The 230,686-nt window shown below is 58.3% G+C and carries 173 protein-coding genes and 18 pseudogenes (2 of these 191 only partly in view); 105 read left to right on the forward strand and 86 right to left on the reverse strand.

Going from position 1 to position 230,686, the window contains the following annotated elements:
- The 5 genes from KUF59_RS07165 to KUF59_RS07185 form a co-directional block, all read right to left on the reverse strand.
- Window positions 1-197, reverse strand: the 5' portion of a protein-coding gene (locus KUF59_RS07165) for an ectoine synthase (protein WP_258769026.1). The gene continues 640 nt to the left of window position 1, outside the view; 197 of the gene's 837 nt are visible here — the first part of the coding sequence; it begins with the start codon at window positions 195-197; its stop codon lies off the left edge, out of view.
- 857 nt (window positions 198-1,054) lie between these two features.
- On the reverse strand, window positions 1,055-2,872 hold the full coding sequence (locus tag KUF59_RS07170) for an ABC transporter ATP-binding protein (protein WP_258769027.1): 1,818 nt from the start codon (window positions 2,870-2,872) through the stop codon (window positions 1,055-1,057).
- Window positions 2,873-3,739, reverse strand: coding sequence for an ABC transporter permease (locus tag KUF59_RS07175; protein WP_408918075.1), 867 nt, complete (start codon window positions 3,737-3,739; stop codon window positions 2,873-2,875). It lies immediately after the preceding gene.
- Window positions 3,736-4,692 carry an ABC transporter permease gene (locus KUF59_RS07180; protein ID WP_258769028.1) on the reverse strand — a complete coding sequence of 319 codons (957 nt, stop codon included), beginning with the start codon at window positions 4,690-4,692 and terminating at the stop codon, window positions 3,736-3,738. The genes KUF59_RS07175 and KUF59_RS07180 overlap by 4 nt, the downstream gene beginning before the upstream one ends.
- Before the next feature lie 62 nt (window positions 4,693-4,754).
- Window positions 4,755-6,368, reverse strand: coding sequence for an ABC transporter substrate-binding protein (locus KUF59_RS07185; RefSeq protein ID WP_258769030.1), 1,614 nt, complete (start codon window positions 6,366-6,368; stop codon window positions 4,755-4,757).
- An 830-nt stretch (window positions 6,369-7,198) separates the two neighbouring features.
- On the opposite strand from KUF59_RS07185, the gene KUF59_RS07190 reads away from it, so the two are divergent.
- Window positions 7,199-7,660: a hypothetical protein gene (locus tag KUF59_RS07190; RefSeq protein WP_258769031.1), complete on the forward strand. Its 462-nt coding sequence runs from the start codon at window positions 7,199-7,201 to the stop codon at window positions 7,658-7,660.
- A 463-nt stretch (window positions 7,661-8,123) separates the two neighbouring features.
- Here KUF59_RS07190 and KUF59_RS07195 read toward each other — a convergent pair.
- Window positions 8,124-9,529 (reverse strand): annotated as a pseudogene (locus KUF59_RS07195) (IS30 family transposase).
- A gap of 625 nt (window positions 9,530-10,154) precedes the next feature.
- Here KUF59_RS07195 and KUF59_RS07200 point away from each other — a divergent pair.
- Window positions 10,155-11,249: an ABC transporter ATP-binding protein gene (locus tag KUF59_RS07200; RefSeq protein ID WP_258769033.1), complete on the forward strand. Its 1,095-nt coding sequence runs from the start codon at window positions 10,155-10,157 to the stop codon at window positions 11,247-11,249.
- Window positions 11,250-11,983: 734 nt separating this feature from the next.
- Here KUF59_RS07200 and KUF59_RS07205 read toward each other — a convergent pair.
- Window positions 11,984-12,466 (reverse strand): MarR family winged helix-turn-helix transcriptional regulator, encoded by a 483-nt coding sequence (locus tag KUF59_RS07205; RefSeq protein WP_258769035.1) that lies wholly within the window; start codon window positions 12,464-12,466, stop codon window positions 11,984-11,986.
- A gap of 497 nt (window positions 12,467-12,963) precedes the next feature.
- On the opposite strand from KUF59_RS07205, the gene KUF59_RS07210 reads away from it, so the two are divergent.
- Window positions 12,964-14,502, forward strand: a complete 1,539-nt coding sequence (locus tag KUF59_RS07210; RefSeq protein ID WP_258769040.1) for a porin — start codon at window positions 12,964-12,966, stop codon at window positions 14,500-14,502.
- A 546-nt stretch (window positions 14,503-15,048) separates the two neighbouring features.
- On the opposite strand, the pseudogene KUF59_RS07215 reads toward KUF59_RS07210, so the two are convergent.
- Window positions 15,049-16,039 (reverse strand): annotated as a pseudogene (locus KUF59_RS07215) (IS5 family transposase); the annotation flags it as partial.
- A gap of 910 nt (window positions 16,040-16,949) precedes the next feature.
- Here KUF59_RS07215 and KUF59_RS07220 point away from each other — a divergent pair.
- The 6 genes from KUF59_RS07220 (at window position 16,950) to tnpC (KUF59_RS07245) (ending at window position 24,244) form a co-directional block, all read left to right on the forward strand.
- Window positions 16,950-17,645, forward strand: a complete 696-nt coding sequence (locus KUF59_RS07220; protein ID WP_258769042.1) for an aspartate/glutamate racemase family protein — start codon at window positions 16,950-16,952, stop codon at window positions 17,643-17,645.
- Window positions 17,646-18,154: 509 nt separating this feature from the next.
- Complete coding sequence (locus tag KUF59_RS07225) at window positions 18,155-19,246, forward strand: ABC transporter substrate-binding protein (RefSeq protein WP_258769043.1); 1,092 nt, start codon at window positions 18,155-18,157, stop codon at window positions 19,244-19,246.
- 370 nt (window positions 19,247-19,616) lie between these two features.
- Entirely contained in the window at window positions 19,617-21,368 is a 1,752-nt protein-coding gene (locus tag KUF59_RS07230) for an ABC transporter permease subunit (RefSeq protein WP_258769044.1), read from the forward strand.
- Window positions 21,369-21,838: 470 nt separating this feature from the next.
- Complete coding sequence (tnpA, locus tag KUF59_RS07235; RefSeq protein ID WP_258769045.1) at window positions 21,839-22,204, forward strand: IS66-like element accessory protein TnpA; 366 nt, start codon at window positions 21,839-21,841, stop codon at window positions 22,202-22,204.
- Window positions 22,205-22,214: 10 nt separating this feature from the next.
- Complete coding sequence (tnpB, locus tag KUF59_RS07240; protein WP_258769046.1) at window positions 22,215-22,568, forward strand: IS66 family insertion sequence element accessory protein TnpB; 354 nt, start codon at window positions 22,215-22,217, stop codon at window positions 22,566-22,568.
- Window positions 22,569-22,639: 71 nt separating this feature from the next.
- Window positions 22,640-24,244 (forward strand): IS66 family transposase, encoded by a 1,605-nt coding sequence (tnpC, locus tag KUF59_RS07245; protein ID WP_258769047.1) that lies wholly within the window; start codon window positions 22,640-22,642, stop codon window positions 24,242-24,244.
- A 108-nt stretch (window positions 24,245-24,352) separates the two neighbouring features.
- On the opposite strand, the pseudogene KUF59_RS07250 reads toward tnpC (KUF59_RS07245), so the two are convergent.
- From KUF59_RS07250 to KUF59_RS07285, 10 genes and pseudogenes are all read right to left on the reverse strand, one after another.
- A pseudogene (locus KUF59_RS07250) lies at window positions 24,353-24,538 on the reverse strand (transposase); the annotation flags it as partial.
- A gap of 158 nt (window positions 24,539-24,696) precedes the next feature.
- Window positions 24,697-24,909: pseudogene (locus tag KUF59_RS07255) on the reverse strand (transposase domain-containing protein); the annotation flags it as partial.
- A 37-nt stretch (window positions 24,910-24,946) separates the two neighbouring features.
- Window positions 24,947-25,198, reverse strand: a complete 252-nt coding sequence (locus tag KUF59_RS07260) for a hypothetical protein (RefSeq protein WP_258769048.1) — start codon at window positions 25,196-25,198, stop codon at window positions 24,947-24,949.
- A complete protein-coding gene (gene tnpC, locus KUF59_RS07265) occupies window positions 25,195-26,844 on the reverse strand; it encodes an IS66 family transposase (RefSeq protein WP_258769049.1) in 1,650 nt (549 codons plus the stop codon). The genes KUF59_RS07260 and tnpC (KUF59_RS07265) overlap by 4 nt, the downstream gene beginning before the upstream one ends.
- Window positions 26,845-26,914: 70 nt before the next feature.
- Window positions 26,915-27,148, reverse strand: coding sequence for an IS66 family insertion sequence element accessory protein TnpB (gene tnpB, locus KUF59_RS07270; RefSeq protein ID WP_258769050.1), 234 nt, complete (start codon window positions 27,146-27,148; stop codon window positions 26,915-26,917).
- Window positions 27,084-27,263: an IS66 family insertion sequence element accessory protein TnpB gene (gene tnpB, locus KUF59_RS44010; RefSeq protein WP_309500942.1), complete on the reverse strand. Its 180-nt coding sequence runs from the start codon at window positions 27,261-27,263 to the stop codon at window positions 27,084-27,086. The genes tnpB (KUF59_RS07270) and tnpB (KUF59_RS44010) overlap by 65 nt, the downstream gene beginning before the upstream one ends.
- Window positions 27,260-27,655 (reverse strand): IS66-like element accessory protein TnpA, encoded by a 396-nt coding sequence (gene tnpA / locus KUF59_RS44290; RefSeq protein ID WP_408918076.1) that lies wholly within the window; start codon window positions 27,653-27,655, stop codon window positions 27,260-27,262. The genes tnpB (KUF59_RS44010) and tnpA (KUF59_RS44290) overlap by 4 nt, the downstream gene beginning before the upstream one ends.
- 87 nt (window positions 27,656-27,742) lie before the next feature.
- Window positions 27,743-29,127 (reverse strand): annotated as a pseudogene (tnpC, locus tag KUF59_RS07275) (IS66 family transposase); the annotation flags it as partial.
- 42 nt (window positions 29,128-29,169) lie between these two features.
- A complete protein-coding gene (gene tnpB, locus KUF59_RS07280; protein ID WP_258769051.1) occupies window positions 29,170-29,535 on the reverse strand; it encodes an IS66 family insertion sequence element accessory protein TnpB in 366 nt (121 codons plus the stop codon).
- Window positions 29,532-29,879, reverse strand: coding sequence for a transposase (locus KUF59_RS07285; protein WP_258769052.1), 348 nt, complete (start codon window positions 29,877-29,879; stop codon window positions 29,532-29,534). The genes tnpB (KUF59_RS07280) and KUF59_RS07285 overlap by 4 nt, the downstream gene beginning before the upstream one ends.
- A gap of 175 nt (window positions 29,880-30,054) precedes the next feature.
- On the opposite strand from KUF59_RS07285, the pseudogene KUF59_RS07290 reads away from it, so the two are divergent.
- Window positions 30,055-30,345: pseudogene (locus tag KUF59_RS07290) on the forward strand (transposase domain-containing protein); the annotation flags it as partial.
- Window positions 30,346-30,831: 486 nt separating this feature from the next.
- Here the strand turns inward: KUF59_RS07290 and KUF59_RS07295 are convergent.
- Window positions 30,832-31,947: an ABC transporter ATP-binding protein gene (locus tag KUF59_RS07295; protein WP_309500943.1), complete on the reverse strand. Its 1,116-nt coding sequence runs from the start codon at window positions 31,945-31,947 to the stop codon at window positions 30,832-30,834.
- Window positions 31,948-32,049: 102 nt separating this feature from the next.
- Here KUF59_RS07295 and KUF59_RS07300 point away from each other — a divergent pair, with 102 nt between their 5' ends.
- The 11 genes from KUF59_RS07300 to pruA all read left to right on the forward strand — a co-directional run bounded on the left by KUF59_RS07300 (window position 32,050) and on the right by pruA (window position 45,887).
- On the forward strand, window positions 32,050-32,874 hold the full coding sequence (locus KUF59_RS07300) for an ABC transporter permease (RefSeq protein WP_258769053.1): 825 nt from the start codon (window positions 32,050-32,052) through the stop codon (window positions 32,872-32,874).
- A gap of 9 nt (window positions 32,875-32,883) precedes the next feature.
- Window positions 32,884-33,693: an ABC transporter permease gene (locus KUF59_RS07305; protein WP_258769054.1), complete on the forward strand. Its 810-nt coding sequence runs from the start codon at window positions 32,884-32,886 to the stop codon at window positions 33,691-33,693.
- A 32-nt stretch (window positions 33,694-33,725) separates the two neighbouring features.
- Window positions 33,726-34,772: a hypothetical protein gene (locus tag KUF59_RS07310; RefSeq protein ID WP_258769055.1), complete on the forward strand. Its 1,047-nt coding sequence runs from the start codon at window positions 33,726-33,728 to the stop codon at window positions 34,770-34,772.
- A 188-nt stretch (window positions 34,773-34,960) separates the two neighbouring features.
- Entirely contained in the window at window positions 34,961-35,806 is an 846-nt protein-coding gene (locus KUF59_RS07315) for an IclR family transcriptional regulator (protein WP_258769057.1), read from the forward strand.
- 27 nt (window positions 35,807-35,833) lie between these two features.
- Window positions 35,834-36,778, forward strand: coding sequence for an extracellular solute-binding protein (locus KUF59_RS07320; RefSeq protein ID WP_258769059.1), 945 nt, complete (start codon window positions 35,834-35,836; stop codon window positions 36,776-36,778).
- Window positions 36,775-36,957, forward strand: a complete 183-nt coding sequence (locus KUF59_RS07325; RefSeq protein ID WP_258769060.1) for a hypothetical protein — start codon at window positions 36,775-36,777, stop codon at window positions 36,955-36,957. The genes KUF59_RS07320 and KUF59_RS07325 overlap by 4 nt, the downstream gene beginning before the upstream one ends.
- A 370-nt stretch (window positions 36,958-37,327) precedes the next feature.
- Window positions 37,328-39,037: a serine hydrolase domain-containing protein gene (locus KUF59_RS07330; RefSeq protein ID WP_258769062.1), complete on the forward strand. Its 1,710-nt coding sequence runs from the start codon at window positions 37,328-37,330 to the stop codon at window positions 39,035-39,037.
- Between the two features lie 260 nt (window positions 39,038-39,297).
- On the forward strand, window positions 39,298-39,843 hold the full coding sequence (locus tag KUF59_RS07335; protein ID WP_258769063.1) for a hypothetical protein: 546 nt from the start codon (window positions 39,298-39,300) through the stop codon (window positions 39,841-39,843).
- 850 nt (window positions 39,844-40,693) lie between these two features.
- Complete coding sequence (locus KUF59_RS07340; protein ID WP_258769064.1) at window positions 40,694-41,752, forward strand: ABC transporter substrate-binding protein; 1,059 nt, start codon at window positions 40,694-40,696, stop codon at window positions 41,750-41,752.
- 58 nt (window positions 41,753-41,810) lie between these two features.
- Window positions 41,811-44,192 (forward strand): AMP-binding protein, encoded by a 2,382-nt coding sequence (locus KUF59_RS07345; protein ID WP_258769065.1) that lies wholly within the window; start codon window positions 41,811-41,813, stop codon window positions 44,190-44,192.
- 48 nt (window positions 44,193-44,240) lie between these two features.
- Complete coding sequence (gene pruA, locus KUF59_RS07350) at window positions 44,241-45,887, forward strand: L-glutamate gamma-semialdehyde dehydrogenase (RefSeq protein ID WP_258769066.1); 1,647 nt, start codon at window positions 44,241-44,243, stop codon at window positions 45,885-45,887.
- A gap of 1,133 nt (window positions 45,888-47,020) precedes the next feature.
- Here pruA and KUF59_RS44515 read toward each other — a convergent pair.
- A complete protein-coding gene (locus KUF59_RS44515) occupies window positions 47,021-49,252 on the reverse strand; it encodes a recombinase family protein (protein WP_258769067.1) in 2,232 nt (743 codons plus the stop codon).
- A gap of 535 nt (window positions 49,253-49,787) precedes the next feature.
- Between KUF59_RS44515 and KUF59_RS07365 the strand changes: the two genes are divergently transcribed.
- A complete protein-coding gene (locus KUF59_RS07365) occupies window positions 49,788-50,591 on the forward strand; it encodes a group II intron maturase-specific domain-containing protein (RefSeq protein WP_258769068.1) in 804 nt (267 codons plus the stop codon).
- A 189-nt stretch (window positions 50,592-50,780) separates the two neighbouring features.
- On the opposite strand, the pseudogene KUF59_RS07370 reads toward KUF59_RS07365, so the two are convergent.
- The 5 genes and pseudogenes from KUF59_RS07370 to KUF59_RS44295 form a co-directional block, all read right to left on the reverse strand.
- Window positions 50,781-51,901, reverse strand: a pseudogene (locus KUF59_RS07370) (IS3 family transposase); the annotation flags it as partial.
- A gap of 796 nt (window positions 51,902-52,697) precedes the next feature.
- Window positions 52,698-52,889, reverse strand: coding sequence for an ATP-binding protein (locus KUF59_RS44025; protein WP_309500945.1), 192 nt, complete (start codon window positions 52,887-52,889; stop codon window positions 52,698-52,700).
- Window positions 52,798-53,466, reverse strand: coding sequence for an ATP-binding protein (locus tag KUF59_RS07375; protein WP_309500946.1), 669 nt, complete (start codon window positions 53,464-53,466; stop codon window positions 52,798-52,800). The genes KUF59_RS44025 and KUF59_RS07375 overlap by 92 nt, the downstream gene beginning before the upstream one ends.
- A 67-nt stretch (window positions 53,467-53,533) precedes the next feature.
- Window positions 53,534-54,764: pseudogene (istA, locus tag KUF59_RS07380) on the reverse strand (IS21 family transposase); the annotation flags it as partial.
- 486 nt (window positions 54,765-55,250) lie between these two features.
- Window positions 55,251-55,790 carry a DUF2889 domain-containing protein gene (locus tag KUF59_RS44295; protein WP_408918077.1) on the reverse strand — a complete coding sequence of 180 codons (540 nt, stop codon included), beginning with the start codon at window positions 55,788-55,790 and terminating at the stop codon, window positions 55,251-55,253.
- Window positions 55,791-55,972: 182 nt separating this feature from the next.
- On the opposite strand from KUF59_RS44295, the gene KUF59_RS07385 reads away from it, so the two are divergent.
- Window positions 55,973-56,728, forward strand: coding sequence for an enoyl-CoA hydratase/isomerase family protein (locus KUF59_RS07385; protein ID WP_258769069.1), 756 nt, complete (start codon window positions 55,973-55,975; stop codon window positions 56,726-56,728).
- 14 nt (window positions 56,729-56,742) lie between these two features.
- Here the strand turns inward: KUF59_RS07385 and KUF59_RS07390 are convergent, their stop codons facing one another.
- Complete coding sequence (locus KUF59_RS07390) at window positions 56,743-57,147, reverse strand: helix-turn-helix domain-containing protein (protein WP_258769070.1); 405 nt, start codon at window positions 57,145-57,147, stop codon at window positions 56,743-56,745.
- A 1,709-nt stretch (window positions 57,148-58,856) separates the two neighbouring features.
- Between KUF59_RS07390 and KUF59_RS07395 the strand changes: the two genes are divergently transcribed.
- Window positions 58,857-59,375 (forward strand): PleD family two-component system response regulator, encoded by a 519-nt coding sequence (locus KUF59_RS07395; protein WP_258769071.1) that lies wholly within the window; start codon window positions 58,857-58,859, stop codon window positions 59,373-59,375.
- Window positions 59,376-59,892: 517 nt separating this feature from the next.
- A protein-coding gene (locus KUF59_RS07400) for an IS3 family transposase (protein WP_258769976.1) occupies window positions 59,893-61,130 on the forward strand; the annotation gives its coding sequence in 2 pieces (ribosomal slippage) (window positions 59,893-60,169 and window positions 60,169-61,130; 1,239 coding nt in all).
- 44 nt (window positions 61,131-61,174) lie between these two features.
- On the opposite strand, the gene proB is transcribed toward KUF59_RS07400, so the two are convergent.
- Together proB and KUF59_RS07410 are read right to left on the reverse strand one after the other, a co-directional pair.
- Entirely contained in the window at window positions 61,175-62,389 is a 1,215-nt protein-coding gene (proB, locus tag KUF59_RS07405; protein ID WP_309500947.1) for a glutamate 5-kinase, read from the reverse strand.
- 66 nt (window positions 62,390-62,455) lie between these two features.
- Window positions 62,456-63,169 (reverse strand): enoyl-CoA hydratase/isomerase family protein, encoded by a 714-nt coding sequence (locus KUF59_RS07410; RefSeq protein ID WP_258769072.1) that lies wholly within the window; start codon window positions 63,167-63,169, stop codon window positions 62,456-62,458.
- Between the two features lie 264 nt (window positions 63,170-63,433).
- On the opposite strand from KUF59_RS07410, the gene ccrA reads away from it, so the two are divergent.
- The 4 genes and pseudogenes from ccrA to KUF59_RS07430 form a co-directional block, all read left to right on the forward strand.
- The gene (gene ccrA / locus KUF59_RS07415) at window positions 63,434-64,705 is read left to right on the forward strand and encodes a crotonyl-CoA carboxylase/reductase (protein WP_258769074.1); all 1,272 of its coding nucleotides are present in this window, start codon (window positions 63,434-63,436) and stop codon (window positions 64,703-64,705) included.
- Window positions 64,706-64,941: 236 nt separating this feature from the next.
- Window positions 64,942-65,558, forward strand: a pseudogene (locus tag KUF59_RS07420) (transposase); the annotation flags it as partial.
- 84 nt (window positions 65,559-65,642) lie between these two features.
- Window positions 65,643-66,665: pseudogene (locus KUF59_RS07425) on the forward strand (IS110 family RNA-guided transposase).
- A 267-nt stretch (window positions 66,666-66,932) separates the two neighbouring features.
- Window positions 66,933-67,570, forward strand: a pseudogene (locus tag KUF59_RS07430) (transposase family protein); the annotation flags it as partial.
- Window positions 67,571-68,794: 1,224 nt separating this feature from the next.
- On the opposite strand, the gene KUF59_RS07435 reads toward KUF59_RS07430, so the two are convergent.
- The 4 genes from KUF59_RS07435 to KUF59_RS07450 form a co-directional block, all read right to left on the reverse strand.
- Complete coding sequence (locus KUF59_RS07435; RefSeq protein ID WP_258768985.1) at window positions 68,795-69,196, reverse strand: hypothetical protein; 402 nt, start codon at window positions 69,194-69,196, stop codon at window positions 68,795-68,797.
- Between the two features lie 303 nt (window positions 69,197-69,499).
- Window positions 69,500-70,737 (reverse strand): IS3 family transposase gene (locus KUF59_RS07440; protein WP_258769976.1). Its coding sequence is split into 2 segments (ribosomal slippage): window positions 69,500-70,461 and window positions 70,461-70,737, totalling 1,239 coding nucleotides; the frame shifts between segments, so codons are not numbered across the junction.
- A gap of 112 nt (window positions 70,738-70,849) precedes the next feature.
- On the reverse strand, window positions 70,850-71,848 hold the full coding sequence (locus tag KUF59_RS07445; RefSeq protein WP_258769075.1) for an ATP-grasp domain-containing protein: 999 nt from the start codon (window positions 71,846-71,848) through the stop codon (window positions 70,850-70,852).
- Between the two features lie 2,378 nt (window positions 71,849-74,226).
- Window positions 74,227-75,177, reverse strand: a complete 951-nt coding sequence (locus KUF59_RS07450) for an IS110 family RNA-guided transposase (RefSeq protein ID WP_475647871.1) — start codon at window positions 75,175-75,177, stop codon at window positions 74,227-74,229.
- A 72-nt stretch (window positions 75,178-75,249) separates the two neighbouring features.
- On the opposite strand from KUF59_RS07450, the pseudogene KUF59_RS07455 reads away from it, so the two are divergent.
- Window positions 75,250-75,453, forward strand: a pseudogene (locus KUF59_RS07455) (transposase); the annotation flags it as partial.
- A 509-nt stretch (window positions 75,454-75,962) separates the two neighbouring features.
- On the opposite strand, the gene KUF59_RS07460 reads toward KUF59_RS07455, so the two are convergent.
- The 4 genes from KUF59_RS07460 to aepX all read right to left on the reverse strand — a co-directional run bounded on the left by KUF59_RS07460 (window position 75,963) and on the right by aepX (window position 82,011).
- The gene (locus tag KUF59_RS07460) at window positions 75,963-77,018 is read right to left on the reverse strand and encodes a hypothetical protein (protein ID WP_258769076.1); all 1,056 of its coding nucleotides are present in this window, start codon (window positions 77,016-77,018) and stop codon (window positions 75,963-75,965) included.
- A 1,484-nt stretch (window positions 77,019-78,502) separates the two neighbouring features.
- Complete coding sequence (locus KUF59_RS07465) at window positions 78,503-79,300, reverse strand: phosphocholine cytidylyltransferase family protein (protein ID WP_258769077.1); 798 nt, start codon at window positions 79,298-79,300, stop codon at window positions 78,503-78,505.
- Between the two features lie 303 nt (window positions 79,301-79,603).
- Entirely contained in the window at window positions 79,604-80,794 is a 1,191-nt protein-coding gene (locus tag KUF59_RS07470) for a pyridoxal phosphate-dependent aminotransferase (protein ID WP_258769078.1), read from the reverse strand.
- A gap of 350 nt (window positions 80,795-81,144) precedes the next feature.
- The gene (gene aepX, locus KUF59_RS07475; RefSeq protein ID WP_258769978.1) at window positions 81,145-82,011 is read right to left on the reverse strand and encodes a phosphoenolpyruvate mutase; all 867 of its coding nucleotides are present in this window, start codon (window positions 82,009-82,011) and stop codon (window positions 81,145-81,147) included.
- A 1,431-nt stretch (window positions 82,012-83,442) separates the two neighbouring features.
- Here aepX and KUF59_RS07480 point away from each other — a divergent pair.
- Window positions 83,443-84,306, forward strand: coding sequence for a helix-turn-helix transcriptional regulator (locus tag KUF59_RS07480; protein WP_258769079.1), 864 nt, complete (start codon window positions 83,443-83,445; stop codon window positions 84,304-84,306).
- Window positions 84,307-84,854: 548 nt separating this feature from the next.
- Here KUF59_RS07480 and KUF59_RS07485 read toward each other — a convergent pair.
- Both KUF59_RS07485 and mddA read right to left on the reverse strand, forming a co-directional pair.
- On the reverse strand, window positions 84,855-85,595 hold the full coding sequence (locus KUF59_RS07485; protein WP_258769979.1) for an outer membrane protein: 741 nt from the start codon (window positions 85,593-85,595) through the stop codon (window positions 84,855-84,857).
- 664 nt (window positions 85,596-86,259) lie between these two features.
- On the reverse strand, window positions 86,260-87,036 hold the full coding sequence (gene mddA / locus KUF59_RS07490) for a methanethiol S-methyltransferase (RefSeq protein WP_258769080.1): 777 nt from the start codon (window positions 87,034-87,036) through the stop codon (window positions 86,260-86,262).
- Window positions 87,037-88,336: 1,300 nt separating this feature from the next.
- On the opposite strand from mddA, the gene KUF59_RS07495 reads away from it, so the two are divergent.
- Entirely contained in the window at window positions 88,337-90,430 is a 2,094-nt protein-coding gene (locus KUF59_RS07495) for a prolyl oligopeptidase family serine peptidase (RefSeq protein ID WP_258769081.1), read from the forward strand.
- 1,412 nt (window positions 90,431-91,842) lie between these two features.
- Here KUF59_RS07495 and KUF59_RS07500 read toward each other — a convergent pair.
- From KUF59_RS07500 to KUF59_RS07510, 3 genes are all read right to left on the reverse strand, one after another.
- Window positions 91,843-92,112: a hypothetical protein gene (locus KUF59_RS07500; RefSeq protein ID WP_258769082.1), complete on the reverse strand. Its 270-nt coding sequence runs from the start codon at window positions 92,110-92,112 to the stop codon at window positions 91,843-91,845.
- A 344-nt stretch (window positions 92,113-92,456) separates the two neighbouring features.
- Window positions 92,457-93,830 (reverse strand): M16 family metallopeptidase, encoded by a 1,374-nt coding sequence (locus tag KUF59_RS07505; protein WP_258769083.1) that lies wholly within the window; start codon window positions 93,828-93,830, stop codon window positions 92,457-92,459.
- Entirely contained in the window at window positions 93,827-95,146 is a 1,320-nt protein-coding gene (locus tag KUF59_RS07510; protein ID WP_258769084.1) for a M16 family metallopeptidase, read from the reverse strand. The genes KUF59_RS07505 and KUF59_RS07510 overlap by 4 nt, the downstream gene beginning before the upstream one ends.
- A 487-nt stretch (window positions 95,147-95,633) precedes the next feature.
- Here KUF59_RS07510 and KUF59_RS07515 point away from each other — a divergent pair, with 487 nt between their 5' ends.
- Window positions 95,634-95,921 carry a hypothetical protein gene (locus KUF59_RS07515; protein WP_258769085.1) on the forward strand — a complete coding sequence of 96 codons (288 nt, stop codon included), beginning with the start codon at window positions 95,634-95,636 and terminating at the stop codon, window positions 95,919-95,921.
- A gap of 292 nt (window positions 95,922-96,213) precedes the next feature.
- Here KUF59_RS07515 and KUF59_RS07520 read toward each other — a convergent pair whose 3' ends face one another.
- From KUF59_RS07520 to KUF59_RS07565, 10 genes are all read right to left on the reverse strand, one after another.
- A complete protein-coding gene (locus tag KUF59_RS07520; protein WP_258769086.1) occupies window positions 96,214-97,395 on the reverse strand; it encodes an aminotransferase-like domain-containing protein in 1,182 nt (393 codons plus the stop codon).
- A 10-nt stretch (window positions 97,396-97,405) separates the two neighbouring features.
- The gene (locus tag KUF59_RS07525; protein ID WP_258769087.1) at window positions 97,406-98,989 is read right to left on the reverse strand and encodes a class I tRNA ligase family protein; all 1,584 of its coding nucleotides are present in this window, start codon (window positions 98,987-98,989) and stop codon (window positions 97,406-97,408) included.
- Window position 98,990: 1 nt separating this feature from the next.
- Entirely contained in the window at window positions 98,991-99,320 is a 330-nt protein-coding gene (locus KUF59_RS07530; protein ID WP_258769089.1) for a cupin domain-containing protein, read from the reverse strand.
- Window positions 99,321-99,344: 24 nt separating this feature from the next.
- Window positions 99,345-100,124 carry a phytanoyl-CoA dioxygenase family protein gene (locus tag KUF59_RS07535; protein WP_258769090.1) on the reverse strand — a complete coding sequence of 260 codons (780 nt, stop codon included), beginning with the start codon at window positions 100,122-100,124 and terminating at the stop codon, window positions 99,345-99,347.
- 31 nt (window positions 100,125-100,155) lie between these two features.
- Window positions 100,156-101,391 carry an MFS transporter gene (locus tag KUF59_RS07540; protein ID WP_258769091.1) on the reverse strand — a complete coding sequence of 412 codons (1,236 nt, stop codon included), beginning with the start codon at window positions 101,389-101,391 and terminating at the stop codon, window positions 100,156-100,158.
- Window positions 101,388-102,710, reverse strand: a complete 1,323-nt coding sequence (locus tag KUF59_RS07545; protein ID WP_258769092.1) for a lysine N(6)-hydroxylase/L-ornithine N(5)-oxygenase family protein — start codon at window positions 102,708-102,710, stop codon at window positions 101,388-101,390. Before KUF59_RS07545 ends, KUF59_RS07540 begins: the two co-directional genes overlap by 4 nt.
- Window positions 102,711-103,100: 390 nt before the next feature.
- Window positions 103,101-103,685 (reverse strand): anthranilate synthase component II, encoded by a 585-nt coding sequence (locus KUF59_RS07550; RefSeq protein ID WP_258769093.1) that lies wholly within the window; start codon window positions 103,683-103,685, stop codon window positions 103,101-103,103.
- Complete coding sequence (gene pabB, locus KUF59_RS07555) at window positions 103,682-105,091, reverse strand: aminodeoxychorismate synthase component I (RefSeq protein WP_408918111.1); 1,410 nt, start codon at window positions 105,089-105,091, stop codon at window positions 103,682-103,684. The genes KUF59_RS07550 and pabB overlap by 4 nt, the downstream gene beginning before the upstream one ends.
- Window positions 105,092-105,178: 87 nt before the next feature.
- Entirely contained in the window at window positions 105,179-105,514 is a 336-nt protein-coding gene (locus tag KUF59_RS07560) for a Dabb family protein (protein WP_258769094.1), read from the reverse strand.
- Between the two features lie 153 nt (window positions 105,515-105,667).
- A complete protein-coding gene (locus KUF59_RS07565; RefSeq protein ID WP_258769095.1) occupies window positions 105,668-106,300 on the reverse strand; it encodes a GntR family transcriptional regulator in 633 nt (210 codons plus the stop codon).
- A gap of 115 nt (window positions 106,301-106,415) precedes the next feature.
- Between KUF59_RS07565 and bioB the strand changes: the two genes are divergently transcribed.
- The 10 genes from bioB to KUF59_RS07615 all read left to right on the forward strand — a co-directional run bounded on the left by bioB (window position 106,416) and on the right by KUF59_RS07615 (window position 114,323).
- The gene (bioB, locus tag KUF59_RS07570; RefSeq protein ID WP_258769096.1) at window positions 106,416-107,411 is read left to right on the forward strand and encodes a biotin synthase BioB; all 996 of its coding nucleotides are present in this window, start codon (window positions 106,416-106,418) and stop codon (window positions 107,409-107,411) included.
- A gap of 54 nt (window positions 107,412-107,465) precedes the next feature.
- Complete coding sequence (gene panD / locus KUF59_RS07575) at window positions 107,466-107,819, forward strand: aspartate 1-decarboxylase (RefSeq protein ID WP_258769097.1); 354 nt, start codon at window positions 107,466-107,468, stop codon at window positions 107,817-107,819.
- Between the two features lie 79 nt (window positions 107,820-107,898).
- Window positions 107,899-109,053 (forward strand): 8-amino-7-oxononanoate synthase, encoded by a 1,155-nt coding sequence (locus KUF59_RS07580; protein ID WP_258769098.1) that lies wholly within the window; start codon window positions 107,899-107,901, stop codon window positions 109,051-109,053.
- On the forward strand, window positions 109,050-109,694 hold the full coding sequence (bioD, locus tag KUF59_RS07585; protein WP_258769099.1) for a dethiobiotin synthase: 645 nt from the start codon (window positions 109,050-109,052) through the stop codon (window positions 109,692-109,694). Before KUF59_RS07580 ends, bioD begins: the two co-directional genes overlap by 4 nt.
- A complete protein-coding gene (locus KUF59_RS07590) occupies window positions 109,681-110,988 on the forward strand; it encodes an adenosylmethionine--8-amino-7-oxononanoate transaminase (protein ID WP_258769100.1) in 1,308 nt (435 codons plus the stop codon). The genes bioD and KUF59_RS07590 overlap by 14 nt, the downstream gene beginning before the upstream one ends.
- 850 nt (window positions 110,989-111,838) lie before the next feature.
- On the forward strand, window positions 111,839-112,555 hold the full coding sequence (locus KUF59_RS07595) for a hypothetical protein (RefSeq protein ID WP_258769101.1): 717 nt from the start codon (window positions 111,839-111,841) through the stop codon (window positions 112,553-112,555).
- A 65-nt stretch (window positions 112,556-112,620) separates the two neighbouring features.
- A complete protein-coding gene (locus KUF59_RS07600) occupies window positions 112,621-112,842 on the forward strand; it encodes a hypothetical protein (protein WP_258769102.1) in 222 nt (73 codons plus the stop codon).
- 53 nt (window positions 112,843-112,895) lie between these two features.
- Window positions 112,896-113,240: a hypothetical protein gene (locus KUF59_RS07605; RefSeq protein ID WP_258769104.1), complete on the forward strand. Its 345-nt coding sequence runs from the start codon at window positions 112,896-112,898 to the stop codon at window positions 113,238-113,240.
- A 14-nt stretch (window positions 113,241-113,254) separates the two neighbouring features.
- Complete coding sequence (locus KUF59_RS07610; RefSeq protein WP_258769106.1) at window positions 113,255-114,040, forward strand: hypothetical protein; 786 nt, start codon at window positions 113,255-113,257, stop codon at window positions 114,038-114,040.
- Window positions 113,985-114,323 (forward strand): hypothetical protein, encoded by a 339-nt coding sequence (locus KUF59_RS07615; RefSeq protein ID WP_258769108.1) that lies wholly within the window; start codon window positions 113,985-113,987, stop codon window positions 114,321-114,323. The genes KUF59_RS07610 and KUF59_RS07615 overlap by 56 nt, the downstream gene beginning before the upstream one ends.
- Window positions 114,324-114,457: 134 nt before the next feature.
- On the opposite strand, the gene KUF59_RS07620 is transcribed toward KUF59_RS07615, so the two are convergent.
- Together KUF59_RS07620 and KUF59_RS07625 are read right to left on the reverse strand one after the other, a co-directional pair.
- Window positions 114,458-115,243 (reverse strand): hypothetical protein, encoded by a 786-nt coding sequence (locus KUF59_RS07620; protein WP_258769110.1) that lies wholly within the window; start codon window positions 115,241-115,243, stop codon window positions 114,458-114,460.
- A gap of 345 nt (window positions 115,244-115,588) precedes the next feature.
- Window positions 115,589-116,125: a hypothetical protein gene (locus KUF59_RS07625; protein ID WP_258769111.1), complete on the reverse strand. Its 537-nt coding sequence runs from the start codon at window positions 116,123-116,125 to the stop codon at window positions 115,589-115,591.
- 410 nt (window positions 116,126-116,535) lie between these two features.
- Between KUF59_RS07625 and KUF59_RS07630 the strand changes: the two genes are divergently transcribed.
- The 6 genes from KUF59_RS07630 (at window position 116,536) to KUF59_RS07655 (ending at window position 123,176) form a co-directional block, all read left to right on the forward strand.
- Window positions 116,536-116,802: a hypothetical protein gene (locus tag KUF59_RS07630; RefSeq protein WP_258769112.1), complete on the forward strand. Its 267-nt coding sequence runs from the start codon at window positions 116,536-116,538 to the stop codon at window positions 116,800-116,802.
- A 355-nt stretch (window positions 116,803-117,157) separates the two neighbouring features.
- Window positions 117,158-117,412, forward strand: coding sequence for a hypothetical protein (locus KUF59_RS07635; protein WP_258769113.1), 255 nt, complete (start codon window positions 117,158-117,160; stop codon window positions 117,410-117,412).
- A complete protein-coding gene (locus tag KUF59_RS07640; protein ID WP_258769114.1) occupies window positions 117,409-117,885 on the forward strand; it encodes a hypothetical protein in 477 nt (158 codons plus the stop codon). The genes KUF59_RS07635 and KUF59_RS07640 overlap by 4 nt, the downstream gene beginning before the upstream one ends.
- A gap of 603 nt (window positions 117,886-118,488) precedes the next feature.
- Window positions 118,489-120,561, forward strand: a complete 2,073-nt coding sequence (locus KUF59_RS07645; protein ID WP_258769115.1) for a methyl-accepting chemotaxis protein — start codon at window positions 118,489-118,491, stop codon at window positions 120,559-120,561.
- Between the two features lie 37 nt (window positions 120,562-120,598).
- The gene (locus KUF59_RS07650) at window positions 120,599-120,904 is read left to right on the forward strand and encodes a hypothetical protein (RefSeq protein WP_258769116.1); all 306 of its coding nucleotides are present in this window, start codon (window positions 120,599-120,601) and stop codon (window positions 120,902-120,904) included.
- 586 nt (window positions 120,905-121,490) lie between these two features.
- Complete coding sequence (locus tag KUF59_RS07655) at window positions 121,491-123,176, forward strand: hypothetical protein (RefSeq protein ID WP_258769117.1); 1,686 nt, start codon at window positions 121,491-121,493, stop codon at window positions 123,174-123,176.
- 61 nt (window positions 123,177-123,237) lie between these two features.
- Here the strand turns inward: KUF59_RS07655 and KUF59_RS07660 are convergent, their stop codons facing one another.
- Window positions 123,238-123,549 (reverse strand): hypothetical protein, encoded by a 312-nt coding sequence (locus KUF59_RS07660; protein ID WP_258769118.1) that lies wholly within the window; start codon window positions 123,547-123,549, stop codon window positions 123,238-123,240.
- A 947-nt stretch (window positions 123,550-124,496) separates the two neighbouring features.
- On the opposite strand from KUF59_RS07660, the gene panB reads away from it, so the two are divergent.
- From panB to KUF59_RS07685, 5 genes are all read left to right on the forward strand, one after another.
- The gene (gene panB, locus KUF59_RS07665) at window positions 124,497-125,369 is read left to right on the forward strand and encodes a 3-methyl-2-oxobutanoate hydroxymethyltransferase (protein WP_258769982.1); all 873 of its coding nucleotides are present in this window, start codon (window positions 124,497-124,499) and stop codon (window positions 125,367-125,369) included.
- Between the two features lie 14 nt (window positions 125,370-125,383).
- Entirely contained in the window at window positions 125,384-126,250 is an 867-nt protein-coding gene (gene panC, locus KUF59_RS07670) for a pantoate--beta-alanine ligase (RefSeq protein WP_258769120.1), read from the forward strand.
- A 1,599-nt stretch (window positions 126,251-127,849) separates the two neighbouring features.
- Entirely contained in the window at window positions 127,850-128,368 is a 519-nt protein-coding gene (locus tag KUF59_RS07675; protein WP_258769983.1) for a S1/P1 nuclease, read from the forward strand.
- A gap of 466 nt (window positions 128,369-128,834) precedes the next feature.
- Window positions 128,835-129,038 carry a hypothetical protein gene (locus KUF59_RS07680; RefSeq protein WP_258769121.1) on the forward strand — a complete coding sequence of 68 codons (204 nt, stop codon included), beginning with the start codon at window positions 128,835-128,837 and terminating at the stop codon, window positions 129,036-129,038.
- Window positions 129,039-129,414: 376 nt separating this feature from the next.
- On the forward strand, window positions 129,415-129,768 hold the full coding sequence (locus tag KUF59_RS07685; RefSeq protein WP_258769122.1) for a hypothetical protein: 354 nt from the start codon (window positions 129,415-129,417) through the stop codon (window positions 129,766-129,768).
- A 128-nt stretch (window positions 129,769-129,896) separates the two neighbouring features.
- Here the strand turns inward: KUF59_RS07685 and KUF59_RS07690 are convergent, their stop codons facing one another.
- On the reverse strand, window positions 129,897-130,937 hold the full coding sequence (locus tag KUF59_RS07690) for a cytochrome-c peroxidase (protein ID WP_258769123.1): 1,041 nt from the start codon (window positions 130,935-130,937) through the stop codon (window positions 129,897-129,899).
- A gap of 880 nt (window positions 130,938-131,817) precedes the next feature.
- Here KUF59_RS07690 and KUF59_RS07695 point away from each other — a divergent pair.
- The 8 genes from KUF59_RS07695 to KUF59_RS07730 all read left to right on the forward strand — a co-directional run bounded on the left by KUF59_RS07695 (window position 131,818) and on the right by KUF59_RS07730 (window position 142,243).
- Window positions 131,818-132,522, forward strand: a complete 705-nt coding sequence (locus KUF59_RS07695; RefSeq protein WP_258769124.1) for a lytic polysaccharide monooxygenase — start codon at window positions 131,818-131,820, stop codon at window positions 132,520-132,522.
- A gap of 422 nt (window positions 132,523-132,944) precedes the next feature.
- Window positions 132,945-133,556, forward strand: a complete 612-nt coding sequence (locus tag KUF59_RS07700) for a TetR/AcrR family transcriptional regulator (protein ID WP_258769125.1) — start codon at window positions 132,945-132,947, stop codon at window positions 133,554-133,556.
- A 520-nt stretch (window positions 133,557-134,076) separates the two neighbouring features.
- The gene (locus KUF59_RS07705) at window positions 134,077-135,528 is read left to right on the forward strand and encodes an efflux transporter outer membrane subunit (protein WP_408918112.1); all 1,452 of its coding nucleotides are present in this window, start codon (window positions 134,077-134,079) and stop codon (window positions 135,526-135,528) included.
- A complete protein-coding gene (locus KUF59_RS07710; protein ID WP_258769126.1) occupies window positions 135,525-136,640 on the forward strand; it encodes an efflux RND transporter periplasmic adaptor subunit in 1,116 nt (371 codons plus the stop codon). The genes KUF59_RS07705 and KUF59_RS07710 overlap by 4 nt, the downstream gene beginning before the upstream one ends.
- A gap of 29 nt (window positions 136,641-136,669) precedes the next feature.
- Window positions 136,670-139,726: an efflux RND transporter permease subunit gene (locus KUF59_RS07715; RefSeq protein ID WP_258769127.1), complete on the forward strand. Its 3,057-nt coding sequence runs from the start codon at window positions 136,670-136,672 to the stop codon at window positions 139,724-139,726.
- Between the two features lie 974 nt (window positions 139,727-140,700).
- Window positions 140,701-140,940: a type II toxin-antitoxin system HicB family antitoxin gene (locus KUF59_RS07720; RefSeq protein WP_309500949.1), complete on the forward strand. Its 240-nt coding sequence runs from the start codon at window positions 140,701-140,703 to the stop codon at window positions 140,938-140,940.
- A 495-nt stretch (window positions 140,941-141,435) separates the two neighbouring features.
- A complete protein-coding gene (locus tag KUF59_RS07725; protein ID WP_258769128.1) occupies window positions 141,436-142,008 on the forward strand; it encodes a hypothetical protein in 573 nt (190 codons plus the stop codon).
- Between the two features lies 1 nt (window position 142,009).
- The gene (locus KUF59_RS07730; protein ID WP_258769129.1) at window positions 142,010-142,243 is read left to right on the forward strand and encodes a hypothetical protein; all 234 of its coding nucleotides are present in this window, start codon (window positions 142,010-142,012) and stop codon (window positions 142,241-142,243) included.
- Between the two features lie 86 nt (window positions 142,244-142,329).
- On the opposite strand, the gene KUF59_RS07735 is transcribed toward KUF59_RS07730, so the two are convergent.
- The 3 genes from KUF59_RS07735 to KUF59_RS07745 all read right to left on the reverse strand — a co-directional run bounded on the left by KUF59_RS07735 (window position 142,330) and on the right by KUF59_RS07745 (window position 144,436).
- Window positions 142,330-143,154: a transposase gene (locus KUF59_RS07735; protein ID WP_258769130.1), complete on the reverse strand. Its 825-nt coding sequence runs from the start codon at window positions 143,152-143,154 to the stop codon at window positions 142,330-142,332.
- A complete protein-coding gene (locus KUF59_RS07740; protein WP_258769131.1) occupies window positions 143,036-143,758 on the reverse strand; it encodes a hypothetical protein in 723 nt (240 codons plus the stop codon). The genes KUF59_RS07735 and KUF59_RS07740 overlap by 119 nt, the downstream gene beginning before the upstream one ends.
- A gap of 333 nt (window positions 143,759-144,091) precedes the next feature.
- Window positions 144,092-144,436 (reverse strand): hypothetical protein, encoded by a 345-nt coding sequence (locus KUF59_RS07745; RefSeq protein WP_258769132.1) that lies wholly within the window; start codon window positions 144,434-144,436, stop codon window positions 144,092-144,094.
- Window positions 144,437-144,534: 98 nt separating this feature from the next.
- Between KUF59_RS07745 and KUF59_RS07750 the strand changes: the two are divergent.
- The 3 genes and pseudogenes from KUF59_RS07750 to KUF59_RS07760 all read left to right on the forward strand — a co-directional run.
- Window positions 144,535-144,708: pseudogene (locus KUF59_RS07750) on the forward strand (SbcC/MukB-like Walker B domain-containing protein); the annotation flags it as partial.
- Between the two features lie 18 nt (window positions 144,709-144,726).
- Window positions 144,727-144,981, forward strand: a complete 255-nt coding sequence (locus KUF59_RS07755; protein ID WP_258770100.1) for a hypothetical protein — start codon at window positions 144,727-144,729, stop codon at window positions 144,979-144,981.
- Between the two features lie 2 nt (window positions 144,982-144,983).
- Window positions 144,984-146,183, forward strand: coding sequence for a Wadjet anti-phage system protein JetD domain-containing protein (locus KUF59_RS07760; RefSeq protein ID WP_258769133.1), 1,200 nt, complete (start codon window positions 144,984-144,986; stop codon window positions 146,181-146,183).
- Between the two features lie 47 nt (window positions 146,184-146,230).
- Here KUF59_RS07760 and KUF59_RS07765 read toward each other — a convergent pair whose 3' ends face one another.
- Complete coding sequence (locus KUF59_RS07765) at window positions 146,231-147,139, reverse strand: LysR family transcriptional regulator (protein WP_258769134.1); 909 nt, start codon at window positions 147,137-147,139, stop codon at window positions 146,231-146,233.
- A gap of 85 nt (window positions 147,140-147,224) precedes the next feature.
- On the opposite strand from KUF59_RS07765, the gene KUF59_RS07770 reads away from it, so the two are divergent.
- The 5 genes from KUF59_RS07770 (at window position 147,225) to KUF59_RS07790 (ending at window position 152,455) form a co-directional block, all read left to right on the forward strand.
- Window positions 147,225-147,437 carry an FAD-dependent monooxygenase gene (locus tag KUF59_RS07770; protein ID WP_258769135.1) on the forward strand — a complete coding sequence of 71 codons (213 nt, stop codon included), beginning with the start codon at window positions 147,225-147,227 and terminating at the stop codon, window positions 147,435-147,437.
- A 42-nt stretch (window positions 147,438-147,479) separates the two neighbouring features.
- The gene (locus KUF59_RS07775) at window positions 147,480-148,517 is read left to right on the forward strand and encodes an FAD-dependent monooxygenase (protein ID WP_258769136.1); all 1,038 of its coding nucleotides are present in this window, start codon (window positions 147,480-147,482) and stop codon (window positions 148,515-148,517) included.
- 34 nt (window positions 148,518-148,551) lie between these two features.
- Entirely contained in the window at window positions 148,552-148,800 is a 249-nt protein-coding gene (locus KUF59_RS07780) for a hypothetical protein (RefSeq protein WP_258769137.1), read from the forward strand.
- Window positions 148,773-149,867 carry an alpha/beta hydrolase gene (locus KUF59_RS07785; protein WP_258769138.1) on the forward strand — a complete coding sequence of 365 codons (1,095 nt, stop codon included), beginning with the start codon at window positions 148,773-148,775 and terminating at the stop codon, window positions 149,865-149,867. The genes KUF59_RS07780 and KUF59_RS07785 overlap by 28 nt, the downstream gene beginning before the upstream one ends.
- A 1,397-nt stretch (window positions 149,868-151,264) precedes the next feature.
- Window positions 151,265-152,455, forward strand: coding sequence for an acyl-CoA dehydrogenase family protein (locus KUF59_RS07790; RefSeq protein WP_258769139.1), 1,191 nt, complete (start codon window positions 151,265-151,267; stop codon window positions 152,453-152,455).
- A gap of 438 nt (window positions 152,456-152,893) precedes the next feature.
- Here KUF59_RS07790 and KUF59_RS07800 read toward each other — a convergent pair whose 3' ends face one another.
- From KUF59_RS07800 to KUF59_RS07825, 8 genes are all read right to left on the reverse strand, one after another.
- A complete protein-coding gene (locus tag KUF59_RS07800) occupies window positions 152,894-153,631 on the reverse strand; it encodes an RES family NAD+ phosphorylase (protein WP_258769140.1) in 738 nt (245 codons plus the stop codon).
- Window positions 153,624-154,304, reverse strand: a complete 681-nt coding sequence (locus KUF59_RS07805) for a hypothetical protein (protein WP_258769141.1) — start codon at window positions 154,302-154,304, stop codon at window positions 153,624-153,626. The genes KUF59_RS07800 and KUF59_RS07805 overlap by 8 nt, the downstream gene beginning before the upstream one ends.
- Before the next feature lie 794 nt (window positions 154,305-155,098).
- Window positions 155,099-155,224, reverse strand: a complete 126-nt coding sequence (locus KUF59_RS44300) for a hypothetical protein (protein ID WP_408918078.1) — start codon at window positions 155,222-155,224, stop codon at window positions 155,099-155,101.
- On the reverse strand, window positions 155,203-155,496 hold the full coding sequence (locus tag KUF59_RS44305) for a PIN domain-containing protein (RefSeq protein WP_408918079.1): 294 nt from the start codon (window positions 155,494-155,496) through the stop codon (window positions 155,203-155,205). Before KUF59_RS44305 ends, KUF59_RS44300 begins: the two co-directional genes overlap by 22 nt.
- Window positions 155,493-155,708: a hypothetical protein gene (locus KUF59_RS07815; RefSeq protein ID WP_258769142.1), complete on the reverse strand. Its 216-nt coding sequence runs from the start codon at window positions 155,706-155,708 to the stop codon at window positions 155,493-155,495. The genes KUF59_RS44305 and KUF59_RS07815 overlap by 4 nt, the downstream gene beginning before the upstream one ends.
- 198 nt (window positions 155,709-155,906) lie before the next feature.
- Window positions 155,907-156,284 (reverse strand): zinc ribbon domain-containing protein, encoded by a 378-nt coding sequence (locus KUF59_RS44310; RefSeq protein WP_408918080.1) that lies wholly within the window; start codon window positions 156,282-156,284, stop codon window positions 155,907-155,909.
- Complete coding sequence (locus tag KUF59_RS07820) at window positions 156,241-156,759, reverse strand: transposase (protein ID WP_258769143.1); 519 nt, start codon at window positions 156,757-156,759, stop codon at window positions 156,241-156,243. The genes KUF59_RS44310 and KUF59_RS07820 overlap by 44 nt, the downstream gene beginning before the upstream one ends.
- Window positions 156,760-156,813: 54 nt before the next feature.
- Complete coding sequence (locus KUF59_RS07825; protein WP_258769144.1) at window positions 156,814-157,200, reverse strand: helix-turn-helix domain-containing protein; 387 nt, start codon at window positions 157,198-157,200, stop codon at window positions 156,814-156,816.
- A 35-nt stretch (window positions 157,201-157,235) separates the two neighbouring features.
- Here KUF59_RS07825 and tnpA (KUF59_RS07830) point away from each other — a divergent pair.
- Window positions 157,236-157,641: pseudogene (gene tnpA / locus KUF59_RS07830) on the forward strand (IS200/IS605 family transposase); the annotation flags it as partial.
- An 831-nt stretch (window positions 157,642-158,472) separates the two neighbouring features.
- Here tnpA (KUF59_RS07830) and KUF59_RS07835 read toward each other — a convergent pair.
- The gene (locus tag KUF59_RS07835) at window positions 158,473-158,814 is read right to left on the reverse strand and encodes a hypothetical protein (RefSeq protein WP_258769145.1); all 342 of its coding nucleotides are present in this window, start codon (window positions 158,812-158,814) and stop codon (window positions 158,473-158,475) included.
- Between the two features lie 121 nt (window positions 158,815-158,935).
- Between KUF59_RS07835 and KUF59_RS07840 the strand changes: the two genes are divergently transcribed.
- A complete protein-coding gene (locus KUF59_RS07840; RefSeq protein ID WP_258769986.1) occupies window positions 158,936-159,142 on the forward strand; it encodes a cold-shock protein in 207 nt (68 codons plus the stop codon).
- Window positions 159,143-159,817: 675 nt separating this feature from the next.
- Window positions 159,818-160,870, forward strand: coding sequence for an alpha/beta hydrolase family protein (locus KUF59_RS07845; RefSeq protein WP_258769146.1), 1,053 nt, complete (start codon window positions 159,818-159,820; stop codon window positions 160,868-160,870).
- Between the two features lie 337 nt (window positions 160,871-161,207).
- On the opposite strand, the gene KUF59_RS07850 is transcribed toward KUF59_RS07845, so the two are convergent.
- The 3 genes and pseudogenes from KUF59_RS07850 to gmd all read right to left on the reverse strand — a co-directional run bounded on the left by KUF59_RS07850 (window position 161,208) and on the right by gmd (window position 164,764).
- Window positions 161,208-161,690, reverse strand: coding sequence for a MarR family winged helix-turn-helix transcriptional regulator (locus KUF59_RS07850; RefSeq protein ID WP_258769147.1), 483 nt, complete (start codon window positions 161,688-161,690; stop codon window positions 161,208-161,210).
- Window positions 161,691-162,753: 1,063 nt separating this feature from the next.
- Window positions 162,754-163,698, reverse strand: a pseudogene (locus KUF59_RS07855) (GDP-L-fucose synthase family protein).
- Window positions 163,679-164,764, reverse strand: coding sequence for a GDP-mannose 4,6-dehydratase (gmd, locus tag KUF59_RS07860; RefSeq protein ID WP_258769148.1), 1,086 nt, complete (start codon window positions 164,762-164,764; stop codon window positions 163,679-163,681). The pseudogene KUF59_RS07855 and the gene gmd overlap by 20 nt, the downstream one beginning before the upstream one ends.
- A gap of 935 nt (window positions 164,765-165,699) precedes the next feature.
- Between gmd and KUF59_RS07870 the strand changes: the two are divergent.
- The 8 genes and pseudogenes from KUF59_RS07870 to KUF59_RS07900 all read left to right on the forward strand — a co-directional run.
- A pseudogene (locus KUF59_RS07870) lies at window positions 165,700-165,951 on the forward strand (hypothetical protein); the annotation flags it as partial.
- A gap of 1,879 nt (window positions 165,952-167,830) precedes the next feature.
- Window positions 167,831-168,022 (forward strand): hypothetical protein, encoded by a 192-nt coding sequence (locus KUF59_RS07875; RefSeq protein ID WP_258769150.1) that lies wholly within the window; start codon window positions 167,831-167,833, stop codon window positions 168,020-168,022.
- A gap of 50 nt (window positions 168,023-168,072) precedes the next feature.
- Window positions 168,073-168,933: an electron transfer flavoprotein subunit beta/FixA family protein gene (locus tag KUF59_RS07880; protein ID WP_258769151.1), complete on the forward strand. Its 861-nt coding sequence runs from the start codon at window positions 168,073-168,075 to the stop codon at window positions 168,931-168,933.
- 9 nt (window positions 168,934-168,942) lie between these two features.
- Window positions 168,943-170,253 carry a C4-dicarboxylate transporter DctA gene (dctA, locus tag KUF59_RS07885; protein WP_309500951.1) on the forward strand — a complete coding sequence of 437 codons (1,311 nt, stop codon included), beginning with the start codon at window positions 168,943-168,945 and terminating at the stop codon, window positions 170,251-170,253.
- A gap of 1,828 nt (window positions 170,254-172,081) precedes the next feature.
- A complete protein-coding gene (locus KUF59_RS44520; RefSeq protein WP_475647880.1) occupies window positions 172,082-172,300 on the forward strand; it encodes a DUF7694 domain-containing protein in 219 nt (72 codons plus the stop codon).
- A gap of 631 nt (window positions 172,301-172,931) precedes the next feature.
- Window positions 172,932-173,327, forward strand: coding sequence for a response regulator (locus tag KUF59_RS07890; RefSeq protein ID WP_258769152.1), 396 nt, complete (start codon window positions 172,932-172,934; stop codon window positions 173,325-173,327).
- A 293-nt stretch (window positions 173,328-173,620) separates the two neighbouring features.
- A complete protein-coding gene (locus KUF59_RS07895) occupies window positions 173,621-174,280 on the forward strand; it encodes an FkbM family methyltransferase (protein ID WP_309500952.1) in 660 nt (219 codons plus the stop codon).
- 215 nt (window positions 174,281-174,495) lie between these two features.
- Complete coding sequence (locus tag KUF59_RS07900) at window positions 174,496-174,810, forward strand: H-NS histone family protein (protein ID WP_309501000.1); 315 nt, start codon at window positions 174,496-174,498, stop codon at window positions 174,808-174,810.
- Between the two features lie 493 nt (window positions 174,811-175,303).
- Here the strand turns inward: KUF59_RS07900 and KUF59_RS07905 are convergent, their stop codons facing one another.
- On the reverse strand, window positions 175,304-175,570 hold the full coding sequence (locus KUF59_RS07905; protein ID WP_258769154.1) for a hypothetical protein: 267 nt from the start codon (window positions 175,568-175,570) through the stop codon (window positions 175,304-175,306).
- 1,946 nt (window positions 175,571-177,516) lie between these two features.
- On the opposite strand from KUF59_RS07905, the gene trpD reads away from it, so the two are divergent.
- The 3 genes from trpD (at window position 177,517) to KUF59_RS07920 (ending at window position 180,407) form a co-directional block, all read left to right on the forward strand.
- Complete coding sequence (trpD, locus tag KUF59_RS07910; protein WP_258769155.1) at window positions 177,517-178,530, forward strand: anthranilate phosphoribosyltransferase; 1,014 nt, start codon at window positions 177,517-177,519, stop codon at window positions 178,528-178,530.
- A 5-nt stretch (window positions 178,531-178,535) separates the two neighbouring features.
- On the forward strand, window positions 178,536-179,336 hold the full coding sequence (gene trpC, locus KUF59_RS07915) for an indole-3-glycerol phosphate synthase TrpC (protein ID WP_258769156.1): 801 nt from the start codon (window positions 178,536-178,538) through the stop codon (window positions 179,334-179,336).
- 615 nt (window positions 179,337-179,951) lie between these two features.
- Window positions 179,952-180,407, forward strand: a complete 456-nt coding sequence (locus KUF59_RS07920; protein WP_258769988.1) for a flavin reductase family protein — start codon at window positions 179,952-179,954, stop codon at window positions 180,405-180,407.
- 1,188 nt (window positions 180,408-181,595) lie between these two features.
- On the opposite strand, the gene KUF59_RS07925 is transcribed toward KUF59_RS07920, so the two are convergent.
- Together KUF59_RS07925 and hisC are read right to left on the reverse strand one after the other, a co-directional pair.
- Window positions 181,596-182,627: an LLM class flavin-dependent oxidoreductase gene (locus tag KUF59_RS07925; protein ID WP_258769157.1), complete on the reverse strand. Its 1,032-nt coding sequence runs from the start codon at window positions 182,625-182,627 to the stop codon at window positions 181,596-181,598.
- A gap of 44 nt (window positions 182,628-182,671) precedes the next feature.
- On the reverse strand, window positions 182,672-183,763 hold the full coding sequence (hisC, locus tag KUF59_RS07930; protein ID WP_258769158.1) for a histidinol-phosphate transaminase: 1,092 nt from the start codon (window positions 183,761-183,763) through the stop codon (window positions 182,672-182,674).
- Window positions 183,764-184,789: 1,026 nt separating this feature from the next.
- Here hisC and KUF59_RS44315 point away from each other — a divergent pair.
- Both KUF59_RS44315 and KUF59_RS44320 read left to right on the forward strand, forming a co-directional pair.
- On the forward strand, window positions 184,790-184,984 hold the full coding sequence (locus KUF59_RS44315; RefSeq protein ID WP_408918081.1) for a PLP-dependent transferase: 195 nt from the start codon (window positions 184,790-184,792) through the stop codon (window positions 184,982-184,984).
- Window positions 184,981-185,813, forward strand: a pseudogene (locus tag KUF59_RS44320) (trans-sulfuration enzyme family protein). The gene KUF59_RS44315 and the pseudogene KUF59_RS44320 overlap by 4 nt, the downstream one beginning before the upstream one ends.
- Window positions 185,814-186,375: 562 nt before the next feature.
- Here KUF59_RS44320 and KUF59_RS07935 read toward each other — a convergent pair.
- Entirely contained in the window at window positions 186,376-187,275 is a 900-nt protein-coding gene (locus KUF59_RS07935) for a LysR family transcriptional regulator (RefSeq protein WP_258769159.1), read from the reverse strand.
- Window positions 187,276-188,186: 911 nt separating this feature from the next.
- Here KUF59_RS07935 and KUF59_RS07940 point away from each other — a divergent pair.
- The 3 genes from KUF59_RS07940 to KUF59_RS07950 all read left to right on the forward strand — a co-directional run bounded on the left by KUF59_RS07940 (window position 188,187) and on the right by KUF59_RS07950 (window position 190,338).
- Window positions 188,187-188,405: a hypothetical protein gene (locus KUF59_RS07940; protein WP_258769160.1), complete on the forward strand. Its 219-nt coding sequence runs from the start codon at window positions 188,187-188,189 to the stop codon at window positions 188,403-188,405.
- A 223-nt stretch (window positions 188,406-188,628) separates the two neighbouring features.
- Window positions 188,629-189,087: a MerR family transcriptional regulator gene (locus KUF59_RS07945; protein WP_258769161.1), complete on the forward strand. Its 459-nt coding sequence runs from the start codon at window positions 188,629-188,631 to the stop codon at window positions 189,085-189,087.
- Between the two features lie 141 nt (window positions 189,088-189,228).
- Window positions 189,229-190,338: a branched-chain amino acid ABC transporter substrate-binding protein gene (locus KUF59_RS07950; protein ID WP_258769162.1), complete on the forward strand. Its 1,110-nt coding sequence runs from the start codon at window positions 189,229-189,231 to the stop codon at window positions 190,336-190,338.
- Window positions 190,339-190,667: 329 nt separating this feature from the next.
- On the opposite strand, the gene KUF59_RS07955 is transcribed toward KUF59_RS07950, so the two are convergent.
- Window positions 190,668-191,663, reverse strand: coding sequence for a LysR family transcriptional regulator (locus tag KUF59_RS07955; RefSeq protein WP_258769163.1), 996 nt, complete (start codon window positions 191,661-191,663; stop codon window positions 190,668-190,670).
- A gap of 973 nt (window positions 191,664-192,636) precedes the next feature.
- On the opposite strand from KUF59_RS07955, the gene KUF59_RS07960 reads away from it, so the two are divergent.
- From KUF59_RS07960 to nifA, 10 genes are all read left to right on the forward strand, one after another.
- The gene (locus tag KUF59_RS07960; RefSeq protein WP_258769164.1) at window positions 192,637-193,230 is read left to right on the forward strand and encodes a NodA family N-acyltransferase; all 594 of its coding nucleotides are present in this window, start codon (window positions 192,637-192,639) and stop codon (window positions 193,228-193,230) included.
- The gene (gene nodB / locus KUF59_RS07965; protein WP_258769165.1) at window positions 193,227-193,886 is read left to right on the forward strand and encodes a chitooligosaccharide deacetylase NodB; all 660 of its coding nucleotides are present in this window, start codon (window positions 193,227-193,229) and stop codon (window positions 193,884-193,886) included. The genes KUF59_RS07960 and nodB overlap by 4 nt, the downstream gene beginning before the upstream one ends.
- A 14-nt stretch (window positions 193,887-193,900) precedes the next feature.
- Window positions 193,901-195,247, forward strand: coding sequence for a chitooligosaccharide synthase NodC (nodC, locus tag KUF59_RS07970; RefSeq protein WP_258769166.1), 1,347 nt, complete (start codon window positions 193,901-193,903; stop codon window positions 195,245-195,247).
- Between the two features lie 13 nt (window positions 195,248-195,260).
- Window positions 195,261-195,890 carry a nodulation methyltransferase NodS gene (gene nodS, locus KUF59_RS07975; protein ID WP_258769168.1) on the forward strand — a complete coding sequence of 210 codons (630 nt, stop codon included), beginning with the start codon at window positions 195,261-195,263 and terminating at the stop codon, window positions 195,888-195,890.
- An 11-nt stretch (window positions 195,891-195,901) separates the two neighbouring features.
- On the forward strand, window positions 195,902-197,623 hold the full coding sequence (nodU, locus tag KUF59_RS07980; RefSeq protein ID WP_258769169.1) for a nodulation protein NodU: 1,722 nt from the start codon (window positions 195,902-195,904) through the stop codon (window positions 197,621-197,623).
- Window positions 197,611-198,525 (forward strand): nodulation factor ABC transporter ATP-binding protein NodI, encoded by a 915-nt coding sequence (nodI, locus tag KUF59_RS07985; protein ID WP_258769170.1) that lies wholly within the window; start codon window positions 197,611-197,613, stop codon window positions 198,523-198,525. The genes nodU and nodI overlap by 13 nt, the downstream gene beginning before the upstream one ends.
- Window positions 198,525-199,313, forward strand: coding sequence for an ABC transporter permease (locus KUF59_RS07990; RefSeq protein ID WP_258769989.1), 789 nt, complete (start codon window positions 198,525-198,527; stop codon window positions 199,311-199,313). The genes nodI and KUF59_RS07990 overlap by 1 nt, the downstream gene beginning before the upstream one ends.
- A gap of 163 nt (window positions 199,314-199,476) precedes the next feature.
- Window positions 199,477-201,525 (forward strand): carbamoyltransferase family protein, encoded by a 2,049-nt coding sequence (locus KUF59_RS07995; protein ID WP_258769171.1) that lies wholly within the window; start codon window positions 199,477-199,479, stop codon window positions 201,523-201,525.
- A 258-nt stretch (window positions 201,526-201,783) separates the two neighbouring features.
- Entirely contained in the window at window positions 201,784-202,773 is a 990-nt protein-coding gene (locus KUF59_RS08000; protein ID WP_258769172.1) for a nodulation protein NodZ, read from the forward strand.
- A 1,401-nt stretch (window positions 202,774-204,174) separates the two neighbouring features.
- Window positions 204,175-205,992, forward strand: coding sequence for a nif-specific transcriptional activator NifA (gene nifA / locus KUF59_RS08005; RefSeq protein ID WP_258769173.1), 1,818 nt, complete (start codon window positions 204,175-204,177; stop codon window positions 205,990-205,992).
- A 1,417-nt stretch (window positions 205,993-207,409) separates the two neighbouring features.
- Here nifA and KUF59_RS08010 read toward each other — a convergent pair.
- The 4 genes from KUF59_RS08010 to KUF59_RS08025 form a co-directional block, all read right to left on the reverse strand.
- Window positions 207,410-208,330: a transglycosylase domain-containing protein gene (locus KUF59_RS08010; protein ID WP_258769174.1), complete on the reverse strand. Its 921-nt coding sequence runs from the start codon at window positions 208,328-208,330 to the stop codon at window positions 207,410-207,412.
- An 818-nt stretch (window positions 208,331-209,148) separates the two neighbouring features.
- Window positions 209,149-210,684 carry a class I adenylate-forming enzyme family protein gene (locus KUF59_RS08015; protein ID WP_258769175.1) on the reverse strand — a complete coding sequence of 512 codons (1,536 nt, stop codon included), beginning with the start codon at window positions 210,682-210,684 and terminating at the stop codon, window positions 209,149-209,151.
- A gap of 150 nt (window positions 210,685-210,834) precedes the next feature.
- Window positions 210,835-211,506 carry a hypothetical protein gene (locus KUF59_RS08020; RefSeq protein ID WP_258769990.1) on the reverse strand — a complete coding sequence of 224 codons (672 nt, stop codon included), beginning with the start codon at window positions 211,504-211,506 and terminating at the stop codon, window positions 210,835-210,837.
- Between the two features lie 32 nt (window positions 211,507-211,538).
- Window positions 211,539-212,288, reverse strand: a complete 750-nt coding sequence (locus tag KUF59_RS08025) for a P-loop NTPase family protein (RefSeq protein ID WP_258769176.1) — start codon at window positions 212,286-212,288, stop codon at window positions 211,539-211,541.
- A 389-nt stretch (window positions 212,289-212,677) separates the two neighbouring features.
- Here KUF59_RS08025 and KUF59_RS08030 point away from each other — a divergent pair, with 389 nt between their 5' ends.
- Complete coding sequence (locus KUF59_RS08030) at window positions 212,678-213,001, forward strand: hypothetical protein (protein ID WP_258769177.1); 324 nt, start codon at window positions 212,678-212,680, stop codon at window positions 212,999-213,001.
- A gap of 235 nt (window positions 213,002-213,236) precedes the next feature.
- Here KUF59_RS08030 and KUF59_RS08035 read toward each other — a convergent pair whose 3' ends face one another.
- The 5 genes and pseudogenes from KUF59_RS08035 to KUF59_RS08055 form a co-directional block, all read right to left on the reverse strand.
- The gene (locus tag KUF59_RS08035; protein ID WP_258769178.1) at window positions 213,237-214,844 is read right to left on the reverse strand and encodes an acyl-CoA carboxylase subunit beta; all 1,608 of its coding nucleotides are present in this window, start codon (window positions 214,842-214,844) and stop codon (window positions 213,237-213,239) included.
- A gap of 1 nt (window position 214,845) precedes the next feature.
- Window positions 214,846-215,349, reverse strand: a complete 504-nt coding sequence (locus KUF59_RS08040; protein WP_258769179.1) for an acyl-CoA carboxylase biotin carboxyl carrier protein subunit — start codon at window positions 215,347-215,349, stop codon at window positions 214,846-214,848.
- Between the two features lies 1 nt (window position 215,350).
- Window positions 215,351-216,772 carry an acetyl-CoA carboxylase biotin carboxylase subunit gene (locus KUF59_RS08045; RefSeq protein ID WP_258769180.1) on the reverse strand — a complete coding sequence of 474 codons (1,422 nt, stop codon included), beginning with the start codon at window positions 216,770-216,772 and terminating at the stop codon, window positions 215,351-215,353.
- 2,285 nt (window positions 216,773-219,057) lie between these two features.
- Window positions 219,058-220,234: pseudogene (locus KUF59_RS08050) on the reverse strand (IS256 family transposase).
- A 130-nt stretch (window positions 220,235-220,364) separates the two neighbouring features.
- Entirely contained in the window at window positions 220,365-220,988 is a 624-nt protein-coding gene (locus tag KUF59_RS08055; protein WP_258769181.1) for a hypothetical protein, read from the reverse strand.
- Window positions 220,989-223,295: 2,307 nt separating this feature from the next.
- Between KUF59_RS08055 and KUF59_RS08065 the strand changes: the two genes are divergently transcribed.
- The 4 genes from KUF59_RS08065 (at window position 223,296) to KUF59_RS08080 (ending at window position 228,600) form a co-directional block, all read left to right on the forward strand.
- The gene (locus tag KUF59_RS08065; protein ID WP_258769182.1) at window positions 223,296-223,625 is read left to right on the forward strand and encodes a hypothetical protein; all 330 of its coding nucleotides are present in this window, start codon (window positions 223,296-223,298) and stop codon (window positions 223,623-223,625) included.
- A 120-nt stretch (window positions 223,626-223,745) separates the two neighbouring features.
- Window positions 223,746-225,572: a glutamine--fructose-6-phosphate transaminase (isomerizing) gene (gene glmS / locus KUF59_RS08070; protein ID WP_258769183.1), complete on the forward strand. Its 1,827-nt coding sequence runs from the start codon at window positions 223,746-223,748 to the stop codon at window positions 225,570-225,572.
- A 521-nt stretch (window positions 225,573-226,093) separates the two neighbouring features.
- Entirely contained in the window at window positions 226,094-227,188 is a 1,095-nt protein-coding gene (locus KUF59_RS08075; protein ID WP_258769184.1) for a glycoside hydrolase family 28 protein, read from the forward strand.
- A gap of 524 nt (window positions 227,189-227,712) precedes the next feature.
- Complete coding sequence (locus KUF59_RS08080; protein WP_258769185.1) at window positions 227,713-228,600, forward strand: GH12 family glycosyl hydrolase domain-containing protein; 888 nt, start codon at window positions 227,713-227,715, stop codon at window positions 228,598-228,600.
- Window positions 228,601-228,820: 220 nt separating this feature from the next.
- On the opposite strand, the gene KUF59_RS08085 is transcribed toward KUF59_RS08080, so the two are convergent.
- The gene (locus tag KUF59_RS08085; RefSeq protein ID WP_258769186.1) at window positions 228,821-229,807 is read right to left on the reverse strand and encodes a pectinesterase family protein; all 987 of its coding nucleotides are present in this window, start codon (window positions 229,805-229,807) and stop codon (window positions 228,821-228,823) included.
- A 662-nt stretch (window positions 229,808-230,469) separates the two neighbouring features.
- Here KUF59_RS08085 and KUF59_RS08090 point away from each other — a divergent pair.
- Window positions 230,470-230,686: the 5' portion of an LLM class flavin-dependent oxidoreductase gene (locus tag KUF59_RS08090; RefSeq protein ID WP_258769188.1), read on the forward strand. The gene runs 158 nt beyond the window's last position; the window shows 217 of its 375 coding nt (coding positions 1-217); it begins with the start codon at window positions 230,470-230,472; its stop codon lies beyond the right edge, outside the window.

Consider the following 230,686-nt stretch of genomic DNA (forward strand, 5'->3'; position numbering starts at 1 on the left):
GACGCGATGAAGTTCGCCTCCCAGTGGTTCTTGTACCAAGCTTGAGGCGACCCCCGGCCGGCGGGCTTGCAGGCACACGACAGCGAGAAATCGAGCCCATCGCTCTTCGTGAGATAGCGCGTCGCTGTCGTGATGCCGTGGGAGATCTGGCGCTCACGTCCCGCGGCACGAACATCGGCCACCGTCCTGACGAACATTCGACGGTTGACAGTACTTGTCACGTTTATATCTCCATATCACTTATAGGTGAGTCGGCTCGGCTCCTGGACAAGCTGGAGACGCTTGCTCACTTCCACGATGCTCTGCGGCCGCGCATAGAGCGAGACGCTGCATCTTCCCGTCTCAGCACGGGCTGCGAGGAGGAGGTTGAGCTTCTCTCGGCGGGACACCCCGCGCCGGAGCCCCCGTCGATGCCCAGCCCATCAGTGTTGGCCCGTCCGATATTCTTCACCTCTTACCTCCCCAAACCGACATCAGACCAACCTCGTTGGGCATCATAAGGTGCCATGAGCGACCAGGGATTTCCGGCAAAATGCGCCTGTTTGCCGCCGCAGATCATGAAATAGGCGCTCAATATGCCGCTTTCCGATTCCGGCAAGGGCAACCTTCCGCCCCTAGCGCCAGCTCAGGGCTCTGGCATCTAAGGGCTACCATGGCGAGCACCCAGTCATATGGAAGCCAGCCGGATCACTCGCGCGCAGTTCGATTCATCGGTATGGCCACGAGGACGCCGTTAACTGGGCGGGGCGGCCCCGACCCATCAGGCACGGGCGCGGCCCGGCCCAGAAGTTCCAGTTGAGCAGCGGATGCGATCTCGAGGGCCAAGCGGCTGCGGAGCGTCGCCCGTCAGGCATAGCAACTCGCGACATCCGCGGCCTCTCACCTATCATCTGCTGGATCACGGACCTGCTTCCCGTCATTCTGCCGTCGTGGTGCTTGATCCTATCCAGGCCAAAACGCGGTTGAAGGGTAGAGGGCGTCCGCAGATCCGCCAACCGGGGTTACTCCCGAGGCACTTTCAGATCCTGCTCGACCAAACCTCCCGGCGGTGCTCTCACTGCGCACTCAGCGCGATTAGCTCCGCTTCCGTGCGCTGGCAGCGGATGTCCGCGCCCTTCGTAAGACGTCGCAGCGGTGTCGGCTCGACGTCGCAGCGGCCGGGGATGCGCAGCGAGCAGCGCTCGAAGAAGCCGCAGGCCTCGCCCCGTCCGGGCCTTGCGACGCCGGCCGACGCCTCTTTGAGCACTTTCTCGCTGATGCCGTCGAGCCAGCCCTGGCGCAGCTCCGGCACCGAGGAGATCAGCAGCTCCGAATAGGGATGCAGCGGGCGCTGGCGCAGCGCACTGCGGCTGCCGTGCTCCATCATCTGCCCGGCGTAAAGGATCATCACCTCGTCGCATACGGCTTTGACGGTCGAGAGGTCGTGGCTGATGAAGAGATAGGCGACGCCTAGCTCGCGCTGCAGCTCGGCGAGAAGGTCGAGGATGGCGGCGCCGACCACCGTGTCGAGCGCCGAGGTCACCTCGTCGCACAGGATCACCGAGGGCTTCGCGGCAAGGGCGCGGGCGAGGTTGACGCGCTGCTTCTGCCCACCGGACAGCTCGTTCGGATAGCGGTCAGCCATTCCCGCGGGCAGGCGCACCATGTCGAAGAGCTCGGCAACGCGCCTTCCGCGGGCCGCGCCGGAAAGGCCGTGGTAAAACTCGAGCGGACGGCCGAGGATGCGGCTGATCGGGCGCGCCGGATTGAGCGCGGTGTCGGCCATCTGGAACACGATCTGGATGCGGCGCAGCTGATCGCGCGTGCGGGCGGTCGCGCTCTTCGGCAGCGCAGCGCCGTCGAGCAGAACCTCGCCGCGCGCGGCCGGCAGCAGGCCGGCGATGACGCGCGCGAGCGTGCTCTTGCCACAGCCCGATTCCCCGATGACGCCGAGCGTCGTGCCCGCCTTGATCTTGAGGCCGACGTCGCGCAGCACCGGCAGGGCCGGAATGCCATCGCGATCGGGCGGGCCGTAGCCGGCCACCACGCTCTTCACCTCAAGGACCGATGCCTCGCTCTCCTTCGCGGCCTCCGTCGCCGTGCGCACCTGCGGCTCGGCGGCGGCGATCAGGCTCTTGGTGTAGTCGTTCTTTGGCGCGGTCAGGATTTGCCCGGTCGCGTCGACCTCGCGGATCGCTCCGTCGCGCAGGACGATGATGCGGTCGGCCATCTGCGCGACCACGGCGAGGTCGTGCGTGACGTAGACCGCTGTCGTGCCGCGCTCCTTGATCGCCTTCTTGAAGACGCGCAGCACCTCGATCTGTGTCGTCACGTCGAGTGCGGTGGTCGGCTCGTCGAAGATGACGAGCTTCGGGTCCGTGACGAGCGCCATCGCCGCGAGCAGGCGCTGTAACTGGCCGCCCGAGACCTGGTGCGGATAGCGCTCGCCGACGCGCTCGGGATTGGGCAGCACGAGCTCGCGGAAGAGCGAAACCGCCTTCGCCTCGGCCTCGGCAACCGGCATGACGCGGTGGATCTGCGAGCTCTCGATCACCTGCTTCAGCAGCGGGCGCGCCGGGTTAAACGAGGCCGCCGCGCTCTGCAGCACATAGGCGATGTCGCGGCCGCGCAAGGACGAGAGCTGCCTCTGGCCGAGCGAGAGGATCTCGCGGCCATCGAAGGTGATCTTGCCGCCGGCGATCTTGGCGCCCGAGCGGGCATAGCCCATCAGCGACAGCGCGATGGTGGTCTTGCCCGAGCCCGATTCACCGATCAGCGCGACGACCTCGCCGGGCTGAACCTCGAAGCTCACATCCTTGACGATGACGTTGGTGCGCCCGCGCTCGTCGCGCGCGGTGACGCGCAGGTTCTCGACCTTGACCAGCGGCGCCATTCAGTGCTCCCCGCTGGAGGACCAGCGGCCCGGCAGGTTGTCGATCAGAAGGTTGACGCCGATCGTCAGGGTGGCGATCGCGATCGCCGGCATAACCACGGCGAGGGCGCCGTCGGCGAGACCATTGATGTTCTCGCGCACGAGCGAGCCCCAATCGGCGTTCGGCGGCTGAACGCCGAGGCCGAGGAAGGAGAGGCTTGATAGCAGCAGCACCGCGAAGACGAAGCGCAAGCCGAAGTCGGTCAGAACGGGACCCGCGATGTTCGGCAGGATCTCCTCGCGGATGAGATAGCCGGTGCCCTCCCCGCGGGCGCGCGCGACCTCGACGAAATCGAGCGCGTTCACGTTGACCGCGAGCGCGCGCCAAGTGCGGAAAGCACCAGGCGTGAGGATCACCGCGATGGTACCCATAAGGACCGGGATCGAAGAGCCGAGTGCGGCGATGACGACGAGCGCCGACATCTTGCTCGGGATCGAGATCAGCGCGTCGAAGAAGCGGCTCAGGGTCATGTCAACCGCGCCGCGCGACACGGCCGCCAGCATGCCGAGCGTGCCGCCCATCAGGATGGCGAGAAAGGTCGCCGCAGCCGCGATCCCGATCGAGTAGCGCGCGCCGACGAGGATGCGGCTCAGCACATCGCGGCCGAGATAGTCGCTGCCGAGCGGCAGCGCCCAACGCATGCGGCCGAACAGGTCGTCGTCGACCAGCGCGCCGGCGTCATGCGGCGCGATAAAGGGGCCGATGATCGCGATCAGCACCCAGAAGCAGACGATGACAGCCCCGATCATGCCGGCCAGCGGCAGGCGGATGCGGCGGCGCGGCGGAGCGGGCGCTTCGACAGCCGCGGTCGTGTGATCGGCGCTCATCGATGACGAAGCCTCGGGTTGGAGAGGATGCCGGCGATGTCGGCGATCATCACCAGAAAGAGATAGGCCAAGCAGAAGATCATCACGCAGGCCTGGACGAGCGGCATGTCGCGGGTCGACACGGCGTCGACCAGCAGGCGCGCAAGACCTGGATAATTGAAGATGATCTCGACGATGATGGCGCCGCCGAGAAGGTGCGACAGGCTGAGCGCGACCGCGTTCGCGATCGGGCCGATCGCGTTGGGCAGCGCGTGGGTCAGCACGACGCGCATCGGGCGCGCGCCCTTGAGCACCGCCATCTCGACATAGGACGAGCGCAGCGTATCGATCACCGCAGCGCGCGTCATGCGCATCATCTGCGCGATCATCACGCAGCTCAGTGTGAAGACTGGCAGCGCGAACAGGCGGAAGAACTGATCGAGCGACACGATGCCGGCGGCGAAGGACAGGGCCGGGAACCAGCGCAGGTTCACGGCGAAGACGATCACCAGCAGCGTCGCGATCAGGAATTCCGGCACGGCGACGACCGACATGGTCAGGAAGCTCGCCGCGCGGTCGTAGAAGCTGCCGCGCCAGATCGCCGAGGTGATGCCGAGGACGAGCGCGATCGGCACGCAGACGACCGCCGTCACCGAGGCGAGGATCAGCGAGTTCGGCAGGCGACTCGCGATCAGGCCGGCGACGGGCAGGTCATTGACGAGCGAGCGACCCGGATCGCCGGAGAGCAATCCGCCAAGCCAGCGGAAGTAGCGAATATAGGCGGGTTGATCGAGGTGGAGAACCTGGCGAAGGCCCGCCACCGCCTCGGGCGTCGCGTTCTGTCCCAGCACTGCCTCGGCAACGTCACCGGGCAGGATCTCGGTGCCGATGAACACCGCGGCCGAGACGAAGGCCAGAGTCAGGATCGCGATCGCGATCCTGCTCGCAACGAGGCGGAACAAACCAGTGTTCATAAGAGCGCTCTTGACGAGGCCGGTCGTCTGCGGCTCGCGTCGTTCCGACGCCGTGACGGCGCTCACTGCTCAAGCCAAATATTTTCTGCGTAGTTCCAACCCATCATGCTACCGGTCGGGATCGGTCTCAAGCCCTTTAGGTTGCTTACATGGGCGTCGAGGAAGGTATAGAAGACGGGAATACACGTGCCAGAACTCTCGTGGATTATACGCTGCATCTCACTATACATTTCGTTGCGCTTATTTATGTCAGCTTCGGCGCGCGCATTAATGAGTAGGGCATCGAATCGCTCATTTCGGAACGCGCTTTCATTGTAGGGTGAGCGCGAATGGAACCAAAACGAAAGGGATATATCGACACTCGCTTTTGGAGAGTTGCTGCCGAAGAAAATTGGCTGCTTCATCCACGTGTTCGACCAATAGCTATCGGCCGGTATTCGTTGCAGGTTGAAAGTTACCCCCACCTCACGACCGGTTTGCTGCAGAATTTGAGCTATTTCTTCCGAATTAGCCGCCGCCGGAGAGACGAAAATTGGTAAAGTCTGATTGGCAAAGCCCGAGCGGCGCAGATGAAAGCGAGCCTTGTCCAGGTCATAGGGACGTTGCGGTAGGCTCGGGTCGTAGAAAGCGCTGCTCGGAGGCACGGGCTGGTCGTTCCCCATGATCGCGTAATTGCGGTAGACCGCGCGACGGATCTGCTCGCGGTTGAGCATGTGCTTCACGGAGAGCACGAAGTCAGAATTTGCTCCGGGCGCGTGGTCTCGGCTGATCGCGAGAGAATGGAACGCACCAGCTTGGGTCTCGAATAGCTTCGCGTTCGGAGCGGACTTGATGCGCTGGGCCGAGCGCGCGTTAATTAATGCGACGAAGTGAACGTCGCCCGCGAGCAGCGCATTGACGCGTGCCGGTTCATCTGTGATCCCGATGACCTCAATTTCGTCGAGAAATGGCTTTCCCGACTTGAAATACTCCTCATTGCGCACGGCAATCGAACGCACGCCCGGCTCAAACTCCCGACACTTATATGGACCGGTGCCGTTCGCCGTGCGGAAGTCGGTCGTTCCCGCCTTCACGATCGCCGTGTTCAACACACCGAGGGTGCTGGGCAACCCGACGTCAGGACCAGAGAGCCGGATGCGTACCTCGTGCGCCCCCGTCTCAGTGATCTCTACCATCGGCTCGACGAGCACTCGGGCGCCTGACCGGACCGCCGCATCTTTGTGGCGCTGTAGAGAATAGACTACGTCTGCAGCAGTAAGTGGCGATCCGTCGTGGAAGCGTACATCGCGACGCAACTTGATGTTCCACACTGTCGCACGCTCTGTTGATGAGATGTCCTCGGCAAGCTCGAGCTGCGGGGTCAAATTTTCATCTATTCTTGTGAGCGTGTTGTAGAACATTGTAACGCGTGACCAGTCATTCGCCGTGAAGCTCCTCGCGGGGTCGAGCGACTCGCCAGACGAGTTTTGGTTGCAGGCAACCCTAATTCTGCCCCCACGGCGTGGGGTCTCCGCTTGCGCTGTTCCGGCGAACGTTCCCGCGGCACTGATCGACACGCCAGCAGCAAGCAGAAAGTTCATCACCTCTCGGCGCGATGCCCCACGTGGAAATGCCCCGTTCAGGCGGAACACTTCGTTACCTGGCATTTCAAGTTTCAGCACTTTGTTGTCCGGCATCGCCCACTCCCTTGGTTGGTCGGATCGCTTCGAAAGCCTGGACCGCTTGCTGCCTGCCAAAGCTCGCGGGCATATTCTCTTGCACAGTTGGCAGCATGCCAGACGGCGCGGCAGGGTTCCGTCAAATAGATGCCCTGAACGCAGGCATTCTCGCGATCTCACGCACGGACTGCAGCTTTTCCTCGTAGCTGAATTGGGTCGGGATCTGAGGTGCGCTGGCCGGGAGGTGTTGGCCGAGTCCGGCGTGTGCGACCCGGAGCTGGCACGATCCGAGGCGAATGCGTCGGATCTGGCCACAGAATCCATACAGTCCCCACGCTCTGCCCCTAGAGTCGCTGCGACAAGTCCCTGATAGCGCACTTGATCTGGACGAACTCAGGCACGAGCTCAATTGGCTCCGCCAGCTAGCGAGTCGGCTGTTGCTCGAGACTGAGCGCCTCCGGCAACACTTGCCGGCCGAATCAGTCGGAAACGCGGTTGAAAATCGTCGTTAGGGGCTGCTGCGCCTTTCCGTTGCCGCCTGAAGATGGTGCAGAGCACGGAGGTGATCTTCAAGAAGCCTGTGCCGAGTAATGTAGCCTGCATTCACGCCGAAAATCGCGTGGTTCATCAGCACGCGTGCGTCAAGTTCCGAGACACTTGGGTCATTGCCCCATTTCGAGAGCGTCCCCGGTCTTCCTTCTGCTCGACCAGTTGGCCGTCAGCGCTGCCGGCCGGGATCCATTCTTTGGCCTCGAATGGATGCATCTGACGGCCGAAACGCAGGCGATCATCTGCCGTGACAGCGGAATGTCGAAAGCCCGATCGGCTCCCCCCTTCGGCGCCGGGATATGAAGGACGCGCCGGCGCAGATCAACCTGTGCCGGCTTGGCCTCCTTCAGTGCGGCCGGGCGAGACGCCGACAGCAAGCTGAAGAGATGGAATTCTCGTCGGATCGGATTATCGATCGCGGCAAGTTCGAGGAACCATCCCTTGAGGTCGCTCAAGCCCATGCCGGTGTTCCGACGCTTCTCGCCGTTCCAGTCGACGCTGTCGACGAGGTTATCGGCCGGCAGTTCCCGGTTGGTCTTGCGAGCATGGTCGTAGATTACTCGCAGGGTTCGCATGCTTCCGTTGGCGATATAGGGACCGTTCTCCGTCGTGATGGCGTCGTGTTTGGCAGCAACCCTGGCTGGATCCTCTCCGAGCTCGATTGGCGGGGTATCGAGCCATTCGGCGAAGAGCCGTTCGATATCATCGCGACAGCTCTCGATCGTGCGCGCTCCTATTCTTGCGCGCCATCGAAACCTTAGCGTTGCCAGGCTTGGCGTAGCGTGATGCCCGCGATCTTCGAAGCCTCGGGCTTCTCGGTTTGTGCCGCGGTTGTCGCCTTAATAGCCCGCTCCGCTCCTTGGATGCTGGCCGCGACTGATCTCGGCCAGGTACTCCCTCCTAACGGAGATCGCACTGCACGGTGAATGTCTTCTTGAGCGCGCCGACGACGAGGAAGAAGCCTTTCAGTTCGGTGTCCCGACGATGCAGCGACGGTTTTCGGGCGGCGGGAGGCGTTAGATGGTCTTGTCGTCGAGTAGGATACGGAGGTCGGCCAAAGCGAAGACGCCAATTACTGAAGCGGTTTTTGAAACGGTCTTGGCGAAACGGGCGGTTCGTCGGTCGCCGAACGCTAGAGTTGGAGACTCTCCTACAACTGGCTGATGAGCAATGACTTTTTTGATATTCAGAAGAGTTGGAACGGTTGCCGGATAGTGGGTGGATTCAACCGGTCGTCGCAACACCTTGTATGTGGCTCACTCGGAGCAATTCGTCGAGAGTTTCCGCTGGTGTTTTCCAGCCGAGGGTTTTCCTGGGCCTGGTGTTGAGTGCTAGAGCCACGGCCTCAAGGTCGTCGGCGTCGTGAGCGTTGAGATCAGTGCCCTTTGGAAAGTACTGGCGCAGCAGTCCATTGGTGTTCTCGTTGGTCCCGCGCTGCCATGGGCTGTGAGGGTCGCAGAAGTAGACCTGCACGCCCGCATCGATCTTGAGGCGCGCGTGCTGAGCTAGCTCCGCTCCTTGATCCCAAGTCAGCGACCGACGCAGTTGCTCGGGCATGGTGAAGATCGCACGGGTGATCGCATCGCGCACTGCCTCCGCGCCATGTCCGGCGAGTGCGGGTCCGTTCTTCACGCGAGCTTCCTGTTCATGGCCCGTCATGCGCGGCAGGTGCAGCAGCATCGTAAAGCGTGTCGTACGCTCCACCAGGGTGCCGATCGCGGAACTTCCGAGACCCAAAATGAGATCACCTTCCCAGTGGCCCGGTACAGCTCGGTCGGCGGCCTCGGCCGGACGTTGGCTGATCATGATCTCGGAGGGAATGAAGCTTCTGCCTTTACGTGCGCGGGCCCTCGGCATGCGCAACGCCCGCCCGGTGCGCAAGCAGGCCGTCAGTTCGCGGCGCAAGGCTCCTCGACCCTGCACGTAAAGTGCCTGATAGATCGCCTCGTGACTGATGCGCGCATCGTCTCATCCTCGGGAAAGTCGAGCCGAAGTCGCCGAGAAATCTGCTCCGGGCTCCATGCCGTCGCCCAGCGCCGGTTTTGCCGATGCACTGCCCGGCGTCCCTTCCACACGACCTTCGGGCCAACGAGGGGTTCCCCGTCCGGTCTGGCGATCATACCGGCAAGCCTGCCCTGCACATAATCCCGCAGGCTCGGATTGATCGCCAACTTTGCTGGCTTGGGCCGCCGGGCGGACCGATCAGCGTGCCATTGTGCCGTGGTCGCTCGATACTCTGGAGCACCGTGGCGGCGCGCCACATTGCGCCGGAGTTCACGAGAGATCGTGCATGGAGGTCGATCGAGCTGACGAGCGATGGCTCGTACCCCATGCCCCTGCGCGCGCAAGATAGCGATCTCCTCACGCTCGGCGAACGAGAGGTAGCGCCCTGACGGAGGCTTTGACGACTGCGACAAATGTGTTGGCGGCATGCCGCCCGCCCTCCGGAACCAGCGTACTCCGACGGCCGGTGACACCCCAGCGTCAACCGCAGCATCCTCGCTTGATCTCCCAGAGGCAATCGCGATCCAGAATAGTCTACCACTCTCTCGAAAAGCCTCTCGAGGCCGACCTGGCGAGCGCTGGATTGCTTGCACATGCCGACCCGAACGCCGATCACTTCCCCTCATCGCAACCTCCTTTGGCAGGGTGTTGCGACGATCGGTTGAATCCGCCGTGCTTCGTAGGATCGTTTCTGAACTACGAATTAGCAGACAAGCGTTCGTCAGTGATAACCGTGCCCACTCCCGATCGATTCAAAGCCCAAATCGCCGGTCCTCCTTGCTCCCCAAATGTACTTGCCAGCTGCCTGGTTGCGCGAAAACTTTGAAATTGTCCTCCGGCGCGCAAGATTCCGGCAAGGAAGTGTCTAATTTTAAAGAAAATCGGCGTTATGGTCCAGCCATATTGACCTCCAAGCTTCCGGTCGGTTCAGTCGCGAAGCCAAACCGCCTGGGAGGAGGAATGGGTCGCTTGGTGAACCGCGGACGCTTCTTACAGAAGGCCAACATTGCCGTCGGCGCACTGCCGGTTAATTCAGATTGGCGCCTCGAGAACTGCCCGGATGATTTCCTAAATATCAGCGGCTGGCTCGGCGCCGGATCGGGCAGACACCTCAGTAGATTTGCCTGTTGTCAGTAACAACCACGTCGTCCTACCGCGTGGTTTGAACCGCTTAGATGGAAGAGCGAGCGAGACGCTCGCGCAAATGCAGCATCTTAGTTGACGGCTCATTCCGATCATTCTGGAGTACTTATGGTCAGTGTACACGCTCGAAAAGCCATCGCTCTTTCCAAGGATGAGGCGGTGGATAGTGTCGTTCCAGCACAAATTCAATTTTGCAACGTTACTAAGAGCTACGGGCAGATCGCGGCGGTAAAAGAGTTGTCACTCAGTGTTCGCCCCGGTGAATTCCTGACGATTCTCGGTCCGAGCGGTTCCGGGAAAACTACGGTGCTGATGCTGCTCGCTGGGTTCATAGCCCCTACTTCGGGTGACATTCTAATCGCCGGAAAATCCGTCGCCGCAGTGCCGTCCTATCGACGCGACCAAGGTATTGTATTTCAGAGCTACGCGCTGTTTCCACATCTCACGGTGCGGCGGAACCTTGAGTTTCCGCTCGAAATGCGTGGATTGAATGCCGCAGAGCGGACATCGCGCGTAGAACAGATGCTAGACCGCGTGCATCTCAAGGATTTTGGGGACCGCCTGCCCTCGCAACTGAGCGGCGGTCAGCAGCAGCGCGTTGCGCTCGCCCGTGCGCTGATCGCCGATCCACCGATCCTCCTGCTTGACGAGCCACTCGGCGCGCTTGATCGTAACCTGCGCGAGCAGATGCAAGGGGAGATTAAGAGCCTGCACAAGGAGTTCAGCAGCACAACCGTGTGTGTTACGCATGATCAAGAGGAGGCCTTAACCCTCTCCGATCGCATCGTCGTCATGTGTGCTGGCCGGATTGAGCAGACCGACACGCCTGAAGCCCTTTACGACCGGCCCACGACACGATTTGTGGCGAATTTTTTAGGTGAAGCCAACATACTGGAAAACCCTGGTTTCAAGCTCGAGTCGGACGCGTTACAACCGCCCGGCACTGTAGCGATGATCCGGCCAGAACGGATTTGTATTACTGCTGCCACGCCGAGGCGCGCCGATGCGGACGGGCATCAGTACGTTGAAGGAACCGTGGATGACATGATTTATGCCGGCCCGTTACGAAAATACCGCGTGCGCATTGGCAGCAGCGTGCTTTCCGTGCGCGAGCATGTTGGCTCGGGCCAGCAGATTTTCCGACCCGGCGATAATGTCCGCGTCGATTGGCTGCGCTCGGACGTTCGCTTCGTTGCGCCGTGAGGCACTGGCAGAGCAGGCGAATGAAACACTTGAAACACTTGAAAAACTTGGTCGGACGCCCATCGGAGGCTGGATGTTGGCGTTTGCAATCCTGATCGGCATCTTCGGAGTGCCCATTGTTCGGCTTCGCGCGTCTCCTCCTTGGCTTGCTCTGAACAGGAGACGGCTCTCGCCGGAGGAGCAAGGAATAGTTTTAGAAGTACGCCTATGTCCGAGTCGATTTCGAAGCTGGAAGTCATCCCCGGCGTTGCCCGCCGCCATGGGCGCTGTATGCGGAGCAAACTTTCGATATCCGATGCCTGGTGAACAGCTGGCCGAGTTATGGATACTGTCGGATCGCTGCGCTCTTCAGGCGCGAGCGACGATCCGCGGCGCGATCGAGTTCAATACTAAGCGGGTCTACCGCTGATCAAGGAGAGCGGCTTGTTGCTGGCCCGGCATACACGATCCAGCATCCGCCGGGCGCACGACGGCACAATCAAGACAAGCCGCTTCAACAGTGTTCGACGCATTGGAGCTTACCTGATGGAATGGCGACCTGAACAGCAATGACCGCCGGGTCATCAGCTGGGTGGCCGCAACGGCCGTGATCTCCGGAGGTGATCAGAAATATGATGGCACACTGGCTCGACGCGGTTCGGCGACAGCCGAACTCCACGCGAGGTGCAATGGCTGACCGACATCGCCGAGTGTCCGATCTAACGGAGGGCAACTCCAGCCTACGGCATCAACCTTTACAGTATGCCGATGCTCAGTTTTTGAGATGCCAATCGGCTACTTTTAGCTATCGAGGTCAGACGCTTGTTGAGATAATTAAGGGACTCTTCGTCGAGCCCGCCAAACATCGTCGAGTTAAGAGCTTCTCTTTTGTTTGACAGCCTCATAATTTCCCCTCGCGCTTTTTCAGTCAGCGAGATTTGCAGAAATCTCGCATCTTCGAGAGAGGTTTCGCGGACGAGGAGCTCCATTTTTTCCAGTCTTTTCGTCTGGTTTGTAACGAAGGCGGGATGGATACGCAGTTTATTCGCAACAGCTATCCCCGAGACCCCGCGCCCCTCGTCGAGCGCGTCGATAGCCATAAGTATCAACCACTGTGGTTCGGTTATTCCGAGCAGCTCGGCCCAACTCTTGTGTATTGCTTCCAGTTGGGAGTGGATTTCGACAATGTTCCAGATGAAGTCCATAGCCGCACTATCGAGCTGTCCTTTTTCGGCCATGTTGGTCTCTCTGCAAAATGCGGTGTCCCGATAGGACGCGCAACCTGATCTTCAGGGCACACCTATCTATCTCGGACCACATCAGCCTCTCAAGAAGGCTCGAAGAAACATAGCCGTCATACCAAAAATTAATTGATCTATGCAATTGTATATGGCAAACAATAAAAGGTTCGATGCGGATTCTTGACGCCCGCGGTCTTGCTAAACCTCCAATGTAAGAGGCATCCAGGATGCCCCCTGGAAGCGCTTTTTCTTTTTTTCGTTTTAGCGACGTGGGACTTGGTCCTAAGATGTCCTGTTGCTCAATTGTGACACGTCACGGCAAAAGAACGATCATCGTAATCAATTGATTGAAACAATTGATTGTGATAAGTATATAACAATGGACAACGAGGGGGCGCCTCGAAGTCGTTCCGTCAAGCGCCGGCCCTTAGGGCGGGGTTGTGGTGGCGGATCTTTGATTGATTGGAACGACATTTCCAACCGGAGGTTCATCGATGAAACTAAGAGCGAAAACCCTAATCCTTGGCTCTGCGGCAGTGTTGGCGGGGGGCGGGGCACAGGCCGCCGACCTCCCTGTGAAGGCGAAGGCGGTCGAATACGTAAAGATTTGTTCGCTGTATGGTGCCGGTTTCTACTACATCCCGGGCAGTGACACGTGCATTAAGCTAGGCGGTTATATCCGCACTGACCTAGTGCTGGGCAGCAACTCTGTTTACGGTTCGGCGAACAACAGCGTTGCAGGCGCACACAATCGCCTAAGCAACTACTATACGAGCAGAGCTCGCTCCGATTTCAGTGTCGATACTCGCACGGCGACCGAGTACGGTGTGCTTCGTACTTTTGCCGACGCGGTCTTTACCTGGACTTCGGGCGGCTATACGGGAGCCGGTACAACTGCAACGAATGGCTCGACGGCCTATACTGGAAATGCGGTCGGGACGAGCGGCACTGGCTCGATCACAGGCGGTGCGCTCAACATCTACTACGCGTTCATGCAGTTTGCTGGCTTTACGATCGGTAGAACGCAGTCGCAATTCTCCTCTCCCTGGACCAATTATCCAGGCAACGCCTACGATGGTCTGCCGGGCGGCGGCGGCTGGGAGATCGTGAACCAGTTCGCGTATACCGCTGACTTCGGTCAAGGCATCACGGCCTCCTTCTCGGTTGAGGACCAAGTCGTCCGTGATACAACCAACATCTGGAATGTGAGCGGCGCAACAGCTGCAGGTCTCGCTACCGGAGCCTACGGTGCCAACAACATCGGTGCTTCGCGAGCTCCAGATCTCGTCGCGATGCTCCGCGTCGATCAGGCTTGGGGCCTCTTCCAGGCGTCGGTTGCGGCTCATGACAACCATGCTGGCTATTATGGTGCCGACGAAACGACCGGCCATCCTGGGGACAAGTGGGGCTGGGCTGGTCAGCTCGCGTTGTCGATCAAGAACATTCCGACAGGCGCGGGTGACACGATCAACGTGCAAGGCGTGTATACGAACGGTGCGACCGGTTACAACTTCCACCCCTATACGGCGTCTACCTACGCGATCTACGGTGGTACGGGCTTGGGGGGTGCTTACCAGAGCGTCGGTCTTGCTGGTCTCTCTGACTCCGTGTTCGTCGCTGGCGCTGGCCAGCAGTTGACCACGTCATATGGCTTCAATGGCGCCTACACCCACAACTGGAGCCCATATTGGAACACCGCCATCTACGGTGGTTTGGGTGCTGTACGATACAACGGTACGGCCAAGGGTTACATCTGCGGCGCGTTCGTGGCGACGCTCGGGCTCTCAACTGGTCCTGCCGGCTGCAATCCTGACTTCAACTATGGCGTCGTCGGTCTGATCACACGCTGGACCCCCGTCAAGAACCTGACCTTCTCGGCCGATCTCGCCTACGCCATGCTCGACCAGAAGTACGCGAGCGGAAGCACCGTGACCCTGCCGCTGCAGTCGGGTATCGCAAAACCGGGTGCTGTGTACGAGCTGAAGGACCAGAACAGCCTCACACTGCTGATTCGTGCGCAGCGCAACTGGTGAAGTTTTGTCAAACCAGCATAAGGAGAATAGAAGCGGCTCTATGATCTAAGTTTAACCTCCAAGAAGGCCTTCGGCATGCCCGCCGGAGGCCTTTCCAATTTGAAGGCCACTTCGATTACGTGGCGGGAGTTGGTTCTTGCGCCGCATAGAATTGGCAAATCCGCGCGTCCTTATCTTTGAAGAAGCAATTTGGCGGTCGTTATTCGAAGGACACTTAGTCGGAGCGCAAACGCTTTAGCAGGCTGCTGAAGAAGTCTTTGAACGGCGCGCGATGAATGGGATGTTGTCACCGTTGAGGAAGCAGATTTCCCCTTCGAGTGAGCCGTCATCCCTTAGTTCGGCCCAACCGTCACCCTCGGCTGGCTCCATTTCGTCGTTTCCTTGCCAGCAGAACACGACGGTATCGCCGTGGCTGGCTCCATGAATGGAGCCAGTGAGGCAATCGAAGGCGAATTCGCCCCGGCCTCATCGAACAGGATGTAGGCGCCCGCCAAGGCCATGTCGTAGCCCGGCGTCTCGACGACCTGCCATCTGCCCCGAATGCTCAGCCGGTGTCGCCAGCGGCTTGGGAAGCCGGATCGGCTTGTAGTCTGCAAGCGCTAGGACGAAGACGGCATCCACGCCGCAGCGTTGGCTGACGTCGTAGCCGCTGTGACGCGTGGTACGCGCGTCCATCGCCGGGTGCGCGCTTGCCGGTCTTACTCAGATGTCCATCAACCGCGAAACGCGAGGTAACCCGATTTCATTTCTCAGGTCGTGCACGAACCGCGTGACATCATAGGCCCTGTCCGCCTTCAGAGTGATCCGCTTCGCGTACCGGCGCCTGTCGATCATGGCAAGCGCAATCTCCCGTTCGTGCCAGTCGCTTGGCTCACCTCCCCCAAAACCGCTAAACCGTTGCGGTTCTCCATCAGAGCATGGCCCATATAGCTTAGCTTGGCTGGCTGACTTCTTGTAGAGCCGCGCCTCAGGATCGGTCGTGCTCGCATGGGTCCCGTTCGATCGCTTCTCCTTGTGAAGCTGCGCTCGGTGTTGCGTCCCGGACCATCCTCGTCTTGTCGCTGCCATCATTCTTCTGGAAGCTCTTGATCGAAGCCTAGGCTTCAATCGACGTACCATCCACCGAGAAGTGATCGCTCGATAGCAGACGCTTGACCGGCTGCGCCAAAAGCGCTTCAAGAACCTGGCCGCAATCTCGCCTTCGAGCAGCCGGGCGGGGTTCTTCGAGAGGGTCAAATGGTCCCAAACCGCATCGTCCAGCCCAAGCCCAACGAACCAGCAAAACAGAAGATCGAACTCTATCCGTTCCATCAGATGCCGTTCCGAGCGAACCCCATAAAACGCCTGGAGGAGCATCCCGAAGCAACTTCTCCGGTGCGATCGAGGGGCGACCGAAGTCCGTATAGAGCTTGCCGAACTCCCCAGTAAGGTCGCCCAGCGCCGCATTCACCAACCCGTAGCGGGTGGCCGACGCGAACTCGAGCTCCAGGTCCAAATCACTGAAAAGCGAGCCGGACTGTTCGTCACTCCCCCGCATCGCCCCCCAGCGAAATTCTCGTCCCAGAGAATCACGATGCGAAACGCTCCGCTACCGACTTCTTCAACAGCCTGTTAGTTGGGCTCATCATGAGGACGTCGAGTGACGCGCCTAATTCCTCGATCGTGAGAGACTTGTTGATCGAGAAGAGCCGCAGTGTTTCGAGCAGCTAGGCGTACACCGGCCGAGAGGGGATCCAGGGGTGAAGCGGCAGAATTCGCTGGCACAAGCGTTTGTCTGGATCAGGGGCAAAGCCTCGTGTGTGTCGTCCAATGCCTAAAACATTCTCGACCTGGAGCGCGACTCGCTTATCGAGGAGATCCTCCGCCATCCTCAATATGTCCCTGGTATGCTCTTCAGCCGTTAACCCTGCGGCCTTGCGGGCAGTTGATTGATTGACTAGGCCGGCGCGTAGCGGAACCGGCCGCAACAGCGGTTCGCCGGGTTAATTTGTTCTCAGCGCGCGACGCGGTCGCGTTCTCGTTGGTGACCGTTCGCGGCCAGATGTTCTTGAGGGCGGCGGAAAGCCTCCGCCAGCTCGCAAACACGACATAACTGCATGGTATTCCTGTGGCTTGTATATGAATTGGCGACGGACGCCGAACGGAACGCCATCTCGTCTCGTAAGCTGAGTATTGTAGTAAGATAGCAGTTCGACCGAAGAACAGTCACCCTTGAAGGATTGCTCAAACCGCCAACGACTCACCCCGTCGTGGATGAACGGGTTTTCGAAAAGCGTGCATACCTCCACTTAACCTCAATTATCTACGCAAACTGTCCTCTCTAACCGGAATGCATTCAACAATCAGCTCGCACCGAGCCTCGTATCCCGCCGAACGGGCGCAGTATTTCAGCGGCCTGACGGTCCTCAAAGCAGGAATTCGGCTAAAGAATACACTATGATGCTGTGATGACATTGCAACACTCTCGCCCTCTGGGAATCTTGTGTCTCGAAAGAGGGGGCACGCCTTCCAAATCGAGGCCCGGTTCTATCCTGCACCCGACAACTTTCTCCTTCCCTGTCATATCCGATATTGTTGAGGGGGCTTGGGCCGATGTCGTGATCCGCGGCGATCCACCGCTTGAGTCCGCCTACGTCGCAGCTGCCCGGCGCTTGGTCGAGCAAGGTGCCGTCGCCATAAGCTCCAACTGCGGCTTCTCTATGCGCTATCAGTCCTCCGTAGCAGCCGCGGTGAATGTTCCTGTGGCGCTCTCGAGCTTGCTTCTCTTGCCCACGTTGCTGCGCCAACTGCCGGTGAGACGTAAACTCGTCATTCTAACCGCCGATTCATCGTGCTGTGATGAAGCTCTGCTTGGCATTGAAGACCCTGCCCAGCGTGCGAGGGTGGTGATTGGTGGTATTGAAGGCGGCAAACTGTGGCAGAATGAGATGGTGCGTCCTCCGCCATACACGGAAACCTCGGAAATTGAGGCGGATGTCGTCGCCTGCCTCGGGCGGCTTCAAGTTGCGCACGAGGGTGTTGCTGCTATTCTGTGTGAATGCACTGGCTTTCCGCCAGTTGCGTCGGCCATTCGTCGTATCACGAGGTTGCCGGTCTATGACGTCACGGACCTCTGCCGGATGACCATGGCCTCGGTTGCTTGAGGGCAGTTGTTACTCTACTCGAAGAGCGCCTATGATCGGTAAGCTGCGAAGCGGTTCTCTCGACGCGGATCGCGCAATAGGTCAAGCTCGCGAGCGAGTGCTCAGTTGAAGCTTGAGCTCTGCCGGATCGAATTTGTGCGATGTGAACGACAGTGGGAGGCTGTGCCTCCCGCAGGCCGGCATCCGTGAATGGTGCAGCCGAACGCTTAAAGGTTTGCTCTTGCTTGCTTGTGCATCTTTCGGCGCAGGGTCCGGGCTCTAGTTTTTGCGGCACAGTGAGCCATGCGACCATGGCAAGTGCTGGTGCTCGTCAGCTTCGGCTCCAGCCGATATCGGCAGTCTTCTTTCTCCTGCGATGATCGCAACGACGTCCCTATAGCTATGTCGATTAACTGCGAGCGTGGTGCTAATTTTGCAGGAATCCAAAAGCAAAGCGATTCCATGTGCCGATTTTTGCTTTTCAAGGCTTCTAGAATGTCATGGAGAAGCTTCTTTAGGAGGGGAGTACTATGACCTTTACGCGGCGTGAGTTTATCGCAACAGCAACGGCGGGCGCGGTCACGTTAGGAATTCCCGGCCAGGCGCTGGCGGAATCATCGGGCGAACTGAGGGTGGTCGTAGGTGGAGGGGGGTTTGGCAAGGCCGTAGTGGAGGCGTATGTGAAGCCTTTCGAGGTTGAGACCGGGGTCAAGGTGACGCCGATCACTCAGGACGTCACCGGATCTCAGGTTGAGCTGATGGTGAAGTCAAATAGCGTTACGGTAGATGTGGTTGTGCGGAGCGCGGCCTCCGGCCTTATTCTGGCTCAGCAGGATCTTTTGGAGAAGGTCGACTATTCGATCTTCAAGCGCGATGAGCTAAACGCGATCGCTGATTATTGTAAGAACCCTTTCGGCTTCGGTAGCTGGATCTATTCTTACAATTTGGTTTATAACACCAAGGTCTTCCCAGCTGATAGACCTCGCCCGACCAATTGGGCTGAATTCTGGGATGTGAAGAAATATCCTGGCTCTCGGTCGCTGCAGACCGGTCAATACGGATATGCGGGTCCGTGGGAAGAAGCTCTGTTGGCCGATGGCGTGGCTGTGGATGCGCTTTATCCAATCGACGTTGACCGCGTTTTCGCCAGCCTGGATAAAATCAAGCCTCATGTCGTCAAGTGGTGGACGAACGGATCCGAAAACGAGCAAATATTGCGCGACAGTGTAGCTGAAATAGCCATGTCTTACGATAGTCGGCCGCTCAATTTAATCAGTCAGGGTGCGCCAATCGAGATCAGTCGGAATCAGGCTAAGTTGACTTGGGACTTCTGGGTCATCCCAAAGGGTAGCCCCAATGTGAAAAATGCGCAAAAGTTCATCGAATTCACCAGTCGCGCGGATCGACAAGCAGCCTATGCCAAATTATACACCCAGGCTCCCTCGAACAGTAACGCCTATAAGCTACTGCCAGAAGATTTGGCCCGCAAACTAGCGTCCTATCCCGCCTACCAAACGACCAGTTTTGTGGCAGATCCAAAGTGGTATCTTGAGGCCGGCTCGGATGGCACTACGAACTATAAGCGGCTTATTCAGCGCTGGAACGAGTGGATTCTTCGCTAAATCCAACGAGTCTAAGCGACGGCAATCTGTCGCCTGATGGGTGGTTGCCGATTGCCATAGATGGCCGAACGACGCTTCCGCAGCGCGGTTAGGAGGCGTCATATTCTACTGATCTGACCGTTCTGGAGTGTCGAGAGTGAACGGAAATATCGAACTATCCATCCCACTTTTAGGTGGATACCATCGCAAGAGATGTCCAACCCCGCGCAAATCGAGTCCAGTTTTTTTTACGAAAATGTATGGGCAAGTACGCGTCAGCGATAGCCTGCTTGTTGGGCATGACTCGTCGAGACGACCGACATCGCGGTTGGATTGGTTGAAGCCCGGTATCCGCTTTGCGGCGGTATGAGGTAATTACAGAGCAAAGCGGATGAACACATTTCAGAAGTTCTGGCGGATGCCCATCGGGCTCACCGTGCCTGCATTCGCCATTCTACTGGCGGTTTTCGGGATACCGATCGTCGGGCTCTTCCTCACCACTCTAAATGCGCCAGACTTCTCTGTCGCCAATTATCAGGCGTTTTTTGCCCAGCGGGCGAACGTAATTGTTCTGCTCCAGACCATCGAGATTAGCGTCGTAGCCACAGCCATCTGTCTCATCATCGGCTATCCTATGGCTTATCTGATCGTGGCTGCCCCGAAACGCATACGCGTTGCGCTTATAGTGCTTGTTATTGTGCCGTATCTGACTAGCGGATTGGCGCGCACCTACGCATGGATATTGATCCTGGGCGGGCACGGCTTGATCAACAATCTGTTGGTCTACCTTGGACTGATTTCGAATCCGCTGTCGCTTATCTACAATCGTTCGGCAATCTATATCGGCATGGTGCATATTATGTTGCCGATGATGATCATTCCGCTCATCAGCGTCATGCAAGGGATCGACCAATCATTGGTGGCGGCAGCCCGCAGTATGGGAGCGGGGCCGTTTGCCGCCTTTTGGCGCGTGTTTTTCCCGCTGACCTTGCCGGGTGTGCGCAGCGGTTCGCTCCTTGTCTTTATCGTCTGTCTCGGCTTCTATATTACTCCTGCGGCATTGGGTGGGTTACGCGATGCCATGCTGTCGAGCTTCATTGCGTCGCAGGTCAGAAACTCCTTCGACTTGTCGTATATCGCCACAGCGGCCTTTATGCTTCTGGCGATCGCCGCGCTTGTGCTCTCGATGGTTGGTTTGGATTTTTCAGGCGAGCGTGGCCGGCGGAGCCGGCTCGCTGTGTTCGGCGCGGTGACAAGGCTTCTTAACAAGCTTTTTGCTCCGTATCGGGCGCAGCGCTGGATCGCCCAACTGTACAGGGCGGGGGGAGGCAGCCCCTGGTCGAAAATCGCAGGCACTGTGTTTGTCGCGCTCGTACTGTTTTACTTGTTGTTTCCCGAGTTCGTCGTCATTGTCATGTCATTCAGCGGCAAGCCATATTTGGAATTTCCGCCCTCTGAGCTCTCATTGCAATGGTACCGTTCCTTCTTTAGTGCTCAGCCCTGGACCAGTGCCGTTTGGACCAGTATTCAAATCGGACTTGCGGTAACTATCCTATCGACCATCGTCGGCACGCTTGCAGCATACGGTCTTGCCCGGACTCTTCCCCGGTTGCGCGGTCTTTTGACGATGATAGTGCTGACGCCGATCACCTTTCCAGTTGTCGTCGTGGGCGTCGCGATCTATTTCGGATTGGTCAATTTCGGACTAGTCGGAACGAGGCTCGGTGTTGTCCTAGCACACACTGTTGGCTCATTGGCCTTTGTCGTAGTTATCGTCTCGGCGACTCTGGCTAATTTCGATTGGCGGCTCGAACAAGCGGCAAAGAGCATGCGGGCGGGCCCACTACAGACCTTCTTAAGGGTGACGCTACCGCTGGTCCGGCCAGGGATCATCGCTGGCGCAGTGTTCGCGTTCATTCATTCGTTCGACGAGATCGTGATCACATCATTCGTCGGCGGGTTCGCGATAGAGACGTTGCCAATGAAAATGTGGGAGAACATGAATAATACAATCGATCCGACGATCGCAGCAGCCGGGTCATTGCTGACTCTTCTGCCAGTGCTTTGGCTTATCGTTCTCTATGTCGCATGGTGGCGTCTCAGGTTGAGAGGGCAACCCGAGCGCTCGCTCCCAAACACATGAGTGCATCTGAACTTATGGAACCTCCAAGTCACAAATCGTCATCGACTCGGAGGCCTGAACGATCCAACGGCTCCAGAACCCCTGGTTGGGCCGAGGCGCAACAATCATTCGCCATTGTCCGCGTTTTCGCGAGTTCCCGCGGATAGTGTAGCCCTATGCCCTTCCGCTAACTGCCTATCCACGAGGCTCGTACGCGTCCGAGGCTCAACGGCAAGTGCCATGGCGCGGTCCGGTACTACCGGTGCCGCGTAGGTCTGATCTCGACAGCAGCAAGAACGTACGCATCCGGTGTAGGATATCCCTCCATTGAGGGCCGCCTTGTTTGACGAACGCGATCGCTGCAGGGTAAGCGGCGCTCTGACCCCACATTGTGGAGTTCGGGCTGATCGGCAAGATGCGAGCCAACACATACAGTTCGGTTCGCATATATGGTTGAGCATATAGTTGACGCTTCTGAGCCGCGGGGCCGGGTGGAGATCCAGGTCGGTGCGGGACATCGCCGGCGGTGGAGCAACGAGGTCAAGGGGCGGATCGTGGCGGAGTCGTATGCGCCGGGCGCGGTCGTGTCCGAGGTGGCGCGCCGGCACTGTATCTCGCCGCAACACCTGTTCGTTTGGCGCAAGGCGGCGCGCGCCGGCATGCTGAGCCTGCCGGCCGACGGGACGCCCCTGTTCGTTCCGGTGGTGACGGAGCGGCGCCCCGCAGGGACGGTCGCGGAAGCGGCAACACAGAGCTCGACAACGATCATCATCGAGATTGGCGGTGCGGTGGTTCACGCGGCGGCCGGGGTTAACCGGTTAACCCGACATGGCTGTGCGATGTGCTGCGGGCCGTGAGGGCGGCAATATGATCGGGGCGCCGGCGGGCGTGAAGGTCATGGTTGCGACCCAGCCAGTTGACTTCCGCAAAGGTGCCGACGGTCTCGCCGCGCTGGTGCGCGAGCAACTCCGCCATGATCCATTCGCGGGAACGATTTTTGTCTTCCGTTCGAAGCGAGCGGACCGTTTGAAGATTTTGGCCTGGGACGGGTCCGGACTTGTGCTGCTGTGGAAGCGGCTGGAGCATAGCGCGTTCCGGTGGCCGCCGATCAGCGATGGCGTGATGCGGCTCTCCGCCTCACAGCTCGCCGCGCTGATGGACGGCCTGGATTGGTCGCGTCTGCATGCCCACGACGTTGCGCCGCCGACCGCAACGTCGTGAGCCCTGCGGCGGATTGAATCAAGTCGGCGGCGGTATTCTACAACGGCCCGCGAATCAGATTGAGTGGGGGCGTGAGCGAGACCGCAGATCAGCTTCCGACCGATATCGATGCGTTGCGAGCGCTGGTTACGGCAGCGCGTGCGGAGCGCGACAGCGCGATCGCAAAATGCGACGCTGCGATCGCAGAGCGCGACGACGCGCTGTCGCAGATGGATCGCCTGCGGCACCTCTTGCGCCAGCTGCAACGCGCGCAGTTCGGCCGCAGCTCGGAGAAGCTCGATCCTGAGCAATTGCAGCTGGCGCTCGAGGACATCGAGCAAGCCATGGCCGGCGACGAGGCGGTCGAGGACAAGAAGGATCCTGCGAGCGCTCACAGGCGCGCCGACAAGCGTCGCACCAGTCGCGGCGCGCTTCCGGTCCATCTGCCGCACATCGATGTGACGATTGCCCCGGCAGATACTAACTGCCCGTGCTGCCGCGCGCCGATGCATGTGATCGGCGAGGAGGCATCGAAGCGGCTCGATGTCGTTCCGGCGCAGTTCCGCGTTATCGTCACGCATCGTCCAAAATATGCCTGCCGGGCCTGCACGGATGGCGTGGTTCAGGCACCGGCACCGGAGCGGCTGATCAAGGGCGGTCTGCCGACCGAGGCGATGGTCGCCCATGTGGTGGTCGCCAAATATGCCTGGCATCTGCCGCTCTATCGGCAGGCCCAGATGCTGTTGGCGCAGGGCATCGACATCAAGCGCGCGGTGCTTGCGTTCTGGGTGGGCTATGCGGCCGCGGAGCTTCATCCGCTGTGGCTGCGTCTGCGCGAGATCATCTTGACCGCGGGCAAGATCGCGGTCGACGAGACCACGGCGCCGGTGCTCGATCCTGGCCGCGGCCGCACCAAGAAGGGCTTCTTCTGGGCGATCGCGCGCGACGATCGGCCGTGGGGCGGGACCGACCCGCCGGCGGTGGCCTACACCTATGCGCCCGGTCGTGGTGCCGTCCATGCGCTCAAGCTGCTCGACGGCTATCGCGGCATCGTGCAATGCGACGGCTATAGAGTCTACAAGACCATTGCCGAAACCGCGCCTGACGCGGCGATCACGCTGGCTTTCTGCTGGGCGCACCTGCGGCGGCGGTTCTTCGACGTTGTCCAGGCCGGTCCTGCCCCGATCGCCAGCGAGGCGCTCGAGCGTATCGCCGCTCTTTATGCCATCGAGAAGACGATCAGGGGGCGCAGCGCCGATGAACGCCATGCCGTCCGCCAGGAACGCAGCAAGCCGCTCGTGCTGGCGCTCAAGGCCTGGTTCGAGCATCAACTCACCCGCGTCTCGGGCAAGGCGACGATCGCTGAGCATATCCGCTACGCCTTGAACCACTGGGACGGGCTCACGCGGTTCCTCGATGACGGCCGCATCGAGCTCGACTCGAATATAGTCGAGCGAAGCATTCGCCCTCTCGTCCTCAATCGTAAAAACGCATTGTTCGCGGGGCATGATCAGGGCGCGGAGAACTGGGCCTGTATCGCTTCGCTGATCGAGACCTGCAAGCTCTGCGGTGTCGAACCCCAGGCCTACCTGACCGACGTTCTCACCAAGCTTGTCAATCTCTGGCCAACCTCCCGCCTGGATGAACTCATGCCTTGGGCGTGGGTCAACGGGCACGCGACACACCTCGCCGTTTGACGAGCTCGGATCCTGGATCGCGGCCGTTCCGGAGAGCCTGGTCGCCACCGGCTCGGCGCCGTCCGGCAGCTTCAACAAACCGTCGCGGGCCGCCTTGCGCCAGGCCGAAAGTTGCTGCGGCAAGATCTCGTGCCGACGTGCGACCTCCGACACCACCGCGCCCGGTGCAAAGGATTCCGCCACGATCAGTGCCTTGACATTGTCGCACCAACGACGGCGCCGGGCCTGAGCCCGTAGTGCGTCAACGACATCCGTAATCACGCTGCGATCCGCTCTCTTCGTGACTGAACGCATATTGCAGGCCAGCCCGACTACAACAAGGTGGCGGGAAATGACCGCTTACGCTGCAGGTCCTAGGGGGAATCCTAGGAGAAGCGCTATGACGATTTCGAGGGCGAAGGTGATCATCGAGGAAGCGGGCGAAGTCGTCCGTAAGCGGCAAGCTGCGGCCGTCACACGGCATGGTTCCATGGCATAAGCGCGTCGATTTCGCTGCTCGGCCAGCCGTTGGCGATACGCTGAAGCGCTAGGCTGAGCCAGGCGAACGGATCGACGTTGTTCATTTTCGCCGTCTGCAGCAGCGTCGCGATGGTCGCCCAGGTTCGTCCGCCGCCGTCGCTGCCCGCGAAGAGGCTATTCTTTCTTGTAATTGTCTGTGGTCTGATGGGTACGCATCCGGCGTAGGCCAGCAGGCTGGTTGGATCATTCCCGTTGCCATCGCGTGAGCAGCTTGGGGTTTTCTTTGTAGAACCTGACGAGCTCGATCAGGTTTTCGATGCCAAAGTCGGTGAACGCCTGAACACCATCTTCGCCGACGCCATAGACCCAGATCAGGCCGTCCTCGATCTCCATTTCGATGGCAATGTCGCGCAGCCAGTCTTCGTCTTCAGCGAGGTCCTTTGCGACCTGGGTAATGGTGGTGACGTAATGAACCTTGTTGACGTGCGTGGTCATGCCGCTCGAGCGGAGAACGCTGATGCCGGCGTCCAATTCCAGGGCAGAAGCTCGTCCAGCCGATGAGCTGGGTGGGCGGCGATACGGGCAAGGATATCCGTGAGCCAGGCCTGTGGATCGACGCCATTCATTTTGGCCGTGACGATCAAGCTATACATGGAAGCCGCGCGCCGTCCGCCGCGATCAGAGCCGCAGAACAACCAGGATTTTCGCCCAAGAGCGATGCCTCGCAAGCCTCTTTCGGCGGCATTGTTGGAGAGGCAAACCCGCCCGTCCTCCAGGAAGAGAATGAAGCTCGCCCATCGCTTCAGGATGTAGTTGAACGCCTTGGCCAGGTCGTGTCCACGGGACAGCTTGGCGAGCTGCTCCCGCATATAGACCTGAAGGTCCTCGACCAGAGGCCGGCCCAGCGTCTGTCGCACCTCCAGACGCCCTTCGGGGCTCCTGCCATTGATGGAGCGCTCGATCTCGAACAGCGCATCGATCCGCCGCACGACCTCGACCGCGATGGGCGAGAGCGGGATCTCCTTCTTGTCGGTGGCCTTGCGACGCGCATTCTCTTCGATATCGGCCATGGCGAAGAATGGGCGCCGCGCATGGACCCAACACGCCGCTTCCCGGATCGGTCCAGGGTGGCGTCCCGCCAGATAGAGCTGGTTGTACCCGTCATAGGCGTCGGCCTGCAGGATGCCGGCATACCCCGCCAGATGCGCCTGGGGATGCTCGCCCCTACGGTTGCGGGAGTAGTAGAACGTCGCCGCCGGCGGCCCGGCGCCACCAAACGGCCGATCGTCCCGGACGTAGATCCAGCAGCGTGCCGTATCGGTCTTGCCCTTGGCCAGCACCGGCACCGTCGTATCATCGGCATGCAGGCGCTCGGCCGCCATGACATGGGCTTCGACCAGGCGCAGCAGGGGATCCAGCGACGCATTGACCGATCCCACGGCGTCCGCCATGGTCGACAGCGAGATCGGCACACCTTCCAGGGCGTAGCGCTCAGCCTGGCGGTTTAAAGGCTGATGTTGGCCGAACTTCTCGAACATGATCATGGCCAACAGGCTCGGGCCGGCCCATCCCCGTGCGACGGCATGGAATGGCGCCGGGGCCTGGCTGATCTTCTCGCAGTCGCGGCAGGAGAACTTCTCCCGCACCGTCTCGATCACCTTCCACTGGCGCGGTACCACTTCCAGTGTCCTCGTCACGTCCTCGCCGAGCTTGCGCAGACGATTGCCGCCACAGCACTCGCAGGCCGTCGGCGGCTCGATCACCACTCGTTCGTGCGGTAAATGCTCGGGGAAGGTCTGGCGTTCGCCGCGCTTGCGCGTAAATCCGCGCACCGTCGTCGCCTTGGCCACAGCGCGCTCCGCCGCCAGCTCGCCTTCAGTGGCGTCACTTTCCAACTCTTCGAACGTCAAGGCCAACTGCTCGATCAGGCGCGACGAACGCTCCGACCGCTGGCCGTAGATCTGATGCTTTAGCTTGGCAATTTGCAGCTTCTGCTGGGCAATCAGCGCTTCGTCCTCAGACGCCTTCGCGCGGGCGACCGCAAGTTCAGCTGCGATCTCCAAACCCTTCGCGCGCTCGGCTGCCAGCGCCGCTTTCAGGGCGGCAATGTCATCCGGAACAGCGTCACGCTCTGCATCCATGCGACACAATGAATCACAGATTGGAAGCGTTGGGACTTCCCAAAAATGCAAAATCTGCTGGATTTTGTGCTCAACCCGCGCTTCTCGGTCGCCAGCTCAGTTGTGGATTCCGCCAGTCGATCCCTTCCAGCATATAGGCCATCTGCGCCGCTGAGATCGATACCGCGCCGTCCGACGCCGAAGGCCAGATGAACTTGCCTCGGTCCAGGCGCTTGGCATAGAGCGACATGCCCAACCCATCATGCCAAAGAATCTTGACCAGATCGCCGTTGCGGCCCCCGGAAGATGTAGAGATCGCCGGCATGGGGATCGCGCTTCAGGCTCTCCTGAACCGTAAGCGCCAGGCTTCGCATGCCGCGGCGCATATCGGTATGGCCGGTCGCGATCCAGACTCTGACGCCGCTCGGAATCGGAATCATCGTCGTCGCAAGAGCTCAAGAACCTGCTGCAGCGCCTCAACGTCCACGTCACGGTCAACGCGAACACGACAGCCGCCCCCGAGCTCAATCTCGATGATTCCAGCCCTTGCACGCTGCGCAGGCGGTGAAGACGCCAGTTGTGGTGCGCCGCTCGAGATCGGAGCCGCTACAGGTGTGATCTCGACGGGAACAAGAGCAGGCGCAGCATCTCCGCCCAGTCGCCCCTGGCGCGCTTGTCGACGCCAGGTGAACAGCAGGCCATGAGCCACCCCGTGCCGGCGTGCCACCCCGCAGACCGTCTCGCCGGGCTGCAAGGTCTCTTCGACAAGGCGGACCTTCTCGTCGTAACTCCATCGCCGCCGACGCTCGGCGCCCAACACATTGACCTGCATTCCCGACGTGACCTTAAAGCTAGACTTAAGGTCAAATCCTCAGGCCGCCTCGCAAACTACACAAGGCGGCCTTCGCCGGAGAGATACTCTGATGGCGCGCTCGACGATGTTGGAGTCGAGCTCAATGCGGCCGTCGGTGAGGAAGCGTTCGAAGAGGGGGCGGCGCGAGACGGCATAGCGTATTGCCTCGGCCAGTTTTGATTTGCCGGAGATCCGCCGCAAGGTCTGCTGCCAGAGATCGAAGAGATCTGCGACGACCGCTGCGGAGGCTTGCTGGCGCGCGGCAACGCGTGCGTCGGGGCTTTGGCCACGCACGGTCTTCTCGACTTGCCAGAGCTTTGCCATCCGTTCGACCGTGGTCGTTGCCACTTTCGAGCTTCCTGCAACATGCAGCTCGTAGAACTTGCGCCTGCTGTGTGACCAGCAGCCGGCCAACGTGATGCCATCATTGCCGCGATCGGGTCGCGCCAACTTGTTATAGGCGGCGTATCCATCAACCTGCAGGATGCCGCGATAACCATTGAGATGCCGGACCGCGCATTCGCCGGAGCGGCTGTCTTCGAAGCGATACGCCACCATCGGCGGACCGCCGCGGCCAAAGGTTCGGTCATCTCGGGCATAGGCCCATAAGTAGGCCGTCTTCGTCGATCCGGAGCCGGGAGCGAGAGTCGGCAAGGTGGTTTCGTCGGCAAAGATCCGATCCGCCTTCTTGACCTCGCTGAAGATGTAGTCGGCCACGATCTCAAGCTCAAAGCCGAGCTTGCCCATCCACTGCGCCATCAGCTGGCGGTCAAGTTCGACTTGGTCCCGGGCGTAGATGGCTTCCTGCCGATAGAGCGGCTGCCATCGGCGTACTTGGAGACGGCGATCTGGGCCAGAAGGGCTTCGGTCGGAATGCCACCCTCGATGATGTGGGCTGGGGCCGGCGCCTGGATCACGCCGTCCTCGTTCTTGAAGGCATACTTGGGACGGCGCGTGACGATGACGCGGAACTTGGCGGGCTCCACATCCAGACGCTCCGACACGTCCTCGCCGATCAGCACTTTCTGCTTGTCGGCATGCTCAGCCAACGCTTCCGGCTCAATGACAACCTCGATCCGTTCCAGATGGGACGCAAAGCCCTTGCGCCGACGAGGTGCGCGTTTGCCATCCGCACGCTCGCAGCCCTTGTTGACCTGTGCCCTGATCGCAGCAATGCCGGTCTCGATCTCCTCGAAGGCAAAGGCCTGCTGTTCGTCATCGATGCTCGCAGAGCCGAGCTTCTCCGATCGTCGGCCGAACCGGGCGCGGTCAAAGGCCTTCAGGATCTGCGTCAGCCGCGCGATGCGCGCATCGGCATCGGCGTTGTGGGCCTTGAGATCGTCGACCTCGCTCTCCAGCGCATCGACACGGGCCGCCTTCTCGGCCATGGCAAACACCATGGCCTTCAGCGTCTCCACGTCATTGGGGAGGTCGAGATTCGGCGGCGTCATTGACCCGACCAGAGCACATTTTGCTCCGGTTCTCTCACCCTTTCAGGCCGTTGATTCACTTCGCCGCAGCGCTTTTACCCAACAATCTCCGGCGGCTTGACCGGCATAGCCCGGACCCGCTTCCAGTCCATCCCATCCACCAGTGCCATCAACTGCGCGGAGGTGAGCTGCACCCGGTGATGCCCGATCCGCGGCCAGCTTTTCAAGACGTTTCAAATAGAGGCACACGCCGGAGCCATCCCACCATACGATCTTGATTCGGTCGGCTCTTTTGGCCCGGAACACGTAAAGCGCGCCGTCGAACGGATCTGAGCCGGCATCGCGCACAAGCGCAACAAGGCCATCGATGCCCTTGCGGAAGTCGACCGGATGACTGGCGAGGAACACCTTCACACCGGAGGGGATCATGCCGAACGGACCGCCCGGATCACCCGCTGCAAATGCGCCTCGTCGACATCGACGCCGGCGCGCACGACCACCTTGCCAATGGCAATCTCGATTACTGAGCCTGCCACAGGAGCCACCACACCCTCGCAACTAGAGTGCCGCAAGCGATAATCCTGCTCGGCCCGAGCATCACGGCGCCAGGCGAAGAGCTGCGACGGGTGAATGCCGATCCGATGGGCGATCGCCGATACGCTCGCGCCAGGCTCCAGCGCCTCTGTCACAACTTGCGCCTTGAACTCGTCCGACCAGCGGCGGCGAAGCTGCCGCGGCGCTCCCTCAAGACGCTCGGCGACCGCTTCAATCATGTGGAAGGTTCTAGTTCCAGAACTAGTCGCAGACATAGAAGCTCACATCGGCTCATAAACTCAGCAGCCCATAGCTGATCGCTCACCCATTCCGCCAGATGGGGGCTCTTTGCCGCTTACTATCGTCGAGCAGCGGCTTGCTTCTCTCCTTGTGCACGGCACGCCGCTCGTCGGCGATGGGAGGATCTGCCTCAGCAATAACGCCGCTGAAAGAGCGTTACGCGGCATCGCGTTGGGGAGGCGCAACAGGACCTTCGCCGGCAGCCTGCGCGGCGCCGACCGCGCCGCCATCATGCTGACGATGATCACGACCTGTCGCCTGAACGACGTCGATCCCAAGGCCTGGCTCGCCGACGTCCTAGCCCGTATCGCCGATCTTCCTGCGTCGCGTCTGCACGAACTGCTGCCCTGGGAATGGAAGCTTCTGCGCCAAGCCGGCAAGCCCGACGATCAGCAAGCCGCCTGACCTTCACCCCAACGCTGTCATACAGCTCGCCACGCCCGCGCGCATGCGTCAATAAGGCGGCCTTCGTCGTATGCGTACTAAGCTTCTGCCAAACTCTGATTCTTAAGGGATGGTAACCTGAACTGTGTATGCGCTATCGTGTGTTGCCAATGGAGGATCTGGACCGCCCAGCAGCATGCGCGAGCAGTGGCCAGCGACGAGCCGGCTCATGCTCAACAGGCCTTCACTTTCGGGTAGCCCAGATCCGGTGAGGAAGGTCCGCCATACTCCGCAGCATCGTTGGGCAGCAGCATCAGTCGCCCCCTCGACACTTGCTTGCAGTCTACGAGCACGTGGTGGGCTCGCGGCCCACAAGCCTGCGCCATAGCCACCATCCGCGTCGGGAGGCCCCGGAACGCGGATGTGGTGAGCGCCCTCAAGGCGACGTGCACATCTTGCGCATAAGCGTCAAATTTCCCAGTGGCTGCCTATTTGCAGTCCACTACTTTATCGGATCGCAATAGAGTTGTCGTGAGACCAATCCACCCAGACCTCGTCGCCTCGCGCAAATGTCGGGCTGCCGTAGCCGCTATTGTTCAGGGAGGTCAGGCGGAGCGCTCCACTCGAGATCACGTATCTCACCGCTTGACCTACGAACACGAGATCCTCGACGGTGCCTTGCATCCCGATGCCAGACTGCTGTTTGAACGGGGTCACTCGGAGGGACTCGGGGCGCACCATGATCTTCACGCGTGCCGCGATGCCGGCCTGGTTTTCTGCGGCCGCGCAGGAAACCCTCCAGCCCTCCGCCAGTTGGACGCAAGCGACGCTGTCAGTGATCTTCTCGACCGTGCCCGTAACGATATTGGATTCACCGAGGAAGTCGGCCACGAACTCGTTCGCTGGCCGAAAATAGAGATCCCTTGGTGTGCCAACCTGTTCAATACGCGCGTGGTTCATCACGCATATCCGGTCGGACATCGCCATGGCCTCTTCCTGGTCATGGGTCACGTAGATGATCGTGACGCCAAGCTCGTCATGGATCTTCTTGATCTCAAACTGCAGCTGGATTCGAAGCTTCTTGTCGAGTGCGCCGAGAGGCTCGTCCATTAGGACGAGCCGAGGTTCATATACGAGACAACGGGCAATCGATACGCGCTGCTGTTGTCCCCCTGACAGTTCCTTCGGCTTTCGCTCGGCAAAACCCGTCAAGCGAACGATCTCCAGAGCAGCCATGACACGCCGCTCAATATCCTGGCGGTTCACCTTGCGAATGCGCAAAGGAAAGGCAACGTTATCGAAGACCGTCATGTGCGGCATGAGTGCGTAGTTCTGGAAGACCATGCCGAGCCCGCGCTCCCGGGGCGGCACCCTGGTCACGTCCTGTCCGTCAATCAGGATTTGACCGCTCGTCGGGGTTACCATGCCCGAGATCATGTTCAGGAGGGTAGTCTTCCCCGAGCCGCTGGGGCCGAGAAGGGTGAGAAACTCGCCCCTGCCGATCGACAACCGGATGTCGTTTAGTGCAACGACGTTGCCGTAGTTCTTCATGACGTCGAGAAACTGCACTGCAGGAACCGTCGGCGAATCCAACGCCGTTTTCATTCGCGACATCGTATCCATCTCAAACGCTTCCTCCGAATATCTTGTTTCGTAAACCGGATAGTAGCATATTGCATAACGATCGGCTATATTGCAATCCGATATAGAAGGTTGGACGTGCGCATGACGGACATCATAGGGCGCCGGGAACTTGTCGGTTTCCTAGGTCCCGTCACATCCCTAATGGCATTCGGGTTGCTGCTTCCGCTTGCTTTCATTACTTACAATAGCTTGGGAGGCGAACACCTTTCGCTCAAGGCGTATACCGAGCTTTTTAATAGCGCTCTCTTTCTTAAGGTCACCTGGACGACTATCCAGATATCCTTCTCCGCCGCGCTCCTGAGCGTCGTGCTTGCTTACCCAATCGCACTGCACCTTTCGAGGGTCTCTGACCGTTGGCGACCCTTATTCATGGTCCTCGTACTGCTTCCGTTCTGGACGAGCATCTTGGTGAAGAGCTACTCGTTCGTGGTCGTGCTCGGCGAGCACGGTCTCGTCAATAACGGCCTCGTGGCTCTTGGCCTGCCGAGATTGCCGCTGATGTTTAATCGCGTCGGCGTGCTGGTCGGGATGACCAACTACTTGGTACCGTTTGTTGTCTTCCCCTTGCTGGCCAACTTGCTCGGCCAAAGCCTGGAGTTGCGAAGAGCTGCCGCCGTAATGGGTGCCTCGGATCTCAGGATTTTCTGGCAAGTCACGTTTCCTTTGAGCCTGCCAGGCTTGCTCGCGGGCGGCATCATGTGCTTCGTCATTTCCCTCGGATCTTTTGTCACGCCTGCGCTACTGGGCGGGCGTCACGACATGATGGTGGCGAATCTTATCGACTTCTACACGCGCGAGTCGCTCGACTGGTCGGTGGCTTCGGCAATCGCCGTACTGCTCTTTGCTGCCGGTGGCACGCTGTTATTGCTGCTAGGCAAGGTGCAGGGCAGCAAGTCGCTAATCTGAGGTGAATCCATGGATCGTGTTGCAAAGGACGGTGCATTTGCCCAGGGCGCAATCGTGATTGCCCTGGCAACATTGCTTTACCTGTATTTGCTATTTCCGATCTTGATTATCGCGCCAATGTCATTCGGAAACCGGGTTGAGCTGGTCTTTCCCCCGGCTCACTACAGCCTCGACTTGTACCGCGACTATTTCGGGTCCCAGGACTGGTTGCTCGTCACCTATCGTAGTGCACGTATCGCAGTCCTTGCTTCGATGATTGCGATGCTTGCCGGCGTGCCAGGTGCCTATGCCTTGGCGCGAACGGAATTCCCTGGCAAGCGTATTCTCGTGCTGTTTATCATGAGTCCAATGCTCGTGCCGCTCGTGGTGATTTCGCTCGGACTGTACCTGTACTACCTGCGGATATCGCTTTCAGGGACGGTGACGGGACTGGTTCTTGCTCACGCGATGTACTCCGTTCCATTCGTGGTGTTAACGGTGAGGGCCGGGATCGAGCAGCTCGACGAGAGGCTCGAACGCGCCGCTGTCATCATGGGGGCGAGGTATTTCCGGGTCTTTCGCGAGGTTGTCCTGCCCCAGCTTTCGCCGTCGCTGGTATCGGCAGCCTTGTTTGCCTTCCTCATGTCTTTTGACGAGGTCGTCATTGCCTGGTTCATCACGGGCCCGACTACGATGACCCTGCCGGTCAAGATGTATTCGAGCATCAGATGGGAGAGTGCCCCGGTACTCGCGGCCATCGCAACGATCCTGACCGTGCTTTCGATCGTGATTTCTCTTGTTGGAGTCGCATTGACGCGCAGTCGCGCGGCACCAAAGTAGCTCTCTTACCACAAAAAATGGAACTTACGAACATGGAAGATCTTGATCGTCTCAGGACCGACTGCGAGCTTGCTGCGAAATTTTGGGGGCGCACCTTTTCGGCGCTCGGTGCAGTGACATACCGAGAGAAGGGCGTGGCGGCACTCGGAGACTTGTGGGTCCTGCTCCTTCGGCAGCATCAGTCGGAATTCTACGAACAGGGCCTACGAAAGCTTGGGATCGACGATGGAGAACCGCCAGCGATCAAGGCTGCCAAGTATCACTACTTCACAAACATGATCGGCGGCCTCACGATGGACTACATCGAGGAGAGCCCAAAGAAGGTCTGGATCCGCTACACCGCGCCAATGTGGACCTACCCGGGAACGACGATGCTGGCGATTCCGGGTTCTCTGAGAAGGCGGATATTCACTGCATGGCATCCGCGTAATGGCAAGCTCATGCGGTGCCCGCGGCTTGGCTGGGTTTCCACCAAGTTCATCATGGAAGGTGAGCCGTACGACGAAGGATACTTTCAGGAATACGACCGGGAGCTTTTGCCAGGCGAAGAGTACCGGTTCGAGGTCGTTCATCGGACGCCTGAATTCAACTCCGCAAAAGCTCCCCAGCTCGATGCTAAAATCTGGCCCGAAGCGCGGATGCTGAAGGCGCGCCGCAATTGGTCACGCGAATACGTGCGCACGACGATCGACTGCTTGTTCCAGCTCTTTGGCGAGCAGATCACTTATTTCATCTTCCGCCAGGCCATGCGAGGCTTGGCCATTCAGTACACGCAGGAGCTGAAGCAGGATACGCAGGTAGCTGGAGCCGATTCAGACGCAATCGCGAAATTCATCGTCACTTTGTTGCGCGCCTGCAACCAACAATTCGAGCTTGACAGGGGCGGCGCGAAGACTCGGATCAAGCTTTATTCCTTTCTGCCATTCCCGGGCCATGCATCGGAAGAATTGAGATCCGCAATGTTCGAATTTCCTGTGATGGCGGCTAGGCTTTTGAACGGCCGCGTCTCGGTAATTCGCCAGGCCAAGCCCGAATACGAAACTTGGGAGATTGACGACGCTGGCAAATGGTTGTGGTGATATGAGCGGCGGTACACCTCGCAGGGAGTGGCCGAGTGTGAAAGGACAGCTCCTGGGCAGATGTGTTGCTTGATGCTTTGCCAGCGCTCAAGTTGCGTTAGCGTCAGTAGGTTGTCAGAAAAGCTTGACTACGATTGACATTCTCGAAGGGCGATGCGAGATCCAAGCTGATGTCGGAGCACCCAAACTTGCAAAAGAATTCAAAGCCTTCTCCGAAGAGGACACCTAAGAGTGCCGCCAAGGCGCGCGTTCACCGTGAAAAAGGTGCCGACAGTTCGCTTTTTGTGAATTCGATTCAGAAGGCCGTGTCGGTGCTGAACGCGTTTAGCCGGGAGCGTCCACGCTTGACACTGGCGGCAATTACGCGCCTGACGGGACTCGACAAGAGTGCTGCACAGCGTTTTCTGTACACTCTTCATCAGCTCGGCTTGGTGAGAAAGGACGACGAAACCAAGCAATACTCTTTATCTCCTAGGCTGTTAGAGTTTGCCTATGCTTACACCTACAGCGACGGCCTGATTGAGCGAGCGCAGCCTTTCCTGGTGGAAGCGCATGAAAAAACCAGAGAAACCGTCAACCTCATGGTTCTCGACGGAACTGATATCATTCTCGTCTCTCGTATTCCGGGCGAACATGTTGTAACGATGAACATCCAGGTCGGCTTTCGTATGCCAGCGCTTTACAGTGCGACGGGCCGAGCGATCGTGTCGCGCCTCGATCCGAAGCAGAGGGACCAGGTGATCCGGACGACGAAATATCACCAGTACACCGATCGGTCTGTCAGCGATCCCAGCGAGATGCGGAAACTGCTCGAAAAGGCAGCAAGTGAAGGCTTTGTCCTGACGCAGTCGCAGTATTTTTACGGCGATATCTCGATAGCAGCAGCCGTTATCGACGGCTCTAAGACTGTTCTCGGTGCAGTGAGCCTCTCGGTGCCCGAGAGCCGCATGACCGTCCAAGAGGCCCGCGAAAAGCTCGTCCCAGTGACCATCGAGGCCGCGCGAAAAGTTTCCCTTTCGATGGGCGCCTATTAGACCCCTTTACACTTCAGTCAGACAACGTTGCGCGCAGCACGTAGTGAAACGCTATTGCCCTTGCGAAAAATATATCATATTGCATTACAATACAGTGTGTCGAGGGAAAATGCGCAGAATGAGTGGCCGGCCATAGACCGAAGGAAATTCCTACGCTGCACGGCCAAAATCGGGGCGGCGCTCGCTGCTTGCAGCGCACCGTACGTCTTTAGTCGAAGAGCCTTCGGCGCCACTGCAATTTCGTTTGCCAGCTACGGCGGTAGTTACGGCGACTTTGTCCAGGAGTACTGGATCAAGCCCTTTACCGCTGAGACGGGCATCTCCGTCCAGTATGTCAACGGGCCGGACCTTGCGAAGGTCAAGGCGCAGGTCGACAACAAGAGCGTTGAATGGGACGTTTTCGATGCCACCGGATCTGTTGCTTATGCCGGGGTTGATCCCCAGGTACTCGATCCAAGCAGGTTCGTACAGCAGCCTGATAACAGCGCGCTGGTGCCGAGTTTCATCTACACGGGAGGCATCGGCTACGATCCTGCTCGAACAAAGAGTCCCGCGAGGGACTTTGCGCAGTTGTGGGACGTCGGATCTTTTCCTGGCCCGAGAGGCTTGAGCAACACGGTAAGTGAAAATCTCGAGCGCGCGCTCCTCGCTGGTGGCGTTCCCGCTTCCGCGCTCTATCCGCTTGATATTGACCGTGGCTTCAAGTTGCTGGATGCGATCAAGCCCCACGTCAAGCAATGGTATGAAGCGACGGCCCAGGGTATTACGCTCATTCAAACGAAGGAGGCGGATTATACCTACACTTTCGCCAACAGGGTGAAGGCGGCGAAGGCCTCGGGCGTTTCGATTGATTTCTCCTTCGATCAGTGCATTAGCTCGAGAAGCTATTACACGATCCCAAGGGGTGGTCCTCGTAAGGGCGCGGCGATGCGCTTTCTCGAATACGTCACGCGGCTGAGCAGCAGGCCATGATGGCGAATAAGCTTTTCGTCGTTCCTGTGACCATCGGTGCCGAGACAAAGCTGAACGGCGAGGCTCGCCGCTGGATGCCCGATTTGAAGAACCGGAAGAACGTACTCGTCAACAACGACTACTGGCGCGATCGTTTCGTCAACCTCGATAAGCGCTTCAAGGAATGGATCCTTACCTGATCGCGCAGATCGAGATTCCATACTTACACTTGGCGAGCTCACCAAGGAACACCGAGCGCGAGAATGGGTCTGTTCAAGAGAGTTACTGGCGTCAATCTCGAAGGCTCAGTTATTCTCGGGATCGCGCAACGGCCCAGCAATGTCCTCTCAGCGAGGGTGGCTGGGAGGAGTGGTGTATCGCCAACCCAAATCCAAGCACAATCGCTTGCGTCGCGGACGGAGTGATCACTATGGGAGGTGCGTCGACATGGGCACGATGACCTTCGGCTTTGGCAATGGCGACTTCCATCATATCAATGCTGGGCATTCAGCGCCGAGCTTGTTTTGAATTTCATCTTGGTCGGCCATTCCGCTAAAGAAGGATCACACAGTGGATAGAGAAGCTCTACAGAAAGTTGCTGCACTCAACCAAGATCCAGACGCGGCCAATAATCTCAAGATATGCGTTCGGTCCGCAGGAGCATCGGGGCATGTATATGCGTCTGCAATCGACAAGTTCGTCGCTCATGCAAGAAATGAACTTGCCGCGCTTGAGTTACCGGGCCTGACATTCTGTCTTGTTGATGGCGAGGGCTTTGCGGCCGTGGGGACCCTCGGCTGGGCTGACAAGGATCGTCAGCTTCCGGTAGATCCAGGGCACCTGTTCCAAATTGGCTCGATTAGCAAGTCGTTCGCCGCGCTCTGCGTTTATCGGCTCGCGGACGAGGGTGAAATCGACCTAGACGCACCATTGTCGTCCTACCTCCCCGACGCCCCGCTGCCTGCCGAGCCCATTTGCCTGCAGCAGGTATTGAGCCACACCTCGGGCCTGCCTGTCGATGCGCCGGCGGCCTTTCCTCGTGTGCCAGGTGAACGGCTGTGGACGGGTTTCGCGCCCGGCTCCAGGTACTCGTACAGCAACACCGGCTATGAGCTCCTTGGGATGCTGGTCGAGAAGGTCACTGGTAAACCCTACCCGGTAGCGCTGCGCGAGCTGGTCACCAGGCCGCTCGGTATCAGTGCTGCCGGCCTGAGGGAAGCAATTCAGGCGAGTGAGCGCGCGCATTACGCCATTGGCTATTCACCGCTAGACTTCTTTCTTGGGCCGGCGCTGACTCGAATGCCGGTCGGGCAGGTGCCCTGGGTCAATTGGACAAATCCCGCCAGCTGTATCGGCGCGACTGCCGATGCCATGGCGCACTATGTCAAATACCTACTTGCTGTCGGGCAGGGCCGCGGCGCACCTCTTTTCTCAGACGCAACCGCGAGACGCTTCGCCACGCCAGTTGTCACCGACCCAGGCTCGGAGGGCTTTGGGCACGCAAGCGGTCTACAGGCGAGTGACCTTGACGGTCACGCCGTGCTTCAGCACGGCGGATCAATGCTCGGATTTAGTTCGCACTTGATGATCGATCCTGTCTCAGGCGTCGGCTGCTTCGCGAACGTGAACTTGCTGGCCACTGACTACGATCCGTCCGGTCTCGTAAGATATGCGTGTAAGCTATTGCGCCACTCGCGAGAAGGCGGGGCAGCCCCAACCTCTCCCGATGCGGCCGCCTCGGACCATGTCGAAGCAGCGGAGAGTTACGCCGGGACCTATTTTGGGCCCGAGGGCAACCAGTTTCAGCTGGTAGCCCGAACTGGTCGCTTGTCTATTGTTGCCGACGACCGCGAAGGGCGGCTACATGCAGCACGCAGAGGCGGCTTTCAATCCGATCATCCGCGATACGGGCGCCACTTGTTCGACTTCGAGCGCGGCGGCGGTGCCGTCACCGGGGCCTGGTTTGGCCCGACACTCTACGGGCGCGGTGCTCCAGTGCCGCAACCGATCGTGCCGCCAGAGCTATTGGCTCTCCAAGGCCTTTACGTCAGCGAGGATCCGAGGGTCTGGGCCGCCTCGATCGTGGTCCAGAAAGGATGCCTCGTGCTTGAGCGCTACGGCTTTCAGCCTGGCAAGACTAGCTTGGAGCGCAACGGCGATTACTGGCACAGCACGGATGCTCCGTGCGAGCGCATTCGCTTCCTCGGGCTCCAAGATGGCGTGCCTCGGTGCCTCAATATTTCCGGCCGCCCAGACCTGTGGAGGTTCGATAGAATATAGCGGCATCATGCAGATGATGCTGGTTCGTGTGCATACCAACGTGACGCCCTGGCAGCGAGGCTGACGAGCATCATGACGATTACGAAGCGTACCCCTGCCATAGATTCGGATCTTCTGCCTAACTTGCAGGTCTTTCCCACTCGCCCATACGACAGCGAGAGCGGACCCCAGGTTGGATTCACATTGAAATAGATCCACAGCGGAGCAGCTTGCCGAATACCGAGTGGGGTGAGGATCTGCACGAAAAGGGGGCCCATCGTATGGAGTACGCTGATTGGGGCCAGGTGAGCGGCGATCTTGCCTCCACGCGGAGAAGCGCCGCACTGTTCCTAGACAATTTGCCCGCGGATCACAACCTCTGGGCGATAAGTCGACGGAAATGGGGCGCGACATGGCGGAGGATTGCGGACGCTCACTGCCAGGCAGCTGACTTGAATCTCAAGAAAAGAGTGTTCAAAGAGGCGGTCGAGGCTTGGCTTTGTGCGCTAACGGCCCTCGAGGTTGCCAACCGCATAAATGACGGAGATGATCCTCAAGCTCAAGACATTTCGGCCGAAGTCGCGCTCGGCATCCAGAGGTTCGGATCATCCCTGGAGCGGAAGATAGAGCGAACACACATTCCTTGCTGCGATGAACCCGAACTTCCGGCCTACTATTTGCCAGCTGCGACCACGGGTATATGCACCCCCACGGTCATTTGCATCAGCAGAGAAGAAGAAACCGGGGTTGCGCTACTTGGGAGACTCTCACCGGTCGTGATGGGCCGGAGCATGTCGCTTCTTCTTATTTCTCACGAGGACATCTAAACCATCCGTATGGCCAATCAGAAGTCTTGCTGTCTTGTTGCGTGGACTATCTCGCGGCTCGTCCCGACATCGATGCTGCTCGGATTGGCGTGTACGGAGATGGGTTGTCGGCTGCTCTAGCAACCCAACTTGCCGTGTCCGATCGGCGCGTTGCCGCGGCGGTCTGTGATGGCGGCCTCTGGAATTTTGCGCGGACCCTGGCTTCTATCAGCTGGATGACGACAACTGCAGGAGTCATGGACGAGCATGTCGTATCTGCCCGGCGCTCCCAAATCGCGCGACATTTGAGATGCCCGGTACTCGTCGTCGCGGATGGACGCGGAATCGTTAGCGTAGCGGAGGCCGCCAAGCTAAAAGCTGATTGCAAGACGGCGGGCGTTGATCTCGATGTGGCCATACCGCGGATGATCCCGATCCTCGGGGGAGAGATAGAAAACTTTGTGACTTCTGACGATTACATCTTCGGATGGTTGCTGCACAAGTTCACTCCCAGTTCAGCCCCATCTCGTTCAGGACAGCCGAAAACCTGTCAACAGCGATAATGGTCAAGATGAAGATCCACGGGACGTGGACCAAGGATTAATTCCAAAAGCCGGCGAGTGAAACACTGTTCTCTACTTTGCCGGCGGGATCGTCGAATAGTCCGGGATGCTCGTTGAGACTTCGACCTTGGCTGCCCGAATGGGTACGCATTCCCGATCGCAAGACGAGCTGCAATGGTTCCACGGCGATGGCTTGATCTAATCGCGGTGCAGGGCGCTGAGTGGGGCGACGGCACAAAACAGTTGCGTGTCGATTAACAATATGCATTATTGCATTCCAATACACCGTGTTGATGAGGCCGGCGCCAATGAAGCAGCATCATTCCCTAAGCCGTAGAAATTTCCTGGGCCGGGGCGCAAGCATCGGGTTGGCGCTGGCCTTCTCCGGCGCGCCGTTCGTCAGTCGCAAGGCATTAGGTGCGACTACAATCTCCTTTGTCAGCTTTGGCGGCAGTTATGGCGATTTCGCCAAGGAATACTGGATCAAGCCGTTCACGGCCGAAACAGGCATCGCTGTCCAATATGTCAGTGGCCCGGACCTTGCGAAGGTCAAGGCGCAGGTCGACAACAAGAGCGTTGAATGGGACGTTTTCGACGCGGTAGGTGCCACGGCTTATGCCGGGATCAAGGATAACCTGTGGGAGCCCATTGAATCTCAAGTGATCGATCCCGACAGGTTTGTGCAACGAGTTGCTGACGTGCTGGTACCAACGTTCATCTATGCGGGTGGTATCGCCTATGATCCGGTCAGGACGAAAAATCCGGCAATCAACTTCACTGACTTATGGGATGCGAAGAAGTTTCCGGGACCGAGAGGTCTACGCAGCCGCGCAAGTGAAACGATCGAGTTGGCCTTGTTGGCTGACGGAGTCCCTGCATCTAAGCTCTACCCGCTGGATATCGATCGTGGGTTCAAGGCGCTGGATGCGATCAAGCCTCACGTAAAGAAGTGGTTCGACCAGACGGCGCAGGGCATCACCTTGATTCAAACCGGCGAGGTCGACTACACCTACACTTATGCAAACAGGGTGAAAGCAGCAAAAGATTCCGGTGTTTCGATCGACTTCTCCCTCGCGCAGTGCATCAGCGCGATGAACTACTATGCGATTCCGAGGGGCTGTCCGCGCAAGGAAGCTGCGATGCGCTTCCTCGAATTCATCACGCGGCCCGAGCAGCAGGCGCTGATGGCGAACAAGCTTTATGTCATTCCAGTGACCAAAGGCGCCGAGACGAGGTTGAGCGAGGAGGCTCGACGCTGGATTCCTGACACAAGCAACAACTCGAAGAATGTTTTTGTCAGCGACGAGTATTGGCGTGACCATTTCGTGGCCGTCGATAAGCGCTTCAAGGAGTGGATACTCACCTAGTCGCTGTCGTCCCTGTCGACCTGTAGCCCGAAACTGACATTACACCGATAAAGGCCCGATGCTTACCCTTCACGAGCTCATTCAGAAGCAGGCGCAAGAGCAACCTGAGAAAGTCTTTCTAAGGTTTGATCGCGAATCAATTGATTTTCGCGAGCTACAGGTCCGGGTCAGCTCGGCATCTCGCGTGCTGCGAGAGCTCGGTATCAAGCCGGAAAATCGCGTGGCTGTCATGATGGCAAACCATGTAGAGCATGTCATCATCTACCTGGCGCTTGCTTGGATCGGCGCGATCAGCGTGGAGTTCAGTACACATCTGAAGCGGGGCGGGATCCAATTGCAGCTGAACGATGCCGAGCCCCAGTTCTTCATCGTCGATTCACAATTCCTGGGCCAGGCGAGCGCGGCGCTCGAGGAAATTCGCTTCGTCAACCCCAAGGTGTTGGTCAGAGGGGCAGAAGGAGCCAATCTAAAACCGCCCTTCGTGCCTCTCGCAATCCCGGTGACGGCCTCAATAGGTGAGCCATTCCCGGCCACTCTCGATCGTGTGCACACGATTGGCTACACCTCCGGAACGACCGGCGGTCCCAAGGGCGTGCTCATGACGGAGCGCTACTTCCAGGTAGGCGCGAAAAATGCAGCAGTCCTCGCGGACGTGAGGTCAGACGATGTGCTCTTCGTTTGGGAGCCATTCTATCATATTGCCGGATGGATGAGCGTCACGATGGCGCTGCAGCACGGGGCATCCGTCGCTCTCGTCGAGCGCTTCAGCGGTTCCAAATGCTGGGACCAGATCAGGCAGTCTGGAGCGACAATCCTGCACTATCTCGGCGGCGCGATGAATATCCTGCTGAAGCAACCTCGGCGACCCGACGATAGAGAAAATTCAATTCGGGTCGCTTGGGGCGGTGGAGCTCCCCGTCAAAACTGGCGACTTTTCGAGGACCGCTTCGGAGTCGCGGTTCGCGAAGGCTATGGGCTGTCGGAGGCGCAAAACTTCACCCATCTCAACCTAGAGGGTCGTGTGGGATCCATCGGAAAACCCGCCGAGGAATTTGAATCGTGGATTGCAGGAGAAAACGGCGAGAGGCTTCCCAATGGCACTGTCGGTGAAATCGTGGTGCGCCCTAAAGTTTCGCGAATTGTGATGCAGGGGTATTTCCAGGCTCCGAAGTTGACTTCTGAAGTACTACGCGACGGCTGCGTCTATACCGGAGATCTCGGCTACCAGGATGACGACGGGTTCTTCTATTACTCGGGCCGTAAGAAGGACAGCCTCAGACGACGCGGAGAAAACGTGTCGGCTTGGGAAGTCGAACGGGTCATCAACGCGCATCCTGCGGTCGAGGAGTCGGCGATCGTTGGCGTTAGTTCCGAGATGGGCGAGCAAGACATCAGGGCTTTCGTGAAGCTGGTGGCAGGTACAGTCCCTGATCCAGTCGATCTCTTGCAATGGTGCCAGCGCGAGCTCGCCTATTATCAGGTTCCGCGATACTTCGACTTCGTGGAAGAGTTTCCGAGGGGGCCGACTCAGCGGATCCGGAAGAACGATTTATCGAAGGATCTGTCCACTAGCTGGGACGTGGAGAAGTCGAACGAGAAGAACGGCGGCCTGAAGACGTACGAGGCTAGACCCGTGCCGTTACAGGGGGCTTCGAACACGGAAGCGAACGAAATTCAAACCGAGCTACAGGGCGGTGTCCTCGTCCTCCGACTAAACCGCCCAGAGCAGCTCAACGCCTGGACGAGCGGGATGCGAGACACCTTGTGCGAAGTTCTGGACCGGGCCGCCACCGATAAGCAGGTTCGCGCGCTGATTTTCACCGGAACGGGAAGTAGGGCATTTTGCGCCGGGCAGGATTTTGCTGAAACCGAGCGGTTCGCACGTGATGCTCATACGAAGAACTGGCTGCAGCGGTTGAAGCGCTTTTATGACGCCGTGCGGGGGATGCCGAAGCCCATGGTGGCTGCGCTGAATGGGCTTGCTGCCGGTTCCGGTTTCCAGATCACCATGCTGATGGACATCGTGGTTGCTCATCGCGGTGTGCAGATGGGCCAACCGGAAGTTAATTCGGGAATTCCGAGTATCCTCGGACCTTGTCTAATGAAAGAAAGCCTCGGTCGATCGCGGACCGCTGAGCTCGCGGTTACCGGCCGCATGATGGATGCGAACGAATGCCATCGGCTTGGGCTGATTCATCATCTAGTCGAAGAGAAGAGCGTGCTGCCGTTTGCAGTTTCTTTGGCCCTCGATCTCGCCAGCAAACCACCGGAAGCGTTTCGCATTACGAAAGAATACCTTTGCCGTGCAAATGCAGCCGAATACGACAGGGCCTGGGTGCTCGCGAGCGAAGGGCAGATCGAGGCGTTCAACACCGGCGAACCTCAGGCCGCAATGCGCGACTTTTTTGCCGTGCGTCGCGCCCGCAAAGGGCACGTTTAGTCTTCAGCGAGCTTGGCGAACCATCTCTTTCGAACTCGAGAAGCTAACATGACCCCTTTTGTCCGTTCCACAATTGCTCGCGCACCGCTGCCGCGCAACGAGACAGTGCGCGATTACGCCCCCGGCACGCGCGAGCGCGCTGCCATCCGCGCCACGTTGTCCCAGATCATGAGCGAGACAAGCGAGCTGCCGCTCGTGATCGATGGAGTGGAGCGGCGCACAGGTGTGCTCGAGGCTGCGGTCATGCCGCACCGCCATCAACACGTGCTTGGGCAAGCGCATCTCGCGTCCGTCGATGATGTCAATGCAGCCATTGACGCGGCCACGCGGGTCTCAGCGGACTGGTCGCGGTGGTCGTGGGCGCAACGAGCAGCCGTCTTCCTTAGAGCCGCAGATCTTTTATCTGGGCCATGGCGCGACCGTTTAAACGCCGCAACCATGCTGGGGCAATCCAAGACGATCCACCAGGCGGAAATCGACGCGGCCGCGGAGCTCATCGATTTCTGGCGGTTCAACGTGGAGTTCATGCTCCGTATTTACCGCGAGCAGCCGCACTCACCGGAAGGCACTTGGAACCAGGTGGATTATCGCCCGCTTGAAGGCTTCGTTTTTGCGGTGACGCCCTTCAACTTCACGGCAATTGCCGGAAACTTGCCGAGCGCCCCCGCCTTGATGGGCAACACCGTTGTATGGAAGCCTGCGGCAACCGCGAAATACTCCGCTCACCTGGTCATGCAGCTGCTGCGCGAAGCCGGCCTTCCGGACGGCGTCATTAACCTCGTCTATGGCGACGGGGCGGAGATCGCCAAGATCGCACTCGGGCATGCCGAGCTCGCCGGGGTTCATTTCACCGGCTCAACCACCGTCTTCAATAGCTTGCTAAGAACGGTTGGACAAAACGTGGACCGTTACCGGGGCTATCCAAGGATCGTAGGAGAGACTGGCGGAAAGAACTTTGTGCTCGCCCATTCGAGTGCCGACGTGGCCACCTTGGCTGCGGCCATCCTGCGTGGTGGATATGAGTATCAAGGTCAGAAATGCTCGGCGGCATCTCGCATTTTCATACCGGCCTCGCTCTGGCCGACGTTGAAAGCGCTGCTTCGCGATGAAATCGCCACCATCAGGGTTGGTGATGTCGCCGACTTCAGTAATTTCATGGGAGCCGTCATCGACGAGAAGGCTTGGCGCAAGCACATGGCGGTGTTCGAGGAGGTGAAGGCAAGCCCGCGAACGAAGGTCATTGCGGGAGCGACTGGAGACAAGCGGACCGGATATTTCGTGGCACCCACTCTACTTGAAACAGACAATCTCGAGTCTCCGCTGCTCCGCGAAGAGTATTTTGGTCCGATCGTCACCGCCTTTATCTACCGCGACCAGGACTTCGAGGACATCATTCAGCGGATCGATCGCTCATGCGCCTATGGTCTGACCGGCTCGATATTCTCGAACGATCGCCGGAGCATAGAGCTTGCGTCGGCGGGACTTCGTAATGCAGCCGGAAATTTCTACATCAATGACAAGCCAACCGGAGCTGTTGTTGGCCAACAGCCCTTCGGAGGTGGAAGGATGTCAGGCACCAACGATAAGGCGGGATCGGTCTGGAACTTGATCAGGTGGACCTCGCCCAGGACTCTCAAGGAGACGTTCGTTCCGCCGACCGATTATCGCTATCCATATCAATCGGAGCTTCCCTAGCTCACCGGGATTCCGCGAGTTCGAGTTCTAAATGCGGTCGGCTAAGCGGGCAGGCATCGCCAAATTTTAAGATGTTGATCTCGTGTTCGTCGTACGGTTCCTCCCGCGACGAACGATCACTGGCCGCCCCACGTGGGGCGGCCATTTTTTGTGTGCCGAGTATGAACGACAGCTTGGAGGAGGAAGTCCTCTACCCAGCCTGATGGTGGCGTAGGGTTAGCGAAGCGCAAGGGCGTCATCGCGAGGTGGGGTCTTAAGAAAGCGTGGAGCAAATCCGCGACCCGATAAACAAGAACCGGATACGAGGCCTACCCGGCCGGACGAGCGAGCAAATGATCGCGAAGTCCACAGCCATCAAGGGTCGGGGTGGTAGATCCGGCGGGTGTGCAGAGAAGGCGGTCGATCTTACCTCGGGAGGTCTGCGCTGTGTCTCGGCAACGGGACTGAGGGCGCCGCGAGGCGGCCTGACCGCAGCGCAGAAGTCAGCAGAGGGCAAAGTAGGCGGCAGCGCGCCGCCGAAGGCCCGAACGGTGGAAGTGGTTGGTAGAGCAGTCGATCTCGTGCAAGCCATGCGGCAGAAGAATCAGGTTGAGCTGAACTCGGACACCGGAGCGCAGGGTGAAGCCCAAAGCGCCGCCGTCCGAGAGACTGGAGCAAGCACGGCGACGGCTAGTCTCGAACGCCCGGCGGTCGCAGGACCATCGATGGAAGCAGTAATCGAGCGTGAGAATCTGAAGAAAGCGTTGGCGCAAGTGAAGCGCAACAAGGGTTCGGCGGGCGCCGACGGGATGACCGTCGGCGAGCTGCCGGCCTACCTGAAAGAGCACTGGCCTACGATCCGGGCCCAGTTACTTGAGGGCACCTACAAACCGCGGCCGGTGCGGCGAGTGGAGATACCGAAGGCGTTGGGCGGCATGCGGCTGCTCGGCATTCCGACGGTGCTCGACCGCTTCGTCCAGCAGGTGGTGATGCAGGTGCTGCAGGCGGACTGGGACGGGACGTTCTCCGAAACGAGCTTCGGCTTCCGGCCGGGGCGTTCGGCACATCAGGCGGTGGAACGGGCACAGGCGTATATCTCGTCTGGGCACGCCACTGTCGTGGATATCGACTTGGAAAAGTTCTTGGATGTTGCGTCATACTACACCTTCAGTTTTTTTGAGAGGGTCGAAGAGGTCCGGAGCAACTGCAGGTACTTGAATTCGTATGCCTTTTGCCCGTCCGCGATAGACGTGAACGGCCTTAAGCTCGCCGCGCTTTACACGTTGCAAGATGGTTTGCCGCGAGACGCCGAGTAGATTCATGGCCTTGAACATCTTCACGTAACCTTCGGGCGCGCTCTCCACAAAGCGCGACCGCAACTCGTCATTGATACGGATGCGCCACGGCGCGCCAGGTGTGATCTGCTCTCCGGCAATGAAGCCATCGTTGAGGCAGCGATGCAAAGTAGAGGGTGCGATCCCGAGAGCGCGTGCTGCTTTCTCGATCGTCATGCACTCGCCGTCCTGCGCTTGCTGTTTCGGCTCGAAGCACGGGATCTCCCAGTGCGTCCGCAGGCTCGACACACGATTTGCCGTAAACGACAGTCCTGTGGCCGTTGTACGGCCTTGGCGATTGAGGATGCCGGCGATCTTGGTGTCGGGATAATGTGCAGCCAGTCGCCGCAGCAGATCGATCGTATCGTCGGCGGTGCGGATCGGCGATGGATGCGAGTGTGGCAATGGGACAGTAACTCCACTGAAGAGACCGCCGCGCCAACGCAGCGTCAGGTGAGCGTTGTATTTATCGCGCTCGGCTCTCAAGGTGACATCGTCGAGCAGCGTGCGGAGTAACTCCTTGCGATCGCGATCGCTCGTCGTGGGAGCGAACCAGATACGCTTGAGGTCTTTACCGAGTGCAAGGATCGCGTCGCGTTCTTCGTGCGTAAGCGAGCGCGGTCGGGCATGTTCGCGGTCCGAGAGTTCGGATTCGGCAGTCTTCAGTTCCAGCAGAGCGCTTTCCCATTCTGCTTCGAGTCCACGCGCGACGAGTCTATTCTCCGGGTCCACGGCGCGATAGCGTCGCTCGGCGCGTTGCGCGTTGTAGCGGGCACGCTCGACGTCGCGACGGAACTGCGCGAGAGTCGTCTCGTGATCGGCGTCGAATTGCTCGATCGCCTGGAGCGAGGCTTCCAGGCCTGCGGGCGCGAGAGCCGCAAGGAACGCTTCGGCGACAGCCGCATCGATCTGCACACCGCCGATGTTGAGGCAGTACTCGCCCCGGCCGTTGACGATGTTCTTGCCGGCGCAGTGATATCCGGGCGCCGCGAACCGGCCGCTGTAGTGTACGGCCAGGCGCCGACCGCAGTGTCCGCATACGGCGAGGCCTTGCAGGAGTGCTGCGCCTTCTCTCACGGCACCCCCGCTCCGGTGCGGTCGAGGACGGATGTTCTGCGCCAGGCGCTTCTGGTTCGCCTCGAAGGTATTCCAATCGATGTATCCGGCATGATGGTCACGAATGAACACCGGCCACTGCTCGCGGTCGCGTTGTCTGATGCGCTTTCGGATTCGACCGCCCGCATCGAGATAGCATGTCTGCTGGGTGCGGCCATACACATAAACGCCGGCATAGAACGGGTTGGTGAGGACCTGGTGGATCTTTGTGTAAGTTGGGGCGACCCAGCGGAGATCGACAAGGCTGTTGGAGTGCAGCGGAAAGCGCAGGCCTTGCGAGCGGAACCACAGCCACACGCGTCGTGCCGATCCGAATTCGGCAAAGCGGTCGAAGACAGCATGGATCGCGGCTTGCACCGACTCGTCAGGATGCAACAGCACCTCCCCGTCGGCGTCGCCCCGTACTAGACCCACCGGCAACCCGCGGTGCAGTTCTCCGCGTGCGGCCTTGTTGCGGATGCCACCAAGCAGCCGCGCACGCAGCACATGCAGCTCTGCCTCTGACATCGTACCTTTGAGCCCGAGCACCAGGCGGTCATTGAACAAGCCCGGATGATAAATCCCATCTCCATCACCGATGAGTGTGTGGGTCAGGCCACATAGATCGAGCAGACGGTACCAATCAGCATTATTGCGCGCTAGTCGCGAGACTTCCAAGCCGAGCACGATGCCAACCTGGCCGAGGCCGACCTCCGCGGTCATACGCGCGAAGCCGATGCGCTCGGAAAGGCCGGAACCGGAAACACCGAGGTCCTCATCGATGACCTTCACCTGATCGCGTCGCCAACCAAGCCGCCCGGCGCGTTCGGCTAACTCGTACTGACGGGCAGCGGACTCGCGATTATGCTCGACCTGCGTCGTACTGGACTGACGCACGTAGACGATTGCGCATCGGCGTAGGTGCTCAGCGGTGATCTTGCTCAGTTCGTTCATCATTGTGGTCTCCGGCAGTGGCGATTGCTCGGGCGATTAGTCGGGCGAGTCGCAGCACGAGATGTGCGCGCTGTTCTTTATCGAGGGCCTCCCATACGGGTACGGCACCGTGCTGAGGTGGTAGGTCGAGAAAGCTTAGCTGCTGCATGGCTGTCCTCCGATTCCGGTGGCAGGACAGTATGCGCGGCATCCAATTGCCGCAGCAAAGCGTCGGCGATCGTCCGGGCGTGCAGCAGCTCGGCGTGGGAAGCCAGGAATGCCGCTCGAGCGCATTGCGGGCTTGCAGGCGGTAAATGTTGTGCGATAGGCAGATCTGTCCACGCGGCCGGTACAAGGGCACGGGTACCATCGGGCAGTACAAGCGTCAGATGAAGTTCGCCGCGTCGATGACACCAGCCAAGCACATTAAGCGCAGATCCCTCAAAGGGATGGCGCGACCGAACGATGGTCACCTGATCGGGATAGTCGTCGAGATGATGAGCGCGGTGGTGGGTAGTCTGTCGAGTAGTCTTTCGACCGGGTCAACCATGACATCCTGATGGGGCTGGTTGCCAAGCGGGTCGCTGACAAGCGTCTCCTGAAACTCATCCGTGGGTTCTTGAACGCGGGTGCAATGGAAGGAGGGCTGGTCAGTCCGACGGAAGAGGGCATGCCGCAAGGAGGTCCGCTCTCGCCGCTGTTGTCGAATCTGATGCTGGATGTGCTGGACAAGGAACTGGAGAAGCGCGGCCACCGCTCTGTCCGCTATACCGATGACTGCAACATCTATGTGCGCAGTCAGCGGGCAGGCGAACGAGTGCTGGTCAGCATCGAACGATTCCTAGAAAAGCGCCTCAAGCTGAAGGTCAACAAAGCAAAGAGCGCGGTCGCCAAACCGAGCGTCCGCAAGTTCCTGGGCTTCAGCTTTAGTATTAGTAGCGGAACGGAGCCGCGGCGTCGCATTGCGCCGCAGGCGCTCGCCCGCTTCAAGGCGAAAGTTCGGGCGCTGACGCGGCGCACGCGTGGCCGAAGCCTTGCGCAGATTGTCAAGGAGTTGTCTGTCTATCTGATCGGATGGCGCAGCTACTTTGGCTTCTGCCAAACCCCATCGGTATTGCGCGACCTTGACCAATGGCTCAGGCGGCGGTTGCGCGCCATCGTCTGGAAGCAATGGAAGCGCGGAAGCACTCGTTATGCGCAGCTGCGACGCCGCGGCGTCGGCCGGCACCGGGCGGCGAGAACCGCCGGAAGCCCACATGGCCCTTGGCGGCTCGCGAACAGCCCCGCGCTCACCATCGCCATGCCAAACAACTTCTTCGCCTCACTCGGATTGGCCTCCGTCATGGCACAGCGACGTGCATAATCCGCCGAACCGCCGGATACGGACCCGTATGTCCGGTGGTGTGGGAGGGGCGGCGTCGCGAGACGTCCCCCTATCCCAATCTGTGCGCCAGGCATGCTGCAGTTGCTGTGGGCATGTGGTCAACGCGTCAGCGTTGTCCACCATGTCCACAGCCTTCGCCGCCTGCATCCGTTCGCGCCAGACCGCCATCGGCGTGCGATAGTCATGCGCCTGATGAAGGCGACGATCGTTGTAGAAGGCGATCCAGCTCGCGACCCCTGCCTTGACCTCGCGGCCGTCGGCATAGCCCTTGAGATAGATGTCCTCATGCTTGAGCGACCGCCACAACCGCTCGATGAAGACGTTATCCATCCAACGACCGCGGCCATCCATGGAGATCTTGATCCCTGCGCCCGCCAACGCGCCGGTGAAGGCCGCACTGGTGAACTGGCTGCTTGGTCGGTGTTGTCGCGACGATGCTTCGCATCGCGCTGAAATCTCCGGCGTGCCGTACTTCGCCAGCGCCTCTTCCAGAGCCGCCACGCAGAACGAGACGTCCATCGTGTTCGACAACCGCCACGCCAGAACCGCACGGCTCGCCCAGTCGATGATGGCGACGAGATAAAGAAAGCCGCGGCCGATGGGCAGATACGTGATGTCGGCCGCCCATACCTGGTTTGGCCGGTCGATCGTCAAGTTGCGCAACAGATAGGGATAGATCTTGTGGCCCGGCGCTGGCCTCGTCGTGTTCGGCCTTGGTCCCAGCGCCGCGATGCCCATCTTGCGCATCAACCGCTGCACGCGCTTGCGATTGACCTGAAGCCCCTCAGCCTTCAGCATCGCGGTCATTCGCCGCGAGCCCAGGAACGGCCAGGCGGTGAACAGCTCGTCGATCCGCCGCATCAGGGCAAGGTCGTTGTCGTTGGCCGGCCGTGGCGGCCGGTAGACCCCAGAGCGCGCGATGCCAAGCAACATGCATTGCCGGCGGATCGACAGCGCCATGTCGGCGCGATCGGGCATTCCTCGACAGTCCGGCACGCTCATCTTCCGGACCTCCGCGCTAAAAAATCGCGATCGACTGTCAGTTGTCCAATCTTGGCGTGCAGCTTCTCGATCTCGCGTTCGCGAGCCTCCTCACTCTCCCGCCCGACACCCGCGTCAAAGGCCCGCGCCGCCTGTTCCAGCAGTTGCTTGTTCCAGGCATAGATCTGGTTCGGGTGAATCTCATAGCGCTGGGCCAGATCGGCCACCGTCGCCCGCTCCCGCACCGCTTCCAGCGCGATCTTTGCCTTCAGTGCCGCGTCGATCTTGCGTCTCGTCTTCGTCGTCATCATGCGCTGTGTCTATCAAACGGAGCGGCCCCTTCCAACTAAGCACGTGGTCCCAAAATCGGGTCCATTTCACTGATCAGCGCGATTGGCGATTATTCTGAATTACGAACCTCATCGCCGCGCAGTCCTTCGGCTACTGCAATCGAAATTCCGCTCCACCTGCTTGAGGCTGGGCGCCGGCCCATCCGGCGCAAACCTCGATAGGAACGTGCGGCGCCCCCGTCACCTCGGGTGAACGTAGCGTTTAGGCCTCAAGGCCCGCAACGACGTCTTGGAAAGCCAAGAGTTTGTGCAATTGGACCAGATCATAGGCAGACGGCACGAAAATGAACCCAGCTCTTGCTTTCTCAAGAGTCAGCGTGAAGCTGAGAGCCTCAGGGCTTAAAGTTCGCAGGCATGCGGGCATCGATCTGAGAATTCGGCGAGCCTTGCCCGATCCGTTCCAGGCATGCGGATCGGTGTCATACATCTTCGCGGTCTGCCGAAGTGCGGCGATGGATTGTCCAGGTCCAGCCGCCGACATGGCTGGCCGCGAAGAACGGATGTGGTGGTTTGCGGCCGGATCGTCCGCTCGACGGTGTTGGAGTCGATCTCGATGCGCCGCTCCTTGAGGGATCGCTCCGGGGCAGTGCGCTTGAATGTGACATCGCGGATGGCCTTCGAACTTAGATTTGCCGGAGAGCCGGCGCAGCTTCTTTTGCCTCACATATCGGCTGCCTTCCCGGACGGTCACTTCAAATTCCCCCACCTGTGGTCGCGCAAACTCCCCCACTTGTGGAGCAGGACAAAGAGGTTATTAGGTTGACCGGGTTTTGCGTGCAAGGGCTTCGGCGGCTTCCTTGAGGCGGTAGCTGCAGCCGTCGAACTCGAGCAGATGACAATGGTGCATAAGGCGGTCAAGGATCGTCGTGCTCATGGTGTTGTCGCGGAGATAAGCGCCCCAATCCTGCACGACGCGATTGGACGTGACGATGACGCTGCGCTGCAATTTGTAGCGTTGATGGATCAGATTTTGCAAAAAGCGCCGGCTTCGTCGGGATGGTGCGAGCGAGGAACAGATCGTCAAGCACAAGCAGATCGCAGTCAAAGATGCTCCGCAGTCGAGCTTCGCGCTGAGCGGCGGGGCTGAGGGCGTAACGGTTGAAGAAGTCATCGGCCTCGAGATACTGGACCTTGAGGCCTTGCAGGATGGCCTGGTAGGCGACGGCCTTGGCCACGTGCGATTTTCCAGTGCCGGGCTTGCCAATGAACAGAGCGTTTTCACCGACGGCGACAAACTTCAGCGCATGTAGCTGGAAGCAGGCCTGACGCGGCAGTTTGGGATTGAAGGACCAGTCGAACTCCGCGAGCGTGAGCTTCTCTTCAAGCCAGGATTGCTCGTAGCGGCGAGCGATGAGACGGGACTGACGACGGTCGAGTTCGTCCTGCAGGAGCAGGCAGAAGGTCTCGAGGAACGGTTGGCTGGCGTCTTGGGCTTGCAGGACACGTGTCTCGAGTGTGTCGCGTATGCCCGATAGCCGCAACTGTCGTAGGCAGCGATCGATTTCTGGCAAGGTCATGGTCATTCCGAATGATCTCCTGTGGAGGTTGAAAGGCAGAGTTGATTGGCAATCAAGGTCTCGGCGGGAGCGCTCGCGTCGTCGGAGCTGGCCGGGATTGCGGAGACGACGCGAGCGCGGCTTGGTGCGCGGCGCGGGCATGAACGCGCAGCAGCGCCTGGGTGCTGCGGTCGCGGATCTCGATCGTGGTCTCGTAAAGGCGTACCACAACCTGGCTACCGATCGGCGCGGGGCGCGCGGCATAGTCGCTGTGATCCACCCGCACGGTGGTGTCGTCGTAGACGGTGCGCACGAGCTCGGAGAAGTAACGGAAGCCGGTCGCGGGCAATGGCCGCAGATGCGGCTTCTCCTCCTGGAACATGGCCTCGACCTGACGCCTTGTGCTGCCATGAATGCGCTTGGAAGCCCAGTTCGCCTCCCAGTGCTCCAGAAAGCTGTTCTGAGCCTCGAGTGTCTCGAAGCGCCGCCCGGCGAGCGCGGTGCCCTGGGTGTGCTGGATCGCGTTCTCCACGGTCCCCTTGCGGTTCGGGTCCCGCACCCGTGCCGGATCGGCGACGACGCCGTAATGCGCGAGCACTGCGCCGTAGAGCCGGTTGAGCTCGGGCTCGTACAGGTCGGGCGTGATGACGCCTTCCTTGAGATTATCGAGCACGACATAGCCGACGGCGCCGCCAAAATATCGAAAAGCCTCTTCGTGGAGCCGTGCCCAGATCTGCTGGCTCGACTTCCAGACCACCCGCCGGAAGCTACGCCGCGAGTAGCGCAGGGTCATCACGAACAGGCGCGGTCGGCGGTAACGACCGCTCTTCGGATCACGGGTCAGCGCGCCTTCACCATAATCGACCTGGGCTTCCTCGCCGGGGGCAGACTCGAGACGGTCAAACTGTTTGGGATCGATGTGGCGCAAGGCGCGCACGAAACGCTTGACGCTCTCGTAGCTGGCCCGAACTGGTCAACCAGATCCTGGTAGATCGCCTGCGCATTGCGCTTCAGACGGACCTGCTGCTCGATCCATTCCCGATGCGGTTCACACGCTGAGCGGGCGAAATCAAACGTCTTGGCGGCCACCTTCGCGTCGATAGCCGGCGGTCGCGGAGGTGGGGGAGTTTGGCCATCCGCGGCCTCGGAGCCGGCGGTCACCCCGGGGAATTTGCCTCCGCCGCTCGCGGGGACACGAAAATCGCCTGGTAGCGCCGGATCGTCTTGCGGTCGATCCCCGTCAGCCGCTGGATCTCTCGTTGGCTCGTCTGGCGCTCAAGTAACGTAAATACGGTGCTTTGCAGATGCGGCTTCAAGACGTTCAACTCCCCGTCCCCTCTTCCCTAAAGGGGCGAAAATAAACGTCCTGCTACGCGCTTTGCGGCCGATCAGCCGCCCAGCCAGGCGGAATCAGGTGGGGGAGTTTGAGGTGACCTCACCCGGGGGATTTTGACCGACCGTCAGGGACTTTAGCTGGCGCACCTTCACCCGCATAACCGCGCCCTCCGTGCCCCCGCAATGCATGATCTCAACAATGTCACGATGGTAAACTTGACGGCTTGGTCCACCGCCCCACACCCCGGAGCGACCAGTCCGAGGCTAGGCGGCTCGCCCTACGATCCTTAGGCCGGCAGCTCTTCATGGAAACCCAAGCCTGCCGCACGACGGGCCGACAGCTTGCATGGTGACGCAAATTGTCTCGACGATTGCATGGAAGATCGAGGTCGACGTTCCGCGGCCTGATTCTCCAAACGTGAGTAAAGGGTACCGCAGGAGAAAGCCCGCTCACATTGCAAGCGCCAGTACAGCAATCATTCAGCGGGCAAGTTTGGCCAAAATCGCTTTACGACTTCGCCGCTCCGCCGGTAAGCGTAGCAACTATCAATCAACCCGGGGCGAGGGTGCTTCTCGAATGCTCCCTTATCATACAACAGCGGCAGAATGGTCTGGAACATTACCGACCCAATGGGACCTAGAAGTTCAGCGAGGTGAATGCACCCCGCAGCGCCACCGACCTGTTCTTTGAGCTTCTTTTTCCAACCGGGCTCTATCGTGAGACCCACGAGCCGAGCAAACGCGCTCGTTGCTTGCGGGCACGCAGGATAAGGGCTCTTATCGCTTGCGACGTCAAGTGCGCGGATTGTAAAGCTAGCATCGACGGTAAGCCGCAGCCACATATCGTGCACCAGTTCCCCGGGGAGCACCTCGCGCCAAGGATTGGCGTACGTATTGGTCTTTGAGTCGGTCAAGTGAGCCTCGACGTCCCATAATTGGTCTTGGCGACAATAACCCACGACTTCGATAGTGCGGCGATGCAGGACTCCTCGCTCAACAGCAGCCGTAAGCGGCATCGGACCTTCCCTTCATTTCCATCCTGTAGCTGCGGCGCATGTTGCCGTACCGGTGACACTTTGCAAGGATAATATTCTAATTATAGGTGTTGTATTTGTTTGACAAGCTCTCCTTTTGGGTGTACACCTACTAAAGGTGAGGGTCTTGCTGTAACGGATGCAAGCGACTGATAGGAGGCACGATGGCGATCTTGGAAACGGAAGCCCGAGGCGCGGTTTTAGTTGCACAATTCAATCATGCCAACGTTAGCAACCCGATGAGTCTAGAACTCGAGAAAGCCATACGCTCCGTGTGTCGCGAGACTGAGAATAATCCAGCGATACGGGCTTTGGTATTGACAGGAGGTAATGATCGCTCGTTTTGCGCCGGTGGTGATTTTACCGAGGTGGCCCGGCTCTCCGGGCGAGAGGCCGTTGAGCGATTTATCGATGGCTTGATTGATTTCTATTCAACGATATTGAGCGTCACGAAGCCGACGGTTGCCGCCGTCGGCGGATACGCAGTAGGCATAGGCTTTCAGGTCGCGCTATCTTGCGATTGGCGCGTCGGATCGCCCGAAACCAAGCTGCTTATGTGGGAATTGAAGCACGGGCTCGCCTGCACGATTGGCGGCTATATGCTAGAGAGTTTCGTTGGTCGAGCGGCGATGGCTGATATCATTTACGGGTGCGAGACCATTCCGATTTCGTGGGCGGCCGACCGCAAATTGCTTCACGAGGTGGTAAAGTCGGCGGATCTTGTGGATACGGCTATCGCGCGCGCGCAGGTTCTCAGTGAATTTCCCGAGATCACTTTTCGACGAACGAAAGAATCGGTAAATCAGCGGTTCATTGCTGGTTTACGCAACATAGCGACGGACGCAAAGGAAGCGCATGTTGCCGGCTTTGCGAGCGGGGCTGCCGATAAACATTTTAAACGCGTTCTGGGCGATAACTGAAGCGGCGACAAGCACTATCTCCTTGCGTTCGATTTCGATAGTTTTGCAACCAATGAAATAATATCCGCTCGAGCACTCTCATCTTTGATCTTCATGAAAGCCGTGACGAGCTCAAGCACCTGCTTCGCCAACTTGCCCTTTTGCGCTCCCACTAATGTAGAAATTTCGGACACTGGCGACGTTCGTCGCGACGACTCTCGTTCATCGATTTCGTAGAAATCCGATATGGGTGTGTTCAGCGCCTGGGCGATTTCGAAGAGCCGGCTGGCCGGCACTCTGCTTATACCTTTCTCATGTTTTTGCAGCTGCTGAAAAACTATATCTAGACGACTAGCGAGTTCTTTCTGACTGAGGCCGATTCGCTTTCGCTGGTTTCGAATGCGTTGGCCAATTCTCGCATCAAGATCGTTGTATCTCACAATTAAGTCCGGGCCTCTACTTGTTTACAGTCAACGATACATCATAACATCTCGCACATTTCCCTCAACCTACGCCTGTTACCTGATAAGCGCTGCGAGGGCTCGGCTGACCGATTCGATGAGCAATTTCGGCGCATCTCACCGCGAATGGCCAGATAGTCGATCGCGCTCGGCTTTAGGTTCGAGGCGCAAGGCACTTTTACACCGTCTCTTCGCCCGGGCGTTGTTTAACCAAGTGCGCTGCTGGCGTCCCATCCGGCTCTCGACGCAGCGTCTCGCCTAAGTTCAAGCGAAACACTCCGCTAGCGCCGAGTCGGACCGCAGCAAGACACAAGTTCCTCCGGCTCCAGGCCTGAGCCTATCGTCACATGCAGCATTTAACCACTTCATCATTCTTTTGACAACCTCTTCGGGCAAGCGAGGCATCACGTTCGAGGTTATGGCCGATCATGATCAACACCTTGCCGCGATTACGCATCTCCTCTGCAGCGCCGCACTACGCTCCGATACCGAGCGCGGTTTGGCAGCTCGCGAGCTATTGCGACTCGAGTGAGAGCGCGGACGTGATCGGGACCGACGGCCGCTGGACCGTAGAGCTGCGGCAGCAAATGACTCACTCACCTCCGCTCTGCCAGATCAATTGGGAAACTTTGGTGTGGTCGCGATGCCGGGCGGGGTATAGGCAGGTGATTTTCGGAGAGAATCTCATCTAGGTTGCCTAACATCAAGCGCCACATCAGCGCTGCTTGGTCGCGGACTCCCTGAGCGTGGCCTATAGGTTGACTGCCGCTTGCTTCGTCCATGCCGAGACATTCAAAAAAGAATGGTGATTGGCGAGATCGTTCCGACGAAAGCGGAATGTCGTGGAGCGTGAACGAGTCATCTATGAGAGCTAACCAGCATCGTTGACGGTATTGCTAGGCGGTGCGCCCGCGGTCAGAGGGCTCCCCTCTCACTGCAGGAAAACATTGCTTACGGCATTCCGCAATGACCGCATTGAGACGCTCATGGTGTTTCGAAAGCCCAATGTAAATCAAAGTCGCGCCCCAGTTCATCCGCTCGGCAGGAGCAAACACTTCTTGCTCAATACTCGGCGACGTGGACCGAAACGAGCAAGCGTTCGCCAAGCTCAAGCCCTTCTTGAAAAGCTACCGCTCGATCAATTGCGGGCCGAAGGACTTGCGGCAGCCGATAAAATTCTCGGTGTGTTTCACCGCGAACCAGCCACTCAATGGTAGGAGCGCCTTGGCCATGGCGCACTGTCATAACATGTCGTTCCGTCGTACCCAGCGGAACGACAACGGTAAGATCTCACATCAACGAGAGCGGCGCCAGGAACTGGCCCAATGTCTCCAGTTTGTGAGTCATGGTCATTGAGCGAATCTGTAAACGAGTGCGATTGCGAGCTTCGCCAGAATTGGTAGGCGATTAGATTCCCTTTGTATCGTATTCATCACCTGACCACGACCGGATCGAGAAAGGCGGCGCAATCTATATCCATAACGCGAAAACACGAAATCAGCGATCTTGTGAACTCTCCAAAGTCCTTTTGCCGATGACACCCGCAGGTTTGACGATCGGAAGGAGATCAAGGCCGCGCATGAGGGACCGAAAGCAGTTCGCGCCTGCAAAGAGCGCTAACGAAATGTAGTTCATTACCGGGCAGAAACTCAATTTTTGTTGAGCGCACTCGGTCGAAGGAGCGTTGCATGCCAACGGCGCTAGTAGTGGCCGCGAGGCCTTACTTCAATGGCTTATCGCAAGCTATCGATCAATCCGAGACTTATATGATCAGGGCCGGATTTGAGCGGGCTATCGCCATGGCCGTCGAGCATCGGCCGGATATCATCCTGGTTGTATCCGCCCCAATACGAAAGGCATTGGAGACCTGCGAACGCCTTCTCGAGAACCGCTCGACGAGGAGCATTCCGATATTCATTATCTCGTTGGGCTGCAACATGTTCCACAGCCCTTCTTCTACCCTTCGCAACAAACATACTGAGGCCAGAATCGCCGGGGTCCCAAATCGACAAATCGCGCGTGGCAACAAAGGGAAGCTTAACGCCGATGACGGTCAAGATATGGTCGACGGCACACGAAAAACGCAGCTGTTGAGTATTCTTGACCTGCTCCGCTATGCGGAAGCTGAGGTGTCGGAACTGGAGCTCGAAACATCGGCCGTGCTTTTGGGAGCAGCGATCACTGATCTCGCTCAAAATTTGAAGTAGTTCACCGACGAATACGCCTCGGTGCGTTCAATCACCAATATTGGCGAGCTCAAGCGAGAGCTTCGCAGGATCTGTTGTCATCTTTGTTGTTGCAGATGAAAAGTATGCGGCGACCGATATCTCGATCATAGGCCCCTGGTTGGTCAACGCGACGGGGTTATTTCTTCCGTAGGGAGTTGCCCCGGCCCGCGATGAATGGCCAAGAAGCGCCGAGAGTACGCTTGGACCGATTGTCACTGAGCTTGCCTGCACCGTTTAGAGCGTCTTTTCGAATGTCGTCAAGACCACCTTAGAGCGATCTCGAAGGAGAACCGCTGTGGCTGCGCAGGGCGCATTGCCGTCAATTTGAGAATGCATGGGGCCTGCTGAGCTGCCGCGTAGAAGCTGCGGACGTAGAGTCAAGGCTGAAGCGGTAAATAGATTAGCTTGGCTCCTATTCGGAGCTGAAATGGACCCCGATTTTGGGACCACGTGCTTAGTTGGAAGGGGCCGCTCCGTTTGATAGACACAGCGCATGATGACGACGAAGACGAGACGCAAGATCGACGCGGCACTGAAGGCAAAGATCGCGCTGGAAGCGGTGCGGGAGCGGGCGACGGTGGCCGATCTGGCCCAGCGCTATGAGATTCACCCGAACCAGATCTATGCCTGGAACAAGCAGCTGCTGGAACAGGCGGCGCGGGCCTTTGACGCGGGTGTCGGGCGGGAGAGTGAGGAGGCTCGCGAACGCGAGATCGAGAAGCTGCACGCCAAGATTGGACAACTGACAGTCGATCGCGATTTTTTAGCGCGGAGGTCCGGAAGATGAGCGTGCCGGACTGTCGAGGAATGCCCGATCGCGCCGACATGGCGCTGTCGATCCGCCGGCAATGCATGTTGCTTGGCATCGCGCGCTCTGGGGTCTACCGGCCGCCACGGCCGGCCAACGACAACGACCTTGCCCTGATGCGGCGGATCGACGAGCTGTTCACCGCCTGGCCGTTCCTGGGCTCGCGGCGAATGACCGCGATGCTGAAGGCTGAGGGGCTTCAGGTCAATCGCAAGCGCGTGCAGCGGTTGATGCGCAAGATGGGCATCGCGGCGCTGGGACCAAGGCCGAACACGACGAGGCCAGCGCCGGGCCACAAGATCTATCCCTATCTGTTGCGCAACTTGACGATCGACCGGCCAAACCAGGTATGGGCGGCCGACATCACGTATCTGCCCATCGGCCGCGGCTTTCTTTATCTCGTCGCCATCATCGACTGGGCGAGCCGTGCGGTTCTGGCGTGGCGGTTGTCGAACACGATGGACGTCTCGTTCTGCGTGGCGGCTCTGGAAGAGGCGCTGGCGAAGTACGGCACGCCGGAGATTTCAGCGCGATGCGAAGCATCGTCGCGACAACACCGACCAAGCAGCCAGTTCACCAGTGCGGCCTTCACCGGCGCGTTGGCGGGCGCAGGGATCAAGATCTCCATGGATGGCCGCGGTCGTTGGATGGATAACGTCTTCATCGAGCGGTTGTGGCGGTCGCTCAAGCATGAGGACATCTATCTCAAGGGCTATGCCGACGGCCGCGAGGTCAAGGCAGGGGTCGCGAGCTGGATCGCCTTCTACAACGATCGTCGCCTTCATCAGGCGCATGACTATCGCACGCCGATGGCGGTCTGGCGCGAACGGATGCAGGCGGCGAAGGCTGTGGACATGGTGGACAACGCTGACGCGTTGACCACATGCCCACAGCAACTGCAGCAGACAGAGTCTCTGGCAGCGTGATAGAAAGGGATCAGGAGCGGTCAGTTTCCAACTAACAAACCGGTTCAAGCGGTCCCGCTCCGCGGGTCCATTTCAGAGCCTCGTTCGGCAAGCGCTAAATCATCCCTGTGTATGATCTGGCTAGACGCAGAGAACGCCCACGGAGATTCAGGTTCTTTGCCGGGCTGCCGAGTAATGTAGCCGAGTTCTGTGCTTGAATGGATAGAAAGACCTCGAGCGAACTCGTTGCCGTGCACGTCTCGTACAACGACGGCATCGCCACGGCCAAAGTCGCCGCAGTATGATATTACTCCCGTGGCGCAAAGATCCTCGCCGGATAGCAGATTCATTGCTGCCGCAGCATTAACGACAAGTACGCCAGCTGGCTTCAATGTCGCGGCGATTCGCGTCTTCCGCGCAATACGCGCTTCGATAGAAGGTTGAAACCAGGTACATGGCTTACCTTTGTCAAAGGCTGAGAGGGGATGCACGTCGCGACCATCCGCAATCGCCATATTGACTCCGGAGGCAAGCGCCATTCGCGCCGCGGCGAGCTTGGTAACCATCCCACCCGAGCTGTAGCCAGACCGCGCACCGCCGGCCATCCTCTCAATTTCGGGCGTCACCTCCTGCACTTCTCTTATCAACTTGACCGCTGATGATTTATATGGATCTCCCGAATAAAGACCGTCCACGTTGGACAGTAGTACCAACGTATCGCATCCAATAAGGTGAGCAACGCGAGCGGCGAGACGATCGTTGTCGCCGAAGCATGCTGCACTCCTCGCGACTACGTCGTTTTCGTTGAGCACGGGGATTGCTTGAAATGTCAGAAGATTCGTCAATGTTGCGCGCACGTTCAGCATGCGCTGCCTCTCGGTGGTGTCGTGCAAAGTGAGTAGAACCTGCGCTACTGACAGTCGATGTCGCGCGAACGACTCCCTAAAAGCTCTTGCAAGGTGCATTTGTCCAACCGCAGCGGCAGCCTGCCGCTCCTTTTTTGGCAGCGTTTTCTGGTGTAGATCAAGAGCATGTCTGCCAATGGCAACGGCACCGGACGACACCAAAACTACATCTTGGCCGCGCCCGCGAAGGCGCCCAATATCTTCGGCTAGCGTCTCAAGCCATGGCTCTCGAACTGTACCGCTCGCTTGGTCAACGATTAGAGCCGAGCCAATCTTCACCACAAGGCGCCGGGCCGAAGCAAGAGTTCGCTGACTCGGGTGCTCTCGAGGCAACCCGACATCCTTCCATCTTCTAGAGGTTTCGAATTCCTTCACAGCGGTCGATCGCTCAAGGTCTTATCCATAGCGCGCCATGCGCCACTTAAGAACGGCTTCTGACCACTATCGTCGCAAAATTCGCGCGAAATGGACCTCGGCGGACTTGCTAAGGAATCCTTCTACATGAATGTTCTTTGCAATTGGCGCCAGCTCCTGCAATCCCACAATGAACGAGCGGTTCACACACTCCTTCGTTCGACGATAAGTGATTTCGGGATAGGCTCCCAGGGCCATAGCTCGCGAAATCCCTTTCTCGACGACTTCCGTCCCTTGAGCAACCTCATTGAAGAACTTGTGTTGTAAGGCCCATTTGACTGATACAGCTTCGCACCCGAAAACAATGTCAGACGTCGCAGCGCGCCCCAGCGACTTCTCCAGCATGTAGGCGCCGATCGGGCAACCTAGGCCATATTTGAGCTCCCAGCCGAGCGCCTTCGCTGTTGGCGTCCCAACACGCCAATCACAGCAAAGCGCGATTTGGACTCCGCCCCCTATGGCATACCCGTCGATTGCTGCGACGGTAGGCTTTGGTACGTTTAGGATCGCAACATAAAGCCGCGTCAGTCGATCTACGAGTTCCTCAACGGCGGCCTTTGTTTTCACATCGCGTGCTTCATTGAAATCGTCACCGACGCAGAAGGAGCGACGCACTCCACCGGTGAGAACCATTGCCTTCACGGCAGGTTCGTCTTGGGCCAATCGACAAGCGGCGATGATACCTCGCTCAAGCTCTCGGTTGAGCGGATTTAGCGGATTTGCACGATTGAACTGCGCCACGAGGACGCTACCCCTCGTGTAAAGATCTATTGCTGCCATACCCATCTCACGTGCCCTTCGAAAGCTTCGCCTGGCTTGCGAACGCCGACCCTGCACCACTCTTGCAAGCGCACAGCCGTCCTTCTCGATCGCGCCAACTCTATAGATCATTCGAGCTAGGATACAAGAAGAGATTCTCATTATCGATGCATATACATCGTTGACTCTTCTTTCTATAGTTGTACACTCTTGGCCATCTTCTTACGTTCAAGGGTGATGAGTACAATGAATCGAAACAGCGGCGATGGTCGGTCCTTGTCGAATTGCGTCCCGCTAACCGCCAAAGATCTTTACGAGATCGGAGAAATTCCGCCGTTGGGTCATGTACCGAAGCACATGTATGCCTGGGTCATTCGCCGGGAGCGCCACGGGGATCCGGAATCCGCAATGCAAGTAGAGGTCGCTGATACCCCTGGGATAGGACCATCGGACGTCCTAGTCATGATTATGGCGGTCGGGGTGAACTACAACGGCATTTGGGCCGCCCTCGGGCAGCCGGTTTCACCCTTCGACATGCATCGCCAATCCCAACACATTGCGGGATCTGATGCAGCCGGGATCATCTGGGCGCTCGGCGATCAAGTGAAGAAATGGAAAGTCGGCGACGAGGTGGTTATTCATTGCCACCAAGACGATGGCGATGATGTTGAGTGCAATGGGGGCGATCCCATGTTCTCGCCTTCTCAGAAAATTTGGGGTTATGAAACTCCCGACGGATCCTTCGCGCAATTCGCCCGCGTTCAATCGCGGCAGCTGCTACATCGGCCAACGCACCTAAGCTGGGAGGAAAGTGCGTGCTATACGCTCACGCTGGGTACTGCATATAGGATGTTGTTTGGTCATCCTCCGCACGTCATCCGACCAGGTCAAAACGTTTTAGTGTGGGGCGCGGCTGGGGGGCTTGGCTCGATGGCAGTTCAACTCATAACCGAAGCGGGCGCCAACGCTATCGGCGTTGTTTCTAACGAGGCGAAGCGGGACTATGTAATGTCGTTGGGAGCCAAGGGCGTCATAAATCGCAAGCACTTCGACTGCTGGGGCCAACTTCCTGATATCGATGAAACAGCCAAGTACAGCGACTACATGAAGAAGGTTCGACGTTTTGGCAGAGCCATTTGGGAGACCACAGGAAAGAGCAACGACGTCGACATTGTGTTGGAACACCCGGGAGAAGTGACATTTCCAGTAAGTTGCTTCATCGTGAAACGAGGCGGAATGGTCGTCTTCTGCGCTGGCACCTCAGGTTATAATCTTACGCTGGATGCGCGGTTTGTCTGGATGCGGCAAAAGAGAGTCCAGGGCAGCCACTTCGCTAATTTTCATCAGGTATGGGAAGCGAATCGACTTGTTTCTGAACGGCGCATAGATCCCTGCTTGTCAGAAACTTTCACTTGGGCCGAAATTCCGCACGCGCACAGGAAAATGTGGAGGAACCAACACCTTCCTGGAAATATGGCGGCTCTGGTCCAAGCAAATTCGGCTCAGCCTATGAACTAAGTGAACGTAAAGTTGGGCATGCCGCCGACGGCCCGACATAGAAATCGACGCGACATAAAGATGTATCGAGTCGCCCGTGAACAAGCCTCTAAGCGATTGAGCGAGAGTCTATTTTTGGTATTTGAGGGCGTTCGAGATTGCAGGGATTTAAGGCTTGAGCGTCCCAAACCTTGCAAATTCGTTTTTGGATTCACCTTCGCTGTGAACCGTGCTTTTGTGGTGCATCGGAGGGGACGATGCGGCCGAAGAAGCACAAGACGACGGGATCGAACGATCTGTTCCGAGCACGGCTGGACCAGATCATCAACATGAACCACGAGTTGGTTCTGCTTGCCGGCAGGATCGATTGGGACTGGATCGACGGGGAGATCGCGCCGCTCTACAGCGAGAACGGCAGGCCGGGTATCGAGACCCGCTTCATGATCGGGCTGTTGTTGCTCAAGCACATTTACGGGCTGCCCGATGAGGGGGTGTGCGAGCGCTGGGTCCACGATCCGTACTTCCAGTTCTTCACCGGCGAAGAGTTTTTCCAGCACGTTTTCCCGCACGAGCGCTCAGACCTGAGCCATTGGCGCAAGCGGTTCGGCGACAAACTGGAGCGGTTGTTGGCCGAGAGCCTTCGGGTGGCGCACAAGGCCGGTGCGTTGCCCAGCCAAGACCTCAAGCGGGTCACGGTCGACACGACCTGCAGCCGAAGGCCATCAGCTTCCCAACCGACGCCAAACTGCTGCATGCAGCGATCCGGGGGTTGAACCGCCTGGCGAGGAAGCACGCGGTCAGGCTGCGGCAATCCTATGCTCGCGTGGCCAAAAGCGCGGCGAGGATGGCGGGCCGTTACGCCCATGCCAAACAGATGGGGTGGATGCCAGCCTTCTCCGACGGCATCGCAATGTGCCAAGTTTGTGGTGAGACAGCCCGGTAAGGAAAGGCAGAATCCATGAAAGAAGTTACCATCGTCGGAGTCGATCTGGCAAAGAACGTTTTTCAACTGCATGGGGCGGCGGCCGATGGATCTGTCGTGTTTCGGAGAAAGCTGACGCGTCTGCAGTTTCGTAAAGTTCATGGCGGGTCACCCCACCTGTGTCGTGGCGATGGAGGCTTGCGGCAGCTCCCATTACTGGGCTCGCGAGATGATTCGGCTCGGTCACCAGCCGAAATTGATTGCGCCTGGCTATGTCAAAGCCTTCATCAAGCGGCAGAAGAATGACGCCGCGGATGCAGAGGCGATCGTCGAAGCGGCGCTACGTCCGACCATGCGCTTTGTCGCGCCGAAGACCGAGGGACAGCAGTCCCGCGCCATCGTCTTTCGCACCGGGAACAGTTGGTCAATCAGCGCACCGAAGTGGTCAACGTATTGCGCGCATACTTGTATGAATTCGGCTATATTGCTCCGCAAGGCATTGGCCACCTGCGCAGTCTGATCGAGGTCATCGAGAACGAGAACACGGAGCTGCCGGATCTGGTTCGCGAGATCTGCCGTGGTTTGCTGGACCAAATTGCTCAGATGACAGGCCGCCTCGAGGCACTGAAGAAGACGATCGACGCGCTATCCAGGGAGGGGGAAACATCGCGGCGCTTGCAGACTATGCCCGGTGTCGGTCCTATCGCCGCCCTTGCCGTCGAGACCTTTGCGCCACCGATGGAGAGCTTCAAGTGCGGTCGAGATTTCGCCGCCTGGCTCGGGCTGGTCCCAATGCAGAAGTCGACAGGAGGCAACCAACGGTTAGGGAAGACCTCGAAGATGGGCCAACGCGACATTCGACGATTATTCATCCTCGGTGCCATGGCTGTCGTGCAATGGGCCTCCCGAAAGGGCCCGCGCGAAGGCTCCTGGCTTGCTCGCATGATATCGAGGAAGCCGCGTATGCTGGTAGCAGTTGCGTTGGCCAACAAAATGGCACGTGCTGTCTGGGCCATGCTGACGAAACAGGAGGACTACCGGAATCCGGCGATGGTGTAGGTATGATCATTTATCAATACACCTAAAGCCGGTACGTCGGAGATGTGAGGAAGGCAAGAACCGCATGGGCAAATGATCGATCAGATCGGGGTCAGGAAAACCAGGGCTTGAACGGGAGCCTCACGAGCTCGTCAAACAGATTAGGGCCTGATCCGCGCATCACCATACCGGCCCGCGGCATGTGAATGGCCGCACCCTAAAGGCCTGACACAAGTCCGCCTCGATCACACGCCAAGAAGTTCGAAGTTTCCCTTGCAAAACGGCTGGCATCCACACAAGTTCAACCGGCATCAGCGACAGCTGCGTATCCTGCGCAGCCGGCTGGGCCGGATCATCCGCGACATCCGCCGCAAGACCGAGGGCCTGCCCGCACTGGAGGAGGCATTCGCTCTCCCACTCGGCCGGGCCACGCAGATCCGCTCGCAGCGGCAGCGCCAGCGCGGCTTCAAGCTTTATTCCTTCCATGCTCCGGAGGTGGAGTGCATTGGCAAGGGCAAGGCCAGCGCGCCTTACGAATTCGGGGTGAAGGCCTCCATCGTCACCAACAATCGCCGGGCTCCTGGTGGCCTGTTCGTGCTGCACGCCAGGTCGTTGCCCGACAATCCATACGACGGTCACACCTTGCGGGACGTCCTTGACCGCACCGAGACACTCACCGGCTGTGCGGTCGAACGGGCTTATGTCGACAAGGGCTACCGCGGCCACGACGCGCAAAATCCCCGCCGCGTCTTCATCTCCGGCCAGAAGCGTGGCGTCTTCGGCGCCATCAAGCGCGAGCTGCGCCGCCGCTCCGCCATTGAGCCCATCATCGGACACCTCAAAACGAAGGACACCTCGGCCGGTGCTACCTCAAAGGCCGCGCCGGGGACGCCGCTAACGTCGTCCTCTCGGCCGCCGGCCACAACTTGTATGGGGTGTCTCTTGTCAAGAGTTTTAGCGATTCTTCTCCTTGTACCGAGGGTGCAGTTGTGTGCGTCAAGTTCGGTAAATTGATCGTGGGGTCCGGCGAAGCCATCCCCTCGGAGCCGCCGTCGCTCGCTTGCTCCAGGCGCAGCACTGGCGAGCGACGCGGCGGAGAGGGGTGGCCCATCCCCTTGGTGGGCCTAAGCATGGTCCGGCGGCAGGGCGTAACGTCCCCATCTTGCGCTCTTTCAGCAGGTCCATGTTCAGATAGCGATAGGCTTCGAGCAGGATGGCATGGCAACAGAGAGACATTCCGAGGGAGCTTGCAATATCCAGCGGGCATCGCGCCGCGTACTTGTATGCGGTCGAACGCAGTGTTCGACCATGATGCAGCAATGCGCATCTCAAGCGAAGCTCGGGCAGCGGGCCCATTCTTCCGCGAGGTCATATGGACCAAGTTGTGGCGCGGGTCACCGCCACCTCGGAGTATCAGGGCTCGGCGGTTGCTTCGCCAAGCCCCAATTGAGGTGTCGCGTCGCGCGTTCATGCTACCGGGCGGGCGTAACTTGATCCCTAAAGGTATTTCGCCTGTCGTCGTCAAGCGCCAGAACGCAATGAGCAATTTACGCGCGAGCGCCACGATCATGGTCTTGCGCGTACCGCCGCGCGCGTCGGCCACGCGAGTATGGAACCATTGCCAGCGCGTGCAAGGCCCTTCTCCCGTCTTCGCCTGTCGCTCTCATCGGGAGCGCCCGTGAGGCCCGCGTAACGCGCGACCGCTCTGCGATCTCTCAATTGCCGGGAGAGGATCATGCACGAGCATGTCCGCTGTTTCGATTCCAACGCCAATGATCCGCGCCAGCAATTTGACCATCGCGTGCGCTCCGCTCTCGGAAACCTGCAAACGATGTAATCGAGCCGCCTCGATCTCCCTGATCTGCTCTCTGACGAGGCGAAGGCGGGCCGTCCCGGCGCATCTCGGCGATAGTGTTGGGTGGGAGAAGCACTCCTGCCGGCGTGCGCAGCGTCTCGAGCTGCTTTGACGCATGACGCAGCGTCGGCTTGAAATTGCGAATACCCAGGCGAACGAGACATGCCTTCATTCGATTGATAATGCTGGTCTGATGGCTGACAAGGTTCTCACGCTCGCGGTTCGGATGTCGGGCGTCCTCTTCATCGAGACTTGGGATTGCCGCCATTTGGCAATGGTCCGGCTCTCCGCGTAGCTAACCGAGAAGAGCGCGCTTCAAATGCTCGGTGTCGAGACGATCGGTTTTAGCCCGCCGGTGCTCGCGGGGGACGGCGACGCTTGTTGAGTGGATAACGAAGGCCTCGACGCCACGAGCCCGCAGCCACCGCGCCAGCCAAAAACCATCGCGACCGGCCTCAAAGCCGACTGCTATACGTGTGATCGCGTGCCCAACGTTTGCGGCCTCCTCGCGCCAGTGATGTAGCAACCGGAGCAGCGCGTCTTCGTCGGCGCCAAGCTTCTTCAACGGATGACGATCCAATCCGGGGACGATTCCAGCGACGAGCCAGCTTGAGAGGCTCATCTCAATGACCGCGATCAGCGTACTGTTCTGTTCCAGGACCGTGGAAGACCTGCCGAGATCGTTCGCATTTTGCATGGGGGTGCTCCATTGCTCATGACCAGCCTCAATACTCTCACGGCTTTGCCGGTCACCCCATAGTATCTTCCGCCGCGTCCTCTCCTGGCTCGGAGAACTCTTGGCCCTGCTCCTGGGGCTGCTACGGCGAACCCTCGCCTGTCCACCCCAACTCAATCCGATTTCTTAACGGGCGACTATTTCCTTATCGACGTCGCCGAGCTCCAGGCCGCTGAAGGCAAGCTCAACTGAAATGGACCCGCGGAGCGGGACCGCTTGAACCGGTTTGTTAGTTGGAAACTGACCGCTCCTGATCCCTTTCTATCACGCTGCCAGAGACTCTGTCTGCTGCAGTTGCTGTGGGCATGTGGTCAACGCGTCAGCGTTGTCCACCATGTCCACAGCCTTCGCCGCCTGCATCCGTTCGCGCCAGACCGCCATCGGCGTGCGATAGTCATGCGCCTGATGAAGGCGACGATCGTTGTAGAAGGCGATCCAGCTCGCGACCCCTGCCTTGACCTCGCGGCCGTCGGCATAGCCCTTGAGATAGATGTCCTCATGCTTGAGCGACCGCCACAACCGCTCGATGAAGACGTTATCCATCCAACGACCGCGGCCATCCATGGAGATCTTGATCCCTGCGCCCGCCAACGCGCCGGTGAAGGCCGCACTGGTGAACTGGCTGCTTGGTCGGTGTTGTCGCGACGATGCTTCGCATCGCGCTGAAATCTCCGGCGTGCCGTACTTCGCCAGCGCCTCTTCCAGAGCCGCCACGCAGAACGAGACGTCCATCGTGTTCGACAACCGCCACGCCAGAACCGCACGGCTCGCCCAGTCGATGATGGCGACGAGATAAAGAAAGCCGCGGCCGATGGGCAGATACGTGATGTCGGCCGCCCATACCTGGTTTGGCCGGTCGATCGTCAAGTTGCGCAACAGATAGGGATAGATCTTGTGGCCCGGCGCTGGCCTCGTCGTGTTCGGCCTTGGTCCCAGCGCCGCGATGCCCATCTTGCGCATCAACCGCTGCACGCGCTTGCGATTGACCTGAAGCCCCTCAGCCTTCAGCATCGCGGTCATTCGCCGCGAGCCCAGGAACGGCCAGGCGGTGAACAGCTCGTCGATCCGCCGCATCAGGGCAAGGTCGTTGTCGTTGGCCGGCCGTGGCGGCCGGTAGACCCCAGAGCGCGCGATGCCAAGCAACATGCATTGCCGGCGGATCGACAGCGCCATGTCGGCGCGATCGGGCATTCCTCGACAGTCCGGCACGCTCATCTTCCGGACCTCCGCGCTAAAAAATCGCGATCGACTGTCAGTTGTCCAATCTTGGCGTGCAGCTTCTCGATCTCGCGTTCGCGAGCCTCCTCACTCTCCCGCCCGACACCCGCGTCAAAGGCCCGCGCCGCCTGTTCCAGCAGTTGCTTGTTCCAGGCATAGATCTGGTTCGGGTGAATCTCATAGCGCTGGGCCAGATCGGCCACCGTCGCCCGCTCCCGCACCGCTTCCAGCGCGATCTTTGCCTTCAGTGCCGCGTCGATCTTGCGTCTCGTCTTCGTCGTCATCATGCGCTGTGTCTATCAAACGGAGCGGCCCCTTCCAACTAAGCACGTGGTCCCAAAATCGGGTCCATTTCAAATCACTCGGATCGTCGATGGTGGAATGGAACAGTCAATCTCATGAAGTATAATGCTGTTTGAAGTGAGTAATGATCAGCTCCGCAGCTTGATCCGAACGATCTACCCCAGAAGCTAGTGCTGCGTCGTATAGTCCGCCCGGGTTTGCAATCTCAATTTCGAGTACATAGGGATAAGCCATATCCATCCCGAAGAAATTGATTCCGTGTGCCATCAGCTTTCTACCGATCAGCTCGGCAAGCTCGATTTCACCGGAATGCAGTTCCACCGAAATCAGCGTTCCCCCTTGCGTTATATTCGACCTGTGATCGTCTGGATTCCCTCGTCGACCGTGCCATGCAACCACCTTCCCGCGAACAACGATCACGCGCTTTTCGCCTTGAGCTACTTCCGGGATAAAATGTTGAAGAATAGCGTACTCTGCCCTGAAGCCGCCTAGCCCACCACTCGTTAAGTTCTGTACGTCGGTATTTCCGGTAAGGCATTGGAGGATAGTTCGAACGTTTGGTCCGTTCGGAGGAAGCAGAAAGACGTTCTGCCCGCTACTCGTATTTGGCGGCTTCGCTACCCATCGTTGATCTGGCGCTCCCCGATATCGTTCCCAGAGTAACGAGAAATCGTTCGATATATACGAAAAAGCTCTGTTCTCTTTCGGCAGCAGATAGCCCAATGCATGTTTTGTATTTAGAAACATAAGACCTTCGATGCTGTTCACAAAGGCGGTATTTTGGGAAGCGAGCCACAGCATCTGCCAGACATCGCGGGCCACGCGATCTAAGGGCTGAGTCATGACCCAGATCAGCTGAAACTCGTCAAGAAAATATGTAGCTCGATCGCCCCGTGCCGCATCGCCAGGAAAGTACGGATCATCGTCTCTGGTTACGAGCACTCCTCGTGTGAAAAAGCGATAATCATGCGCCCCGACGGTGTTGATCTCGCCTAAAATTACCTCGTACCCCAGACGACGGAACGCATTCATGATAGGGGCATCATTTTCGCCTAAACAATTGAGAGTCTTTGTGAGTATGAGCAATCTCATCACGTTCTCCTGGTGAAAATGAGCAAATCTAGAGTTGACTAGCCGGATTGAGGTGTGTCGGAGGTTTGTTCAAGCCGCTTGCGACTAGGTTTGTCTTTCGGCCAAAGATGACTCGAATAGGTCGATGCCTTGATTAAGTGCATCCGGGTCGATCGCAGTTGCTGACCGAATTTTACGACCTGATCAACGGGGCTGCATCGTTCGACAACAAAAGCCCCTAAGGCCTTGCGCCGCTAACATCTGGGATTTGGCGATCAAACCCCTATCCCGTGCTTGGCCTCAAGCAGTAAAGCTGTTTCCGTGCTCGGGACGCAAGGCCCTCTGATCGACGCCGCATAAGGCCCTCCTTGCGTTGCTCCCGCGAGCCGCAATTCAGCGCTCCCAAGCAGCGGACAGGAAATCAAACTTTCGACGCCCTTCCTTAGCAGCACGGAGCCACGAGCTCGACTGTAAGTAGCAGGAAGGCAACGTGAATATGACCGGTCGTTTGATTCCAGGGCTTCAACGACCCGTCGTCCGCCCGCTGACCCTGCCATGGTTCGTTTCCTCTGCAAGTAGGTGATTCAATGAACAAGTACATTCTCAGATGAGAGAATGGTGGATATGCAAACGGGCCGCTCGTATGGTGCAGGTTGCACGACGCGTGTCTCTCGAAAGGCCGTTAGAGTACCTGAGCATTGGAAACAACGAACCTATCAAGTCTAGTAGTACTACTGGGATGCTGAACTACGTTTCTGCCATCCAGCGCTTATCGATGGCGCGGCATAGAGAGCATTCGAAGTATTTTCGGCGAGCGCGGGCATTTCTACCTGTGTAGGACGCACCTCGGTCGCAATCGATCGTTGTTGACCTGTTTCTTTTCGGGCGCGCAACAAAGCTCTGCCACTCGGCCCTCTCAACTGCATCGACGTTCCAGTCGACGCGTCGCCTCATGGCGATCCGCGGACTATGTCGTTTGAACTCTTGGGATTGAACGAAGCCGCTGGCGCGGCATTGAAGTTGTTGCTGGAGTGGGAGTGCCAACAACCTTCCTGCCATTGGCAGGCGGAGCTTCGACCCATGAGGTCGGATCAATAATGATAGCAACCAACAGCATCTCGACACTTCCATGGGACGATGCCGGGGCGCCTTTCTGGAACTCCGTCGCACTCGTTGAAGGCCGTTACCGGGCCTCTCGCGCCAGGGTTGTCACGAGTGACTTTTCCGCAACGCCTAACCATTGACAGCACGTAAAGTCGGCAACCTACTTTCCCCATTTAGCAACGTCCGTGCCATATCGCGTAAGTTGTGCGTGCATTTGAGCCTGGCGACCGTCGAAGATCATCGGCCTTGAATCTCGCCCGTTGCCCGGGCGTGGCAGCGGCTCGTTCAATCCGGCTTCTATGAGGTCGCACGCACGACAGAGCGCGCGGCTCGTACCTGCCACGCGACCTCATAGAACCCCTCCAGATTCCCAAATCAGCGTGTTTCTGATTCGCCATGCTGGCTGGGCGGAGTCCAGCCGGGATGGGCAAGCCTCATTCTCGATCTCCGAAAGCGTATCGTGGCCGCGATCGAGGCCAGAATGTCTCGCAATAAAACCGCCAAGCTGTTTGGGTCGCGATCAGCACGACAATTGGCTGGATGAAGCGGGTCGATGAGACCGGCAGCATTGCTCCGGGCCATGGCCTGGCTGTCGCAACGGATCAAGGCCGGCGATTTCACCATACGCGGGTTCGTAAGCGGCCTGAAGGGTTGACTACCACTCGGTGTGGGACTTCAGAAGCTCAGCTTCAAAAAGTAGCGTCGTGGCTGGCAAACCTCCCGCAGCCGCGCGGCGGCGAGTCCAGTGGGCAAAGTATTAAGGTCGCGTTGAAGCTGAGCGGCTGGTCTCCATCGAACCCGACCGACATGGCCCCTTTGTGGGGATGGGCTCCGCGCTGGCCCAGACTCCCCACCAAGGTTCCCCACGGCCGCTGGAAGACCATGACCTTCCTGGCCGCATTGCGCCGTGATCGGATCGATGCGCCGTGGTTCATCGAGGGACCGATCGACGGCGAGAGCTTTCGGACCTATGTGGCGAAGGTCCTTCCTGCCAACACTTCGTCCCGGCGACGGTGCAAGAAGAATCTTTCGAAGAACGCGGAGCGTGGTCGGGTGCTGACATGTGTCCGGCCTTTTGCTGCGGCTGTCACATGCCGCAGGCCCGTATGGGAGTTCGCGGAACGGGTCCAATTCAACTTTGCGTGCTCGAGGCGCGTATCCATGATCTGGTTTTCCCGATTCCTGTCTCGTAACCGTTGCGCCATACTCTCCGGTTGACCTTCTCACACTCTCACGGTCCCTGCCGCGGAACTACTTCGCCGCAGCCGGAGCCCGATAGGTTCCGCCTCTCGCCATCAATGGGCGACGATCACCAGCATGGGCGGCTTGCGGGTAAGCATGCGCGCAAGCCAAGGATCCGCTGTCGAGCCTTTGCGCATTGCCCAGCGCACGGCCGCGCTCGCGCCGATGATCAGCAGTCGTCGCAGGGTTCGTTCGCCCATACGTGACCTCTCGCCGAGCTTCTGCTTGCCTCCGGTTGAGCGCTGCAGCGGGTAAGCCCCAGCCATGCCGCAAAGTCGCGTCCCCTCTTGAAGGCCAGGGGTGTCGGCGCCAGGGCAACGAGCGCCGTAGCCGTGATCGGCCCAATTCCCTGGGATCGTCATTAGCCGCTTCGCTTCGGCATCCTCCTTGGCGCGCCGGGCGAGCTCTCGGTCGAGCAGCGCCACCTTCTCGTTCAGCGATCGCAACTGCTCGATGAGCAGCCGTAGGACCGGTCTAGCCAACCCAGGAATGTCTGTGTCATGGCCGATGATCGCGGAAACGAGTTTGGTAACATGGGAGGGACCTTGCGCCGCTACCACCCCAAATTCGGTCAGATGGCCGCGGAGCGCATTGATGGTTTGGGTGCGCTGACGCACCAGGAGGTCGCGGGCGCGAAACACAATGGCCGCAGCCCGTTGCTCCTCGCTCTTCACCGCCACGAAACGCATCGTCGGCCGCTGGGCGGCTTCGCAGATTGCTTCCGCATCGGTGGCATCATTCTTCTGCCGCTTTACGAAAGGCTTTACATAGTCTGGCGGAATGAGTCGCACCGCATGCCCCAGTCTCCCGATTTCGCGCCCCCAGTAGTGGCTGCTGGTGCAGGCCTCCATGGCGACCGTGCAAGTCGGCTGCGCGGCAAGACATTTGAGGACCTGATCCCGGCGCAGCTTCTTGCGGAAAAGCACGGTTCCTGATCCATCCGCGCCGTGCATCTGGAACACATTCTTCGCGATATCCAACCCGATTATGCTATCTTCCGACATGGACGCCTCCGTTCAAGTGATGGTCGACACCACTTTGGCACAGCGATGCCGTGAGGGGACGTCCACCCCATCAACCTCGGCAGCCACAGAAGCAAAGCCGTGCGCCAGCTCATTCGCTCCGCCGGAGCCAAGCTGTTCTTCCTCCCAAAATACTCACCCGACCTGAACCCGATCGAACAGGTCTTTGCCAAACTCAAACATCTGCTCCGAAAGGCCGACGCCCGAACCGTCGATACGGTCTGCGCCGCCATCGGTGAAGTCCTGACGGCATTTAGCATTCACCCCTATAGAACGCGCCGAACTATCTCGAAAATTCAGGCGATCGAACCTAATGCCATCACGCTTTTAGCAGGAGTATCGAGTTCAACTCCGTGCACATTTCGACGATTGCTTAGGGATTGCGGCCGTTCTCGAATATTTCTCATTTGAAGGCTTGTGCGCGACTCAAGAACAGCCTGCCAACGCATACCGTTTTGTTTACTGGCTATCAGGTCGTTATGACAAGGCCTGCCGATAGAGCCGTTACGTTGCGGGAAGTTCGGCGCTCTTCCAAGATCGACGCAAGTATGCTCCGCAGGCGACGGCTGAAGGTGTCAGCCAGTAAATGCGTAACTCCAACACGCGATTGGATCTCTCAAGTCGTGGGCGCTAGTGTGTGCGGAGGTTCTGCATAGCTGCGTGGATCGCTTCAATAATTGCAAAGAAGCTTCAAAGGCGGCTTCGCCGTCCTGGCGGAGCACGGCCTCTTTGCTAAAGGCGTGACAGCTCGGGCGACTCCGGTCGAGTTATCCCGTGCCGCAGACAAGTGTTGCATCCCATTCTGCAGAGCCGTATTGGCCCTTAAACACCGGGCCAAGATGTTCTTTGACGGTGACGCCCAACCGAACGTTTCCACTGATGGAGCCATCGTGTGCGAATTCACCGTCGAACTCATAGGACAGGGAAATCGGCACCTTCTGGTGCGCAGCCTCGAACCGAACACGACGGCCATGAACCTCACCTGATATGACGCCGGAAGACGATCCCGTGTAGTGGACACCCGATATGAGTTCGCCGTTCTGCTGGATGGTGACTTGGTGGGGCGCCGATCCATGAAGGAACTGCCCCGAGACATCGACTTCCGGAGGGAGGGTGAAGGCTGGTTGAGCGATGAAATGAGGCTCACGAAACGCTCTGGCCGAAGCCCGGCCGGCGGTCTCAGCCTCCTCTCTGGAGAGATTCACAGGGTCCAGTGTAATCGAGGTCGGCGTGGACCAGAAATCGTGGATCAGAATCCGCGGTCTGCGTCGTAAAAGCGTCAGCCTTAAGCTTTCCGCATCAAACGGAACACGGCGCGCATCCCAGGTGACCTTCAGTCGAATAGCTGTCACAGAACCCGTCCAAGACTGCACTTCCGTAGTAACGCCTGGCAGCAAGCTGAGGTGGACCTCGATCCGCTTCACTCGCGGAAGCCAGTCGTCGCGTTCGTTTTTTGCCGAGCGGAAAGTGATCCAGCGATTGAGCGCGAGTACGGCCCCGACCACCTCCTCCTTGCCGACTTTCATTGACCGGCCAAATGCCTGGTGCGGCGCTCCATTCCACCAGATCGCTTTACAGAGCCGCTCCTTACCAAGCACGATCGCAGAGGATTGGGTTCCGCGAATATACTTGCCGCCCGCGTATACCACCAGGTTGGCTCCGTTCTTGATCCAGCGGTCAGGCTTTCCTGGCGAAAGCTCTGCGGCATTGACGAGAATTGGCACGTCGTCCTCGCGCGCGAAGGGTAGGAGCGAGCTTAACGAGAATGGTGAGGCAGCGTCCATGTGATCGAAGAGGCAGATCATCGCGACGTTACTATCCAACGCCTTTTCCAACTCGTCTGTGGTGGAAATACTGACAATCTGGGCGCCGGCAACGCTGATCGCTTGCTCGTAGGTGGATCGTTAATCGAAGGGGATCAACACTTTATTCCGCAGCCCGATGTGTCCGGAAACCGCAACATTAGCTATGGATTATTTCTGGCAATGCATGCAGCAGTGGCCAACGAAAGCGCAACTGCAGTCCCAGCCGTGATGACACCCCATTCTGTCTCGGTGAGTTCAGCCAATCGTCGGCCCGCGGCCTCCGCGAACTCGCCATGTCCAGGAAAGCCTCGCCAGCAGCGTTCATTGCGGAGATGGTCTCGTCACTCGGATTACTTGCACCATAAATCGAGCGGACTCCGGCGCATTGGATGAAGGGCTGGACGCCGATTTCGCGGTAGACCCAGCCACGCGCGTGGTTTCCCCGGGACAGATCGCGTGCTTGTAGAAATTTCGATCGCGTCCTCACTTTAGTCTCCTCATTGCAAGTACGACGAGGTGCCCAAGATAGAGTGCGATAAGAACAAGCTACACGATGCCAGACGTCTCCCGCACTCGGGGGGCCACATGCGAGCAATTGTTGCGACAGACACCAGAAGGCTCCGGAAGGCCGCTTCGGGAATAATCGGACGGAACAAGGGTGATTGCTCTTACTGTATTGGCGCCTGGTCGGCGCCGCATGGATTGAACACCGCAGAGCCAGCGGCCATGCAGGAGTGGTACTCGCAGCCGCCTGGACAAGCACGTCCGTAACCGAGCTCGTGAACGGAAAGCAGATCTCGTGCCGACAAGGCGAGTGCATGGAGCTTTGCTGGCGAGCCTACAAACCTGGGCCGATGATCGATAGAGGTCTTCTGGATAGGTACCGATACCGGCGATGGTAGATGCCCACCAAAAGACGGCTCGCGCGCTACGGTCATGCCTGCCGCGCACACTCTTAATCTGCCGGCCGGCTGCTCAAAGGGACCGCGAAGTTGCTGATGATGCGAGCGGAAAAGATGCCGATTCCGTGTACAGGGCTTTGCTCGTGAAGGCATACGAACTGAGGTCAGGTGATCGACAATGAGGAGCAAAAGCAGATTTTGCCGAAAGGGGGAAAGCCCCTAGCGGAATGAAAGGTAGGTGAAGAAGCGAGAGGGCGAGTTAACGCCATATCGAATGACAAGAGCACCCGTAAGAAGAGCCCATCGGACGACCCGCAGAAGTTGGCAGAATGGCTAAGCCTCATTGCGCCTGCTACGAGTAGGGCGGCTGCGATCACGGGGCAAAAGCCGACGCATTGCTCAGCTGAACTATCAGCACTGCCGGCACGGCCGCTGCCGGTCTTCGCAACATCTACGTCGCAGTCCATAGTGCGATCAGCCGCGTCTCCGTCGAGGTGATCTGACAGATCAGCCCAAAGCGCTGTCACGCCGCAATGGGGTGCCAGAAGTAAGCTCGCGATATCGTCCGCTGGATTGCAGGGGTATTTCAGCATCTGATCCTCACTTGTCGTCTTGTCTCGATGTTAGGGGAGGGCTCCTGCGTTGAAAGATGAGCTCCGCAATGCGCAGATCTTCGACACTGTCGATTCCGCACCACCTGAGATCTTTACACCGGGCTGCACCAAGCTGCAGACCCCGCTTTTCGATGAGATAGGCAACAAGCTCGTCAGCGTAGGCTCGTATGGCGCCCGACGTGACAATATCGTCTAGCGCTGGGACGATCGTTGTTTTGAGAGTCGGTGCCGAAAATCGAAGCAGATTCATCGTCTTGAATAGCCTTGGGCCTTCCGCAACAAAGCCGGCCGCAGCTTTGCTCATGCAAAAGCCCGATATGAAGCCGCTATCCGACAACAAAACGGCCGCCCCTTGCGTCAGCTCGCCTAAGGGAGCTACTGCGGCCACATCGGGTACTTCGCTGGCCATCAAATACCGCAATGCATCCTGTTCGAAGAAGACATCCCCCTCTAAAACGAGGCAGTCTCCAGCGAGCAGCACGTCACGTGCCAGCCACAGGGAAAAGGCGCTTCCGGTGCAGTCGAATACCGACGTCTCGAGATAGTTGATTTTGAGTTCGCCAAAACGCCTCCCGCAGGCATATTGAATGGCGTCCTTGCGGTAACCGACCACGATGGTCACCTCTTCGACGCCAACGGCCTCCAGGTTTCGCAGGGCATTGTGAAGGATCGGGGTGCCATTGACCTCGACCAGTGGCTTCGGACAGAGATCGGTCAGCGGCCGCAGCCGCGCGCCCAATCCAGCGGCAAGAATGACGGCGCTTTTTGGAACATTGCGAGTCATTTCAGTCCTTGCCGTCCTCGAATGATGTCGGGCTGCCGTTCCGTGGTATTGAGGACTGTGGCCAAATGTCTCTTGCCTCGGCTGTTTGGCCGACTTTCTAGGAAAGGACAAACCTCCGCAGGCTCCGAATGCCGTGACAGATGTGGCCTCTTGACCGTAGGTCCCGCTCCCGGAGGGTGCGTGTCGCGGGTGGACGACGCTGCCGCGAGCCGCATCCCGCCGTAAGCAGGACGGCGGGCTCGGAATCTGGGGGCAAGGGCAGCTCTAATCATTCTAATCATATAGGCACTCGTAAAACCAAGCTTAGCTCCACTCGTTCAGAGCTGTGGTCAGGCGCCGCAAGCCTTTGCCGAGCGATTCTAAGTCGATGCCGTAGGAGAGCCGGAGACCGGAGGAGTCACCAAAGGCTGTGCCCGAAACCGTTGCCACGCCAGCGTTCATCAGCAGCGCGTCAGAGATATCATCGGGGTGGAATTCGCAGCCATTGGCCGTGGGACGCCGCTGGAACCCGCTGAGATCGAGGTAGAAAAACAACCCGCCTTGGGCAGCAGGCGGCGACACCTGTTTCAGAGTTGAGAGAATCGAGATCCCGAGTGCTCGCGCGGCCGAAATATGGCGCTGCAATTCCAGTTCGAAGGCAGAATCGCCAGATTTGAGATGATACAGCAGCGCATGCTGCGCAATGACATTGGGATTCGAAGTTGTTTGGTTTTGTAGCGCCTTAACCGCGCTGATAATGGCTTTGGGACCAGCGAGATAGCCAATCCGCCAGCCGGTCAGGGCCAACGACTTCGAGAACGAATTGACGATTAATATACGAACGCGTGCTTGCGGCGCCACCGATAGGATCGAATGATGCGTATGTGGGGGATGGGCGAAAGCCCCGTAGCATTCATCGAAAATGATCCAGAGGTTTCGTTCCGTTGCGAGTTCGGCCATGCCAGCAAGGGTGTCGCGGTCGTATACCGTGCCAGTCGGATTGTTGGGCGTGTTGATCACGATCGCCTTGGTTTTTGAGGTAATGGCCGCGGCAAGATCGGTAAGCCTCGGTACGAAATTATTATGGCGACTTTCGACAAACACTGGCCTGCCCCCAGCTAAAACGATCTGTGCCGGGAAAGTCGTCCAGTATGGGGCGGGGATCAGTACTTCGTCGCCGGGATTTAGAAGGGCCAGGGCCGCATTGAAGAGCGCCTGCTTGGCGCCGCTCGTCACAGCGATTTCGTCTGCTGACCATGGCTGAGCCGTCTCGGCGGAAACCTTGCAAGCAAGCGCGCGGCGCAGCTCCAGCAGCCCGATCGGGTCGGTATAGCGGTTCAGGTTGCCATTGATCGCTGCAATCGCGCCCTCCCGCACCGATGGGGCGAGTTCGCTCCAGATCTCTCCTGCGGTCAGATCGATAATGTCCTCGCTGCGCGCGGTCCCCTCCGTTGCGGCGGTCCTAGTCGCAGTGCGGCCCCACAATTTGACCAAAGCTGTCCGGTGCGCCAACACGAGCGCTCTCCCTTAAAATTTATGGGATCGTTGCTGGTTGGCCGGATTCTGCCAGGATTTGAGCAAAGAAACTCCCCGGTACTGAACAAAAACACACAGCAGAGCTCCTGCTTAACCGTTATCTGGACCCAAATGACTTCGGTGCGTTTCCTCGGTGCCTAGCCGTCGAGCAAGGTGATGAGACGGAAGCGCAAGCCGTTGCGGAATAGGGGCTGGTCGTGCCAGTCAATGATATCTCCACGAGGACGAACAGGGCTGCGCTAGAGATTTCAGTGGTGGGTGACAATGATGACCGGTGCATGGCGTGGGTCCGTCAAAAGTTCATGAGTCCTGCGGCGTATGGGGACCTACTATTTCTTGTCATCAGGCGGGAGATATCGCGCTTCCGCACGGACGAGTTCGTCGTACCCCAATAGATTGAAAACCTCGTCGAGCGTCGCAATATGGGGCTCGATACTCGCGATGCCTTCCCTAGCCATGATGCGACCGCAGACCCTGCGCATGGCAACTATTGCAGCTCGCATGGAGTGGTTGGCCCAGATTACCGTGGAGATGCGCGCATCGCGATATGCAGAGACTGGCGTTTGATAGTATTTTGTTGGGATGATCACGATGGGCAGTCGGTTCTGCCAGGCACTCGCAAACTCAAGGATCTCCTCCGCTGTGCTCTTTCGCGAGTGAATGAGAATCGCGTCAGCTCCCGCATTGGCGTAGGCGTGAGCACGCGAGACCGCTTCCTCCATTGGACGACCGGCAATCAGCGCTTCGATCCGCGCCACGAGAACCAAGTCTTGCCCAACTGTATCCCTGACGGCTCGCAGACGGCCCGAGAACTCTTTGATGTCGGCTATGGCATGTCGCTCGCCAACGAACGAGTTCATTTTTGGAAAACAGCTGTCCTGCATCGCGAGGCCCGCGGCCCCACGTTGGCGGAGTTTGCGCGCCAGGAGACGCGCATTGTTGAAATTGCCGAAACCGCTATCGCCGTCAACGAGCACCGGCAGCTCGGTCGAGTCCACGATGCGTTCGACTACGTCGACGAGTTGGCTCCATGATGCCTCGTTGGCATCGCGGTAGCCGAGAGAGGAGGCAATTGATAGGCCCGAAGCCCACAGAGCTTTGAAACCGACGCGCTGAGCGATCGCTCCCGAAAGCCCATCATGGACTTCCATGAGAAAGGAGAGGTCGTCGTTGGAGCAAATCTGAGATCGAAGTATATCGGCAGGCAACGTTTTCACGCCTCGATCGGGCCCGACTTCGCGAACAGATCTATGTTTCATGCCGAATGTCCTAAGGGCCGACCTGTGCGCCTTGTAAGCACTGATTGGCACGTCTCTGTCGGCTCGATCAATCGCCAACGTTAGTAGTTGACTGGCACGCAAAGCTTCCACGCAAAGCTTCGGATGTCGGCAGCGGGGGCATGGATGGAATTCCATGCTTCTTGGAGGTTGGCGACAATTGTACTGCGAGATCGTAAGTGGGGCGGCAATTGCATCTATGCTCCGGAACAAGAGCTCGGGTCGCTCGTGTGTGTCCAGCTCATAGCACCGCGCGTTCAGCTTTTTGTGCGAGCGGAAAGTCGTATGCGCCCTGTATCAGAAGATTCCTTCGTCTACGTCGAGGGATGACGTTACTGGTGCAAGCAGTACTGTCGCAATTCCGACGTATGTCGCAGTGCTTCAAATTGGTTAAGACCGGTTAATCTCTTCAAGTACTTGTCTTGACGACTGAGTTTCCCGAGGGGCGCGACTGGTATGACACTTGCTGAGCTCGTTTCGGTTCCTTTCAGGTTTTTGGAGAAGCGGATGCTCAGTGTCATCTACATTAATCTGGTTCCGGAGCTTTCTCTAACCGCCGCGCAGCTTGTCGGCAATTTCAGCAAGCGTCAAGGCGGTGACCAGCATCGAGCGGTTCGTTCGGCTCGGGCTGAAGGGAACGGTGGTCGTGGTCGAATAGCTCGAGGGCAACCGCGGCGTTCTCACAATAGGCACAGCAAACGGGCGGCATTCCTGACCGAAGGTCGGGTCGTTTGGATCCGCGAGCGCCCTGCGCTTCAAAGATCACGTCCGCGCGGAGTTCGGCTCGCCGCCGGTCACGCATGCGTTGGCAGTCGCGATGCGCAAGAGCCAACTGGCGATCGAGTCCAGACGAATTCATCTTCGCTGCCAAGCGCATCAATGGTGACGTCAAGCAGCTGGAGCTCGGCTCCCTCAGGTCGAGCTGCGCACTGCGGCTTGAATGCCTGCCGAACACCGGCAGTCGTGATCTCCACCTACGCGCGATCGGACAACAAGTGGCTGGCGGTGGTTTGGCGTGGCGGGGAGACCGACATGGCTATTCTATCTGGCGCGAAGTATCGGCGCAGGCGTCTCCCGCGCGATCCCCCATCATTTGGGTGCCCACGGAAGCAGTACGGACACTGCCAGGCAAACCGGCGGAAACGAGCCGTCGGTCCGACTTTGCCCATATGGGCAGTGAGTGGACATCGCACTCGCGCTGACGGCCCCTTTCGGACCCTAGCCATCGCCGCACCTGTGCGACTGCCTTGCGAGCTGGAGTATGTCAGGAACGCAACGAACCTCGATCTGAAACAGACTCAATCGAACGGCGCATAGGGGCCTTTCGGCTCGATCGCGTGAGGCGCCCATATGGATCTCTTTAGCTTCGTCGAATGCGCTAATCAAACGCAATCTCTCAAAGCGCTGTTTGATCTGCTTGTGAGCTGTGCGAGCGAGGTGGGGTTTACTGAGGTCGCTTACGGAGCACTCACTTTCGCGGAGCCGCTTCGTCTGCCGGGGTGTCCACCGCCTCTGGTAGCTATGAAGGTTCCGCCTGACTGGTGCCAGCGCTATTTGGAACGCAAGTACTACGCGGTCGATCCGGTGGTCCGGCGGACACCGATGTTTGCGGGCCCTTTTCTATGGGATGAGCTCGCAAAAGAACATCAACTGCAACCATGTGAACAACGTATATTACGGGAGGCCAGAGAGGCAGGCCTGAAGAATGGTGTCAGCGTCCCATTGTTTGGGCCGTCAGGGCGAATATCCGTGATATCATTCGCGTCCCGTTTTGATGATGCCGATCCCCAGAGGAATGTGAGGCATCTCAAAGTGCTGGCTTGGCAATTCCATATTGCATTTGCGGAGATCGCAAGGCCCTCGGACAGTGGCTCGAACACAAAAGTGAGCCTATCTGAGCGCGAAAAGGATTGCCTGCAATGGGTCGCGGAGGGCAAATCGTCCTGGGAGATTGGGAAAATACTGAGCGTGAGCGAGAATACGGTGAATTTCCATGTGAAGAACGCAATGCGAAAGCTCGGCACGGCGAGCCGGACTCATGGGCTTGTAAAAGCGATTCGTCTTGGGCTCATTGCATTTTGGGAGCCTGCGTTGGCAACGCCGATGGTCGCCTCAACTGGTATTACGTCCGCTGCATACGCCGCCACAAACATCACTTGGTGCAGAACATGGTGCACGAACAGCAATGTCCGCCGATGCCTTGCGGCGAATTGATGGCGCGAGTTCGCCCCAATTTTCGCGGCAATCAGGGTCGCTAACGTGCTCCTCATATGAATCGGGCGCGGGCAGATAATCCAGGTCTCACACATCGGACCTTGCAGATCGCGTTTGGAGAGGTGAGTGCAGGCGTGCTTGGCAGGCCTAATCGAAACGTCGTCTGCTGTGCGCAATGATTGCCGAAAGCCAAAAGCAACGGAGTTAATGCTATCAAGATCGCAAAAAAAGCCGCCCGTCGCCGCGTGTGATTTGCTTTAAGACGCTGCATTACCGAAGCCGAAGCTTTTGCACAGACCGTCAGTGACACACTCGAGCGTAGTCGTGGACTCGGCCACACTATGGCGCATTGCGCACGCGGTGTGCCTCAGCACATCCAGCAGGCCGATGTATCCCTGAAATTTCAGAACGGACATGAAGGACGTTAAAGCGGGCACATTTCAGAAAACAGAGACACCTAAGTGATCTTGCGTTCTTGAATTAACTCAAGAAAGAGCCCCGGCCAAAGGGACCGGGGCTCTCGATCGCCACTTGGAGTGAGGAGATCGTTACCTGAAAGCTACGGGCCAGCCAAACTTGTAGTTAACTCGCGCAGTCACGAGATCAAAATCCTGGCGGATGCGATCGTTCCCAAACGAGCCGCCACCGGCAGCGGTGAAGTTCACGTCGCTGGTCGGCATGAACACATGATTATACTCTAGGCCAGCTGACCAGTTCGGCGTCAGGTTGACCTCAAATCCGGCGCCAACGACACCGCCCCAACGTGTCGTGTCCGCGCTCCCAAGCTGTGTGCCTGAAGCAATGGAGCTGACCTGATAGCTGCTGCTAACGACCGCGGTGCCCGCTTTGGCATAAAGCAGCACGTTGCTGACGGCATACCCGATCTGGCCAGTGAACAAGCCGAACGCGTCGATCTTGGTCTGGTTCCTGTTGGCTGGAAAAGCAGTGCTGACATTGGAGCCGTCGAAATCGGCCCAGTTGCCCTGGCCTTCGACGCCAAGCACTGTCTGGCCAATCTGCCAGCGATAGCCGATCTGCCCGCCCACCGTGCCGCCGCTTGCGTCGTGGGAGCCCTCAGGGGTCGTGCCTGCAAAATCCCAGGAGTTGTGGCTCGAACCCCAACCGCCGTTGACGCCAGCATAGAAGCCGCTCCAGTCGTAGAGCGCGACCGCGACCGGAGGCGGTGGCGCCTTGGTGTAGACGGGCTGTGCAGCGAGATCCGCGGCGAATGCAGGCGCCGCAGCGGTGAGTGCGACGATGCTCGCAGTCATAAGCAACAAGTTCTTCATTTCGAGCTTCATTTCCTTTAGTGGCCCCCGGCCTCGCGCGTCATAACAGCGCCCGCGCGAATTGCTGTAACTGCGGCGCAACATTCACTCTCAAAGAATTGGCTTGATCCTGACGCTGCGTAAGGTTGTACGCTTGAGCGTCACTAAAAAAAACGCATCGAGTTGTATCGGATGCGTGCGACAATTCCGACAATGAAGTAGGTGATGTGTGTCGAAACGCGTTGATGAAGGCGGGCCGCCCGCATGCTTTTGCTGATGGACATAGAATGGAGTGCGGCACGAGTTCACTTGGACACACAACGACAACAAATGTGCCTTCCTCGAAGCTGTCGTGTCCATCTGCGAGAAAATAGGCGGGGCAGCGATGCCGCGCCGTATTGGCAACCGCTCCATGGAAAGCTGCACGCTATGTTTTCACGGCTTTACAGTACCGAGCAGACCGCGCGCTGAAACAATCCGCTACACTGAACCGGACTCGCTCGGCGATGCTTTGCTGCATGCCCAGCAACGAATGTCAGAATGCCCAGGGCCCCGCGTCTTCGGTTGCTTCGGACGTAGCGGTGTCCGGGATGGGTCGTGGGCCGCTCGCAGGTCTTCTAGGACGACTGTGAGCCTGGCGATGCACCTTTTGGGTGGCGAGTTCCTATTCTCTATCTGATCCCTATCAGCCCAGTTTGCGCCACGGGATGAGCATGCAGGTTTGTCTTTTGTATTGGCGGTACTGCTCCCCGAACAGCTCAAGAAGATCACGCTCTTCGAAGAATATCCCGACAAAGATGTAGGTGGTGGTCACGGCCGCAAACAGTAAATGCCCGATTGTCATGATCGGCGCGGCCCAGAACGCGATGATGAAGCCGAGATAGATGGGATGTCGCACGAACTTGTAGTACAGCGGCGTTTTGAACTGCGGCGCCGGTATGCCGCGCCCCCTGAGATTGGCAGCGACTTGACGCAGTCCGAACAACTCGAAATGATCGATAAGGAACGTGCTGGCGAACACCGTCGCCCAGCCGATGAATGATAGCGTCGCGATCATTACGAATATGTCGGGGTCCTCGACCCGCCAAACAACCGTCGGAAGCGGCCTCCACTGCCAGTATAGAAACATGAGGCACAGGCTCGCCATGAGCACGTAAGTACCTCGTTCAATGCAATTCGGCACATATCGCGTCCACCAGTTCTTGAACCCCTTGCGCGCCATGCCAGAGTGCTGGACAGCAAACAGAGCCATCAACAAGGTGTTTATGGAGAACGCATCTATGGCCGACGCCTCAGGCCCCGTGTCAATCGTCTTCGGCACACCTATGCCGCTTACGAAGCCAATAGCGTAGACAATCGTGAAGAGAAATACCCCGTAAGCCACCAAACCATAGAGGAAAGCGATCAATCGTAACCATCGTATCGGGGAAGGTGCTTGTCTTATGGAGTTTACCTTAGGCATGTAACGACTCTGCTTTTGGGCAACGGCTCGCTCAAGGCCGTGGGTGCTGAGGAATAAGGACAATCATCCAATCAAAGCCTTAGGATCCTGCACACGTGCTGGAGATGCAGCCGATATGCAGCGCAGCGCCGACCAAATGCTCGATCGTCACCAGCAAAGAGCTGCCAACCGTGTGCATAGGGCCGCTGAGCGAAGTGGATGAAGGGAAAAACCTGAACCTGACTAGCCTCAGAGCGATATGGCAACGAGTGGGTCTCATCGTGAACTCCTGGCGCAGTTGGCTGCCAGCAACATTGGTTGCGGAGGTTTCGTTCTCATCCCAGCAAACGGCGTGCCGATCGCGGGATTGGGGCCACATCGTGCATGACCGGAGAACACCCGTGCTACCGGCGGCCCAACGAGAATAATGCTGAGGCTTTTGGGAGGTCTGACATCGTCGTCGTCACCTGATACGCCTGGCAGGCGCCCACGTGATGCCAGCCACTCCTCGCGCTGCTTGCGCGGGTCCTGACGATGATGCACCTTAAGGCGACTTGATGCCGCGCAATTCTGGGGATACCGCCTCAGAAGCCCGACGCGCCGGCAGCGCGAACTTGGTATGTCCGGGCATCCAGCACCTCGACGAGGTCACGCGGTTGATACGGCCACTCGCCGGGCAAGCCGCCAGCTCTTCGTTTCGCTCGTCGCGGTCGACTACGCCCCGCGGCATGGCGCTGCGGTGCGCCCCTGTTGAGCATTGGGAGCGGATACATGGCCAGTTGCCGCGGCTTTCCGCTTTTGGGACGGAAGTCTGCTGATGCCAGAAGAAGTCGCCTTCAACTGGATTCCGATCATGTTGAGGTCATGGCGTAACGCAATGACTGAGGCACGGCAGTTGCTCGATCAGCTCGACAAGACCGAGACCCCAACGCCGCGATCGTACACGCCAACGGCGGCGATGCGTCTCGAGCTGGCTCGTGGGGCTCCGGCTGCGGCAATTGCGTGTCTCATAGTCACCGGACCAGCGGCTGATCGTCGCATTCGATCGCAAGGGTGCAGAGCCTGCCGCGCCTCCTTGGGGCATGCCCGCAAGTCATCCGTTTACATGAGCGGCGGTCTGAACGGCGATCATAGCCTGCAATCCTCTCCTGATGCGCGGAAGTCCAGCTCATCAGGCCGTGCAAAGCCCTCAGTCACCGGCAATTGCAGCCTGTTTGTTCGAAACAATGAACTTGAAGTGACTGGCGCGTCAGGTTGTAGGCTGGAGACCATATGATGCTCGCTTATTGAAAGCACAGTGACGCTAATATCGGAGGGAATTGTGGCTGCAGCAAGCTCGTCGACAGAAGTGGGCGGTGGAAAGCCAACGCTCTCGGCTCCTGATGATGATCCATATCTCTGGCTGGAAGAGATAGAGGGGCCGCAGGCGCTCGACTTTGTCGAGCAGCAGAATGGCAAGACTCTGCGGGTGTTCGGCGGAGCGACATTCACCAGGGATCGCGACGAGTTGGCTTCGATCTACGACCGGGCGGACAATATACCCTACGTAAGCCGGCACGACGACCATCTCTACAATCTTTGGAAAGATGCCGACAATCCGCGCGGCCTCTGGCGTCGGACGACTTTAGAAGAATTTCGAAAGTCGAAGCCGTCATGGGAGGTTTTACTTGATGTGGATCGGCTCGCGGCCGCGGAAGGCGAGGACTGGCTTGTAAGCTGGATCGCCATGCTGCCTGGTAGCCCGCAAGTCATTCTCGCTCTGTCGCGGGGCGGTAGCGATGCTGTGACGCTAAGCGAGTTCGACTTGACTACGAAGCATTTTGTGCCTGATGGTTTTGTGCTTGGGGAGGCGAAGAGTAGTGCCGCTTGGGTCGATCAGGACACACTACTGTTGTCCAGCGCCTATGGCGAGGGCATGTCGACATTGTCGGGCTATGCTAGGACCGTCCGATTGTGGCGCCGCGGTGAACCCATCGAACGAGCGGCAGTGGTGTTTGAGACGACCGTCGATCGCATTGGCGTCAGCTGCGAGATCGATCGAACCGGCGAAGAGAAACGCGTCTGGTTCACCGATCAGCTGAATTACTTAAATTCCCAGACATGGCTTGGAACCGAGAAAGGGGCGCTCATCAAGCTCGACCTTCCTAGCGATATCTGGCTAGCGGCGCATCAGGATTGGCTCGCGGTGAAGCTTCGCTCGGCCGCGACATTCGATCGAATAATCTACCCGACAGATACCCTGATTGGCATATCGTTGACCGCCTTTCTCGCTGGGAAGCGCAATTTCGCGGTGCTTTTTCTGGCAAACCCGCGGCGAGCACTGCAGGGGTTCTTCTGGTCGGGCGGTAAGCTTGTCCTCTCCATCCTAGACGAGCTGCGGCCGGTCTTAGAGAGTTGGACGCCATCCACTACGACTTGGAGCCGTGAGCAGCTGAGCATGCTTCCCGATATGGGCCTCGTTGATGTCTGGCCACTTGATCGCGATCCATCCGAGAGCAACGACGATCTGCTTGCGCAGATCCAGGATCCGCTCACGCCCCCGTTACTGATGCTCCTGGAGCGAGGCGTAGCAAGTCCAGCGGTGCTGAAGGAGGCGCCAAAGACCTTTAGCGCCGATGGTCTGGTGGTCACCCAGCATGAGGCGATCTCGGTCGACGGCGAGCGCATTCCTTATGTGCAGACCGGGCCGATGCGGGAGACGGGCGATGCACCCGTCCATATGAGCGGCTATGGCGGGTTCGGCATCTCAGTGAAGCCGTACTACAATTCAGCGCTCGGCAAGCTGTGGCTCGAGCGTGGGGGCACCACGGTGCAGGCGCATTTGCGCGGCGGCGGCGAGTTCGGCACGCGCTGGCACGATGCTGGGCGGCTTGCCCGCAAGCGGCTGTCGCATGATGATTTCGCGGCGGTCGCCGCCGATCTCGTGCGGCGGGGAGTGACGCAGGCGAAGCGCATCGCGGCCGAAGGCGGATCGAACGGCGGAATCCTCATCACCAACATGCTGACGCGGTACCCTGAGCGCTTCGGCGCGCTGTTCTGCACGATCCCGCTGATCGACATGCGCCGCTACACAAAACTGCTCGCGGGCGCGAGCTGGATCGCGGAATATGGCGACCCAGATAAGGTAGAAGAGTGGAAGTGGCTGAAGACCTATTCGGCCTATCACGCCGCAAAGCCCGGCCAGCCCTATCCGCCGATTCTGATCGCCACGACGCGGCGGGACGATCGCGTCCATCCCGGACACGCGCGCAAGATGGTCGCAAAACTCCAACGGATGGGCTATGAGGCCTATCTCTACGAGCCGGACGCTGGCGGTCACGGCTATGGCCGAGACAACAAGGAACATGCCGGCTTTCAGGTGCTGGGCTTCCAATTCCTGAAAAGCAAGATTGGCTGGCTCGACGAGACGGCCTGAGCGAGCTTCGCCCGTACCCGCAAACACCAGCCTGAAAATGCTGACCGGATGTTTAGCGATCTGACCTGCGAGAGGTCGGAATAGGCCACACGCAACGTCAGTACTTCCAAACGTTCGTGGGGTGCGTTCGTGCAGGATCAGTCTGTAACGTGCAGATTCCTGCTTATCACTGACATATTCGCGCGGCCCAAGCCGCGAGATTGGCTCTAAGTTTAGCGGTGAGCCATCCTTCAGCTTGGAAGACGGAAGGGGTATCCGATGGGTTCAGAGCCCTTGCGTATGCAACCCACGCATGCTTGGCAGCTCCACTTCGGCCCTGCTAGATGTGTGCACAGAATCCCAACGGAGTTGTTATGCCCAAGACGCTGAACAAGAAGAGTGTACGTCGCGAGTACACTAAGACAGAAGTAAAAGAACTGCGCGCACATTCGAGGGCGAAGACACCCGTTTCGAAAATCGCAAAGCTGACAAAGCGAACAACCGGATCGCTGCGTCAGAAGGCACGAAAGTTAGGCATCCCGCTCGGACACCGACGGTAGTCAGGGCGCCGCACGGTAGAAGCACCGCGCGGAAGCACCCGAAATCAAGTACATTGGTGAGAGGAAGCTCGGCGCCATCTGAGTTTGGTGTCATGCACTCACCGCGTCATCGACCGGCTGTGCGCTGAGACTACCTTGTGCGGAACGCAAGGTGCGCCGGGCAACCGTATGGCAACACGTTCGGCGGCATGAAAAAGCCGCCGGGATACACCGGCCACATGATCGAGCGCGCATGTGTCACTTGGAAGCTACTTTATGGACCTGCGCCGTGTCTTGATTGTAAGGCCGTATGTCCGCCTCTTCCGGTGAGGTGGCTCGCGCCTACACTGCGCGTCCGAGGGTTACTCAGGCGTACGGAGCCGATCCTCATTAGAGGGGAACGAACCATGGCAGATTATAGGGAAGCATTTGTCGGAATCGGCCTCGCGCAGCTGAGAAACGGCATCGTGATCGCGGAAAGAGGCCAGAACGAGAGATTCGCTCGGCTCAAGGCCGCCGATCAGCGGGCTCGGACTGACCGGGAACAACCTCTTGAGGCTCCGCACCAAGCTAATGTCAAATAGCTGGTTGCAGTCAGTCCGCCGGTCGCCTTCGAGAGAAGCACGAGCGTGGCGACGCGAAGTTCGGAGCAACACTCCAAAACCTCTACAAAGAACGCTTGCAGCGTTATGAGGGCACATGTGCGGCCGAAAAACCTAGCACAAAGCGAGCTAGAGAACTCTCCGCTCCGGAATAAGGCGGTTCGGGACGGCCGCAAGTCTACGGGAGCTTATCAATGACCGAAATAGCGGAAAGTTTCCGACCACAGGTTTGCCCTTTGAGCACGTATTGCTTGAAACGACACAATTAAGAGGGCTCGTTCAACGAGCTCTTTTAGCATTTGGTGATCGGCCTGATCCGGTGCAGCACCGAATTGGCATATTCCTCGCGCTCGCGCATGAAGCGCTGTTGATGGGCCTTGAATCTCTCGACCCGCTTCCTGATCTGATCGCGTTCGCTGCCACCATAGTCGGGCACGCTGAGGCCATCCCGTGGACGACTTTCTTCGGTTGAGGCCGGGGCCTGCTCGATCTCCACCTGCGATTCGGCGAACGCCATCGCTTCAGCGACAAGCGCATCGAGTTCGCTCTTCCAATCACGCATTGACGCTCTCCCGCGCAGTACGTCCAGTTAGACAAGCCAGTTCATCACAAGCTAGGCCGCGACGTGGCGGAGACGCTGGTCGCAACATAGGGACGCCACCTTATCCGCTTGTCTTCGAAGGAGCCGCCTTGCCGGCCGCCCTCGGGTTCAAAATACTCGTTGTGAAACAATTCAATCCAGCCCCGTGTCAGAGGTCTTCTAGAGCCAAACGCATCGTCTCCTAGTTTAGGTTTCGGGACGCTTAAGGCAGCCCGATCCGGTTTGCGCTGGTCAGCGAAGCGCCACACATTAAACAGACGCGAGGTGCCGAACTCGATGTGGAACGCTGCTGGCAATGAGGCACCTCAGTTCGACTTCGGCGTGGTCGCTGCGGCGGGCTGCGGGGCCGCCCCGGGTGCCCGGCCGACGATGACGGTCAGGAGGCCCTGGCCCCAGAGGCGCTTGGCGGCCTGCTTGGCGTCGTCCAGCGTCACGGCATCGACGATGGCGTTGCGCTTCTCGATATAGTCGATCGGCAGCTTGTCCTGCTGATATTCCAGCAGCGCCAGCGCGAGCTTGGAGGAGGTGTCGAGCGCGAGCATCTGCGAACCCTTGAGATAGGACTTCGCCTCGTCGAGCTCCTTCTGCGTCGGTCCCTCCTCGGCGATGCGGCGCACCCCCTTCTCGACGGCGTCGAGCGTGTCGCCGGCGCGGTCAGCGCGCGTGCCGGTGTCGCCGATGAAGACGGCCGAGTGCTCCATCCACAACAGCGATTCACGCACCGAATAGGCAAGCCCACGCTTCTCGCGCACCTCGTGAAAAAGCCGGGAGGACAATCCGTCGCCGCCCAGGATGTGGTTGACGACGTAGGCGGCCATGAAGTTCGGATCGCTGCGCTTCACGCCGGGGCCGCCGAAGGTGATCACGGTCTGCGGCACGTCGAGCGGAACGAAGGCGCGCTGCGGCGGCGCGGCTGACTCGACGTCGGGGACCGGCGCGAGGTTCGCCTTGGCCGGCAAACTGCCGAAGGTCTTGTCGAGCAGTCGGCCCAGGGTTGCCGGATCGACGTCGCCGACGACCGCGACCTTCAGCGTGTCCCTGGCGAGGATGCGGCCGACGTAATCCTTCATGTCGGCGACCGTGATGGTCGGCACGCTTTCAAGCGTCCCGGTGGTCTGCCGACCGTACGGATGATCGCCGAAGGCGACCTCGAGGAACTTGCGTCTGGCGAGCGCAGTCGGATTGGTGGTGTCACGGCGCAGGCCCGAGATGACCTGGGACCTGATGCGCTCGACATCCGCGGTGTCGAAATGCGGCAAGGTCAGCGCCATCCTCAACAGGTCGAAAGCCTCGTCCTTGTTGTCGCGGAGCATGCGCAGGCTGCCGCGAAAAGTGTCGCGGGTGGCGCTGAAGGAGAGCTTGATGGCGCGACGGTCGAGCCGCTCGTGGAAGGTCTTGGAATCGAGTTCGCCGGAGCCTTCGTCGAGGAGGTCGCCGACGAGATTGGCGACGCCCGGCTTGTCCTTGGGATCCTGTGTCGCACCGCCAGCAAAGGAATACTCCATCGCGATCAGCGGCACGGTTGCGTCCTGCACGAACCAGGCTTCGATACCGCCGGGGGAGGTCAGATGCTGGATCTTGGCCGCGGCCTGCGAGGGCGCGATGGACGCTAAGGAGAGCGTCACCGAGGTGACGACGGAGAGCGCGATGCCGCGCACGCGAGGCAATGGATAGGTCACGAACGCTTCTCCTCGCGCTTAGCGGTTGTGGTGTCCTTGATCAGATAGCCGGTGACCGAGCGCTTCTTCTCGAGCCACTTTTGCGCGGCGGCGCGCACCTGTTCGGCGGTGACGGCGCGGATGCGATCCGGCCAGCTGCGGATGTCCTGGACGGACTGGCCCGTGGTCAACGCGCCGCCATACCAGTACGCCAGCAACGTCTGATTGTCCTGAGCATAGATCGCCTTCGCGATGAGCTGGGTCTTGACCCGCTCGAGATCCTCGGCGCGGATCGGGTTCTGCACGTTGTCGGCGATCACGCCGTCGATCACCTCCTCGACCTCGGTGAAACTGACGCCCTGCTTCGGCGAGGCCGAGATCGAGAACTGGCTCGGGTCGAGCGAGATGCTCGAATAGCTGGCGCTGGCCGAGACCGTGAGCGGCTTGTCGACGACGAGCGCGCGGTAGAGATAGGAGTTGCTGCCGCTGCCCATCAGTTGCGCGAGCACCTCGAGTGCGGCGCTCTCGCCGGCCGCCGCTGTGGTTGCCGACGGCACAAGGTAATAGCGGCGGACGCCGGGCTGCTCGACGCGCGGATCGGACAGCGTAACGGTGCGCGGGGCGGCGGGCTCCGGCTCTTGCGGACGTATGCGCTGCGCGGGGATCGCCGGCTGTGCCGGGATCGGGCCGAAATTGCGCTCGACCAGCGGGCGCACGTCGGCGACCTCGACGTCGCCAGCGATTACCAGGATCGCGTTGTTCGGCGCATAGAAGCGGCGGTAGAACGCCAGAGCATCCTCGCGATCAAGCTTCTCGATCTCCTGGTGCCAGCCGATCACCGGCCGGCCGTAGGGGTGGTTGAGATAGAGCGCGGCCCTGACCTGCTCGTCCAGTCGCTCCTCGGGGCTATTGGCAACGCGCATATTGTATTCTTCGAGCACGACCTCGCGCTCGGGCAGCACGTTCTCGTCCCTGAGCACGAGCCCGGTCAAGCGATCAGCTTCGAACTCCATCATCGTCGGCAGCTGCTCGCGCGGCACGCGCTGAAAATAGTTGGTAAAGTCGACCGAAGTGGAGGCGTTCTCGTTGCCGCCGACGCGATGCACCGTCCGGGAAAATTCGGCGACCGGATGTTTCTTCGTGCCCTTGAACATCAGATGCTCGAGGAAATGGGCGAGCCCCGATTTGCCACCGGTCTCGTCCGCCGAGCCGACCTTGTACCAGATCATCTCGGTGACCACGGGCGTGCGGTGGTCGGGAATCACCACGACTTGGAGGCCGTTACCAAGCGTGAAGCTGCTGGGGGGTACGGAGCTCGCAGGAGTCTCGGCTGACATGGCATCTGTCAAGGAGGCCCAGCTCAGGACCAGCGCTAGAACGCAAGCAACCGATCGTGATGACCGGAGCCTTGACAGTACTCGAGGTAGAATTTCCGGAACGAAAGCACGCTCTGGCGGCCGGTGGGACGCGGCATTGTTCTCGACCTTGTTCGTCAGCCACTGGATTGGCATGATTTTTTGCAAGCTCCACTGCAGTTGGTTCTGGACGAGGAATGGGATCATGATCGAAGTCATCTATCTGCTGCTCCATGATCAATCGACAGATCGGCTTGCTACAGGGGGATTATCGTGGTCTGCCGGGTTCGCCGGCTAACCCAAAGCATTGGTCGTGCCAAAGAAGAAACTCTTTGAACTACAACGTGGTCGCCTAAAAAGCCTGTTCGCATGTTCACACGCAGTCGTACATCGGACACGGTAGGCGCTCTTTGCGACAGGTGTGGCTATCGATGTGGCTATCGAGAGGCCTCCTTCGGGCGGAGCGGGGTTGGACCCGCGTAGCGACCTACGGCAGCGTCTTGATAATCATTCTGCTGTCGATACGCCCAGCCGGACCTTGCGCGATCGGCTGGCGGCCTTTGTCACCAATGGCGGCGAAGTCGAAGCCAGGATTGCTACGGTCGCCTCCTCAAATTTCATGCAAATCCTGCAAACGCTTTCTCTTGATTTTAGCAGAAGCGCTGTGACTTTGGCGCAATCAAATGCGAGCTCAGGCGCCACTCGTCAATCAAGCCCGTGGAAGGTGGTGAAAGCCGATCGTTATCTCGGCCACTGATCGCGACGAGACCGGCCCGTGCAATGGATACTCGCCTCGCACGGCCAAAGTCCCGGCTTAGTCTTCGCCTAACTGGAGCTGCTGTTGCAGCTTAGTTTTGGATTTTTCGTTCGGCTGGCCGCCGCCCCAACGGCGCTCATAAGGGACGACTATCGTTACCAGACGTTGCAAGCCATCCCTTCCCTTAGCGAAACATTTTAGACGCCATGACACGCATATTGATAAATGCCACTTCTCAGACTCGTCTACGTATCAAGCCGGAGCAAAACTGCCAGCTGGACACTCAGATATGTCACAGTTCCAATCGACCGTTTTCGGCGAGCGTTCGTAACGATCTGCCGTGCAGCTTTGCCTGCAGCTTATCCAATCTCGCTAGTCCCTCCTCGAGGACGTTCGTCGGGAGGTAGCTAAAGCACAAGCGTACATGGTGACCACTTCGCGGGCCATAATGACGGCCATGCACAAGGTGCACGTCGTGCTCGCGGCGCGCAGCCTCAATGAAAGTCTCAGCCTCAATCCCGCCAGCGAGCCGTACCCAAAACGAGAAACCACCGCTTGGAAGGAGATATTCTGGCGCGCAAAACCGGCTACGCTGCAGTAGCGTGTGCAGGCTGTCCCGCTTGGTACGATAATGCTGGCGTAATCGCACGATGTGCGCATCAAGTGTGCTAGATTGCAGCAACGATAACACGATATTGCTGACAATAGGGCTGACGCCGCCGTCGCATTTGAGACGCGCCAGCCTGTTGATGATATCTGAATCCGCCAGCACCCAGCCCACTCGCAATCCGGGTCCCGCGATCTTGGAGATGCTGTGGACATTTATGACGTTGCCGCCCGGCGGCAGCCAATCATCTAGACCGTTGTACGGCAACTCCGAATAGACGAGATCCTGCACCAACGCCACGCCATGCCGGGCAAGCATCCCGGCAACGCGCGCCATATGGGCGCGCGATATTTGGCGCCCGGTCGGATTATGAAATGCTGGCGCCGTGTAGAAAAGTTTCACGCGGGGCTCGCGGCGCAAGGTCGTTTCAAGCGCGCTCAGATCGACGCCATCGGCGTTCATCCCAAGCTGGAGAATGGTCGCTCCCGTGATCGAAAAGATGCGCAGTGCGCCCAAGTAGGACGGGTCCTCGGTTATGACGATATCGCCTGGGTCGAGCAAGACGTCGCCGATCAATTGCAGAGCCTGTGAAGCACCAGCGGTAAGGATAACCTCCTCATGCTGCACATTATAGCGTTGTGCGAGCCTTGTCCGGAGCTTGGGCAAACCCACCGCGTCCGTATATTGAAGCAGATCGGCCGTGGCGACGCCGGTATTTTGGCTTAATGCGTCCGGCCAGGCCAGCTCTGAGAACATTGCCGGATCGGGGAGCCCATAGGCGAAATTGATGGCGTGCTTCGCACTTGAGTAGTTGAACGGTGTAAAGCCCTGAGCGAGGGAGCTGCGTGTCGAGGCGGTCGAGTTCATGGCTTCTCGTTCATCTCCCGCTACTTTGCTTGGCTCGGCGCTTGCGAAAACGCTCATTGTACGCTGCGATAAAATGCGCAGGTACCACGGCGTTGATGCCTGGGAAGTCTATCTTCGGTGGCAGGCTAGCTTTCGCTGCCAACTTGAAGGACGGCTGCCAGGCTGCACCGAAGAAATGTCGGCCATATCGGATCGCTAGCTCGGGTACCAGAGGATACAGCAGGCTCAGGAATAGCGATATCTCCATGGCGTTCCACATGCCGCTGTTATCACGCGCAAAATCGGCTGCCTCGAAGTAGCTATCGACAAAATCAAGCGCATCCCAGAAGCGGAGTTCCTCGATTGCATCCGCGTAACGCTGAGCCAGGATGCGCAGACGAGATCGCAGACGTCTGCTGTCCAATGTGCGTGCGTTGCCTGCATATTGGCGCAATACATCTTCCCAGACCCGAAGGTGTGATGCCGCCGTGACCAGCCGGTCAACATCGAACTCGCTTTCGTCTCTGCCGAATGGCCGTGCAATTCCAGCGAGCGCATAACGAATGACGTTGGGGTCCACTTCGCGCGCTACCTCGTCGGCCCAAAGCGCATGGTCGCGACCGGTCGAGAACTTTTCGCCCTCGAGCTTGTAGAAGTCCTGGATCGAATGGTTTGTGGGAATCGGATAGCCTCGCGCGAGCAGGACGCCGGTCACACCTATCGTGTAGTAGAAGCGGTTGTCCTGGCCCATGAAAAACACGAGCCGGGTGCTAGGGTCGTGCATGGTTGATTCTGCGTTCCGAAAATCATTGGCGCATTGCTCACGAATCCCGGTGTCGAAGCACCACAAGCCTTCGAACCATGTGAGCAGGGTTTGGCCGAACAAAGGTTCAGGCTCAAGAAGCTCTACACCATGACTGAAGTGGCGCGACATTGGCAAACCATGCCTATCGCTCGCCAGCCAAGCTCGCGCCTTGTCTCGTACGGACTCTGGCCAGGCGCTTTGTCCAATAGCTGTGTCCAGCGCCTGGGTGAGGCGGGGCGTATCGAACACGGCTTGCTCAATGGACCTTAGTGCAAGCTTGTGGCCGCACGTGGTGTGCCGGGCATTACGCAATGCGTCATGCCGAATTGCCAGGCCACAGTTCTCACACAAATTGCTGTCGGTAGCTGAGTTGCATGCCGGACAATTTCCAGTGGCAAGCGAATCCGCGACAAATTCTTCGCAATGCTCGCAATAGAGTTGGACACCATTTCGGACCTTGACGTAACCGGCCTCCTGCAGCTCGCGGAAAATCGAAAGAGCGTTCTCCTTGTGTATCTCGCTGGACGTGCGCACGAAGACATCAGGCGTGATGTGCAGCGCACGCAGGCCCTGCAAGATCTCGTCAATGTGCTTTTGCGCGACCTCGCTAACGCTTTGCCCGAGCTTTCGCGCCTTTACAAGTGTATAGGTGCCATGCTCATCCGCGCCGGTGATGTAGTGCGCCCGATGGCCGGCCATACGCTGAAAGCGCACGAAGATGTCGGCGAGCAAGTATACGCCGCCGACGTGACCGAGATGCAATTTGCCGTTAGGGCAGGGGGGAGCCGGACATACGAAATAGGTACGCACGTCAATCCCACCAGATAGAGAGGAACTTGAGGGTGCTCTCCTGGCTGAGATTGCGGATAGCGTGCGTCTGATGTGGCGCCATGTAGAATAAAGTCACGTCCTTCACCGACCGAGTCTGCCCGCCCGCTTCGAATTCTCCCTCACCGGAGACCAGCACCCACAATTCGTGCTCGTGGTGTGCGTGCAGATCGACCGCGCCGCCGGGGATGACCTCAACGACCGAGGCACCGAACTCGGGGCTGAGATCATCCGGCAAATGCTCCAGCAAGCGACAAACCAGCGCGCCATATTCGTTTCGCATCAGGGAGCGATCGATCTCTTTCGTGTACACGTCGTCTTTCCCCAGCAGTTGCAGTCAATCACGATAAAAGATGCCGTTAGGTTTTTTCAGATCTTCAAGATCAGATACCTTGCCCTCTGGCGGGTTATAGGCGCGTTTCATCCGGTTGTACTCGGCCCGATCAGGGCCGCCCGTGGATGCCCGTTGGAACACCAAATAGATCACGCGGCGAGAGCAATCGCTCTTGTTCGGTAGTGAGTAGTGGGGCGCGTAGTCGTCGAAAATAAAGACGTCGCCTGCCTTCCACGGTGTCGGTTCCCATTCAAAGCTCTCGGCCAGGTCCGGGTTGATGACGCCGCCGGCATCCATGGGAAAGACCCCCTCCTTGTGCCGCCCCGGAGTGAAAAACAAACCTCCATTGTCGGGAGCCGCGTCGTCGATTGCAACGGCTGCAATGGCATGCACCATTCGCTCCGGGATCTTGTGGGGGATATGATAAATGTCCTGATGTGGGCGATAGCCGCCGCTATCAGGATACTTGAAGATCAGCAGCTCCTTGAGCATCCGCGTGTCTTCATCGAGTAGCTTCTCGATCGCAGCGCGAATGCGGCCGTCGGCCAGCAGCGTCTGGCGTAGAGCATCATGGTAGTCCAGGAAGTTCTCGACCTTTGAGATAATCTTACGATTATCGGTGGTCTTCTCGAACCACTTCATCCATTTGTCGGTACTTACGTCCCAGCGCGCGACGTCCTCCACGAAATCAGAGATCCTGTCGCGGGTAGGTGCATCAAAGAAGCCTTCAAGCCGAAGATATCCGTCCCTATGCCATTTCGCCTTTTGTGCGTCGGTCAGCATTTTGCGAGCTCCTTTCTCATGTTACGCAGACCTAGTCTGCCTTTGGGCGGAGTGTGGTTGCCAATACTCCATTAAGTACGGTCGCGCCCAATAGCGTGAGCAACATTGCATTGACGCCAAATTCGTAGATCAACTGCCCTCCAAGCACCGGAAAGCCGAACAATCCGAGAAAATAGGCTAAGGTGAAGATCTGTGAGGCAACTGGTACGGAGAGCCCATGCTCGCCGGCGAGGTTGACGGCTATTCCGTTAAGTGTGGAATAGCTGAGCCCGTAGCCTGTGGCGAAAATTGCGGCGGCCAGGATATAGAGCAAATCGTCGCCAGGATTGACAATGAACAACGCCAATGAGGCCCCGGTCGCGATAATGAGCGTGAGCGCAAGCCGCTCGACGGGCACTCGGCCCATTATATGGGCGACAGAGAATCGGAGCGCCACGCTGGTAACGGTGAATACGAGGAAGAAGAGGTCGGGGTTGAGGTGACGCGATGCCGCATAGGCGCTCTGGTATATCGAGAGTCCTGAGAAAATGCAGGCCGCAACCGCGATCATGAGAATCGGCGCGGCCGTCGCATGTCGAAGCAGGGCGACCGTCTTGGCCAAGGTGACCTCGATGTGAGGCATGGGCACCGAGGGGATGCTCAACATGGCATGCCATGCCACGCCTATGCAGATGGCCGCGATGACACAGGCGATTGCGAACAATGCGTACATGATCGCCATTGAGCCGGTGTATTCAGTTAGAAAGTGGCCGAGCGGAGCCGCTAGGCCGAGCCCGGCCATCTGTGCGCCAGACAAGATCGTCAGATGTTGGATACGGGCCGTGGGGCGTAGATGGCGGATGATCTGCAGCGGCGACAGGATGAACAGCACGGACCATCCCACACCGACGAGCATGCCGCCTGCATAGGCTAGTCGCGCATCTAACGCTGCGGCGGCAAAGGCTGCCATAGCCAGCGCCATCACGATCGAGGCGGCAGCCATCGTCGGCATAATGCCGATACGCTGAGCCAGGCGGCCTGCCAGGCAACAACACACGATTGTCGCAACCATGCCACTGGAGATAATGGAGCCCGCGACCTCGCGCTCAAGACCTAGAATTTCCATATATTCCGGCAAGATGAAGCTCGAGCCATAGGCAGCAGCGATGACACTCGATGCTAGCAAAAATGGTCCGGAGGCGCGGTAGGGCAATCTGCAAGCGAGGCGGTCCGCAGCTCCAGCGGGCACATCGACAATACGTAAGATAGAGGACCGGGCCGCGCTCATGTGATCGCGCTCATGTTTTCCGCCGATGTCATTGCCTCCGATGCAGCGTCCAGCTCTGCATGGTCTGGACTCTCGTATTCGTCGAGCGAGTGTTCAGATCGATCCAGATAGAACGGCTGTCCGAGGAGGCTGTTGATAATGAGGCTGTTGCGGTAGGCCACCAGCGACAGGTTTACGCTCTGTAACCCGTGCTGCAGGCGGCTTTGATTCTGCAAATAGATTGGCCCTGGCATTTTTTGGGTGAAGCTGACCGCGTAGTCCGGGCCGAGCACGGGCAGGTTGTTCTCCATGTGCGCGCTGCTGAGGAGCGACTGCAGAAACAGGGGAGTGCGCGGCCGAAAGCCTGTGGCGAGCACGATGCGATCAACGACGATGCTGCGATGCTGCTGTCTGGTGAGACCGGTCAGTTCTACTCGCCAGCGTTTGTTGAGGGGCGTGATGTGCTTCAGGTTGACATTGCAGAGCAAATGGAAGCTCTCAGATAGCCCACCTTCCACATCTCGTTCATACAAAATGTCGTAGAGGCGATTGCACAGTTCGGCAGAAATGCCATCGCTCGTCAGCTTTTCACGCGCGATGATGGCACGGCGGTGCGCAAGCGGCAGAGCGTGAAAGCGCCTGCTATAACTGGGTATATAGGCCTCGTTGACGAAACTGGTGTCATCCATTGCAAACAGGTTTGAGCGCGAAGTGACCCAGGTAATCCGGGGGGTATCGGGGCGATTGAGCATGAGCTCGACAATCTCTGCGCCGCTCTGACCACCTCCCACCACGAGCACATGCTCCTCCGTCCGAGGTGAACCCCGGTCAAGATAGTCAGCCGCATGGTAGACCGTGTCGCAAATGAGGGGCTTAGCGCACCGGGGCATCTTTGGCTCAACGCCAACCGCTATCACCACGGCGCGCGCCAGATATGTGGTCGTGCTCGTACTGACGCGATAGGCGTCCCTGAAGGGCGCCACGTCTAAGACTTCTTCGTGGAAGCGGAGCGTGCGGAGTTGTCGTGCAACCCACAGGTAATAGTCGGTGAACTCCCGCCGCGAGGTCGAAGCGTTGCGTTTGTTGATGAAATTGTAGATCCGCCCGTTGATGGCGAGGTAATTCAGGAAGGAATAGGGACTGGTGGGGTCCACCAAAGTCACGCAATCCTTGAATGGCGACACTTGCAACCGGCTGTTCGGCAACGCCAACCCCGGATGCCAGCAAAATGCCCCGCGCTTCTCCAGGAATAATGCGCGTAGAGGCGTAGGTTCAATCAGCGCCGCCAGACTGAGATTGAACGGACCGATCCCGACGCCAATGACATCCAGCGTATCCACGAAGCTTTCTCTCGCGCTTTGCGTAAGGTCGTCCCCGCTTGAACAAGGCGGCCAGTTGCAGCGCATGGAAGCCTACAATCTGACATCGCGTGAGATACAAGGTGTTTTATCGCCGCACTGAAGGGGATGTTTGAGTAAGGTTGCATCTCCTCGCCGACCGCAAAACGTGCTTCTCCTGCGGTGTAGTCTCGGGGACGGCGAAAAGATGGGTCGATGGGCGTAGATCGCCGCCAGATATGGGTTATGGTCGTGACTGGACGACGTAAGCGCCCCTCGCGTCGGCTGAAAGCGCGCGCTCTATGGGCTGCTGGCGGAAACAGATGGCCGTGTGCGATACGACTTGAAGCGCTCGGAATGCCGATACCTAATTGCGGCGGAGGCGTTGGGTATTCACGCTCGAAAGCTCTCTGCTAATCGCAAAAAGTTTCTAAGGAGAAGGTCTCCTTGTTGGGTCAGGATCGATTCGGGATGGAACTGCACGCCGAAGGTCGGTTGATCACGATGCGCAAGGGCCATGATCTCGCCCTCGCCCGAACGCGCCGTGACCATAAGGGGCGGCGCGTTCGACGGATCGATCTCAACAACAAGGGAATGGTAGCGCCCCACGCAAAGAGGAGAAGGGAGTCCCTCAAATAGCCCTTGGCCGTCATGCGTGACATGTGAGGACCGACCGTGCATGGGGCGACGAGCACGTGCCACCCGTCCGCCGAAAACACTGCCGATGCACTGGTGCCCAAGGCAGATGCCTAAAATCGGGAGATGGCCTGAAAGCTCGCGAACGATCGAGGTAGATATTCCCGCTTCTGTCGGGGAACACGGACCTGGGGAGATGACAACGGCGCGTGGCTTGAGACAGAGGATAGCGCCGGTGCTGATCACATCGTTCCGGACCACTTCCGTTGCTTCACCAAGCCGGCGGAAGTAACGGGCAATGTTGAAGACGAAGGAATCGTAGTTGTCGATGATGACAATCAAGAGCCACCGGAAGAATTGGCGGCAAATGCATCAAACATTCGCTGTGCTTTGGCGAGTGTCTCATCGTATTCGGCCGCTGGATCCGACATCGCCGTTATCCCGCCACCTGCGTGAAACACAGCCAAGCCGTCGTCGATCGTGACAGTGCGGATCGCAATATTCGTATCCATGTGGCCGCTAAAGGCGATGAACCCGATCGCTCCGCAATAGACCTCTCGCGTTACTCGCTCGATCTCCGTGATAATTTCCATCGATCTCACCTTCGGCGCCCCGGTAACGGAGCCGCCTGGAAAGCAGGCGCGAAGAAGGGCGACGGCGTCTTGGCTCTTTTCTAGATCCCCCGTAACGACTGATACGAGGTGGTGCACAGAGGCGTAGGTTTCGAGATTGCACAGCGCAGGAACTTCAACAGAATGCGGGGTGCATACACGTGACAGATCACTCCGCAGGAGGTCGACGATCATGATGTTCTCGGCACGATCTTTGTCGGATGAGACCAGGAGTTGAGCCTGGCGCTGATCTTCAATGGGCTCAGTGGAGCGCGCGCCCGTGCCTTTGATGGGGCGTGTTTCGACCTGCCGTCCGTCGAGCTTCAGGAAACGCTCCGGCGAGCTTGATGCAATTGTGAGATTGCCGTAACGCAGCAGTGCTGCGAACGGTGCAGGGTTCAATGACCGCAGTTGGCAGTAGAAGGCGACCGGATCAAATGAGGTCGGTAGCCGGGCGCTGAAACGCTGCGCAATATTGACTTGAAAGACGTCTCCGGCCTGAATCAGGTCGATCACGCGCTGAACCGCCGCAATGTAACCCGCGCGGCTGAAGTTCGAGTGCCAGGGTCCGACCGCGCCGTGGGCGTCATTCCTCGCCAAGCTTGAGGTGGCAAGGAGAGCTGCAAACTCATTGGCTCGACGGCGTGCACGCGCAGCTCGGCGCGCGGGATCCTGCTCCGGCCAGCCTGTAGAAACGATCCAGCATCTGTTCTCGCGGTGATCGTAGCTGACGACTACGTCATAGAAATGCAGGATTGCTTGAGGTAAGCGGTGTCCGGAGGCTGCCGGCACGGGCAATCGCTCCAACGTCCTGTTCAGATCGTACCCAAAGACCCCGGCCGCTCCGCCCTGAAATGGCGGCAGATCAGGCCGATGCTCTTGCTGATACCTAGCAAGGAGCGTGCGAAGGGCTCCCCATGGATCGTCGTCAAGACACTGCCCGTTCCAACTCGGCCGCCCGTCCGCGACCATATAAGTGCCGAAAGGGTCGCAGGTCAGATAGGAATAGCGCCCCAGCGGCTCCTGGCTTGCTGCGCTATCAAGGAACGTAAGACAAGTTCGGTGGGCGAGGCGCCGCATTGCTGTGACGGGGGTCATCCATGGCAGTTGGCGGACGTGAATCGGGCTATCGGTCACTGGCAACTTGTATCCGCGCGCTCCCGAGGATGGGCCGCCAAACGAGTATAGATCGGAGCTTGCAAGCTCATGAAACTGACGCTCAGCTTAGCCTCCGCCTGTGGATACGGCGCGGCGAGTGAGGAACCGCACATCGCTTGATACATCGTAGTCCGCCGCGAACCGCAGCTCGCGGAGTGGACGTACCCGCCTGATCGATTCTTGGTATAGGTCATGCGCTTTGTAAGCTGCCAGTTCCGCCTCGTTCTCGAACTCGCCATAAACGATGACGTCGATGTCGTTGCCGAGCTGGTCGCGCTTGCGGTTGCGAGCAACCTCCAGCCGGCTTGCATGCGGAATGGTCGACAGAACCGAAAGGCCTTCGATGATCCGGTCAATGTGCGCCTCATCCTTGGCAGTGAACAAAACGATGTGACGGATCATGGATAGCTCTAGGCGTGCTTTTACAGATGGGGGCGCATAACTAACTTGGGATCGCGGCTTCCGCAACGCAACTCTGCTGCATCGCTGGTTGATGATCGATTGTTCGCGCTGTTGTGCCGCACTCCGTAACTCGCCTCGTCAGACGTTTCTTGATCAGGAGGTCTGAAGGGCCAGGTGCTCGATGGTTTGAATGTGACGCGCGAGCAGATTACAGGCTTGGTCAAGGTTGCGCGCTCGCAGGGCCTGGAAAATCAGGCGATGATCTTGGTTGGACCGTGGGCGCCAGCCGGCCGTGCGCGCCATCGCGAAGACCAGCCGAGAATTGGCAAGCTGAAGTTCGTCGAGACTTGCAAGCAGGCGCGGCATCGCACACGGCGCAACCAGGGCGTAGTGAAAGGCCCGGTTGGCCATCTCAAACTCCTCAATCGTCTGGGCATTGTCTCCTTCAATCAGGGCAAGTTCGATGCGTGCCAAGTGGACCGATGAGAGCTTTGGAGCTGCATTGCGCAGCGCGACCACCTCGAGCGCTGCACGCATCTCGGCGATCTCCTTCACCGAGTTCGTGTCGAGCGGAGCAACCCTCACGCCTCGACGAGGTGCACTCACGACAAGATGTTGAGCCTCCAGTTGTCGAAAAGCCTCGCGCACCGGGACGTGACTTGAATTGAATTCTCGCGCGACATGATCTTGCCGAAGCGGGAAGTTCGGCTGCAGTGCGCCGTTGATAATGCGCTCGCCAATCGACTCGGCGATGCGTCCAGCAGTTGTCCTGTTCCCGCTCATCATAGATTATCTATCGTAAAAATGGGTGCGCCCCGATAACACTTCGACTAGCATCGATCCTATGTCGCTGACGATAGATAATTCGCGTGGTTATCTATGATTATGGACTTGGGGGCTCATGGACGTTTGTGATGGAGTTGACCGGGACGGAAGCTGCGAGCTCGCGCAGGTCGGTGGGACATGGAAACGCACTGATGCCGAAGCGCTCTATGAGCTGCCCTTCGCTGAGCTGATGTTTCGAGCGCAAAGCGTTCATCGCGACAACTTCGATCCAAACCACGTCGAAACAGCTAGCCTGCTCAGCGTCAAGACGGGGGGCTGCCCGGAAGACTGCGGCTACTGCGCGCAGAGCGCGCGCTACGAGACGGGGGTGAAAGCGACCCGCCTGATGGATCGCAGCGACGTCGTCACCGCCGCGCAGCGCGCCAAGAAGGCAGGCGCGACCCGCTTCTGCATGGCTGCGGCTTGGCGAAGTCCGAAGGACCGCGATCTCGATCGGGTCTGCGAGATGGTCAGCGCGGTCAAAGATCTTGGCATGGAAACCTGCGTCACGCTCGGCATGCTGACGCCGAAACAGGCGGCACGGCTTTCCGAGGCGGGGCTCGACTTCTACAATCACAATGTGGACACCTCGCCTGATTTTTACGGCAGGATCATCACCACCCGCTCGCTGCAGGACCGAATTGACACGCTTGAGCGCGTGCGCGAGGCGGGAATCAAGGTCTGCTGCGGCGGCATTATCGGCATGGGCGAGCGCGCCCAGGATCGGCTCGACATGCTCGTCCTGCTCGCCAATCTCTCAAAGCCTCCGGAAAGCGTGCCGATCAATCTTTGGAGCGAGGTCAAGGGGGTTCCGGTCGTTGATACCGCGGAGGCTCCCGATCCGATCGCGCTGGTACGCCTGGTCGCAACCGCTCGGATCATGATGCCCAGAAGCGTGATTCGGTTGTCCGCCGGACGGCATGACATCACCGATGAATTGCACGCGCTGTGCTTTTTGGCCGGTGCAAATTCAATTTTCATCGGGGACGTGCTGCTCACGACTAAAAATCCGACAGCCCACCGCGACGTCAAGTTGTTGACCAAGCTCGGCATCACATCTGCCCTTGCCTGAACCAAAAGCGGCAGTGACCGAGCCCGTGTACAGACCTCCAAGATTCGGTGAGACATGCAGATAACCTTGTTGAAAGGCAAAATCCACTGCGCATCGGTGACCGAAGCCGATCTGCACTATGAAGGCTCAATTTCAATTGATCGTGCGCTACTGGACGCGGCGGGATTCCTGCTGAACGAACGGGTCGAAATTCACAACGTAGAAACCGGCGCGCGATTTGCCACTTTTGTCACTGAGGCGCCGCGCGGCTCGGGTACTATAGACTTGAACGGTGCGGCTGCGCGACTGGCGTTACCTGGCGACAAAATCAGCATCCTTGCATACGCCTTACTTGATGAGGCGGAAGCCAAGACGTTCAGACCACGTATTGTGCTCGTCGATCGAGAAAATCGAATATTGCCGGTTTGATCGCGAAGCGGCCAACCGGAGCCGTTTTTCTGCGCGCTCCTCAGAATTTTGCGCAATTTCAATGCCCTCAGAGTGCACAATGAACTCAATCCACGCGGGAAAAGCTGCCCCATATAGCTCGGCGTTGAACGTCCTGAAAGAGAACCACCGGTTGCGCAGCCTCAATCCGCGTGCAGGGATCGATTTCACGTCGAACGACTATCTCGCGCTCGCGAGCGCGCCGCGCATGAAGAAGGCTGTCTTGGCAGCGATTGAGGCCGGCACACCGATCGGGGCCGGCGGGTCGCGGCTCCTGCGCGGCAATTGCGAAGAGCACGAACGTCTGGAAGCTGAAGCAGCCAGGTTCTTTGGCGCCGAGACAGCGCTTTTCTTCTGTAGCGGTTATGTCGCAAATTTTGCGGTCCTGACGACGGTGCCGCAGAAAGGCGATCTGCTCGTTCTCGATTCTCTGGTGCACGCGAGCATTCATGAAGGCGCGCGAGCCGCCCGCGCTGACTTTCGGATCAGCGCGCATAACGATCCAGAGGCGGTTGCAAGCGCGATTCGTGACTGGCGGGCCAATGGCGGAGTTGGCCGTGTCTGGATCGTGGCCGAAAGCCTCTATAGCATGGACGGCGATTTTGCACCGCTTAAGGAGCTGGTTGCGCTCGCCGACCGCCATGATGCGTTCCTGATGGTGGATGAGGCCCATGCCACAGGCGTTTACGGTGAAAAGGGACGGGGGCTCACCACACCTTACGAGGGGCGAGAAAATCTACTGGTCGTTCATACTTGCGGCAAGGCGCTGGGCGCTGCGGGTGCGCTCGTCACCGCGTCCGGCGTCCTGCGAGACTTCATGGTCAATCGGTGCCGTCCCTTTATCTTCGCCACCGCGCCCTCGCCGTTGATCGCCGTTGCCGTGCGAGAGGCGATTCTGATCCTGCAGCAGGAACCCGAGCGTCAGCAGCGCCTCATTGACCTGGTCGCGTTCACGCATCGGCAGATGAAACAGCGCGGTTGGAAAGGTCCTTCGAACTCGCAGATCGTACCCTACATTGTAGGCGACAATGCGCGTGCGATGCGGCTCGCTTCCGCGCTGCAGGCGCGCGGCTTCGACATCCGCGGAATCCGCCCCCCAACCGTACCTGCGGGCACGGCTCGTTTGCGAATCTCGCTGACACTTAACGTCGGCGAAGCTGACGTCCGCGCAATGCTCGATGCCCTCGTCGAGGAGACGGAAAGTATACTTCGATGAGTCCAAGGATAGTGGTAACGGGCACGGATACCGGAATCGGTAAGACCGTGTTTTCGTCGGGGCTCGCGAACCTCCTTGGTGCGAATTATTGGAAGCCAGTTCAGGCCGGCCTCGGTGGAGAGACCGATAGCGAGACCGTCGCGCGGCTGGGCGGCCTCTCAGCCGACCGCATCTTGCAAGAGCGCTACCGTCTTCGAACGCCCGCCTCACCTCATTATTCCGCAGAGCTTGACGGAGTTCGCGTCGATGCAGATTCGCTCGATGTGCCAGATGCCGGGGGACGGCCATTGGTTATAGAGGGCGCGGGCGGGCTGATGGTGCCGCTGAGTGGCGACACACTTTACATTGATGTGTTCGAGCGCTGGCGGCTTCCAGTGGTGCTTTGCGCGAGCACAGTCCTTGGCACCATCAATCACTCACTGCTGTCGATAGAGGCTCTCCGAAAGCGTGAGATCCCAATACTCGGGATGGCCTTCATTGGCGAAAGAAATGCCGAGACTCAGACAGTCATCCGCGAGATGGGGCGGGTGCGTTGGCTGGGACGATTGCCATGGCTCTCTGACCTCACCGCGGACACGCTGCAGGCAGCGTTCAAAGCCTCATTCCGTGCAGATAGTTTCAAGTTGTATGCCAAAGAATAAGTCTCCGATCTGGCATCCGTTCACGCAACACGCTCTTCAAGATGAGATGACGCGGGTTGTTCGGGGAAATGGTGCCTATCTCCACACCGCGGATGGTCGCCGTATCATCGATGCAATCTCATCCTGGTGGGTGGTGACGCATGGTCACTGCCATCCACATATCGTGCGCGCGATTCAGGAACAGGCAGGTAAGCTCAATCAGATCATCTTTGCCGGGCATACCCACGATCCTGCGGAGGAAGTTGCCGCGCAGCTCCTGAAGTTCGCGCCCCCAGGGCTCGAGCATGTCTTCTTCTCCGACAGCGGCTCAGCAAGCGTCGAAGTCGCGTTAAAAATGGCACTCGGCTATTGGCACAATGTCGGCAAGCAGCGAATACGCATTGTCGTGATGCAACATTCCTATCATGGCGACACGATAGGTGGGATGTCGGTGGGGGCGCGCGGCGTCTTCAACGAGGCGTACGGACCCTTGCTGTTCGACGTCATCTCAGTCCCGTTTCCCGCAACAGGTCGTGAGCAGGACACGCTGGACGCCCTTGAGTTGGCATGCCGAAACGAAATACCAGCGGCCTTTATTGCGGAGCCTCTGATATTAGGGGCAGGCGGAATGCTGATGTATCCAGCCTGGGTGCTCAGGGAGATGAAGCGGATCTGCGAGGCGTCTGACGTCCTGTTCATTGCCGATGAGGTCATGACCGGCTGGGGTCGGACGGGAACACTCTTCGCATGCGAGCAGGCCAATATCACACCAGATATCGTCTGTTATTCCAAGGGCATTACGGGAGGAACGCTTCCCCTCGCCGTAACACTCTGTCGCGCGGATATTTTCGATGCCCACTATTCGATAGATCGGACGCGCACGTTCTTTCATTCGAGCTCATATACTGCAAATCCCGTGGCCTGCGCCGCCGCAAAAGCCAATCTGGATCTCTGGCAAGATCCCAATACTCGCCAGCGCGTGGCAGAGATCGCCGTGATGCAAGAAAAGGCGATCGAGCCGTTCCGGGCCGATGCACGCTTCGGAAACGTTCGTCGAACCGGCACGATTACAGCACTCGATCTGAAGACGAGCGATTCGGGCTATCTGGCGGATATCGGTCCGAAGCTCCAGGCCTTCTTTAACAATCGAAATCTGCTGCTTCGGCCACTTGGCAATACGATCTACGTGCTGCCACCGTACTGTGCGACAGCGGCAGACTTTGATGAAATCTATGCTGGCATCTGGGATGCAGCCGATGCGCTGGCTGGAAGAAACGCTCTGCGGGCTGAGAAGCCGGAAGCGAGCGTCTGTTAGCTTTTTCGGCGGTGTTGCGATGATCGCAATCCCCTGAACCCTAGCCTGGGGGCTAGGGGTCGGAGGTTCAAATCCTCTCGCTCCGACCAAATTAAGAAGAAAAATCAATGCATTGCCTAGCGGGCCTTTCGGGGCCCGTTTTGCTGTCGACGTTGTGTAAGCACGGTGTCACCACCGGCGCGTTTTTGATGATCTGACCTTCTGCCAGCACTGTGACCAACGTCCCGCGAACACTTTGAGAGTTTGACTGGAAAACGGCAACGGGAGCATGCCCGGAGCCAACCTTGCGGGTATAGTCGAGCGGCACAACTGAGAGGTCGTGGCGCGAAGGCCCGAACGGGGCTGGAGAAGGCTTGCGCATCGACCTAGGCCGCTAATCGCTGGAACCGCTGCGTGCTCGAAAATGCATTAATCCGGGGCGCTGGTGTCGACGGGGCCGTCGATATCGGGCTCGTCGCTGAGACGCTGCTGTTCTATCGGTCGACCCATTTGCTTGTCGACATGGCCTCCCTCCCGGCTCTTTGCGTTCAATTGGGGCCGGACGGACTGTTGTCGCTATTGCGATGGCCGGAAGTCACCGCTTCGTATTGCCCGGACACTCCGACGGTCCTAACGAATACGCAACGAGGACTATCGCAGCACGACTTCGGCCAATTGTTTTTGCACGGAGAAAGCGCAAAAAAACGATGCTCACGATCAAATCGCCTTAATCATCACTCGGTCCGGCGAATTAAACGTTCCCGTCAAAACCGTAGATCAGATCGTCGATCTCCTCAAAATTCATCGCCTGCCTCAAGATATCGGAACGATTGCAAATTCGGCGAGGGCCGATTGCGATGACCCTCACTTCGTGAGCATGGCAGCTCGCACAGTTCTCGAAACGGTGCGCCCGTCTTTCGCCATACCCAAGAACATGCAGTTTAGCGTCATAAATCTTGGCGGCGAGTTTGCGATCGACACAAATTTGGATTTTGACGCGATAAATCGATCATCCAACGGCAACGCGATATCGGGAGCTTATATTCTGGCCCATATCGTGAGCGCCCGCGCCGATACGTACTTCGCGGCGGACTATATGAGCGAACTGGTGACCAGCCCGGCTAACTCCGCGCTGATCCGGCTTAAGCATTTCGATTTCGTGCGGCGTCGGATCAAAAGCGAAGATCAGCACGACATGTTTGAGAACGTCGTGCTCAACGATGCACGCACGGTGCGTGAAGTTCTCAATTCAAAAGAGCGCTCAATTACGGAGTTTTTCCGCTTGTTAGATGATGGAGCAAAGTTCCGAGAATGGATGCATGCGCAACATCCAGATGCCCAGCTCGTCCGCGAATATTACGATCAGGTGAACAAAAAGACTTGGATCGGAAGGCTGCCCGGGAAATCCCTTCGGTTCGTATTCTTCACTGGGGCGGGAATGCTCGCCGATATGCTTGCTCCAACGGGATTGGGCACAGCTGCAGGGCTTACCTTGGGTGCGGCAGATAGCTTGCTGGTCGATAAGCTGTTGAGAGGCTGGCGACCCAGCCAATTTATCGAAGGGCCGCTGAAACGCTTTGCCACTTGAGCCGACAACACGCATTTAATCGGCGCGCTTGGTCCCCAACTGAACGATGCATTCAGAGGAACGCGATGATCCGGCTTCAGAAATTCGTCGAACGAGGCGCCTTCGGAGAAGGTCCCGGTCGCGCCGCGTACGTGTTCGAACCGACGAAGCTCCCTGAACCGAGCAGCGGCTTCAAGTGGCAGGTCGTGGGCGACTTCATGCCTGGCGATGCCATCCTCGCGGACCCCGGGCTGAAACAAGTATTCGAGGTCGCACTGAAACATGGCTGCGCAGTGGTGGCGCGCTAGCGCCGTCGCGCGCGACCATATCGCAAGAAGCATTTCCAGCCGGGTAGAATTGGATGAAGACTGACCGCTTTCCCTATGAGACGTCCCGGTGGAGCAACCTACCGGAACAAGCCAAACGATGGTTCGAAGAACTTGAAACACTGGGCCCGCAGAACGTCCGGGCCAGATTGGCACAAACCGACGCCGGTTCTGCCGGTACCATTGCGATCGGCGAAATGCAGGTTTTGACGATCGGCTTCGCGCAGGAATGGTTGGCGTGGCATGACCAGAAGCGCGACGCCCTGGAAGCCGAGAGGCACAGTCAGCATGTGTTCTGGACACGTTTTGCGGCTTGGGCCGCGACTGTCGCCGCGGCCTCCGCGGTAATCGTCTGTGCGTGGACGATCTTCCACAAATAACGCTCACGTGCAAAATGAACCAGATTTTCGACCCCACCAATTGGGACTTGCTGTCCTTGCTGAAGACGGCGGTCGGAACTGGGATAGGAACGGCCGCCGTGCAGGGCGGCATCGCCCTTTACCGAGAACGCACGCTGAAGAACGAGCATGCCGCCTACCTCGCTTTGCGGCTGGCGGTGCTCTTGGAGGCATACGCTTCCGAGTGCTGCGATTTCTATTCCGACAATGCCAATGCCGAGCAGCTGCCTAATGAACCCTATCCCTCTTGGAACACGAAGCTGCCGGACCTGCCCGAATATCCTGACGACACTGAGGCCTGGCGGACGCTGGACAAAAAGCTTCTAGCGAAATGCTTGAATTTTCCGAATCGAGTTCATGCCAGTCAGAACGCTATCGCCGCATGCGGCGAACACACGATGGACGATCTCGACGTAACGTTGGACGAACAAGCATCCGCGCGCGGCGCCGAGGCTTGGGAGATCGCGTCCGCGCTCCGCGAAGCATATAGGCTCGATCGAGCAGAGATCGTCTTCGACTACTACAGCGTCCTCCAAAAGGTTCTGAAACAGTCACGGGAAGAGCGCAAAAACGAGAGGAAAGCCAATGGTCCTTCCTCAGCGAGCTTTCTGCCCGCGAGAAGGATCTCCCGGCCTAACAGAGGAAGTGCAACACATGCCCACACCAGAAAGTCTGGCTTATCTGACAGCTTCGAATGCTGTTCCACTGGTCGGCGCAGACGGAAAGATGATCGCGCTTCAATTCACGCTGGGGAACGGCAAGATTGTCAATATCGGACTTGATGTTGATGCCGGCGCGCGGCTTGCGCACGACATGGCAACCGCCCTTTCAGCAAGCGTTAAAAGCGCAGCCCCTGGAGGGCTCGGCTTCACAAGAATGACGCCGGTCACTCGGGTGCAGGCGCACCCGACCGATCAACCTGAGGAGATCGCCCTCGGACTGATCGATCGGACCGGCCTTGCTCACTATTTCGTTCTTCAAAAGCAGACCAGCAGCGAACTTCGTTCCTCGCTTCGATCCGCTGAAAGCATAGCGCGCGTGGGGGTTCAACTTCCAAAAGCGTAAAGCGACCCGCGCCAAAGCGCTGCCTCGATCTGGATCGCATCGTCGGAACGTCGCTGGACGAGAGCTCCGAACACTTCGGCAGCCGCTCAGTCGAAAGAGCCCGGCTAATCTGAGCGCGCGAGCCGCAGCGCGCGCTATGATCGGACCAAATCGCTTGGATCGGAAGCGCTTTTCAATCTGGCTGTGGTTTCGGTCAGAGCGGAGAGCGCAGCTTGCATTTGATCAGGCTGCGAACTGAGCGTCGTCTGAAAGTGTTGTCGCTGCTGCTCCATGGCGCGATCGAGCGACGATCCGTAGATCGCCGCAATCGCAATCTCCTTGGCCAAGCGCGTATAGCTCTGCCACATGAGATAGAACATCAACGGCGGGACCTCACGGTTCGCAAGCATCTCATAGCAGCGCGGTCCCGCATTTTCGATCGCCCACCATTGCTGCGCGAGCACTACGAGACGCCGGAAGACTCGTCTCGTTCCGCTGAACTTGTGAGGGTCGACGCCGCCGAGGAAGGCGCAATGATCGAGCCAATTCAGGCCCGCTGTGATTGCAGTCGGATAATCGACAACGGGAACGCCCTTGAAGTCGACGACCGTTTCTTCGTGGGGAGGCTGCCTGAGAAAGGCATCCATCATTTCGGGCTGGCGCACGGCGCTAACCAAAAGCTCTACGTCGCGACTCGGCACCATCATCACGTAGCGGCACGCTTCGAGCCGGGTATGCTCCCAAATTGCCCGAACGTTTCCATCGGCGTCATTCAGGGTGCGTTTACATGCCGGATAGACAAGTCGCCCCTCATCCGTCTCTTTCAGGTACCATGGAAGCAGCTTGTCGAGAGCTGACAGCAGCGCCAAAGGCTCGAGATTGCCTAGAGCCGCTTCGGCCGAAGGCGGAGCCGGCTTCTTTGATCGTCCCCATCCCAACATTGTAGCTGCCCCCGGTCACGCTCCACCGACGCCGATTACAGCGGGGCTTGCCGCAGGCCGCAAGGCCCGCCCGAAGCCGTGCGCGCCAGTCCAGCCGGCTTCCGGTCCAGACATCGACGATGGCGCCCGCCGCGGTCGTTTCGATCACGGCCTCGATCGCGAGCGGGGCTGCGTGGTGCGTTATTTCGGCCTGGGGCTTGGCTTTCATGGCCTTTGGTCCCTCTGGCGCGTGGGCGGGGCCGCTAAGGGCCAGTCGCGCGCATCTTCGGCAGATTGCCATTCCAGGCATGGCGCCAGGCGCGGGCCGCGGCGTCCGCTTCAGGATGGGGGCCTCGTTGCCGCGGTTCATGCAATTGGCGATCTCGGTCGCCATGGCATCGTCGATCGCCGTACAGATCGGCGAGCTGTCAAGTCGGCGATAGACCCGGTGCCGATTGCGGTCACTGAAGCGTATCGCTGCCCTGCTGATCCAGTCGCGGCAGCCGGCATGGGCGCTCGAGCGTCATTCCCCGTCAAATCCATCAGGTTGGTGCAAAATGTTTCGCCGGCCTCAAGCACGGCGTTAAGCAGGAGCTCAACGATGCGGCGCGCTGGCATCCTGTGCCGCTGCGCTATGCTTGTGAGGACATCCGCGTACTGCGCTGGAACGCCGACCGCGATGCGAACTTCGCCGCGCCTTGGGCGGCCGCCGGTTCCGGTCAGGGAAATATCACGGCGCTTGCACAGTTCGAATAGGCGCGGCGCCTGGTTTGCAGCTTGCCCGATGTCCAGCGCGATTTCCTGCGCGGTCATGCTCTTGTCTTCGGCCAGGCGGCGGACCCATGCGACCCGGTCGTCGTTCCATTCGATGCGCCGGACGTTTCCGAAGTCAGGTTTCTGCATTGGCGCGCTTAGGCGTTGGCTTCGGTTGTCAGGAAGCTATGGACTGACACTGCGCCCTAGATCGGCTTCGCCCCACGCTTAGCGCGGATCGTCCAGGCGTTCCAGCACGGAATGCCTAGGGCCATGGCATCGAAATTTTGTCCGCTGGCCACCTCGGCCGCCTTTGCACAAGCTCTGTTCCGCATCTACCTCCCGTGGCTCAAGCCTGAACCCTACCAAAGCCGATCGCACGCGCACCTCAAAGACCTCGGGCAATTTCCCGTCGAACCGTAGTTGGCGGTCTTGCCGCTCTGCCGGTCACTGCAACGGCAGCGGCGGCTATCGAGCTGGACCCGGTCTTTGCCACGATTGAACGCCACCGCCAGCTGTCGGATCGCCTTTCCGCCGCGACGGCCGTATCTGCGAAGCTCATGGACGGCCCCGAATTCGAGGCAGCGGATGCGATCAGCGCCGCGAGAGCCGAAGACCTTGGGGAATATGCGGACACGCTGCTCCGCACAGAACCGACAACGATGGAGGGAGCTGTGGCGCTGACCCGCTACGTCGCTGGCTTGGGGGCGTGGCAGCTGCCGGACGACGACGATGAAGGCGATGTCGCCGACACTCCAAATAACTGGCAGAAGGTGTTCCTGGACACGCTGGCGGACGCGCTCGACAACATTCGCGTGACAGGCTGAACCCACCGGGTCAGCATGACCGTCTGGTGAAGCGAAGGGGATCGATCGGCGCTCACCGACCGTCGCAGGATGGGGAGCGCCGGTTTAGTAAGCTGACCTCGGCCTTGCGCAACCCTCGGTCCACGTGCCGATTTTCATCAAAGAGGTGGATCATTTCGCGCGAAACTTGCGGCCTCGTCCTTCCGAGTAGCGATTTTCGGGTCGTTCATCGAAGCAATGCGACTAGCAGGGCGCGCGACATCGCGCCTAAACCCAAGCTGGTCTAGCAGAAATCCAGCGGATCAGGCCCGTCAAACGCCGCTGATCGTCATGGTTGCAATGTTACCATACTTCGCCGACCGGCTGGGAGAGCAATATGGTCTACGCATGTCGCAACACGATCATGGTTATCGCTTTTATCGCAGTCGCCAGCGTCAGCATCTTGTGGGATCTGAACGGCTACATCGCCTGCGGCCTTGCGCTGGCGGCTTCAGTCGCTGCCGGCTTTTGCGTCGAGCGCGCCTTCATCAACCGGTCCCATCGCGAGATGATCAGCCTCCACGGTGCGGACTGGCAGGTTGCGGGCGGCGAGCGCGAGGGACCGGCCTCAACGGGGAAGGCAAAGGAATGACAGTCGGCCCGAGCCTCACCAAGTTCAAGGCGCCCCACCCGGAGGTGCTCGATTGCCAGGTTTGCTGCGGTCGCCCGGTCATGATCCGCGGGGTTACGGGATGGCACCTTCATTGCGAGGCGTGCGCGCGCCACGGCATGCTGATCTCGACCAAGAGCTTCGCGACCATCGAAGAGGCAGTGGCCGTTTGGAACGGCGAAGAGCTAGCCAAAACGAAACAAATGACCCGGCGCCGCACACTTGCCGCGCGCGAGCATCCGCGCCAGGCTATCCAGGAAGCCAGCGGCGTCACTGTATCCGGCGAACAGATAAGGATCACGGCGCTACATTTGCGCCCCCATGCCCCGGCGATCGAGGCGCTGCGCGCCTGGTACGGCATGCAAACAAGCGTCAATACCGTCGCGCTCTACAATGCCGCAGCAGCGCTGTTCGGCTCAAACTTCGACCCGGCCGAATACCACGACGTCGAGTGAAGCCAAAAAGCACCCCCGGGGCGGCCGCAATCGTCGCCAACTTTGGCGACGATACAGACCGCCGTCGTCGTAGTCGTTGGGCAAAAGCGCCCTGTCATCGTTTCTTCTTTCGGGCCGCTCTCTCGCGCGCGTATTGTTCGCGCGATTCCTCGCTGAGGCTGGCGAACGTCTCCGACTGGTCCCAATGCCGAATGAATGAGCCGCGATCGTTTGGCCGAATTTCTCGAAAAGTGTCCACTGGCTAACAGGCAAAAGGAAGAAATCAAAAAAGGCGTCGGAAAACGAAGCTCTTGGTGATATGCCCGCCGAGGTCAGTGTTGCCGATCTCGGCGACATAAATCCTGCGCAATAGCGCCTAAGATCGCGCAATTTATGCGCGAGCTGCCGCCTACGGCGCGAGTCTGCAGCTCGAGGGCGTGATATGCCGATATCGTAACCTGTCTTTCGACTGTCGACCGATCGGCCAGTAGGCCGGTCGACCGCGCAGAGCAAGCCGAAGGACAAAGAGCGCAAAACAACCGCCTGCCTGCTTTTGTCACGGCATGCCCATCGACCCGGTCTCTCCGTCAATTTCGTGTAACAAACCCAAACTAGAGGCTGCGAATGGTCAGCATCTCGCCGAGCCCTCGTTTCGAGCATGCTGATCAGAAACGCGGTCGAAATGATGATGGATTGATTGGCAATCGGATGCTCCCTTCAATCATTGCACTTCTTCGCCCAAGCCTGCGAACCAAGATTGCCATGCTTGGAATAGGGGGCGTGCTCGTCACAGGGGCGACTTGCGTCCTTGGGCTCAATTATGTCGCTCAGGTTCAGCGGGAGGCAGATCAGAGCATTCACCTTCGTGCTCGCCTGGCGGCGATTTCAGAAGCGTTTCTTGAGTCGCAGCAGCTTGCACTGGAGTTTTTGCGCAACCACGATGAAGCGCTGATCGCGCGCCACGCCCAAGGCATCAGGAAGGAGCTGGCCGGCCTCGATCAGATCGAGGAGTATGTTGCCTCCTTGCCGGAGGGCGATCCCCTAAAAGACGTATCGTTCCTGCGCGCCGGAATTGGCCTTTATGCAACACGTTTCAACAACATCGTTTCAGCGCAGCGCGTGCTCGGGTTCGCCGAAAATGATGGCCTCCAGGGCAAGCTGCGCAACGCCGTGCATCAGGCCGAATCCTCCCTTACGCAGATCAATCAGCCGCAGCTAACTGTGTTGATGCTGATGATGCGACGACACGAGAAGGATTTCATGCTGCGGCGTGAGGAGAAGTACGGCGATGAGCTGGATAAGCGCGTCGCCGAGTTCGAGAGCGCCCTTGCTGCTTCGGAGTTGGCGCCAGCCGCCAAGTCGGAACTGAAGAAGCTTATCGAGTCCTACCGGTCGAGCTTCGTGGCGTTCCTGGTTGCGCAACAAGCATTGGATGACCAGGTTGAAGATCTCGGACAGATCTACGGCCGGAATCGTCCTCTGCTGTTGAAAGCGATCGCGGCAGCTGAGGCCAGCGCTGCCGCTGCGGAAGAGCGCGCGTCGCGGTTTCGCCAGATGCTCGGCTGGGGAATTGGGCTTGCCACGCTCGTCATCGGTTTCGTTGCCATCCTTGTCGGGCAGACAATGGCCCGGCTGATCACACGCATGACCAAAGCGATGCGCCAACTGGCGGCCGGCCAGTTCGAGGTGACTCTACCCGGACTTGGCCGTTCGGACGAGATCGGTGAGATGGCGCAGGCCATGGAATCGTTCAAGCTTAAATTGAGTGAGAAGGCGCAGGCCGAGCTTGTCGCGAATATGGAACAGGACCGCTTGGCGGGGATGCGACGGAAGGCGGAGCTTGAGAACCTTGCAAGCACGTTCGAAGGTGCAGTCAGCGGCGTCCTCGACACACTCTCATCCGCCTCGACTGAACTCGAGGCGTCCGCTCGCAGCCTGGCGGACACGGCGCACGATACACAGGAAGTCTCTGACAAGGTGGCTTTAGCGTCGGAGGAGACCTCAGGCAATGTTCAAGTTGTCGCTGCACGTACCGCCGAGTTGATGGCGTCCGCTATGGAGGTTGGACGCCAGGTCGAGCAATCTGCAGAAATTGCCAAAGGAGCCGTGCGTCAGGCCGAAGAAACCGACCGAAGGATAAAGCACCTAGCGGCCGCGGCGCTAAAGGTTGGCGGCGTGGTTGAGCTGATCGCCGCAATCGCCAGGCAAACAAACCTTTTGTCTCTCAACGCAACGATCGAGGCTGCGCGTGCGGGCAAGATCGGCAGCGGCTTTGCTGTTGTGGCGCACGAGGTAAAGTCGCTGGCAACACAGACAACCAAGGCGACCTCGGACATTGCAGAACAAATCGGAGAGATCCAGGCGGCCACAGAGGAGTCAGTTACTGCGATCGCGGAGATCGGCAGCAGCATCGGCAGGATCTCACAAATCGCTTCGACGATTGCTGCTGCGATCGAAGAGCAGGGTACAGCAACTCGACATATTGCGCAGAATATTCAACGTGCGGCAGAAATGTCGACGCAGGTCGCCAGTAACATCCGCCAGGTTGCAGGGAGCGCCTCGAGCACAGGGGCATCATCCTCGCAGGTACTGACTTCTGCGAATGCGCTGGCCCAAAGCAGCCATCGTCTCAAGCTGGAGGTCGATGGCTTTCTCGCCGGGGTCAGGTGTGACCATCTGAAAGTCCTGCAGAACTAGATGTGATGTGATTATTTGCTCTCATTGGGGTCTCAGAATGCCTACCTATCTTGCGTCGTATGATTTGAAGGAGACCAAGCCTGATCCGCACCCGACCTTTCTGAAGCAAGCAGCGGCGCAGGGCTGGAAATTGTGGATCCTTGGCTCAAACAACGTGCGGTATCGGCTTCCAAACACAACGCTGGTCGGCACATTTGACAGTTTGGCCGTTGCCGAGGCCAGGCTCGAAGCGGCCCGCTTGGCAACAGAGAACGAAATGGGCGGCACCGTCACGACGAGGAAGTGGATTGTTGCGGAATACGGACCCACTCGGTTCAATTCTGACGAGCGGCAGAGCGCCTAATGCCGCCGGAGTTGGTGCATCTAATCCTCGGTCTTTGCTTCGTCGGCCTGGCGTCAGGGCCGGCTGCGAGAACGGTGGTACGCGGGGGATCGAGCAAGCTCGCCACCACCTGCGTCGATGACAGCGCGGGGAAGGCGGCATAGGGTAGCGACCGAATTCGGCCAGCTCTGGATGCACCTTTCCGGCTTGACGACAAAGCGTCTTATCTCCTCTTTAATCTGTCGCGACGCGTTCGGTGAGTGTCAAAACGTTCTTTGCTCATCTCGTCTCTCCTTTATGTACGGTCCAGCGTCCGTGCCGGCGAGCGGAGAGGCGGGCGCCGCGCCCGTTAGTTCGCGCCGCGCGCGAGGGCTTACCCGCCTTGCGGCGGACGGAAATCCGCGTCAGATCAGCCGATTGCATGGCCAGCGGATGTTTAGAAGAGATCAAGGCGCGCAAGAACAGACAGAAATATTGAGTTAGAGTTATAGGGATCGCGCTGTCGGCCATGCCTGTCCCGTGCTCGGGGTCTATTTCGGTCAGCTTCTCGAAAGCTAGCCCTGGTAGTTGTGATCCTTTTCGGCGACCTTGTGAAGGTAAGGCTGGCGTGGACGCGAACAACTTTGATCCATTCGATGTGTCAGGCCGGCCGGACGCGCATCACGCCATGTTGCAGCAAGAGCAGGCGCGACAGGCCGGGCAAGATGACTTTGAGCAGTGGTTGGCCGAGGGGCGCCAGGTCAATGCCGCTCCGGCCGCGGGCCCAACTCCAGACCCCCGCTATCCTCATCTAACCGAAAAAGACCGAACCCTCATCGACGCGGCAGCCGAGCATTTTGCGAAGAATTTACAGTCAAACACGGTCGGCACTTATACTTGGGCTCTTCGCGTGTTGGGAAATCACCTTGGGTCTCGGAGCCAGACGATTGATGCGCTGGATCACGATTCTTTAGTCTGGCACGCTAATGCGTTCTTTCCCACCGATGGATCAATGGTTACCGCATTGAATGCGCTTCGTAAGTACCGCGAGCCCAGGGCTTCAGATGGCTGCCGACGCTACGTTCCTTCTGTAGAGGATGCGAGCCTGATCGAGGCAGCCATCCGCGCAGCTGCTGGACGTCGAAAATGGACGCCTAGTACCGCCGAGAACAATGAAAAGATTCTTCGCAGATTGGCGAAAAGTCTCGAGTCTCGGGGGCAAACAATTGCTGCGCTCGATCACAATTCCCTGGTCGCTTACGTTAAGAAGTTCTTCGGGGATGACGTGAAAATGCCCTCCGTGTTGGAGGTGCTTCGCGAGTACCGTGAGCCCGATATTTTAGCTGCTCGTGCCCCTCGCCGAGAGGATGAATATATTCCATCTAGGGAGGACAAGAATCTCATCGATAGTGCGGTTCTTGCCAGCGGGCGCCCCGAGCATACCGTCAAACACTATACAGACAAACTTTACAGGTTTGCTGGAGTGCTCAAAGATGAAGGCCAAGGAATTGCTAAGCTAGATCACGAGTCTCTGATCAGGCGGGCGAAACGCTTATACTCAAGCAACAAGAATCTAATCACCGGGCTGAACATCATCCGCGATTACCGCAACGCGCAAGGCTCGGCCGCGGGCAGCTCTCGACACGCGGAGGCTCTGACGGTGCAGTCACCGGTGCCAAGTGTCAACTCAGAGGAGCTTCTGCGACGGCTGGATGATCAACCCGTCCCCTCGTGGTCGATTTACGATCCGGCGGAGCTTCGGGATGCCTCGGAAACTGGCCAGCTGCCAGCCGAAAGTTTGGACACAGCAGAGCTTTTGGAGATTTTGGCTTCACCCACGCATTCGCCGGCGGACAGCGTTGATCAGCCAAGCCCAGCGATACTCTTGCCAGTCCAGGCTGTCTCTCCTGAGGAGACTTGGCGGAGAGCGGATAAAGTTGGCCAGCTACGGACTGAAAGTTTAGACACAGCAGAGCTTTTGGAGATATTGGCTTCACCCACCCATTCGCCGTCGGACAGTGTTAATCAGCCAAATCCTTCGCCGCTGTGGGACATCGGGGCATTGACCTCCGGTCCGGCAAGTCTCCCGGTTCACGCGCCGCTTGCGGTGCCGGATCTAGATTTGTACCTTCCCCAGAACTGGCAGCACGGCGACCAGTGGGCGACAGAAGACTTCATGCACGGAATGCGCTTGCATAACGTGCTGCCAAGCGTGGCTGAGCCGCAGACAAATCTCACCATTCAAGGCGTGAACTACACGGCCACTGTCGGGCACCCAGGCTGGGAGCGCGCGATTTTTCTCCGCCGAAGCTGAATAAAGCGCAGCTATTGTTGACGTTCATGCTACCATTTCCACGTATCGGGGCTCGTGTCAGTTACAAGCACCCCGATTCCGTAGCCGCTGATGGTAACAGCCGCGTAGGTAAGTTCAGCTGGTACTCTCTGCCTCGCTCTGACCAGCGCCAATAATCCCGATTACCACCGGACGGGAAAAATTGCTTTCGCGGTGAACTCTTGCCAGGCTCAAGACCATTGACGTCGAGCTTGATCTCGTTGCGGCTGCTTTTCCACAGGACATGCCCCTTGAGCTTTTCATCGGTCAGATTCACCACGAAAAATTCATGCCTTCCTCCGCCCGTCATTGCTCCCTTTTCGCCTTCTCTTTCCTTCTCATCATCAAGCTTCATGGCCTCTCCTCCGCGTGAACGGCAGATTCCTCGGAGTTTGATAACAAGATGCCGTGCCTCAACTATCTGATTTGGTGGGCTGACAGTCACATCCATCCCGCACTTCGCGGATAGGTCTCGCGCATCTCACAACGGCGACATTACTTCGCCCGACGTGAGCGGCATTTGTGATGGGGCAATGCGTATGGCTGTGCATGGGCGCAGAATGCGAGATGCGAAAGTGTTTCGGCGGCTGGAGCAGAGTTACCTGCTACAGGCTGAGCATTCGACAGGAGAGCTCGAACGAGACGGCTTACTCAATCTCGCGCGAAGTTTCGGATATGCGGCCGAGCAAATCGAAAGACGTGCGCTGCTGCGCGAGACATTGGTGATCTGCGCTCTTGCCGCGCTCGTACTATTTGGCGTCTTGTACATTCCTTAGTTGCTCCGCCACTGCCAGGCGGTGCCTTAAGCCGACCGGGAAGATCGACCACCAACATCATCACTTGATGCGGGAAGTTCGAGCGAGGCGATTGTACGTAAACCCTGATCCGCCAAATTGAGCGAATTGCTCGACCTGGGCAACGACCAGCGATACGATTGGCCGGCCGACATGTCCGTATCGTCCGTATCAACGACTACGAAATCACCGCATCCGTGGAGCCCGATACCCAGGGATCCACGGTCACCGCGTTGGCAAGATCTTCCCGGTAATGTCGAGATGGGAAACTGGAACGGTCGTCCATCGGCAGACCGAACGCGCACCCGCCGCGCAATCGGTCCGTATGTCGACGCGACCTGGAAGGTCTTATTCGATGATCGCGCGATCATTGGATGTTTTTGTGCGTCCACCGTTAACTTTGGAGAGGCAGCTTTCTTTTTTCTCTTCACCGTTGACAAATTTCTCTCGCCTTCCCAAGGAAGCGACGACTCTGGGTATGTGGGTCAGTCGACGGATCGGACTTAAGATGAGCCATATTTCGGACCCGCCTGTTCAACGCGTCACTATCCCAGTGCTGCAGCGGTGGAAGGGGGAGGGGCGGCGTGTCGTAATGACCACCGCTTACGATGCCGTGACCGCACACATTGCCGCCCCCATCGTAGACATCATCCTTGTCGGGGATAGCGTTGGCAATGTCTGCCTCGGTTTCGGTAACACGCTGCCGGTCAGCATGGCGATGATGAACCATCACCTCGAAGCCGTAGCGCGCACAAAGCCTCATGCCTTGCTTGTAGCCGACATGCCCTTTCTAAGCTTCCACCTCAGTCCCGAGGAGACGATCCGCAACGCCGGAGGCTTCCTGCAGCGAGGGGCCGACGCCGTGAAGCTCGAGGGCGGGGCCAAGCGCGCCGAAATCGTTCGCGCCTTGGTCGATTGTGAGATTCCCGTCATGGGCCATCTCGGCCTGACGCCGCAGAGCGTCAATGTGATGGGTGGTTTCAAGGTGCAGGGCCGGAACTCCGATAATGCTTTGCGTCTGCTCGACGATGCCCACCGTCTGCAGGAGGCCGGATGCTTCGCTCTCGTCCTGGAGGGTATCCCGGCCGAGCTCGCCGCCCGAGCGACTGAGTCCCTGACAATACCGACGATTGGAATCGGGGCGGGCCCCAGCTGTTCCGGCCAGGTGCTTGTGTTCCACGATGTGCTTGGCTTAACTGAAAGTCGTCGGCCAAAATTCGTTCGCACCTATGTCGAGGGTTTTCGGCTATTGCAGGAGGCGCTGTCACGCTGGGCCGCAGATGTCCGTACTGGTGCATTCCCGACGCCACAAGAATCCTATCGACTTCCCGAAGGGTTGAGCGATGCGATCGCAAACTGGGCGCCTTCCAATCCAACCTGATGTAAAGCTCAAACATGCAAACAATTACGACGGTCGCTGAGCTTCGTAGCGCTCTTGCAAAAGCTCGTGACAAACGCGTTGGCTTCGTACCGACAATGGGCTACCTGCACGACGGTCACATGGCATTGGTCGAGGCGAGTCGTGCGCGATGCGACCTCACGGTCGTAAGTATCTTCGTCAACCCCACTCAGTTCGGCCCAACTGAGGACCTCAGCACTTATCCGCGCGACTTTTTGCGCGATGAAAAGCTGTGCCGCGAGGCCGGTGTCGCGATCGTCTTCGCTCCAGATGCGCGGGAGGTCTATCCAGCTCAGTTTGAGACCTTCGTCGAACCCGGCGAACTCGCAAAGTCATTGTGCGGGGCGTTCAGGCCTGGACACTTTCGCGGGGTCGCAACCGTCGTCTGCAAGCTGTTCAACATGGTGCAGCCGGATATCGCGTTTTTCGGACAGAAGGATTTCCAGCAATGTGCGGTCGTACGCCGGATGGCGATTGATCTCAATCTTCCGATCGAGATCGTCACCGTGCCGACCGTTCGGGAGCCGGACAGGCTCGCCATGAGCAGCCGCAATCGATACCTCAGCAAAGAAGACCGGCGGCGGGCTCTTGCGATCAGTCGCGGTCTATTCGCTGCGGAGGCCGAATTTCGTGTCGGCGAGCGCCAATGCGAGAAGCTTATCGCAATCGCCAGGCGGCATTTGGATGAAGTCGACCGGCTGCAGTACATCGAGCTCGTCGATGCCGACACGCTTGAGCCGGCCTCGAGTCCCTTGCGTCATCCTGCTGCCCTGTGTGCTGCGGCCTACGTCGGCTCGACGCGGCTGATCGATAACGTAATTCTTAGGCCGGAAGTGAGCACGGAATACGCGATCAAGCTCTAGCGACGACATCGAGCGCGGGGACGCTGCGTAGCAAAAAGGCATGACCCGCAACGCGCGATGCTTACTGCTGAGCACGAGCGCGACGTCACAAGCGCATAGCGAAACAACGGCCGATTGAGCGACCACCGTCCTGTCTCTCCGATTCGACCGGTCTCGTCGTGTGGTGGTTGTGCGTTGCCTGCCGCCCGCGCAACCCACCTTTTCTGAGCGGTGCGATATCGAAACTCAGATACTAAAATTTCATGCCGTCCGTCTTCTTAAAGTAACGCAGCACGTCAGCTCGCCAAACACAAGGGTCACACCTCAGCTAGCCCGCAGTGGCCAGATCGAGACGGGAACGGATTGCCACTTTGAGAGGGCGAATCGGTGCTAACTGTCCGCAGCGCCGCCAAATGCGTGTCATCGGATCAGTCCAGTTAAATTCGTCAGACATTGGCGGCGGAGCGCAGGATTTAGGCTTCAGACGGCCATTGATCGCACTAATCAAGATCAAATTACGCTTATTGTGAGCAGCCTTGGCGACGCCCTCCAAGGGGCGGTGGCTTCGTCAAAATCGGTGCACATCAAGCGATTGCCCGGAGTCTGTGCAAGCCGGACGGCTGGACGCCGGCGGAAGTCGCAAGCCGCGTGCGCGTCGTGCTGCGCCGAAGGAAAAGCCAGGTAACGCCGACAGGAGGCGAGAATGCAAAACAGCTTCCATAATTCGGAGCATGGTTCAGCACGGTGCTGTGCGATCTGCGGTGGAAGGTTCGGTATGATCCGCTATTATTGCTGGCGAACGGCTCTTTGTTCCAAGAAATGCATCGACCGGTTCAAGGCGCGGCGGGAGGCCGATCAAAAATGGCTTCGCTGGTTGCGAGCGGCCTAATTTCCGCCGGGTACAAGCAAGATTGCATTGCATTCTTCGTTTTGGATGACTCTTGAGTAACCAACCGGGCCATAGGCGGTTGTGACTGCGAGTCCAGAAATATTCGTCGCACGGCGCTTTCGCATGTGATCTGCAGTCGCTCGAGATTGGCGCCCTTTCGAAACGCGAAGCCCGGGCAAAATCTCAGGCCGAACGGAGCACCCTAACGGGCCTATGCTATGAAATTTATCCTGGTGAATCACTGGACCCCGCACGGCGAGCGAACTTGCACGACCTGTTCTCGGTCGTTGGGTTCTGGCTACCTGCGAGATGTAGCAACGCGCAGAGAATATTGCGGCTACGATTGCTACCGATGCCGTCACTTAGTAGACCTCGCCTTCCCCTACCGCAATCCGCGTACCTTCCTTGGGCGCGATACGCAAGATCTCGTTCCTGTTGGACTCGTGGCCTTGCTGACTGCCGCTTCTTGCTGGCTCGAAGTCGGGGTCGCCACAATGTCGTGGATCAATAGAGCGACGCGTCCCGGCGAGCCCTCTAGGTCTGAAAGACCTCCGGCTTAAGCTCGGAGGTTTCGTTCAGACCGCGCGTATGGCGAAAGAAATGGCAATGTTGCGTCGCAGACACCCGAAGCGTCGCAGATAATCGGCTATGCCGATCACTTCCGCCACAAATACTGGCACTTCATTTGACGAGCCGTTCTCGACGGATGGCACCCCACTGCAGCAGCCGCAATCGCCCAACGGCAGACTCAAGTCGCTGTCTTCAAGAAGACGCTTGCGGACAAGACGGTATCGGACGACGTACGCTCATACGATCTTTCCTGGCTGCTGCATCTCATCGGTGACCTGCACCAACCGCTGCGCGCGACCTCCCGCTTCACGCACGCCGAGCTGAATGGCGACGCCGGCGGGAACGACGTGAAGATCAGGTGCACCAAATGTGGAAGCGCCAGAGAGCTCCATGCCTTCTGGGATGGGTTGTTAGGACCGACCAGCGCGCCACCACAGGATGCCATCGACGCCGCGGCGGATCTTCGTGCGGCCGATGCCGGATCGACGGACGAGAACGACTGGATTCAGGAGAGCTTCCAGATCGCCAAGACGTCAGTGTACGCGCCTCCGATCCGCGGCGGCGACGGCCCGTACAAACTCACCCAGGCTTATCAATCGAGGGAGCACAGGATCGCCAACCAGCGGATTGCGCTCGCCGGCGCCAGGATCGCGGCGATCCTGAACGATGCATTCAAGTGAGCGTCTATCTGGGGTGCTCATCATAAGTTGTTGCGTACCATGGCCCGGCATGAACATTGCTAAATGCTATTCGTGTTCACGGCTCCTTGCCGGATCATTTTGAGTAACAACGAGCATGCCGGGAGGCACGTTTTTCCATTGAGGCGTATGCCAGCGTCTTCGAAAGGAAAGTCACGGATGACACAGTGACGCGGCTCTTGTCATTTTGGCGGCCGCTCTGGCATTGGTCGCTCGCGTCGGGCGGGGACGCCGCTTCTGGAGGCGGCGGCCCCTTGCCGCGAAGGCCCCGGTTACGCGAAACATCGACACCTGCGCGACCGCTACCAGAATGGGCGCGGTTAATGCATGGCGACAAGGAGCTTTGCTCGTTAGTCTTACCAATCAAGGTTTTCGCTGTGCAATGCTCCGCGCTGCTGTCGTGATCTGCTAGATCGACCTCTGCGAGCATTGTTTGTTTGGGTGATAGATGTCGCATTCAGTCGAGTTGATCGTCAACGGCTATATTAGACTGAACGATCGTGCCGCGCTGGAGAAGCTTCTTGCGCATCGGCAGGAGCTGCTGAGGCAACTGAGGAGCGTCACCGGCATCGATCCAAGACAAACGGTCGCGCAAGTCAGCCAAGAAATCGCAATCATCGAAGCTGGACTTGCGACGATCGCGCCAGAGTGAGGAAGGCTGACCGTTCAGTGGAGCCGAGCAGCTTGGTGTTGCTGCGTCGGGTCCGTGGCCTCCACGCTGAGGCGGGCTAACTCAGCAGCGACTAGCGCGAGCAAAGTGATCCAGAGACAGGCGCAGAAAACGGCGGACAGCAGCTTACGCGCAGAAGGACGCTTTTCGACCAAACGAAGCGTCACGCCGAGTATATTGGCGCCACGGCTTCGCCTTGGGTGGACCCGGACGGGGCAATGTCCGGTGCGCCGAGCCTAGACGCCGCGCAGCGTCACCGCAATCAAACCCTTGCATTAGGCTTAATGTCGCCGCTGCAGGTTAATTCTGGAACCCTATTTTGCGTCGACATTGGCCGAAGTTTAAGCGAGGCGCGACGTTGAGGCTTGGCAACAGGATCCAGAGCGAATCTTTGCTGCAAAACCAGCAGCTCTACATTCAGATCGCGCTGGGCTTTGGTCTCGTGTTCTCAACTGAGCGCCTGCTTGGGTCGATCAAGAAGGTCAAGCGCAGTGTTTATCTGCTCAAGCTGACGCTCGATGTCCCCGCGCTGCTCAACGTCTTGGGTCAAATCAAGTTGCTCAATGAGCTTCTGCTTTCGGGCGAGCAGATTTTGAATGACTGTCGACATCTGATCTCCGTTACAGTTCTCAGGCCGATCGCGGGATGCTGCTTGTTATTCACCCTGATCCAGCGCTCTGCCGGCCGCCACAGAGCGGGTCGCGATGCTTAGGTGTCACTTCGATGGGCCTCAATGCACTCGGAAGCGCGGCCGCTGCCAAACGCAACAGCCGCGCCGCAGGGTAGACCGTAGACAAGATCGACCCGACGCCTCGCGATCCCGTTTGTAGAAGAACGACACTATCTGCTCAAAGAAGGTGGCGGCGTCTCCTTTGTGCGCGTTGGCAGTATCGGATACTCGATCTTGGGTAGGCACCCGCTCAGTGAATTAAGAAACGCAACAATATCATTGTTCTCCGTTTCGCTGAGCTTGGCGCCGAGCTGGACTTCGCTCATGATTCCCACGGCTTCCTTGAGAGTCCAAACCTGGCCCGAATGGAAGTAGGGAGCCCGCAAGGCAACATTGCGCAAGGGGGCGACGCGGAATACGTATTGGTCGCTGGGGGCCGTGGTGACCGCGAACCGTCCCTTGTCGGCCGCAGGAAGCAATTTGATATCAGGCTTTTTGATTACACCAAACGGGAAAAAATCCTGTCCCCCAATATTGATTGCGTTATGGCAGGAGGCGCATCCTTTGTCCATGAACAGCCGCAATCCCGCCTTTTGCTGATCGTTCAGAGCGTTGGCATCGCCATTCAAGTACTGGTCGAACGGAGCCGCCGGCGTCGTGAGAGTCGCTTCAAACGCCTCGAGTGCTTTCGCGAAATTGTCGAAGGTGACCGGCGGTGTATCACGCGGGAACGCTTGCTTGAACTTAGCGACATAATCTGCCATCGAATTCAACGTGCTCGTCACGTGATCCGGAGTCGCATTCATTTCGACGCTCGCCTGAACGGGTCCCTTGGCTTGTGCCTTGAGATCCGGCGCGCGTCCGTCCCAGAACTGCGCGACATTGAACACTGCATTGTAGACGGTTGGCGCCCGACGCGCCCCCTTTTGCCAGCCGTGACCAACGGATGTCGGACCAGCGTCGACGCCGCCGGTGCCGAGATTATGGCACGTATTGCAGCTAATGATCCCGCTCGCCGAGAGCCGAGGGTCGAAAAACAGCATCTTGCCGAGCTCGGCTTTCTCAGTCGTGACAGGATTGTCTTTTACCGCGGGGATAGCAGATGGGATCGGTTTGAAAAGTTGTTTGGCTGCCATCATCAAATCGTCGTTCGCAATAGCATGGGATGAGACGAGCACTAGAACGGTAGCAATAGACACCTTGCGCATCATGTGAGACTTCCGGATCTTTCGACGCCGCTACCGAACAACATTTTCTTCAGGGCGGCACTCACTACCTGATGCCTGCAACCATGCAGAAACTGAGCCAATTCTCGCGCTGCAAGTTTTCCTGCTCGATGTCGGCTTCGCGACACGTTGGCAGTAGCACGACACAAGTACGTCGGCCTCGCACGAAGCATGTCGTTTTGCCGCTCTTCGAGAGGGCAAAAAGCGTCTGTCTAACGGCATGTCAATTGCAGGGACACTGCGACATCACAGGCACCTGTCCCGCGAGGTCAGATGACACTTGCTCAATCGGATTCAAATCGATGCTCCAGACGCTACACCATGAATGCGATCCCGCCGATTGAAGCTGCGCCGCATCCGCCGCGCCGCGCCGCGCCAGCCGCGCTCCCAAGTGGCTTCGGTCTCTATCGCGTCTGGAAGGCAGGGCCTATGCCTGTCACGCCGAGATGAGGCGTCGCCGAGCTCGATAATGGCTTCGCGGCGCTCGAATAAACTTAGCTAACTGTCGGCCTGGATGGATTGGTGGCGCGCGTCTCGAGCGGCCTGCACCACGACATTTTAGGTGACTTGGCACATCCCAAGGCACGCCTTGCCCGCAAGCTGAAGGGTTACGGGGTGCATAAAAAGGTTTCTCATGTCTAAAGCGAAGCTACTTGAAATAATCAACTCGCCACCGCCGTACGGCTCAGTTGGCCAGCATACGCGGAATAGCCTTGGGTATTGGAGAGAGCGAGGTGTAAGCGAGCGCTGCCGGGCAGCGGGCTGTTCAGTGGCCACCTACGGGGTCGGGCTGCCTGACGGCAGTCACCTGGTTCGGTGTCACGGCCCTTCTTCGAATGACAATCCGACAATTGCGAGGAGAACCATGAGGCATCTATTTCGACTTTGGTCCAGTGCGCTCTTCGGCGGCGCGGCATCGCTGTTCGTCGTTGCGAGCGCGTTCGCGCAAGGTCGCCTCACCGAGCCAGCCTCACGCGTCGTTCTATGTGCCGAACACCGGAACAAGGATTGTCCAATTGATTTGCAAAGGGCAAGCTCGATGGAGAGCGGCAAGTTCTTCCCGGCTAAGAAGGGAGGGCTTTTAGACTCGACCGCGCCGACCGATGTGCAGAATGCGGCGCCACCAGAGGACGGTCACATCGCCGGCAGCAGCGTGCGCGGTGATGTGCCCTTGCTCAATGAGCAGACGCCGACGCGCTGGGAGAAGATTGCGCTGCGCTCCGGCGCGAAGCAGAAGTTCAAGTGGGAATACGGCGCGATTCACCTGACGAGGCGTTGGAACTACTTCATCACACGGTTGGGCTGGAATCCGTCCTCGCCGCTCACGCGCTCGCAGTTCGAAGTGAAGCCATTCTGCACGGTTCTGAATCCCGGCCAGCCCTTTTGGGATCCGAATGCCAACCTTATTCCCCAGGAGCCCACCGAGCACATGTGCGACCTGCCAAAGCGCACGGGCTATCACGTTATTTTGGCGGTGTGGGAAGTCGCCAGTAGCCCGATGGCGTTCTATCAGATCGTCGACGCGACGTTCGAGGAACGAAAGGCGTCGAGCGCCAGTGGCTCCGACTGACGGGGCGGAGTGTCGCCGCCGAAATGAAGCGGGCACTTGGCTGATCGAGCGCTGATCCACCACAAACAGGTGCGCGACTGCGGGTCACCTTTCGGTGGGCGATGAAGGTCATGTAACGTGCGCCTCAGTTCAAAGTAGGGCTCTTAAGACTCGGTGCGGCATCTAAGGCCTTATTCACGATCTTTGGGAAGGATTGTTTGTAGACTAAAAATTGCAGGGCGCTCCGAAATCAAGAGATGTGTACCGATCAGTTCTATTTACTTCCCTGGCAGCGCCGGGTACATCTTTGCATGGGCAGCGTAATTTCTGTTCCAGGCGGCCCTCCGAACGAAATAAGGTGTATGATGCAGGCGGGACACAAAGGGAAGGCTCCGCAGAAAGAAGTCCGCATTGGCCGCCCCCCGAAGGAGTTGGCCGCCGAAGTGGACGAGAAAATCCTCAGCGCAGCGCGAGAGCTATTTCTCGCACGGGGGCTCGCCGGGGTTAGCGTCGAGGAGATTGCACGTCTTGCTCGCGCGAGCAAGGGAACAATCTATGCGCGTTTTTCAACCAAGGAGGCGCTGTTCGCTGCGATCGCGATGCGTAACGCTGAGAAGGTGCGGGAAGGATACGAAAGCGCGGTGCCCTCTGGCGACACGCTCGAGGAGCGGCTGACGGTTCTCGGGAGCGAGATACTCAAACACGTCTTGGACGCCGATAGTGTCGATTTCATCCGTCTCGCAGCTACCGAAGCGCGCCGTTTCCCTGATCTGGCCAAGGTTGAGCGAATGATGCGCGAGCGCGGCGCTCATCACGCGGCTACCGTCTTGAAGGACGTAACTCGGTCGAAGCAGGGCAGGGCGTACGCGGCCTTCGCTCCGGAACGCCTGACTAAAACGGCCCAGTTCTTCCTGGATCTCGTCGTCGCGCCGCTAGTGATGCGGGCTGTATTCGGCGAAGACCCCAAACGGCTCAGGGGGCAGATCCGTGGCCATGTGGCGGAGAGCGTTTCGTTCTTCCTCAAAGCCTGCCGCTCTGACGAGACCGGCCGATAGCAATCCAAAGTTTCTCTATCTTTTGCGGATATTCCTCCTCGGCCGCGCGCCGTCCTCTCCTGTCTGTCGCACTCACAGTTCTCGCGAAGTCATAGCTGCCGCGACGCAAAGCCACGCAAACGGCCGGGCCAGAATGCTTAACGTTTCGCAAATCGGCGACTTTGCGCGAAATGTAACATTTGATTTCCAGGCTTTGGGATTGCGGTTTCGGAAGCTGACCCGCGAGGAAGGTAGGCCGCCGAATCTCCGGGCAGAACCGGAGGTGCGCCTGTTGCGGAGATGATGCGGCGTTCAAAAAATAGAACCTCACGGTACGGTTGATTGACAGGCGGACATGCGCACAATATCCGTACCGAACCGTACGGTTCCATATTGGATGTCGGGGAAGAGTGTCAGTTTGGGTAATCATGAACATTGGCTGGGAGCACGGCGCAACGAAAGCTCCGCGATTGTACGGTGTCCCTCCATATGGCGGCACCAACGCGCGCGCCATTTGGCAGGCATCGTTGCCCCTGCTTTTTTGCTCGCCTCTTGCGCGGTCGGACCGAACTTCGTTGCGCCCGAGGCACCGGCCGTCGATCGCTACACGCGGGAGCCTCGCCTGGCCTCGACGGACAGCACCAAAACGCGAGGGGGCAATTCGCAGTCGTTCTCCCCGGGAAGCGATGTCTCCGGCGTGTGGTGGACCCTCTTTCGTTCGAGGAAGCTCACGGCATTCGTCGAAGAAGCCGTTCGCAACCATCCCGATATTCGGTCCGCCGAATTCGCCCTGCGCGCCGCTCGGGAGTCCGCGCTCGCCGAAGAGGGCACCTTGTTTCCGCAAGTGAGCGGGTCGGGATCGACGGCACGCGAGCAGGGGCCGCTCTACAAGCTCTTCAACACGTCGGTCAGCGTCTCCTACGCACTCGATCTCTGGGGTGGCACGCGCCGGCAAATCGAGGCGCTCGAGGCGCAGGCCGACTACCAAGCGTTCAAGCTGGAGGCGACCTACCTGGCGCTGACCACGAATGTGATCACTGCGGCGATCACCGACGCCTCGCTGCGGGACCAGATCTCCGCGACCGAAGAGATCGTCAAGGCCGAGACGGATCAGCTGGCGCGCATCCAGCATCAGTTCGACATCGGCGCGGTCTCCAAGTCCGACGTGCTGGCGCAGGAATCGACGCTTGCGCAGGCCAAGGCGACGCTGCCGCAGCTCCAGAAGCAGTTGGCGCAGCAGCGCAATCAGTTGATGGCCTATTTCGGGCGGCTGCCGAGCGAAGATCGCGGCGAGCATGTCATGCTTGCCGAGCTGCGTTTGCCTGGACAGCTTCCAGTGTCGTTGCCGTCGGACCTCATTCGTCAGCGTCCGGATATCCGCCAGGCCGAGGCGACGCTGCATCAGGCGACCGCGACCGTCGGTGTCGGTGTCGCAAATCTTTTGCCGCAGATTACGCTGTCCGGCAGCCATGGTGCGAGCGGAACGGGCAAGCTGTTTTCGCCCGGAACAATCGCCTGGGACGCGACCTCCAGCATCACGCAGAAGCTGATCGACGGCGGCGCGCTCTATCACACCAAGGAGGCCGACGTGGCGCTGTTCGAGCAGGATATGGCGGCCTACAAGAGCACTGTGATTGCCGCGTTCCAGAACGTCGCAGATTCGCTGCGCGCGATCCAGTACGACGCCGCGACGCTAAAGGCCCAGGCCGGAGCGGAGAGGGCGGCATCCGACAGCCTTTCGATGTCGATCGAGCAGTTCAAGACCGGCGCAGTCCCTTACGCTAACGTCATCACCGCCCAGCAATCCTATCTCAACGCGCGGATATCGCGCATCAAGGCGCAGGCGGCGCGCTTGGCCGACACCGCGGCCCTGTTCCAGGCGATCGGCGGCGGCTGGTGGAACAGAGCCGACCAGACGGCCTATGCTTCGCCTCGCGCCAATCCCGGTTATTTCGCCGGCCCCAACCGTTCAACCCAGGAAGCAGTGCGATGATGAAGCGCATGATGATCATGCTGGCCGTTATGGCCGTCCTGTTCGGCGGCCTCTACGGCTTCCAGACCTTCAAGGACATGATGATCCGGAAGGCGATCGGCGCCATGACGAACCCACCGCAGACCGTCTCCACCGTGGTTGCTGCGATGGCGGCCTGGCGCTCCACCCTTTCCTCGGTTGGTACGCTGCGCGCCGTCAATGGCGCCGATCTCGCGCTGCAGGCTTCCGGGATCGTGCAGAATATTCAGTTCAGCTCCGCAGACGAAGTGGCGGAAGGCCAGCCGCTGCTTCAGCTCGTCGCGACCGACGACGTTGCCAAATTGCAGTCGCTGCAAGCGACCGCCGAGAACTACGCGATTGTGGTCAAGCGCGACGAGGAGCAGATCAAGTTCAGCGCCGTCAGTCAGGCCGCACTCGATAGCGACAGGGCCAATCTGAAAAATGCCAGAGCCCTGGTCGAGCAGCAGAGGGCTATCGTCGAGCAGAAGACGCTCAAGGCGCCGTTCGCCGGGCGGCTCGGGATTCGCGCCGTCGATATCGGCCAGTTTTTGAGCGCAGGCACGACCATCGTCACCTTGCAGAGCCTCGATCCGATCTACGTCGATTTCTTTCTGCCGCAACAGGCGCTGGCTTCGATCGTCGTCGGCCAGGACGTCACCGCGACGGTGGACGCCTTTCCAAGCGAGCGCTTCATGGGCCGGATCTCGGCGATCAACGCTAAGGTCGATAGCGGCAGCCGCAACATCCAGGTCCGGGCCACGATCGGGAACAATCCGGCGCGACTCCTCCCCGGCATGTTCGCAAAGGTGGAGATCGACGTCGGCAAGCCCGAAGACATCGTCACCATTCCGCTCACCTCGATCGTCAACAACGCCTATGGCGACCTCGTCTACCTCGTTGACAATCTGCACGACGGGCAGGGCGCCGCGCGGCAGATGTTCGTTAAGACCAGACCGGCGAAGGGCGACCGCATCGCCGTGATCGACGGCATCAAACCCGGCGAGATCGTGGTGATCGCGGGCCAGATCAAGCTGCGCAATGGTAGCCCGGTTAGAATCGACAATTCCCACGTACCGCTCGCCGAGGCGGCACCGACCGTGGTCGACCAGTGAACGACGCACGAGCAACAAGAGCCGAGACTATGCGCTTTACGGACATCTTCATCCGTCGCCCAGTGCTAGCCCTTGTGGTGAGCGCGCTGATCCTGGTTTTCGGACTGCGGTCGATGACCTCGTTGTCGATCCTGCAATATCCCCGTACTCAGAACGCGATCGTTACGGTGACCACAGCCTATGCCGGCGCCGATTCCGACATCATCACCGGCTTCATCACCACGCCGCTGGAGAACGCGATCGCACAGGCGAACGGTATCGATTACATGAATTCCAGCAGCACCACCGGTATCAGCACCATCACGGTGAACCTGCGGCTGAACTACGACTCCGGCAAGGCGATGACGGAGATCAACGCGAAGGTCAATTCCGTGCTCAATCAGCTTCCGACTGGCACCCAGCAGCCGACGCTGACACTGAAGGTGGGCCAGACCATCGATGCGATGTACATCGGGTTTGCGAGCCAGGTGCTCGCTCCCAACCAGATCACCGACTATCTGACCCGCGTGGTGCAGCCCAAGCTGCAGGCTGTGCCGGGCGTCCAGACTGCCGAGTTGATCGGCGGCAAGAAGTTCGCCCTGCGTGCCTGGCTCGATGCCGATAGGCTCGGCGCCTATGGGCTGACGGCGAGCGACGTCTCCACCGCAATGTCCGGCAACGACTATATCGCCGGTCTCGGTTCGACCCGGGGACGGCTCGTCCAGGTTGATCTCTCGGCCACGACCAATCTTCATTCGCTCGAGCAGTACCGCAACCTCGTCATCAAGCACGTGAACGGCGCGATTGTCCGCCTCAAGGACGTGGCGAATGTGACGCTGGGCAACGACGATTATGACAGCTCGGCCAAGTTCAACGGCCGGACGGCGGTCTACCTCGGCATCCAGGTGGCGCCGAGCGCGAACCTGCTCGAGGTCATTAAGGGGGTGAAGAGAGTCCTTCCCGATATGAACGCGAACCTGCCGAACGGTATCACGAGCGAGATCCTCTACGACTCGACGGAGTTTGTGAACAGTTCGATCGACGAGGTCGTCCATTCGCTGGTCGAAGCAGTTGTCATCGTCACCTTCGTCGTCTTCATCTTCCTCGGCTCGTGGCGGTCGGTGTCGATCCCGGTGATCGCAATCCCCTTGTCCCTGATCGGCACCTTCGGACTAATGCTGCTGATGGGATTTTCGATCAATCTCTTGACGCTGTTGGCCCTTGTGCTCGCGATCGGCCTCGTCGTGGATGATGCCATCATTGTCGTCGAGAGCGTGCATCGCCTGATCGATCAGGGCGTTTCGCCCGTCGAGGCGGCGATCCAATCGGCCCGCGCCCTCGGCAGCCCCATCATCGCAATGACGGTGGTTCTGATCGCAGTGTACGTTCCGGTCGGCTTCCAGGGCGGTCTTACGGGCGCTCTGTTCACGGAATTCGCCTTCACGCTGGCCGGGGCGGTCACCGTGTCGGCGGTCGTCGCGCTGACACTATCACCCATGAACTGTGCCTGGCTGCTGCGACGGACAGAGCCGGGTGGTGCGAACTGGGAGGCGCGCCTGGTTCGCAGGATCGATCACGCGCTCGAGTGGCTGACCGCCGCCTACCGCCGGCGCCTCGAATCCATTTTTGACACCAAGGCCGTCGTGGTGGTGTTTGCGCTGCTGCTGCTCGCCGGCATTCCGTGGCTCTATGCGAACTCGAAGAGCGAACTTGCGCCCGACGAGGATCAAGGTGTGATCCTTACGATGACAAATTCGGCGCCCTCAGCCACGCCTGAGCAGCGCCAGTTCTACGCGCAACAGCTTTACAATCTCGTCTCAAAGCGCCCTGAAACCGGGATCGTATTCCAGATCGACACGCCCTCGCAGGCGATCGCCGGTTTGGTGCTCAAGCCATGGGACAAGCGTAATGTGGCCACCGGCACGCTTCAGCCTGAATTCCAGGACCTGCTCAACAGTATCGCGGGCACCCGGTCGGTAGCCTTTCAACCGCCGCCACTGCCGGGCAGCAACGGCCTGCCGATCCAGTTCGTCATTGGCACGACGGGCTCGTTCAACGAGCTCGACGAGGTCGCCCAGAACTTCATGGCGGAGGCGCGCAAGACTGGGCAGTTCATCTTCCTCGACAGCGACCTCAAGATTGACAAGCCGAAGAGCACCGTCGTGTTCGACCGCGACAAGGCCGGCGATCTCGGGCTGAAGATGAGCGATCTCGGCGGCGCGCTGGCGACCATGCTGGGCGGCAATTACGTCGAGTATTTCAGCCTGGACGGCCGCTCCTACAAGGTGATCGCGCAGGTCCGGCAGAACGACCGCCTCACCACCGAGCAACTGCTGAGCTACCAGATCCGCACCGGCAACAACACGATGGTGCCGCTCGCGACAGTTGCCCACCTTGACAATAAGGCCGTTCCGCAGGCGCTCAACCATTTCCAGCAGATCAACGCTGCGACAATTTCTGGGGTTGCGATGCCGGGCGTCGCAATGGGCGATGCGCTCGCGACCTTGAAGGCTCTGGCAAAGTCCCTTCCGGCGGGCTACTCGACCGACTTCGCAGGCGCCTCCCGTCAGCTCGAGCTGGAATCGGGCGGCTTCGTCACCATGTTCATGTTCGCGTTGATCATCATCTATCTTTCGCTTGCCGCGCTCTTCAACAGCTTCGTGGACCCCGTCATCATCCTGATATCGGTACCGATGTCGCTCGCCGGCGCGCTGATTTTCATCAGTATTGGAATCGGCGGCGCTAGCATCAACATCTACACTCAGGTCGGGCTCGTCACCCTGATGGGGCTCGTCAGCAAGCACGGGATCTTGATGGTTGAGGTGGCCAACGAGTTGCGCGCCGAGGGGAGGAGCCGCACGGGGGCCATTATCGAGGCGGCCACCATCCGGCTGCGGCCCATCCTGATGACGACAGCGGCCATGGTGCTGGGCGTGCTGCCGCTGGTCACGGCGAGCGGCGCCGGCGCGGTGTCCCGTTACAATATGGGCCTTGTGATCGCCACAGGCCTCTCGATCGGAACGCTCTTCACCCTGTTCGTGGTGCCGGTCGCCTACGCGCTAATTGCCCATCGTGGGCGGGAGGGCGCCGCAGAGACTTCGAATTGAAGCGCACTGGTAGCGTCGGTGAACTCGTGAGGACGGATAAGGGGCCAGCTCGGCCGTTTCGGCCAATTCGTCGCGATGCCTGAAGGCTAAGGCGTCATGATACCGCGCTTGCTTGAGTGGGTCCCTTGGACGATCGGCCGACACCGCTTGCGGCCTTGCGCAAACGCGCTCGAGAACGGCCAGATCTACCGGGGGAATCGATTGCAATTCATCATTCATCCTGCTGTCGGATGCGCTGGGCGTCTCCATCCCGGTCGACGTGATCAACCATCCGGTGCCCGAGGCGCCACCGACACGACCTCATTCTAAACGAACTGAAGCGCGCCGCCCCGCCGGCGCCGCGACCCGCGCTGGGAAGCGACCCCCAAGGCCATGCGAAGGAAGGCTGGAACGTCCTGCTGCCTGCGGATTTCCTGAACCCGTCCTTCGAAGGGATGTCACCGGAGATGATGCCGTGATCTTGGTCGAACGCCTCGAAAAGATCGCTACCGACGTTTCCTTCCAGCCGGCCTCGGTCGAGCGCATCATCCGGCTGATCGACGTGCTCCACTAGATCGCGAACGACCGCGAACTCGGGAACGGCCGCGAACTGAACGCCTGGTTGCGATCGATCGGCATCGTCCCGGATTTCACGCTGCGGGTACTGGCCGAATCCAAAGCTGGCCATTGGCTGGATAGTATAGCTCAAGTAGTATTGGAACCTCGATTCCCGCGGGAAATGCTACCTTCCCAATGGCTAACGACCTCTTAGAGCGAATGGCCCGGAACCCTCAGGGGGACTGGACCATTAAGGATGTGGAAACGGTTTGCGCGGAACATAACGTGTCCTGCAAGCCACCAACGGGGGGTGGATCACACTATAAGGTGTCACACCCGCGTATTGATCACATTCAAACCATTCCCTTTAAAAGGCCCATAAAGCCTGTATATATACGCAGATTAGTGAAGTTCCTCGAAGCGGTCAGGAGGATCAAGTGAGTATCTCGACTGAATACGCTGTGACGATCCGACCGCTTCCTGTTGCCGATGGGGGCGGTTTTATCGCCCTGGTTCCCGATCTTCCCGGATGCATGTCCGACGGCGAGACACCCGAAGAGGCGTTGGCAAACGCTCAGGACGCTATCGCATGCTGGATTGAGGCCGCCCATGAGATGGGACGCCCTATTCCGCGGCCAACGCCGGAAGAACCAGTTCAAATGCTCAAATTCGGCTGATTAGCCAAAACAAAAGCCCGCCGGTTGGCGGGCTTTTTCTAGGCCAGTGCGAAATTCAATTTAGGCCACTGGGGGGTAAAACAGGCCAGTGCCCGGATTTCCGTCTTCCCGCGCAAAGAGGTCGAAGCGGCGCTCGCGCTACAGCCGCCGCGGCCCGATGAGATCGAGCATCCCGCGCGCCGGCGCGCGCGTTTCCGCAGACCTGAAGAGAAGACCGCCCGCCGGCAAGCTCGATCCCTACGCCGAACGCATCGCTGCGATGGATCGAGACGGATCCGGCGTGCAGCACCACCGTCTTCCGCTGGAACTGGAACCGTCTCCAGCTTGTCACCGTGCGACTTTTGGAGCCCGACAGTGCCCGGCCTAGAAAGCGCTAGGTACTGGCCGAAATAGGCCACGGTTTATCCCAAAGTAGGCCAGCGATCGATTTTGGCTTTTTAGTGCGAGTGGTTAAAGTGCCGCGAATCGCGCTCCGCGTGCATTGGAACCCATACGATGCTTCTATTTGATGAGTACTACCATACATACTACTACGCTCTAAAAAACCATTCCCGCAGTCTTGTAGTCAAGTCTTTGAATAACAAGATAAAATCGTACGGAGGCAGGGAGAATTGGAGTTCCCTGACTTTGGGTTCCATCAACAGCGAGGCGGTGGCCCAGGCCCGCACCGAATGGCCAAAGTACTATGGACCAGATACCCATAATGGGTTCCCTGAGAGTTGGGAGCGGCTGTACTATAAGTACGCTCACAGACCATCTTACTTTGACCTGGCAATCTGGCAAACAATTGATAATGCTATGGTTTTGCAGGGGCTTGCCCTTGGTCAACCCTCAAACAACAAGACTCACTTAGTCGTTAACTGGGTTGAAAGGTCGTTTGCTCCAACGTACTTCAAGGGCGGCATCCTGCTCCCCATCTTGGCGTGCGCTGAGGAGTATGCGAAACTGTTGGGGTGCGAGAGAGTTCTCGTAAAGGACGCTGTTGACCCCAATAAATATGAACGATACGGCTACAAGGACTACAAACTACCAAAAGCAAGTGCCAGTTATCTGGCAAAGGAGTTGTGAAATGGCAAATCTTGAGCAAGGGGCGCTGTCAGTCGAGACGACTGACTTGATGACCAAGGCTATGCAAGATGCCATGAGCCGCATCAATGCAGTGCCTGCTAGCACCAATCTGGTTGACCAAATCTCTAAGGAGGATTGGGTCAAGTGGGATGCGTCTGGCGAAATGGCGCTGGTGGCTGACTCCAGCGGATTAGAGGATGACTGCGACATGGATACCTCGTTGCAGGCAGCCTGACGTTATTGTCGCTAACGAAAAGGCCCGCTTTTGCGGGCCTTTTTTATTTCCTTGTGAAATTAGTTTCAGTTGCAGGTGCCTGCAACTCAGAGCTTTCCCCCCTGAATTACTACGAACTTCCGGCGCCGATCTGGCGGGGTCACAGTGGGCAGCGCGGGCGCCACAGAGAGTGCGGCGTCCACAAGCTGAGCGATGCTCCACGGCCGCTCAGCAATCCCCAGCGCCTTCGCCGGCGTCGCGCGCAGGGCTTCGTGAGTGCGGCAAAGATTGTAGTGAGCGACGTACAGCGCGACGGCGGCGACGTGGTTGTCCAGCTTCTTGCTAAAGCCGTTCGTCAACCGCGTGAACCGGCGCGACGCCATGCGCAGCGAAAGGTTCTGGCGTTCGACGTAGCTCGTTGAGACGTACTGATCGGGATCGCCCGATACTACGTCACGGCTTACGGCTACTACAGCGGCCGGGGAGTAGCGGCCCTGCGCTTCCTTTACGAGGTGCGTTACCGAGTAGGTCTTTACGATGACGCCATGCGAGGCGTTCTCGCCGAAGGCGTCGCGGATCGCTACGCGGTAGGGGTGGAAGCCATCGGTTGAAATCTCAGGCTGACCGATGACGCGGCTGCGCAGATCGTGCAGGAAGTCCATGGTGCTTTCGGCATTCCGCTTGCCGACGCCCCAGCTAATGATTGCCTTCTGCGTCCCGGCCATACCGATGAAAACGTACTGATCGCCCTTGGCGTTGATCTCATGGCGCTGGACGTTCTTTTGCTTCTTGCCGACGAAGCTCCATAGCTCGTCAAGCTCCAGGCGCACCGAACCCGAATGGGCGGGAGCCGCCGAGGCGCTCCTCGGCCGCGACCGGGAGGCCGTATTCGTGGACAGAGCGGACATCGGCGCTGCCACGACGATTTTCAAGGAAGGCCGCCGCGAGTTCCGCCACGCATCCCTGGTGAGCCTGAACAAGCTCGAGCAGTTCAGGGCCAAGCCGGAATGCGGCACTTTCCCGTCCATTTTCCGGAGCCAGGATCCGGACGCGATGGCGTTCATCATGCGCCGCTATGGCACGGTCCGTCTCGCCGACACGCTCGACCAATTCAACAGGCCCGGCCGGGCCATCATGAAGGACGGCCTCTATGACGACGGACTCGTCAGGACCCATCGCTGGATCGAAGCCTCGCAGCACAAGATCGGAAAGGCGGCCCAAGCGAACGCCCTGCGCTCCCTGCAAGATCAGGCCGAGGAACTGGACCGGATCCTGACCGACAAGAGCAAGGAGGCCCAGGCCGCGGAGCAGGCCTTTGCAGCTCTGAAGAATATCTGCGATGGACGAGACGATCTGAAGGCTTGCGCCGCAGCCTTCGCGGCCGCGCAGACCGAGATCGCCGAAGCGCAGGCCAGGCTCGATGCGCTCGACGGCGCGGGCGACGGCGGGCTTGGCGACAAGAAGAGAGCGCAGCAGAAGCTGAAGGACCAGAGGCTCGGCGAGAGAAAGACCCAGCAGAAAGTGTTTGGCGAGCATGACGGCGAGGTCAGATCGGCGGAGAGGAGGCTCGGAGAGGGCGAGAACGTGCCCGGCTCCGAGCTGAACCTCCGGGTCGCTCGGTCGATCTACCGCAAGACGTTTCCGCTCTATTCCGCCGCGAAGGGCAGGGTCGTCTACCGCGAGCGCCTCGATGCCGTAGCCCAAAAGGGCTTCGCGGAGAAACACCGCGCCATCGCCGACAAGGCGCTAAAGGATGCGGACGCCTCGGACGCCGAGCGCGCTCGGATCGAGCGACGGGTCCGCGAGCTCCTTTACGATTACTTCGACCAGTTCGGGATGAGCTCGCAAGTCGGCGCGGAAAGCGAGCCGCTACGGGAGGTGAAGCCTTGGATGGAGCAGCTCATCTCGGATATCGAATCCAACGAGCTGCGCCAGTACGAACGGCAGGCGCGGGAAGCGGCGGAAAAGGCGTCCACCCTTCTGCGCGGCGAGTTCATCAACGCGCTCACGGCCCGGATCGGCAAGATGGAGCGGGAGCTGCAGTCGTTGAACCGCAGCCTTTACGCACATCCCTTCCACAACGAGCGATATTCGTTCCACCGCACGCAGGTGGTGGAATTCCAGCCCATCCTGAAGATCATCGAGATCGCCAAGACGTCTCCGGAGGCGCTCGACATGCTGTTTCGGGGCGACGCGCCCGACGACTTTCCGCACAAGGATAGATCCTTGCGCTCGAGGCGCTGCTCGAGGACCCAGACAAGGACTTCACCCAGTTCGAGGACTACCGCAATTTCTACACCTTCGAAATCCACATGGAGGATGTCGCAACCGGCCGCTCGACCCGCTGGGAGCAGCGGCGCGGCACCGGATCCGGCGCCGAACAGCAGGTGCCCATCTACGTCGCCATCGGCGCTTCGCTGGCTGCCGTCTACGGCAGCGCCGAGCGTCGTGTCGGCAAGCCCGCCGGCTTCGCCCTCGCCATGTTCGACGAGGCCTTCTCCAAGATGGACGGCAAGAACCAGCGGCAGATGATGAGCTTCTACAAGAACCTCGGCCTTCAGTTCGTGATAGCGGCGCCGTTCGAGAAGCGGGTCGCCGTGCTCGAGCACATGGATACCATCGTGGAGGTGGACCGGATCGGCGAACAGTCCCGGGCCACCGTGGTCGAACTGAAAGAGAAGGCCAAGCGCGAACTGATGGCAATCGATCCGGACCTGATGTCCGAAGATGAACTCGCCACCCGTCTGGCCGCCGAGTAGCCATGGCGCGGCGCTTCACGGACGCGAACGGGCTGCTGAACGACCTGGTCGACCGCTTCGAGGCCGGAGCCGCAAGTCCAATCGCCCACCCGGACTATGCCGCCTTCCCATCGGTAGTCGTGGCGGACGCCTTCCTGAAACAGATCAGGGACGTCGAAAGTGCCGGCGCGGTCTCCCTTGGCTGGGGCCGCGGCGCCAGGCGGGACCAAGTCGCACACGTGCGGCTGGCCTCGGCGGAGATCCTATACCGATACCTCGGTCGCACCCCGGCGTCGCGGATCGCGAAGGCCGCCGCCGCGCGGCTTGTCGCCGGATCGGCGCTGCACGGCGAGCTGAAGAACAGCGCCTCTCAAATCGCCGAGGTATGGGGGCGGGGGAAGACGTGGCACGGGTTTGCTTCGTCCGACGTCGACACGCTGCGCCACGCGTTCGTTCTCGCCCAAGCGATTCTAGACAACAAGCATCTCGATGTCGACTACAAGACCTTCTCGCGACGGACAGTGGGTCACAGCAAGACGCTTGAACGCATCGAGGGTGCCGTGGTCCGGCTCCTGAGCGGCATCATGGAATTTCCGCCGGGCGCGCGGCCCCGCGAGGCACTGCGGGCAATCGGACTGGAGCGCTTCGCACCGCCGCTTCTGATCGCGGGCAAGATCGACCTCCAAGGGGCCGATCTGTCCACAATCGCGCCGCTCTATCTCGGGATCGCACCCAAGGAGGCAGATCGCGTCCGCTTCCGGGAGCCGCCAGCCTACGTTTTGACGATCGAAAACTTCGCAAGCTTCAACAGGCACATCGCCGAGGCCGACCCCAGCCGACTGGGAATGACGATGTACGTCGGCGGATATCCCTCGCTCGCCACCCAACAGGCCCTGCGGACGATCGCAGGAATGGTGTCCGAACAGACCCCGATCTTTCATTGGTCGGACATCGATCCGGACGGCACCTGGATCTTCCTCACGATCGAGCGCGCCATCGGACGTCCGATCCGTCCGCACCTGATGAACGTCGAAATCGCCGAGCGTTCGGGACAAGTGCCGTCCAAAAAGTCCGCACCCGCTCGATGCCCACCGGACTCTGGTATCGCAGCACTGGCAGCGTACCTGGCCGAAGATGGCGCCAAGACGCTCGAGCAGGAGGAGCTTGACCCGATCTTGCCCGGAGTCGCCACACTCACGTCGGCGCAAACTAGGCGAGACTGACATTTTTCAGATAACCTTCGGGCAGTTTGGCGCGAAGATCGCGGGCGTCACGCCATGCGGGACGCCTCCTGTAGCATGATTTCCCGCATCCAGATGCTTGCCTGATCGTTGTTGTGAAGAGCCGGCCATTGCACGGCCTCCGTAAAGGCCGGTAGCGGCAGTGGAAGATCAACAATCCGCAGCCGCATCGTCGTTGCGAAAAGCCGAGCCAGCCGTGAATGCATGGTCGCGATCCTCTCGGTACCCAGCAGCAGCGGTGGGATCATGCTAAAGCTCGGCACCGTCACCTCGATACGCCGCTTGTGGCCATGCTCGAGCAGGAGCCACGCCTCGATCGAAGGCTTTCCCGTTGGTCCGAACTGCGCCGCAACGTGCCCCATCGACATGTACCGTTCGAAAGTGAGCTTGCGTGAAAGCTGCTTGTTCATGTGACAGCCCACGCACACAAGCGTCTCGTCAAACAGCTTTGCCGTGGGGTGCGCGTTTGACATGTACATTTCCGGAAAGATCAGGAAATCCACCTCGCCGCGCCGCAGCGGCTCGTCCGGTTGATCGTCAAGCGGAACCAGCTCGAACGTGATGCCGGGGGCCTCGCGCGCGACACGCGCAATCACGGTCCGGAAGAACACCAACGCCATGAAGTCAGACAGTACGACCCGGAAGCGCCGATCCGATTTGGCCGGGTCGAACGTGTCACCCCCGGCAATCGAGAGCTGGATGTGCAGCAGCGCTTTGCGGGCCGGTTCGGCCAGCGCCTCGGCAAGCGGCGTCGGAACGAGTTCGCGGCCACGCATCGTGAAGAGATCGTCGCGGAAATAGGCACGCAATCTGGCGACCGCCGCGCTCATCGCCGGTTGGCTCAAACGGATACTGCGCGCCGCCGCAGTTAGGCTGCGCTTGGTCATCAGCGCATCGAGCGCGACGAGGAGGTTCAAGTCGAGACCTTTGAAGCGCATGATGCGGCATCCACGTCATCAAAAACAATAGATTGTACCTATGCCTCCCAGTATCACAAGCGGCAAAAAATCCGGGAGGACATTCATGGCTCAGATAGACTTCGATGTGGCGGTCATCGGCTATGGCCCGACGGGCCTGACGGCGGCATCGCTCTTGGGGCAGCTCGGCCACCGCGTCCTGGTCGTCGAGCGATGGCCGTCTCTTTATGGTCTTCCGCGGCTGACGCACATCGACGGAGAGCCCGCAAGGCTGCTCAGCTTCGCATGCGACATCGAGGAGGCGCTGCGGGATTCCTAGCCGATTCAGTCCTACATCTATAATGCGAAAGGAAAGCGGCTGGTGGATGTCGCCGACACCCCCAGCCTGCCGATGGGATTTTCGGCCCATATTTCGATTCATCAGCCCGATATCGAGGAGGCGATCGACCGCAAGGTGCGCACGTTGCCGAACGTCACGGTGCGCGAGGGGACGGAGCTCACCGGCTTGAAGATATCAGGCGAAAAGGTCGGACTCTCGCTAAGGGCAGGCGACGTTGGGGAGACAATGCATTCGCGCTACGTTTTCGCGGCCGATGCTGCCAGAAGCTTCGTCAGGTCTGCGCTCGGGATTGAGCGGGACGACTCCGGCTTCAACGAACGCTGGCTCAACCTCGACGGGGAGCGCAAACAGCCGCTTCCCGCAAGCTTCGAGGAGACCAAGCAGTATTGCGACCCGGCACGAGGCCACATGTTCCTGCCGACCGGCACAAATCGGCAGCGATTCGAATTTGCTCTGTTGCCGGACGAGGACACCGACGAGATGGAGCGGGTGGAGAGCGCGTGGAGAATCTTGAAGCAATATCACAGTGTCGGCCCGGACGACCTTCGGATCATCAGGCAGATCGTCTACACCTTCGAATGCCGGATGGCGCGGAGCTGGCGCTGCGGGCAGGTGTTCCTGGGAGGTGACGCCGCGCATACCATGCCGCCCTATCTCGGGCAGGGCGCTTGCTCCGGTATCAGGGACGCCGCCAATTTCGCCTGGAAACTCGATCTCGTACTCCGGAACGTTGCGTCACCGGAAGTCCTTGAGAGTTACGAGCCCGAGCGCCGCCCGCATGTCGCCCCCATCATGCGCACGGCGGTGATGTTGGGGAAGATTGCCAATACACATAGCCGCACGGTTGCGTTTTTCCGTGACCTGGCTTTCCGCTTCAACCTGGTGCCACCGCCGCAGCCAGTCCTTTCCTTCCCTCTCTGCCGGCATCATCCAGGACGACTGTCGCGCTGTCCGGGGAAAGGTTGTGGGCTCGGTACCGCCGCAAGGGCGAGTCAGGATCGGCAATCGCCTTGCAAGGCTCGACGACCACGTTGGCTACAGCTTCGCACTGATTGCTGAACGCAATCCAGTGGCTATTCTCGGCCCATGGGGGATGGGCTTTCTTAGGAATCTCGGCTGTCTCGCATTGACGCTCTCCGACGATGCCGGCGCTGGCGTCGGACGCATGCTCGATATCGATGGAATCTATTCGTCATATCTCGCCGAAAAGAAGGCTGTGGCGATGTTGGTACGTCCAGACATCAATCTGTTTGGATTTGGCGCCGAGCTGAAGGACGTCGCCGACCTTGTGAAAAGTCTCCAGCAGAAGCTGTCGTGGCGCGCGACGGCGCTGGCAGCTTGAACATGGCATTATCTGAAGAGCAGACCAAAGAAATTGAGGCCCTGTGCCGCACGATGTCAATCACGCGCATGATCGACTATGGCATGACGCGCGAGAAGGCACTTCTCGCGCATCATCGGGTGCGAGAGGGGAGCCCGTTGGACCTCGTGCTCGAGGAGATGGCGCATGAAGACGAACTGCGTGCTGACGCTGCCCATGATGCTGCGTCGGCCTGCGAAAGCTGGCACGCCGCTGCCGTGGGCCTGATCTTTGCCCAAATGGCCTTCAATGCGGATAGCGACCGAAAGCGGAAGCTCTACCGCCGTATGACCCGGTGCTTTGCGCGCTTTGCTGCACTGTCGAAATATCCGGCGACGAAGGTGGAGGTGCCATACCGGCAGGGAACGTTGTTCGGATGGCATTTTCAACCGGTGGAGGAGCGGACCCGTGCGAGCGTGATCGTGTTCGGAGGCATGAGCGGCTGGTCGACGGCCTATCGTTCGATGGCGGAAGCGCTCTGTTTGCGAGGAATCGACTGTTTCCTGGTAGATGGTCCAAGGCAGGGCGAAAGCAGGCTCGAGGGAGGCATTCACGCCGATGACGACGTCGCAGGCGGATTGAGCCGCTTCGTCGATCTTGCTTTAATGTGCTCGCCTAGTGAGAGGATCGGGCTATGGGGCAACAGCTATGGCGGGCTCCTCGCGGCGTTAACCGCCATCCGCGACAGCCGTGTTCACGCCTGCTGTATCAATGGGGCGCCGCCGCGCACGGAGGTGCCGCCGTTCCGCACGGCGCAAGAGCAGCTCGCGGCGATGTTCGGCTGCAGCGATCCCGATTTGCTGACCGAGCGCGTTTCCGCGCTTGTCTTCGACGGCCGCCGCGTCCCTATCGCCTGCGCGACACTGGTGCTGGAGGGCGGCGCCGATGCCCTGGTCAAATCTGGATCTCAGAGTGCGTTTCTCGAAGGCAACACCGCCCCACAATCGCGCCTCAAGTCCTGGCCTGACGGCGAGCACACGATCTATAACCATGGGGACGCGCGAAACGCGCTGGTTGCGGACTGGTTCAGCGCGGTGCTCAGAACGTAGCCTGAGGCCGCTGGATTGGGATGCGCGTCAGGCCAAGCCAGTTCGAGCGTTAGGTCCACGAACGACTCCGCCAACGATGTGACGAAAGTTCTGGTCCGGTCGGCGGTCCCGACGCCGGCTATTTTGCCGGCTCTGGGGGCAAGCGGTACATGTTTGTTCTTTCGCTTGAACACGTACGTTGTCCGTATCTAACCTCAACTGTCCTAAGTTAAATTTCGAGGTGCTCTAATTTTCGCGGGCCAGTGAACGGGTAGTGAATGCGATAAACACAACCGCACAACCGAATAATTCGCTTTTAGGTTGATGATGGGAACGAAGTTGGTCCGTTCCTCGCTATCATCCGTGCTGTACTTCTCTCATGGGGCATAGCCATGAAAGATATGCTGGCCCACTTGGAAACGCTTCGCACGCAAATTGCCGATTGCGAACGGCTCCAGCAGGGGGCAAAGAGCCAGTTAAGCGCGACATCTTTGTAAGGCTGGTAGCTCAGTACACGGTTCTCGCTGGCGAACTGGAACGCGCAATTGAAGAAGCTCTGGCCGAAAAGTAAGGCTGCCACAGTCGGTGGCCTGTCCTATTCAATCTTCATTTCAACCGGCTGATCGTCCTCGTCGTAGATTTGGGTCACGTTCATGGCGAACGTTTTGAACCGTCGAACACGGTGAGCCGCAGGCCATGCCTTTTCTGGCTCCGGTATCTTCTTCAAGAGTGCGAGCAATAGCGCATCAAGATGCAAGCTGTCGTCACCGCCTCCTCCACCGCCGTTATCCGAGCCGTGAACGAGGTATCGTTCTCAGTTCGGCGCGGCGCGGCCAGGTGACCGCCGGGCGGATCATTTTGAGGGCCGCGACATCGTACACACGTCGCCCGCTACATTGGTCCGATCGTTCCTGTGCCTGAAGGCCGGCATTGTTTCCTCTCGCTGACGGTGGAAGAGAACCTTAGTGCCATTAGCCGAGACGCTAGGTCTTTGGACGACATTTATGAGCTTTGAAGGATCGTCGCTGTCGATCTCTGGGCTGACTTCGGGCGGCGAGCACAGATGACTGCGATCGGCCGCGCACCGATGTCGCGGCCTCGGCTGTTGGCAATTGACGAACCGTCGATGGGGGCTCGCCCCGCCTATCGTTGAGAGTTTTCCGAGCGTCAAGCAGCGCAGCAAAGAGCGGGGCCTCTCAATCCTGGTAGTGAACAGAATTCGACGGTCGCGCTACGCTTTTCGGCCCATGCAGTCGTCCTCGAGAACGGCCATGGCGTCCTGTCCGGCGCACCAGCGCCTTGCGCAACCGCGACGATTTCAAGGCGCTCTACCTCGGCGGCTCAGCGCAAACTGACTTCAGAAAGAAAGTGCTGACGCACGCTGTTGCTCGAATTCGCGGGAAAAGGATAAACTGACCATGGCTACAGCCGGGCTGGCACACAACTTCGACCTCTATTCTCGGCTCGATGCTGCCATCGATGCGACCGTAAGGGGCAACGCCGACCGCAATGATCTCGAAAGCCGCTTTCCCAAAGAAAATTTGAATGCGTTGGCGGAGGCGGGCTGGACCGGCGTCTTGAGCGCAACCCGCTTTGGCGGTCTTGGCCTCGGCCATGTCGATTTCGCCGAAGCTGCTTATCGCATTGGTCAGATCGATGCATCGACCGGCCTTGTCTACGTCATGCACGTCGGCGCGGCTCAGACCATCAACCTGTATGGGAACGATGACCAGAAGGAGCGTTGGCTCAAGGCGAAGAACGGCACCCTTCTTGGCACATATTCGACCAGCGAACGCGCGACCGGTGGACACTGGTGGTACAATCTGTCCGAAGCGTCACGCGACGGCGACGACTATCTGCTTGATGCCAAGAAATCATTCACAACGAGCTCAGGTCAGGCCGATTTCTATGTGGTCCAAACACGCACGCCCGGCGCCAAGGACCAGGCCGACATTGTTTTCTTCATTGTGCACGGAAAGTCTCCCGGGATCGAATCGAAGCCTTGGAACGCCCTCGGCGTGCGCGCCAATCACTCAGGGCCCATCCGCTACAACAACGTGCGGGTACCGCAGCGGGACCGGCTCGGCGCAGAAGGGCAAGGAAAGGAAATCATCTACAATGGTGTCTCGCCCGTCTATCTGATCGGGCTCGGCGCCGTCTGGGAAGGCCTGGCCCGCGGCGCGCTCAATGCCGCTGTCAAGCACACTGAAAGTTTCGTGCATAAGGATCGGAACAAGAGACTTGCAGATTATCAGGCGATCCGGCAGGAGCTCGGCGCGGCCAAGGTGCTCGTCGAATCGTTGCGGCCGTGGCGGCTCGAATTGGCAACAAGGCTGGACGAACTCTGTCGCGCCGGCAAGCCGCAAAGCCAAGTCCTGGTCCCACTCACCGAATTCAAGGTGCATGCCGCCGAGGTCGCGAACAAGGTTGCAGCCGCTGCACTAACAGTGACCGGAGGTTACGGCTATCACCGAGGGCCGATCGAGCGTTCCTTCCGCGATGCGCGCGCGGCCATTGCAATGGGCCCATCGAACATCATCGCTCGAGACTGGATCGGAAAATCTTTGGTCGGACTGCCGCTTGAGCTCTTCTACGAAGGGGGAGAATAGGTCGTCGAATGCCCGTTGCGAAACGCGTCCATGCCGCGGAAGATGCGGCGATCAGGTTCAAGGTGGCGAACGGCACGTCAGAGCATCGGCCAGCCGGATCGCCATCCTTCGGATTTGCCAAGCGCTTCATTACGTTGATTGCGTCCTCATCATCGATCATCATGAAAGCATCCGCAGCGCGCGAAAGGATGTGCCACGCAATGAGCGAAGGTTCATAGCGTTCGAGCGTTGCCAACGCGGTGGATTGCCGGGGATCCACTTTGACAGCACGCCCAGCCCGCGCGCTTTCCAGCAGACAAGCCGCCCCGTGAGGGATCGACAACGGTAAAATAGACGATCATTGCAAACAGGACCGAGAGATGTCCGGAAATCGCGCCGGCGAGCCCACCCACGCCGGCCTGGACGAACACATGAGTTGGGGGCACTGGGGGCCGTGGACTACTTGCCGTCGACAAGCTTGACGCCGATCCTGTCCGCGAGAACGACGAGGTCTGCGTACAGGGCGTCGATAGTCAGCAGGTCTAGCGGAGCGCCCCCGGGCGATAGATCCGCTGCGGCGACGCGATCGCCGAAGATCATGATCGCCAGTGCACGATCGTCTTGGCGGGACACCCAGCAAAGTCCCTCGGCACGGGGGCAAGCAGCGTGAATAGCTTCGGCCCAAGTCCGGGTGTTCGGATACTCGTTCTTTTCGGTATCGATAAGCTGACTGCGTGGAATCCCGAGCCTTTTGAGTGACGTCACGCTGAGATCGACGAGTTTGAGGTCTCGTTTCGGCGTCACTTGCGAATAAACGTGGTCGGCCAGCTTTTGCTTATCGAAGGTCTTTAATCCAACAACAAAAGGCACGTCATGAAAGACGGTTTCCATGGCTGCGCAATCGAACGCCGCGCCGCCATAAAGGGTAGGGATGTTCGCGCCGTTCGAAGCTTTGATTGGACTGAACCGGGCATTGCCATACGGGCCTGGATTGAATTGGCTGCTGCCATAGGCATTTGGGTGGATCCGATGAATGACCTGGCCTTTCGGCCAGGTCATCATGTTCACCAGATTGGCAAGGCCGGCGGGCGGAGTCGCTACAACCGAGGGCGGGGATGGGAAAGGCGGGGCCGGCGGCGACTTGGCTGCCTTCGTCCGGGCAGCCGGGCGATGCACACCGGACTTCTTCTTAGCCATGGAGCACGCCGGCTACCTCGTCCTCGGCCGCTGCGACAACGCGATCGGGCTTACTAATCAGCAAGTCCTGCGGCCGCTTGCCACCAAGGAAGCTGTTGACCGACGCAAACCAATAGGCAAGTCCCCAATCATCCTTTTTTCCGCGGAAGACCTCCAGCACTCGTGCCAGGTCTTTCGCCGGCCGATAATCCGTCGATGGACCGAAAGCATAGCCTGGAAAATAGTCTACTCCGTGATGGCGCACGGCGAAGATCTGCCCATCCTTTTTCCATTTGTTCGGTTGAGCGCTGGGATTGCTCGCACTAAACCCCGCCATCTCCGCGACCTCTGCTGCCGTCATCCATTCGCCGGTCTCCAGCACGCCTTTGCGGGCTTCGGCTGTCATCCGGGCCTCAATCAGCCTGTGTTGGGGCATCGGAACGTCGGGCACGATAGCCTCGATGATCGACTGGTATTTCGCCTCGTGACGGCGCTCAATGATGCTAGGGATCAGCGCGGCTAGGCCGGCAACCGCATCTAGGAGCACGTGAGCAAGCGCCTTGTTGCTATGCTGCAATGTCAAAGCAACAACTTGATCCACCGGCAAATGGGCAAGTTTTTTTCGGACTTCGGCGGGGGTCCCGGTAACGGTTCCGACACCCGAGCGCTCAAGGGCTTTTTCTGCGGTTGTCATGGCTTCAATTCCGATGATATCGGTTATCAATATAGCGCGATAACTAAAATCATCAAGCCCCTTTCAAGTCTTGTCTGCCAGGACCTCCGAGCCGGTTCCAACCTCGTTTTTGGGGGGCGATGAGCTCACACGCACGGTAAGCCTTGAAGGAACTGGTTGCGTATTCCAGGGATGGCGATCAGCGATTCCAGGCCATCGTGATCACTCATTCCAGAGCATCGTGATCACCAATTCCACGGGATCGTGATCGCTACTTCCAGCGGATCGTGATCGGGGACAGCGAGCCGGACGGGCGGTGGCCCCGCGGGTTCATGGCGACCATTTGCCATCGGATCGGCGGGCGCGAAACTGATGCGGGCCATCGCCGACGTCGCGACCGCCGCCGGCAGGTATGTCGGCAAGTCCGTCGGGAGGGATGGCGGTCGTAGTTGCCGGAGGACCGATCGAGACTTTGGTCAGGTGGCGTTCAAGGTCGCTTCGGCTGCTTTGATCTTGCCGAGGATGTCCTCGACCTATCAAACATTGATGCATGCAGCATCGGCGAGTAACTGGCGTCTGGAAACCTGGGCAGCCGATCTATTATTACATGTAAGGTCGGTGAGCAATTCGATGCGTCTGGCGAGAATCGGGTTCGCTATTTTCTGGAAAGGCGATCGGGCCCCATCGGCGCGGCTCTCGCCGTATCGATTATCCTCCCCGGCAAATGACCTTGGGAGTTGGAGACGGCATTCTCTGCGGGACTACTGGGGCTTTGAAGCACGAATCTGCCCGTATTACGAAGGTCCACAAGAGTTTTAGAGGCAGGATTGCGCATCCGTCGCAGAAAAATCGTCGCCTTTGAATAGAAGCGGTGCCTTCATGCTCTTAGCCTGGGCATAGGAGGCGCAATCGGCAAGGTTCAGTCGAGCCTTCGAATGCAATCCTTTTCCAAAGCGGTCGAAGGCCTCAAGCGCGCTGCGCGCCTGCGCTTCGTCGAAGGGGACGATTTCAAAATCATTGTCCTGTTGGGAAAGCGCCACATGCGTGTTACGGCGGCAGGGCCACGGCGAACGCGCAAGACCATCCCCGTCTCATGGACAGTCAGGGCCGATATGAGCAGGCGATCCGCCTTCTCGATCTCGGCCGCGTACCGCGCCGCGTCGTCTTCTTTTTCCAGAATGGCAATGAGTGCCGAGCTGTCGACTACGATCATAGAGCGTTGATGACTGCCATGATTTCGCTCGGGCTATGCCGATCAAGCAGCGGAAGTGCGGCGATTTCGTCGCCGACCTTGAGCATCTGTGCGGCCGTCAGGCGGCGGCGCGGATCTGCCGCTCCGGCATGACGTGCGCTTTCTTCAATGGCCTGCGCCACGGCATCTTCTACCGATACGCCGCGCGCGGCGGCGATCTTGCCTGCGTGCAAGGGCTTCAATATCGTCAGAAAGCTCGATCATGCCTTTTCTCTCCTGGCTGCCAATATATGCCAAAAGGCATGTATTTTCCATGTGTGCCGCATCGCTGGTTTCCTTGGAAAATCAACGACCTAGCTTCAGATTCAGCCGTTCTTAAGGTACCATCTTGGCATATTTCCCAGCGTTTGGCGGGGGCCAAAACATCTTGCTTAACGTCTTCCCCTCCCTGAAGGGAGGGGATTTTTCCGAGGAGCCTTAGGCGGCTCTACGAGATTTGCGGCGGAAGGAGACCTCCACCGCGGGCCGCGTTCCGGCCCTGAGAATGTTCGGGCTGCGTTTACGTCGGCATGCGCCTCGTGTCCGCAATCGTCGCAGGCGAAACGTGCTTGGCTTTCGCGATGGCGTGCGTCGATAGAACCGCATTCGTTACAGGTCCGCGACGTGTTGCGCGGATCGACTTTAACCAGGCGACCGCCGGCCGCCTCCAACTTGTAGGCGAGAAAGGTTTCGAATTGATGCCAGCCGTGTTCAAGAATGGACCTGTTAAGGCCGGCTTTTCTGGCGCACGTTGCGACCGGGCTCCTCACCAGTGCCTTTCGCGCTGGCCGTCATGCTCGACGTCTTCAGGTCCTCAATGGCGACGAGGCCGAACCGGGCGACAAGGCCCGTAGTGGCCTTGTGGTTCCAGTCCTTCCGGATGCGCGCGGCCTTGGCTTTGATCGCAGCAGCGCGCAGTCGCGCCTTGGCGTAGCGTTTCGACCCGCGCTTGCGCCGCGCGAGAACCTTCTGCGTCTTGCGCGCCCTCCTGCGTCTTGCGCGCCCTCCTGCGTCTTGCGCGCCCTCCTGCGTCTTGCGCGCCCTCCTGTCGAGAAGTCGCAACCGCTCAACCGGGACCGACGCCAACTCGCCGTTCGAAAGCGCAATGCTGTTCGCTACGCCACGATCAATGCCAACCGCCGGGCGGATGTTGGTCGGCGCTTCGTGCTCGATCTCGCAGGCGAACGACACGCACCATCCGATCGGCGTCAAGCTGACCGTTACGTTGTTGATCGTGCCGCGCAACGGGAGGGTATCGCGCAACCGAACCCAACCGATTTTGGGCAACCGAACCTGAGATCAGTTGCGATTGAGCCGCCGTATCTCCACCTCACGGCCCTGAAACCGGAACGTCTCGTGGAGGCTTTTACGCCGCGGTGTCGGATACTTCGCGCGGCCGGCGAAGAAATTCTGATACGCCTTGTCGAGATCGCGCAATGCTTGCTGCTGGCAGGTCTGCGATACGGCCGCAATCCAGTCAAAGGAGGCACGAAGCGTAGTCAGCTCCCGGCATTGGCTGGCGTAGCTAATTCGGCCTCCGGTCCGGGCCGCGTATTGCCGCCAGAAGTTTTCCCGCTGGTAAAGCGCGGCGTTGTAGACCGCACGGCACGCGCCTGCGAACTGCCGAAACAGCACTTCCTGTTCGGCAGTCGGATCGAGCTTGTATTTGAAGCCGCGGCGGATCATCTTGACGATATGGCTTTGGTCTAAGGTCTTACAAGTTGGCAAAAGTCCAAGTTCGCTCGGGAAGGCACGTCGTTTACGCTCTCCACGCCCCATTTGGTCTTCGTCACCAAGTGCCGCCGGGGCGTGCTGTCCGAACGCGCCATTGGGGACCTGCGGTCGATCTTCGCCAAAGTCTGCAAGGATTTTGAGGCGGAATTGATCGAGTGCGATGGCGAGGACGACCACGTGCACCTCTTGGTTAACTACCCGCCGAAGGTCGCGCTCTCTAAATTGGTCAACAGCCTGAAGGGCGTTTCGAGCCGGTTGCTGCGCGAATGGCGGCCTGAAGTGCACATGCGCGGCCGCGACGCCGCGTTGTGGTCGCCGTCCTACTTCGTCGGCTCGTGCGGAGGTGCCCCGCTATCAATCATCGCCGAATACGTTCAGTCCCAAAGGCAACCGCGGCGCCCGGGGAGGCCTTCAACCTCCGGCGCTGCCGCAGCCGCTATCCCTCCCCGGCCTGCAGGCCGGGGCATCTCGCGGAGGATTAGGTGACCGCATTTTATAACGACTGACTTTTCCGATCCTCCAGCGGCTATAGCCGCTGCTTCTCAGCTAGCTGAGAAGCTTATTGCTAAGGCGTCACTTCCCGCGTGAGGGGAAAGAGGTTCGTCGCGCTTCTGTCGTCAGACATCCTTCGGCCACGCTATTTGCGGACGCGGTCGACGCGATCTAGCCTGCCAGACATTCGCGCTTGCCATGAATGTTCCGCTCGATGAGCACGACATTGAACCTATCGCAATCCAAGCGGTGAAGCAGGTCTCGCCGAAAGTGAGGCCACCAACAAGCGCGCCAGGACTCCGGCTTTGCCAGCGAACTAGCTGTATGCATTAGCGTGCGGGGACGACCCTCGTGCTTCCAATCCGATCACCGCTTAGCAAAGTACCGGATGGGCTCGACCAGCGCGCCAACATCGGCGTCGAAGCGTTGGTGGGCCGCCGGGGCGAGGCGGTTGGCTGTCCTGTTGGTGCTGTCGATTTTGCTCAGAGCTCAGCTGGAAACGTCCCGCTTTGCCTCTGACCATGCGGCTTCGCGCGCCATCTTTCCTCCGCGAACCAGACCACGGTATCCAGGGCTTTCTCTTGCTTCATGCCGTAGGTCGCGCCATACACGCGCGAAGAGTCATGGCTTTGGCCCTATCGTTGAAAATCGTAAAATGCTCTTCCGTCGGGAACTGGCTACGACCGATCGCTTTGACCTTGCCGTCGTGGAGCATGAGTTGTTTCGTGTGCTTCAGCCGAAGGAAGACCCGCTTGACAGTATCTTCGGCTGCCCACGGATCATGGCCAGCGCCGGCAACGTCGAGAGAATTTCTTGCCGATATGTCAGCCTTACGGCGGAATATTGCGCGAGTGCGTTCCCCAGGATCGTCGTGATGTTGGAATGCAGGGAAACGATTTCGATCGTCCCGATTTGCAGAAAGACCGGTTGCTCCCCGTTGATGTGAAAATGGCCGGCATAGCTGTAGATGTCGGCGCGGAGCTCGCTCTCCGAGATCAAAATCGTTCCCGTAAGACTCTGGCCAGTGACAAGCTCCACGCCGTGCAGCGGCTTTCCGCTCTCCATCTTCGACATGCAACACATTCGGGCTGCCTTCGGCCTGCGCCCAGCAACACGCATCTGGTACATTGCGGCGGTCTTGATGCTCAGCAGGAACTCTAACTATATCCCGCGCGTTCAATCTGGAGTTACTTTGGTGGCAATAGGTACAGTGAAATGGTTCAGCCCGACTAAGGGCTACGGCTTCATCAAGCCAGATGACGGCGGCCCCGATGTCTTCGTGCACATCCGTGCCGTAGAAAAGGCCGGCTATGCCGAGTTGGCAGAGGGTGCTAAGATCAGCTATGAGACAAGGGTCGGACATTCTGGCAAAATTTCCGCCGAAAATCTCCGACTTGGATAATTTCGCTCGCGCGAACATAAGGGCAGCCCAACCATTCGTCATTCTAGCTCCGCCTCGGGCTTGCCCGCGAGGTGTAGGTACGGCCCCAGCATATCCCCCCGGAGCCGCTGAGGCCGTTTCCTTTCTGGCGCTGTGAGTAGGCGTGCTTCGGAGGTGGATTGTGTGAGTGCTTCCGCAGACGACTCCGTTGATGCATTTTGGTGCGCCTGCTTTTGCTCGAATGTCAGCTCGTCAGCCCTCTAAAGGCAGCCTGGTCCAGAATTCTCCAACGCATCATCAGAATGGCTTTCAGACGCGCCATTCGTTTTTCTAATTCGCGCATTAGGGCCGCTTCATCGTGACGTTCGCGTACAGGTGACGACAAGTTTCAAAGGACGGGGGTATCATTCGCGTCTGCAACTCCTGGCGAAAGTAATCCAGGTCACTATTCCAAGACGTGCGAGCTGTTCGCTCGAACCCACCTGAGTCTTGGATAGTCTCGTGCAGCGGAAGGCTGACGCTTAATCCGACGAAAAACTGCGCGCACGCGCGACCAAAGCAGAATTTCGGCGACACATGGCGGAATACCGGGAAGTTTTCTCCTGCGTTGCAACGTACAATCTGCGACACGTGGAGCTAAGCTGGCATTTGCAGAACCGGCTATCCATTGAGATCCGCACTAAGGGGCGAATGGGGATGGACGGCGCTGCGTGGCCTCAGGTGAGGGGCGATCTTTCATCCACACGGTGGGGCGCCGCGGCGTTCCTCAACAATCTCGAAACCGCCTGCACAACCATTAGTCGAACTGAATGGGTCGTAAGATGGACAAACATCGGCGACGCCCACTGCCTTCTTGGTGATACCAACATCGAGGAGGGATACTTTGATGAGGTGGCAGAAGATTGGCTATGCGCGCTAACCGCCTTTGAAGTTGCCAGGCGACTAGCATGTGAAGACGCTTCAAAAATCGGAGAAGTTTCGGCTAAGATCGATGCCGTCCTTAAAAAATTCGGAAAGCTGGGGCCGAAGGTCGAGCGAGTAAAAATTGAGTGCTGCGATCAATTTGAGATTTCAGCTCACTACTTGCCCGCTGGCGATCGCAGTTCAAGCGCCCCAGCAATTCTTTGCATTAGCACGGAAGGGGAAACAGCGACGACACTGCTCGGAAGGCTCTTGCCTGTCGTGATGCATAGAGGCATGTCCGTCCTTGTGGTCGCTTATGACGACCTCTCAGATACTGAACGCAGTCAATTGGATATGTTCCTGTCTTGCTGTGTGGATTACTTATCAGCCCGGTCTGACGTTGATGCTGCTCGTATTGGCGTATACGGAGATGGGCTGTCCGCTGCCCTGGCAACCGACCTCGCAGCATTTGACAGTCGTGTGTCCGCCGCGGTTTGTGACGGCGGTCTTTGGAATTGGACTCGGATGCAGGCGTCTGTCGATTGGCTAACCGGAGCTGCCGATGTGTCGGATGATCAAGTGCTTTCAGCCCGTCGCTTGCGATTGCTCCGGCAGCTGAGATGCCCAGTTCTCGTGGTGGCTGGTGGACGTGGCATCGTCAGTGCAGCGGAAGCAATGAAACTACTAGGTGATGGCGCCGGTGCCCCCATTGATCTGCAGTTGGCGATACCGAGGATGATCACGATAGACGGAGAAGAGGTCGAAAATTTCCTGACTGCCGACGACCGCATCTTCGGCTGGCTCGAGCATAAGCTTGTGCTGAAGTCGCTCTCAAACCATTGTTGAGTTGCATAGCAGCGAAAACCTTTGTGACCCGCGCTGCTATATGGCGTTCAAGCCATAGACGATGTCTCCATCAAGTCCCTTCCCAAATCTCAGGCCGAACCTGCATGCGGCGGTTGACTGCAGGCTCGATATACATGGCCCCTGATAACGCCAGAACAACCTGGTTCCGGTTGTAGAAGATCCGTAGCCTAGCCTTCCAATCCAATTGCGCTGCCACGCCCATCCTCGCGCGACACTTTGTGCCGTTAGGAGATCGGGAGGTGGCAGCGGCAAGAGGCTCCGCGGTCCAAGTGGTCCCAAGCGAGCAAGCTCTGATGCTTGCTCTGGACACGTAATTTTACAATATCCCAATGCTGAGCTTTTGAGATGCCAATCGGCTATTTTTCGCAATTAAGATGAGCCGTTTGTTGACGTAGTGAAGAGACTCCTCGTCCAGCCCATCAAGCATTGTGGCGTTGAGGGATTGTCTTTTGATTGACAGCTTCCGGATTTCCGCCTGCGCTTTTTGAGTCAGCGATATTCGCAAGTATCTCGCATCATCGGGCGAGGTCACGCGGGAAAGGAGCTCCATTGCTTCCAGTTTCTTTGTTTGGTTGGTGACGAAGGCGGGATGAATTCGCAGCTTGTTCGCAACAGCTATCCCTGAGACTCCTCGGCCTTCATCGAGTTCGTCGACGGCCATCAAGATCAGCCACTGCGGTTCGGTTATGCCTAGTAGCTGAGCCCAAGTCTTGTGTATTTCCTCGAGTTGGGAATTGACCTCGACGATATTCCAGATGAATTCACTAACGGCTCGATCGAGTTGTTCTTTCACTTGCATGTTGTTGTTCCCGGCAATTCTAGATTCGCCGATACGCGCACAAACGATGTTCACTCCGGCGGAAACGTACGTACCCTTCCCGTGCGACCGATAATAGAGCTCACACGACACACTGCATCAAAAACAATTGAGGCGTGCAATTGATCTAAGTGTGCATTGAAGCTGGATGTCGAGCAGGTGTCACTTTTGCGTCTACTTGTAATTTAAGCGGCGTTCGCCTTGGTTCCGATACACTCATCCACCCAAACTTCGTCCACGAAATCGTCTTGCTATAGAATAATGTTGCTTTCATCGAAACGCGCACATGATTTCGATCTGACGCCTTATCGAAGGCGAGCGATACTATTCGGCAAGTCGTGGCGAAACGCCTGTGCTTCGCCGGGGTGCTGACTGTGAGCAGCAGTTCAATAGGACAGCTCTATTCGATAGATTTTGCTTCAAATTCCAAAGAGAGCGCTCATCGCCGTCATCCTCAGGACACGACACGCCTTTAAGGTGATGGGCTCGGTAACGGCCTATCCCTCAACAGGGCTGAAGGCGTGCGGGCGGGCCGTGCTGCGGCCCTCGGGAAATATCGCCGTCGAGCGGCGAATTTGTTTGCGTCCTCGGACCTGGCGCGTCCGGCAGAGACAAAGCCTTGTACGTTGCCGGACTTGTCGGTTCAACTCTAGCGTGGTCTATCGCGATCACCAGGAGCCGGCGCCGACAGCTTGAGAGGCTTTCCAAGCATGCGAGGGCGTCGCGCGGAGATGGTAAATCTCTGCCGATCGGCACTTCTTGAATGATTTGGGACTTCAACGTACGCCACGATCGCAATCCATACGTTCATAGCGATTGCGCACAGATTGCGCAGGCCAAATGCTTGGCGCGTAGTATCGGCTGCGTTGGCGCGTTCAGATCTGGTCGGTTCGCGCTCAGAGAAACTTTTGTTCGAGGTTGCGTCAGCCTGCGGTTAGAATTGCAAGGACCTGACCGTTACGAGCAGTCCGCTTCCTGACGACCGTAGCATCAAAAATGTGGCGGAAGCGAACGCCGAAGGCGAGCCCCTTAATCGTAATCGTTGTCAGTCCTCCCTTGATGTAAGAAAGGCGCGGTAAGCCTGCCGGATGCCATCATTCAGGGAGTTTTCGCGCGCCAGCCCAACTCTGCGAGACGGCCGACGTCGAGCAACTTACGCGGCGTACCGTCGGGGCGAGAGGCATCGAAGGCGATCTCACCTCGATAGCCAACGACCTCCGCGACAAGGCGGGCAAATTCCAAGATCGTAACGTCCTCGCCGGTTCCTATATTGATCAGTTCCGCGCCCGAATAGATCTTCATTAGCTGGACGCAGGCATCCGCCATGTCGTCGACATAAAGAAATTCGCGGCGGGTGTGCCGGTGCCCCACACCAGGACGCTTTTTGCACCAGAGACCTTGGCTTCGTGAAAACGGCGGATCAGAGCTGCGACCACATGACTATATTCGGGATGGTAGTTGTCGCCGGGGCCGTAGAGGTTGCTCGGCATCACGCTTATGAAGTCACTTCCGTACTGACTGCGATAGGCTTCCACGAGCTTGATGCCGGCGATCTTGGCGATCGCATAGGGCTCATTGGTCGGCTCGAGCGGACCGGTCAGAATCATGTCCCCGCGCAATGGCTGAGGAGCAAGTTTTGGATAGATGCAGGAGGAGCCCAAGTACATCAGCTTCTCCGCACGGTTTAGATGCGCGGCATGGATGACGTTCGCAGCGATCGCGATGTTGTCGTAAAGAAATTCGGCGCGCAGTGTATCATTGGCGACTATGCCGCCAACCTTGGCGGCAGCCAAAAATACCACCTGCGGCCGCGTCTTGGCGAACCAGCCGAATACCTGGGCCTGGTCGCGCAAATCAACCTCGCTTCGCTCAATGGTGACGAGCCGCGTGTCTTCCTGCGCGAGCCGGCGCATCAGCGCGGCCCCGACCATGCCGCGATGGCCGGCTACATAGACGTCTTGCCTTTCAGCTCAAACGGTGCGCTTGCCATTTTCAGCTTCCCGTTTCGCCTCGGCAAGGTCGCTTGCGACCATCTCCTGCACGAGCTGCGCAAAGCTGCGCTTCGGTTTCCAACCAAGCTGTTCGCGCGCCTTGCTGGCATCTCCAATGAGAAGATCAACCTCCGTCGGGCGGAAATAGGTCGGGTCGATCCTAACCACGGCTTTGCCGCTCTTGGTATCGACGCCAGTTTCCTCTACGCCCTTGCCGCGCCATTCGATGCGGCGACCGACTTCGGCAAAGCCGAGTTCGACCATCTCGCGCACCGACCGCGTTTCGCCGGTTGCGAGCACGAAATCGTCGGGCCTCTCCGCCTGCAGAATCATGTGCATGCCTTCGACGTAGTCGCGTGCATGCCCCCAGTCGCGCTTGGCTTCGAGGTTGCCAAGATAAAGTGTCTCCTCGAGACCGACCTCAATGCGGGCGACGGCGCGAGTGATCTTGCGGGTAACAAAGGTCTCGCCGCGGATTGGGCTTTCGTGATTGAACAGAATGCCGTTACTTGCGAACATGCCATAGGCTTCGCGGTAGTTCACCGTGATCCAATAGCCGTAGAGCTTTGCCACACCATAGGGCGAGCGCGGATAAAAAGGCGTGGTCTCCTTCTGGGGGACTTCCTGAACCAGGCCGTAAAGCTCGGACGTAGACGCTTGGTAGAAGCGCGTCTCTTTCTCCAGGCCAAGAATCCGGATCGCCTCGAGCAGGCGTAGCACGCCAATCGCGTCTGCGTTTGCGGTATATTCCGGGCTTTCAAAGCTCACGCCGACATGGCTTTGGGCGGCCAGATTGTAGATCTCGGTTGGCCTGATCTGCTGGACCAAGCGGATCAGATTGGTCGAGTCGGTCATGTCACCGTAGTGCATGAGAAACGGCACACTGCCGGCATGCCGGTCCTGATAGAGATGATCGACGCGCGCGGTGTTGAAGGAAGATGACCGCCGCTTAACGCCATGCACGATATAGCCGAGCGACAGTAAATATTCGGAGAGATAGGCGCCATCCTGGCCGGTCACACCGGTGATCAGAGCGACCCGCCTTTGAGAGTTTTCGTTAGTCAAATTCTACCCTATGCAAACGAATTGATCGGTTTCTGTACCCCTCGGTCACCGTCGTACGCACTCGGCTGGAACTTTATTCGAGGGGTCAAAACCAGCCACGGTGATAAACAAAAGGTGGCGCAAGGACAATAGACGCTTACGACAATGATTTTGCAGAGCTTTTAGCCGCTTTCCAGATTTAGCCGTGCAAGACGTCCAGAGAAGCTGCTCCGAGCGGGATGCGGCCTTAGATGCTCTGACATGCACTCTCTGTCGGCGGTCGCAGGCCCGCCCACGATGTTATTTAGGCGCCGCAATCTCAGAGCGATAAAGACAAATCGAAATCGTGAGGATCCACCATCAGAGCGAGCGAGTGAAATCCATCAAAAAATGCGATCAGGCGCGGAATTAATGCGTGGACACAGAACTCCTTGCATCAATCCAAATGGAGACCTTGGCTACCTCGCAATGAGAACGCCAGCCTTCTACATCCGCCTCTTTGCAGGCAGCTAGAGGGAGCGAGTCATCAAAACCATCGTCAATCGGCGAAGGGTGATGGGAGCACGACATTGCTAGCGCGATCCGCATAAGGAGTTGGACAAAACGCCCTGGGATGATTTGGGGCAGGCACGGGTCAAGCAGTAATAGAAGCTAGGTGATTTATCCCACTTGAATTTAGGAACACGCGATCCGTATTATCTTCCTCATGAGGGCATGGGGATCTCCAAATGTTGGATGCCGCTACCGCCGACCTTCTACGCGCTGTCCTCGATGAGGTCTGCGCGAGCATTTCTCGCTACGAAACGGGCGTCCGCGCCCATGTGGCCGCTAGACTTTTGGAAGCCGCCACCAGAGGCGAAACGATGCCCAGCCGCCTCAAGCAGATTGGTGTCGAAGCGCTTCGTGAAGCACCGACCATGTGGCGATAGGCGCGGACAATATGATGTCTCATTCAGGTGAATTTCCAAGTTACCGTCCTAAAGATCCTTGTGAGCTATCCGGACGGCTTCGCGCCGATGGCGGAGCTTAAACGCGACATGGCGATTCTAGCGACGAGTGGTCGCGAGTGGGCCGAGCGCACGGCGAGAATGGCTGCGCGTGTCCAGAACCTCGACATCTTTTCTCAGAAACTCGTTGAGCGGATGAACGGTGGCTGGCGTATCACTGAAGAGGGCCGTGCCGTCCTCGATCTGATGGAAGCGCGGCCGGTCGTTGCACAGCTGCCGCCGGAAATGAACGAATCTGCGTCCGAGCAATGAGAGTCTGAACACGGATCAAGAAATTCGTGCCGATGACGTGGACGCTAGAATGAGCTGCCTGGGAAAGGTGTGTCCTCAAGTCTCATTCCCGTGGTCCATGTCCCGGTTCGGCTGCGACGGGATGCCGCGGCTAGTTCATTCCCGCTGATGAGAGACGGTATGCCGCAGGTGTTTCGTTCCCTGCATACGGCATCGGCCTTGCCTTGCACGCAGAGAAGTCGAAAAAGCGATCGCAGTGATCTGATCCGTGCGGTCTCCGGCGTTTTCCGCGCTGCGCGCATGTGTCCTCTTACGTGTTCTACGCGCGTCGTTGCGCGCGAAACGCGTGTGACGCTGCCAGAGATCAAGACAGGGAACGGATTCGCGGTAGCTTGCCGCTCTCGTGATCGAGCGTTCGCCTATTTCCGCTCGGGCGTGCTCATGCGGTTGCGGCCTACTTGGATTCCGCGATCATGCCTCAGCCACACCCATTATACGGACGATGAAGCACAGCAGAGCGATTGAGGCGGCCCACAGCGCGAAGTACTCCCACCAACACAACTCACGCTCGGACGTCTCACGTGCGATGGTAGCAGCCAAGCCCCCCAAGGTTAATCCGGCTAGGACGATTACGAACAAATCAATGCCTTCCATACTTGCTCCGTTCAACCAGGCGCGCAAATGTTGCCATCGCATCTCAACTGGCTTGTTTGGCGTTGTTCTGCGCCCGCGCCCCAGCAGTCGGCTTGAGCTCTAACGTCATCTCGGTTCTCTCCCACGTAAAGCTGGTTGCGGTTTGTGATCCATACCGCGCCCAGCGTTGGCTAGACTGATGATGGGAGGGTCGAAACATCAACGTTCGATCCACCACGGTCGGTGCTCGTGACCAACAGCGAAAGGAGGATCATGCGAACGCCAACACGACTGGGCAATCGAAAGTCCAACCCAACCATGCAAACGAGTTCATCCGGTCGAGAAAGAAGAGTGCAGCATCATTCGTTTCACGAAACCGGAAGAGTTAGCCGTTCGTTTGCTATGCAGTTGAGGTCGGGATTCTCAACCGAGAAAGCGACTTCGTTGAGCTATTCCTACAACTTGACGCTAGGTACGATTCAATCCCCGGAGGACATTCGTGCAGAAATTGTCCAAAGACTATTCGGGTCTAGGCACCCTCTTGAACCGCAAGCGGCAGCCTGTTGCACGATCTTCGGTCGGCCACTGTTTGCGATGTGAGTTTTCGACCCTCCCAGCTTGCCGACACGCAGCTCTTGAGCGACATCAATGCGCCCTAAGAGCATCTCCATCTACGTTGTGCTTGTAGCCGAACAACCGCGCTACCGTGTTGCTGAGGCTATGGGCTCGGATTGCTGCGCAGTCCGGGCCCAACGTTTGCGAAGCGGTTCGGACTGCACGCTCCTACAGCATGAATTGCTTCTTGGCAGCAGACGGCCCACTCGTGGGCTCCGAAGGCCGCAAACATTCCGGATGAAAAACAATGAGCGGACGAATGTCATGGCTGCAGGCCGTTGCCAAACATACGTGGGAGACCGTGGACCAATTGTTGCCTTGGTGACAATTCGAATGACTTGATGTTCACAAAAGCTGTCCCCTTCGAGGATGCTGGTGCGAATTCCTTGTGAAAGCAGCGCTCTCGGTTGCGGCACACGACTTGCTTTATTCAACGTAGCATCGCCACACAGCCTGGTGATGTAGGGGCGGGCCGGCGCGCCCCCGCTCGTTCGCCAGGCCCGCCCTGTTCCGCTCTCTAAGCCAGGAACCCGCATGGCCTGGCGGCAATTCAAAAACTTGAGACGGCCTCAGATTGAAGGTCGCCCGAAGGGATACTCGTATGGAACGCCTCGACCAATCACAGCCGCCGTATCGCTTGTCGCATGCTGGTCTGAACATGCGAAAGCCATTGTCCTATCTTCGACGTATCGTCGGCATTGTTGCGTTACCGCCACCAACCATCGCCAGCGGTGAGTCCGCGCCCATCCACTTACATCAACGTCTGATTCTCGATGCCCGTCCACCGGTGTGAGGTCTGCCGTTCTAGTCCCCACTTCCCCACAGCTATTGGAGAGATAGCCGATGCACAACGTCGTCTGCATAAAGCAGGTTCCGGACTCCGCGCAGATTCGCGTCCATCCCGTAACGAACACCATTATGCGCCAGGGCGTACCGACAATCGTCAATCCTTACGATTTGTTTGCGCTCGAGGCCGCCATGGAGCTACGCGACGAGATCGGCGGCGAGATCACTGTTCTGACAATGGGCCCGCCAGCCGCCGAAGACTCGCTGCGAAAGGCGCTGACCTTCGGTGCAGATCGAGCTGTGTTGCTCACCGATCGTGTTTTCGCAGGGGCCGATACGCTGGCGACGACTTACGCGCTGGCGGCGGCTATTCGTAAGATCGGAGAAGAGTACGGCCCGCCCGACCTTATCTTCGCCGGCAAGCAGACAATCGATGGCGACACTGCGCAGGTTGGGCCTGGTATTGCCAAGCGGCTCGGCGTGGTTCAGCTCACCTACGTCGCCGAGATCAAGAGCCTGGATCTCGCGGCGCGCGCAATCGAGGTAGAGCGACGGTCGGAGGGCGGCGTGCAGGTGCTGCGCACCAAGCTTCCATGTCTCATTACCATGCTGGAGGCGACAAACGAGATCCGGCGAGGTGGTATGACGGATGCGCTGCGGGCGGCACGCACTGACATCGTAAAATGGAACGCGCAGGATGCAGGTATAGCAGATATCTCGAAATGTGGTCTTAAGGGCTCTCCAACAATCGTTAAGCGTGTGTTCGCTCCCTCCAAGCGCGCCGAGAAAGCAATGCTGGTCGAGGGTGCCGATCAACCTGTGCCGGCATTAATCGATGCAATTTTCAAGCAACGGCCGAAGCTTGAAGCTGAACTTGCAGCGCTGTCGCGCGCTTCCGACGTGGGCTCGGAGCGATGAGCCGTTGAAATGTCTCTCGATCTTCGCGTCGTGGTGCTGCCCATGAAGCCTTGGTACAAGATTCTGTACGCCCAGGTATTGATCGCCATTTTGCTGGGCACCATCGTTGGCTGGCTATGGCCTTCGGTCGCCACCAACGACTGGATCAAGGCGATGGGCGACGGCTTCATCAAGCTGATCAAGATGGTGATCGCCCCGATCATCTTCTGCACGGTCGTCTCCGGAATCTCCCACATCCAGGATGCCAAGAAGGTCGGTCGCATCGGCATCAAAGCGCTGGTCTATTTCGAGATTGTGTCGACGTTTGCTCTCCTGATCGGGCTCATCGTCGGCAATATCGTCAAGCCGGGCGCGGGCTTCGGCAGCGCTGCCGCGAGCGCGAATGCGGTCGCCAACTACGCCAAGCAGGCCGAGGGACAGAAGTCCGTCGACTTCATCCTGCACATCATTCCCGACACCGTGGTGGGCGCCTTCGCGCAGGGCGAGATCCTCCAGGTGCTGCTGTTCTCGGTCCTGTTCGGCTTCGCCATCATGGGTCTCGGCCAGCGCGGCCATGCGATCCGCAACTTCATTGACGATGCCGCCCATGCCGTGTTCGGCGTGATCTCGATCGTGATGCGCGCAGCACCAATCGGGGCGTTCGGCGCGATGGCTTATACCATCGGCAAGTTCGGCACCGGCGCGATCCTCAATCTGATCGGGCTGATCGCGACGTTCTACATCACCGCGGCATTGTTCGTGATCATCGTGCTCGGCACCATCGCGCGCTTCGCCGGTTTCTCGATCTTCAAATTCATTGCCTACATCAAGGACGAGCTGCTGATCGTGCTCGGCACCTCGTCGTCCGAGAGCGCGCTGCCGTCCTTGATGGAGAAGCTGGAACGCCTCGGCTGCTCCAAATCGGTGGTCGGCCTCGTGGTTCCTACGGGATACTCGTTCAACCTCGACGGCACCAACATCTACATGACGTTGTCGACCCTATTCATCGCGCAGGCGCTTGGCTTTGACCTCACCTTGGGCCAGCAGATGACCATCCTGGTCGTGGCCATGCTGACCTCTAAGGGCGCCTCCGGCATCACCGGAGCGGGCTTCATCACGCTCGCCGCGACACTCGCGGTGGTCGATCCGCGGCTCGTGCCTGGTATGGCGATCGTGCTCGGCATCGACAAATTCATGAGCGAATGCCGCGCCCTAACCAACCTGTGCGGCAACGGCGTCGCCTGCGTGATCGTCGCTTGGTGGGAAGGCGAGCTCGACCGCAAGAAGCTCAATGGGCGCGTCTGCCGAATCGACCCCACGAGCCTCAGGAAATCAGGATAGGTTAGGCGGGCGTTAGGCTCCGGATCTTGGGATAACCGGCTCGAACGTGGCGCCAATCCGTGCGGCTGAAGAACTAGGCATGACCGGAGGGTAACTAGCGATCCGAATTCCGCTGCCAAAACAAAATGACAGGGGATTTCGATATCTGAAGATCTCGGTAGAGCCGGACGTAGCCGATTGCTCTATAGCTCATGGACAGCAGCCGCAGGCTCGCGACGGGTATCTGGAGGCGACACATTCAGATGTAAGGTACGCAACGTGTTCCATGCCGCGACAGAAACGAGACAATGCTATCTCCGAAGAAGTTCTGTTAGTGCGTTAATCGAGTCCGCCGAGCAACGAATATCCTCAATGTCCCGAGATAACGTGAGCGCTCTTACCGCTATGGCCGAAAGATCTGGAATCTGACACTCAAGTTCATTCAGACGTTGGTTCAGGTCCTCCAACTGGGTCTGAAGTTGTTCGATCTCCGCATCTTTCCGTATTGGAGAGTTAATGGTCCAGTCCCGTAGTGCTTGCATGAGTCGTCCCCCTTTTTAGCTCGTGCTATGTCTTAGCGATGTTCGTGGCCGGAATTGGGAATTCCTTGTCGAATGCTTGGCGGTTTAACGTCGCACCAAACCCGCTCCTTTTCTGGCTGCCTCGCAGCGCTAGCGTCGTAGCGCGGGCCTCAACAAGCTACGGTGCTGGCTGGGTAGTGAATAAGGCCTAGCCCGCCGCTGGAGTGGCTTGAATCTGACGTTGCGTCAGGTTGTAGGTCTTCAGACAATCGCGATCGGCTTTACGGCGACACGTGGGTCGATGTAGTCGGCTCTGAAGGAGAGTTGGCGGCCTCGCGGGGATCAAACACGTGTAAAGAGCAAATCAATGCGCGATGAAGGGCACAAGCGAGATCAGGATCCGTATGGTCGCAGCGCTCGTATCGAAGCGCCCGCACGCGGGCGGCAATGGCAGAAGGAGCATTTGAGGGCGGACGCGGCGGGTCCATTTCCTTTGGCTCCGATCCATGGCGACCTCGAAATCAAGCAGCGGATGAGACCGATCGCGCCATCGGATCAAATAGTGCGGGTTCGTCTTCCCTCAGACCTTGGTCCGAATAAGACAGTATGATCGGCGTGGCCGTCGTTCGACAAAACAACCCCTCTCGCAGAACTTAAGGAAAGCGGTAGTGATGGCGCAGTCTACCATTGGTAGGATCAACCGTTCACTTCACGAGACGGGCCGCTTGATGGTTTGCAACGAGTTACGCTGGAGTTCGGCGTTAAGGCCGCCGCTCGTCGCTTATAGGTGAGCTAGCGTTGCTTCTGGTGCTCGGGAGGCTCGAAGCGGAATTGGGTCGTTCAGATCAGATCCTACGAGCGAGTCAATGGGAGTGGCGGCAACCGTGGCATTCCCTGTCGCTTAATCTGGGGCACTTGCCCAGCTTCAGCCCGATGGCCCCTTGCGCCGAATCAGGATGAGCACGTCAAAGCAGAGCTGACCGCGCGGAACAACGACGCATCTCATTGAGCAGAAGGTGAACGGATGAGGAAGCAGAAGGGTCATTGCTCGGCAGTGATCGAGAAAGCGTCTGAGCAGAACGTGATCTCCGTCAGATCCAGTGTATCTGCGCGACAAAGGAGCTAGCATGAGAGCGCAAATTGCGGACCAGCTTGAGGACGGTCGCGTACGATATGGACAATTCGCCAGCGCACCGGGATCAGGTCCTTGCGGTCTCTTCATTGTGCAGGGACCCTGCGGCTGTAAACTCAAGATCGTTGGAATGCTCCACGCGGGCTGGGAACATGTCTCCGTTTCGATCCCGCGGCGCTGTCCGAATTGGCAGGAGATGTGCTTCGTCAAGGATCTATTTTGGGACGAGGAAGAGTGCGTGATGCAGCTTCATCCGCCCCGGTCCGAATACGTGAACAATAACCGATACTGTCTGCATCTCTGGAGGCCGACTAGGCAGGAAATTCCAACACCACCCTCGGGGCTCGTCGGCATAGTCGGGATTGGTCCATCCGAAGCGGCTAGGCTCGCTGCACAAATACGGGTTGTCGGATGACCCGGACCCATGGGACGTCTTGAGGGAGAACGCGCGATCAACAATTGAGACTCGTCATCCTCGTGACGGATAGGCGCTGCAGGCAGGTCCGCGGGCATGAAGCGTGGACGGTGCATCGGGTCCATTTTGTGGGCTCAGGAACCAGCGACGTGGATCCGTGACCCGCAGTCATCCGCCAGCCTTTGCTTATGATGCGGACCCATCCACTGTTCGGATATGTTCTATCGATACAATCGATTTTACGAGCTACCGAGAACGGCGGATAAGCAAAACCACTTCGAAGAGATGAATTCAGGCCGATCAGGATGGCACCAAGAGGAATTCTCAGGTTCGCCTCGAACATCGAGTGCGGATGCCGATTAAAGCAACGTGTTTTTGGTGACTCGCGCCAAAACTTGCCAGAGGCGCGTGGTCGACGGCTGCCGGCAAACCTTCGTATAAATAGTGCAACCACTTCTATGTTGGATACCTACTTCCGTTCGATTGAATCACCGCTTGCTCGGGTCTTAGCCTCGCGGCGAAGGCGAGAACTATCGATTGCAGGTGTCTAATGCTGCTTCAGAAGAATCGAGTGAAGTGCGGTCAGGTCGCCTCGCAAGTGCAGAAGAGGTCCCTCCTAGATCTAGTCCGAGTGGCCCACACGCTCAATATCATCTCCGTCGTGTGCGACGATCAGTCGGTTCGCGAACCACTAATGGACATGATTATTGCAGCCGGCTGCGTGGCCGAGCTCTTCCGAAGTGCAGATGAATTCCTCAGCTCAAAAAGCGACATCAGGACGTCTTGTTTGATCGCGGACATGCAGTTGACGAGCGCAAGTGGGCTCGACTTATACGAGCAGCTCATCGCATCCGGAAAAACAATTCCCACCATCCTGCTTGTGGCTGGCCCCGACGACGACAACCGTGCGCGCGCGCTGCAAGCCGGCGTGTCACAGGTTCTGCGTAAGCCGTTCGACAAAGGCGAACTGCTTGCGTGCATAAAATCGACATTCAAAGACCGAAAGACAATTCGAGGTCGCCCTTGAATATGGGCATACAAGCTTGGAGATCCCGTCGTGCGGGCTAGTTGAGCCCGACCCTGGCGGCGAATGGGATGAGAGTATTTATCATGCCGACCTCAAATCGTTTGGCAGCACGATCCCGCTTTCCAGCGCGTTGAAAGTGGACCGAACGCAGGCGCCAAAGCGTTGGCTGATGCTGGCGCGGCAGGAATCGCACGTGCATTTAACTAGGAGAGAGGTTCAATGAAGATGACGCCGCTGTTCAGAGAAGGTTTACGGACGCCGATACCGCAGTCCATGCATGAGGACTTCAGCGCATGCTAGAATCGACGTCGTCTTTAGATGTGCACGAGCAGCTTGTTTCACTTCTGGAAAAGCCAAGCCCCGTTATCTTAGATATCGGCTGTAATGATGGAACCGACACAAAACGGTTTCTCGAGCTGTGCCCCGAGGCGCTGTTCTACTGTTTTGAGCCGGACCCCCGTGCTGTGGTCCGCTTTAAGAAGAACATGCATCTGGACCTCGACAAAGTGAGGCTGTTTGAGATCGCGATCAGCGATCGAAATGGAAAGATTGATTTCCATCCAAGCAATGGGGATGGGGAGGTGGAGGAATGGGACCTCTCTGGCTCAATACGTCGGCCAAAGAACCATCTTGCTGAATATGAATGGGTTCGATTTGATCATCCAATCTCGGTTGAAACTCGAAGGCTGGATGACTGGACCAGTGAAGCTAACGTGGACAAGATTGATTTGATTTGGATGGATGTTCAGGGAGCGGAGTCCGATGTCATCGCTGGTGGCAAACGGGCTTTGAGCAATACGCGGTTCATCTACACGGAATATAGTGATCGCGAGCTTTATGAAGGCCAGCTGTCCCTGCACGCCATACTTGAGCTTTTACCATCGTTTGAAGTGGTAAGGCTCTATCCCCGCGAAGTGGAGGGTGATGTGTTGCTCAGGAATACGGGCTGTTAACGCGGTCTCTGCTTTCTTTGCTGCGAGAGGCCGCATCACGTGACCGCGTGATGCGGCAGCGCAGTTCGGGTCAGGGTCGCTAGGGCAAGCGATGGTTATGAGGTTATTCGTTTCGCTCTCGCGATAGCGCTTGCAGATTAGTTCGCGCGCGAGTAATTGATCAACGAAAGTTCTCGCGTTGGCAGACCGCAATGAAGATGAATGATCTGAAGTCAATGAGTGTCGACGAGCTGTGGAATCTCCACGCGAAGGTGTCTGCCGCTCTAACTCAACGGATTGCGACGGAAAAGGTCATCCTCGAGGAGCGGCTGCGAACCATCGGAGCGCTCGAGAAGCCCACCCGGCCCGCCCGTGAGCGTCGGCCCTACCCGCCTGTGCGGCCAAAGTATCGAAATCCGAAGAACCCGGCGCAAACCTGGTCAGGGCGTGGGAAATTACCCAGATGGCTCGACCCGCAACTTCGTGCCGGCCGAAAGTTGGATGACTTCCTCATTGACCGACCTGCACGTAGGCGTCGCCACAAAGCCTGACAAGCCGGTCAGCAATTCCGATTCGACTTACTGCGACCATGCCTGTTTTGAGCTGTTGGCTCTGTAGTTGCGGCTTTCTTCATGCGTGTCTCGCAAATGCTCGATAGCCGCGTCAGAACCTTCGGCTCTGCGCTTCCGCACTTTCCAGGTCACTAATAGCTCAACCTGAGCGGCCAACGCCGCCCAGCGAGAGCCGATGGTCTTAATTTCTAGACTTTCGACAAATCTTCTCCGCGAACGGATTTCGACATCCTCTTTTGGGGCCCCAAGGCCTTTCAGTGAAGGATTACTGATCGGCTAGACAGCGGAGCAACGTGCTACGCATCATCGGCTGAAAGAGATCTGGTCCGTCTTCTTCCATGTGTTTGTGTTCGCGACCCAAAGCACCCGGGCGGCAAAGAAGGTGCTGTCAGGTGCGTCACAAAGTCGTTGAGGGCGATGACGGGCAATCGATGTCTTAAAGCTAGCTACGACGTTAGCCGTTTCTGAGGATCTATTGGATTTCGAGTACAGGTCCACATTTTGGACCGAGCAGCCTCACTCCACGAGCTATATAGCTACCGCGCGGCGGCTCCACATAGTCGACCCCATCGATCCAAAAGGACATATCGTCGATCGCAAGCTGCGGATTATAAGTCCACCCGGTCTGGACAGCTTTCACCACGGCGAAGGCACCATGTGGTGAAAACGAGTCCGGGATGACGACATCAGCATCCGGCTCGCATCCTGATAGAACCTCAATAAGCTCTTTCACCTTCATTTCGTAGCCTTAGGATCGCAGTTGCGAGGAGTATCCATCTATGACTTCTGTAGGATCAGTAAACCCCACGTCAAGCTGCAAGTTACCGATCCCAAACAAGCTTCGCTGCGTCCGCGCGCAGCGCCAGCTCGAGGCCCGGTCATGTCAGCGGAGCACGACGCTTTCGGGTGCCTGTCATGAGTCATCCGTGGCGAATTGATCCGGTTGCCTCCTGAAGGCTTCGCTCAGTGCCGTCGCACGAGCGCAGCTGGGCGAGACACGATTGAGCGAATGCCGATGTTCCACGAGCAGGAAGGTGGCTCATTGCCACAGATGATTCGTTTCTGACCCGCGAGGTAATGCACATGGGCTGATGCCGCAAGGTGAGCGGCTGAGCTAAGTCGGCGGACATCATCAAATCCATCTTAGGCGACCTGGCCTAGAGTGAAGCAGTTTCGGCTGCTGCTTCTCCAGCAGCATAATGTTGCGCGCGAGAACTTTCGAGGGCTTGAACCGGACCCAGCGTCAAGTTGTAGAATCCCAAATTAGTGTCGACACAAACAACAAGGAAGGGCCGTTTCATGATCTCCTCGCTGTTCCGCTCGGAAAGCGCAGCCGCTTTGGAAAGAGAGACCTCTCAATGATGCTGTTTCTAGTTCTGCTTCCGATTTTGTTCGGGGGGTTTGCAGCTGGCTACGCTATCCGCGCATGGCGCTCTCGAAAAAGGCGTGAGCGCTATCGTCTGTACGGGCCTTACCTTCGGCCAACATCCCGCATTACAGAACGTCCGACTGAATTGTCTAAGCGCAGAGCATTCTGATGTTTTATAATAAGAGCGGGGACTTAGACCTGAGGCGGATAGCCGAAAGCTGTGCCTAGTCGGCGGTTCAGCGGATAACGCGCATGGGCGCCTTCCGGTAATCGATACCCATCTTATCGACCGTACGCGATCATGGACGCAAGGCGCTGGTGCGGACAACGAAATCCGAGCTAGCCGGTGGTCAGAGCGTTCAATGAGTGCGGGTCCTTGATGCGACACCTCGTTCGCGAGCCTCGCGTCATCCACCTGCAGAGCCCCCGCCGGGTGCACCGGCGGGGGGTCTTCTAAATGTCAAGGCGCCGATCGAACTCGATGCGGTCCCACGAAAAGCAAGAATCTTGATAGGAAACATATTGAGCAGGGAGAGTTCGTGAGATTGAAGGGCGACCGCCTGTTCCGGCGTCCATTCTCGATCTCACGTGTCTTTTCGTGTGCTTGGGACCACGCGCGGAGCGGTTTTGACCAGAAAGATCCGCTCCGGCCACATGCCGTCTTGAGATTGCACCGTTGGCCCCTTGATCATTGCCATCGTTCCACCGTGGACCAACGGAGCCGGCCCATCGCTGCTAGGCAGGCGGTTTTTCTCTGTTTGCGGGGGCGAGTCGGTGCTCAATCGCGACAGCGGCAGAGGTATTACCAAGGTCCCGTAGGGAGGCGTCTCGAGATTGCGAGCGGAACGGCGTCGAGGGTAAGTCGTGTGGCAAATGTTCGCCAGGCTGATGCGCGCCAGTTTTGGCGAGAAGTCCGCCTGCGTTTGTGAGTGTGTGGCCTCAAACTCGTTCACTGAAATCGCTTGAAGCTATCGCAGCGTCAAGTTGTAGGCTTCAAAAATCGATCACGATCAAAAGCGACCGTCGCGCCAATGCAGCTGCGCTCGCGGTTCGCGTGAATGCCGATGGGGGTGGCTGTTGGTGGAGACGAGATCTGGAGCATCTTATGGTTGCCGCGCGCTTCCGTGGATGGTGCAAAATATTGCCCAGTCGTTCGTCGAGGCCAGGGCGGTGTCGGACAGGCGGAAAGCCATAAAGAGCCGAAACTGTGGTCTTCCTCGGCTCCCGCGTTGAAAAATGGGCGCCTCGCTGGACCCACCCGCTCTTGCCCAACCGTCAATGTTACCAACACACTCCGACCGGTCTGAGTGCACGCGATGGATCTCAAATTGATCATGGCCAAAGTCGCGAGCGGCGCTCTGTTGAACCACCAGGAAATGGCCTTAGCGTTCGACAGTATGATGTCGGGTCAGGCAACGCCCTCGCAAATGGGCGGGTTGCTGTTGGCGCTGAGGGTGCGTGGCGAGACAGTGGAGGAAATCACCGGCGCGGTTTCCGCGATGCGCAGCAAAATGCTGCGGGTCGATGCCCCCGCCGGATCGATTGACATTGCGGGCACCGGCGGCGACGGTTTGGGTTCGGTCAACGTCTCGACATGTGCTTCTTTCATCATCGCGGGCGCCGGCATTCCTGTCGCCAAGCATGGCAATCGCGCACTCTCCTCACGCTCGGGCTCGGCAGATGTACTGGCATCGCTCGGCGTCAAGATCGACTTGAATGCGGAAGATGTCGCTCGCTGTGTCCGGGATGCCGGCATCGGGTTCATGTTTGCGCCGACCCACCATCCGGCGCTGAAAAACGTGAGCGCAACCCGGGTCGAGCTCGCGACCCGCACAATATTTAATCTCGTCGGGCCGCTCTGCAATCCTGCGGGCGTGAAGCGGCAGATGATCGGCGTGTTTTCGCGGAAGTGGGTGCAGCCTTTAGCCGAAGTCTGCAAGAGGCTGGGCGCGGAATCGGCGTGGGTGGTGCACGGCAGCGATGGGCTGGACGAGATCACGCTCACCGGCCCTACCTTTGTCACCGCCCTCGACAAAGGCCAGATTCGCAGCTTCGAGGTAACGCCGGAAGAGGCCGGGCTCCCCCGTTACGGAGAGGAGGGACTGAGGGGTGGGGACCCCCATACCAACGCGATTGCACTACGAAGCGTGCTCGAAGGTATGCCAGGCCCATATCGCGATGTTGCTCTCTTGAACGCGGCAGGGGCCTTTATAGTGGCCGGTCGCGCCACAACTTTGAAGGAAGGCGTGCGTCTCGGACAGGAATCACTTGGCAGTGGCGCCGCCGCCGCGCGGCTGAAGCATCTGGTCGCAGTCTCCAACGCCGAATAGACAAGATGACTGACCCCGACATTCTGACGAAAATTGAGACATATAAGCGCGAAGAAATCGCAGTTGCCAGGCGCGCGCTTCCACGTGCCGAGCTCGACGCGTACGCACGGCGTGCGCCGTCTCCGCGCGGGTTTCTAAGCACAATTCGCAAAAAGCACGCGTCGGGTGGCTATGCCCTCATCGCTGAGGTCAAAAGAGCGTCGCCGTCGAAGGGACTCATTCGCACCGACTTCCATCCGCCGTCGCTTGCCAGATCATATGAAGCAGGGGGCGCGGCCTGTCTCTCGGTCTTGACGGACAAACCATCCTTTATGGGGGACCTTGATTTTATGGAAGCGGCGCGCGCCGCCACCAATCTGCCAGTTTTGCGCAAGGATTTCATTTTCGACACTTATCAGGTGATCGAGGCTCGCGCCCGTGGCGCCGACTGCATTCTGCTGATTATGGCGGCGCTGGACGACGGGGCTGCCAGTGACCTCGAGGCTGCGGCCTTAGCGTACGGTATGGATGTGTTGATTGAGATCCATGACCGCTCCGAGCTTGATCGCGCCCTCAAGCTTCGCTCGCAGATGATTGGCATCAACAACCGCAACCTGCGGACGTTTGTGACAAATCTCAAGACAAGTGAAACGTTGGCACCGCTAATCCCGAAGGATCGACTGATTGTCAGCGAAAGCGGAATCTGCGCGTTCACTGATCTCGAGCGGCTCGCACGAGCCGGTATCGCAACCTTCCTCGTGGGCGAAAGTCTAATGCGTCAGTCCGACCTGACGACAGCAACTCGCGCGCTGCTTTCAAAAAACTAAGCTGCAGCCACCGGGGCATATCAATGACAACCAAATCCTCCAACCAGTTGATAACGCTCCGAGAATAGCAGCCTTCACGTGACCACTGGATCGGGAGCACGCGTCAAAGTGCAACCCGCTAAGGCAAATAGTTCTGGTGCGACGAGTTCGAAATCGACCTTGGGACCAGTTCTCCAATGAAGACGCCTACTCAATGTGTCAAACCGAGCCGAAAGAATGCATATCGATCGGAAAGGAAGGCCACCTCGGACCACCCGAAAAATAGAATCGACGTGCGAGAACGTACATGTCGGCACAATCAGCTGGCTGCTCGATCGCAGCTGACCACAATCGACATTCCCAGTCATCCCAGATGGCGGTATCGATCAGACTCGGCGACTTCAAGTCGAGGCCAGAAGTGTCGCCCAATCGATCCTCGAGAAAAGACCACCTAATGCGAACGACAAGGCGCAGACTGCTCGGACGCCAGGCTGGAGAGCCCGAGATCCGCGAGCAAGACGAGGTCCGTACAGCGCGAAGGCCCAAACGTTGCCCCACAGGCGGGCTGCTGTTCGTAGGTTGTCTTGCCAGATGAGTGAGATTCAATCAATCGAGGCGGCCGAATTTCGCCGGGCTATGCGAAATCTGGCCAGCAGCGTTGCGATCGTGGCGACGGGAGCGGCGCTTGAACGGCGTGGGTTAACGGTGAGTTCTATTACCTCGATTTGCATAGAACCCCCTTGCTTGCTGGTTGGCATCAATACCAATTCCGGGACACACGATGCGATACTTGCGAACGGCAGGTTTGGCGTGAGCCTCCTTGCTAATGATCATCAGGACATCGCTCTGCGATTTGCCGGCCAGGATGGCTCCAAAGGTGTCCAACGGTTCGATACCGCTCCTTGGGATCAGGGGACCCTCGATGTACCGCTATTGCAAAGCGCAATCTGCGCTCTCGAATGCGTTCTACACCACTACCACGTCGTTGGCACGCACGGGGTATTCATCGGCCGAACCGTTGCGGTGCGCCCAGGAGACGGCAGTCCGCTTATTAACTGTCGCGGCGAACTTCGAACATTAGCACGCGGTTGAGCGTTTGTCTCTTGCAGTTGCGTTTCGACACTGGTGGCTAGCCTCGTAACTGGAGAAGAGAAGTGGCTGAGCGGAGCTATGAACGTAGAATACTCGCTCGAGAGCGACGTCACCAACGGAGCCGCTCGACTTTTGCGCGTTCTAGGCCGCCTTGAGAGATGCGCTTAGCGTCTCAGCGAGGCTTGGAGGCATCACGCTCGTTGATCTGGACGGTGCGTTGGTCCCAACCAGAAGCGCGGGTGGGGCTAGACTATAGCTAGCTGATCGCTGGTGCCCGTAAAAGCTACTGAATCGATCTCAAAGCAAATGCCACCTGCGCGCGTATCGAAAAGCGAGATCTGAATAGAGAGCCTCCATGTCCCGCGCCATCGCACAATGCGTTCACGCCCGCATGGGCTTGAAAATTCCTTATCTCGCCTCCGCCTTCAGGCCATCATCACGACCTTTCGATCGACCGAGCCAAGTTTTGCGACCGTTCCCAAACCAGACTATGGCAAGCGCTGCCATTCGCCAATGCTCTCGGGAATTCCCATGTTCGATGGATCACCTGCCGAGGGCCAAGGACACGCGCCCTTCGCCAGTGCCTCGGCCGCTGCTGCCGGTGAATTGTGGTACTCTAGCGTCTCACCTGCAAATACGATCGCAAATCCCTTTGGCGTGGGGACGATTTGAGCTTTTCCTGCGTGCGTTCTAAAGACCCATTTCATCACTTGCAGCTCTGCGAACTTCCAGCTTCAAGCCGTCGTGGCTGGCCAAGCCATAAGCCGAGCGAGAAATGCATCCCGGCCTCCCACTGTGCAATTCGGGTGGCAAGAGTCAGCGCGCGTCGGCTTTACTGTTGGCGATTAGATCGTGCGGAGGGGTTTCGTCAATAACCAGTCCGGTGACGTTAGGCCCGGTCTCGCCAACAGCGGCCGTAACCTCGAAAGAGGCTAGCTCGAAAGGTACCGCCCCCACTGGCGTGGGAACAATTGCGCGCCGCCAAACCGGGAGCTCTGACCTCGTAGGCCGAACTCGTCAAATTCGGAACGCCGCCTAGCTTGCTGCATGCGTTTCAAGTCTAGGGGCGGGCGCAAGTCAGGGCGTGAAGTGAATCTGTGCGATGATCGAGGTAGCCGCCAGCGTTTTTAGGAGGCGTCAAAAGATATAGCAGGCAACCATTCATCGCCAGCGCCGGTACGGTGAGCTTCATCTCCAGCCAGCGCCAGCGACGGACCGAATGATAATCGCCGTGTTCAATGAAGCATCCAGGGGGAGGTCACCAAATGCGAGCTGACAAAGAAGATAATTCGCACCCGCCTCTTCGAGATGATTAAGAAGAGTTTGTCGGATCGAAGCGGCCGTCCCGGCGACGCACAACTCACTCTCGATTGCTGCATCGAAGGTGAGGGGTAGGTTCGGTGGAGTGGGGATGTTGTTGCGGTCATAAAGGAACTTAAAGTTCTTGAGCCAGCGATCGTAAGCCGGCGCAGCGAGTGAATAGGCATCTGCTTCAGAACTGCCAGCTACGATCATGCGCAGCAAGCCAAGAAACGGCGACGATTGATCGTTCGTCTCTGAGCGTATCTCTCGACGCGAGCGGTAGGCATTAGTGACCCTTCGAACAGACGATGAAGGTCCGATGCTTGCGATGTTTGCCCCAATCTCAGCGGCCCAACTTGCCGACTCGGGTTGATTTACGGCGATCCATGTCGGGGGATGCGGTCGCTGATGAGGCGTTAGCGTCAATGGAACATCATCCAACCGGAAATGATCGCCCTCGTAGCAGAGCGAGCCGCCTCGCATGGCCTTAACTAGGATTTCGCTGGCTTCTGCATAACGGCCTGGTGCCGCGTCCGCACTGACCCCGAAATAGCCCAATTCGACTGGAAGGGAGCCGCGTCCGATGCCAAGCTCAAGTCGGCCGCCGCTCAAGTGGTCCAGCATACAGGCCTCTTCAAAAGCTCGCAGGGGGTGATGAAGGCTAAGCAGCATCACCATCGGGCCGATGCGAAGGTGTGTTGTGCGTTGTGCGACGCTAGACAAAAACAGATTCGGTGCGGGGCTCATCCCATGCGGAGTACAGTGGTGCTCGGCCAGATGATAAGCATAGAATCCCAGGCGATCGCATGCCTCGGCGAGTAGGAGGCGATCACTATACTGTTTGGCGACATCATGGCCGTCTGCGTCCAGGTGATCGAAGATGCCGAACGCTAGTTTTGAAGGAAGGGTACTTGTCACTCGATCACCTCATGTAGTGAATCTGGATAACGATTGGTTTGGGGTCAGATTGACGATGAAGAAATGCGACTTACGGTCGAAAGAAACGCATCCATTTGCCTTTCTGTGCCGATCGTAATGCGTATAAAGTTCTCGAGACCTTTTTCGGGGAAGAACGCAACAAGCACGTTCTGCCTCTGCAATGTGGCCTGCCACCAGGCGCCATCGTGTCCTTCGGGCACGCGGGCTAGCAAGAAATTGGCGTGGGAAGGCAACACAGTAAACCCAAGCTTCGATAGCGCGACGCTCGTTCGCTCTCTTTCGAGCATGATCTGTCGATGGTTCTCCTCGAAAGCCGCTCGATGCGCAATGATGCTCATGCCGACCGCATGACCAATCACATTCATGTTGAAGAGGTTCTGCATGGTACGAAGCCTGCCGATAAGCTCGGGGTGACCGAAACCGAAGCCAACTCGAAGGCCCGCGGTGGCATAACTTTTTGAAAAAGTGCGCAACAGCAGAAGATTTGAATAGCGATTGACGAGACGTAGCCCGTTATCGGGCGCGAAGTCGACATACGCTTCGTCAAGTACGATCAGTCGATCCGATTGTGCTACGAGCCTTTCGATATCCGCGACCGGAACAAACGTTCCTGTCGGATTGTTCGGGTTGGCGAGCACGACGAACTTGGCATCTCGGGCGGGGCCGAAAAGCAGTTGGTGCGTTGGTAGGGAATGGTCCTTACCCCACCCGATCTCCAGAAATTGGGCTTCGTGCAACATGGCGAGTTTGCGGTTAAATGAAAACCCGGGCGACATCATCGCTACGACATCGCCTGGAGCGAGGAATGCGTTGTAGATAAGGCCGAGAAGTTCGGACGAACCGTTCCCAGCGATCACCTGATCGGCGGAGAGGCCGTAAGCGGAGGCGGCCGCCTCTCGTAGGCCGACATTGTCATCCTCCGGGTACAGATAATGCCGCTCAAAGGCTGCAATTGCGGCTTCCCTGACGATTGCCGGCAACGGGAATGGGTTCTCATTCATGTTGAGTTTGACGCAATTTGCGTCAAGCTCAGGGGCAGCGGGCGGTGGAATTTCTAACTGTTTTGCCACGTGTGAAAGGGATGAGAGTGCGCTTAGCAGCCGTGCGTCTGACATGTGGTCGCTCCGTCGAAAGGCATGGGTTCTGAGCATGACGATGGTCCCATCTGAGTGAAACACTCTGTATTTGGCGCATGAGCTTCCCCACCAGCAGGCCGGCCATGTCTCTCCACAGCCGGTCGGCGCGGGGCTTCACCCGTTTTTAGAGGGTGATCCTAACAGTTGCATGAACCGCGAAGAGAAACCGCAACTTGCGTAGGGCGATCAAGTGTTGTGAAGGGTGCGTCAGTCGGATGTGCGCTCTGCCATGATCAAGCAGTGAAGAATGCGCAACTTGGGTACTGTTCAACTTCAGCGGACAGTCATCACTGACCTTGAGCACGTCAGCGACACTTCGCTCTAGGCTGCCGTTTTCAGTCAGAATGGCGTCTGCTGTTCGGCCACGGCGACGCTCACGAACGTCCGTCGGGCGCCTGGTCATGCTTCGAGTGGAGGGCCAATGTAGCTGCTCTGCAGCAGGCACATACAGATGCTTCCGGGCGCTTCCTCGGAAGTGATCGGGAGGCGTGACGGACGAGCGCGGCGCAAACATATGCGTTTGAGACATTCACAATCCTCGTTCGAGAGAAGGCCCCGATGCCTCCCCAGTTTTGGTAGTTTACAACTTCACCTTACGTTCGTTTCAAGCGGTTTCGACAATCATCGGAAGATGTGTCCCTCACTACAAAGTGCCGATCTCGATATGGGCGAGCTAAGGCGCCGCGCCAGACATAATCTCGTGAACAAGTCGTGGGGCGGAGCAGCCGCTAACGAACGGGGCGAACTTCAACGTCGTACTGAATCGTTCTAGTCATCGCTCAAGAGGCATTACCGGCATGATGCATTGCTTGAGACTGGCATTGTTGTTGCACCAGCAATGCAGCGGAAGCATGCAAGCGGATCCACGAGCGTGGCGACATGGCGCGAGCGGGAAGGGAATGCCGATGAAAGAGAAATTGTCATGAAGAATCAGAAAGAAAGAACGCACGAGACACGGAAACTCTACTTTGTCACCTCGGCCGCGCGCCGGCAGAACATGCTGGGATGGTGAATGTGCCGATCTACCGCGGCTCAACCATTGTTTCGGAGAGCGCGCTTGAGGCTGCCGTCTGCAAGCTAGAAGGCGGATTTCGTTCGATTCTCTTCCCATCAGGGCAATTTGCTTGTACTCACTCGGTGCTAGCTTGTCTTAAAGCGGGCGACGCTGTTCTGATCAGTGATGGCGTTTACTCGCCGTGAGAGCCTTCGCGGACAACGTTCTTGCGAGGCTGCAAATCAAGGCGGAATATTTCTGTCCAACCCAGCCGTCAGAATTGGCGGCGAAAATAGACGCAAATACACGCGCCATCTATTTGGAACCGCCATCGTCCATGACCTTCGAGGTTCAAGATTTGCCCGCACTCGCGGCGATTGCACATCAGTCGGACGCACTTGTAATCATGGACAATACGTGGGCGGCACCCCTATATTTCAGGCCGTTCGAGCACGTGTCGACATTTCGATCCAGGCTGCGACGAAGTATATTGTTGGCCATTCCGATGCGTTGCTTGGGGTTGCCACGGCGAATGAAGCGGCATGGCCCGCGCTGAAATCAACTGCGCACCATTTCGGTGAAATTGGCGGACCAGATGATATTTATCTGGCCCTCCGCGGACTTCGTACTCTAGCTTTGCGCATGAAGCGGCATTGGGAAAACGGCCTCGTTCTAGCGCAGCCTACCCATCCAGCTGTCGAGAGAGTATTGCACCTGGCCCTTCCCAACGATCCCGGCCATGTCATTTGGAAAAAAAACGTTCTGGGCGTCAGTGGACTCTTTGGGATTGCTCCAAAGCCGATGTCGCGGCCGCAACTGTCGGTTCTCTTCAGTAGCCTGCGTATCTTTGGGATTGGTTTGTCCTGGGGCCGGTGCGAAAGTCTCGCGTTGCGAGCAGGGCCACCGAAACGAACGGAAGCCTCGCTTGCGTTTCCTGGGACCGCTGATTCGCATACACGCGGGCATGGAAAGTCCCAGCGAGCTGATCGTGGACATGCAGAGCGCCCTGAACGCCGCCTGCGAAGCTGCAGTTGACGGCATCGTGCCTTTGGGAGGGGAGCGAGCTCGTCAGTCAATGTCAAATAGTCAGTTAGACTTGGTGTTTGATCTTAAGCGGGTTGTAATGGCGACGCCTTGAGGCTGCCGTGCTGGCGCTCGCTCAGCGGAGCCTCGTGGGCATACGTGTTATGCAAACTGTAAGGCTCATTGCGCGGTTCTCACTAGCTCCGCGCCAGAGGATTGTCCTTGCAGGGGACTGGCACGTGCGAACGATGACAATCAAACAGAGCCGTTGATGCATGTAGATTGCCTGGCCCGAGTTCAAGGAGCGACGGCAATCTCGTCTGTCAGATATGCCTCGGGCCTAGCCGTCGAACCCAGCCACTTCTCGTGCCAGACATGACTCCATTCAATAGTTCTGTTTCGGTGGATCGCATCGGAGAGGTCATCCAGAGATCTCCCACATTTCCAGACCTCCGCATGATCCCTGATCTGCGACAATGTGTTTCGCGCGAGAAGTCGGCGTCACGAAGCGCGAATGCCCCCAAACCATCTGCGCGGCAGCGTGTTTGACGGACATGAATTGTTCGACTGCAATTCAGTCATCGTTGGAATGATTTTCGACCCGCGTGCGAGCTACCAGATCGAGCCAGGCCCTCGCGGCATGCGATAGATAGGCACCGCGCCGCCAGATCATCGCAATACGCCAGTCCGTATCAGCTTCGTCGAGCGGCACCCGGGCGATCGAAAGATGTGTGCGTTGCTCGGCAATCATCCGTGGCAGAAAAGCGACCCCCATGCCCGCAGCCGCAAGCTCGATGATAAAGTCAATCTGGCTACTACGCGCTACGACGCGCGGCTCAAAACCGTGCCGTCGGAAAGCCTCCATAATCACGCGGTTCAATGCAAATCCGGTTTCGAAGAGGATGAGCGGCAGCTCCCGCAAGGTCGGAATATCAAGGGATCGACACCGTGAAAGCTTGTGGTCAGCCGGTAGCAGAACAGTGAGGGGTTCGCGTTTGACGTCTTGCCATTCAAAGGCTTCCGATACTGGAAGAAGTGAGGCCGCAAGTTCGATCTCGCCCGACAGCAGAATCTCCTCCAGGCGCTCACATCCGTGCTCCACGAGCCGGATGTCGACGCCTGGATAACTTTTGCGATAGATCGCAAATAGCTTCGCGAACAGCGTTCCACTGCCAACCGGCGGCAAGCCGAGCTTGAGATTGCCGCACTTCAGGCCCCGCAGCTCGTTCAGCTCGGAAATTAGATCATCTCGTTCCGTCAGAATCCTGGTCGCGCGACGATAAACAATCTCGCCGGCAGCGGTAAGTTTGCTGCGATGGCCGATCCGGTCAAGTAGTGGCACACCGATCTCGCCCTCCAGCTGCCTGACCGCCTTGCTCACCGTAGACTGCGTCGCGAATACGACTTTGCCGGCCTTCGAGAATCCGCCTTGTCGTACGACCTCCACGAAAGCGCGTAGTTTCCGAAGGTCCATGTGAATTCCAAAGCCGAATAGACGCTAGTCGATCAATTCATTCGCAGCGCTATCGGCGGTTCTCCAGGTGAGCTCGCGCCCAATCTCTGCATCGGCCCGCGAGGACTACTCTGCGGGCCGAAAATTCTATTCTTGTTTTCGCTCGTTTGGGGCAGTTCTCTGTTTTCGACACGTGGTCTTACATACTGATCATGCTCTTCCGGTTTGCGCTCCCTGCGAGCCGCGTACCGTCCAGCATGATGCTGAAGTGCCCGCAGCTCCAACGACGTTGACTACAGGCGATTCGGTTTCCGCTAGTAGCAGCATTCAGTTCGAATGCAACGGGTAATCCGGATCGGGCTTACTGGCTGAACTCTTGCGGATCGTCCCTTTCTAAAGACAAGCAATGGCCGGTCCGATCGGACCTCGCGCGACGCCGTTGAGGCCGTGCCTAAAACGGCGGTACGAATTCGACATGGCGAAGAGGGGCGAGCGGAGTGGCCGTTCGCATGTATGCAGCCTAATATTTCAGGCAGCGACAATGCCTTGCATGCCTCAGCACGTCGGTGCTCGAAAATTGCTCATCTTCCGACTTGTTCATCGCGAGCTGGGCGATTCGGTGTGAGCGAAGTAGAAATGGGCTCGAAAGAAATTTGAAAGATTGCGCGACAAATCGCGATCTCCATACCTAAGTACGGTGCATTGGGTCGTCACCCACGCGTCCCAACCCTCGCCATGTTGGTTGCGCGGTCAAAAGCCTGTCGACCCTTTGCCCGCAACTATCACGCCAGTAGGCCGACCTGCTACATCGAGCGAGAAATCGACGCGCTCGTGACTGATGCGCCGCAGGTCTGTCTTTTTTTTGCCCTAACGCAGCCAAACGACCTTGCAAGGAGCCCAGCCGCCGGCGCGATGTTTCGACAGGAGAGACGGTGCAAGTGTTGCAGGTACGAAGTGGTGTTTTCGATCCAGAAGACCTTTCAGTCTTGGGAAAGATCTATGATGAGGTAGTGGCGACGCTACCTGCAAGCATGCGAACTCCCGTCAATCGAACAGAGATTGCCAAGCTTGTACTTGGACGTATCGCCGCTGGTGAGGCCGAATTGGTTCTCCTAAGAAGGCTGATGGTGGCCATTGCGTCAGTCGCCTAGTCTAGCGCTTGAATGCTTCTTCCTGGATACACCATGGCGACGTCGTCCGACGCCATGGCAGCGGAGTGGTCGCTTGTATCTTGCATGTCACCCAGCTCGCTAAGGCGCTCCTCGGAGTCCGAGGTTCGATGTCGCCGGCGGAAAGTTGGCAACAAAGTCTCCAGGCCGTCGAAACCGCTTGAACCTCACGTGACGTTAGGTTGTAGGTTTGAAAAAGAGAAACATGACCAGACCTACAGTACTCAGGCGTCGCTGGCGACGCATCGGTGAACTTGCAGAGGCGACCGGCGTGACGGTGCGCGCGCTGCGTCATTATGAGCATACGGGATTGCTCGCAGCATCGCAGCGTACGGGCGGAGGTCACCGGATTTACGACTGTGAGAGCGTCAGAAGAGTTTATCACATTCTGGCGCTTCGCGAGCTTGGCTTCTCTCTGCAAGAGATCCGGAGAGCGATGGAGGGTAGATCCTCGCTTCCTAACTTGTTGAGCGAGCAATTGGAACGAGCGGAGCTTCAGGTCGCGCGCGCAACCAAGTTGCGCGATCGTTTGCGCAACATCACGAAGAACGCCGAATCGAACGTGAGTGTGGACGAACTACCTGCTCGCCTCGATGCGATGTCGCAGGATGGGTGCGCGCATACCCGCCGGCGCGCACGCGCTCCGGATGATGCAGATCGATAGGTGGGCAGGAGGAACCATCGGATTGCGCGGACGATCGCTTAGACAAGGCGACGTTCTGTGCGTCCGCTAACATCCACGACAGAGGTGTTCGAAACCACAGCAAGCCTTACCGCAAGAGCAAACCACAGTTAGGGACGTCAAATGGCATTCTTTAGCAAGGGTTCGGTTGCCGGCGCTATGGTCCTTGCTTCTGTATTGGTCTCGGTCGCGTCCGCTGACGACATCTATATTGCAGTGGCGGGTCCCATGACGGGCAGCAACGCTGCGGTTGGTGCGCAGATGCGGTATGGCGCTAGTGCGGCTGTGGATGATTTGAATTCTTCCGGAGTACTTCTCGATACAAAGATCAGATTGATCGTTGCCGACGATGCCTGCGACCCGAAGCAAGCCGTGGCGGTCGCAAATCGATTGGTGTCGGATCAGGTCAGGTTGGTCGTTGGTCACTATTGCTCCTCTTCATCAATTCCCGCCTCCGATGTTTACGCTGAGGCAGCAATTATCCAGATTTCGTCTGGATCAACTAATCCTCAGCTGACCGAACGGGGCCTCAAGACGGTTTTTCGGATCTGCGGCCGTGACGATCAGCAAGGCCTAGTCGCCGCTGATTATATCTTGCGGCACTATTCTAAGAGTAAGATTGCCATCCTTGATGACAAGAGCACTGCTGGGAAGGGCATTGCAGACATTGTTGCTTCTCGTCTCAATGATGCGGGACTGCAGCCTTTGATGCGGCAAAGCTATATGGCTGGCGAAAAGGATTACACGGCACTGGTGACGAGACTGAAGAGAGAAGCAATTCAGATCGCTTATATCGGTGGCTACTACACGGAGATCGGCTTGATTGTGCGGCAAGCGGCGGACGCACAAGCCGGCTTCACGGTCATGGCTAACGATCCTTTGATGACCGGCGAGTTTTGGGCGATTGCGAGCGGAGCCGCAAACGGCACTCTCTTCACATTCATGCCCGACGCAACTAAGAAGGCTGAGGCGGCCGACGTCGTAGCTCGATTGAAAGCATCAAATAGGTCTCCGGAGGGCTACACGCTTTACACTTATGCCGCCATACAAGCATGGGCCGACGCGGTGAAGCGCGCGGGCTCGTTCAACGCTCTGCGCGTGGCAAAAGCACTTCGGTCGCAAGAGGTAGAGACCGTCGTCGGCCAAGTTCGATTTGACGCTAAAGGAGACAATGCGTCTCCCGGCTTCGTAGTCAATCGTTGGCGCGACAACGCGGTCGAGATGGTTGAGTAGCCTCGATATCGGTGACCTGATCGATAGCTGTCACGTCGACGCGCCGGCAGCTGATCTGATGAATCGCTCGCCAAAGGGCCTCTTGTGGCGAGTCGAATCGATTTGAGGGAAGCGAGCGCTGGGCCAAGAGATGCAACGTGATCAATTGGCGGCCGAGTGCATTAATCGGAGGAGTGCCGGCCACTAAGCTGACGTCACCGAGTCCAGGCGACAGCTGTGTGGAAAAAAGACCTGATCGTGAAAGATCGCTGGCACAGCAAGCGCTATTGCCTAGCGATCGTCATCGACATCAGTTCTTAGAGCAAGGAGCAGGTTACGAGCCGCAGTTGTCATTTTTGAGCGTTTGCAGCCGAGTCTTTAGCTGGTGAAGGGTTGTTCGATGGATGGCTTAAACACGTTTTAGAACCCGCACGCCCAGGAGCTAGGCGAGCTGCCTCCTGTAACAAGACCTCGCGCATCCATATGCTCGCCGGATCGGTATCGTGGACCGAAGGCCACTGCACCGCCTCGGTAAAACCAGGAAGTGGTAGCGGAAGTTTGTTGATCCGCAGTGGCATCGTCTTTGCGAAGTACTTCACAAGCGTCAAGGGCATCGTGGCTATTCGGTTGGTGCCCACTAGCATGTGCGGAATCATGCTAAAGCTCGGCACGATGAGCTCAACCCGTCTCCTGAGGCCGTGCTCTTTCATGTACCAATCGTCGATGGAGGGCACTCGAGAACGCCCAAACTTGACCGCAACGTGCCCCATCGACATGTATCGTCCGAATGTAAGCTGCCGAGACAGCTGCTTGTTCGAACGGCAACCGACGCACACGATTGTCTCGTCAAAGAGGGGTGCCCTGGGGTGCGTGTCCGACATGTATACCTCAGGCACGACAAGAAAGTCGATTTCTGCACGTTCGAGCGGGTGATCGAACGGGTCTGCGAGAGGCATCAACTCGAACCGTATGCCGGGAGCTTCTCGCGCGACGCGCTCCACGACGTTTCGAAATAATACGATCGTAGCAAAGTCCGACAGGCAGATTCTAAAACGACGGTCGGATTCACTCGGCTTGAACGTATCCCGGGACGTAATGGAGAACTGGATATGAAGCAGAGCCTCCCGAGTCGGAGCGGCGAGAGCTTCCGCACGTGGGGTTGGGATAAGTTCGCGCCCCCTCATCGTAAAGAGCTCGTCTCGGAAATAAGTGCGCAGTCGGCCGACTGCCGCGCTCATGGCCGGTTGACTCAAGTTGATGCTGCGTGCTGCCGCCGTGAGATTGCGCTCGGTCATGAGAGCATCGAGCGCGACGAGGAGATTTAGATCAAGGCCCCGGAAACGCATTGTCACCTATCCGCAATGTAGATGTTTCTCATCCAAACAATCGATTTTACCAGTTCGCGTAGCGCCAGCTAGGAAGCTGACAGACTTTATGAACTTGGTAGGTTTTGGAGCAGCGGAGCATGGCGAGGCAGATCGCAAGAAATGGCGACGAGACTCCGTCCGCGGTTGCGCGCAGCCTAGCTCGACGGTCGTCATTCGATCGTAACATTCGAGAACATTGTACCGAGTCTAGCATCAATCACTCGTGCGAACGATCTCCGATCGCACATGCAGCGAGCCCTCAAGCCCGTCGTAAGATCATTGAACGGCACGAGGTTCATCGCGTGCATCAAGGTCGGTGCCAGAGATTGCATGATGCAAATCAAGGCGCGACCAACATCGTCCCGTCCTGCTTTATTTGCATGCAGTCAGCATTCTCGCTGCGCAAGATGGCGAGCATGACGCCGGGTGCAGCGGAGTTGCGGCACCTTCGCAAAATGCTCCCTCATGAGGAAAGCTCTACATCACCGTCGTGTTTAATGGCAACCGCACGCCGCTCAATAACGCCACCAGGAGCGCGGTTTAAACCATCGTATACTCCCTACATACGTTTCAATTGCAGGTGCCTACTCCGATATGAGTGGGTAAATGCGTGCTCCTTCGATAGCTTCCGTGCTGCGCAGAGACGTCGCGAAAAAGGGGCGTTTAGGCGGAATGAAGAAAAACGGAAATTCGGTAGAGTACATGAAGCAATAGCTGTAGCAGAGCCGACCGTTACTGGCCTGAAGGAGAGGACGGCAACGGTTACCTGCAGCACGTTCAAGATCGCAAATATCCAAAAAGGCTTGCTCCTCGCACGTAGCGCCTCAAACGCCGTCGGCAAGTCAACATCATTCACAGTCTCTGACGGCACCATGGAACGAGCGCCATCGCACTGCTCGTCGCTCGCCTGATGCGTGCTTCAGGACCGCTGCAAGAAGCAGGAGATCCTTTCATGCGCCCTCAACTCCAGTGGAGGACGTGCTGGGAAAACGACTTACAACTCGCCGACCACGTCGAGATCTCCGAGTTCTTTCGCAATGCCTACGGGCCAACCGGGGTATTTAACGCAAAACCCTTTGAAGGCGATCGAAGCTGGGCCGGCGCGAGACCGGAGCTCCGTGTAGTTGGCTACGATGACCGCGGTGTGGCGGCTCATATCGGCGCGCTGCGCCGGTTCATCAAGGTCGGCGAAGTCGATCTGCTGGTGGCTGAACTCGGATTGTACGCGGTACGGCCGGACCTCGAGGGACTGGGAATCTCGCATTCTATGCGCGTGATGTATCCAGTGCTGCAGGAGCTTGGCGTTCCGTTCGGGTTCGGTACGGTTCGACATGAACTCAAAGAGCATATCCACAGGCTACTCGGTCGCCCAGGTTTGGCGACGATTATTCCGGGCATTCGCGTGCGGTCCACTCTTGCCGATATCTATGCCAACCTGCCGCCAACTCGCGTCGATGACGCACTTCTCGTAGTGTTTCCGATAGCGAGGTCCATGAGCGAGTGGCCGCCTGGTACAATCATCGAGCGTAACGGGCCAGAGCTGTGAAAGACGCCAATTTCGCATTCGATGCGCGCAGCAAGCGCCCCGAGGATACGGTCGGCTGCGGTGTCTATTTGACGTTTGATGACGGGCCTAATTCCTATTGTACGCCGGATATTCTCGATGTGCTGGCGGAATTTCGCGCACCGGCAACGTTCTGCGTAGTTGGCACGTACGCGGCGAATGAGCCGGGGCTGATCCGACGGATGGTCGCGGAGGGGCACGAGGTCGCAAATCACACGATGACGCATCCGGACCTATCCAGATGCGAACCAGATGAAGTGCAATACGAGATACTAGCAGCGAGTAGCGCTATCAGATGTGCGTGCCCGCAAGCCTCGGTGCGACACGTGCGTGCGCCTTATGGCATCTGGACCGAAGAAGTGCTGGCGATGTCAGCGAAGGCCGGCCTGGCTGCTCTCCACTGGTCAGTCGACCCGCGCGACTGGTCCTGCCCCGGCGTCGATGCGATCGTCGATGTAGTGCTAACATCCGTCCGCCCCGGTGCAATTGTGCTGCTGCACGATGGATGCCCCCCTGATGAGTTGGGACGGGGCATTCATGCCGATCTGCGCAAGCAGACCCTGAAGGCGCTCCCCAAACTTATTCCAGCCCTGCGGGATCGCGGATTTGCGATCTGCCCGCTTCCCCAACTTCACTGAACGAATAAAGTCCCATGAATCTGATTGACACAGCTAGCACTGTTATCGTTTCGTCTTATGCGCTGCTCTCAGCGGTCTACAAGACCGCGCAGGCGTTCCATGCCTCGCCGACACACACACCTTCGGTGTCGACACATGCCGTCCGCCCTGAAGCCGCGCCGAGCGTGGATGTGATCGTACCATGCTTCAACGAGGACCCGCGCACGCTGTCGGCGTGTCTAAAATCCATCGCAGGCCAAGACTACGTCGGACAGCTGCGCGTCTATGTGGTCGATGACGGCTCTTGGAATCGCGAGGATGTGGCGCCTGTCCATCGGGAGTTTGCGCGTGACCCGAGATTCAACTTCATTCTGCTTCCAAAAAATGTTGGCAAGCGGAAGGCGCAGATTGCCGCGATCCGCTGCTCGTTCGGAGATCTAGTGCTCAACGTCGATTCGGACACAATACTCGCGAGCGATATGGTCGGGAAGCTTGCGCTGAGAATGCAAGATGCCGAAATCGGTGCTGCCATGGGGCAGCTGACGGCGAGCAATCGGAACGCCACTTGGCTAACTGGCTTGATCGACATGGAGTACTGGTTGGCGTGCAATGAAGAGCGAGCAGCTCAAGCGCGTTTCGGCGCGGTCATGTGTTGCTGCGGCCCATGCGCTATGTACCGACGATCCGCCCTCGATTTGCTGCTGGATCAATACGAAGCGCAATACTTTCGAGGAAAGCCAAGCGATTTCGGCGAGGATCGTCATCTCACGATCCTTATGCTGAAAGCAGGATTTCGAACTGAGTACGTTTCCGACGCCTACGCCGCGACGCTCGTTCCGGATGGGTTAGGCCCCTATCTGCGCCAACAGCTTCGCTGGGCCCGGAGCACGTTCCGAGACACGCTGCTTGCGTTGCGCCTTTTGCCAGGTCTCGACCCATACCTGACACTAGATGTTATCGGGCAGAACCTCGGACCGCTTCTTCTGGCGTTTTCGGTTATAACGGGCATGGCGCAGGTCGCAGTCACGGGTACGGTGCCATGGTGGACAGTTCTGATGATCGCATCAATGACCATGGTGCGATGCGCCGTAGCGGCCTTTCGTGCTCGTCAACTTCGGTTTCTCGCGTTTTCCCTGCACACGCCCATCAATATCTTTCTGCTACTTCCAGTGAAAGCATATGCCTTGTGTACGTTAAGCAATAGCGATTGGCTCTCACGCAAGCCGGCCAAGAGCCTCGGCCCCGGCGGAGAACAGGCGCTCAAGCAGAGCCAGCAGCCTCAATCAGACCCAGCGATGCCGGCCCGCAAGCGGGATGGTTCGCGCCGTCCTTCTGGCGGTGACGCGGCCGCGCTTGCAGCGGCGAGTGACGGTGCGGACTGAGGAGCGGCTGGCCATGAAGTTGGATGAGACTCGCGCATCGTTGGAGCGAGAGCTGGCTGCCGATGATCCATGGCGACTGGACGGCAATCCGTTCGAGCGTGAGCGCCACGCACAAATGCTGCGACTTTCGCTTTCCAATGGCGCCATCAGGAATGCGCTCGAAGTCGGATGCGCTGCCGGCGCGTTCACGGAAAAGCTGGCGCCTCACTGCGAACGACTTACAGTTGTCGATGTCGCGCCGCGAGCGATCGCTCGGGCAAGTCTCCGGACGAAGCAATGGTCGCACGTCACATGGCTTGTCTCCGACATCGAACAGTTCTGGAGAGCGGAGCCGTTCGATTTGATCGTGGTGGCCGAAGTGCTCTACTACCTCCGCGATGTCGCCGAGATGCGTAGGGCCGTCGGCAATTTGATGCGCATGCTTGCGCCGAATGGTCATCTGGTTTTCGGATCAGCGCGTGATGCCACTTGCCGGGGCTGGGGGCATGCTGCCGGCGCGGAGACGATCATCGCGATGTTGAGCGAGACATTGGTCGAGGTCGAGCGGGTGCAATGCCAAGGTGAGTCGGCCAACGAAGACTGTTTGCTCGCGTGTTTTCGGAATTCGAACCGGTCTTCGCTTCCATTCAAAAACCAATCTTAGCATGAGGCATTATGCGCATTTGTGGCATCAAGCTGACGCATGACGGGTCCGTCGCTCTTGTGGAGGATGGACGTCTGGTGTTTTGCATCGAGCAGGAGAAACGCGACAACAATCGGCGGTATCAGACCATCGAGAATCTCGACACGGTTGTTCTTGCCTTGGCGGAACATGGACTAGCTCCCAGGGATATCGATCATTTCGTCATCGACGGCTGGGATGGCGAAGTCGAATCGGAATTCCAGGTCATGAGTGGGTCGGATCGTCTCACTCTCAAAGGTGCGCCGTATGTGGAACGTCCCGAGGGACTTCTCTCTTCACACGCAGGCTCTGGTCTTGCGCTTGACGGCAAGAGCTTCTCTTACAGAAGCTATGCACACGTCACAGGCCACGTTGTCTCCGCATACTGCACTAGCCCTTTTGCGAAAGCGGGAGAGCCAGCCTTCTGCCTCGTGTGGGACGGCTGCATCTTTCCACGGCTCTATCATGTAGGACCTGGTGGCGGCCGCTTCCTGGAATGCCTATTCCCAATGATAGGCCATGCCTATGCTGTCGCGGGCCATCACTTCGGGCCGTACCGGCAGCCTAACCGAACCAATTGGGACTTGGGTGTCGCGGGCAAGCTGATGGCCTATATCGGTCTGGGTGCGCCTGATGAAGACATCATAACCGTGTTTAGCAGCCTCTATGAGAAGCACTTTGCGGCGGACACGGAGTCCGCTCGGCATTACCGTGAAAACATAAGTAACGGCGAGGCGTCACTGGCGGCTACACACGACTTCTTCGCGGAAAGCGCACTTCGATTAGAGGCCAAGCGAGCCGAAGATATCCTTGCATCGTTTCATGTTTTCCTTGAGCGCCTCCTCGTGCGGGAGATGGGACTTGCTTTGCTGCGGCATTCGTACTTTCCGGGGCCGCGCAATCTATGCATAGCCGGGGGTTGCGGACTTAACATCAAATGGAACAGTGCGTTACGTGCGACCGGTCTGTTCGATGCTGTATGGGTGCCGCCGTTTCCGAACGACAGTGGCTCCGCAATCGGCGCCGCTTGCTCAGCAATGGTGGCGGACAAGGGCTTTGTGCCATTAGAGTGGTCGGTCTATAGCGGCCCGGCCCTCAGAAGCGACGATGCATCAGCGGAATGGGACGCCACACCGTGCAGCATAAGGGAGCTTGCCGCGCTCCTTGCAAGCAATAAGCCCGTGGTGTTTCTCGCTGGTCGCGCCGAACTTGGACCACGCGCCTTGGGTGGCAGAAGCATTCTTGCCGCTGCGACTTCGCCGGGAATGAAGGACTATCTCAACGACATCAAATTTCGCGAACATTTCCGCCCTGTTGCGCCAATATGCCTGGAGGACCGAGCGCCGGACATTTTCGATCCTGGAACGCCGGACCCTTACATGCTCTTCGATCATCAGACGCGGCCGGAATGGCGAGACAGGATCCCGGCCGTTGTGCACCTTGACGGATCTGCACGACTGCAGACGATTAGCAGAACATCCCAGCATACGGTTGCTGAGCTGCTCATTGAATATGAAAAACTCACGGGCATTCCGCTGCTTTGCAATACCAGCGCTAACCACCATGGACGTGGCTTCTTCCCCGATGTCGCAGCTGCCTGCGAATGGGGACGCGTCGAACACGTCTGGTGCGAGGGTCTACTCTGGACCAAAACGCTCGCAACGAAAGTGCCGTCGTCCGAACGACAAGCTGAGATGGACACATGTCGAGCGTAGCTATCGACCTTGCCGCGGTAAACAAATCATATCGCGGCAAGGTCGTTGTCAACGGGTTGACATTCACTGTTGCGGCGGGAGAGTGCTTCGGATTGCTCGGACCGAATGGCGCTGGCAAAAGCACGATTGTGCGTATGCTCCTCGGCATGGTGCCGCCGGACGCCGGTAAGATTACCGTGCTCGGCAAGCAAATACCGGCACACGCTCGCTTGGCGCGCGCTGGCGTGGGCGTAGTCCCGCAGTTTGACAATCTTGAGAACGAGTTCACCGTCCGCGAGAACTTGCTGGTGTTCGGGCGTTATTTCAGCATGAGCGCGCGTGAAATCGAGGCAGTCATTCCATCATTGCTCGAATTCGCCCGCCTTGAAAGCAAAGCGGATGCACGCGTTGCTGAGTTATCTGGCGGCATGAAGCGGCGGTTGGTGCTGGCACGTGCGCTGATCAACGATCCACAACTGCTCGTTATGGACGAGCCGACGACTGGTCTCGATCCGCATGCCCGCCATCTAATCTGGGAACGGCTGCGTTCGCTACTTGCACGCGGCAAGACGATCCTGCTGACGACCCACTTTATGGAAGAGGCAGAGCGGCTGTGCGATAGGCTGTGCGTGCTTGAACAAGGACGCAAGATCGCTGAAGGCGAGCCTCACACGCTAATCAACGAACAGATTGGCTGCGATGTCATGGAGATCTATGGCGACAATCCGCACGAATCCATTGAACTGATCAGGCCTTACGCACAGCGCATTGAACAAAGCGGCGAGACCATCTTTTGCTATGCACCGGACCTGGAGCAGGTGCGGAAGCAGTTGCGGGGGCGTGCGGGTTTGCGCCTTCTGGAGCGTCCGGCGAATCTCGAAGATGTGTTCTTGCGCCTTACCGGACGCGAGATAGAGATATGATGAGAGTGACTTACGGCGCGGCCATGCCCGCCAACGCGCGTAACTGGGTCGCGGTATGGCGTCGCAACTATTTGGCTTGGAGGAAGGTCGCGCTAGCATCGCTTCTAGGCAATCTTGCCGATCCGATGACGAATCTACTTGGTCTTGGCTTTGGCCTCGGCCTAATCGTCGGCCGCGTAAACGGAACTTCCTATATCGATTTTCTGGTTGGCGGCATGGTTGCGACCAGCGCGATGACTTCCGCGAGCTTCGAAACGATCTACGCAACGTTCGCCCGCATGCATACTCAACGGACCTGGGAGGCAATGCTGTGTACACAGCTGACGCTCGGCGACGTCCTGCTCGGTGAGGTGGCGTGGGCAGCCAGCAAGGCCCTGCTGGCCGGCACTGGAATTACAATCGTTGCTGCGGGATTGGGATATGCGGCATGGCCATCCATGCTCTATGCGCTGCCCGCAATCGCCCTCACGGGATTCGTCTTCGCAAGCTTGGCGATGGTCATCGTATCACTCGCGCCCAGCTACGACTACTTCGTGTTCTACCAGACGCTAGTCCTTACACCCATGGTGTTCCTCTGCGGCGCAGTGTTCCCGATCACACAGTTGCCCGCCGCCTTCCAGCTCGTAGCCGCCTTGTTGCCCCTGGAGCACTCGATTGAGCTTATTCGCCCGGCGATGCTTGGCCGGCCAGTCGACAGCGTCGGCACACATATTGGCGCACTCTGCATTTATGCGGTGGTGCCGTTCTTGTTGTCGGTTGCGCTGCTTCTCCGACGCCTGATGCGCTGAGAGGCCGCTGTGGAAGAGTCGACTAACGCTCAGCCCATGGCTTGGAGATCCGTGATGCTTGCAAGGTCGCGTGTGCTGGTGTTGTTGGACTGGTGTATGCAGCGGCGAGTGGCTGAGGGGCCGCTGGTCACAATTGAGCCTTTTACAATAGATGGAGAGTGAGATGCTGTGTCTCGGCGTGAGCGGCGGACTAGACAAGGTTTATGAATGTCGACCCGAGCTTCCAAGCACATTCCTTCACGATGGCGCAGCTGTGCTCGTGCGCGACGGACGTGTTATCGCGGCAATTGAAGAAGAGCGCCTCAATCGGGTCAAGCATTCTAACAAATTTCCAAGCCACTCGATCAAATACTGCCTCGAAGCGGCAGGTGTTCAACTGAGCGACGTCGATCGCATCGCGTTCTATGCAACCGAAGCGTACTGCAATGCGATGCTCGAGCGCCTGTTCGTTTCGCAGCCGTCCGACGTTATTCCGATGGATGCCAGGCTTTTGCTGCGAACAATGCTGGCTCAGGAGTTCAGCACCGAGGTCGATCAGTCTCGTATCTCATTCGTAAGTCACCACCAGGCGCACGCGGTAAGCGCATTCGCAATGTCCGGATTTGAAAAAAGTCTGGTCCTTGCAATCGATGGCGGCGGTGAGTTTCTCTCCGGCCTCGTTGCCATCGGAGCTGGAAGCGACGTTAACCAACTCGTGAGCTTTCCGGAGAGCGACTCTTTGGGGCTGTTTTATCTCGAGACGATACGTTACCTCGGCTATAGCTTGTTCGACGAGTACAAGGTCATGGGCCTTGCCCCGTACGGGGATCCCGCTCCTTATCGCAAGCTGTTCGAGCAGTTCTACGAACTGGGCGATAACGGCGGCTACCGGCTCCACCTGGATCGCATCGGTCCGACGCTGGTCCGCAATATTCAGGTTCGGCGGAAGGGAACGCCATTCACTCAGCAGCATCGCGACGTCAGTGCTTCATTGCAGGAAGCGCTCGAACGGATCGTGTTTCACATACTTCGGCATTATCGAGAAGCCACGGGCATGTCGAGGCTGTGCTTAGCCGGCGGAGTAGCTCACAACTGCACCGTGAATGGTAAGCTGCTGTATTCAGGGCTCTTCGAAGATATCTTCGTGCAGCCCGCGGCGCACGATGCCGGTTGCGCGTTAGGCGCTGCACTGATGGCCTCTCATGAGATTGGTCAGTCTGCGCCGCGCGAGCGGCTCCAGGAGGTCTATTGGGGGCCCGATGTCGGGACCGAACATACCGTAGAGCAGGAACTGAATGCATGGGCCGGGCACCTCGACATTGAACGCAGCGATGACGTGGCGGGCAGGGCGGCCGATTGGATGGCAAACGGCGCAGTCATCGGCTGGGTGCAGGGTCGATCGGAATTCGGACCACGAGCGCTCGGCAACCGCAGTATTTTGGCCGACCCGCGACCTGCAGCTAACAAGGATCGCATCAACGCGATGGTCAAGAAGCGCGAAGGCTATCGGCCATTCGCGCCCTCCGTGTTGGAGGAGGATGCTCCCGAATATTTCGATCTCCCGGCTGGCTTGAGGGAATTTCCATTCATGAACTTCGTAGTTCGCGTGCATGATTCAAAGCGCGACTTGCTGGGAGCGATTACGCACGTTGATGGCACTGCACGGCTGCAGACAGTGTCCCGCAAGTCAAATCCAAGCTACTGGGGCCTTATCGATGAGTTCAGGAAGCGAACGGGCATTCCAGTTCTGCTCAATACCTCCTTTAACAATAATGCCGAACCGATCGTGGATTCGGTTGCAGACGCCGTCGCCACATTTCTGACGACTGAGCTCGATGCTCTTGTGGTCGGGTCGTTTCTGGTCAGAAAGCGATCTGTAACGCTTGACGATTGGACTTCGCTCGCAGTTTCATTGCCACCTTATACATCCCTGTATTGCGTTCGCGCTCACACAGCACGAGATCGGCAAGAGACAATATGCGAGGTCCGCACCACGTTTTCCGGCGGCGGCGCAGTGCGTGTCTCAGATGAGTTGTTCGATCTGCTGATGCGGGTCAAGGGCGAAGCCGTCCTCCGTGACCTCTTCGATTTCATGGTATTGGACCACACGAAGCGTGAGGCTCTCGTCGAAGAGTTGAGGGACCTGTGGGAGCAACGCCGGGTTCGCCTACATCCGCCCTCATGCGCTACTCACTTGAAGAGTGCTTCCCATCAGATGACAGAACTAGCATAAGCGTGCTCACCATGGTTGGGTCGAATCTCTCGACACGAGTGCGAGGCACGGGAGGAGAACGTACTCCGGTGATAGCGCTACTATACAGGGGAGCCGATGAACCTCCTCAATGTTGTGTCGGACACCATCGTTCGAGCGGATAGTCACTCGGCCCAAGCAGCTTATCAGGCGTTGCCGGGCCGTGGAGCATGGCGATGGCTCGGCTAAAGTTTGCGCGCCTGCTGATCGATCCGGTACGTTGCGGCGAGGAAAGTTGAAATGCTTGATGACGGAGTTAGGAAGGAAAGATTCGTCGTTTCTCGGCGGCGCACTGGTCTCGGTGATTGCCTGTGGTCGCTGGCGGCAGCCTGGCAGTACGCCAAGCGGACAGACCGTACACTAGTCATCGATTGGCGGGGCTCTTGCTATCTCGGTCAACCCTTCGCCAATGCGTTTCGGGTATTCTTCGAACAAATTGATGAGATCGCCGGCGTACGTGTGATCTGCGATGATCAGGTCAACAATCTCTCACTTCCCGGACCGTTCTTTCCAACGTGGTGGAATCGGCCATCGATCGACTGCGTTTATCGACCAGATGACCAGATCTTCCGGGAACGCGACGAGCTGAGGCAGCTTTTCGAGTCCGGGGACGATACTGAGGCGAATACTGTTGTGTGCGATGCGTGTTTGATGTGGGCTTGTGATCAGGACGCCGAGCGACAAATATTTCGCAGCATCAAACTGCGGTCTGAAATCCAAGCTCGGATCGACGCGATATATCAGGAATACTTTGAGGGGTGTAGCGTAGTCGGCGTTCATGTTCGACACGGCAATGGCGAAGATATCATGGCGCACAGGCCGTACTGGGCCGATCCGGAAGTTGCCTTGCGGCAGGTGTGCACCGCCATCCAAAAGGCGAAAGCTCTGCCCCATGCAAAGCCCGTGAAGGTCTTCTTGTGCACGGATAGCCCGAAGGTTCTGGATCAGGTCTCGGCCAAGTTTCCCGACCGCTTTACTATCTCGAAGCGCTTTCAAGCGGATCAAGCCGGCCCGTTACACAGTGCCGAGCTGGGAGCGGACGGCGGATCTTCGGCTCTTATCGAGATGTACCTTCTCGGACGATGCGATACCGTAATTCGGTTTCCCCCGACCAGCGCCTTTACGCGCTTTGCTCGACTTGTCGCGCCGCGCATTATTGAGTTCGATTTGAATGATCCGACGCGTTTAATCCTGATTGAAGAGCCACCTGAACGTCATGCGATCTCATAAACCGCATAACGCATACTCTCGCTGATCATACGACGACTTCGCGTGTGCTCTGTTGCTTCCTCGGGGCCCAGTGCATTTGCCGAGGCTTAAGCGGCGCGGCGCGCGCGGCAGATTGCCTGGCTTCGAAATGAGTCCCGCCGATCATACCCCGCTTCGCGGCCCGTAGATGAAGTGCTTTCCGGCAAAGCCGTTGTCGATAGCCGCTGGGCGGACTTTCGTCTTCGCGCCGACTAACGGCCTTGTTGGAGGTCGAGCGCGTCTCTAGAGCACATCATCGAAATCAAAAAGGCGCCAACCGCTGGAACGACGCGCGTTCATTGCATGTCGCTCGCGGAGCAGCCTAGCCGACGAATCTGACCTATGAGGCTACTGCGTCTGGTTGGCAATCCCGGCCGGCGTGCGCCAAGGCAATGAACACCGCCCCGTTTGATGTGCGTGCCCATAAGTGGACTGCGGTCCTCGCTGTCTATGGCGGCTGTAAGACGTCGGGTGGCCCCATTAGGAGCACGACAGAGTACATTGAAAGGCACCGACCGGAGTCTCGTTCTCAGAAAGCCACTGCTGAACCGCGCAGCTTCCTTTCCTACGCATCGAAAAGGTCGGTGCCATCAATTCAAGGAGCGCGCTCGCGGACGTGATGTTCGTCGGTTAGCTCACAAATTGTCCGCCTTCGGATGCATTGAAGGGTTTCGGACAAACAAGGCACCACTGTTGCGGTTGCAGCAGCGCGAAAAAGACAATGGTGCACATGTCCGCCGGCGCGATTTCGTGAGCTGGAAGAGGAACGAATACACGGCACGTGCTGCTGTCTGAAAGAACACGCGCCTGATGTCCGGAAGGGGCTAAGCCTGCGCGCGTGACATTGCGTCGCATCGTGCCGGCGTTCTATGTATCCGACTGGTCCAGATCCTGCACTCACCTACGCGTGAGTGAATGGACAACGACAGAAGAAGGAAAGATATCGTTCATTTAACGGCGTGTCGGACGAGGGCGCGCTCCGGCGTCACTGTCGGAAATGGACGTTAACGTCCGTTTCATGTTGCCGAGAGTGTATGCAGAATGCAGCGCGTTTGCACGCATCCGATCGACCGCAGAAATATCACGACCCTCACGGCAGATGCCGGGTGGCTTAATAAGGGGAAAAAGCGGATCTAGTCCTCGAGTGAGAACCAAGGTCACGCTAGATCACGATACATGACGTCGAACAGATATGATCGGATGCGCCCACATAGGAGAAATCGTTGCTCATTCTTGCTAAATGGATGCCGGTTGTGTTCCAAAGAGTTTCCGCGCAATTGTTTGAAGGAACGTGAAGCGAATGAAAGCTCCTTCTTTATCGTCGTGCCATGAAAAGGTGTTATATCTTAGCGCCATCAGAATGAGCGCGAGATCGAGCGTGAGATGCAAGACGATGTTTCGAAGTGTCAACTAACTGCACGTGAAGAGAGCAAGGGCGGCGTCGACGTTGTCGGGGTGCAGATTGATTCCGAATGCGAGTGGCAAGGCCCGGAAGCCGGATCGAACCTTCCCGTGGTCCTGCCATTGAACGAGATCGCGCTTAGAGGAGTGTTCGAAATATCGAACATGCTCGCCAGCCCGTCGCGGCTCGAAGTCGCGTTAGCAAGTGTCATCGATTTGCTGCAGTCCTCTTTGCAGATGCGACATGGTGTCGTGTCTCTTTTGGCAGACGATGATGTGCCCGAGATTGCAGTCGGCGCTGGCTGGAGCGAAGGAAGCGATGAGCGCTACCGTATGCGCCTGCCGCAAAAAGCGATTGAGGAGATCGTGACGACGGGCATGCCGTTCGTCGCTGAAGACATTGCCAAGCATCCGGCCTTTAGCGCAGCTGACATGGACGTGCTCGGCGTATCCGATCACATGCGATTGTCGTTCATCGGGGTTCCTATTAGCGTCGATGGAAAGGTAGTTGGCACCCTATCCATTGAGCGTGTGCCAGACCTGGACTCGATGTTCCCACTCGATTCCGATGTCCGGCTACTCACCATGATCGCCAATCTGATAGGGCAGGCGGTGAAGCTCCATCGCTTGGTCGCGCGCGACCGCAAACGCCTCATGGCGGAGGGCTATCGATGGCAGAAGGAGCTGCTCGAATTTAAGCAGCCAGCGCGAGAGCGTAAGAAGGTTCACATCGATGGTATTATCGGTACCAGCCCGGCGTTGCGCGGACTGCTAGACAAGATCGCGGTGGTAGCCAAGTCGAATGCGACGGTTCTTTTGCGAGGTGAATCAGGCACCGGCAAGGAGCTGGTTGCAAAGGCAATCCACGAGTTATCCCCGCGTGCCAAGCGGCCGTTCATCAAAATGAACTGCGCAGCGCTGCCTGAGACCGTGCTGGAATCCGAATTGTTCGGGCATGAAAAAGGAGCCTTTACCGGGGCCCTTAATTCGCGCAAAGGACGCTTCGAGCTTGCCGACAAGGGAACGTTGTTTCTGGACGAGATTGGCGAGATCTCGGGCTCGTTTCAGGCAAAGTTGCTGCGGGTTCTTCAGGAGCAAGAGTTCGAACGCGTCGGTAGTGGTCACACCATGAAAGTTGACGTTCGAGTGATCGCTGCAACCAACAAGGACCTGGAGGGGGCGGTGTCAAAAAGCGAGTTTCGCGCCGACCTCTACTATCGTATTAGCGTAGTTCCATTGCTTCTGCCGCCGCTCCGCGAAAGGCGCAGCGACATTCCGCTGCTTGCCACTGAGTTTCTCAAAAACTTCAACAGCGCGAACAGTCGTACACTAACGTTCGATCCGGGTGCCGTGGACGTGCTGATGAATTGCGGGTTTCCGGGCAATGTTCGTGAACTCGAGAATTGCGTTCAGCGGACTGCAACACTGGCGCCGGGGCCATTCATTGTCAGGAACGATTTTGCTTGCTGTCATGGTCAGTGCCTTTCCGCCCTGCTATGGAAAAGCGGATTGGATGAAGCGAAGCCGCGGTCCCCGCTGATCGGTGAGCTATCGCCCAAGCCAGCTACGCCAATCCCCGACGCAGCCGCATCGGTCGCGGTTCTGACTCCGCCTGTCCTGGCCGAGCCGGTTGCTGGTACCATCTCGAGCGGTGCGAAGCTGACGGATCGCGAGCGCCTCATTGCTGCCATGGAAAAGACTGGCTGGGTGCAGGCAAAGGCGGCGCGTCTACTCGGACTAACGCCGCGCCAAATCGGCTACGCGCTGAGGAAATACGGCATCGAAATTAAGCGCCTGTGAGTGGCTGCTGAACTTGGTTAGGATATGAGTGTGTCGGCCCGCGCAATCAACGGCAGTGATCGTAGATCTTACCATAGACTAATGGAGATATGGTGGGCCAAGGATCCAGCTGAGCTATGCGACTCGTTTCGTAGAGCGACCACGTGGCGGCCGCGGAATGAGACGATCAGCCAATTGATCGGACTTCAAACGCGACAAGGCAGTCTGCCTACGCGAAACACTCGCGGGTCGGCTGCATGCTAAAGCTCTAGCTGGCCGCGCAAACATTAGACCGACCTGTATGTCTACCTGCTGTGAGCGGGACGTACGGGTGCGACGAATCATCGGAATCGCAAGCTGCGACCGGCAAGCTGCAGCCAAACGATGACCATTGCCGACCTTCAAGAGCGCCGAAATACTATGGCAGTTGGGACTTACGACCGACTTCCCGGGCTTCAGTGAGGGCGACACTATACTCCGGGCTGCCGTCCAAGTTCGGTACGCAGATTCCATATAGCGTGGTTTGCCAGATGAAGTACATTTTTCTCGCCCGTTTCCAACGAACGTTCCAGGTGGACTCGCAGCCGAGTGCGGAGCAATGCCTCCGCATTATGGGTCAGGAACGGGTCGTTCTCCACAAAACGCCATGACTTCTCAAATGCCACGCTCACCAGAGCGTCAAATGCTTGCTGCTGTTGGGGAGAAGGGTGATCCATGAATGGAAACTCCAATAGAATATCCTTTTAGCAACGGCACGCTGCTGGCCAGAAGTGGAACGTTGAGAGCTGGCGCTGGAACGCCTCACGAAGCAGTCGCAGTCATTCATCCCATTGAATGCATGTCGATGCGTTGATAGCCTATACAGGCGCTTGTTGAAGCCATGATGACTACTGCTGTTTGAAGCCGCTTGTATTTAACGAAATTCGATATTTTAGTACACTCCAATAGTAAGATTGACGCGTGAAATCGTGAAATCACGGATCGAATCTATCTGTGCGCGGGACAGCGGTGGCTGTCGTCCCATTAGCGAGGCGGCGCGGTAGCTCTGTATGGACTGAGCCAACGCATACACGCCTCAAAATGGACAGTTGTTGTGAAAGAGCTTGTTCCAACCCGACCGGTGATCTGCCATCGAATGGTGTTACCGGCAAACTCGGAAGGCCTTAAATTGTTGGCTAAGGCGCGGCGACTGTCCACATACTATAAGAGTCAGCATAGTTCTTAGATGCGAAGGGGACTGGGTCGCTGCAACATTTCAAACGCGCCGCAGAGATCAGCTGACAGTAAGACAATCGAGGTAGCACAGTACGGCCATCGGAATGAGCTCTGGTGAGCTTCTTTGTCGACGACGCGAGCTGAACTGGGTCTTGCGAAAACTTCGCGGGCAACGGTGGCGCCCATTTGTAACTGTGCAAGAAAGCGATTCTGAGCGATAGTTCTAATTTGGTGGAGTCCCATTACGTCGCACGATCACTTTTGCGGCGTTGTGCCGTGCTCTGATCGTTTGGTCTTCAGTCATGAATCCGGCTTCGATCAAGTTGTCCAGCACCATGTTGGCGCGAGCATGAGCGGCAGTCAGGTCGATGTGAGGGGCATATCTTATCGGCGCGTTGATCAGGCCGACCAGCATCGCAGCTTCAGCGAGGGTCACATCGCGAGCAGGCTTATTGAAGTAAAAACGCGCCGCACCATCGACACCGAGGGTATCGCCGCCCATATCGACACAGTTGAGATAAAGTCTCAAGATTTCATCTTTGGTCAGATTCCATTCTAGCCAGACTGGGAGCAGTACCTGTTTGATTTTGTGTCCGATGCTGGGCTCGGTATCAAAAAGCAGTGTCCGTGCGAGTTGCTGGGTGATTGTGGAGCCGACCTGGTGGGTGCCGTTCTGCGCCCCTACTAGCAGCACGTGGAAAGTGCCAGGGAAATCGATGTCGAGATGGTTGTAAAATTGGCGGTCCTCGGTTGCGAGCGTGGCCTTGATCAGCGCGTCGGGAAAGTCCCCAAGAGGGATCGGTACGCCATGGCCAATCGGCCCGCCGAGGCGGTCAAGCAAGCACACCGTGACATCGGAAACCTTCAGGCAATCCTCTTGCAAGAGGGTGCGAGTAGTCGAGATGGCAAACGCCAGCAACAGGAGCAATCCGCACAAAGCGAAGGTCAGGGCTTCGGAAACGGGTTCGAGAAGGAGCCAGCGCTGCCACCGGCCCAGAGAGATGCCGTCTAGAAACCTCGAATAACGGTAATATAATTCCCGCAAGTCTCTCGCGTAGGACAGTAAGGCGGGTCCGAAGGACAGCTCGCGAGCCGACAAGCAGTGCCGGATGGTGGACGTCTTTGGTGGAATAATCTGAATCACGTGGATCTTTCAGGTTTATATACACGGGCCTGAGCGGCGGGCGACCAGGCGTCTTTCGGAAGCGCTGCGGCAAACCTCAGGAGTTGCATACCTCAGCGGGATGCTGTTTCCATTTGGCGCGGGAGGCAGAGGCCAGCCCGAGGTTGAGATACGCGGTCGGTGATCTGCTGCGTCCAAGGGCGCTTTCGCCCGAATGCGTCCTGGTCGACAAGGCCCGATTCTGTAAATGTCATGCCAGCTATTCCGGCAAAGATAGTTCGAACGACGGTGACGGAAAGCGGGATTGCACGTCGGTCTTAACTTCAGCTCGCATGTTCGCTAGAACCCCGGAGAGCGGAGCGAAGCGTTCGCGGGAGCTCATCTTTGGAAATGTCGGGTTGTCGGAATTGATCGATCAAGGTCGCAGCCGTTGGTGCCCACAGTTGCGGAGCGTCTATTTCATTGCTCGCCGTATCTCGTGAGGCATATCGAAACAGATGATGTTCTGACCAAGCATCGATGCTCCCGCTGTCTGATGTGAACTCTGCTTTCTAGATTGGCAAGCAAGCTCGCCCGTCAACATAGGGGGCAAGTGTGGCGCCTTCGCGCGGTTGCTGAAGCGACAAATCGGCAACACGTGACATCCATCGCAAAGTGCGTCAACTTTTGTCCCGAAAATTCGACGAGCGACGTGTTGCCGACAGCTTCGGCCGATCTGGTCCATGGAAGGGTGCTTCGTTGGAGCGTGCATTCGCCGATGATTCGCATCGGCACGCGCGGTTGAAGCGCATGAACGCAGCGGCACAGGAAGCATTGCGCGTACCCCCAGATGCCGATCGTCAATCGCTGAAGTCTTTCTCGCCTGAGCGGGAATCGAGTTGTTTGAGCACAGTATGCTGAATCTTACCCAGTGCCGTTCTCGGCAATTCGTCTATAAAAATGATCTCGCGTGGCGCTTTGAAGCGTGCGAGATGCGATTGCACATGCGTTACGAGTGTCTCGCCGTCTATGCGGGCTCCGGATCGTTTGATCACATAGGCAACCGGCACCTCATCCCATTGTGGATCCGGCCGGCCGATGACCGCGCACTCAGCAACATCGGGATGCTCCAAAAGTACGCGCTCGACCTCTGCCGGATAGATGTTCTCTCCACCGGAAATGATCAGATTCTTCTTACGGTCATGGACCCAAAAGTATCCGTCGGTATCGCGACGGGCGATGTCGCCAGTACGATACCAGCCGTCATGCATCACCTCGCGCGTGGCCGGATGATTGCCCCAATATTCCTGCAACACATTGGGCCCACGCACAGCGATCTCACCTGGCGACCCTGCGGGCAACTCGTTACCTGCATCATCCATGACAACCGCTTCGCAGCATATTCCGGGCAGGCCGGTCGACCCTTTCCGCGAAAGGTCACCGCCGAGCCTCGTATAGATCGCAATGGGGCTTGTTTCCGTGGAGCCGTAAATGTGGAGCACCGGAACGCGGCGTGCAACCAAGCGATCAACCAGGTGCTGCGGCACGGTCGCGGAGCCGACGGAAACCGCCTTCAGTGACGACAGATCGGTCCCGGACCACGTTAGGTGGTCGGTCAAGGCCTGAATGGTCGCAGGCACCAGGACCGTCAAAGTGGGACGATCATGCTTGAGCGCAGCAAGGGTAGCCTCAGTCGCAAACCGTGAATGGATTGTGACCGTCGCGCCGAGATGCAATGCGGGCGTCGTCTGAATGTTGAGCCCGCCGACGTGGAAAAGCGGCAATACGGTCAGCACATGATCGTCAGATGTGAGGGCGTGCATATGTTGGCTCATCACGCCGTTCCACAATAACGCCTCCTGGCGAAGCACCGCCCCCTTCGGTCGGCCAGTGGTGCCTGAAGTGTAGACAATCAGAAGCGGGTCGGCCAGGTCTGCGCGGGGCTCGTAGCTGTCCCCCTGTGTCTGATCCAACAAGCCCTCCCACGTGCACTCGCCCGGAGAAGCGAAGCCGAAGCCCACAGTTGCAATGTCGGGTCGCGTCTCCAACAATATCGGCAGAACGGCTCCAAAAGCCTGCTCAAGGACCAAAACCTTGGCACCAACGTTCGAAAGGATGAAAAGCTGCTCGGCCACCGCCAATCGCCAATTCATCGGCACCAATATCGCCCCGATCCGTGCACAAGCGTAGAGGAGAACTAGATAATCAGGACGGTTGAAGCTCAGGACGGCAACGCGATCGCCTCTCTTGACGCCGAATGCAGTTTGCAGGGTCCGTGCTGCCCGGCCGATGCGTTGATTAAAGTCGGCGTAACTTAAGGTGTCGCCCTCGAAGTTGATCGCAGGTTTGTTAGGAGCGAACGCCGCGTTACGCTCAATCAATGTGGAAAGATTCACTATCCTTCATCCTGTGTCGTTGGGTCCTTACTCGCCCCCGAGTTGGCCGAACCATCGCTTGTCAGCGTTCTTTGAAGGCCGTTTGTTACGCTCCTCCGGCAAATGCAGCTAAGCTACGATGGACTGCATTGTTTCCCTGTCGGGCCTCACTCAACACGACCATTGGGGGATCACACTCAGCTCGATATCGCGGAAAATAGTGTAATTCCGCCGAATCCACTGATGAAGTTCCGTCGAAGTGTCCTTCTCATGACGCAGATAGCCGGTGAAAGACAAACCTAGTCGGCAGATGTATTTATTTAGAAATACTGGTAGTGCCGCGAAACGTACCACGGGCCCGTGGTTCATAGCCTCGAACAGTTCGCCGCGGACAAAGAATTCGTTATGTACGGTGATCAGGATCTGCTTCGGGACCTGCCGCCGCAGCATCTCATGCGCGCGGGCTGAGACGCGGTCAATGTCTGCTACAAATAGAATGATTGGCACAACGTTGTGCCGTATCGCCTCGCTCAGGAAGCCGATCTCGCCGCACATCTTGAAAAACTCGTCGAAAGCGTGGAAGCCAAGGTCAATCACCTTGGCCACTCCGTCGTTCAGAATAAGTCGATCAACGAGCTGCATTTTGCCATAGGTATCGGTGACATCCGCTGTCTCTGTGATGGAGGGGAGATAGTCGAGTAACGACGGCTCCTTCAGGTTGATGTCGAAGGAGAGCACCGCACCGTTCTTCAGCAGCAAGAACTCGCTCAAGAGCCGAGCAATCAGCGTCTTGCCGACCTGCGGGCTTGCAGAGCAGATGATGTAGACCGGGGTGGCCAAAATCGCTAATCCAGCGCGCACGGATCCGCAAGCGACTATCTTTCGCCCGCACGGGTCACCGACTTCGCACCGGCGAGATCGGTTAGGTTGATGCGGTCATACTCGCTCCAGACATTGGCGAGCCAATGCCGTACGTAGCCGCGTAGCACGAAGGAGAAGTTCGCGGCGTCGTCGTGTGGTCCCTTGTTCGCGACGAAATTGACGAACGGAACGGAGGCGACCTCGACCTGTTCATAGGCCATCTCGTTGAGTTTCGGGATGGTCAGATCGGTGGCGTCTTTGATTCGCTTGAAATAGGAATTGTAGGTCGACTGGTCCCACTGAAAGAACTGGGTGTCGTTGATGAAGTTCTTGACCAAATAGTATCTTGCGCCGCCCATGAAATCGCTTGTTTCAGCGATCTCGTCTAGCGAGGCGATGGACGATCCCAATACATGGAATACGGCGAAGGTGAGTTGGCCTGACCGGGCGGCGTCCAAAAAGCCGATGTCGCGCAGGGACGCCAGCGCTGGGGACATCAGTCCGGCACGAACATCAATGACGGTGACGGATAGACCGGAGTTCAACGTATCGAAGATCTTCATCTGGTCCGCGGTTCTCGTCATGTCCACGATCTCGGTAATCGCAGGGTGAAAGCGCTTCAGCGTCCCGCGGGGCGACTCGGTATCAAATGCGCGGGTCTGCACATTGTTCGCGCTGAAATAATCCAGAAGCGTCCGAGATACGGTCGTTTTGCCGACTCCTCCCTTGTCCGCGCCGACCACAATCACAACTGGCTTTACCATAGAAGTCCTCTCAAGTTATCGCTTCATCCGTGCAGCCGCGAAGCGCGCGGTCTGCGTTTTCCGCTCCTGCTTTCGACGCTATGTTGGCCGAAAGAGACGATCGTCCGATTTGTGAAATGTCGATTGCCGTTACTGTTGCGGGTGGCGCTGTGTATTGTCGCCCCGGAATCGACCGCATCCTGTTTCATCTCTGAGCCTGCACGTCTTGATGACCATCAGCACGTTTTCCTCGGTTGGGGGTTGTATGCGGCCGCCATAGCTGTGGCGGGTCTGATCTGGAATCTCGTTACACTCACCTCTTGAGCAACATTATCCGACTGAGCAGAGCGCACAGACCGAACGGGTGTGTCGCGATACTTCCATTCGTCGGCAAGATGCCTAAGCGAAAAATGCTGATCGCGCGGAACGCGAAGAGAAAAACCATCATGGTAGACGACCTCAAGGCCGCGGCTAAAATGATGGAAAAAGTGTTCGACCACGGACGAGCTCCTACAGGTTCAGGCTCAACGGATCGTCAAGCCGGAATTCTCGAGCGCATGGATGATCTCGCTTGCGGCGCGCTTAGCACCACCGTTGTCCCTGCCGATCAAGTTGGATGCCACGACCTCGGCGATTATGGCGCAAGCTCTTTCGCGATCGGCGAAGCCGTCATCAACATAGTGGCCGCAAGCTTTGCAGGCGATCACCGGGCGGCCGCTCCAGGGGTCGTGTAATGCGTTTTGATCATTGGCATGACATTTCGGGCATTGCATGGGCGGGCTTTCGGCGTGGTTCAGCTTGTGAGCTATTTCGTGTCGGTGGAAGCGAGTTCGTTGTGCTGGAAGGGAGTAGGGCGTCGCATTGAGTGAAAAGCCCGTCCCGTTGAATTGGAGCTCTCCTTGCGAAGTGCGTGTCGCGCGAAAGGCGTACTCGTTGCGTTGCCCATGTCGCTGCGCGTAAACCGCAACGCTACATTCTAAAGACACCGTAACGCGGCGCTTCGATTGAAGTATTAAGCGAAGCGCTCAAGGCGATTGAGAGTGCGTTTCGCGTATCTACGGGATCAAGAATACCGTCATCCCAAAGCTCGGAAGTTGCATAATAGGCGCTCGATCGTGCCCGATACTCTTTCATAATCGGTTCTCGAATGGCTGCCAGTTCTTGGTCGGACAAACGCCCGCCTTCACGCGCCAATTGCCTTGCCTTGACATGGGTGAGTACGCCCGCCGCTTGCTCCGCCCCCATGGCCGAAATCTGCGATTGTGGCCAGGTAAACAAGAAACGTGGATCGAATGCTCGCCCCGCCATCGCATATGTCCCCGCACCGTGGGAGCCATTGCAGATCACTGTGAGTTTGGGTACCGACGCTGCAGAAACGGCCATAATGAGGTTGGCGCCGTGCTTGGTGATGCCGCCATGTTCGTATTCTCGTCCAACCATAAAGCCGGTAGTATTCTGCAGGAAGAGCAGGGGCGTCCGGTTCTCATCGCAGAGCTGGATGAAGTGAGCGCCCTTCAGAACACTGTGGTTCTGCAACACGCCATTGTTTGCGATAACCCCGATCTGATATCCGTGGAGACGCGCGAAGCCGCATATCAGGGATCGGTCATAGCACGGCTGGTACTCATGGAATCGGCTGCCATCCACAAGGCGCGCGATGATCTCCAGAATATCGAACTGAACGCGCGGGTCTTTTGGAATGATGCCGTATAGTTCGGATGGGTTGTAAACGGGAGGCTCCGGATCGGATTGATCAATCGCTTCTTTCGTTGGATGCTTCATGCGAGCGACGATGTCCCGCGCGATGGCAATCGCATGCATTTCGCAAGTCGCGATGTAGTCACTCGTTCCCGAAACGCGCGTATGCATGTCAGCGCCACCAAGCTCTTCGGCAGATACCACCTCCCCGGTGGCGGCTTTTACGACTGGAGGTCCACCGAGAAAGATAGCCCCCGTTCCCTGCACGATGATGTTGTAATCGCTCAGCGCCGGAACATAGGCCCCTCCCGCGCTACAGTGCCCCATGACGATGGCGACCTGCGGCACTCCCATCTTAGCGAGGATTGATTGGTTACGCAGGATTCGACCTGCGTGGTAGCGATCAGCGAAGAACTCAGCCTGCAGAGGCAAGAATCCACCGGCGCAGTCGCAAAGATGGACCACCATGAGGCGGTTCTCAATTGCAATATCCAATGCCCGTACAATCTTCTTCACGGATAGTGGATACCAAGCTCCGCCCTTCACACTGGCATCATCTGCATGAACAATGACCTCGCGGCCCGCCACGATGCCGACGCCGACGATCTGCCCGGCGCACGGTACCTCGCCGTCATAAGCCTTGTTGCCGGCAAGCGTCGAAAGCTCGAGAAACGGAGTTTCGGGATCGAGCAACGCTTCGATCCGATCACGAACAAATAGTTTGTTTTGCCGCCGCAGGCGCTCAATGTCTCGCGTCGGTCGATCGAAGCGAGCGGAACGCTGGCGCTCCTTCAGCTCGGCCGCAAGCCGTCGGTTGTGGAGCTCGTTAAGGCGAAATTCTTGCGACGTGGTGTCCACCTGAGAAACAATCCGCTGCATGTCAGCGCCCTTCGTCGGAAAACGTAACCAGCGCGGCGCCTTGTTCGAAGCTTTCGCCCACGTCAAAGTGAATACGATCGACCACACCGCCCCGAGGGGCGCGTACGACAAATTCCAATTTCATACTTTCGACCAACATCAGCGTTGCGCCGGGGCTGACTACATCGCCCCGCGAAACTCTGACCGCAACCACGACGCCGGGCATCGGCGCCTGGGCAGCATCATGACTTGCCAGCACCTCCGATAAATCGAATTCTCGCAATTGATCGCGGTATCGCAGGATGCGCGTCCTGCCGCGAATATGCAGGTGAAGCACGTCGCCGTCGATTGCAAATCTGACCGGCACGGTCTCGCTCGCAATTTCAAGCATGCCGCTGCCGTCGAGATGATGTGAGAGTGCCACCGGCGCAATGACCTCTCCGGCTAAGTGAAGGCGATAGTCGCGTTGGCCTGGTGAAAGCCATAATTCATAGCTCTCGGCATTAAGCGCAAAAGAATGCCTCACGTCAGTTTCTCCACTTGCCTAGCTCTGCATGGAGCTTGGGCACGGCGTCTGCCGAATCGCGAACGGGCTTGGTCAGGAGCGCCGCGGCTGCCAAGATGGCGGGCAGATCGCTCCCGCATTGGCCAATGGCCAGGTGAGGATTCTGATCGAGATAACCGGTATGAATCTGTCCGCTTAAAAACGTGTCGTCCATAAGCAGACGAGCGAGAAAATCGGCGTTTGTCTCGCAGCCGAGGAGCACAAACTGGCGCATCACGTGTGCCGCCTTCAAGGCGGCTTCACCGCGCGTGGCCGAATGTACGACGATTTTTGCGAGCATCGGATCAAACGCTGTCGTGATTTTCTGACCCTGGACTATACCGCTGTCGATTCGTACGCCTTCGCACTCTGGGTACTCCAGCATGAGGATCTTTCCGGTCGTAGGAGCGTATTCCCGTTCAGGAGCTTCGGCGTACAGCCTCGCTTCGATTGCGTGACCGTTGGAGACAATGTCGGATTGTGAGAGAGTAAGTTCGTGACCCGCGGCCACATGGAGTTGTTGGGCGACAAGATCGATGCCGGTGACCATCTCGGTCACTGGATGCTCAACCTGAAGTCGGGCATTCATCTCAAGAAAATAGAACTCATGTCCATCGAAGATGAACTCCACAGTGCCAGCATTTCGATAGTTGGCGCTACGAGCGACACCGATCGCCATTTCACAGACCCGCTTCCGCAATTCCGCGGACAAGGCCGGCGAGGGCGTCTCCTCGATGATCTTCTGAAAACGCCGCTGGACCGAGCACTCACGTTCGAAGAGGTGGACAACATTTCCGAAGGAATCCCCTAGCACCTGCACTTCGATGTGGCGCGGTTTTTCAGCACATCGTTCGACGTAGAGCCGGCCATCGCCAAAGTACCGCAGCCCCTCACGACGAGCTTGAGCAATCGCATCATCGAGGGTGTCGAAGTCGCGCACAATCTGCATGCCCTTGCCTCCACCACCCGCCGAAGGTTTCACCAGCAAAGGCAAGCCAAGGTCCCGCGCTCGGGATGCGAAGGTCTCTGGTTCGTCCTCTTCGACAGCTGCAGGTGGGACCGGAAATCCAGCTCGCTGAACAAATCTCCGAGCCCGGATTTTATCACCCATCAATTCGATGCTTTCGGGAGTTGGCCCAACGAATGTGATGCCAGCGCTCGCAACGGCCCTCGCGAATTCGGCGCTCTCCGACAGAAATCCATAGCCAGGATGCAACGCGCCTACACTGGCCCTGCGGGCGGAAGCGATGATTTGCTCGGCATCAAGATAGGCAGCGATCGGGGAACTACCCTCGAGGGCGATCGCTGTGTCCGCCATAGAAACGGCTAATGTTGCCGCATCCACCTCGTGGTAGACGATTGCCGAGTGCAAGCCCAGCTTACGCAACGTCTTGATGATGCGCACGGCTATCTCGCCTCTATTGGCGATCAGAACTGTATCGAATGGTAGTTTCTGCATTCGCCTATTTGCTCAAACACAGGTCGCGAGTGCGACGTTCGGGAGCTGCGGGGTCAAGGGGGAATTGTTTAGGCTAGTCACGACTACGGCACGCCGGTAAACCGATGGATCAGGGAACCTGACTAGAACTGATCGAACGTTGGTAACGACGTCATTTCGAGCCTGCTTTTGCTTTTGCACTATCATGTGCTGACATCACGTAGCGACACTGGTCACTCAAGCTGTTGAGCTTTGTTCGCAGACAAGCAGTGATAGCGTCGACGTTCGGTATGGCACTGCTACACAAGCGAAGCACATCCGGGGTGCAAGCCCGTTGCTCTTCCTCCGTCGCTCGTCGCTCTCGGGCGACGGCGCTGAGAGAGCTCATTGCCGTAAAAGCAATGAAAGCTGCTACATGCCAACCTGCTCTATAGGTCCGACGAGAAAGGGGGCGCTGGCTTCGATTCACGATATCCTCTTTAGGGGGCGTCGGGGTACACGACGTTCAACGGTGCCTGTGGAGACAATAGGCCAAAAGGCTCAGATTAGCCGCGCTCCTGGGGAGGGAGCGGTTCTTCGAAAGTGACTAATGAGAGACAATCGCGACAATCATCTCAGGGGTGGGGGAGCTACACGTCGACGATCAACATCATGCTGGTCCGTGTTGGACAGCTTCGTCGCGCATTGGACTTGCACTGGATTGTACGTAGGTAATTTGTGACGAAGAGTACGCGGTAGAATGCGACCTGGAGGGGCTGAACGGAACCGAACGCTCTTGCACTTGGCCAACAGCGACGCGCTCATCTCCGCGGTCGTGCTCAGACTGCTTGCTGTCCAAAAATAATACCAAATTGCATGTACGAAGGAGGTCTGGATCCTCACAGCGTGGCGCGGCGTAGGTCCGAACAGGTTGAGACATTGGCGATCCTTGAACTAGTTAGTGGCGTCGGCCTCGCCGGAGACCACCGCTACTTGTTCGAGATCCTACAATTTGACGCTACGTACGGTTCAACCCCTCCGAGGGGCTGGTCGGACGAAATATGTTAATTACTATGCCGGCGGCAGACGCGTCATTCGCGAGACTAGCGGGTGGGCCGCCAAGGTAGACGAAAAGCCACCTCCACGAAGCACCGGGATTGGGCGGGCTGTTCCCCTGCCGATCCTTGAAATTGCTCGAACTGTCCCTGTCGCCAGAGAAGCGGCGCTTCCGCGGCGTGCCGACTGCTGTCAGCCAACCTGCGAATTCTGCGATTGCTGCGAGGCGGGAACGCGAGCAAGGTCGCGGACGGGTACCTATTAGATCTGGTGGGGAGTCAGAGGAATAGCTTGAATCTCACGCAGCGTCACATTGTAGGCGTGGTTCGCGGAACACGAAAGGTACGCTCCATGCTTCTACTGCACATGCTACCCACTTACTCGCTCGGCATAGACCATCGTATCGAAACGCCGGGAGCCCACTGTGCCCTATCTAATGAATGCGGCCGGTCTAAGGACGAGGAGGCGCAAGACATATGGGCATACTGCTTCTCGCCTCAGGAGCGGATCATGTACATCCGCAAAAATCGATCGCAGTTTGAATTTTACGACTATCGTCAGATGGTCGGCGTCGTTCGGGGCCACTACTTTACCGGCTGCGCATCGGAGCTGGTAAACTGGCGACGTCGATTCAGGGTAAGAGCGTGGCGCCTCGCTTTATTGTTCTGCGTCGCTACATGGTTAACCATTGTCCTCGCCGTGATTCGAGCAGTCAGCTAACCGTTGGCAAGTTGGGCGGATGCTACGAGCAAACGGACTCTAGTGAATAAGGTAGGATCGATCGATTGAGCGCGAGAAAGTCCGCGAGCGTCTGCGAATCCGGAACTACCATGCCGACAGGGCGCCAAGCGATGGTTCCTTCCATGGGGCATCGGGCCGAGGCCAGGTTAGGTGATGCCGCGAACGTCCAGCGACGCCGCGAATCGAGTCCGGTCCGCCATGATTGACTAGAAAACAGCAATTTGCTCGAGAGCACTCAGGGCGCTGTCGAGCCGTCCACACGGGAGGCGAATGCAGCTCGACGCCACTCTTTAGTGGCGTCAGTGCTGTGCCTCCATCGCGTGATGTCGAGTTCTGTGCGTCAAGTTCAGCAAAATTGATCATGGGATCCGGCCAAGCCATCCCCTCGGAGCCGCCGTCGCTCGCTTGCCCAAAAGCGTAGCGCTGGCGAGCGACGGCGGCGGAGAGGGGGAGCGTCCATCGGGCCTGAGCATCGATCAGGCCGCCCGGCGCAGCGTCTCCTTCTTGTGCTCCTTCAGCAGGTCCATGTTGAGGTAGCAGTGATCCTCAAGCCACGCCTCGTAGCGCTCGACGGTCAGCGCCCGCACCAGCCTTAAACAGCTCTCGGCATTAGGGAAGATTCGCACCACATAGGTGCGCCGCCTGATATCCTCGTTGAGGCGTTCGAGCATGTTGGTCGATTTCATATGCTTGCGGTGCTCCAGCGGCAGACGGAAGTAGGTGTGCGTCTCCTCGATGTTCTCCTCCACCCTTGGGGTACTTGCCGCCCCATTTGCCGAGCCAGGCCGCCAGATCGCGCCGCACCTCGCCAAGATCGCACCGGTCGTACATCCAGCGCAGCTCGAGCAGGCAATCGTCGTCAACCTTGCGCGGCACATAGTCGAGCGCGTTGCGCAGGAAGTGCACATAGCAGCGCTTCCAGAACACACCGGCAAGGACTTCGGCGATCGCCTTCTTCAGTCCGGGATGATCGTCGGAGACGACGAACTCGACGCCGTGCAGGCCGCGGGCTTTCGCTTCCAAAAACTCCTTCCAGCTCGAGCGGCTCTCCCGGTTGGCGAGCTCGACCGCGAGCACCTGACGCCGGCCTTCCCAGTCGACGCCGATCGCGATCAGTACCGCCTGGCTCGCAATGATGCCGTCCTCACGCACCCGCTCAAAGCGCGCATCCAGGATCAGATGGGGGAACGGCTCCTCTGCGCTCGCAAAAGGCCTTCAGCGACCCATCCAGCCGCTTGTTGATCGCGCTGATCGCCGAGGCCGAGAAGGCATGCCCCACCAGTTCCTCGGTGACCTGCTTGACCTTCCGAGTCGGGACGCCCTGCACGTACATCTCGGCCAAGGCCGCAACCAGCGCCTTCTCCGAGCGCTGGTAGCGCTCGAACAGCTCGGTCGAGAACCGCCCCTGCCGGTCCTGCGGCACTTTCAGCTCGATCTTGCCGACCCGGGTGATCAGCGAGCGGGGATAGTAGCCGGAGCGATAGCCAAGCCGTCCCTCGCTGCGCTCTCCTTTCTCCGCACCCAGCGTCTCCGTCATCTCGGCTTCGAGAATTTCCGGCACCGCACCCTGGATCAGCGGCTTCAGGAACTCCTGTCCGACCTGAACAACTCTTTGACTGCAGAGACATCCGTCCTAGTCTTCGTCGCGGTCATGGCGGGTCCAAGCTCCTCTACGAGCGGTGATCTTCGCAATCACCGGACCATGACCGCTTCAGCCCCTCAGCTTTTGCTGAACCTCCCGCACACTACCTGATGTCGCGGCGAAGGAGGCGTATCAGCTATATCAAGCAGCGGCGACAAGGGCACTAATCAACTTAATAAGAAGGTCAGGTTCGACTTGATTAATAGATGCGCGTTCTAAAATGAGTTTGGCGATTTCGATCCGGTTAGAAGGAATTCGCATACTTGGGGGTAATGCCAGGACTGCCTCATCAAGAAGCAGCCCCAGAGTCGAAAGCTGTTCCGGCTCGTACAGTTTGCCGTGCTCCTGTTCGAGACGGTGGGCGTCACCTCCGATAAACGCATTCCCTGCTTGCTCGTCGAGTTTCGGACACATGCCGAGCTTCGCTGCTACCAGCTCGCTTGTAAGCGCATTGAGGAGACGGGTCGCTTCGATCGCGCTCTTGTCCTCGCAGATCAACCTCGCAACTTCTTCGATTTGAATCTCAATAGTGAGCTTAAGATATTGAAGACGTTGACGAGTACATTCTGCTGAGGGTTGTGCAGTGGGGATATGTGGGTCAGCATCAGCCTTCAGTGGAACGGAAGATGAGTTGGCAAATACGCGGAAAGGGAACGTGAAATATCGAAGGAGTTGCGCAAAAAAACTTAACGTCATCACCCGATATACTTGATTCAGACGCTCCACTACCCTCGATTTGCTGGACCCATACACTGTCATAGTCATGGCTGCCTCATGTATCCTTCTGGCACACGAATCTTCTGTTACGCCACGGTGGCATCCAGCGCGGCGTGGTTGCGGCCTGACAAAGACACTGCTGGCAACCGTTTGAAAGGACTTTCTTCAGCCTTACTGTTGAGCAGGGGGCGAACGTGGCCACCTAGAGCAACCGACCTCAACAGTCGACAGTAAATCCTCACGACCTGCATCATCCCCCAGCGCAACCTCCGCCTTGCCTAGCAGCCTTCATCGGGGTGGGTAAAATAGATTGTTGTGATGGAGGGCATTCACCTCTTGGATAGAACACAGCGACTATGGCCTTCTCCCGGGTGACGTGCGCGGCGGTCCAACGGGGTTGATCCGTTCGCGCCGCGCGCTGCGGCACGCAATTTGAAGCGCTTCGGTCGAGCTTGGCGAGAAGATGCTGAACGGTCGGCCCAAAAGGTTTCTCGTGCACGGCGCTGGCACGGTGACGCAGACATAAACGATCGCCCCGCCGCGTCTCCGGATTCACTGAAAGCTCGGACGCCGAGCGTCGATCTCACTACCTGAGATCGACGGGCTCTTTGACGGAAGTGCGCAGACATTCGATCAAAATCACGCTCGCTTAGCCGTCTTTGATTCCAGATAACGCCATCCCGGTGCCAGGTCTCGTTGCGTCCGGATCGTTGATGAATCATGCAAGACCCACTCACTCCAAATGATGCCAGAGTTTTTCATCCTTAATGAGCAGCTGCAGCCTTTGACCGATCCCGCCTTCCGCCCGAACAGCCCATTCAGTGTCGGGCCGACGGCGCTCCTCGCATTCTCGCCGACCTGATGACAAGTCTCGCAGGCAGGGAACACCAATTCTCCGGTGGACCCGCGCTGAGCGCTTGCCAGCCCTACTCCGGCCGCGACGAGTATCCGGTTCATCAAGCTATTCTTTCGTCCCATCCGACGTCGAGACGGCGCCGCGAGTGTCTTTTGTCATCCTTTGATTGCTACAAGCTAACGCAACGTGCGATTCAAGTCGTTTTTTGCCTGTCTCGCGGAATTCATTCCATTCAGACATGAGCGCAGCGCATCTCCGGGCAAGCTGAGCCCGCGTATCGCGGCAGGAGCAAGCGCGAAACCACGATAGCAGTTGCCGCTGCGCAAACTGAAGGAATAACGCAGACGGCAACCGCACCTAATCTTATCGCGCAGGCTGGATGCGATCGTTAACCCAAATCGGTGTCGCACTTCACAACGATGCCGTCGGTGATCACATCCAGTTCACGCATCTATCGTGCGTCAAAGGAACGCGAACCGCCGCAACGTCTAGGCGCCGAAACGCGCGCTTGCGTGTTCACCTATCAGCACTTCAAGATCGAGCCCGTGGTCAAAGCTCGACGCCGCCGCTGACGTAACACTGGCCGGGCAATAGGATGAAACAATTGACGTTGCCGAGCGGGTCGACCAGAGCCATGAGTTTGGCAGTCTGGCCACCACGCGAGCACGCCGACAGTGCCAGAGCCGCGAGCTGAGAGGAAATTCGCTGACGCTTGTATCCTGGGAGCACCGGTTGCGCGCAGCGCCACGAGCAGAGCCAAGCTTCGGCATGCACGTCAGCGGGATGGCTGACCGGTCCAGTTTGTGCAGATGTCGTAGGCGAGCGAACTCAAAGCTGAATGCGCGTGACCATCCATAGTGTAGATGGGGCCCATCAACACAATCGATTTTACCAATCTTATAGGATCTTGCATAACGACGGCGGTTTAGAGAGAAAGGCTTCGGTCTAGTCGGAATGGTTATCGATCTTTGCCTGCGCGCGAAAGAGCACTTTCGTTGTACGTCGGACATCCAGCCAAGCGCTGGTATAGGCTGCTGCTCTTGGGTTCTGTCACCTGACGCTGCGAGCGTTCGAAGCGACCGGTCACGGCTGAAGAACGGAGCCTTGCCGCAGAATCGTGGTATGTCGCGAGCATGAGTTCGGGCTCCTTGAACTCTGGTCTAATGGCACAGAAGAAGGCGATGCCAGATCACGTTCGAAACGGACATCGCTCTTCTGTGGCTAAGGTTGGCGGCGAATGCCCTCGCCGCAAATGGACCGCCGGTAGAAGTCCTCCCTCTGCCGACGGAAGCTGGCGCGATGTGTAGCAGCGTCGCTCCTCCGAGACTGACTTCTGCCCGGCCAACGAAAGTGGCCGGGCTTCTTTTGCGGGCCAAACACAAGCGACAGCCTGGAGGCGGAAGCTTCAGTCCGCCATTCGCTTCATGCTGGCATCAGCGGCACACTTCTTGAGAACTGGCTGGTGCCTCATGAATGATCCTCAGCGTGACCGACGAGTCATGAAGTTTATACTGGTAAATCACAGGACACCCGACGGCGCGTCGATCTGTATCGGCTGTCGTCAATCGCTTGAGACTGGTTACTTGCGAGATATGGCCACGCGGCAGCACTATTGCGACTACGATTGTTATCGTCGTTACCAGGAGAAGAGACTGGGCGTGCATTGGTTCACGATCAAATGGAGCATCGATAGGCTAGCGCAAGAATATCTGACCCACCTTGGAACTGTCGTTTCCTTTGCTGCAGTACCGTTCTGGTGTTCGATCGTGCTCGCCAAGGCCGCGATGCGCCTCGGCGAACCGGAACTGCTGAAGCGACCTCATGCGTGAGTGCACATCAGTAGGCCGCAGAACGAAACGTCTAACTTACAGCATTAGAGCAGGCGTATTGCAGAACAGTGGAGCAGATTTGAGAATGATTGTTCAAAGAGTCGGGGGATATTAATCCGCATGTGCGGGATTGTCGGCATTCTCGGGCGCGAACCGGTTGCAGAGCAACTGGTGGATTCGCTCAAGCGGCTTGAATATCGGGGCTACGATTCCGCCGGTGTTGCCACGCTCGAAGGTGATCACCTGGAGCGCCGCCGTGCGGAAGGCAAGCTGAAGAACCTCGAAGCGCGGCTGCACGACAGGCCGCTGAAGGGGACGACCGGCATCGGTCACACCCGCTGGGCCACCCACGGCAAGCCGACCGAGCAGAATGCCCATCCGCACGCCACCGAGCGCGTCGCGGTGGTCCATAACGGCATCATCGAGAATTTCCGCGAGCTGCGCGAGGAACTCGAAGCGAAGGGTTCGGTGTTCCGTACCGAAACCGACACCGAGATTGTGCTGCATCTGGTCGACGATCTGCTCACGCGCGGCAACAAGCCGGTCGAGGCGGTGAAGCTCGCCCTGAGTCAGCTGCGCGGCGCGTTCGCGCTCGGCTTCATCTTCGCTAGCGAGGGCGATCTGATGATCGGCGCTCGCAACGGTCCGCCGCTCGCGGTCGGCTACGGCGATGGCGAGATGTTCCTGGGCTCGGACGCGATCGCGCTCGGCCCGTTCACCGACACGATCAGCTATCTCGAGGACGGCGACTGGGTCGTGCTGACCCGGAGCAGCGTTGCGATCTTCGACAAGGACGGCCGCGCCGTCCAGCGCGACAAGATCAAGCATGCGGCCTCGACCTCGCTGGTCGACAAGGCCAACTACCGCCACTTCATGGCGAAGGAAATCCACGAGCAGCCTGAGGTCATCGGTCATACGCTAGCGCGCTATGTCGACATGGCCTCCGAGCGCGTGTCGCTGCCGGTGAAGTTACCGTTCGACTTCAAGGACATCCAGCGCGTCACCATCACGGCCTGCGGCACCGCGAGCTACGCCGGCTATGTCGCAAAATACTGGTTCGAGCGCATGGCGCGCCTGCCGGTCGAGGTCGACGTCGCCTCCGAGTTCCGCTACCGCGAGTCTCCCTTGCGCAAGGGCGATTTGGCAATCTTCATTTCGCAATCGGGCGAGACCGCCGATACGCTGGCCGCGCTCCGCTATGCAAAGGCCGAAGGCGTGCACACGCTCGCCGTCGTCAATGTGCCGACCTCGACGATCGCGCGCGAAAGCGAGACGGTGCTCCAGACGCTCGCTGGGCCAGAGATTGGCGTCGCGTCCACAAAAGCCTTCACCTGCCAACTCATGGTGCTCGCCTCGCTCGCGATCGCGGCCGGCAAGGCTCGCGGCGAATTGTCCGATGAGGACGAGACCAAGCTCGTGCACGGCCTGGTCGAGATCCCGCGCCTGATGGCGGACGCGCTCACCACCGAATTGCAGATCGAGAAGCTTGCGCACAGGATCGCCAAGTCGCGCGACGTGCTCTATCTCGGTCGCGGCACCAGCTTCCCGCTCGCGCTCGAAGGCGCGCTGAAGCTGAAGGAGATCTCCTACATCCATGCCGAGGGCTATGCTGCCGGCGAGCTCAAGCACGGGCCGATTGCGCTGATCGACGAGACCACGCCGGTCGTCGTCATTGCGCCCAACGATCGCGTGTTCGAGAAGACCGTCTCCAACATGCAGGAAGTCGCCGCCCGCGGCGGCAACATCATTCTGATGACGGACGCCAAGGGCGCGGCCGAGGCGACGGTCGATTCTCTCGTCACCATCGTCATGCCCGACATGCCGGCGGCCTTCACGCCGATGGTGTATGCTGTCCCCGTGCAACTGTTGGCCTACCACACAGCGGTGGTGATGGGCACCGATGTCGATCAGCCGCGCAACCTCGCCAAGTCGGTGACCGTCGAGTAAGCACGAGGGAACGGGAGGGATCACTTCTGGACTTCAAGTGCGTGGGCCATCATATGACTTGCGCATTTCACCGTCGATGGAGAGCGACAGAAGTTTAGGTTGGCTGGCGGGCGCCGCCTGCTGATGTTCGGGCGCGGGCGTGTGTCTTTTGCTTCTGCGCCCGCGTGGACTTACAACACATTCGTAGCTGTGTCCTTCACCATGCTCTTATGGGTGTCAGGCGGTCCATTCTAGCTCTTCATAGCGAAGGCTACGGCAACTTGGGTTCGGATTTCGTTAATGAGCCGCCAAACTGAGAGTTGTTCATGTTAGTCCGTTTGCACAATTTGGCTTTGGTGTCGATGCTTGCAACAGTAGGCCTCGCACAAGCCAAGGATCGCCGCGCTGTCGCCGAGCCCGTTGCACCTAGTCATGTCTGCACTCGGCTGGCGCCGTCTAGTGAGAACGTCACTGATAGGCTGCAAGACGCCATTGCTCACTGTCCCCCTGGCTCGGCGGTCTACTTGGCAAAGGGGATCTTCATGTCGGGTCCTCTCGAGATGAAATCCGGAGTAACGCTATGGATCGAGCGCGACGCCACGCTTATCGCTCTCGCTCAGCCGAAGGCATATGACAAAGGCTTGGGAAATTGTGGTCGCATCGGAGGCAAGGGCGATGGCTGCCGCCCGTTCATTAGCTTCTCCAAAACACGGGGAGGCGGCATCTACGGCGATGGCATCATCGACGGCCAGGGCGGCGCGCTCATGGTCGGCACCAGTGAGAGTTGGTGGCAATTGGCGCGGCGCGCGCAAACCGAGGGTGGGAACCAGAACGTCCCTCGCCTCATCCAGATCGACCATGCCCAGGACATTGCCCTCCACGGCATCACACTGCGTAATGCGCCCAACTTCCACGTGGCGATGAACCGGGTCGAAGGTGCCACCTTTTGGGGGATCACAATCGATACACCGGCCTACGCCCGCAATACAGACGGCATCGATCCTGGCGCCAGCCAAGATGTGACAATTGCTCACTGTCGGATCCGTACTGGAGACGACAATGTGGCGATCAAAGCCGGAAACAATGGTCCCGCCCGCTACATTTCCATTATTGACAACTACTTCGGGTGGGGGCACGGCATGTCGATCGGTAGCGAGGTTAACTCCGGTGTCAGTGACATACTGGTGCATGGCCTGACCCTGGACGGCACGACATCTGGCTTGCGCATTAAGAGCGACGTCAGCCGAGGTGGCCTGGTGGAGAGGGTCACCTATGAGAATGTGTGCCTACGCGGCAACCGATGGCCCATCTATTTCGATACACGCTATGATCTCCAGGCGCACGGCGACGAATTGCCGGTCTACCGACAGATCGTTCTGCGCCACGTGCGTGGCGGTGGTGGTGCGCTGGTGATGCACGGGCTTGATCTAGTCCATCCGCTTGAGATTGCGATGGAGGATGTGCTATTCTCCGATAGCGCGACTTGGCAGGTGGAAAATACGAACGTGGTGGTTTCAGCCGTGTGGCCGCCTTTGCGGGGTGGGCAAGGCCAACTGTCGTCTGGCGCATGGGAAGGCTGTGCAAAGGCATTCCTAAAAGCACCCAGAAGATCTGCGAACGGCATCGCGCCCCGATAGAATCTAGCGCCTCTTGTTAGCTACGGCACGTGACCGAACAGGTAGCAAGCGTTCTGAGCGCGGCTGTCTTATACGGTGCCATCCGGGCCCGACCGCCCAGCGGGATATGTTTGGCTGAACGTGAGCGACAAAGAGACAATCAGCTTGCCGCTTATTTTCCAGCTTCGGCTCATTGTTAGATTTTGCGCCCGCAGGTGCCCCCTCGATCACCGTTTCAGTCGAATGAAGAGGCTCGGGCCGATGATGATAGGGTTGTCGCCGACCTTTTGAAACTAGAAGCAGCCACCAAATTTGCAAGCCCCGGCAAATGAAATGAGAGCACCACACTCATTGTTGGACGTTCGCTCCAAGTATGTTCGAACCAGGCTCGTCATCAAATGAATCGTTGCCTCTGTCTCAGCCAGGCTGCTGTCATGCGAGACGGCGAACCCGGGCGGGGTTCACTTTTCTCCTCGATCTCGTCAGCTTCTCGAAAGCCAACCTTCCTAGCATTCGAACCTGGTCTCTCGATATCGATGCCGTCTATGAAGGAACTGGCCACGAGCCTAGGATACCCGCTGGGTGGATCTGCAAGAGACACTGTTCTCAGAACCGAAAGGAGAGCTTTTATGGATTCCAATCGGATAAACGGTGCCGGCTCGCCAGAGTCCCTAACGGGGTACGCCTGGACACAGGAGAATCATGATCTATTTAGGCAGGCCGTGAATGATGCCAAGTCACCATCATCTGCCGCATCTGCATCGGCAAAGGCTCCGGTTTGGCGCTCGAGCGATCCATACGGGAGCTATTCACGCGATGGCTACTCTTGGAATAACGACGTATGGGGCGCGGGCGCTGGGCCTCAGACGATTTCGGTGGGTGCAGTCAACGAGTGGGGCGTGTGGTCGAACCAGCCTAATACTGGTGGCATCAAGAGCTATCCACACGAAGCTTTTGATATCGGCAAACCGCTCAGTTCAATCAACACTTTGAGCTCGAGCTTCAATCAGGCTGTTCCTGCTGGAGGCGCCTGGGATGTCGCTTATGATATCTGGGACAGCTCAAAGCAGTATGAGATAATGCTCTGGACAAACTACACCGGAAACCCGGACGGTAGCGGCAACGTTAAGCCCATTTCATATCATTACGACGCCTCATCCGGAGCCGCGATCCCGGTCCGCAGCAATGTCAACATAGGCGGAGCGACTTGGAACGTGTTTGAAGGCTACAATGGTCACAAGGTCATCTCACTGCTACGCACGTCGAAAGCCAACAGCGGCACGGTGGACATCAAGAGTGCCCTGGAGTGGATCAAATCGACGGGTTACTTTGGCGACATAAAGGTTGGTAGCGTCCAATACGGCGTCGAGATCACCTCGTCCCCGGGGGGAATGCACTTCAACTTCAACAACTGGAACGTGACCTCGAAGTGAAGATCCGCGGGCGGTGAGCTGATCTGCGCTTATGCCATTGGGCCACGCCGACTCACGGCCTCAGCTTGCCGCCTACGGCTGAACGAGAAGCTGACGAAGTTCGCGAGCCGGTTCGCAAACCCTAACGAGCTGATAGTAAGGCGGTGCACAGCTGTGCGTGGCAGATCCAGAACGGCGCAGCGGTGGACGTACCAGAATTCCACGACCGCCTCATAGTTTCCTATCTTGATGGTGAGCTCGGCAGCCAATTCGTGTCATCAGCGAAGAACGCTTTGAGTGACCATTGTTTGGCTTCGCTGTCGGTTAGCTGATGAGAGTAAGACTCCCGTCCTCTGGGATCGGCGCCGATACCGGTGGATTGGTATTCGGCATAATAGGCGGTCTTCAGTCTATTGGTCTTGCCGCGATCCCACTCGCTCCAGCCTTCCGGGACCACCGGCGCATTTATCCGGGTGAATAAGAAGATCACTGTAGCATAAGAGCGCCAAGGGCGGCCAAGGGCGATGCCATGTGCGCTCGGATCGGCGGTCAGGGTGCAATGATCGAAAACATAGGCGCTGTCTTCGTCCGGCGAGTCTTTGCTTTGTGCGGTATACACCACCGCCTGGTTGGCGATGCCGTGCAACTCACAATGTTGGAAATAGGCCTTCGCGTTGCCAAATATATAATCGACATGGCCCTCGATGTAGCAGTCCGAAAAGTATTGCCGTGCTGTTCGGCCGTTCGGGCCTTTGTTGGCGAATAGTGTGTCCTGTGCGCCGAGGAGCCGGACGCGGGTAATAATGTCTTTGTCTCCGGTAATAGACAGCGCCACCGCCTGCGACGGCGGATTGTCTGGATCCAAGGAATAGTCGTTTTGTATCGTCAGATTATCGAGCCAGAAGTCATCGCCAGATGCGTCCATGGTGGCAGAATGAACGGTTCCACCAACTTTGACCGCGCCGTCGCCGTAGACGACAACTGTGTCCTCCGGTTTCTCGCCGGTGCCTTTGATGTGAACGCCAGGTTTGCCGACCTTGATCTTTTCGCGATAGATGCCCGGTGCGATCAGAATGTCGCCGCCTCGAGCCGGCAGTGCGTCTACCGCCTCCTGGACGGAGCGATAGGCCATGTGCCCGAATTGCGAGACCAAGAGCTGCTCAGCATGTGCTTCCGATGGCTGCAAGCATTTGGCCAGAACGGCGGCGGAAATCAGGAGAATTCGCATAATGGTCCCCACTCTTTGTCGAGCGAATTGCAAGCTTGATACAAGGATTGCGCGTTAGGGACGCGATGCTTGGCCAAACGCCCTGTGTAGCTGCGTCCTACATTTTCTCATAAAGGCAGCTCTGCCCCCTTCCCATCTTGATAGCACCATCCGGCAAATTTAGTTGTGAACGCCGCATCTAGCTCGGCCTAAGGGCGGGCGACTTGCAAAATCGTCTAACTTCGACGCTGGCATTGTCATATTTGGATGTGTCTTGTTTGAAGATGTTTATGTCGGAAACACGACATTAGGGTGAGGCTGATTCGTCGGTCGACGCCAAAATCGTTGCTTTTCATTTTCTTCAATCGGGGCTTTCGGCATTTGGCACGCCCATTGCTCGTAATGCAGTGCAGAGCCGTCACGACAATAGCCATGTTGCAGTCGCTGGTGGCGCAGTTCAGATAAAAATCTCATTGGTTGGTCCGTATGCCTTGCTCCACTTTGGCTTCCCGCCAGCTTGAATAGTGGCAGTGAAGACCAGCTCGGGGAGATGAGAGCGGCGCCAGCCAGTGTAAAGCGCCTGGGTTGCATGATGGGTTCAGCTCGGCGATCAACGGCGCGACAATGCATGTGGCGTCCCCGGAATATGAATCGATTGCGCGTTTCGCCACAGAGGAAAACAGATGAAGCTGGGAGTGTTCTATGAGCACCAACTGCCGCAGCCATGGGAAAATGGCGGCGAAGAAAAATTGTTTGGAAATGCGCTGGAGCAGATCGAGCTCGCCGATTGGCTCGGATTCGATTACATGTGGCAGGTCGAGCATCACTTCCTGGAGGAATACTCCCACTCGTCCGCACCCGAAGTCTTTCTAGGTGCCGTTTCGCAGCGTACAAGGAATA

Source organism: Bradyrhizobium arachidis (genome assembly GCF_024758505.1).
GTDB classification, from domain to species: Bacteria; Pseudomonadota; Alphaproteobacteria; order Rhizobiales; family Xanthobacteraceae; genus Bradyrhizobium; species Bradyrhizobium manausense_C.

Coding starts and splice junctions, on each gene's coding strand:
- KUF59_RS07170 (WP_258769027.1), bottom strand. CDS start 2,872: ATGGCGCCGCTGGTCAAGGTCGAGAACCTGCGCGTCACCGCGCGCGAC.
- KUF59_RS07175 (WP_408918075.1), bottom strand. CDS start 3,739: ATGAGCGCCGATCACACGACCGCGGCTGTCGAAGCGCCCGCTCCGCCG.
- KUF59_RS07180 (WP_258769028.1), bottom strand. CDS start 4,692: ATGAACACTGGTTTGTTCCGCCTCGTTGCGAGCAGGATCGCGATCGCG.
- KUF59_RS07185 (WP_258769030.1), bottom strand. CDS start 6,368: ATGCCGGACAACAAAGTGCTGAAACTTGAAATGCCAGGTAACGAAGTG.
- KUF59_RS07190 (WP_258769031.1), top strand. CDS start 7,199: ATGAAGGACGCGCCGGCGCAGATCAACCTGTGCCGGCTTGGCCTCCTT.
- KUF59_RS07200 (WP_258769033.1), top strand. CDS start 10,155: ATGGTCAGTGTACACGCTCGAAAAGCCATCGCTCTTTCCAAGGATGAG.
- KUF59_RS07205 (WP_258769035.1), bottom strand. CDS start 12,466: ATGGCCGAAAAAGGACAGCTCGATAGTGCGGCTATGGACTTCATCTGG.
- KUF59_RS07210 (WP_258769040.1), top strand. CDS start 12,964: ATGAAACTAAGAGCGAAAACCCTAATCCTTGGCTCTGCGGCAGTGTTG.
- KUF59_RS07220 (WP_258769042.1), top strand. CDS start 16,950: ATGACATTGCAACACTCTCGCCCTCTGGGAATCTTGTGTCTCGAAAGA.
- KUF59_RS07225 (WP_258769043.1), top strand. CDS start 18,155: ATGACCTTTACGCGGCGTGAGTTTATCGCAACAGCAACGGCGGGCGCG.
- KUF59_RS07230 (WP_258769044.1), top strand. CDS start 19,617: ATGAACACATTTCAGAAGTTCTGGCGGATGCCCATCGGGCTCACCGTG.
- tnpB (WP_258769046.1), top strand. CDS start 22,215: ATGATCGGGGCGCCGGCGGGCGTGAAGGTCATGGTTGCGACCCAGCCA.
- KUF59_RS07260 (WP_258769048.1), bottom strand. CDS start 25,198: ATGACCACGCACGTCAACAAGGTTCATTACGTCACCACCATTACCCAG.
- tnpC (WP_258769049.1), bottom strand. CDS start 26,844: ATGGATGCAGAGCGTGACGCTGTTCCGGATGACATTGCCGCCCTGAAA.
- tnpB (WP_258769050.1), bottom strand. CDS start 27,148: ATGCCGGCGATCTCTACATCTTCCGGGGGCCGCAACGGCGATCTGGTC.
- tnpB (WP_309500942.1), bottom strand. CDS start 27,263: ATGATTCCGATTCCGAGCGGCGTCAGAGTCTGGATCGCGACCGGCCAT.
- tnpA (WP_408918076.1), bottom strand. CDS start 27,655: ATGCAGGTCAATGTGTTGGGCGCCGAGCGTCGGCGGCGATGGAGTTAC.
- tnpB (WP_258769051.1), bottom strand. CDS start 29,535: ATGATCCCCTCCGGTGTGAAGGTGTTCCTCGCCAGTCATCCGGTCGAC.
- KUF59_RS07285 (WP_258769052.1), bottom strand. CDS start 29,879: ATGATTGAAGCGGTCGCCGAGCGTCTTGAGGGAGCGCCGCGGCAGCTT.
- KUF59_RS07295 (WP_309500943.1), bottom strand. CDS start 31,947: ATGGATACGATGTCGCGAATGAAAACGGCGTTGGATTCGCCGACGGTT.
- KUF59_RS07300 (WP_258769053.1), top strand. CDS start 32,050: ATGACGGACATCATAGGGCGCCGGGAACTTGTCGGTTTCCTAGGTCCC.
- KUF59_RS07305 (WP_258769054.1), top strand. CDS start 32,884: ATGGATCGTGTTGCAAAGGACGGTGCATTTGCCCAGGGCGCAATCGTG.
- KUF59_RS07310 (WP_258769055.1), top strand. CDS start 33,726: ATGGAAGATCTTGATCGTCTCAGGACCGACTGCGAGCTTGCTGCGAAA.
- KUF59_RS07325 (WP_258769060.1), top strand. CDS start 36,775: ATGATGGCGAATAAGCTTTTCGTCGTTCCTGTGACCATCGGTGCCGAG.
- KUF59_RS07335 (WP_258769063.1), top strand. CDS start 39,298: ATGGAGTACGCTGATTGGGGCCAGGTGAGCGGCGATCTTGCCTCCACG.
- KUF59_RS07340 (WP_258769064.1), top strand. CDS start 40,694: ATGAAGCAGCATCATTCCCTAAGCCGTAGAAATTTCCTGGGCCGGGGC.
- KUF59_RS07345 (WP_258769065.1), top strand. CDS start 41,811: ATGCTTACCCTTCACGAGCTCATTCAGAAGCAGGCGCAAGAGCAACCT.
- pruA (WP_258769066.1), top strand. CDS start 44,241: ATGACCCCTTTTGTCCGTTCCACAATTGCTCGCGCACCGCTGCCGCGC.
- KUF59_RS44515 (WP_258769067.1), bottom strand. CDS start 49,252: ATGATGAACGAACTGAGCAAGATCACCGCTGAGCACCTACGCCGATGC.
- KUF59_RS07365 (WP_258769068.1), top strand. CDS start 49,788: ATGGGGCTGGTTGCCAAGCGGGTCGCTGACAAGCGTCTCCTGAAACTC.
- KUF59_RS07375 (WP_309500946.1), bottom strand. CDS start 53,466: ATGACCATGACCTTGCCAGAAATCGATCGCTGCCTACGACAGTTGCGG.
- KUF59_RS44295 (WP_408918077.1), bottom strand. CDS start 55,790: ATGCCGCTTACGGCTGCTGTTGAGCGAGGAGTCCTGCATCGCCGCACT.
- KUF59_RS07385 (WP_258769069.1), top strand. CDS start 55,973: ATGGCGATCTTGGAAACGGAAGCCCGAGGCGCGGTTTTAGTTGCACAA.
- KUF59_RS07395 (WP_258769071.1), top strand. CDS start 58,857: ATGCCAACGGCGCTAGTAGTGGCCGCGAGGCCTTACTTCAATGGCTTA.
- ccrA (WP_258769074.1), top strand. CDS start 63,434: ATGAATCGAAACAGCGGCGATGGTCGGTCCTTGTCGAATTGCGTCCCG.
- KUF59_RS07435 (WP_258768985.1), bottom strand. CDS start 69,196: ATGCAAAATGCGAACGATCTCGGCAGGTCTTCCACGGTCCTGGAACAG.
- KUF59_RS07445 (WP_258769075.1), bottom strand. CDS start 71,848: ATGAGATTGCTCATACTCACAAAGACTCTCAATTGTTTAGGCGAAAAT.
- KUF59_RS07450 (WP_475647871.1), bottom strand. CDS start 75,177: ATGTCGGAAGATAGCATAATCGGGTTGGATATCGCGAAGAATGTGTTC.
- KUF59_RS07465 (WP_258769077.1), bottom strand. CDS start 79,300: ATGACTCGCAATGTTCCAAAAAGCGCCGTCATTCTTGCCGCTGGATTG.
- KUF59_RS07480 (WP_258769079.1), top strand. CDS start 83,443: ATGGATCTCTTTAGCTTCGTCGAATGCGCTAATCAAACGCAATCTCTC.
- KUF59_RS07485 (WP_258769979.1), bottom strand. CDS start 85,595: ATGAAGAACTTGTTGCTTATGACTGCGAGCATCGTCGCACTCACCGCT.
- mddA (WP_258769080.1), bottom strand. CDS start 87,036: ATGCCTAAGGTAAACTCCATAAGACAAGCACCTTCCCCGATACGATGG.
- KUF59_RS07500 (WP_258769082.1), bottom strand. CDS start 92,112: ATGCGTGATTGGAAGAGCGAACTCGATGCGCTTGTCGCTGAAGCGATG.
- KUF59_RS07510 (WP_258769084.1), bottom strand. CDS start 95,146: ATGTCAGCCGAGACTCCTGCGAGCTCCGTACCCCCCAGCAGCTTCACG.
- KUF59_RS07520 (WP_258769086.1), bottom strand. CDS start 97,395: ATGAACTCGACCGCCTCGACACGCAGCTCCCTCGCTCAGGGCTTTACA.
- KUF59_RS07535 (WP_258769090.1), bottom strand. CDS start 100,124: ATGCTGACCGACGCACAAAAGGCGAAATGGCATAGGGACGGATATCTT.
- KUF59_RS07540 (WP_258769091.1), bottom strand. CDS start 101,391: ATGAGCGCGGCCCGGTCCTCTATCTTACGTATTGTCGATGTGCCCGCT.
- KUF59_RS07560 (WP_258769094.1), bottom strand. CDS start 105,514: ATGATCCGTCACATCGTTTTGTTCACTGCCAAGGATGAGGCGCACATT.
- KUF59_RS07565 (WP_258769095.1), bottom strand. CDS start 106,300: ATGATGAGCGGGAACAGGACAACTGCTGGACGCATCGCCGAGTCGATT.
- bioB (WP_258769096.1), top strand. CDS start 106,416: ATGGACGTTTGTGATGGAGTTGACCGGGACGGAAGCTGCGAGCTCGCG.
- panD (WP_258769097.1), top strand. CDS start 107,466: ATGCAGATAACCTTGTTGAAAGGCAAAATCCACTGCGCATCGGTGACC.
- KUF59_RS07580 (WP_258769098.1), top strand. CDS start 107,899: ATGAACTCAATCCACGCGGGAAAAGCTGCCCCATATAGCTCGGCGTTG.
- bioD (WP_258769099.1), top strand. CDS start 109,050: ATGAGTCCAAGGATAGTGGTAACGGGCACGGATACCGGAATCGGTAAG.
- KUF59_RS07590 (WP_258769100.1), top strand. CDS start 109,681: ATGCCAAAGAATAAGTCTCCGATCTGGCATCCGTTCACGCAACACGCT.
- KUF59_RS07600 (WP_258769102.1), top strand. CDS start 112,621: ATGATCCGGCTTCAGAAATTCGTCGAACGAGGCGCCTTCGGAGAAGGT.
- KUF59_RS07605 (WP_258769104.1), top strand. CDS start 112,896: ATGAAGACTGACCGCTTTCCCTATGAGACGTCCCGGTGGAGCAACCTA.
- KUF59_RS07610 (WP_258769106.1), top strand. CDS start 113,255: ATGAACCAGATTTTCGACCCCACCAATTGGGACTTGCTGTCCTTGCTG.
- KUF59_RS07615 (WP_258769108.1), top strand. CDS start 113,985: ATGATCGCGCTTCAATTCACGCTGGGGAACGGCAAGATTGTCAATATC.
- KUF59_RS07620 (WP_258769110.1), bottom strand. CDS start 115,243: ATGTTGGGATGGGGACGATCAAAGAAGCCGGCTCCGCCTTCGGCCGAA.
- KUF59_RS07625 (WP_258769111.1), bottom strand. CDS start 116,125: ATGCAGAAACCTGACTTCGGAAACGTCCGGCGCATCGAATGGAACGAC.
- KUF59_RS07630 (WP_258769112.1), top strand. CDS start 116,536: ATGGACGGCCCCGAATTCGAGGCAGCGGATGCGATCAGCGCCGCGAGA.
- KUF59_RS07635 (WP_258769113.1), top strand. CDS start 117,158: ATGGTCTACGCATGTCGCAACACGATCATGGTTATCGCTTTTATCGCA.
- KUF59_RS07640 (WP_258769114.1), top strand. CDS start 117,409: ATGACAGTCGGCCCGAGCCTCACCAAGTTCAAGGCGCCCCACCCGGAG.
- KUF59_RS07645 (WP_258769115.1), top strand. CDS start 118,489: ATGGTCAGCATCTCGCCGAGCCCTCGTTTCGAGCATGCTGATCAGAAA.
- KUF59_RS07650 (WP_258769116.1), top strand. CDS start 120,599: ATGCCTACCTATCTTGCGTCGTATGATTTGAAGGAGACCAAGCCTGAT.
- KUF59_RS07660 (WP_258769118.1), bottom strand. CDS start 123,549: ATGAAGCTTGATGATGAGAAGGAAAGAGAAGGCGAAAAGGGAGCAATG.
- panB (WP_258769982.1), top strand. CDS start 124,497: ATGAGCCATATTTCGGACCCGCCTGTTCAACGCGTCACTATCCCAGTG.
- panC (WP_258769120.1), top strand. CDS start 125,384: ATGCAAACAATTACGACGGTCGCTGAGCTTCGTAGCGCTCTTGCAAAA.
- KUF59_RS07680 (WP_258769121.1), top strand. CDS start 128,835: ATGTCGCATTCAGTCGAGTTGATCGTCAACGGCTATATTAGACTGAAC.
- KUF59_RS07690 (WP_258769123.1), bottom strand. CDS start 130,937: ATGATGCGCAAGGTGTCTATTGCTACCGTTCTAGTGCTCGTCTCATCC.
- KUF59_RS07695 (WP_258769124.1), top strand. CDS start 131,818: ATGAGGCATCTATTTCGACTTTGGTCCAGTGCGCTCTTCGGCGGCGCG.
- KUF59_RS07710 (WP_258769126.1), top strand. CDS start 135,525: ATGATGAAGCGCATGATGATCATGCTGGCCGTTATGGCCGTCCTGTTC.
- KUF59_RS07715 (WP_258769127.1), top strand. CDS start 136,670: ATGCGCTTTACGGACATCTTCATCCGTCGCCCAGTGCTAGCCCTTGTG.
- KUF59_RS07725 (WP_258769128.1), top strand. CDS start 141,436: ATGCTTCTATTTGATGAGTACTACCATACATACTACTACGCTCTAAAA.
- KUF59_RS07730 (WP_258769129.1), top strand. CDS start 142,010: ATGGCAAATCTTGAGCAAGGGGCGCTGTCAGTCGAGACGACTGACTTG.
- KUF59_RS07740 (WP_258769131.1), bottom strand. CDS start 143,758: ATGCTCGCCAAACACTTTCTGCTGGGTCTTTCTCTCGCCGAGCCTCTG.
- KUF59_RS07755 (WP_258770100.1), top strand. CDS start 144,727: ATGGACGGCAAGAACCAGCGGCAGATGATGAGCTTCTACAAGAACCTC.
- KUF59_RS07760 (WP_258769133.1), top strand. CDS start 144,984: ATGGCGCGGCGCTTCACGGACGCGAACGGGCTGCTGAACGACCTGGTC.
- KUF59_RS07765 (WP_258769134.1), bottom strand. CDS start 147,139: ATGCGCTTCAAAGGTCTCGACTTGAACCTCCTCGTCGCGCTCGATGCG.
- KUF59_RS07770 (WP_258769135.1), top strand. CDS start 147,225: ATGGCTCAGATAGACTTCGATGTGGCGGTCATCGGCTATGGCCCGACG.
- KUF59_RS07780 (WP_258769137.1), top strand. CDS start 148,552: ATGGGCTTTCTTAGGAATCTCGGCTGTCTCGCATTGACGCTCTCCGAC.
- KUF59_RS07790 (WP_258769139.1), top strand. CDS start 151,265: ATGGCTACAGCCGGGCTGGCACACAACTTCGACCTCTATTCTCGGCTC.
- KUF59_RS07800 (WP_258769140.1), bottom strand. CDS start 153,631: ATGGCTAAGAAGAAGTCCGGTGTGCATCGCCCGGCTGCCCGGACGAAG.
- KUF59_RS07805 (WP_258769141.1), bottom strand. CDS start 154,304: ATGACAACCGCAGAAAAAGCCCTTGAGCGCTCGGGTGTCGGAACCGTT.
- KUF59_RS44305 (WP_408918079.1), bottom strand. CDS start 155,496: ATGATCGTAGTCGACAGCTCGGCACTCATTGCCATTCTGGAAAAAGAA.
- KUF59_RS07825 (WP_258769144.1), bottom strand. CDS start 157,200: ATGATCCGCCGCGGCTTCAAATACAAGCTCGATCCGACTGCCGAACAG.
- KUF59_RS07835 (WP_258769145.1), bottom strand. CDS start 158,814: ATGTCGAAGATGGAGAGCGGAAAGCCGCTGCACGGCGTGGAGCTTGTC.
- KUF59_RS07845 (WP_258769146.1), top strand. CDS start 159,818: ATGGACGGCGCTGCGTGGCCTCAGGTGAGGGGCGATCTTTCATCCACA.
- KUF59_RS07850 (WP_258769147.1), bottom strand. CDS start 161,690: ATGCAAGTGAAAGAACAACTCGATCGAGCCGTTAGTGAATTCATCTGG.
- KUF59_RS07875 (WP_258769150.1), top strand. CDS start 167,831: ATGGAACGCCTCGACCAATCACAGCCGCCGTATCGCTTGTCGCATGCT.
- KUF59_RS07880 (WP_258769151.1), top strand. CDS start 168,073: ATGCACAACGTCGTCTGCATAAAGCAGGTTCCGGACTCCGCGCAGATT.
- dctA (WP_309500951.1), top strand. CDS start 168,943: ATGTCTCTCGATCTTCGCGTCGTGGTGCTGCCCATGAAGCCTTGGTAC.
- KUF59_RS44520 (WP_475647880.1), top strand. CDS start 172,082: ATGTGCTTCGTCAAGGATCTATTTTGGGACGAGGAAGAGTGCGTGATG.
- KUF59_RS07895 (WP_309500952.1), top strand. CDS start 173,621: ATGCTAGAATCGACGTCGTCTTTAGATGTGCACGAGCAGCTTGTTTCA.
- KUF59_RS07900 (WP_309501000.1), top strand. CDS start 174,496: ATGAGTGTCGACGAGCTGTGGAATCTCCACGCGAAGGTGTCTGCCGCT.
- KUF59_RS07905 (WP_258769154.1), bottom strand. CDS start 175,570: ATGAAGGTGAAAGAGCTTATTGAGGTTCTATCAGGATGCGAGCCGGAT.
- trpD (WP_258769155.1), top strand. CDS start 177,517: ATGGATCTCAAATTGATCATGGCCAAAGTCGCGAGCGGCGCTCTGTTG.
- trpC (WP_258769156.1), top strand. CDS start 178,536: ATGACTGACCCCGACATTCTGACGAAAATTGAGACATATAAGCGCGAA.
- KUF59_RS07920 (WP_258769988.1), top strand. CDS start 179,952: ATGCGAAATCTGGCCAGCAGCGTTGCGATCGTGGCGACGGGAGCGGCG.
- hisC (WP_258769158.1), bottom strand. CDS start 183,763: ATGTCAGACGCACGGCTGCTAAGCGCACTCTCATCCCTTTCACACGTG.
- KUF59_RS44315 (WP_408918081.1), top strand. CDS start 184,790: ATGGTGAATGTGCCGATCTACCGCGGCTCAACCATTGTTTCGGAGAGC.
- KUF59_RS07935 (WP_258769159.1), bottom strand. CDS start 187,275: ATGGACCTTCGGAAACTACGCGCTTTCGTGGAGGTCGTACGACAAGGC.
- KUF59_RS07945 (WP_258769161.1), top strand. CDS start 188,629: ATGACCAGACCTACAGTACTCAGGCGTCGCTGGCGACGCATCGGTGAA.
- KUF59_RS07950 (WP_258769162.1), top strand. CDS start 189,229: ATGGCATTCTTTAGCAAGGGTTCGGTTGCCGGCGCTATGGTCCTTGCT.
- KUF59_RS07955 (WP_258769163.1), bottom strand. CDS start 191,663: ATGCGTTTCCGGGGCCTTGATCTAAATCTCCTCGTCGCGCTCGATGCT.
- KUF59_RS07960 (WP_258769164.1), top strand. CDS start 192,637: ATGCGCCCTCAACTCCAGTGGAGGACGTGCTGGGAAAACGACTTACAA.
- nodC (WP_258769166.1), top strand. CDS start 193,901: ATGAATCTGATTGACACAGCTAGCACTGTTATCGTTTCGTCTTATGCG.
- nodS (WP_258769168.1), top strand. CDS start 195,261: ATGAAGTTGGATGAGACTCGCGCATCGTTGGAGCGAGAGCTGGCTGCC.
- nodU (WP_258769169.1), top strand. CDS start 195,902: ATGCGCATTTGTGGCATCAAGCTGACGCATGACGGGTCCGTCGCTCTT.
- nodI (WP_258769170.1), top strand. CDS start 197,611: ATGTCGAGCGTAGCTATCGACCTTGCCGCGGTAAACAAATCATATCGC.
- KUF59_RS07990 (WP_258769989.1), top strand. CDS start 198,525: ATGAGAGTGACTTACGGCGCGGCCATGCCCGCCAACGCGCGTAACTGG.
- KUF59_RS07995 (WP_258769171.1), top strand. CDS start 199,477: ATGCTGTGTCTCGGCGTGAGCGGCGGACTAGACAAGGTTTATGAATGT.
- KUF59_RS08000 (WP_258769172.1), top strand. CDS start 201,784: ATGCTTGATGACGGAGTTAGGAAGGAAAGATTCGTCGTTTCTCGGCGG.
- nifA (WP_258769173.1), top strand. CDS start 204,175: ATGCAAGACGATGTTTCGAAGTGTCAACTAACTGCACGTGAAGAGAGC.
- KUF59_RS08025 (WP_258769176.1), bottom strand. CDS start 212,288: ATGGTAAAGCCAGTTGTGATTGTGGTCGGCGCGGACAAGGGAGGAGTC.
- KUF59_RS08030 (WP_258769177.1), top strand. CDS start 212,678: ATGCTGATCGCGCGGAACGCGAAGAGAAAAACCATCATGGTAGACGAC.
- KUF59_RS08035 (WP_258769178.1), bottom strand. CDS start 214,844: ATGCAGCGGATTGTTTCTCAGGTGGACACCACGTCGCAAGAATTTCGC.
- KUF59_RS08055 (WP_258769181.1), bottom strand. CDS start 220,988: ATGACTATGACAGTGTATGGGTCCAGCAAATCGAGGGTAGTGGAGCGT.
- KUF59_RS08065 (WP_258769182.1), top strand. CDS start 223,296: ATGAAGTTTATACTGGTAAATCACAGGACACCCGACGGCGCGTCGATC.
- glmS (WP_258769183.1), top strand. CDS start 223,746: ATGTGCGGGATTGTCGGCATTCTCGGGCGCGAACCGGTTGCAGAGCAA.
- KUF59_RS08075 (WP_258769184.1), top strand. CDS start 226,094: ATGTCGGGTCCTCTCGAGATGAAATCCGGAGTAACGCTATGGATCGAG.
- KUF59_RS08080 (WP_258769185.1), top strand. CDS start 227,713: ATGAAGGAACTGGCCACGAGCCTAGGATACCCGCTGGGTGGATCTGCA.
- KUF59_RS08085 (WP_258769186.1), bottom strand. CDS start 229,807: ATGCGAATTCTCCTGATTTCCGCCGCCGTTCTGGCCAAATGCTTGCAG.